The sequence below is a fragment of the Pseudoalteromonas lipolytica genome, assembly GCF_001306915.1.
Classification (GTDB): Bacteria; Pseudomonadota; Gammaproteobacteria; order Enterobacterales; family Alteromonadaceae; genus Pseudoalteromonas; species Pseudoalteromonas simplex.
The window spans coordinates 230,686-426,901 of record NZ_LJTC01000001.1; the positions used below are offsets into that span (position 1 = coordinate 230,686).

171 protein-coding genes, 13 tRNA genes and 1 other RNA gene (1 of these 185 cut by a window edge) are annotated in these 196,216 nt (G+C 41.2%); 118 read left to right on the forward strand and 67 right to left on the reverse strand.

Annotated elements, in window-relative coordinates; genetic code table 11:
- The 6 genes from AOG27_RS01065 to AOG27_RS01095 form a co-directional block, all read left to right on the forward strand.
- Window positions 1–308 carry the final stretch of a phosphoglycerate kinase gene (locus AOG27_RS01065; protein ID WP_054551165.1) on the forward strand. The gene continues 868 nt to the left of window position 1, outside the view, so the window shows 308 of its 1,176 coding nt (coding positions 869–1,176); its start codon lies beyond the left edge, outside the window; it ends in the stop codon at window positions 306–308.
- Window positions 309–504: 196 nt separating this feature from the next.
- The gene (gene fba, locus AOG27_RS01070) at window positions 505–1,569 is read left to right on the forward strand and encodes a class II fructose-bisphosphate aldolase (RefSeq protein WP_054551166.1); all 1,065 of its coding nucleotides are present in this window, start codon (window positions 505–507) and stop codon (window positions 1,567–1,569) included.
- Between the two features lie 400 nt (window positions 1,570–1,969).
- A complete protein-coding gene (locus tag AOG27_RS01080; protein ID WP_054551168.1) occupies window positions 1,970–2,920 on the forward strand; it encodes a porin in 951 nt (316 codons plus the stop codon).
- A 146-nt stretch (window positions 2,921–3,066) separates the two neighbouring features.
- Window positions 3,067–3,756: a phosphate regulon transcriptional regulator PhoB gene (gene phoB / locus AOG27_RS01085; protein ID WP_054551169.1), complete on the forward strand. Its 690-nt coding sequence runs from the start codon at window positions 3,067–3,069 to the stop codon at window positions 3,754–3,756.
- A 56-nt stretch (window positions 3,757–3,812) separates the two neighbouring features.
- Complete coding sequence (phoR, locus tag AOG27_RS01090) at window positions 3,813–5,144, forward strand: phosphate regulon sensor histidine kinase PhoR (protein ID WP_054551170.1); 1,332 nt, start codon at window positions 3,813–3,815, stop codon at window positions 5,142–5,144.
- A 91-nt stretch (window positions 5,145–5,235) separates the two neighbouring features.
- Entirely contained in the window at window positions 5,236–6,204 is a 969-nt protein-coding gene (locus AOG27_RS01095) for a PstS family phosphate ABC transporter substrate-binding protein (protein ID WP_054551171.1), read from the forward strand.
- A gap of 52 nt (window positions 6,205–6,256) precedes the next feature.
- Here AOG27_RS01095 and mdoH read toward each other — a convergent pair whose 3' ends face one another.
- The 10 genes from mdoH to AOG27_RS01145 all read right to left on the reverse strand — a co-directional run bounded on the left by mdoH (window position 6,257) and on the right by AOG27_RS01145 (window position 16,932).
- Window positions 6,257–8,239, reverse strand: a complete 1,983-nt coding sequence (mdoH, locus tag AOG27_RS01100; protein ID WP_054551172.1) for a glucans biosynthesis glucosyltransferase MdoH — start codon at window positions 8,237–8,239, stop codon at window positions 6,257–6,259.
- The gene (locus AOG27_RS01105) at window positions 8,211–9,929 is read right to left on the reverse strand and encodes a glucan biosynthesis protein (protein WP_054551173.1); all 1,719 of its coding nucleotides are present in this window, start codon (window positions 9,927–9,929) and stop codon (window positions 8,211–8,213) included. Before AOG27_RS01105 ends, mdoH begins: the two co-directional genes overlap by 29 nt.
- A 352-nt stretch (window positions 9,930–10,281) precedes the next feature.
- A complete protein-coding gene (locus AOG27_RS01110; RefSeq protein ID WP_370625252.1) occupies window positions 10,282–10,482 on the reverse strand; it encodes a hypothetical protein in 201 nt (66 codons plus the stop codon).
- Between the two features lie 96 nt (window positions 10,483–10,578).
- Entirely contained in the window at window positions 10,579–11,430 is an 852-nt protein-coding gene (gene panC, locus AOG27_RS01115; RefSeq protein WP_054551175.1) for a pantoate--beta-alanine ligase, read from the reverse strand.
- Window positions 11,431–12,225 (reverse strand): 3-methyl-2-oxobutanoate hydroxymethyltransferase, encoded by a 795-nt coding sequence (panB, locus tag AOG27_RS01120; protein ID WP_054551176.1) that lies wholly within the window; start codon window positions 12,223–12,225, stop codon window positions 11,431–11,433.
- A gap of 29 nt (window positions 12,226–12,254) precedes the next feature.
- Entirely contained in the window at window positions 12,255–12,743 is a 489-nt protein-coding gene (gene folK, locus AOG27_RS01125) for a 2-amino-4-hydroxy-6-hydroxymethyldihydropteridine diphosphokinase (RefSeq protein ID WP_054551177.1), read from the reverse strand.
- A 2-nt stretch (window positions 12,744–12,745) separates the two neighbouring features.
- Window positions 12,746–14,032, reverse strand: a complete 1,287-nt coding sequence (gene pcnB, locus AOG27_RS01130) for a polynucleotide adenylyltransferase PcnB (RefSeq protein WP_235373295.1) — start codon at window positions 14,030–14,032, stop codon at window positions 12,746–12,748.
- 292 nt (window positions 14,033–14,324) lie between these two features.
- Window positions 14,325–15,269, reverse strand: coding sequence for a tRNA glutamyl-Q(34) synthetase GluQRS (gene gluQRS, locus AOG27_RS01135; RefSeq protein WP_054551178.1), 945 nt, complete (start codon window positions 15,267–15,269; stop codon window positions 14,325–14,327).
- A gap of 17 nt (window positions 15,270–15,286) precedes the next feature.
- Entirely contained in the window at window positions 15,287–15,730 is a 444-nt protein-coding gene (gene dksA, locus AOG27_RS01140) for an RNA polymerase-binding protein DksA (protein ID WP_054551179.1), read from the reverse strand.
- A 212-nt stretch (window positions 15,731–15,942) separates the two neighbouring features.
- A complete protein-coding gene (locus AOG27_RS01145) occupies window positions 15,943–16,932 on the reverse strand; it encodes an AraC family transcriptional regulator (protein ID WP_054551180.1) in 990 nt (329 codons plus the stop codon).
- 147 nt (window positions 16,933–17,079) lie between these two features.
- On the opposite strand from AOG27_RS01145, the gene AOG27_RS01150 reads away from it, so the two are divergent.
- Window positions 17,080–19,182, forward strand: coding sequence for a penicillin acylase family protein (locus AOG27_RS01150; protein WP_235523663.1), 2,103 nt, complete (start codon window positions 17,080–17,082; stop codon window positions 19,180–19,182).
- Between the two features lie 87 nt (window positions 19,183–19,269).
- On the forward strand, window positions 19,270–19,623 hold the full coding sequence (locus AOG27_RS21670; RefSeq protein WP_235523664.1) for a penicillin acylase family protein: 354 nt from the start codon (window positions 19,270–19,272) through the stop codon (window positions 19,621–19,623).
- On the opposite strand, the gene sfsA is transcribed toward AOG27_RS21670, so the two are convergent.
- A complete protein-coding gene (sfsA, locus tag AOG27_RS01155; protein WP_054551181.1) occupies window positions 19,613–20,332 on the reverse strand; it encodes a DNA/RNA nuclease SfsA in 720 nt (239 codons plus the stop codon). The two genes, AOG27_RS21670 and sfsA, sit on opposite strands and share 11 nt — an antisense overlap.
- A 149-nt stretch (window positions 20,333–20,481) precedes the next feature.
- Between sfsA and pepB the strand changes: the two genes are divergently transcribed.
- Window positions 20,482–21,777, forward strand: coding sequence for an aminopeptidase PepB (pepB, locus tag AOG27_RS01160; protein WP_054551182.1), 1,296 nt, complete (start codon window positions 20,482–20,484; stop codon window positions 21,775–21,777).
- A 197-nt stretch (window positions 21,778–21,974) separates the two neighbouring features.
- Window positions 21,975–22,541 carry a phosphoribosyltransferase gene (locus tag AOG27_RS01165; protein ID WP_054551183.1) on the forward strand — a complete coding sequence of 189 codons (567 nt, stop codon included), beginning with the start codon at window positions 21,975–21,977 and terminating at the stop codon, window positions 22,539–22,541.
- A 37-nt stretch (window positions 22,542–22,578) separates the two neighbouring features.
- Here the strand turns inward: AOG27_RS01165 and AOG27_RS01170 are convergent, their stop codons facing one another.
- Window positions 22,579–23,235: a Crp/Fnr family transcriptional regulator gene (locus AOG27_RS01170; protein WP_054551184.1), complete on the reverse strand. Its 657-nt coding sequence runs from the start codon at window positions 23,233–23,235 to the stop codon at window positions 22,579–22,581.
- Between the two features lie 268 nt (window positions 23,236–23,503).
- Here AOG27_RS01170 and AOG27_RS01175 point away from each other — a divergent pair, with 268 nt between their 5' ends.
- The gene (locus tag AOG27_RS01175; RefSeq protein WP_054551185.1) at window positions 23,504–23,734 is read left to right on the forward strand and encodes a YgjV family protein; all 231 of its coding nucleotides are present in this window, start codon (window positions 23,504–23,506) and stop codon (window positions 23,732–23,734) included.
- 2 nt (window positions 23,735–23,736) lie between these two features.
- Here the strand turns inward: AOG27_RS01175 and AOG27_RS01180 are convergent, their stop codons facing one another.
- The 5 genes from AOG27_RS01180 to AOG27_RS01200 all read right to left on the reverse strand — a co-directional run bounded on the left by AOG27_RS01180 (window position 23,737) and on the right by AOG27_RS01200 (window position 26,504).
- Window positions 23,737–25,377, reverse strand: coding sequence for an amidohydrolase (locus tag AOG27_RS01180; protein ID WP_054551186.1), 1,641 nt, complete (start codon window positions 25,375–25,377; stop codon window positions 23,737–23,739).
- A 92-nt stretch (window positions 25,378–25,469) separates the two neighbouring features.
- Window positions 25,470–25,703 carry an EF-hand domain-containing protein gene (locus AOG27_RS01185; RefSeq protein WP_054551187.1) on the reverse strand — a complete coding sequence of 78 codons (234 nt, stop codon included), beginning with the start codon at window positions 25,701–25,703 and terminating at the stop codon, window positions 25,470–25,472.
- A gap of 4 nt (window positions 25,704–25,707) precedes the next feature.
- On the reverse strand, window positions 25,708–25,941 hold the full coding sequence (locus AOG27_RS01190; protein ID WP_054551188.1) for an EF-hand domain-containing protein: 234 nt from the start codon (window positions 25,939–25,941) through the stop codon (window positions 25,708–25,710).
- Window positions 25,942–26,039: 98 nt separating this feature from the next.
- On the reverse strand, window positions 26,040–26,267 hold the full coding sequence (locus AOG27_RS01195; RefSeq protein WP_054551189.1) for a hypothetical protein: 228 nt from the start codon (window positions 26,265–26,267) through the stop codon (window positions 26,040–26,042).
- A 9-nt stretch (window positions 26,268–26,276) separates the two neighbouring features.
- Complete coding sequence (locus tag AOG27_RS01200) at window positions 26,277–26,504, reverse strand: cag pathogenicity island protein Cag25 (RefSeq protein WP_054551190.1); 228 nt, start codon at window positions 26,502–26,504, stop codon at window positions 26,277–26,279.
- Window positions 26,505–26,816: 312 nt separating this feature from the next.
- On the opposite strand from AOG27_RS01200, the gene AOG27_RS01205 reads away from it, so the two are divergent.
- The 4 genes from AOG27_RS01205 to AOG27_RS01220 are packed head-to-tail and all read left to right on the forward strand — an operon-like array spanning window position 26,817 to window position 30,658.
- Window positions 26,817–28,274: a HAMP domain-containing sensor histidine kinase gene (locus AOG27_RS01205; RefSeq protein WP_054551191.1), complete on the forward strand. Its 1,458-nt coding sequence runs from the start codon at window positions 26,817–26,819 to the stop codon at window positions 28,272–28,274.
- Window position 28,275: 1 nt separating this feature from the next.
- Window positions 28,276–28,803, forward strand: coding sequence for a hypothetical protein (locus AOG27_RS01210; protein WP_054551192.1), 528 nt, complete (start codon window positions 28,276–28,278; stop codon window positions 28,801–28,803).
- Between the two features lie 2 nt (window positions 28,804–28,805).
- Window positions 28,806–30,149: a sigma 54-interacting transcriptional regulator gene (locus tag AOG27_RS01215; protein WP_054551193.1), complete on the forward strand. Its 1,344-nt coding sequence runs from the start codon at window positions 28,806–28,808 to the stop codon at window positions 30,147–30,149.
- 8 nt (window positions 30,150–30,157) lie between these two features.
- A complete protein-coding gene (locus AOG27_RS01220; protein ID WP_054551194.1) occupies window positions 30,158–30,658 on the forward strand; it encodes a DUF1543 domain-containing protein in 501 nt (166 codons plus the stop codon).
- Window position 30,659: 1 nt separating this feature from the next.
- Here AOG27_RS01220 and AOG27_RS01225 read toward each other — a convergent pair whose 3' ends face one another.
- From AOG27_RS01225 to pdsR, 4 genes are all read right to left on the reverse strand, one after another.
- Window positions 30,660–30,869, reverse strand: a complete 210-nt coding sequence (locus tag AOG27_RS01225; protein WP_054551195.1) for a hypothetical protein — start codon at window positions 30,867–30,869, stop codon at window positions 30,660–30,662.
- A gap of 50 nt (window positions 30,870–30,919) precedes the next feature.
- Window positions 30,920–31,090: a hypothetical protein gene (locus tag AOG27_RS21485; RefSeq protein ID WP_156426462.1), complete on the reverse strand. Its 171-nt coding sequence runs from the start codon at window positions 31,088–31,090 to the stop codon at window positions 30,920–30,922.
- 113 nt (window positions 31,091–31,203) lie between these two features.
- Entirely contained in the window at window positions 31,204–33,330 is a 2,127-nt protein-coding gene (gene pdsS, locus AOG27_RS01230) for a proteobacterial dedicated sortase system histidine kinase (protein WP_054551196.1), read from the reverse strand.
- Window positions 33,330–34,019: a proteobacterial dedicated sortase system response regulator gene (gene pdsR / locus AOG27_RS01235; RefSeq protein ID WP_054551197.1), complete on the reverse strand. Its 690-nt coding sequence runs from the start codon at window positions 34,017–34,019 to the stop codon at window positions 33,330–33,332. Before pdsR ends, pdsS begins: the two co-directional genes overlap by 1 nt.
- A gap of 219 nt (window positions 34,020–34,238) precedes the next feature.
- On the opposite strand from pdsR, the gene pdsO reads away from it, so the two are divergent.
- The 3 genes from pdsO to AOG27_RS01250 are packed head-to-tail and all read left to right on the forward strand — an operon-like array spanning window position 34,239 to window position 37,575.
- A complete protein-coding gene (gene pdsO, locus AOG27_RS01240; protein WP_054551198.1) occupies window positions 34,239–34,976 on the forward strand; it encodes a sortase-associated OmpA-like protein PdsO in 738 nt (245 codons plus the stop codon).
- A gap of 26 nt (window positions 34,977–35,002) precedes the next feature.
- Window positions 35,003–37,003, forward strand: coding sequence for a marine proteobacterial sortase target protein (locus AOG27_RS01245; protein ID WP_054551199.1), 2,001 nt, complete (start codon window positions 35,003–35,005; stop codon window positions 37,001–37,003).
- Window positions 36,991–37,575: a class GN sortase gene (locus tag AOG27_RS01250; protein ID WP_082389160.1), complete on the forward strand. Its 585-nt coding sequence runs from the start codon at window positions 36,991–36,993 to the stop codon at window positions 37,573–37,575. Before AOG27_RS01245 ends, AOG27_RS01250 begins: the two co-directional genes overlap by 13 nt.
- Here AOG27_RS01250 and AOG27_RS01255 read toward each other — a convergent pair.
- Entirely contained in the window at window positions 37,485–38,429 is a 945-nt protein-coding gene (locus tag AOG27_RS01255; protein ID WP_054551338.1) for a DMT family transporter, read from the reverse strand. The genes AOG27_RS01250 and AOG27_RS01255 overlap by 91 nt on opposite strands.
- Before the next feature lie 125 nt (window positions 38,430–38,554).
- Between AOG27_RS01255 and proB the strand changes: the two genes are divergently transcribed.
- The 7 genes from proB to AOG27_RS01290 all read left to right on the forward strand — a co-directional run bounded on the left by proB (window position 38,555) and on the right by AOG27_RS01290 (window position 51,071).
- Window positions 38,555–39,658, forward strand: coding sequence for a glutamate 5-kinase (gene proB, locus AOG27_RS01260; RefSeq protein ID WP_054551200.1), 1,104 nt, complete (start codon window positions 38,555–38,557; stop codon window positions 39,656–39,658).
- A 63-nt stretch (window positions 39,659–39,721) separates the two neighbouring features.
- On the forward strand, window positions 39,722–40,684 hold the full coding sequence (locus tag AOG27_RS01265; RefSeq protein ID WP_054551201.1) for a GGDEF domain-containing protein: 963 nt from the start codon (window positions 39,722–39,724) through the stop codon (window positions 40,682–40,684).
- A gap of 67 nt (window positions 40,685–40,751) precedes the next feature.
- Window positions 40,752–41,111, forward strand: a complete 360-nt coding sequence (locus tag AOG27_RS01270) for a glutathione S-transferase N-terminal domain-containing protein (protein ID WP_054551202.1) — start codon at window positions 40,752–40,754, stop codon at window positions 41,109–41,111.
- Window positions 41,112–41,192: 81 nt separating this feature from the next.
- Entirely contained in the window at window positions 41,193–42,677 is a 1,485-nt protein-coding gene (gene gltX / locus AOG27_RS01275; RefSeq protein WP_054551203.1) for a glutamate--tRNA ligase, read from the forward strand.
- 221 nt (window positions 42,678–42,898) lie between these two features.
- Window positions 42,899–44,425: an arylsulfatase gene (locus tag AOG27_RS01280; RefSeq protein ID WP_054551204.1), complete on the forward strand. Its 1,527-nt coding sequence runs from the start codon at window positions 42,899–42,901 to the stop codon at window positions 44,423–44,425.
- 413 nt (window positions 44,426–44,838) lie between these two features.
- Window positions 44,839–49,911 (forward strand): S8 family serine peptidase, encoded by a 5,073-nt coding sequence (locus tag AOG27_RS21835; protein ID WP_054551205.1) that lies wholly within the window; start codon window positions 44,839–44,841, stop codon window positions 49,909–49,911.
- Window positions 49,912–50,228: 317 nt separating this feature from the next.
- On the forward strand, window positions 50,229–51,071 hold the full coding sequence (locus tag AOG27_RS01290) for a MipA/OmpV family protein (RefSeq protein WP_054551206.1): 843 nt from the start codon (window positions 50,229–50,231) through the stop codon (window positions 51,069–51,071).
- On the opposite strand, the gene AOG27_RS01295 is transcribed toward AOG27_RS01290, so the two are convergent.
- Genes AOG27_RS01295 through AOG27_RS01305 form a run of 3 tightly spaced genes read right to left on the reverse strand, consistent with a single transcriptional unit; the run spans window position 51,055 to window position 53,326 of the window.
- Window positions 51,055–52,245 (reverse strand): ATP-binding protein, encoded by a 1,191-nt coding sequence (locus AOG27_RS01295; protein WP_054551207.1) that lies wholly within the window; start codon window positions 52,243–52,245, stop codon window positions 51,055–51,057. The two genes, AOG27_RS01290 and AOG27_RS01295, sit on opposite strands and share 17 nt — an antisense overlap.
- Window positions 52,242–52,934, reverse strand: coding sequence for a response regulator transcription factor (locus AOG27_RS01300; protein ID WP_082389161.1), 693 nt, complete (start codon window positions 52,932–52,934; stop codon window positions 52,242–52,244). The genes AOG27_RS01295 and AOG27_RS01300 overlap by 4 nt, the downstream gene beginning before the upstream one ends.
- The gene (locus tag AOG27_RS01305) at window positions 52,931–53,326 is read right to left on the reverse strand and encodes a DUF3019 domain-containing protein (RefSeq protein WP_054551209.1); all 396 of its coding nucleotides are present in this window, start codon (window positions 53,324–53,326) and stop codon (window positions 52,931–52,933) included. The genes AOG27_RS01300 and AOG27_RS01305 overlap by 4 nt, the downstream gene beginning before the upstream one ends.
- 522 nt (window positions 53,327–53,848) lie before the next feature.
- Here AOG27_RS01305 and AOG27_RS01310 point away from each other — a divergent pair.
- From AOG27_RS01310 to AOG27_RS01320, 3 genes are all read left to right on the forward strand, one after another.
- Window positions 53,849–54,550 (forward strand): DUF3581 domain-containing protein, encoded by a 702-nt coding sequence (locus AOG27_RS01310; protein ID WP_054551210.1) that lies wholly within the window; start codon window positions 53,849–53,851, stop codon window positions 54,548–54,550.
- Between the two features lie 95 nt (window positions 54,551–54,645).
- Entirely contained in the window at window positions 54,646–55,887 is a 1,242-nt protein-coding gene (locus tag AOG27_RS01315; RefSeq protein ID WP_054551211.1) for a DEAD/DEAH box helicase, read from the forward strand.
- Window positions 55,888–55,928: 41 nt separating this feature from the next.
- Window positions 55,929–56,897: a sensor domain-containing diguanylate cyclase gene (locus AOG27_RS01320; RefSeq protein WP_054551212.1), complete on the forward strand. Its 969-nt coding sequence runs from the start codon at window positions 55,929–55,931 to the stop codon at window positions 56,895–56,897.
- Here AOG27_RS01320 and AOG27_RS01325 read toward each other — a convergent pair.
- Window positions 56,894–57,850, reverse strand: coding sequence for a methylenetetrahydrofolate reductase (locus AOG27_RS01325; protein ID WP_054551213.1), 957 nt, complete (start codon window positions 57,848–57,850; stop codon window positions 56,894–56,896). The two genes, AOG27_RS01320 and AOG27_RS01325, sit on opposite strands and share 4 nt — an antisense overlap.
- 247 nt (window positions 57,851–58,097) lie before the next feature.
- Here AOG27_RS01325 and AOG27_RS01330 point away from each other — a divergent pair, with 247 nt between their 5' ends.
- Window positions 58,098–60,983: a M16 family metallopeptidase gene (locus AOG27_RS01330; RefSeq protein ID WP_054551214.1), complete on the forward strand. Its 2,886-nt coding sequence runs from the start codon at window positions 58,098–58,100 to the stop codon at window positions 60,981–60,983.
- Window positions 60,984–61,018: 35 nt separating this feature from the next.
- On the opposite strand, the gene AOG27_RS01335 is transcribed toward AOG27_RS01330, so the two are convergent.
- Complete coding sequence (locus tag AOG27_RS01335) at window positions 61,019–61,960, reverse strand: sensor domain-containing diguanylate cyclase (protein ID WP_054551215.1); 942 nt, start codon at window positions 61,958–61,960, stop codon at window positions 61,019–61,021.
- Between the two features lie 130 nt (window positions 61,961–62,090).
- A complete protein-coding gene (locus AOG27_RS01340) occupies window positions 62,091–62,669 on the reverse strand; it encodes a TetR/AcrR family transcriptional regulator (RefSeq protein WP_054551216.1) in 579 nt (192 codons plus the stop codon).
- Between the two features lie 149 nt (window positions 62,670–62,818).
- Here AOG27_RS01340 and AOG27_RS01345 point away from each other — a divergent pair, with 149 nt between their 5' ends.
- The 3 genes from AOG27_RS01345 to AOG27_RS01355 are packed head-to-tail and all read left to right on the forward strand — an operon-like array spanning window position 62,819 to window position 64,795.
- On the forward strand, window positions 62,819–63,718 hold the full coding sequence (locus tag AOG27_RS01345) for a haloalkane dehalogenase (protein ID WP_054551217.1): 900 nt from the start codon (window positions 62,819–62,821) through the stop codon (window positions 63,716–63,718).
- Window positions 63,719–63,726: 8 nt separating this feature from the next.
- Window positions 63,727–64,326 (forward strand): NAD(P)H-dependent oxidoreductase, encoded by a 600-nt coding sequence (locus tag AOG27_RS01350; protein WP_054551218.1) that lies wholly within the window; start codon window positions 63,727–63,729, stop codon window positions 64,324–64,326.
- Between the two features lie 28 nt (window positions 64,327–64,354).
- Complete coding sequence (locus AOG27_RS01355) at window positions 64,355–64,795, forward strand: PaaI family thioesterase (protein WP_054551219.1); 441 nt, start codon at window positions 64,355–64,357, stop codon at window positions 64,793–64,795.
- A gap of 159 nt (window positions 64,796–64,954) precedes the next feature.
- Here AOG27_RS01355 and AOG27_RS01360 read toward each other — a convergent pair whose 3' ends face one another.
- Together AOG27_RS01360 and AOG27_RS01365 are read right to left on the reverse strand one after the other, a co-directional pair.
- On the reverse strand, window positions 64,955–65,272 hold the full coding sequence (locus tag AOG27_RS01360; protein WP_054551220.1) for a helix-turn-helix transcriptional regulator: 318 nt from the start codon (window positions 65,270–65,272) through the stop codon (window positions 64,955–64,957).
- A gap of 3 nt (window positions 65,273–65,275) precedes the next feature.
- A complete protein-coding gene (locus AOG27_RS01365) occupies window positions 65,276–65,677 on the reverse strand; it encodes a hypothetical protein (RefSeq protein WP_200909082.1) in 402 nt (133 codons plus the stop codon).
- 341 nt (window positions 65,678–66,018) lie between these two features.
- Between AOG27_RS01365 and cysE the strand changes: the two genes are divergently transcribed.
- Both cysE and AOG27_RS01375 read left to right on the forward strand, forming a co-directional pair.
- Window positions 66,019–66,843: a serine O-acetyltransferase gene (cysE, locus tag AOG27_RS01370; RefSeq protein WP_054551222.1), complete on the forward strand. Its 825-nt coding sequence runs from the start codon at window positions 66,019–66,021 to the stop codon at window positions 66,841–66,843.
- Window positions 66,844–66,929: 86 nt separating this feature from the next.
- Complete coding sequence (locus AOG27_RS01375; protein WP_054551223.1) at window positions 66,930–67,517, forward strand: hypothetical protein; 588 nt, start codon at window positions 66,930–66,932, stop codon at window positions 67,515–67,517.
- A gap of 2 nt (window positions 67,518–67,519) precedes the next feature.
- Here the strand turns inward: AOG27_RS01375 and xseA are convergent, their stop codons facing one another.
- A complete protein-coding gene (gene xseA, locus AOG27_RS01380) occupies window positions 67,520–68,854 on the reverse strand; it encodes an exodeoxyribonuclease VII large subunit (RefSeq protein WP_054551224.1) in 1,335 nt (444 codons plus the stop codon).
- Window positions 68,855–68,988: 134 nt separating this feature from the next.
- Between xseA and guaB the strand changes: the two genes are divergently transcribed.
- Window positions 68,989–70,458, forward strand: a complete 1,470-nt coding sequence (gene guaB, locus AOG27_RS01385; protein WP_054551225.1) for an IMP dehydrogenase — start codon at window positions 68,989–68,991, stop codon at window positions 70,456–70,458.
- A gap of 100 nt (window positions 70,459–70,558) precedes the next feature.
- Window positions 70,559–72,136 (forward strand): glutamine-hydrolyzing GMP synthase, encoded by a 1,578-nt coding sequence (gene guaA, locus AOG27_RS01390; protein WP_054551226.1) that lies wholly within the window; start codon window positions 70,559–70,561, stop codon window positions 72,134–72,136.
- An 86-nt stretch (window positions 72,137–72,222) separates the two neighbouring features.
- On the opposite strand, the gene AOG27_RS01395 is transcribed toward guaA, so the two are convergent.
- Window positions 72,223–73,353, reverse strand: coding sequence for an FAD-dependent oxidoreductase (locus AOG27_RS01395; RefSeq protein ID WP_054551227.1), 1,131 nt, complete (start codon window positions 73,351–73,353; stop codon window positions 72,223–72,225).
- A gap of 101 nt (window positions 73,354–73,454) precedes the next feature.
- On the opposite strand from AOG27_RS01395, the gene AOG27_RS01400 reads away from it, so the two are divergent.
- From AOG27_RS01400 to rimI, 4 genes are all read left to right on the forward strand, one after another.
- Window positions 73,455–74,357 carry a LysR family transcriptional regulator gene (locus AOG27_RS01400; RefSeq protein ID WP_054551228.1) on the forward strand — a complete coding sequence of 301 codons (903 nt, stop codon included), beginning with the start codon at window positions 73,455–73,457 and terminating at the stop codon, window positions 74,355–74,357.
- Window positions 74,358–74,543: 186 nt separating this feature from the next.
- A tRNA-Trp gene (locus AOG27_RS01405) sits at window positions 74,544–74,620 on the forward strand.
- 68 nt (window positions 74,621–74,688) lie between these two features.
- Window positions 74,689–74,991, forward strand: coding sequence for a hypothetical protein (locus AOG27_RS01410; RefSeq protein ID WP_054551229.1), 303 nt, complete (start codon window positions 74,689–74,691; stop codon window positions 74,989–74,991).
- The gene (gene rimI / locus AOG27_RS01415) at window positions 74,978–75,424 is read left to right on the forward strand and encodes a ribosomal protein S18-alanine N-acetyltransferase (RefSeq protein ID WP_054551230.1); all 447 of its coding nucleotides are present in this window, start codon (window positions 74,978–74,980) and stop codon (window positions 75,422–75,424) included. Before AOG27_RS01410 ends, rimI begins: the two co-directional genes overlap by 14 nt.
- Here rimI and AOG27_RS01420 read toward each other — a convergent pair.
- Entirely contained in the window at window positions 75,421–78,075 is a 2,655-nt protein-coding gene (locus AOG27_RS01420) for a hybrid sensor histidine kinase/response regulator (protein WP_054551231.1), read from the reverse strand. The genes rimI and AOG27_RS01420 overlap by 4 nt on opposite strands.
- Window positions 78,076–78,326: 251 nt before the next feature.
- Here AOG27_RS01420 and prfC point away from each other — a divergent pair, with 251 nt between their 5' ends.
- From prfC to AOG27_RS01440, 4 genes are all read left to right on the forward strand, one after another.
- The gene (prfC, locus tag AOG27_RS01425) at window positions 78,327–79,910 is read left to right on the forward strand and encodes a peptide chain release factor 3 (protein WP_054551232.1); all 1,584 of its coding nucleotides are present in this window, start codon (window positions 78,327–78,329) and stop codon (window positions 79,908–79,910) included.
- Between the two features lie 61 nt (window positions 79,911–79,971).
- Window positions 79,972–81,714: an arginine--tRNA ligase gene (argS, locus tag AOG27_RS01430; protein WP_054551233.1), complete on the forward strand. Its 1,743-nt coding sequence runs from the start codon at window positions 79,972–79,974 to the stop codon at window positions 81,712–81,714.
- Window positions 81,715–82,137: 423 nt separating this feature from the next.
- A complete protein-coding gene (gene pdxH, locus AOG27_RS01435) occupies window positions 82,138–82,776 on the forward strand; it encodes a pyridoxamine 5'-phosphate oxidase (RefSeq protein ID WP_054551234.1) in 639 nt (212 codons plus the stop codon).
- Complete coding sequence (locus AOG27_RS01440; protein WP_054551235.1) at window positions 82,777–83,550, forward strand: TatD family hydrolase; 774 nt, start codon at window positions 82,777–82,779, stop codon at window positions 83,548–83,550.
- Here AOG27_RS01440 and AOG27_RS01445 read toward each other — a convergent pair.
- A complete protein-coding gene (locus tag AOG27_RS01445) occupies window positions 83,517–84,137 on the reverse strand; it encodes an AhpA/YtjB family protein (protein WP_054551236.1) in 621 nt (206 codons plus the stop codon). The genes AOG27_RS01440 and AOG27_RS01445 overlap by 34 nt on opposite strands.
- A gap of 125 nt (window positions 84,138–84,262) precedes the next feature.
- On the opposite strand from AOG27_RS01445, the gene serB reads away from it, so the two are divergent.
- Complete coding sequence (gene serB, locus AOG27_RS01450) at window positions 84,263–85,282, forward strand: phosphoserine phosphatase SerB (protein WP_054551237.1); 1,020 nt, start codon at window positions 84,263–84,265, stop codon at window positions 85,280–85,282.
- Here serB and AOG27_RS01455 read toward each other — a convergent pair.
- Complete coding sequence (locus AOG27_RS01455) at window positions 85,265–87,745, reverse strand: PilZ domain-containing protein (RefSeq protein ID WP_054551238.1); 2,481 nt, start codon at window positions 87,743–87,745, stop codon at window positions 85,265–85,267. The two genes, serB and AOG27_RS01455, sit on opposite strands and share 18 nt — an antisense overlap.
- 326 nt (window positions 87,746–88,071) lie before the next feature.
- Between AOG27_RS01455 and radA the strand changes: the two genes are divergently transcribed.
- The gene (gene radA, locus AOG27_RS01460; RefSeq protein WP_054551239.1) at window positions 88,072–89,457 is read left to right on the forward strand and encodes a DNA repair protein RadA; all 1,386 of its coding nucleotides are present in this window, start codon (window positions 88,072–88,074) and stop codon (window positions 89,455–89,457) included.
- Between the two features lie 41 nt (window positions 89,458–89,498).
- Window positions 89,499–90,431 (forward strand): hypothetical protein, encoded by a 933-nt coding sequence (locus AOG27_RS01465; RefSeq protein WP_054551240.1) that lies wholly within the window; start codon window positions 89,499–89,501, stop codon window positions 90,429–90,431.
- A 21-nt stretch (window positions 90,432–90,452) separates the two neighbouring features.
- On the opposite strand, the gene AOG27_RS01470 is transcribed toward AOG27_RS01465, so the two are convergent.
- Window positions 90,453–90,791 (reverse strand): BON domain-containing protein, encoded by a 339-nt coding sequence (locus AOG27_RS01470; protein WP_054551241.1) that lies wholly within the window; start codon window positions 90,789–90,791, stop codon window positions 90,453–90,455.
- Between the two features lie 221 nt (window positions 90,792–91,012).
- On the reverse strand, window positions 91,013–92,245 hold the full coding sequence (srmB, locus tag AOG27_RS01475; protein ID WP_054551242.1) for an ATP-dependent RNA helicase SrmB: 1,233 nt from the start codon (window positions 92,243–92,245) through the stop codon (window positions 91,013–91,015).
- A 76-nt stretch (window positions 92,246–92,321) separates the two neighbouring features.
- Between srmB and AOG27_RS01480 the strand changes: the two genes are divergently transcribed.
- Window positions 92,322–93,020, forward strand: coding sequence for a tRNA1(Val) (adenine(37)-N6)-methyltransferase (locus tag AOG27_RS01480; protein ID WP_054551243.1), 699 nt, complete (start codon window positions 92,322–92,324; stop codon window positions 93,018–93,020).
- A 3-nt stretch (window positions 93,021–93,023) separates the two neighbouring features.
- On the opposite strand, the gene AOG27_RS01485 is transcribed toward AOG27_RS01480, so the two are convergent.
- Together AOG27_RS01485 and AOG27_RS01490 are read right to left on the reverse strand one after the other, a co-directional pair.
- Window positions 93,024–93,707, reverse strand: a complete 684-nt coding sequence (locus AOG27_RS01485; protein ID WP_054551244.1) for a hypothetical protein — start codon at window positions 93,705–93,707, stop codon at window positions 93,024–93,026.
- A gap of 58 nt (window positions 93,708–93,765) precedes the next feature.
- Entirely contained in the window at window positions 93,766–94,200 is a 435-nt protein-coding gene (locus AOG27_RS01490; protein WP_054551245.1) for a hypothetical protein, read from the reverse strand.
- A gap of 104 nt (window positions 94,201–94,304) precedes the next feature.
- On the opposite strand from AOG27_RS01490, the gene AOG27_RS01495 reads away from it, so the two are divergent.
- Window positions 94,305–94,733, forward strand: coding sequence for a DUF2147 domain-containing protein (locus AOG27_RS01495; protein WP_054551246.1), 429 nt, complete (start codon window positions 94,305–94,307; stop codon window positions 94,731–94,733).
- Window positions 94,734–94,775: 42 nt separating this feature from the next.
- Here AOG27_RS01495 and fldB read toward each other — a convergent pair whose 3' ends face one another.
- A complete protein-coding gene (gene fldB / locus AOG27_RS01500; RefSeq protein WP_054551247.1) occupies window positions 94,776–95,297 on the reverse strand; it encodes a flavodoxin FldB in 522 nt (173 codons plus the stop codon).
- A 128-nt stretch (window positions 95,298–95,425) separates the two neighbouring features.
- On the opposite strand from fldB, the gene xerD reads away from it, so the two are divergent.
- The 11 genes from xerD to AOG27_RS01555 all read left to right on the forward strand — a co-directional run bounded on the left by xerD (window position 95,426) and on the right by AOG27_RS01555 (window position 102,919).
- Window positions 95,426–96,313: a site-specific tyrosine recombinase XerD gene (gene xerD / locus AOG27_RS01505; RefSeq protein ID WP_229677541.1), complete on the forward strand. Its 888-nt coding sequence runs from the start codon at window positions 95,426–95,428 to the stop codon at window positions 96,311–96,313.
- 59 nt (window positions 96,314–96,372) lie between these two features.
- Window positions 96,373–97,107, forward strand: a complete 735-nt coding sequence (gene dsbC, locus AOG27_RS01510) for a bifunctional protein-disulfide isomerase/oxidoreductase DsbC (protein ID WP_054551249.1) — start codon at window positions 96,373–96,375, stop codon at window positions 97,105–97,107.
- 77 nt (window positions 97,108–97,184) lie between these two features.
- A complete protein-coding gene (gene recJ / locus AOG27_RS01515; RefSeq protein ID WP_054551250.1) occupies window positions 97,185–98,906 on the forward strand; it encodes a single-stranded-DNA-specific exonuclease RecJ in 1,722 nt (573 codons plus the stop codon).
- Between the two features lie 143 nt (window positions 98,907–99,049).
- Window positions 99,050–100,148, forward strand: a protein-coding gene (gene prfB, locus AOG27_RS01520) for a peptide chain release factor 2 (protein WP_130166555.1) whose coding sequence is annotated in 2 segments (ribosomal slippage) — window positions 99,050–99,124 and window positions 99,126–100,148 — 1,098 coding nt in all. Because the reading frame shifts where the segments join, the coding sequence is not laid out codon by codon here.
- Window positions 100,149–100,174: 26 nt separating this feature from the next.
- Window positions 100,175–101,710: a lysine--tRNA ligase gene (gene lysS, locus AOG27_RS01525; RefSeq protein WP_054551251.1), complete on the forward strand. Its 1,536-nt coding sequence runs from the start codon at window positions 100,175–100,177 to the stop codon at window positions 101,708–101,710.
- A 251-nt stretch (window positions 101,711–101,961) separates the two neighbouring features.
- Window positions 101,962–102,159 (forward strand): hypothetical protein, encoded by a 198-nt coding sequence (locus tag AOG27_RS01530; protein ID WP_054551252.1) that lies wholly within the window; start codon window positions 101,962–101,964, stop codon window positions 102,157–102,159.
- Between the two features lie 112 nt (window positions 102,160–102,271).
- A tRNA-Ser gene (locus tag AOG27_RS01535) sits at window positions 102,272–102,364 on the forward strand.
- A gap of 37 nt (window positions 102,365–102,401) precedes the next feature.
- A tRNA-Arg gene (locus AOG27_RS01540) sits at window positions 102,402–102,478 on the forward strand.
- 55 nt (window positions 102,479–102,533) lie between these two features.
- Window positions 102,534–102,610: transfer RNA gene (locus tag AOG27_RS01545), tRNA-Arg, on the forward strand.
- A 60-nt stretch (window positions 102,611–102,670) separates the two neighbouring features.
- Window positions 102,671–102,747: transfer RNA gene (locus AOG27_RS01550), tRNA-Arg, on the forward strand.
- A 95-nt stretch (window positions 102,748–102,842) separates the two neighbouring features.
- Window positions 102,843–102,919: transfer RNA gene (locus tag AOG27_RS01555), tRNA-Arg, on the forward strand.
- Window positions 102,920–103,335: 416 nt separating this feature from the next.
- On the opposite strand, the gene AOG27_RS01560 is transcribed toward AOG27_RS01555, so the two are convergent.
- Window positions 103,336–105,351, reverse strand: coding sequence for a TonB-dependent receptor (locus AOG27_RS01560; protein WP_054551253.1), 2,016 nt, complete (start codon window positions 105,349–105,351; stop codon window positions 103,336–103,338).
- 160 nt (window positions 105,352–105,511) lie between these two features.
- Between AOG27_RS01560 and AOG27_RS01565 the strand changes: the two genes are divergently transcribed.
- From AOG27_RS01565 to AOG27_RS01605, 9 genes are all read left to right on the forward strand, one after another.
- Entirely contained in the window at window positions 105,512–106,810 is a 1,299-nt protein-coding gene (locus tag AOG27_RS01565) for a hypothetical protein (protein ID WP_054551254.1), read from the forward strand.
- A 21-nt stretch (window positions 106,811–106,831) separates the two neighbouring features.
- Complete coding sequence (locus tag AOG27_RS01570) at window positions 106,832–108,208, forward strand: SH3 domain-containing protein (RefSeq protein WP_054551255.1); 1,377 nt, start codon at window positions 106,832–106,834, stop codon at window positions 108,206–108,208.
- 8 nt (window positions 108,209–108,216) lie between these two features.
- Window positions 108,217–109,329 carry a dipeptide epimerase gene (locus tag AOG27_RS01575; protein ID WP_054551256.1) on the forward strand — a complete coding sequence of 371 codons (1,113 nt, stop codon included), beginning with the start codon at window positions 108,217–108,219 and terminating at the stop codon, window positions 109,327–109,329.
- Window positions 109,326–110,075: a L,D-transpeptidase family protein gene (locus tag AOG27_RS01580; protein WP_082389162.1), complete on the forward strand. Its 750-nt coding sequence runs from the start codon at window positions 109,326–109,328 to the stop codon at window positions 110,073–110,075. Before AOG27_RS01575 ends, AOG27_RS01580 begins: the two co-directional genes overlap by 4 nt.
- An 80-nt stretch (window positions 110,076–110,155) precedes the next feature.
- Window positions 110,156–111,724: a sodium:solute symporter gene (locus AOG27_RS01585; RefSeq protein WP_054551258.1), complete on the forward strand. Its 1,569-nt coding sequence runs from the start codon at window positions 110,156–110,158 to the stop codon at window positions 111,722–111,724.
- On the forward strand, window positions 111,725–112,636 hold the full coding sequence (locus tag AOG27_RS01590) for a BadF/BadG/BcrA/BcrD ATPase family protein (RefSeq protein ID WP_054551259.1): 912 nt from the start codon (window positions 111,725–111,727) through the stop codon (window positions 112,634–112,636). It begins immediately after the preceding gene.
- Entirely contained in the window at window positions 112,626–113,561 is a 936-nt protein-coding gene (gene murQ / locus AOG27_RS01595) for an N-acetylmuramic acid 6-phosphate etherase (protein ID WP_054551260.1), read from the forward strand. Before AOG27_RS01590 ends, murQ begins: the two co-directional genes overlap by 11 nt.
- A complete protein-coding gene (locus AOG27_RS01600; protein ID WP_054551261.1) occupies window positions 113,561–114,739 on the forward strand; it encodes an exo-beta-N-acetylmuramidase NamZ domain-containing protein in 1,179 nt (392 codons plus the stop codon). The genes murQ and AOG27_RS01600 overlap by 1 nt, the downstream gene beginning before the upstream one ends.
- A gap of 105 nt (window positions 114,740–114,844) precedes the next feature.
- Entirely contained in the window at window positions 114,845–115,273 is a 429-nt protein-coding gene (locus AOG27_RS01605) for an energy transducer TonB (RefSeq protein WP_054551262.1), read from the forward strand.
- A gap of 67 nt (window positions 115,274–115,340) precedes the next feature.
- On the opposite strand, the gene AOG27_RS01610 is transcribed toward AOG27_RS01605, so the two are convergent.
- Both AOG27_RS01610 and AOG27_RS01615 read right to left on the reverse strand, forming a co-directional pair.
- A complete protein-coding gene (locus tag AOG27_RS01610) occupies window positions 115,341–118,379 on the reverse strand; it encodes a carboxypeptidase regulatory-like domain-containing protein (protein ID WP_054551263.1) in 3,039 nt (1,012 codons plus the stop codon).
- 378 nt (window positions 118,380–118,757) lie between these two features.
- Window positions 118,758–119,603: a MurR/RpiR family transcriptional regulator gene (locus AOG27_RS01615; RefSeq protein WP_054551264.1), complete on the reverse strand. Its 846-nt coding sequence runs from the start codon at window positions 119,601–119,603 to the stop codon at window positions 118,758–118,760.
- Window positions 119,604–119,939: 336 nt separating this feature from the next.
- On the opposite strand from AOG27_RS01615, the gene pbp4b reads away from it, so the two are divergent.
- Both pbp4b and AOG27_RS01625 read left to right on the forward strand, forming a co-directional pair.
- On the forward strand, window positions 119,940–122,387 hold the full coding sequence (pbp4b, locus tag AOG27_RS01620) for a penicillin binding protein PBP4B (protein WP_082389163.1): 2,448 nt from the start codon (window positions 119,940–119,942) through the stop codon (window positions 122,385–122,387).
- Between the two features lie 94 nt (window positions 122,388–122,481).
- Window positions 122,482–123,858 (forward strand): Na+/H+ antiporter NhaC family protein, encoded by a 1,377-nt coding sequence (locus AOG27_RS01625; RefSeq protein WP_054551265.1) that lies wholly within the window; start codon window positions 122,482–122,484, stop codon window positions 123,856–123,858.
- A 290-nt stretch (window positions 123,859–124,148) separates the two neighbouring features.
- Here the strand turns inward: AOG27_RS01625 and AOG27_RS01630 are convergent, their stop codons facing one another.
- Window positions 124,149–125,285, reverse strand: coding sequence for a PQQ-dependent sugar dehydrogenase (locus tag AOG27_RS01630; protein WP_054551266.1), 1,137 nt, complete (start codon window positions 125,283–125,285; stop codon window positions 124,149–124,151).
- A gap of 278 nt (window positions 125,286–125,563) precedes the next feature.
- Here AOG27_RS01630 and AOG27_RS01635 point away from each other — a divergent pair, with 278 nt between their 5' ends.
- From AOG27_RS01635 to AOG27_RS01645, 3 genes are all read left to right on the forward strand, one after another.
- The gene (locus AOG27_RS01635; protein WP_054551267.1) at window positions 125,564–126,310 is read left to right on the forward strand and encodes a hypothetical protein; all 747 of its coding nucleotides are present in this window, start codon (window positions 125,564–125,566) and stop codon (window positions 126,308–126,310) included.
- A 159-nt stretch (window positions 126,311–126,469) separates the two neighbouring features.
- Entirely contained in the window at window positions 126,470–127,657 is a 1,188-nt protein-coding gene (locus AOG27_RS01640) for a hypothetical protein (protein WP_054551268.1), read from the forward strand.
- Window positions 127,657–128,151 carry a hypothetical protein gene (locus AOG27_RS01645; RefSeq protein WP_054551269.1) on the forward strand — a complete coding sequence of 165 codons (495 nt, stop codon included), beginning with the start codon at window positions 127,657–127,659 and terminating at the stop codon, window positions 128,149–128,151. Before AOG27_RS01640 ends, AOG27_RS01645 begins: the two co-directional genes overlap by 1 nt.
- Before the next feature lie 521 nt (window positions 128,152–128,672).
- Here the strand turns inward: AOG27_RS01645 and AOG27_RS01650 are convergent.
- Genes AOG27_RS01650 through AOG27_RS01660 form a run of 3 tightly spaced genes read right to left on the reverse strand, consistent with a single transcriptional unit; the run spans window position 128,673 to window position 130,467 of the window.
- Complete coding sequence (locus AOG27_RS01650) at window positions 128,673–129,272, reverse strand: hypothetical protein (protein ID WP_054551270.1); 600 nt, start codon at window positions 129,270–129,272, stop codon at window positions 128,673–128,675.
- Window positions 129,262–129,813 carry an RNA polymerase sigma factor gene (locus tag AOG27_RS01655; protein WP_054551271.1) on the reverse strand — a complete coding sequence of 184 codons (552 nt, stop codon included), beginning with the start codon at window positions 129,811–129,813 and terminating at the stop codon, window positions 129,262–129,264. Before AOG27_RS01655 ends, AOG27_RS01650 begins: the two co-directional genes overlap by 11 nt.
- Before the next feature lie 6 nt (window positions 129,814–129,819).
- Window positions 129,820–130,467 carry an energy transducer TonB gene (locus AOG27_RS01660; RefSeq protein WP_054551272.1) on the reverse strand — a complete coding sequence of 216 codons (648 nt, stop codon included), beginning with the start codon at window positions 130,465–130,467 and terminating at the stop codon, window positions 129,820–129,822.
- A 106-nt stretch (window positions 130,468–130,573) separates the two neighbouring features.
- On the opposite strand from AOG27_RS01660, the gene AOG27_RS01665 reads away from it, so the two are divergent.
- The 3 genes from AOG27_RS01665 (at window position 130,574) to AOG27_RS01675 (ending at window position 132,156) form a co-directional block, all read left to right on the forward strand.
- Window positions 130,574–131,080: a DUF3087 domain-containing protein gene (locus tag AOG27_RS01665; RefSeq protein ID WP_054551273.1), complete on the forward strand. Its 507-nt coding sequence runs from the start codon at window positions 130,574–130,576 to the stop codon at window positions 131,078–131,080.
- Between the two features lie 65 nt (window positions 131,081–131,145).
- Window positions 131,146–131,667, forward strand: a complete 522-nt coding sequence (locus AOG27_RS01670) for a hypothetical protein (RefSeq protein WP_054551274.1) — start codon at window positions 131,146–131,148, stop codon at window positions 131,665–131,667.
- Between the two features lie 39 nt (window positions 131,668–131,706).
- Complete coding sequence (locus AOG27_RS01675) at window positions 131,707–132,156, forward strand: low molecular weight protein-tyrosine-phosphatase (RefSeq protein WP_054551275.1); 450 nt, start codon at window positions 131,707–131,709, stop codon at window positions 132,154–132,156.
- Between the two features lie 25 nt (window positions 132,157–132,181).
- Here AOG27_RS01675 and AOG27_RS01680 read toward each other — a convergent pair whose 3' ends face one another.
- Window positions 132,182–133,255 carry an energy transducer TonB gene (locus AOG27_RS01680; protein WP_054551276.1) on the reverse strand — a complete coding sequence of 358 codons (1,074 nt, stop codon included), beginning with the start codon at window positions 133,253–133,255 and terminating at the stop codon, window positions 132,182–132,184.
- 456 nt (window positions 133,256–133,711) lie between these two features.
- Between AOG27_RS01680 and AOG27_RS01685 the strand changes: the two genes are divergently transcribed.
- From AOG27_RS01685 to csrA, 6 genes are all read left to right on the forward strand, one after another.
- On the forward strand, window positions 133,712–134,338 hold the full coding sequence (locus AOG27_RS01685; protein WP_054551277.1) for a GTP cyclohydrolase II: 627 nt from the start codon (window positions 133,712–133,714) through the stop codon (window positions 134,336–134,338).
- 78 nt (window positions 134,339–134,416) lie between these two features.
- Entirely contained in the window at window positions 134,417–135,211 is a 795-nt protein-coding gene (locus tag AOG27_RS01690; RefSeq protein WP_054551278.1) for a BPSS1780 family membrane protein, read from the forward strand.
- Window positions 135,211–135,663 (forward strand): regulatory protein RecX, encoded by a 453-nt coding sequence (locus tag AOG27_RS01695; protein ID WP_054551279.1) that lies wholly within the window; start codon window positions 135,211–135,213, stop codon window positions 135,661–135,663. Before AOG27_RS01690 ends, AOG27_RS01695 begins: the two co-directional genes overlap by 1 nt.
- 17 nt (window positions 135,664–135,680) lie before the next feature.
- Window positions 135,681–138,281 (forward strand): alanine--tRNA ligase, encoded by a 2,601-nt coding sequence (gene alaS, locus AOG27_RS01700; RefSeq protein ID WP_054551280.1) that lies wholly within the window; start codon window positions 135,681–135,683, stop codon window positions 138,279–138,281.
- Between the two features lie 6 nt (window positions 138,282–138,287).
- On the forward strand, window positions 138,288–139,505 hold the full coding sequence (locus AOG27_RS01705) for an aspartate kinase (RefSeq protein WP_054551281.1): 1,218 nt from the start codon (window positions 138,288–138,290) through the stop codon (window positions 139,503–139,505).
- 93 nt (window positions 139,506–139,598) lie between these two features.
- Window positions 139,599–139,790, forward strand: a complete 192-nt coding sequence (csrA, locus tag AOG27_RS01710) for a carbon storage regulator CsrA (RefSeq protein WP_036970495.1) — start codon at window positions 139,599–139,601, stop codon at window positions 139,788–139,790.
- A 26-nt stretch (window positions 139,791–139,816) separates the two neighbouring features.
- Here the strand turns inward: csrA and AOG27_RS01715 are convergent, their stop codons facing one another.
- Complete coding sequence (locus AOG27_RS01715) at window positions 139,817–140,284, reverse strand: YcxB family protein (RefSeq protein ID WP_054551282.1); 468 nt, start codon at window positions 140,282–140,284, stop codon at window positions 139,817–139,819.
- A gap of 124 nt (window positions 140,285–140,408) precedes the next feature.
- Between AOG27_RS01715 and AOG27_RS01720 the strand changes: the two genes are divergently transcribed.
- Window positions 140,409–141,332 carry a hypothetical protein gene (locus AOG27_RS01720; protein ID WP_054551283.1) on the forward strand — a complete coding sequence of 308 codons (924 nt, stop codon included), beginning with the start codon at window positions 140,409–140,411 and terminating at the stop codon, window positions 141,330–141,332.
- A 341-nt stretch (window positions 141,333–141,673) separates the two neighbouring features.
- Here the strand turns inward: AOG27_RS01720 and AOG27_RS01725 are convergent, their stop codons facing one another.
- Together AOG27_RS01725 and AOG27_RS21115 are read right to left on the reverse strand one after the other, a co-directional pair.
- Complete coding sequence (locus AOG27_RS01725; RefSeq protein ID WP_054551284.1) at window positions 141,674–141,865, reverse strand: hypothetical protein; 192 nt, start codon at window positions 141,863–141,865, stop codon at window positions 141,674–141,676.
- A gap of 52 nt (window positions 141,866–141,917) precedes the next feature.
- A complete protein-coding gene (locus AOG27_RS21115) occupies window positions 141,918–142,091 on the reverse strand; it encodes a DUF1328 domain-containing protein (RefSeq protein WP_064485886.1) in 174 nt (57 codons plus the stop codon).
- A 534-nt stretch (window positions 142,092–142,625) separates the two neighbouring features.
- Here AOG27_RS21115 and AOG27_RS01730 point away from each other — a divergent pair.
- The 3 genes from AOG27_RS01730 to AOG27_RS01740 are packed head-to-tail and all read left to right on the forward strand — an operon-like array spanning window position 142,626 to window position 145,803.
- Window positions 142,626–142,874: an OadG family protein gene (locus AOG27_RS01730; RefSeq protein ID WP_054551285.1), complete on the forward strand. Its 249-nt coding sequence runs from the start codon at window positions 142,626–142,628 to the stop codon at window positions 142,872–142,874.
- A gap of 15 nt (window positions 142,875–142,889) precedes the next feature.
- Entirely contained in the window at window positions 142,890–144,662 is a 1,773-nt protein-coding gene (gene oadA, locus AOG27_RS01735; protein ID WP_054551286.1) for a sodium-extruding oxaloacetate decarboxylase subunit alpha, read from the forward strand.
- Window positions 144,663–144,672: 10 nt separating this feature from the next.
- The gene (locus tag AOG27_RS01740; RefSeq protein ID WP_054551287.1) at window positions 144,673–145,803 is read left to right on the forward strand and encodes a sodium ion-translocating decarboxylase subunit beta; all 1,131 of its coding nucleotides are present in this window, start codon (window positions 144,673–144,675) and stop codon (window positions 145,801–145,803) included.
- 414 nt (window positions 145,804–146,217) lie between these two features.
- On the opposite strand, the gene AOG27_RS01745 is transcribed toward AOG27_RS01740, so the two are convergent.
- Window positions 146,218–147,534 (reverse strand): peptidoglycan DD-metalloendopeptidase family protein, encoded by a 1,317-nt coding sequence (locus tag AOG27_RS01745; protein WP_054551288.1) that lies wholly within the window; start codon window positions 147,532–147,534, stop codon window positions 146,218–146,220.
- Between the two features lie 398 nt (window positions 147,535–147,932).
- On the opposite strand from AOG27_RS01745, the gene tyrS reads away from it, so the two are divergent.
- Window positions 147,933–149,132, forward strand: coding sequence for a tyrosine--tRNA ligase (gene tyrS / locus AOG27_RS01750; protein ID WP_054551289.1), 1,200 nt, complete (start codon window positions 147,933–147,935; stop codon window positions 149,130–149,132).
- Between the two features lie 50 nt (window positions 149,133–149,182).
- Here the strand turns inward: tyrS and AOG27_RS01755 are convergent, their stop codons facing one another.
- The 4 genes from AOG27_RS01755 to folE2 all read right to left on the reverse strand — a co-directional run bounded on the left by AOG27_RS01755 (window position 149,183) and on the right by folE2 (window position 152,541).
- Window positions 149,183–150,133: a cobalamin biosynthesis protein CobD/CbiB gene (locus AOG27_RS01755; protein ID WP_054551290.1), complete on the reverse strand. Its 951-nt coding sequence runs from the start codon at window positions 150,131–150,133 to the stop codon at window positions 149,183–149,185.
- Window position 150,134: 1 nt separating this feature from the next.
- Window positions 150,135–150,842: a 5'-methylthioadenosine/S-adenosylhomocysteine nucleosidase gene (mtnN, locus tag AOG27_RS01760; protein ID WP_054551291.1), complete on the reverse strand. Its 708-nt coding sequence runs from the start codon at window positions 150,840–150,842 to the stop codon at window positions 150,135–150,137.
- Window positions 150,843–150,945: 103 nt separating this feature from the next.
- Window positions 150,946–151,539 carry a DUF2726 domain-containing protein gene (locus AOG27_RS01765; protein WP_054551292.1) on the reverse strand — a complete coding sequence of 198 codons (594 nt, stop codon included), beginning with the start codon at window positions 151,537–151,539 and terminating at the stop codon, window positions 150,946–150,948.
- A gap of 81 nt (window positions 151,540–151,620) precedes the next feature.
- Window positions 151,621–152,541 carry a GTP cyclohydrolase FolE2 gene (folE2, locus tag AOG27_RS01770; protein ID WP_054551293.1) on the reverse strand — a complete coding sequence of 307 codons (921 nt, stop codon included), beginning with the start codon at window positions 152,539–152,541 and terminating at the stop codon, window positions 151,621–151,623.
- A gap of 174 nt (window positions 152,542–152,715) precedes the next feature.
- On the opposite strand from folE2, the gene arcB reads away from it, so the two are divergent.
- A complete protein-coding gene (gene arcB / locus AOG27_RS01775) occupies window positions 152,716–155,043 on the forward strand; it encodes an aerobic respiration two-component sensor histidine kinase ArcB (protein WP_054551294.1) in 2,328 nt (775 codons plus the stop codon).
- Between the two features lie 6 nt (window positions 155,044–155,049).
- On the opposite strand, the gene arcA is transcribed toward arcB, so the two are convergent.
- The 5 genes from arcA to trmB all read right to left on the reverse strand — a co-directional run bounded on the left by arcA (window position 155,050) and on the right by trmB (window position 159,906).
- The gene (arcA, locus tag AOG27_RS01780) at window positions 155,050–155,766 is read right to left on the reverse strand and encodes a two-component system response regulator ArcA (RefSeq protein WP_054551295.1); all 717 of its coding nucleotides are present in this window, start codon (window positions 155,764–155,766) and stop codon (window positions 155,050–155,052) included.
- A gap of 105 nt (window positions 155,767–155,871) precedes the next feature.
- The gene (locus AOG27_RS01785; protein WP_228290684.1) at window positions 155,872–156,396 is read right to left on the reverse strand and encodes a YfiR family protein; all 525 of its coding nucleotides are present in this window, start codon (window positions 156,394–156,396) and stop codon (window positions 155,872–155,874) included.
- Window positions 156,393–158,015 carry an ATP-binding protein gene (locus AOG27_RS01790; RefSeq protein ID WP_054551297.1) on the reverse strand — a complete coding sequence of 541 codons (1,623 nt, stop codon included), beginning with the start codon at window positions 158,013–158,015 and terminating at the stop codon, window positions 156,393–156,395. The genes AOG27_RS01785 and AOG27_RS01790 overlap by 4 nt, the downstream gene beginning before the upstream one ends.
- Before the next feature lie 120 nt (window positions 158,016–158,135).
- Window positions 158,136–159,164 (reverse strand): 16S rRNA (guanine(1207)-N(2))-methyltransferase RsmC, encoded by a 1,029-nt coding sequence (gene rsmC / locus AOG27_RS01795; RefSeq protein WP_054551298.1) that lies wholly within the window; start codon window positions 159,162–159,164, stop codon window positions 158,136–158,138.
- A gap of 16 nt (window positions 159,165–159,180) precedes the next feature.
- The gene (trmB, locus tag AOG27_RS01800; protein ID WP_054551299.1) at window positions 159,181–159,906 is read right to left on the reverse strand and encodes a tRNA (guanosine(46)-N7)-methyltransferase TrmB; all 726 of its coding nucleotides are present in this window, start codon (window positions 159,904–159,906) and stop codon (window positions 159,181–159,183) included.
- 218 nt (window positions 159,907–160,124) lie between these two features.
- Between trmB and mutY the strand changes: the two genes are divergently transcribed.
- Together mutY and AOG27_RS01810 are read left to right on the forward strand one after the other, a co-directional pair.
- Entirely contained in the window at window positions 160,125–161,201 is a 1,077-nt protein-coding gene (gene mutY, locus AOG27_RS01805; protein ID WP_206004068.1) for an A/G-specific adenine glycosylase, read from the forward strand.
- 15 nt (window positions 161,202–161,216) lie between these two features.
- Complete coding sequence (locus tag AOG27_RS01810; RefSeq protein ID WP_036970432.1) at window positions 161,217–161,489, forward strand: oxidative damage protection protein; 273 nt, start codon at window positions 161,217–161,219, stop codon at window positions 161,487–161,489.
- Window positions 161,490–161,538: 49 nt separating this feature from the next.
- On the opposite strand, the gene AOG27_RS01815 is transcribed toward AOG27_RS01810, so the two are convergent.
- Window positions 161,539–164,301, reverse strand: coding sequence for an ATP-binding protein (locus tag AOG27_RS01815; protein ID WP_054551301.1), 2,763 nt, complete (start codon window positions 164,299–164,301; stop codon window positions 161,539–161,541).
- A 259-nt stretch (window positions 164,302–164,560) separates the two neighbouring features.
- Between AOG27_RS01815 and AOG27_RS01820 the strand changes: the two genes are divergently transcribed.
- The 11 genes from AOG27_RS01820 (at window position 164,561) to AOG27_RS01870 (ending at window position 169,230) form a co-directional block, all read left to right on the forward strand.
- Window positions 164,561–164,636 (forward strand) — tRNA-Phe (locus AOG27_RS01820).
- A gap of 70 nt (window positions 164,637–164,706) precedes the next feature.
- A tRNA-Thr gene (locus AOG27_RS01825) sits at window positions 164,707–164,782 on the forward strand.
- A gap of 105 nt (window positions 164,783–164,887) precedes the next feature.
- Window positions 164,888–164,963, forward strand: a tRNA-Phe gene (locus AOG27_RS01830).
- Between the two features lie 57 nt (window positions 164,964–165,020).
- Window positions 165,021–165,096, forward strand: a tRNA-Thr gene (locus AOG27_RS01835).
- Between the two features lie 8 nt (window positions 165,097–165,104).
- Window positions 165,105–165,180 (forward strand) — tRNA-Phe (locus tag AOG27_RS01840).
- Between the two features lie 49 nt (window positions 165,181–165,229).
- Window positions 165,230–165,305: transfer RNA gene (locus AOG27_RS01845), tRNA-Thr, on the forward strand.
- A gap of 115 nt (window positions 165,306–165,420) precedes the next feature.
- Window positions 165,421–165,496, forward strand: a tRNA-Phe gene (locus tag AOG27_RS01850).
- Window positions 165,497–165,779: 283 nt separating this feature from the next.
- A complete protein-coding gene (locus AOG27_RS01855) occupies window positions 165,780–166,568 on the forward strand; it encodes a hypothetical protein (protein ID WP_152967104.1) in 789 nt (262 codons plus the stop codon).
- A gap of 325 nt (window positions 166,569–166,893) precedes the next feature.
- Window positions 166,894–167,448, forward strand: a complete 555-nt coding sequence (locus tag AOG27_RS01860) for a hypothetical protein (RefSeq protein ID WP_054551303.1) — start codon at window positions 166,894–166,896, stop codon at window positions 167,446–167,448.
- Window positions 167,449–167,521: 73 nt separating this feature from the next.
- Window positions 167,522–167,728: a hypothetical protein gene (locus tag AOG27_RS01865; protein ID WP_054551304.1), complete on the forward strand. Its 207-nt coding sequence runs from the start codon at window positions 167,522–167,524 to the stop codon at window positions 167,726–167,728.
- Window positions 167,729–168,345: 617 nt separating this feature from the next.
- A complete protein-coding gene (locus AOG27_RS01870) occupies window positions 168,346–169,230 on the forward strand; it encodes a phage integrase N-terminal domain-containing protein (protein WP_054551305.1) in 885 nt (294 codons plus the stop codon).
- An 18-nt stretch (window positions 169,231–169,248) separates the two neighbouring features.
- On the opposite strand, the gene AOG27_RS01875 is transcribed toward AOG27_RS01870, so the two are convergent.
- Window positions 169,249–170,481, reverse strand: a complete 1,233-nt coding sequence (locus AOG27_RS01875) for a hypothetical protein (protein WP_054551306.1) — start codon at window positions 170,479–170,481, stop codon at window positions 169,249–169,251.
- Window positions 170,482–170,592: 111 nt separating this feature from the next.
- On the opposite strand from AOG27_RS01875, the gene AOG27_RS01880 reads away from it, so the two are divergent.
- The 7 genes from AOG27_RS01880 (at window position 170,593) to AOG27_RS01915 (ending at window position 179,854) form a co-directional block, all read left to right on the forward strand.
- Window positions 170,593–170,787 carry a hypothetical protein gene (locus tag AOG27_RS01880; RefSeq protein WP_054551307.1) on the forward strand — a complete coding sequence of 65 codons (195 nt, stop codon included), beginning with the start codon at window positions 170,593–170,595 and terminating at the stop codon, window positions 170,785–170,787.
- Window positions 170,788–171,041: 254 nt separating this feature from the next.
- Window positions 171,042–171,272, forward strand: a complete 231-nt coding sequence (locus AOG27_RS01885; RefSeq protein WP_054551308.1) for a DUF4224 domain-containing protein — start codon at window positions 171,042–171,044, stop codon at window positions 171,270–171,272.
- A gap of 4 nt (window positions 171,273–171,276) precedes the next feature.
- Window positions 171,277–172,365: a tyrosine-type recombinase/integrase gene (locus AOG27_RS01890; protein ID WP_054551309.1), complete on the forward strand. Its 1,089-nt coding sequence runs from the start codon at window positions 171,277–171,279 to the stop codon at window positions 172,363–172,365.
- 719 nt (window positions 172,366–173,084) lie between these two features.
- Window positions 173,085–174,491, forward strand: a complete 1,407-nt coding sequence (locus AOG27_RS01900; protein ID WP_054551311.1) for a TolC family protein — start codon at window positions 173,085–173,087, stop codon at window positions 174,489–174,491.
- Between the two features lie 2 nt (window positions 174,492–174,493).
- Window positions 174,494–175,792 (forward strand): efflux RND transporter periplasmic adaptor subunit, encoded by a 1,299-nt coding sequence (locus tag AOG27_RS01905; protein ID WP_054551312.1) that lies wholly within the window; start codon window positions 174,494–174,496, stop codon window positions 175,790–175,792.
- A complete protein-coding gene (locus AOG27_RS01910) occupies window positions 175,792–178,872 on the forward strand; it encodes an efflux RND transporter permease subunit (RefSeq protein WP_054551313.1) in 3,081 nt (1,026 codons plus the stop codon). Before AOG27_RS01905 ends, AOG27_RS01910 begins: the two co-directional genes overlap by 1 nt.
- A 535-nt stretch (window positions 178,873–179,407) precedes the next feature.
- A complete protein-coding gene (locus tag AOG27_RS01915; RefSeq protein ID WP_054551314.1) occupies window positions 179,408–179,854 on the forward strand; it encodes a hypothetical protein in 447 nt (148 codons plus the stop codon).
- Between the two features lie 9 nt (window positions 179,855–179,863).
- On the opposite strand, the gene ssrS is transcribed toward AOG27_RS01915, so the two are convergent.
- Window positions 179,864–180,047: non-coding RNA, 6S RNA (ssrS, locus tag AOG27_RS21120), on the reverse strand.
- Window positions 180,048–180,241: 194 nt separating this feature from the next.
- Between ssrS and AOG27_RS01920 the strand changes: the two genes are divergently transcribed.
- The 5 genes from AOG27_RS01920 (at window position 180,242) to nagP (ending at window position 186,017) form a co-directional block, all read left to right on the forward strand.
- Window positions 180,242–180,805 (forward strand): UPF0149 family protein, encoded by a 564-nt coding sequence (locus AOG27_RS01920; protein ID WP_054551315.1) that lies wholly within the window; start codon window positions 180,242–180,244, stop codon window positions 180,803–180,805.
- Window positions 180,806–180,825: 20 nt separating this feature from the next.
- Window positions 180,826–182,151: a Xaa-Pro aminopeptidase gene (pepP, locus tag AOG27_RS01925; RefSeq protein ID WP_054551316.1), complete on the forward strand. Its 1,326-nt coding sequence runs from the start codon at window positions 180,826–180,828 to the stop codon at window positions 182,149–182,151.
- Between the two features lie 8 nt (window positions 182,152–182,159).
- Window positions 182,160–183,326, forward strand: a complete 1,167-nt coding sequence (gene ubiH / locus AOG27_RS01930; protein ID WP_054551317.1) for a 2-octaprenyl-6-methoxyphenyl hydroxylase — start codon at window positions 182,160–182,162, stop codon at window positions 183,324–183,326.
- 11 nt (window positions 183,327–183,337) lie between these two features.
- Window positions 183,338–184,504, forward strand: coding sequence for an FAD-dependent monooxygenase (locus AOG27_RS01935; RefSeq protein ID WP_054551318.1), 1,167 nt, complete (start codon window positions 183,338–183,340; stop codon window positions 184,502–184,504).
- Window positions 184,505–184,712: 208 nt separating this feature from the next.
- Window positions 184,713–186,017, forward strand: a complete 1,305-nt coding sequence (gene nagP, locus AOG27_RS01940; RefSeq protein ID WP_054551319.1) for an N-acetylglucosamine MFS transporter NagP — start codon at window positions 184,713–184,715, stop codon at window positions 186,015–186,017.
- Between the two features lie 802 nt (window positions 186,018–186,819).
- On the opposite strand, the gene AOG27_RS01945 is transcribed toward nagP, so the two are convergent.
- Complete coding sequence (locus tag AOG27_RS01945) at window positions 186,820–188,970, reverse strand: TonB-dependent receptor family protein (protein WP_054551320.1); 2,151 nt, start codon at window positions 188,968–188,970, stop codon at window positions 186,820–186,822.
- Between the two features lie 559 nt (window positions 188,971–189,529).
- Complete coding sequence (locus tag AOG27_RS01950; RefSeq protein ID WP_054551321.1) at window positions 189,530–190,375, reverse strand: LysR family transcriptional regulator; 846 nt, start codon at window positions 190,373–190,375, stop codon at window positions 189,530–189,532.
- Between the two features lie 124 nt (window positions 190,376–190,499).
- Between AOG27_RS01950 and AOG27_RS01955 the strand changes: the two genes are divergently transcribed.
- The 4 genes from AOG27_RS01955 (at window position 190,500) to gcvP (ending at window position 195,859) form a co-directional block, all read left to right on the forward strand.
- A complete protein-coding gene (locus AOG27_RS01955; protein WP_054551322.1) occupies window positions 190,500–191,099 on the forward strand; it encodes a hypothetical protein in 600 nt (199 codons plus the stop codon).
- Between the two features lie 180 nt (window positions 191,100–191,279).
- On the forward strand, window positions 191,280–192,362 hold the full coding sequence (gene gcvT / locus AOG27_RS01960) for a glycine cleavage system aminomethyltransferase GcvT (RefSeq protein WP_054551323.1): 1,083 nt from the start codon (window positions 191,280–191,282) through the stop codon (window positions 192,360–192,362).
- Between the two features lie 51 nt (window positions 192,363–192,413).
- Window positions 192,414–192,803: a glycine cleavage system protein GcvH gene (gene gcvH, locus AOG27_RS01965; RefSeq protein ID WP_054551324.1), complete on the forward strand. Its 390-nt coding sequence runs from the start codon at window positions 192,414–192,416 to the stop codon at window positions 192,801–192,803.
- A 164-nt stretch (window positions 192,804–192,967) separates the two neighbouring features.
- The gene (gcvP, locus tag AOG27_RS01970) at window positions 192,968–195,859 is read left to right on the forward strand and encodes an aminomethyl-transferring glycine dehydrogenase (RefSeq protein ID WP_054551325.1); all 2,892 of its coding nucleotides are present in this window, start codon (window positions 192,968–192,970) and stop codon (window positions 195,857–195,859) included.
- On the opposite strand, the gene AOG27_RS21125 is transcribed toward gcvP, so the two are convergent.
- Window positions 195,827–196,216 (reverse strand): pentapeptide repeat-containing protein (locus AOG27_RS21125; RefSeq protein ID WP_161804335.1); only part of this gene is annotated, 390 nt, incomplete at its 5' end. The two genes, gcvP and AOG27_RS21125, sit on opposite strands and share 33 nt — an antisense overlap.

The following is a 196,216-nucleotide window of genomic DNA, read 5'->3' on the forward strand; positions in this document are numbered from 1 at the left end:
ATATTGGTCCTGATACAGCAAACCAATTAGCAAAAATCATTGCTAATGCAGGCACCGTTGTATGGAATGGTCCAGTAGGTGTATTTGAATTTGACCAATTTGGCAACGGCACACGTGCTATTGCTGATGCGATTGCTAACTCAAGTGCATTCTCGATTGCTGGTGGCGGTGATACGCTTGCAGCGATTGATAAATACGGCATTGCCGATAAAGTTTCTTACATTTCAACCGGTGGTGGTGCTTTCCTTGAATTTTTAGAAGGGAAAAAATTACCAGCAGTTGCTATGCTTGAAGAACGTGCTAAGTAATTAGTGCGTATGCCAGCGTAGTTATTAGGTAATTACGCTGGTTTAGCTGTTAATAAAATACCTCTCACCCTCGTTTTATTTACAGCTGTTACGGTAGGCGCGAGCTTTTCGTGATGCAGTGATGCATCAAAAAATAACTTATCCGTTCAAACTAGATAGTAGGAAACTACTGTCGATACAATTTGGAGAATACCAAATGGCTTTAATCAGTATGCGACAACTTCTTGATCATGCAGCTGAAAATGGTTACGGCGTACCTGCTTTTAACGTTAATAACCAAGAGCAAATGCGCGCAATTATGGAAGCGGCTGACAAAACAAACAGCCCGGTAATTGTACAAGGTTCAGCAGGCGCACGTGCCTATGCTGGTGCCCCTTTTATTCGTCATATGATTTTAGCTGCCGTTGAAGAATGGCCACATATTCCAGTCGTAATGCACCAAGACCACGGTACTTCACCAGGTGTATGTCAGCGTTCAATCCAGTTAGGCTTTTCATCAGTTATGATGGATGGTTCATTAATGTCTGATGGTAAAACTCCTTCAAGTTATGAATACAATGTTGATGTTACTCGTCAAACCGTTGAAATGGCACATGCTTGTGGTGTGTCTGTAGAAGGCGAGTTAGGTGTTTTAGGTTCACTTGAAACAGGTGAAGCAGGTGAAGAGGACGGCGTGGGTGCAGAAGGTAAATTATCTACTGATCAAATGCTAACAGATCCTGAAGAAGCCGCTGATTTCGTTCGTAAAACTCAAGTTGATGCACTTGCTATTGCTTGTGGTACATCACATGGTGCGTACAAATTCACGCGTCCACCAACAGACGATATCTTAGCGATTGATCGCATCAAAGAGATCCACGCGCGTATTCCTAACACGCACTTGGTAATGCATGGTTCGTCTTCAGTGCCACAAGAGTGGTTAGAAGTGATCAACCAATACGGTGGTGAAATCCCTGAAACCTATGGTGTGCCAGTAGAGCAAATCATCGAAGGTATTAAATACGGTGTTCGTAAAGTAAATATCGATACCGATCTTCGTTTAGCATCTACAGGTGCAATCCGTCGCCACTTAGCTTTAAACCCAGCTAACTTCGATCCACGTAAATACTTAGCTGAAGCAACGAAAGCAATGACTGAGATCTGTGTTGCTCGCTACGAAGCGTTTGGTACGGCAGGCCAAGCTGGTAAGATCAAGCCTATCTCTTTAGATGATATGCACCTTAAATACTTATCAGGTGAACTTGATCCACAAATCAAGTAATTGATAATAAGTTGAAAAAGCCGGCTTGCATGCCGGTTTTTTATTGCCTTGATCAAGACGGATCAGCGATTTACTTACTCGTGTTTTTCAGGATCAGTGTTTTACTAACCTTCGCTTTCACGGATCATTATTTTACTAGTTACGCACTGATCATCGGCTTTTCTTTGCTCAGCTTTTAAACTAAATACTGATCCCCTTAACATTAAATCAACAAGTTATCTTATTCTCTAAGTAAAATACTGATCTCGGGCTGATCAACTTAGTAAAAACCTGATCTTGATCTGATAGAGTTAGTAGATCAGTGATCCGTGATTTTTGTGTGAAATATAGCCACCTTGCCTTGACCAAAAGCCCTTTATGTTCGATTTTTAAGTTACTGCTTAAATTAAGGATCGCTACCATGAACAAACCTGCCATGATGTTGTCGAGCTTTGCAATATGCTTTATTTCTTTTCATAGTGTTGCCGAAGCTGTAGATGTGTATGGTCGGGCCCATTTAGGAATTGCTAATAGCGACACTGGCGATGGCAGCGAAACGTCTATTGAGAGCTACAGTTCACGTATGGGTATCAAAGGCAGTGGTGAAATAAGTGATGGATTAAAAGCTGTATATAAGTTTGAATTTGCAGTAAATGCGGCTGATCAAGATAGCGATGGTAAAACAGAAGAGAATATTACCGCTCGTAACCAATATGTTGGTCTTCAAGGCAGTTATGGGCAGGTAGTGCTTGGTCGACATGATACAGCGTTAAAAGTATCGCAGGGTAAAATTGATTTAATGAACGACTTTAATGGTGATGTTAAAGCCTTATTTAATGGCGAAAATCGCCTTGGCGATGTGGTTCATTATAGCTCGCCAATTGTCGGCAATATGCAATTTGTGGTCACCTATATTGCTGAAGATAATTCTAAACAAGACGAAGAAACCGGTATCTCTGCGGCCTTTATGTATGGTGATAGTAAATTTAAAAAAGCGCCTTACTTTGTCAGTGTTGCCCACGACAGTAAAGTAGCCGGTTGTGATACAACACGGTTTACGGCGCAAGGTAAATTAGGCGATTTAACCTTAGGTGGTATGTATCAACAAAGCGAAAAAGTAGCTGGTTCTGATAAAGAAGATGGCTTTTTGGTAAGTGCATCCTACAAAATAGATAAATATAAGTTATTGGCGCAATACCAAGATACTGATGGTAACTTCGGTAAGTTAAAAGATTCGGGGAGTGGTACCTCTGTTGGCGTTGAACGAAGCCTGTCAAAACAAGCACGTATGTACATGTGGTATACGCAGTTTTCACTAGATAATAATGCTGATGAAGATCACTTGGCAGTCACTTTAAGGTATGACTTTTAATCCGAAATTTACTATTAAAGCGTAAAAAATGGCTATTTTTGCATTGATTTTTTTGCGCTTTTTGAATTACTCGTTAGACTTTCATAAAAATGTCATACTTAGTCATAATAATGAAACCAGTTCGCTAACGAAAGAGATAAATTGGAATGTCACGTAAAGTACTAGTCGTCGATGACGAAGCGCCTATCAGAGAGATGCTGGTTTTTGTTCTAGAGCAAAATGGTTTTCAAGCAATTGAAGCAGAAGATTATGACTCTGCAATTGAAGCTATGGTAGAACCATACCCAGATATGGTTTTATTAGATTGGATGTTACCAGGTGGTAGCGGTATTCAAATTGCGAAAAAATTTAAGCAAAACGAATACACTCGTCAAATTCCTATCATCATGCTAACAGCTCGCGGTGAAGAAGAAGACAAAGTACGCGGTCTTGAAGTAGGTGCTGATGATTACGTAACAAAACCATTTTCTCCTAAAGAATTAATGGCGCGCATTAAAGCGGTTATTCGCCGTGTTTCACCAACCTCATTAGAAGAAGCCATTGAAGTTCATGGTTTACGCCTTGATCCAATCTCACACCGTGTAACATCAGAAGGGAGTGAATTAGATATGGGTCCTACTGAATTTAGATTACTCCATTTCTTCATGACACATCCAGAACGTGTTTACAGCCGTGAACAATTACTTGATCATGTATGGGGAACAAATGTATATGTAGAAGACCGTACAGTTGATGTACATATTCGTCGTCTACGTAAAGCGATTGCACCATTAGGGCATGACCGTTTAGTACAAACCGTTCGCGGTGCAGGCTATCGTTTTTCAAGTAAATTATAAGTGTCATAGCAATGACCTTAACAAGCTAATTTACATACTTAAGGTAAAGTGAGTGTATGTATCGAGTAGTGAATAAACAGGCGTTAGCAAAACGCCTGTTTATGTATTTCTTACCCTTGTTATTAGTTGGCGTACTTGTAGGTGCGCCTTTTTTGCTTTTATTTTTAGGCTCTTTTGCACTGCTAATTTGGCATTATCATCAATTATATCGCCTCAGCGATTGGCTTCTTAATCAACGTAGTTTCAACCCACCCGAAGGGGAGGGAGCGTGGGAGCAAGTCTTTGAAGGGATCTATCACTTACAACATCGAAACCGTAAAAAACGTAATGAACTTGCAGACTTAATACGCCGCTTTCGTGATGGCGCCGAGGCTGTGCCTGATGCGGTAGTGGTTTTACAAAAAGATCTCAGCATCATTTGGTGTAACCAATTGGCTTTAAAGGTTTTAGGGTTACAGTGGCCTACCGATCATGGGCAACGCTTAGATAATCTTATTCGCGATCCTAAGTTTGCAAAGTACATGAATAAAGCCTGTTTCGATGAACCGCTCGAGCTTGATGGTGGCCACAGCTACGATCAAACCTTAGAGTTTCGTGTTATGCCCTATGCAAGTTCACAGTTGATGATGGTGGTGCGTGATGTTACTCGCTTAAAGCAACTTGAGCAGATGCGTAAAGATTTTGTGGCCAATGTTTCTCATGAGCTGAGAACACCACTTACAGTGGTAACCGGTTACTTAGAAATGCTTGATTCAGATAGCTTACCACCTCCTGCAATGTGGCAAAAAGCGCAAACTACCATGCTTGAACAATGTAAGCGCATGGACAGTCTGGTTAATCAATTATTGTCGTTGTCGCGTATTGAAGGGGCACGTCGTCAAGATAACGATAAGCCGGTTAATGTGCCGCAGTTACTTACCTATATTCAAACCGAAGCACAGTCATTAAACCAAGACAAAGGCCATGAGCTTATCTTTAATGTTGATGCGAGCTTAGACATTAAAGGGGCCGAAGATGAATTACGAAGTGCCTTTTCTAACCTTGTGTTTAACGCCATTCATTACACCAAGCCCGGTGGCAAGATTGTGGTTGATTGGCAGCTTAAAAATAACCAAGCCGCATTTAGTGTGACCGATAATGGTGATGGTATTGCTGCTGAACATATTAACCGTTTAACGGAACGTTTTTATCGTGTTGATAAGGCTCGTAGCCGCACTACAGGTGGGTCTGGATTAGGTTTAGCGATTACAAAACATGTACTTACAAGGCATGACAGTCGTTTAGATATCAGCAGTAAATTAGGCCAAGGCTCGACCTTTGCGTTTGCATTTGGTAGCGAAAAAGTCGTGCGTTTAACAGATAATATTAAGAAAACTGCAAAGTCATAAAAATGTCATTTAAGGGTAATCTAACTGTCATCTAGTGTCATTAGAGTAGACCGCAGTTAGGAAATGGGACGAACAAATCGGAGTAACCCCTATGAAATTCAAAAATCTCGTTGCCGCAATGGGTGTGGCTGTAACAACATTTGTATCAGCACAAGCAGCTGCAGTTGATAAAGATATGCCTGAGTACACTAAAGTAAGTGGTATCTCTGGTAACTTCTCATCTGTAGGTTCTGACACGCTTGCAAACATGATGACGTTCTGGGCAGAAGAGTACAAGCGCTTCTATCCAAACGTAAACATTCAAATCCAAGCAGCGGGTTCTTCAACTGCTCCTCCAGCATTAACTGAAGGGACAGCAAACTTCGGCCCAATGAGCCGTCGTATGAAGTCAAAAGAAATTGAAGCATTCGAAAAGCGTTACGGCTACAAGCCAACTGAAGTACGCGTTGCAATCGATGCTCTTGCTGTATTCGTACACAAAGATAACCCAATCAAAGGTTTACGTATTGACCAAGTTGATGCGATTTTCTCTTCAACACGTAAATGTGGTGCTGATGCACAGGTTAATCGTTGGAGCGAAGTAGGTCTTGAGGGCGATTGGGCAGCAAAAGATATCCAGCTTTACGGTCGTAACTCAGTATCGGGTACTTACGGTTACTTCAAGAAGAAAGCACTTTGTAAAGGTGACTTCCGTAACAACGTAAACGAACAACCTGGTTCTGCATCTGTAGTTCAGTCAATCTCTTCTTCAGTGAACGCGATTGGTTACTCAGGTATCGGTTATAAAACATCAGGTGTACGTACGGTTCCACTTTCTAAGAAAGGCGACAACTTTGTTGATGCAACATTAGAAAACGTAGCAACAGGTAAATACCCACTATCTCGTTTCTTATACGTTTACGTGAACAAGCACCCTAACAAGCCGCTTTCACCAATCGATGCAGAGTTCTTAAAAATGGTTCTTTCTGTAGACGGTCAAAAAATTGTTGAGAAAGATGGCTATGTGCCACTTTCAGGTAAAATGGCAATGGCTGAACTTAAAAAGCTAGGCCTTCTGTAACAACCATACAGACATAGACGAAAAAACCGCTCAGTGAGCGGTTTTTTTTCGTTTAGCTTTTAGCAAATAATTTTGCCTTAATGCGTTGCTGAGCAAGGCGTACTTGCTTACGCTTTTTACCCGAGGGAGCCTTAAAGCTTTGAATTGGCATTACCGTTGGATATTCATTAGGTAGTGCAGGTACACTAAAGTTAGCGTGCTCATCCTTAGGTAAACCAATTTCTTGTTGATGTACACGAAGTGCCGCTAAGGTATCATCGTTTTCAACTTCACTTGGACATAAGAATAAGCCCATTTTACGCATTTTCACACCTAAGCCGATGCTGCTTGAGTAACGTACAATTGGCGCTGCTAAAATAAGGCCCACTAAAATAGGTGATAACCACCAAAAGAAGGTCGGTGTGTAATAGTAAGCAACCGAGCCCCAAATAATCGCGGTAATAGTCGAAAATAACGTATAACCAATCGCTTCCTTCCACGGTACCATTCTACCTTCACGAGGCTGTGCATCCCAGCTCACTTTTTTACCTAAAAATACGCACACGACAAAATAGCTATGGAATACCATCATTAGCGGCGCAATCACAATAGCAAAAACCGTTTCGATGAGTGAACCTGCAATTAGCTTCATCGTGCCACCAAAGGCTTTATTACGGTGTACTAAAGTCACAATAATACCCATTAATTTAGGTAGTAACAGTAATACGGCAGTAATGAATAACAACGAATCAATTAGATCCGTTTTGGCAATTTGCCAGGTTGGGAAAAGCTGATAAGCATGGTTAAAGTATACGTCGCTATTAAGAGCACGAGTCACTGCATCTAAGGTACTTAATGCCAGCATTGATAACCAGATTAACGATGAAATATACGCTGTGGCACCAAATAAAAAGTGCATTTTACTCATTAGCTTAAGGCCAGATTTAGGCAATAAACCTAAATGCTGGATATTTCCTTGCACCCATCGTCTATCTCGAATTGCGTAATCGAGAATGTTACTTGGCACTTCTTCGTAGCTACCTTCAACATCACTCAGCAGTAACACATCCCAACCACTACGGTGTAGCAGTGAGGCTTCAACAAAGTCATGACTTAAGATTTCACCGCCAAATGGGGCATTGCCTTTTAAAACTGGCAGGCCGCAGCATTTTGTAAATGCTTCAACGCGAATAATTGCATTGTGACCCCAGTAGTTTGCTTGGTTTGTTTGCCAAAAAGCAGAACCAGTTGCCAACATTGGGCTATATAAAATCGATGCAAACTGTAAAAAGCGACCAAAAAACGTGTCTTGGCGAACCGGAATAGGGATCGTCTGGATCAAACCTGATTTTGGATTGCTGATCATGCTAGAAGTCAGTTCAAGCATACATTGACCCGTCATAATGCTATCGGCATCAAGCACAATCATATGATCGTATTGGCTGCCCCAACGTTCACAAAAATCAGTTAAGTTACCTACTTTACGGTGTTTGTTGTCTTCACGGCGACGATAAAAAGTATGCGCAGCTAAATCACCTAAACGCTTAGTGAGAGCATTCCATGCTTTTAGTTCATTACGTGCGATTTCAGGGTCTTGCGTATCACTAAGTAAGTAAAAATCGTAATGTGGCATTTGTCCTGTTTTGGCCAGCGAGCGAAGGCTAACCTCAAAACCGGCAATTACACGCTCTGTATCTTCGTTGTAGATAGGCATAACAATGGCTGTTTTCGTTTGGCTCAAGGCATGCTGATTAATCTCGATTGGCTTTTGACGTTTTAAGGTCAACGGGTCAATACGAAATAATTGCAAGATAAAGCCCATACAGCCACTACAAAAGGCTGTAACAATCCACGCGAAGGTGACTGTAAATAATGCCAGTAAAGCGTACTCAAGCGGTGTCATGCCGTTAGAATTTAAAATATCGAACATGATCCACACGCCATAGGCGGTAATGCTGAGCGCTAGGCTCGAAAAAAGCCAAGCGCGGGTTTTCTTAAATGGCATTGCTGTTGCTTCTAACGCTTTACTATTGGACGTCGTTTGGATACCAGACATAGCTCCATACCTCGCTGATTTCTTTATCACGTAGTTTTAACGATAAGCGCATATCAACTGGCTTATCTCCCTCTGGCGCCACTTTAAAGGCTACGCGCCATCCTTGATTGTTTGGTAACTGCTGTACCGTTTTATCGCTTATTTGCCCAGCAGAGAGTGTAAGATCCGCTTGCATGGCAAAATTAGCTGATAGTTGATTAATGGTTTCGCCACTAAAATCAACGGTAAATTGGCGGTGGCTTTTTGGTGGTGGATTGTCTTCACCAGGTAATGCTGCACTACCAATTCGAGTTCTTAACACACTCGCTTTATCTTGAGTTGCAAGCGTGGCATTGAAAGTCGAAAGCTTGTAACTAAAGCTTAAGCTGTCACCGGCTTTCATTGGCTGCTCTGGCACCCAGTAGCTAACAATATTGTCGTTGGTTTCTGTATCTGTTGGGATCTCTACTAACTCAACGCGCCCTTTACCCCAATTACCTTCTGGCTCAATCCACATACTCGGACGGTTGTGATAATGTGCTTCGGTATCAAGGTAGTTATTAAAGTCACGGTCTCGCTGTGCAAGACCAAAGCCTTTCGGGTTCTCGTAGCTAAACGAAGTGACACTTAGCTTCTTCGGGTTATTGAGTGCGCGCCAAACCCATTGACCTTGTTCTGATTGCATTAGAAGGCCGTCAGAGTCATGTACTTCAGGGCGGTAGTCGTCGAAGAACTTTGTACTGTTTTCACCGTGGTAGAACATACTTGTTAGCGGGGCAATACCAAGCTTTTTGATGTCTTTGCGGGCGAAAATTTGCATTTGAGTTTTCACTTCAGTGTTGGTCGAAGGTGTTAATTCAAAACGATAGGCGCCCGACACAGATGGGCTATCTAATAATGCGTAGAGCACGATAGTGGTATCTTCGGGTGCTGGTTTTACTAACCAGAACTCTTTGAATACAGGGAATTCTTCACCTGAACTAAGAGCAGTATCCACCGCAAGTCCACGGGCTGACAGACCATATACTTGGTGCGGACCAACTAAACGAAAATATGAAGCACCTTGGAACACAGCCACTTCATCTTTGTACTGGTTGTTGTTCAGTGGAAAATGCAAACGAAAACCTGCATGGCCAAGTTGTGTATTGGCAATCGCAGTACTGATCTCTTGCTCTAACGGGGCAGCAGTTGCATCATAACGATAGTAATCTGTTTTAAAAGGTAAACTTTTTACTTCAGCGTTTTGTTCAAGAGTATTAATTGCAACCGGTGAACGATATAAAAAGCCTGGGTGGAACAACTGCACTTCATAAAGGCTTTGATCTTTCCAAATTGCTTGCTCAGTACGAAAACGGATTGCACGGTAGTCTTGGTAATTGATGCTTGTGAGCGCCTCAAGTTCAAGATCTTTCGGGGCTACATAAGGCTCTGAAGCGAGTTTTTTAGCACGCGCAGTGATAACATCAAATAGCTTTTCTTGGGGAATAGTGATCATCTCAGGCTTAAGCTCAACAGCAGCCTTTTCCTTTGAGGCCAGTTTTTCATTTTCGGCTGCTTGAACTTTAACGGCTGTTTGTTCTGTTTTAGTTACGTTTGATTGCTCTTGTTCTTCAATTGCGTATGTATGACCTGCGCTCATGGCTAATAATACGCCCAATAAGGTCTTCTTTTTAGCAGCACTGAAGAGCTTGGTTCGAGTTTCTGGTCTCATTCAATTTTCCTTTAGCCGTAAATCACGTTAATTCATTCATATCCCTTAGCAATTACTGAACCCAAAATAAAAACTAATAATCTCAATGACTTTGAGTTGGTGCAGTTAAATGCGAAGAGTAAAATTTTGAAATTAGTGAGAAACAATTACATGGTTGCAGTTGTTTATTCGTCACCAATATAGAGAAGTTTAATGAACGAAAGCTTGCCCTAATATGAATAGATTAAAGGGTAAACAAAAATATGAACAAAATTACCAGAGGCTTAATTATGGAAATGAAATTGTAATCGAGAAGAGAAGTGCAGGCACCGAACAGGTTTCAGTGCCCTAATAAGCGAGCTAAAAGTAAGTATTATTTAACTTCACCTAATTTTTCGGCATTAGCTTTACATTGATTATAAGCTTCAATGCACTTGTTACTACACACCTTATGAACTAAGCCATCAGCGGTGCTTTGTTGTTCACAGCTTGCCTCGCATTGGTAGTTTTGTTGAGCGCATTGTTGCATTTCTGGGTTTTCAATTTTATTTGAGCAAGCAGACAGTAATGTCATAGCAAATAATGTTGCTGCAATTGCAGGTAGTTTTTTCATGCTTATCCCTAGTTTATGTCTTTTATTTGCAATCCATCTTACCCAGATTATTGCTATTTAATCCAGCTCAACTTGTAAATTGTCAATTAAACGTACTGAGCCCAAATAAGCAGCAGCTAAAATAACAAGTTGTTTATCAGCCGTTGTTGCCGGCTTTAATGTTGAGCGCTCTGCTACCGCATAATAGTCAGGTTTAAGGCCTGCACTTTCAAGCTGTGCTTTTGCATCAGCCTCAAGTGTAGCAATGTCTGCATTGCCTTGCTTCAGTGCTGTTGCTGTATTATTTAACGTGGCAAACAGTACTTTTGCAGTGTCTTTTTGCTCATCAGATAAATAGCCATTACGAGAGCTCATTGCTAACCCAGAGATTTCACGGCAAGTAGGTACGCCAATTATCTCTACAGGGATAGATAAATCGCGTGTCATGGTTTTAATCACTTGCAGCTGCTGAAAGTCTTTCTCACCAAAACAAGCAAAGTCAGGCTGTACTAAATTAAATAACTTAGTAACAACGGTTGCGACGCCTTTGAAGTGACCAGGGCGCGAGCCGCCACAATAACCCATAGAAACACCCGGCACATCGACAAAGCTTTGCTCGCCTAAACCATTTGGGTAAATCGTTTCAACGGATGGTGTAAACACGATATCAGTACCGAGTTCAGCTAAACCTTGTTTATCTTCGTTAAGTGTACGTGGGTAGCTATCAAGATCTTCGTTAGCCCCAAACTGCATTGGGTTCACAAAGATACTCACAACCACTTTATCAGCTAAGGTTTTGGCTTTTTCAACCAGTGAAAAGTGACCTTGGTGTAAATTGCCCATAGTAGGCACTAGTGCAATGCTCAGGCCCGCTTGACGCCAAGCTTTGATTTGGCTGCGTAACGATTTGATTTCAGTGATTGATTGCATTTATTTAAACTCGTGTTCGGTACTTGGGAAAGCACCACTTTTTACATCTTCACAATACTTTTGCACTGCTGCTGGCATATTGCCGGTTTCTAATAAAAAGTTCTTTGAAAACTTAGGAATATAGCCTGCCGAAATACCAACTAGGTCGTGCATTACTAAGATTTGCCCATCAGTTTGATTACCTGCACCAATACCAATGGTAGGAATGTTCAGCTCATCAGTAATACGTTTAGCAAGCTCACTTGGAATACATTCTAAAACAAGTAACTGCGCACCTGCCGCCTCAAGTGCTTTCGCATCGCTAACCATTTTATCAGCTTGAGATTGCTCACGACCTTGAATTTTAAAACCACCAAATACATGCACTGACTGAGGTGTTAAGCCTAGGTGGCCACATACTGGAATACCTTGTTGGGTCATCGCACGAATGCTGTCGTGCAGCCATTCGCCACCTTCAAGCTTGATCATGTTTGCCCCAGCACGCATCAGCTCTGCAGCATTTTTACAGGCATCAGTTGGGTTGGCATAGGTCATAAAGGGTAAGTCAGCAATTACAAATAATTCACGGCTACCTGCTCGTACGCAGCGTGTATGATAAGCAATCTCTGTGTTGGTTACTGCTAATGTGTCATCAGCACCTTGCAATACCATACCTAAAGAGTCACCAACTAAAATCACCTCGACGCCATTATCATGAAACAATTTAGCAAAACTGGCATCGTAAGCTGTTAATGCGGTGATTTTTTGTTGTTCTTGTTTCATTTTATTCAAGGTTGAAACGGTGATTTTAGACATAATTTCCTCTAAGGCTTAGCCTTGGTTGATTACTGCTGAGGGAGTTGTTGTAAATCGTTTAAAGGCAACGTTTTTGTTATATCAGCAAGTGATTGATTATTCGGTAGTACAAGTGTTGGTGCAATTTCCAACAAGGGGTAAACAACAAACTCTCGCTCTGTTAGGCCATAATGAGGCACGGTTAAGCGAGGGGTGTCTATTACGTCATTACCGAACAATAAAATATCTATATCAAGGGTACGCGGACCCCAGCGCTGTTCTTTTCTAACACGGCCATGCTCAAGCTCAATGGCTTGCGTTAAATCAAGCAACTGCTCTGGCATAAGTGCAGTTTTAACACATGCGACCGCATTTACATAATCGGGTTGATCTTGTGGCCCCATGGGTTTGCTTGCGTAATCATGGGATACACAAACAAACTCAACATCTTCTAATGCTTTTAGGGCAGCGACAGCAGCATGAATTTGTTTACGTGGCGCGTTTAAATTGGCACCTAAACCTAAATAAACGGTATGCATACTTAGTCTACTTTTTTCTTGCGTGGGCGACGACGGCGCTTAGGGCCACCTTGGTGTCCTAAATTTTTAACCATCTCTTTTTGGCCGTTGATGTCTTGGCTTAGATAGGTTGTCCACCAATCAGCAAGCTCTTTTTGCTGCTCTTCGCCAGCTTGCACACGCAAAAGTAAGAAATCATAGGCTGCCTTGAAGCGAGGCTGTTGAGTCAGCCTATAAGCACGTTGACCACCTCGTTTATCAAGACGTTGCTGAATATGCCAAATATCGCGTGCACCCAGTGTGAAGCGTTTGGGTACTGCTACATGTTGTGCGTTTTCACTCAGTACTTTGTTCATCGCTTGTGCAAATGCATCGTACTCTGAAAGTTGATCGCGTTGTTGTAATTTTTTAGCAATGCTCAGTAATGGGAACCACAAAAGGGCTGCAAAAATAAAGGCTGGAGTGACTTTTTTATCAGCATTAATACGTTTATCGGTGTTTTTAAACATTTGCAGGATAAATGTATGTTCAAAGCCTTCAGGGTTGGCATCTAAGATCTTATCAAGCGCAGGGAATAATGCTTTGAATAAACCATACTGGCGAAGCATTAAGTAGTTTTCTTCTGCTTTGCCGTTTAAGAACAACTTGAGTGATTCTTCAAACAAACGAGCTGGCGGAATATGGTCGAGTAAATTAGCAAGGCCTTTAATTGGCTTTTCGGTGCCAGGTGCAATGCTCATTCCTAGTTTGGTGGCAAAACGCACTGCGCGTAACATGCGCACAGGGTCTTCACGGTAACGTGTTTCTGGGTCGCCAATCAGCTCAATTTGTTTTGCTTTTATCGCGCTAATGCCATTGGCATAGTCATAAATACAAAAGTCGTTAATTGAGTAGTAAAGTGCATTAATCGAAAAGTCACGGCGCTCGGCATCTTCTTCGATGCTGCCATAGACATTGTCGCGCAGGAGTTGGCCGTGCTCGCTTGATTGGCTAATTTGATTTTTGCTTTCTTCGGCTTCGTGATGGCCGCGCATGGTCGCCACTTCAATAATTTCTCGACCAAACACGATATGGGCTAAACGAAAACGACGACCAATTAGACGACAGTTACGAAATAGCTTTTTGATTTGCTCAGGGGTTGCGTTTGTTACAACGTCGAAGTCTTTTGGTTGTTGGCCTAACAATATATCTCGAATACAACCACCTACAAGGTAGGCATCAAAACCACCTTCTTTAAGGCGGTACAATACTTTGATTGCATTTGGGCTAAATTGTTTGCGCGAAATACCATGTTCACTGCGCTCGATCACCAAAGGTAACTCGCTCGTTGGCAAAGCATCACTTGATGTCGTGGCATTTGGGCCAATAATCTGCCGACAAAATTGAAAAAGCTTAGAAATAATAATCTGTCTCCTACGACGCGGACTTTGCGACTCATCAAGTATAGCGTTTGTTTGATACTTCGCCGATGTGAGATTGACGTGTAATCAGTGTGTTTTAAATGGCGCTAAATTAAGGTGTTGATGATTCGCACACTTTGGGTCGCTATCATATACCAGCAGGGCTGAAAAATTAAGTTACTCGGCCTTTAAAATTGGCAATTTATTTTTCAATAGTAACAAAGTTACAAAAAGGAGAGTTAGGATCCTCGCTAACTTGTATTTCTTGCACCTTTGGTATGTGTTCAAGGCGGTAAGTTTCAACAGCCCAAGCTAACATCTGTTCGGTACTTAACGATAATAGTGAACTTTCTGGCTTTAAACCTAAAAAGCGCAAGGCATCGAACAACGCGGGCTTTGGATTTGATTTTGCTATTGCGGGGGCGTAATTTTGCTTTGATAACTTAAAACCAGGTTTAGCTACCGCTAAAGGAAGGTGGGCGTATTCTGGGGCCGGTTTACTTAGTTGCTTAAACAAACTGAGTTGTCGTGCAGTTGGCTCGAGTAAATCAGCGCCGCGAACGACTCTTGTAATACCTTGTGCGATATCATCGGCGACTACGACCAGTTGGTAAGCAAATAAACCATCGCTGCGCTTTATTAAGTAATCTTCTTTGGCAAGTTGGCTATCAACATACACTTCACCTTGAATTAAATCATGGTAGTGACTGGTTGCAAATTGCTGGGTTAAACGTAGCGCTGAATCAGTTAAAGCGTGGTTTTTATACCGGCAGTGGCCTTGGTATATTCCACCGATTGCTTTAATTTCTTTGCGCGTGCAATGACATGCATAAACAAGGTTTTGCGAAATTAACTCGTCAACAATGGCTTGGTATTGCTCATGACGCTGGGTTTGGTATATGACAGGCTCGTCCCAGTAAAGACCGTAAGCCTCTAAGGTATGTAATATATCGTCGCTAGCACCGCTTACAACACGCGTTGTGTCGATATCTTCAATGCGTACTAACCATTTTCCTTGATTTGCTTTTGCATCAAGGAAGCTACCCACAGCCGCTATAAGTGAGCCAAAATGTAATGGCCCTGAAGGGGATGGCGCAAAGCGGCCACGATATTCACGCATTGGCGTGTTAACGGCTGTGGTAGACATGGGCTAATTAAAGGATATTAACCGCGTCCAGATTGCTTTTCTTTAATTTCCGCAAGCGTTTTACAGTCTACACATAAATCAGCTGTAGGACGCGCTTCTAGGCGGCGGATACCAATTTCGATACCACATGATTCACAGAAACCAAAGTCATCTTCTTTGATTAATTGAATCGTTTTTTCAATTTTCTTGATCAGTTTACGCTCACGGTCACGAGTACGAAGTTCTAATGAGAATTCTTCTTCTTGTGCTGCACGGTCTACTGGATCCGGAAAGTTAGCTGCTTCGTCTTGCATATGCGATTTAGTACGGTCTACTTCGTTACGTAAATCGTTACGCCAAGCTTCTAAAATTGTTTTGAAATGAGCACGTTGTGCTTCATTCATGTACTCTTCACCTGGCTGTTCTTGGTATGGTTCCAACCCGGCCTGAGCCAATAACCCTAGTCTTTTTTGGTCTGGCATAACTTTCTCCTAAATCCTTAATATTTTGCCCAGCGTTAGCCGGCGGCTATAAATAGCAGAATCATTAGACTGAGGCAAATTTATTTTTAATTAATCCTCTTGACCTTGCACTAATGATTGCTCAAATAATTATGGGCGGTTTGGTAAGCCCTTAACTACTCGTCATTTTTTTAAATTTGCTAAGTTATATGGGCAAAAAAAAATAATACAACTTAAATAGTATATAAAGCTAAAAACTTTTTTGGCGTGGTTTTGTACCAACGCTTAAAGGCGCGTTGTAGAGCGCTTTGTTCAGAAAAGCCTAACTTGTTGCTAATTTCCAGTGCAGATAGGCCTTTTAGAAGCATCTCTTTTGCAAGCAGTTTTCGTTGCTGATCAATGAGTTTAGAAAAACTAAGTTGCTGATTTGAAAGGTGACGTTGTAAAGTGCGTTTTTTAATATTGAGTTGAATTGATGCTTGCTCAAGGGTCGGTATGTGAGGCAATTGGGTATTAATGAAAGTAACTAACTGCGAGGCATAATCATGCTGTGATACAGCTGTATCGACTTGAGATAATAAAATGTTTTCAAGCTCGGGGTTAGGAGATTGCAGTCGACATTTAAGAATCGATTTACTAAAAATAAGAGAATTTGAGTTAGCTGAAAACTCAATAGGGCAATTAAAAACCTGTTTATAAACAGTTAAACTTTCTGGGGTTGGGGTGGGTCTAGTCAACTGTACTTTTTCAAGGCTAACATCGGCATGATTGTGACAACAGTGCTTAGCAAATGAAAGCCAACTGCTAAATAATTCATCTACCATGTAATGCTGTATGTTACTTTGAGCATGCCAGCTTAGACGACAAAACTCGTCTTCAGAAACGAGTTCAATGTGACCAATATTTCGTATTGTTTTGCTTAATCTCTGTGCATGCTCCAGTGCTTTTTCTAAGTTTTTGCTCACTAATGCAACATGACCTAGTAGCCCCCAATTTTGTGCTTTTAAAGAGTTGCCAAACTCCAGCCCAATATGCTCTTGTTGTAATATTTTATCGCCATAGTGCATGAGTGACTCATAGTCAGTGATAGGAAAGCGGGCGCTTACATCGTCCAAATCTTTCAGTCGTTCACCGAGCAAAGCTTCAATTTGTTTGCTACACATGCCTTGGCGTTCTAAAAAAAATACAAGTGAGCGAATTATCTGGCAACTGATATAAAACATAGGTCATTCATAGTTATTATTATTTTAATAGAAGTAACGCTGCATTAGTTGGCGCGCAAAGTCAATTTTTTGCGTGAAAGGTCAAGATTTAGCCTACTATTTAAGGCAAGCTGGGGGGTGGACATACAATCATAATAAGGATCCACAATGAAACTCAATCCCCTGCTAATCGGTATTGCTGCGGCTTTGCTCGTCGGCTGTAATTCAGATAAAGATAACAATGACACCACAGCTCCCGTTGTTACCCCTGACCCAGATCCAGTTGTAAAAGTAGATATTCCTGCATTTTCCGAAGGCAATACGTTACAAGCGAATGTGCGATGGACAACCTATGGTGTACCCCATATCACAGCAGCAAATTTAGAGAGTTTGGCGTTTGGAGCAGGGTTTGCATATGCAAAAGATCATGCTTGCTTATTAATGGACCAAATTATTAAAGTGCGAGGCGAACGCTCAAAATACTATGGCCCAGATAAGGTTGCTGGAAGTGGAGATTCACAGCACTTAATATCAGACTTTGGTTATAAAGCATTAGGAGTGAATGAGTACGCACTGCAACATTATGATGAACTCAATGAAGACAGTCGCGCCCACTACGAGGGGTTTGTACAGGGGTTTAATAAATACGTAACAGACACCGGTGTTGAAAACCTTGCTCCAGAGTGTGCATCGCAACCTTGGGTTACCCAACTAACAGCACAAGATATGCTTGCCTATTCAATGGCTACCGTGCAGTTAGCCAGTTCAGCTAATTTTTTAGAGTTAGCTTTTTTTGCCAACCCTGGGGATAGCAATGAATATTTACCTGTACCAATGAGCGGTGCTCCTTCAGCTGTTTCTAGTATCACTAACAACATTGCTCAGCAAGCTGCGCAATTTAAACTTGAAAAAAAATATAAACATTTGGGTTCAAACGGTTGGGGCCTAGGTAAAGACATGATGGCCAATGGCAAAGGAGGATTACTCGCTAATCCACACTTTCCTTATGAGGGAAATTTGCGGTTTTGGCAGTCTCATTTGACCATACCTGGTGCTATGGATGTAATGGGGGGGAGTCTTCAGGGAATGCCGGGCGTTATTAATATTGGCTTTAACGAGCATGTAGCTTGGACGCATACTTTTTCGACTGCGCGTCACTTTTTAATTTATCAATTGGCTTTAAATGAAAATGATAGAATGAGTTATAGTGTTGAAGATGAGCAGTACTCAATTACTGAAAAAGTCGTTACTGTTGAAGTGGCTACTGGTGCTGGCAGTACAATTGAGTTGAGCAAGGCCTTTTATTATAGCCATCATGGATTAATGCTCGAAACACCTGTAGAAAATGGCTTAGGTTGGAGTGATACTCAAGCATTTACGATAAAAGATGCTAACGAATTTAATATGGATGTCGTTGCTCAGTGGTCGGCTTTAAACCAAGCTGTAAGCCTTGAAGATATGAAAGCAGCCTTTGCTGAGTTTGATGGTGTGTCTTTCAATAACACCATGGCAGCAGACAAAGAAGGTAATGTCTTTTATGTTGACGATAGCACGGTTTTAAAGCTTGACGATCAAGCGAACTTAGCCATTCGATTACAACCAGAGCTTGTTGCTTTGAGAGAGTCCGTCGGCTTTGACATTGTTCCTGGCAATATGAAGCTATTTGAAAGCCAAGGCAAAGTACCATTTAACGAAGCGCCGCAATTAACACGCACAGATTATGTACAAAATTCTAATGACAGCTATTGGGTTACTAATCTTAACGAGCCACTCATCGGCTTTGCGGCTCAATATGGTGATGTGCATAAACCCCTATCACTAAGAACAAGAATGGGATTGAAGCTTCTTCAGCAAGGAGGAGGCGAAGATGCTAAATTTACCTTGGATGAGTTAGAGCAGGCATTAGTTGGTAATCACTTTTACCTTGAGAGTTTAGTGTTTGAAGAGCTGGCATTACAATGTTTTGCACAAGGGGACTTACCAATTGAATTAAGTAACGGTACGCAAGTTTATATCAGCCAAGCATGTGATTTATTAGCTAATGCCGATGGTAAAATGAACTTAGATACGCAAGGTGCTGCTTTATTTCGCGAGTTTGCGCACTTATTTAACGCAAAAGAGCATCTTTATGACAATTTTGATGTGACTAACCCTGCTAATACGCCAAATACATTACGCAAAGATAAAGTTGCTTTAACTGCATTGGCACATGCTGTTTATAATTTACAAGCAAATAATGTTGCACTGGATAGTCGCTTAGATGAATTATAGTTTGTCGAAAAATCACTTGCCGGTGGCAGTGGCTCAGGTGAAAAGCTACCTTGGGCTGGTCCTATGCATGTGGAAGGTGGGTTTAACGTGTTCAGATATGATCGCAGTAACTTAACGCGTTCGACACTGATCCCTTACACGGATTATGCTGTTCTAAATGATGCTGTGACGGGTAAACCTCTTGCATCAAACTTAACGCCGCAGGGATACCCTGTTAACTATGGCTCTAGTTGGATGTTTGTAATGAACTTTACAGAAAATGGCCCTGAGGCAAAAGGTTTGTTAACCATGTCACAAAGTTCAGACTCACATTCAGAACATTTTGATGATCAAAGTCGCTATTATTCTCAGTCGGCTAAGCTTAGACCTTTACTTTTTAAAGATGAAGATATTGAGCTTAACCTGATTGATGAAGTCGACCTGTCAATGACTAAGCAATAAAAGGTACTTTTTCAGCCAGTCTGATCTGGCTGGCTGAAATTTCTGCTTTATAAGCAATCACTTCAACCCCTTTTTTTATAGCTTCAGTCAAAAGCTGGGCATATTTCGGATCGATATGTTCTGCTGCACTTACTTGATTGATACCGTCGTGTAAAACTGCAAAAAGCAGAACGGCACGATGCCCTTGCTGTACCATTTCTACTAATTCCCTGACATGTTTTTGGCCACGTTCAGTTTTTGCATCCGGAAAATACCCTTGTCCGGAGTGTGGTTCTGTTTGTGAAAGTAATGTCACAGATTTTACTTCTACATAGCAATGGGGTTTATGTTCATCTGTTAGTAAAAAGTCGATACGGCTATTTTCTTGGCCGTATTTTACTTCTGCAGCAATGGTTTGATAGCCAACAAGTTCAGCAATCGCGCCTGTATTTAAAGCTTCTAGCACAACCTGGTTTGCAATAGCGGTATTAACACAAATTAAGTGGTCGAATTGGTTCTGAGTTAATTGCAAGGATTGAGGGTACTTACGTTTAGCATTATCACTGGTTGAATAAAAAGCCTTAAACCCAGGCTCTGCACAGCCCGTCATTTTGCCTGTATTAGCACAGTGAGCTGTAAACTCTGCGCCATCGGCAGTTTTTAAGTCGGCTAAAAAGCGCTTGTAGCGCTTAATTAAGGTGGCTGATTGTAATGCAGGAGTAAACTTCATGACTTTACCTGATTGGTTTTTCTTTATTGTAAGTGATTCATTACGCGGATTAAACCACACTTCATAACGCTATTTATCGCAAGCTGTTGGGAACTGACGTTGGCTGTAGTAAACTCAATCAACATTTTTAGCGCAAAGAGTATTCTAACATGTCAGAAAAATTTCTAGTTCAACTTAGCGAGCAGGGCGCTGCCGCACATTGGGGCGAAAAAGCCGCTCTTTCTTTTACTGAACAAGGCGCAACTGTTCATTTAACTGAGCAAGATACACTTAAAAACGTACAAAAAGCAGCACGTACGTTAGCTAATCAAGGCTTAAAAAATATTGCCTTAGTAGGCGATGTTTGGTGCACAGAAACACAGTGGGCTTTTTATCAAGGTTTTGTATCACCAAAGAATTTAGACGCAATTGAGTTTGTTGAAAATGCAAAAACAGACAGCAAAGAGCTGACTTCGTTAAAGCAAGCTGCGACGTGGGCTCGTCAAATGATCAATGGCACTGCGGATGATATTTTCCCAGAGAGCCTAGCTGGTAAAGCTGCTGAGTTTATTCAGTCATTAGCGCCTGAGCACGTAAGCTACCAAATCATTAAAGGCGATGCTTTATTAGAGCAACAATGGATTGGTATTCACGCGGTAGGCCGTGGTAGTGAGCGTCCACCGGTATTATTAGCATTAGATTACAACCCAACGGGCGACGAAAATGCACCTGTTGCTGCCGCTTTAGTTGGTAAAGGTATTACGTTTGATTCAGGTGGTTACTCAATCAAAGCAAGTGAAGGCATGTTAGGCATGAAGTGCGACATGGGCGGTGCTGCTACAGTAACTGCAGGCTTAGCACTTGCTATTAGCCGTGGTATCAACAAACGTATTAAATTGTTTTTATGTTGTGCTGAAAACTTAATTTCAGGTCATGCCTACAAACTTGGTGATATCTTAACGTATAAAAATGGCACTACAGTTGAAATCGTTAATACCGATGCTGAAGGCCGTTTAGTCCTAGCTGATGGCTTAATGGCTGCAGGTGAGTCTGGCGCGCCATTAATCATTGATGCGGCAACACTAACAGGCGCTGCGCTTGTTGCTGTTGGTCAAGAGTACAATGCATTGTTCGGTCTTGATAAAGAGCTTGTACGTGACGTACAAGACTTTGCAGAGCAAGAAATGGAAGCTGCATGGCCATTACCACTTGAAAAATGGCATCAACAAAATTGCCCGTCGCCATATGCAGATACCGCAAATAGCCGTCCTCAAAAAGGTGGTGGTTACGGTGGTGCTTCTAATGCGGCTGGTTTCTTATCACGCTTTGTACCAAATGAAGGCAAAGGTTGGGTGCACATTGACCTTGCTGCTGCATTTAACATGGGTAGCACAAGCGAGTGGGCTGCAGGCGCAACAACACAAGGTATGCGTACCGTTGCAAGAACTTTACTAGAAAAAGCATAAGCAATTTACTTTTTCAAAGCCCCTTAACTTTATCTAAGTTAAGGGGCTTTTTTGATCTAAAGGGGAATTTTACAAACTGATACAAGCTTTTTTGAGTAAATTAGTATAAAATCCCGCCCCACATTTTCTCATCCTGTGGTTAGTTTTTATTAAATTAGCTACACTAGAATGATCATTTCACACTGGGGTCTCTATTTATGTCAGATAAGTGCTATATCACTGCGCAGCAGCTTCTTGAAGATTCATTTCGTGTTGCGGCACAAGTTTATGAAGATGGTTTCCGTCCTGATTTCATCATTGGTATTTGGCGTGGTGGTGCTCCAATTGGTATCGCAGTTCAAGAATATTACGATTATAAAGGCATCGAAACTGACCATATCGCAGTGCGTACTTCTTCGTATTACGGTATTAACCAGCAATCTAAAGAAATTAAAGTTCACGGTTTGCATTACATCATTGAAAATGCCAATGCAGACAATTCATTACTAATCGTTGATGACGTGTTCGATTCTGGCCGCAGTATTTTTGCATTAAAAGAAAAGCTTTCGGAGTTAATGCGTTTAAACCTACCACGTGATATTCGCGTTGCTTGCCCATACTACAAGCCGAAGAACTCAAAAGTAGACATGGTGCCAGATTACTTCATTCATGAGTCTGAAGAGTGGCTTGTGTTCCCTCATGAGCTTTCAGGCCTAACGCCAGACGAAATTATCGAAGGTAAGTCAGATTTAGCTAATATTCATGATTTACTTGTAGAAAAGTAAGTTTGAATACCCTTGCAGTTATGAGTGTGTCCTACACTTATAACTGCGCAAAACTATCGACGTAATCACTAAGCTTGTCGATATCTACTACTTGTAAACCTTGATTACTTCTTTGCACTAAGCCTTTTTCAACTAACTCTGTAACGACGCGTCTATATGCTCTTTCGGTGGTAGCAAAGCGCTCAGCTTCAGCATTTACGGTAGGGTAGGCACGCAGTAACGTTGGGTTGCTGTTTTCAGCTCTTAATAAGCAATCTTTAGCTATGTTGTAGCTAAGTGGTAATAGCAGCTTATCTAAGTTTATTTTTTGGTTTTCTTGGAATTTAGCGGCAATTGTTTGCGCTGTGTACAAGCTTAACTCTGGCTTTTCTAACAGTAGTGCGCGCCAATGCTTGAGCTCTATTAGGTTATAGCTTACATCGCTAAAGCACGTAACTGTATAAATACACGGATAGTTATTCAGAGCTTCAATTTCACCTATCAGTGTGTTGTTACAATCAAGCTGGCCTAAAAGAAGGCGTCGGCCATTACCCACGTCATAGCTGAACGACACTGTGCCGCTTCTCACTAATACGAGTTTTGACAAGGGTTGATCTTGGTGGATCAGCACCTCTTTTTTAGCTTGTTGAAAACTGCTGCCAGCAAATGTCAGTAATTGGTCAACAAGATAGCTTGAAAAATGATATTGAAACATTAACGCCGCTCTTCGGACAATTGTCCTATTTATTACATCTTAATGACGTTAGCATTAAGATTCTAAGAATTTACGCTAACTTGCTAGTAAGGTGTTTCACGTTACTGATACCTTCATTTCCCGTGTAATGATTTTAAAGCCAAGGTTATTCTTAAGCTTTACAAGGTTTTTAGTAAGTTAGCTTTTTTATTTTATTGTCAAAATAGCACAGAGTGCGTCAAAAAAAATGACAAGCTCCAATGCTAACCTAAAGCCTAGGAGAGAACAATTGAGTTGGGAATATTTAGGCTATTTAGCGTCAGCACTGTTGGTTGCTTCTTTGACAATGAGCGATGTAGTAAAACTACGTTGGCTTAACTTAGCAGGGTGTATTGCATTTACCTTCTACGGATTAGCAATAGGAGCCGTGCCCGTTGCCTTCACTAATGGCTTACTGGCGTTTGTGAATATTTACCACATCGTTAAATTAAAGCGTCAGCAAAAAGCTGACGCCGAGTAATATTATTCCTCTTTTTTATATTTCAGCTCGCCCGCAATCCAAGTTTGCGTCACATTTATATCGTGGATCTCTGAGATTGGCGCTTTGTAATAGTCTTTATCAATCAAAATAAAGTCAGCCCATTTACCTTGCTCTAAACTGCCTACCTTAAACTCTTGATGTGCAGCATAAGCACCACCTAAAGTAAATGCACGCAAAGCTTCATCACGCGATAGCAGCTCTTGTGGTCGCCAGCCGCCTTCTGGTAATTGATTATGATCCATTCGGGTGATGGCCGAATATAAACCATCAAATGGGTTAGCAAGCTCCACTGGAAAGTCAGAACCCGCTGCAATCACTGAGCCTTGTGCTGAAAAGGTCTTCCAAGCATACGCCCCTTCAAGTTGTTTTTCAGTCAGGCGCTGCTCAGCCATATGCATATCAGAGGTTGCATGAACAGGCTGCATTGATGGAATAATTTTTAATGTTTTAAAACGAGGAATATCTTCAGGAGTCACGATTTGTGCATGTTCAATTCGGTTACGAAGTAAAATACCACCGGTTTTTTTAAATACATTTTCATAGGCATCGAGTACTACGTGATTGGCTTTATCACCAATTGCATGAGTGTTTGCACTAAAGCCATGGGAAAAGCTTAGGTTAAATAGCTGCTCAAGCTTTTCTTGAGTTTCAAGCATTAAGCCATGATGATTTTTACGATCAGCGTACTCTTCAATGAGGGCTGCGCCTCGGCTTCCCAAAGCACCATCCGCATACACTTTGACACTGCGAATCGACAGCATGTCATTCATGTCTTTATATTTACCCGCTTTGAGCATGGTTTCTAATTGAGGATCGGCAGCACTTAGCATGGCTACGATTCTGACAGGAAGAGTACTTTGCTCAGAGCGCTGCTTGTATACTTGCCACGTGTCGTAATCGATACCGGCATCATGGGTTGATGTGATGCCTAAACTTAGTAGATGTTTACCTGCATTATCTAATGCTGTATTTATGCTGGCATGGCTTACTTTTGGTATATGCTGAGTAATAAGCGTTTCGGCTTTATCAATGAATACCCCTGAAGGTAAGCCAGAATCTAGCTTTAAAATTTCACCGCCAGCAGGAGAGGGAGTTTGTTTGGCAATACCTGCAAGTTCCATGGCTTTTGAGTTAACCCACACAGCATGACCATCAACGCGAGAAAGCACCACAGGTTTGTCTTTTACGTATTTGTCTAAATCAGCTGCAGTTGGAAACTCACCGCCAGGCCATTGCTCTTGGTTCCAACCGCGACCAATGATCCAACTTTGTTTATCTTTGGCAAACTCAGCCAGCATTTTGCCAACCTCATCTGCCGAGCGCGTATTCCTTACATCAAGTTGTGAAAGATTATTACCTAAACCAATAACATGGCCATGAGCATCGACTAAGCCTGGTAACAATGTGGCTTGCTTGCCATCAATTGCGGTGGCATCAGGGAAGCTATTTTTAATTGAGTCATTGCCTGTTTTTACGATTTTACCGTCTTTAAAAACCAGTGCAGAAAAGTGTTGGGTTTCGCCTTTATAGGTAGGCGTATAGCCATTTACATTATAAATAACAGTGGTGTTGGCAAAACAGCTAAGTGAAGCTGTTGCGAGTAAGCTGATGATGAGTTTCATAATCTTCTAATAGTTTTTATTGATTTATGAAAACAGTATCAGAGTTGCAGTAAACTGCAACTCAGCAGAGATTAATAGTTAACTATAACTCTTTATTTGCTCGCATAAATCTTAAACTCACTGAGGGATAATTTATTATCTTTATCACTGTCGTAATTTTTAAATCGCGACCACAGAGCTGGGTCTCTCGCAGACTCTGAGCGAGTCAGGTAACCATCGTCATTACGATCAAGTTGTTTAAATTTTTCACCAATACTATCTGCAGCAAAACTCATTGTGCTAAATGCACAACTTAAAACTAGGCTGGCAAAGGTTAATTTTGACATTACTTTAACTCTTGTTTGTTAAATAGTGTTTAAACTCAAGGAGCGAGATTTGTTGATCTTTATCTGTATCCCACTGCGCTATGCGTTTTTGCAAGTGCGGTTGCGATGACAGTTCCTGCTCAGATAAAAAGCCATTTTTATCTTTATCTAGGTGATCAAAGCGTTGTTTTACGTCCAATGCTAAGCTATTGAAGCTTATAGTAATTAAGGTGCATGGAGCAAGCCAGAAAATTCTCATAATTGTCTCCTAAATAAAAGTGCTTGCCATAATTTAACTCCCAAAATTTAAATCCGTTTACACATTCCCTCTGGGATTATGGCAAGCACTTTAAGCCGTTAAGGTTTGAATTTTTCAAACTCTTGTTCAGACAAAACCTGATCGCCGTTTTCATCCAGATCGGCAAATTGCTTAAGTAAGTTATCGTGTTTGGTTGCTTCAGTTAATGAAATCTCGCCATCGGCGTTTGTATCAAATTTAGCAAATCGAACATCCATTTGTGATGCTAAAACGGTGGCGCTGATAACTAAAAACATCAGCGAAAATGCAGCTAAAAGTTGTTTCATTACAATCTCCTATTGAATAAACGACTGAAACTCAGAAAATGAAATTTGGCCATTTTGATTACTATCAATTTGCGTAAAGTTGCCGTGCAACAAGGCATCTTCAGATGCTTCTGCTTCACTCAAAAAACCATTGCTGTCTTTATCTAGCTCATTAAATGTTGTCTGCAAATCAAGTGCGTAACTATGAACTGAGAACAGACTTATAAGCAGGGTGGCTACCGGGGCCGTTACTTTCATTTTGTGTCCTAAATAACTAATTTGCTTAGTACTAATCAAAATCAGTGCCAATATTAAAAGTTATTAATTATCAGTTGGTTATGGTTTTTGTGTGGTTTTGAATGCGAAATAGTTACAGGGTGTTGTGTCTTTTTTGCAACGATTTTCAGGTGTTAAAAGTTTATCTATTTTATTTCAATGAGTTAGTTTGTTGCCAAATAGCAACTTTGTATCGGTTTTTGGGGGAAAATCAGTGCTTTTTAAGGTCGGATTCAGCGAGTGTCTAAGTTTGTTCGCTAATAATCAGCATCTGCAATTATGTTGAGAGTGAATATGCAAAATACAGTAGCGGTAAAAATAAAACAGTTACTCAATTGGCGACCTAGTCTTATTGGCCAGTTCGTCTGTAGCATTTTGCTGTCTTTACTACCGTTATCTTTGGTGGTGATTTTATTTTTAAATGCGCTCAATAAGCAGCTTGCAGTGACTCAAGAAATCGTCGGTGACAATTACGAAATTACCAAAGCATTTAACAACCTCAAACAAGACTTAAATAGCCTTGAACGAGCAACTCGACAAAACTGGGTGCTTAAAAGTGAATCCCTCGATAGCTTAATTGCCAACAAATGGCAATCGTCACTGCAAAGTGTCGATGAGCTCATTTTCTTAAGCCCAACCGCTGATTATGTCTCGCAGTGGCGGCAATTGGCTGAGGTATTACAATTTGCGCATCAACATTTATTAGTAGAACAAAAGCAAGATGGTGAGCTGTTTGCACCCGCTAGTAAGCTTATCAGTGAGCAAACAAATTGGCTCAAAGAGCAAAATGAATTACGCATAACAAAAAATCAGCAACAATTAAAAGCACTTCAAGCTTCATTTATTAATTGGTTAGTTGCGTTAATTCCACTCACGTTATTGGTCGGGGGCGGGTTTCTTTGGCGGATCAGCGGGCGGCTCAGAGAACTCACACATGTGATTGATAAACTTGGACAAGGTCACTGGCAGCAAAAAATTCAAGTTCGCGGCTCGTCAGAGTTAGTTGAATTAGGTAATAAATTAGAGTGGGTTCAAGCGCAGTTACATATGCTTGAGCAGCAAAAAGATACGTTTTTACGCCATGTGACACATGAATTAAAAACGCCCCTAGCTTCGATGGTTGAAGGCACAGACTTACTCGCAGATGAAATTGTTGGTCCTATCAATAGCGAGCAACAAGCCGTTCTTGAGCTAATAACGCAAAGTATGGTGCGACTCAGAGCCATGATTGAAAGCTTATTGAGTTACAACGCCATTCGCACCAGTAAGCAAAGCCTAAGCGAGCTTAACTTTAATTTGATGATGAACAAAATTGAGCGTCATTTTGAGCACCGATTATCAGCGCGTGACTTATCCATTGTGTGGGTGAATGAATTACCAAATAAAGCTTTGTTTATCTCAATTGAGCTACTTGAAATGGTGCTTATTCAGCTTACCTCAAATGCGTTAAAGTTTTCGCCAGAACATGAGTCAGTGACAATAAAAGCAAGCTTAAAGCAGGGACAGTTAATTTTGAGTGTCAGCGACTTAGGAATAGGCATAGAAGATACTGAAAAAGCCGCCGTGTTTGGGGCTTTTTACCAAGGCAAGAATGCAAAACAACATACTGAAATGGGCAGTGGACTCGGTTTAACCATAGTTAAAGAAACTGTTGAACAATTAAACGGTAAGCTCTCTATTACTGATAATGAGCCGCAAGGATGTGTATTTACAGCCATTTTACCAATTCAATTAACCCAAGGAGTTAACTGATATGGGCTTAGCGAATAAAGCCAGTTTTATGCTTGTTATAGGCACACTTTTTATAACAGGGTGCACGATCACGCAAAAGCATGTTGAGGCAGAGCAAATAGAGCCGACAGCAGATGTGAAATCTCAAGGGCAACCTAATCCAAAGCCTCGGCCGAAAAGTGAGCCGTTATACCCGCCTGCAAGTACAGTCATTGCTTGGCATGCTGCCAAGTGCGGTGGCTTTAAAGCAAGCTCTGATAAAGCAAATTATGTTGGCGAAAATGAGCTAAAGCGTCTGTTTGAGTCGATTTGTTTACTCGGTGCTTCAGAGCCAGAAAAAGCTCTTAGTCAGCTTGAAAAAAGTGACCATGCTTTTTATTGGCCAGATGATATTAAGCAGTATCTATGGTTACAAAAGCAATATTTACAACAGAATTTAGCGGCAAAACAAGCTAAGCAAGCACTGAGTGATGAAATGGAAAAAACCTTATCGTCGCTTGCGACTATCGAACAACAACTTCTGCTACGTGAAGAGACCAAGGAGCAGTAACCATGAATGAAGTAACAAAACCACGGGTTTTATTAGTAGATGACGATGCGAGTTTATTAAAGTTACTAGCGATTAGAATTGAGTCTAAAGGCTATTTGGTAAACACAGTTGAAAGTGGCATTGAGGCATTACAAACACTAAAAAACCAAACCTATGATGCGGTGATCACTGACTTAAGAATGGATGAAATGGACGGCATGGCTCTACATCGCCAGTTACAAAGTCGTTACCCTTCAATGCCGGTGATTATGATGACAGCACATGGTTCGATACCTGATGCAGTGGAAGCGACGAAGCAAGGTATTTTTGCATTTATTACCAAACCAGTTGATAAAGATGAGCTGTTCGACAGCCTTGCTAAAGCTATTGAGATCCATGGTGTACACGGTGATGAAACACCGACACAAACAAATATTGTCACCCGTAGCGGCGCGATGTTGCATTTACTTGAGCAAGTTAAATTGCTTGGTCCAACGCAAGTGAATGTGTTGATCTCCGGTGCTAGCGGCACAGGTAAAGAGTTGCTTGCACAAGCAATACATCAACATAGCCATGTTAGTGACGGGCCATTTGTGGCAATTAACTGCGGCGCTGTGCCGGGGGAGCTTTTAGAGTCTGAATTGTTTGGGCATAAAAAAGGCGCGTTTACAGGCGCAGTCAAAGACCATCAAGGTTTGTTTCAACAAGCTCAAGGTGGGACCCTTTTTCTAGACGAAATTGGTGATATGCCGCTAAATTTACAGGTAAAACTACTGAGGGTTTTACAAGAGAAAACCATTCGCCCTGTGGGCTTTCAAGAAGAGATCCCAATTGATGTGCGGGTGGTGTCGGCGACTCATAAGAACCTCCCAGAGGCAATCAATAATCAGCAGTTCCGTGAAGATTTATATTACCGATTAAATGTGGTGAACTTAAAACTGCCTCCGCTTTGTGAACGCCGAGAAGATATTAGTTTGCTAGCACAGCATTTTGCAGGTCTAATTGCTAAACGTATGGGGCAAGAGCAAAAGCAGTTTGCCAATGATGCGATGCATGCTTTGGTGCGCTATGATTGGCCGGGTAATATCCGTCAATTACAAAATGTGATAGAGCAGGTAGTAGCCCTTACACCTGGTAAAGTGATAGCTGCTCAGTTAGTTGAAAGTGCATTAAATAGTAATGTTAGTATTGCTGAGCCACTTTCGTTAAATGATGCAAAAAAAGAATTTGAGCGAGATTATTTAATTAATACGCTGAAAATGTCAGCGGGTAATGTTGCCGAAGCCGCAAAGCTTGCGAAACGTAATCGCTCAGATTTTTATAAATTAATCAAAAAGCACAACATTAATGTTGAAAGCTTAATATAAGGAAAAACATGGCGCTTTTTTTAGTCTATCTGGGCGGTCGTATTCAAGGTTGCCACATTGAAATGCACGACGTTCGATTTGTCGTAGGCGATAGCATTGAGCAAACCTACTCAAAACTAAAAGCACAATGGGTGGGTGATAAAAGCAACGTACACATGGATAGCTACATGCAAATTCAGCACATTGATGGTTATCAGGTCGAAGTGGTTGATAGTGCGCATCACCAAGCCGAAAAACTGTATTTTGTGAACTTAGGTGCCTATAGAGCTGATAGCCTTGCAGAGCAGCATGATTTTGCATTGTACGTTGCGCGTAGCAGTGAAGAAGCAAAGCAACGCGCTAAAGAGTCTTTATTGGCGGGAATGACTCATCTTCATAAAGATGATTTACACGATGTAGACGATTGTTTTGCGATTGACTTGTTAGATAGCAACTTATCAATCAAATTAACGCCAAGCGGGCAAGCACAAGCAATGAAGCCCGATTGGTTTGGCTATCACGTGTTGTGATCTATTCTTGGTTATCGTTTTTACTGGCAACTTTAAAGGCGATAATCACCAATCCAAACAAGGCAAATGGCAGTGCAGCGAGTAAATACTCAACGGTATGGCTGTCTTGATAGTTGGGCTGGAGTAGGAAGTGACCTGCAACACAAAGTAAAATAGCCACGAATAAAACGGGCAGTAAAATCAGTTCTTTTTTAGGTGAGTGTTTTTTCATTACAAGGCGTTATATTCCAAAGGTGCGCCATTGTAATGAGCTACCCTTAGCTAGGTCAAATAAGTTGCTTTGTAGTTTGCTTTATATTGCGCTGTATCAACTTTTTTAGTGTCAGCTTTTACAGGCTGCTTTTTTGGAGCCGCTGGTTTATCGGTTGCTTCATTATAGCTAAACAGCCCCATAATGAATTCAATCTCTTCACGTTGTAATCCAGATCGCATGATGCCCTCCAAAGAATAATTTGCCTTTTGTATTACAAATATTACGTCCTGTAATCTGAATTATCGGTGAATACCTAGTCATTAAACTGTAATCATATGTAACGCAAATATGCTTATTTAATAGGCAGCTCCACAGTAAACACAACACCTGTGCCATCAGCTAAATTTTCTGCCAATACTTTACCGTGATGGTAATCGCAAATAAGCCTTACAATATAAAGACCTAAACCCAAGTGTGGCTGCTGCTGATGTTGCTGACTTCTCACCGAGACCATTGAGTCGAAAATGTGTTCAACTAAACCGTCAGGGAGCAAAGGCCCTTGGTTGCTGATTTTTAATAATGCATGCTGCTCTTGCTTGGTTAAGCTGACTGAAATTGTGCTTTGCGGGGTTTTAAACTCAAGTGCGTTGTTGATGAGCTTATCGAGTAATTGGGCAATAAATTCTGGTGCGCCACTAACATTTAACGGCTCTTTACAAAGCGACAATGTAAATAGGCTTTCACCATAGGTTATTTGATAGCCCTGCATGCAGCCGGTGATCACCTTGGTCAGGTCAAACTCTTCTGCCTCGGCACTTTGAATACTTTGTTCAAGGCGCGTTGCTTCACTCATGGTGGTAATAATTTTACCTAACCGCTCAACCCCTTCACTGGCACGGTCGAGGTATTTTTGACTCAGTTCAGATTGCGGCTGCATTTGTAAATTTTCAAGCGATGAGCGCACAACAGCCACGGGCGTACGCAGTTCATGGGAGAGTCGTGATGACATATTTTCTAAGTAATCAGTATAACCACTTAAACGGCTAACAATGTTGGCAAAGCTGCGAGAAAGATCGCCAATTTCGTCATTCGAATCGGCATAAGTAATTTTGCCGGTGATCCGCCCTTGAGCATCAATGGCTTGTTCGGCGTTGTCACGCAAGCGGCGAATACGGCTGGAAATTCTTGAAGCAAAAAAGAACAGTGTCACAGTACCAACAAGCATCACCGCTAAAATGACATTAAATAGCTTTTCTAACGATTTATTACGCAGAGTACGCACGCCGTTGGTGGTTTCTTCTGCGATTACTGCACCTATTACTTTGTCTTGGATCCAAATAGGGTAGGCCGCCGATAAAATAACGGCTTTGTTATCTGGGGTTAAGCGCCATGATGATGCGGGTTTACCATTTAAAGCGCTGGCTATGTGAGTACCTTGCATCGCTGCGACATCATGTAAGGTATCAATAAACTCATTTTCTGGGCGAGTTAAAATTTTATAGTAAAGTGGGTGTAAGTAATCTTGCTCAAAGCGTTGCCACCAGGTTGTTGCGGGCGCATCTTTTAGGCCGTCTGCCCAAACGCCATCGGCATGATGAATTGAGCCAGATTGTGCAAGTACACGATGATGGTTATCGACGACCCAAATTCGGCTGCCACTGTGGCCCATGCCTTTCAAGATACGGTTAATTTCTGGCGAAGGCACTAAAACAGAGCCGATATCATTGGGGTTTTGTAGATTTGAGGTCGACATAAGCTGAGGCTCAACCTTGTCTTCATCCCAATCTTCAATAGCAAAACCAAGCTTATTACCTAGCATCGAAAGTGGAAAACGCAGCTCTATGTTGTAACCCGCGTTGGTGCTTTTAAAATAGCCTTGGATTTTAGTGACCGGCTCTTGTGTAGCAGCATCAAAGGCATTAACCCAACCATCTTGGCGGGCAGCCACCACATAACTTTTAAACTCACCTTCAGGTGTTTTTAACATGATCTGTAAGTGATCATTACGGGTAAAGCTAAGCACATTTTTAGCACGATACACCAGTGAGCTGTCAGTGACTTTAAAAGCCGCATAGAGGTAGTTTTCGTATTTGCCCACCATATGATCAAAACTTAGATCACTATCATGATGCTCATGGCTTAACCCCTGTAAATAGCGCTCGTCGTAATGCCAAAATAGGTTTTGATAAGGCTGCCACTCTGACAATTTACCATCAAGTTGAATCGGGTTATTTAGGTTATAGGCATATAAATCTCGGCCTTTTACAACTTGATCTAAAAAGTTGGTTTGCGAGTCAAACAAAGCAGGGCGCTCATGTAATGCGGTTGCGAGTGCGCGGGTGGTGCCCACTAAGGTTTTTTCTTGCCCTTGTCTTAAGAATTTTTCCATTTCCCACACATATTCATAGCCAAGCCAAGGCAATAAAAATAAAAAGCAGGATAAGAAAATAAACTTTGTTCTAAGCCCCAAACGCAGCATTAAGCTTGCTCCCAGCGATAACCCATACCGTAAACGGTATCAATGCAGTCAAATGCACCATCTAAAGCAATAAACTTTTTACGAATGCGTTTTACGTGTGAGGTAATAGTGCTGTCATCAACATAAATTTTCGCATCACTCATTAATTCGTTGCGGCTTTTTACATGGCCTGGACGCTGTGCAAGTGAATGTACCATCCAAAATTCTGTCACAGTTAAATCAACCAGTTGCTCTTGCCAAAAAACCTGCATGCGCTGGGTATCTAACTTTAACGGGCCACGATGCAAAAGAGCAGTTTGATCGGCGGGTTGATCGAAAGCATCAAGGCGTCTAAACAAGGCACCAATGCGAGCAGCAAGATGCGCCATACTGATGTCTTTGGTTAAGTAATCGTCAGCACCCATGCGCAGGCCACATACGGTATCAATTTCGCTATCGCGGGCGGTTAAAAATATAATCGGTAAGGTTTTAGAAAGACTGCGTAATGTTTGGCAAAGTAAAAAACCACCATCCACTTCATGGCCAAGGCCAATATCAACAATGGCTAAATCTGGTAAAGATTGACTAAATGCTAATTCAGCACTGGCTCTGTCAGCAAAACCTACAACCTGATAGCCCTGAGCGCTGAGCATTTCAGTGTAGTTTTCGCGGATTGCTGTTTCATCTTCAACGATTGCTATTTTCTTCATTGTTAATACTTACTTAAATTCTTTCTATAGCGAACTATACCTAATTTTTTGCCTTGCGTACTGGCAAAAACGCGATTGCCATTTTTCTGCCACAATTGCTCAGCAGTTTGCCTTTTTTGATCCCCTTTATTGCCATTTCGACTTGTTTTAATAGCTCCATACCAAGTTCGCAACACCAACCAATGTTGCCAAGCAATTAAGTAGAAAAAGGATTAAACCATGAAAAAATTAATTATTGCCGCTGTTATCACATCTGCTGTATCTGTAGCCCCTTTTGCAGACGCTGCGAGTCAAGCTAAACAAGAAACACCAAAAGAAACTGCCATTGGCTTAGGTGCTGGTGCCGTTGTTGGCGGCCTAGTCGGCGGCCCAGTGGGGGCATTTATTGGCGCGTTTGCAGGTGGCTTAATTGGCGAAAAAGAAGCGGCAGACAACACCATTGATGAACAAGCACACGCATTAGTTGTAATGAAAGAGCAAACCGCTGATTACCAACAAGTAATTGCCGATAACGCAGCCTTAAGTGAGCAGCTTGAATTATTAGCTGACGAAAAAGAGCAGTTACTACAAGCTCAATTAAACACCTTATTGGCGATGACGGTACAGTTTAAAACTGGCTCTAGCGAAATTGCCCCACACTTTGCTAACCAGCTCAATAAAGTCGCACAGTTACTTATTGCTCAGCCAAATCTGGCTATCGACTTAAATGGCTTTGCAGATCAGCGTGGTGATGAGTTGGCTAATTTAATGCTCTCAAAACAGCGTGTAAATGCAGTGCAAAGCTACTTAATTAAACAAGGTGTGCCTCATACGCGCTTAACCGCTACCGCCTTTGGTGAGCAGCAAAGTGTTGCCGATTCAAATAACTACGAAGACAACGTGTTTGACCGCCGCGTAACCTTAACGACACGCCCTGTTTCACAAAGCAGCTTACGCACAGCACAAAGTAACCACTAATTCATCGGTCGATGGAGTGACATATTATGTTGAGTAACCGTACCAAAAGGCTCCTTTTTGGGAGCCTTTTTATCCTCTTATTAGGTTATGCTGTTAACCCTGCATTTGCAGCCAATGCCAGTGCCGAACTGCGATTTTATGATGAATCAAATAGCCAAGTGTCGTCGGGCTTATTAGTGAAAAACGATGTCACTATGACGCTCACTGGGCTTATTAATCATGTTGTTGTTAAACAGCGTTATCAAAACCCGCACCCGTTTGCCGTTAATGCCCGTTATGTGTTTCCGTTACCTGATGAAAGCGCAGTTCATGCCATGCAAATGCAAATTGGTGAGCGCATTATCACCGGTAACATTGCCCTTAAACAGCAGGCAGAACAGCAATTTGAGCAAGCCCAAAAACAGGGTAAACGCGCCGCTTTAGTACGTCAGCAACGCGCGAACATTTTCTCTACTGATGTAGCAAACCTTGGAGCAGGGGAAGAGATTGAAATTACCTTGCAATACCAAGAGATAATCGGTTTTCGAGATGGTGTGTTTTCACTGCGTTTTCCAACCACTATTACGCCGCGCTACGAACCTTTAACGGCAGAACTGCAGCAAAAAGTGAATCTAGAAACAAAAGACACAGAACAACAGAGCGACGCAACAGCTGATACAGCGCAATTGGCATCAGCGTGGCTAAAGCCTGTTTTTCATCGTGCACAAAGCCAAGAGTCTGATGCGAGCCTAAACCTTGCTATTTCGATGGATATTGGCCTTGAGCTGAGTGATATCAGCGCTAATTTAGCGGGCATGCAAATCGATAACCCAAGCTTTGGTCGGTACCAGTTATCACTTAATCGTGATGTTCCGATGGATAGAGACTTTGAGCTGACATTTAAGCCCCTTGATAAAGCCCACTCTCAGGCTGCATTTTTTACCGAAACAGTAGCAGGGCAAGAATATGGTTTACTGATGTTAGTACCGCCAAGCGATCACTTTACCTCGCAAGCTCGTCTGCCTCGTGAAATGGTGTTTGTTGTAGATACCTCTGGCTCAATGCATGGCCAATCAATGGAGCAGGCTAAACAAGCCTTGTTTTATGCCCTTTCATTATTGGATGAAAATGACAGTTTTAACATCATAGGCTTTGATAATGAAGTGTCGGTATTAAGTGACACGCCAATGATTGCCAATGACTTTAACATTCGCCGTGCAGAACGCTTTATTTATGGCTTACAAGCCGATGGCGGCACCGAAATAGCAAAAGCACTGACTCAGGTACTTGATGGTAAACACCATGATGGCTTTGTTCGCCAAGTGGTGTTTTTAACCGATGGCAGTGTGGGTAACGAAACGCAGCTATTTAAACAAATTCAAACAGATTTAGGTGACAGCCGACTCTTTACCGTCGGTATTGGTAGCGCACCTAATAGCTTTTTTATGACCAGAGCTGCGGATATTGGCCGTGGTACATTCACTTTTATAAGTAGCACCAGCCAAGTACAGCCCAAAATGCAGCTGCTATTTGATAAGCTAGCCCATCCCGCGGTTACAGAGCTTGCACTTGAAGGCGACAAAGCAGCACTAGAGTATTGGCCATCGCCATTACCTGACTTGTATTTTTCAGAGCCGGTTTTGGTTGCTGTGAAGCTTGATGGCAGTCAGCACTTAACATTAAAGGGGCAGACAAACACAGGGCCAATGACGATTAATTTAGCAACGGCCAATGCCGCAAACGGCGAAGGTATCGCTAGACTCTGGGCAAGACAAAAAATTAAGTCACTACTGCTTTATAATGAAAAGGATGCGGTACGCGCAGAAGTTGAGACATTAGCACTTCAGCATCATTTACTTAGCCCTTTTACAGCCTTTATTGCAGTTGATAACTATGCGGATAATGAGATTGCAGAGCGTTCAATGCAAGTGAGAAACAAACTTCCTAACGGCATGACGCTACCGCAAACCGACGGACAAAGCCGCGTGTTTATGCTAATCGGGTTACTATTACTCGCTTTTTCGTGGTTATGGCAATGGCGACGCTAAAAAAAGCGCTGCCAGTTTGCAGCGCCTTACTTGGCATCGCATTGTTTGTGAATGGTGGCTATATGCAGGCGAAAGCTTGGCTGGCTCAGGCTCTGATTGAATCTGCTTGGCAGCAAGCTTTGCAAAGTCCTAATCAGCAAGTGAGGCCTTGGTTTTACGCCGATGGTTATGTCACTGCACACATAGAATGGCCAAGCCAGCAGCAAGAATTGACTGTACTTGCTGGTGCATCGGGGCGAAACCTCGCGTTTGCCCCCGGGCATTTTTTGCCAAGCGGTGAACTTGGCAGCACAAATGGGGTGCTGATTGCGGGTCATAACGACACCCACTTTGCATTTCTAAAACATGTCAAAGTGGGTGAGCAATTCAGTATGCAATTGCAAAATGGCCAAATTGAACACTATCAAGTTCGCAGCATTGATGTTATTCATCAAAGCGAGCAAGGGTTTTTAGCACAATCAGGCCTTTATTTATTAACCTGTTACCCTTTTGACTCGTTAGCTTCAGGGACTGATTTTAGATTATTGGTGTCGGCTGATAAATTATCGTCTACGTCAACTTTCAGTTCTTGATGACGTTGGCTAACAATAACACCGGCAAATACCACCGCAATACTCACCCATTGCCAAAGTGTCAGAACTTCGCCAAGTAAAATGGCAGACAAAATCAACGCAAAAATTGGAATGAGGTTTGAGTAAGCGGCAGCGGTTAATACCGACACCTTACTGATGGCGTAATTGTACATGCCATAGCCGCCTAAAGTGACACATGAGCCTAAATATAAAATGCTCAGTAGGGCACTTAAATCGTGCTGGTTTTCGCTGGGTAGTTCGATGAAAAATAAAAAAGGCGCGAAGAACAAGCTACCACTAAACCCTTGAATTGCTATTAAGGTCAGCGGTGAGTAACGAGCGACTAAGTGTTTTACGCTCACGGTATAAAACGCGGCGCATACCATCGCCATCAACTCTAAAAAGTTACCAAGCAGTGGGTTAGGGGCTTGCTCTGTGCTTGGTGATAATAGCGTTAATAAAATACTGCCACCAATACATAAGGTAAAACCAACGACGATGGCTTTACTGATGTACTCTTTTAATATTAAGAACGCCAAAATAGCGACGATAATTGGTAAGCAAGAGACTATTACCCCAGCTTGCGATGCTGAAGTGTATTCAAGGGCATGCCCCTCAAATAAATAATAAAAGCAAGGCTCAGCCAGTGACATACCAATTAAGTACTTCCAGTCACCTGGTTTGAATTCAAAGCGAATTATATAGCGCCATAAACATAAGCTAATCAATAACGTGGTTAGCATTCTTAAAAAAATCACTAACACAGGATCATAAACATTGATTGCATGCTTTAATGCAATGTAGGAGCTACCCCATAAAAAGGTCGCGATAATTAAGCATAAACTGGCTGGCATAGGCGTCGCTATTGAGTAAAAAAACGAGAGCGCGATCCTAGCATGAATTTTTTTAACTTGTTCAAAAACTGTTAGCTGGTATATATATACCCAAACTACCTCAAGATGCAGAATATAAGAATCAAATGCAAAGGCCACACGTCGTTGTTGTAAAGCTGGGCACAAGCGTGCTGACAGGCGGTACCGACAAATTAGATAAAGCACACATGGTTGAACTTGTTCGCCAATGTTGTGAATTAAAAAAACAGGGTTATCAGGTTGTTTTAGTATCAAGCGGCGCGGTTGCTGCAGGTCGCGAGCAACTCATTACCCCCTGTGGTCGTTCTTTGATTGAAAAACAAATGCTTGCCGCAATTGGCCAAGGGCAGCTTATTCATATTTGGCAGAGTCTGTTTGCTTTGTATGGTGTGAATGTAGGGCAAATGCTACTGACCCGCGCCGATGTAGAAGACCGTGAACGTTACTTAAATGCTCGCGATACTTTAAATGCACTACTCGCTCACAATGTGGTGCCAATTATCAACGAGAACGACGCTGTAGCCACCGCCGAAATTAAAGTCGGTGATAACGATAACTTATCTGCTTTAGTCGCAATATTAGCGAATGCTGAAAAGCTGTTATTGTTAACTGACCAAGAAGGCTTATTTACAGGCGATCCTCGCTCTGATGCCAATGCAACACTTATCAATGAAGTTGAGCATATTAATGATGAGCTTAGAGAGCTCGCTGGTGGCAGTGGCACCACCCTAGGTACCGGTGGTATGGCAACCAAACTGCAAGCAGCCGATATTGCACGTCGCGCCGGTGTTGAGGTAATTATTGCCAAAGGCGCAGGCAAAAATGTGATTTTAAATTGCATGGCCGACAAGCTCCCTGGTACACGCTTTTTAAAACTCACCGCACCAAAAGATGGCCGCAAAAAATGGTTACTTGCAGGGCCTAAAAGCACGGGGCAATTAGTGATTGATGATGGCGCAAGCCTTGCGCTTAGAGAACGTGGCGCAAGCTTACTGGCAAAAGGCGTAAAGACTGTGAAAGGGCAGTTTGAGCGTGGTGATGTGATTGAAGTGGTGACCTGCCAAGGGCAATGTATTGCTAAAGGCCTTGTTAACTTTAACCATCAAGAAATTGATCAAATAAAAGGCTGTCATTCATCGCAAATAACTGAGTTGCTTGTATTTGCACCAAGCAGTGAAGTCATTCATCGAGATGATATGATTTTGTTATAGTTTTTTAGTAATTCTAGCAAACTTAACTAAACTAAAGTTATGTTTTATTTTGGGGGCTTCTAAATGGCTTCTAATGCTTGCGGGCATGACTGGGTAGTCACTATAACGCAACAGGAAGAAGAGCCTGAGTTAGACAGTGCACTGATAAATGCTGTTGCTGAATTAGGTGAGTTTACACGTTTTGCAATCTATATTAATAAAACCTTTAATATTGGTCTTCCCGCACGGCTGTTAAATAAGAACACAGCCATTGAGGAGCTTAGCGAGCAAGAAGTCCTAGACTTATTGGCAAAAGTCAGTCGCAATAAAATTCGGATTAGCCGTGATTGTGGGGTGATATCGACATATGTGCCAATTTATTACACTGGCAATGTTGTCGGTATACTTGTTGTTGAATCTGATAAAGAGTTAACCGAGCGCTGCAGTATGCTAGCTATTTATATGCTGAATATCTATGCGAATCAGCTCTCTTTATTACATAAATCACAGCAGGATCCACTTACGGAACTTCTTAACAGGCAAACATTTGATAAAAAAGTGATTGAGATAGCTGCCAATACAGCGGTCGAGCATGACTCTAAGCAGTGTCATTGGTTCCTTGCTATGGTCGATATTGATCATTTTAAACGTGTTAATGATAACTATGGTCATGTAATTGGTGATGAGGTTATTTTACTTGTGGCACAGCTTTTAAAAAATAACTTTCGTATTGAAGATTACGTTTTTCGCTACGGCGGCGAAGAGTTTTCTGTGTTATTTCAAGCAAGTGACGAGCTAGATGCACGAAATGCACTTAATCGTTTTCGCTCCTGTGTTGCCCAATACCCATTTCCTCAAGTAGGCAACTTAACAGTGAGTAGTGGTTTTATGCCAATCTACGAGTTTGAAATGGTTGCCAGCCTTGTGCAAAAAGCCGATCAGGCCTTATACCATTCTAAAAACAGCGGTCGTAATTGTGTCACTGCCTATTCCGAACTAGATATTCAACAAAGCCAACCTCAAGATGATTCAATTGAGCTGTTTTAAGGTGTTGCAGCGCGCTTAGCTGTGTTAAAATTGCTCACTATTTTTTTGAACCCTATGAGAAGGTAAGATGAAGTTTGTTCGTTGGTTGTTAGGCCGCATCATTTTGTTTTTTGATTTTGTATTCACGCCACGTAGTAAAAAGCGCCCGGCAGCAGAGCAAGCCGCGCTTGATTCAGTGACATCACAATTTAAACTATATCAATTTAAAGCCTGTCCATTTTGCGTGAAAGTACGTCGTGCCATAAAACGTCAAGGCCTTTCAGTTGAAACCCGTGACGCCAAAGATAACGAGCAATTTCGCCAAGAGCTATTAGAGCAGGGCGGAAAAGTAAAAGTTCCTTGTTTACGCATTGAAGAAAACGGCCAAGTGACTTGGTTGTATGAATCAAACGATATCATTGCTTATTTAGATAAAGTCGCGGCATAAAGCGGCTTTTCACTTCGATTATAGCCCGTGCTGTGCTAGCATTTGGGCAAATTTTTTAATTGTCTTTTGAGAGATATAACCATGACAATTCGCACCCGTGTTGCTCCGTCACCGACTGGCGACCCGCACCTAGGTACTGCATATATCGCATTATTTAACTACTGTTTTGCTAAGCAGCAAGGCGGTGAGTTTGTGTTACGTATTGAAGATACAGACCAAGTTCGTAGTACGCCAGAATCAGAGCAAGCTATTATGGATAGCTTACAATGGTTAGGCTTAAACTGGGATCACGGTCCAGATGTAGGCGGTGAGTTTGGCCCATACCGTCAATCTGAGCGTAGCGATTTATATAAGAAATTCGCGCATCAGTTAGTTGAACAGGGTAAAGCTTTTTACTGTTTTGCTACGAGCGAAGAACTAGACCAAATGCGTGAAGAGCAAATGGCCGAAGGTCTACGCCCTAAATACGATGGTCGTGGTTTAAATCTTTCTGAAGATGAAATTAAAGCAAACCTTGAAGCGGGTAAGCCTTACGTAATCCGTATGAAGATCCCAAGCGAAGGCACGTTTAAGTTTAACGACTACCTACGTGGCGAAATTGAGATCCCATGGGAAAATGTAGACATGCAAGTGCTACTTAAAGCAGATGGTTTCCCAACTTACTTCCTTGCCAACGTTGTTGATGATCATCACATGCAAATTAGCCACATTTTCCGTGGTGAAGAGTGGATCAATTCAGCGCCTAAGCTATTAAAATTATATGAAGACTTCGGTTGGGAAGCGCCAGTATTAGGTCACTTACCGTTACTGCGTAACCCAGATAAGTCAAAATTATCGAAGCGTAAAAACCCAACTTCAATCAACTACTATAAAGAAATGGGTTACCTTCCAGAGGCACTATTAAACTATTTAGGCCGTATGGGTTGGTCAATGCCAGACGAGCGTGAAAAGTTCACCTTAGCAGAGATGATTGAACACTTTGATATGAAACGAGTGTCGCTTGGCGGCCCAATTTTCGATATCGATAAGCTTAGTTGGTTAAACGGTATGTGGATCCGTGAAAACTTATCTGATGCAGAGCTAATGCAGCGTTTTGTTGATTGGAAATTTAATACCGAGCTATTCGCTAAAGTATTGCCAGAAGCTAAAACACGTATTAATACGCTTTCTGACATGGTTGACCTTGCGGGCCACTTTGTAGGTGGTATTCCAAGTTATGATCCTGCGCTATTAACAGCAGGTAAAGCTGATGAAGATGTAATCCGTCAAGCATTACAGTTCTTCATCTGGCAATTAGAAGGTTTACGTAGTTGGGAAAAACCAGCGATTTTTGCTATCGCAAAAGAAGTGGCGACTTTCCATGAGTTGAAGATTAAAGACTTCCTAGAGCCAATCTTTGTGGCTATCACAGGTAAGACATCTTCAACATCAGTACTTGATGCGATGGAAATTTTAGGCTCTGACTTATCGCGTGCTCGTTTACGTGTTGCTTTAGCACATCTTGGTGTGTCTAAAAAGCAAGCGAAAAAAATTGAGCGTGCATACCGCGATTATCCGCAAGCTTAATCATCCTTTAGTTTTACAAACCGAGCTTTATGCTCGGTTTTTTTATATTTAAATCAAAGTTACCCCAGATTTAACTTGTAAATAGTGACTGCTCTAATAGTATTAAACATGCACAATTTATCACTTGTATGAATATCTTAAGAAAGCAGTATAAGGTGACTGCAAGCGAGGGATTTTTGAAGCTAAGGCAAATGCTTTAGTCAGTTTTCAAGGAGAAAGTGATGTTTAAATACATACTGGCCTGCGTGGCCATTTTAGGCTTAAGTTTACCAAGTGTCGCTGCTGATAAACCCAATGTACTTGTTATTTGGGGTGATGATGTTGGTATGTGGAACATTAGTGCCTATCATCGAGGCATGATGGGAGGCAGTACCCCAAACATTGATAGCATTGCTAATGATGGCATGATATTTATGGACCATTATGCACAGGCCTCGTGCACTGCTGGCCGCGCTGCATTTATTACTGGTCAGTATCCTATGCGTACAGGTCTCAGTACAGTAGGTCTTCCTGGCGCATCACAAGGTTTGCAAGAGAAAGATCCAACCTTAGCAACCATGCTCAAATCAAAAGGTTACGTTACAGGCCAATTCGGTAAAAATCACTTAGGTGATCGTGATGAACACTTACCTACAAATCATGGCTTTGATGAATTTTTTGGTATCTTATATCACCTCAATGCGGGTGAGTATCCAGAGCAGCAAGATTATCCTCAAGACGCTAAAACACAAGAAAAGTTAGGCTTAAAAATGCGTGGAGTCATTCATTCAAAAGCGCTTGGAAATGGCAAACAAGAGATTAAAGATCTTGGCCCATTTGGAAAAGAGCGTCAGCGTAATTTAGACCAAGAAGTACTTGTAGAGTCAAAACGCTTTATTCGTGATGCAGTAAAACAGAATAAACCTTTCTTCGTGTGGCATAACACAACTCGAATGCATTACCAAACTAACCTTAATAAAGCTTATGACGGTAAAACTGGCTTTGGTTTATATGCTGATGGTATGGCCGAAATGGATGATGATGTAGGTGAATTACTTAACTTACTTGATGAACTTAAAGTCGCTGATAACACAATAGTGATGTTTTCTACCGACAACGGTGCCGCATCAAACTCATGGCCAGATGGTGGTAATCAGCCATTTCATGGTGAAAAAGGCGTTGGTGGCTGGGAAGGTGGCTTCAGAGTACCTATGGTTGTTAAATGGCCGGACCATATTCCTAAAGGTGTGAGCACAGGTGAGTTCATGACAATGGAAGATTGGATGCCAACGATTATGTCGTGGATTGGTGATAAAGATTTAAAAGCTAATTTATTAAAAGGTACCAAAATCAATGGTCAAAAGTATAAGGTTCATTTAGATGGTTTCGATCAAAGTGATATCTTACTAAACAATGGTAAAACAAAGCGTAAAGAGTTTTATTACTTCACCGAAACGACCTTTCATGGAATGCGTTACGGTGACTGGAAATTAATCTTTACGGAACAAAATCATTGGTTTAGGTCTACACAGCAAGCCCTTACTACACCTTATATTATTAACTTAAAAATGGATCCATTTGAGCGTTTCATTGATGCTAGGGGGTATGATGAGTGGGCAGAAAACCGTAGTTGGATTTTAGGCCCAGCAGGTAATCAAATTGCAGAGTTTGTAAAAACCTTTAAGGCATTTCCGCCTAGTCAAGAGAGTATGTCAGTACAAGTGGGTAGTGTTGCTGAAATGATTTCTCAGCAAGCGTTAAACCGCTAAAAACGATAGGCTTTACCAGAACACAATGTTGCAAAATGACAGTTTTGCTCATCGCTGGTAAAGCCTTTACTGCTTCGAATTTGAAAACCATGAGCCAGCTCAAGTTATAGTTGCATAAGAGTTATACGATTTACCACTGCATAATCATAATTAATTGATTAATAAATCAATTTTATCTTCATTTCTTACCTAAATTAAATATGCTACTTCTATTTTGTATTCAGAGATATTGTATATAGAAACGCTATATTAGCCCACCTTTGGTAACTTTAATGTTAACAGTGTGTACAAAACGCTACACGAATGTACGTCATTTTTGATTCTCCCTGTGGTTATATTGTTACTACAAGCGTTGAAATGGAAATTCAAAAAGCTTGAATAACTATTCAAATTAACTATCCAGGGGATACTTTATGAAAGTCAAAACACTTTCGATCGCTGTTGCTGCAGCTCTCTATAGTGCTAGTGCTGCACATGCAGTCGGTGTTGAGAACAATCAAGTTAAGCACCAATTAAAAGCACCAAATATTACATTTGAAGAAGTGAAAGCATTTTCCAAAGAGTTCGAGCAAGGTAACTCTTCAAGCATGCTACAAAACGATGGTTTAAATGTTCAATTAAATAGTCAAGCAAGCAAATTTAAAGAAGAAGGTCTGGGTGGCGAACATATTTATATTATTCGTTTACGTGATAACTCTGTTGCTCTTGAAGCTAGAGACTTAACTTCGTCTTTATCAAAATCTATGCAAGCTCAAGGTATTACCAAAGTTTTTGAAAAAGGTCAGGCTGCAATTTCAGCCGTTACAGAATATCAAAACAAGCTTTATTCGAAACAACGTGCTGTTATGCAAAACGTAACGGCAGTTACAGGGCGTACAGAGATGCGCCGTCAATTCACTAAAGCGCTAAATGGTTTCTCTGTAAAAATGACAGAGCAAGAGGCATTACAGGTCGCTTCGCTTGGCTCTGTTGTATCAGTAATGCGTTCTAAAAATTATGATTTACTTTCAGATGAAGGCCCTAAGCACATCGGTGCTGATCAAATTTGGGATGGAACAAGTGTTCCAAGTGGGATCAAGGGCAAAGGTGAAGGCCAAATCATAGGTATTATTGATACAGGTATTAATTCAGATCACCCGTCATTTGCAGCTGTGGGTGCTGATGGTTATGAGCATGAAAACCCATTTGGTGCGGGCGTTTATGTTGGTGACTGTGTTGAAGAGCCAGAAGAGATTCAATGTAATAACAAACTAATTGGTGTACGTTCTTACGATGTGATCACAGATGCGTTTGATGCCATGATCCCAGGCTGGCCGGCGATTGGTGAAGATTATCAAGGTCATGGTTCGCATGTTGCGTCAACTGCGGCAGGTAACGTAGTCAAAGACGTTCCATATATGCTACCTAGTTTTGGTGAAAATACTGATGGCAATATCTTGAAAGAGGGTTTATTCCCTGAAATCTCAGGTGTTGCACCGCATGCAAATATTATTTCTTATCAAGTATGTTACCCATCAAGTGAAGAATACGCAGGTTGTCCTGGTGAAGCGTTAGTTGCTGGTATTGAAGATGCAATTTCTGATGGGGTTGATGTAATCAACTTCTCAATTGGTGGAGCCGATTCAAACGTTTGGGCCGATCCAGTACAACTTGCATTCTTAGCAGCGCGTGAAGCGGGCATCAACGTTGCCGCGGCAGCAGGTAACAGCGGTCAGGGGTGTGGCGCAGCTGAATGTTTTGGCTATTTAGATAACTCGTCACCGTGGCTTGCGCAAGTTGCAGCAACAACACATGGTCGTACTGTTGTCGTTGAAACTGCTGTTGAATATGCGGGCTTTGCTGATGAAACGATGGGTTCTGAAGTACCAAGTTGGTCAGATATGGGGTTAGTTGGCGGTGCCATTAATAGCGAAGAAATTACCGGCGTTGTTGTCTGGGCTAAAGACTATGAAGACGTCAATGGCTTTAAAGACTCTGATGGATACTGTACTGCCGATTATCCTGAAAATACGTTTAATTTCTACAAAGATGGGACAGAAATAGCTGGTGCGGCTGATGGCAGCACGAATGTTATTGTAATCTGTCAACGTCACTCAGCTACAGATACAGCTGCCAATGCCCGTACCGCAAAAGTAGATCATGTAAAAGCCGGTGGCGCTGATGGTTTCATTATGTTCAACCGTGACAGTGATCAAGCTACAGTACCTGAGGCTTACTCATTACCAGGCGTTCATTTTACCTATGATCAATGGAATGGTGTGTGGCCCGATGACGGTTTAGAAGATTGGGTTGATAGCACATCAGAGAAAGGTCATATGATCACTATTAAGCCAACAGTGATTGAGCGCCGTGTTGATGCTGAAGATGCTGATTGGTTAGCAACCTTCTCATCGCGTGGTCCATCTTATTCGAATGTTGAAGTACTAGCTCCAACACTTGCAGCTCCTGGTGTTGATATTTATGCGGCATACTCTGATGAGCATCCTTTTGTGGCACCACATGGTCAAGATTATGCAGCGATTAGCGGCACGTCTATGGCATCACCTCATGTTGCCGGTGCAATGGCATTACTGCGTCAGATTCATCCTGAGTGGAGTGCAGCCGAGATTCAATCTGCACTATCAATGACTGCCGAAAACGTAGTTAAGTACCATCGTTTAAACAGTGAAAATGATGTTGTTGCTGATGCTAAAATTTACCGTGCTGGTGCAGGTCGAATCAATGTTGCATTAGCAGCTGAAGCTGGTTTTGTTATGGACGAAACAGCCGACAACTTCTTAGCGGCTGATCCATATAATGGCGGTACACCTCACAAACTTAACTTACCAAATTTGGTTAACTTTTCTTGTGCACCAGAGTGTCAATGGGTTCGAACTATCAAAGCAACAGAAGATGGAACCTGGACTGTAAGCCATGAAGATGTTGAAAACTGGGCATTTGATGTTAATTCACAAACCGCTCAAAATGGTGTGAATATTGATATCTTCCCGAAAACTTTCTCACTGAAAAAAGGTGAAACGCAAACAATCATTGTTAAAGCATCAATCATGGATACCCAAGATTGGTTTAGTAACTCAGAAGTTGAGCTTCATACCAACCTTGTGTTCCAAGCTGAAGAAGCTGGTATCCCAGATGCACATTGGCCAGTAGCGTTTAAATATGACCGCGGTAATTTACCATCTTCATTAGAAACAACTGCTCATTCAAATGTAGGCACTTATGTTGCTAAAGGTATTGTATTACCGAGTGTTGAAGCACCTGTTGCACGCGCATATGAGCCGGTTAAAGCTGATATCACTACAGTAACTTTGCCAAAAGATGATGAGCGTACTTTCCCGTGGGCCATGAATCGAACAGAAGAAGTTGATGCTAGTGATATTCTAGATGAAGCAACATTTACTAAGTTTGTTACTGTGCCTGCGAACGCAAAACGTTTTATTGCTGAAAGCGTAGGTGTTGAATCCGAGTTAGAAGGTACTTTAAAAGTCGGTAATGCTATCGTCTATGTAGGTAAAGATTATAACGGTGATGGTATTGTTCAGCCGCAAGACGAGATCTTATGTGTATCTAACCATATCATTTACAATAACTTCTGTAATATTAACAACCCAGAAGAAGGTGAATACTGGGTTGTAATTTACAACTCAAATGAATCATCGGTTGGTGCGTTAGAAGAAACCTTTAAACTTGCCACAGCCGTTGTGTCTGACCAAGAGGCGTCAGGAATGACAGCCAGTCTTCCTAGCAGTGATGGTCAAAACACTGTTGAAATGACTGTTAATTGGGATATGGAATTTGATTCAGACAGCGTTTACTACTCTTTGCTTGATGTGGGCACATCAGCCGTAAATCATGGCAACCTAGGCTCTATTCCATTTAAGCTTAACCGTGGCAATGATGTTGCTCATCTTGATGCGCCATATACAGGTGCAAAAGTGGGCGATATGGTGCCTTACACATTTGAAGTATTAGCGAATAACTCAGGTATAGATCGTGAGTTCTCACTAGAACTTAATATTCCTGCTGGTCTTGATATCAAAGCAGAAAATGTAATGGTTTCAACAGCATCTGAAATCAACGTTGAAATTGCTGATGGTAAAGTGATTGTAACGGGCACACAAGCGGATACCCGAGATGTAGAGCCAGATTACATCGTCACTGATAACATCACTGATGAAATGTGTCGTACACCTGATTTTGGTAACTCAAACCCAGGCGGTTATGTCGACTTATCTGAGTTTGGCATTATGCCTATGCTTTCAGGCTTCGATGAAAGTAATCTATATAATTCACGAAGTGGTTATTCGTTACCAATAGCAAGCTTTTACAATGGTGCATTTGACACATTCAGTCTGTATAACAATGCTGATAATACAAATATCCAAAACTCGATAATTCAAATTCGTGGTATGGGGACAGTGAATACAGGCGGTAGTCGTTACTTCTTCCCAGTGCATAATCCATTTCCTTATGAAACATTCCCTTATGAGAATATGGGTCCATTATGGCGTGGTTGGGAGTTTGCAGAGAGCGGCTTATTACGTTCAGTAATGTCAGTGGGTTTATCGTCTAACGAAGGGATCTCACTTGCAAGTACAACAACAGGTTGGGGTATTATTGAGTGGGATAACGCGTCAGATTACGACAACCCTGTTTATGATCGTGAAACGGGTCAATACACTTACACTAAACGTGATAACTCATTTGACTTCCAAGTGTTATTTAATGCCAATACGCGCTTTGGTAAAGGCGAGCATGAAATTTACTATGCATACGATAATTTAGATTTTGGTACTACTCGTCCTGCTGGAAGTATCGGTTTACAAGGTTTCCGCGGTGCACAATATCAATACGGTCCTCTTGAAAGCTATCGCGGTATTCAGATTGCTTATAACAACTTAGATGAAGTAATCAGCGATGGATACGTAGTATGTATGGACTATGTTGGTCCAGAGTCATCACAATTTGAAGTCACCGCATGGGCCGAAGTTATGCCAACCGCTACAGGTCAAACACTTGAAGTTGCAGCTAAAGCAGCAATCTCGGGTCTGAATGACATGACTTCAACTGCAACACTGGCGATCCCTGGTAACATCACAGTGATTGCACTTGATGATATGGTGACAGAAGAGTACACATCTATTTCATTTGAGGTTCAGCATATCGATGAGATGAATTCAAGAAATGAAATATCTGTAATTGCAGATAACGCAAGCTATGAAGTAGATGGTGATACGGTAACCATCACCCCTGAACAATATTTCTATGGCGATATTGATGTAACGGTTGTGGTTTCTGATATAGAAAACCCAACTGATAAAGCTGAAACATCATTTGTCTTAACTGTTAACTCAGATGGTGTTGATAAACCAACTGCTGTGACACCAGAGTCAAAAGAAAAAGGAGGCTCAAGCGGCTCTTTAGCATGGATAACAGTGTTATTAGCTGGTTTTGCCGGTCTTCGTCGCCGTATGAAACGAGACTAAACACTCCCTAAGTGTGTTATGTAGCAAAGGGCCTTCGGGCCCTTTTTTTGTCATTGAGTAAATTAAATAATGGAATTTAATAACTAAAACTGAAAACCTATGTAGCAAAATGTACAAGTTGTTTAATATTTTTTTCAGTATGTTAGTTTGACGATAGTAGATAAAATAAGTCATTTTACTGCGTTGTGTGGCAAAAAAATTATACAAAAATGTATGCAAACGCTATGATCGCCCCAGCACAGAAAGGGCTAAAAGAGTTTTAGTTTATTAAGTTAGTATAGTAGTCGTTTATTACGGCATTAAGGTGAGTTACGTTAATGAAAAGGTTGTTTGGTTCAATGTGTTGCTTAGCTGCATCAACTGCATTTGCGCAGGATGATGTTAAGCAGCCGCAATTGATTAAAAAGTCTACTTTTCATGCAAGCGTTACGCTAGGCTACGGTGGTATTGAGAACCCAGTACTTGATGCCGATGATGTTATTTCGCCAATTCTGCCAAGCTTGGCTTATTATGGTGATAGCTGGTATTTCGATGATTTTTCTATTGGTTACAGCTTATTTGAATCTGAGAAATTTTATATTGATTTACTGGGGCGCTTTAATGATGATGGCTTTTTCTTTGAGTTAGATGGGGTAGATAAACTCTACACGACAGGTGTAGTTCGTTCTAGTTCAGGTCGACCTACAATTCCAAGTGCTTCACCAATTAACTTAACACCGATAGAGCGCAACCTTTCTTATATGGCTGGCTTTTCATCAGCTTTAAATATTTATGACGACATTTGGTTGAGTGCGGCATACGTGCACGATATAACCAATGTTCATAATGGCTATGAAATCTTATTCAATGGCTACCAAGCATTTACATTGTTTTCCGGTATTGCTGGCATTGAGGCTGGTATAAACTACAAAAATGAAGAGTTAATTGACTATTACTACACGGTTAGCCCCACTGAGAGCAAAACTCGCTTATTAAGTTATCATTTAGAAAGTGCCACCAATTACTATTTAAAAGTAAGCTACGAGTATCCGATCAGTGATAATTTTAGTGTTGATTTCAAACTAAAGCACACTTGGCTTGATAGCAATTTAGCTAACTCACATATGATTAATAAAAATGGCTATTTCTCAGGTTTTACTGGCATTACATACCATTTTTAGGCCAACTGATTGAGATTTGAGCGCCGCCCGTTTCGAGGTTATTGGCTAAACCAATTTTACCGCCATGCCAGCTAGCAATACGATGCACGATATAAAGTCCTAATCCATAACCACTCGCCAATTTATCTCCTTCACCTTGTTTGAATGGTTCAATTAACGCATCAGCATTTATAGGCAACCCTGGTCCATCATCTGTGACGCTTATCAAGTAATTACCTGCTTTCTCTTCAGTGCTTATATAAATAGTGTGTTTTGCGTATTTTGTGGCGTTGATCAGTAAGTTTTGTACCGCGATTGCCATAAAGCTTGTTTCGCAAAAAGCAGCGTCAACCTCAAGAGTTGGAATAAATTTGAGTTCTTTGTATAAATCAAATTTAGCTATTTCCGTGTTGATCAGTTTAGATAAGTTAACTTTCTCCTGGTTAAACACACTTTGTTGATGCTCTAAACGAGCAAACGATAAATATTGTTCTAAGCGCAATTCAATCTCATCGATATCACGCTCTATTTGGCTACTTTCTAACGAATCTAGTTCTGCGATTGATAACGCAAATCGCATACGCGAGAGTGGGGTACGAATTTCATGAGAAATAATGCGGGATAAATCGCTATGAAGCTGCACAAATTTGTTGATACGCTCTGACATATCAGTAAAGGTGTTTGCAAGCGGTGCAATGGATGAATTTGGCTTTATATCGAGCTCTATTCGTTGCGGTTTTTTGCTGAAGCGGTAGGCTGCACGTTGCAATAAGCTCAAATCACGAAACACTGGGCGTATAAACAATAAAATCATCACACCAAGCAAAAAATAAAAGGCGAAAAAAGCAAACCAGTCAGTTTTTGCGTGTGAAATCAGGTTAATGGGGCCAACTTTTTGAATGCTACCATTACTGCCCTTGAGATATATAAATTGCTGATTATGCTCAGTGACACTGATAATACCGTCTTGATTAAACGTGTTGAGCAAAGAATCAGGCAATGCAATTTCACTTATGCTTAGGCTACTGATCCGCGAGTCTTTTTGCTCTGCTATTTGTGTAAGTTCAGCAACACTAATTTGTATACTCGGCACATGCTTAGAAAAAAACTCATTATAAAGCTGACCAAACGCAAGAACTAAAGCAATTAAGCTTACTGTGATAATCAGGTAAAGCTTAAAAAATTGCTGCTTCATAGTTTTGAAATATCCAAACTGTAGCCTTTGCCTCGCACCGATTTAATATCCAAAGAATTTTTATGGCTGCTTATCGTATCTTTGAGTTTTTTACGTAATCGGCTCACTTTTAAATCTATAGCGCGGTCTAGTCCGTCATACTCACGGCCAATGACATGTTTAAACAGCACTTCGCGAGAGACCGGCTGCGGCATATTCTTCGCTAGATAGGCGATAATATCAAATTCACTCTCGTTTAGGTTCAGAGCAGTATTATGAAAGTAGATATCACGCTTTTTACTGTCTATGCGTAAACAGTCGCTGTGATCTGAAAAGTTATCTTGGTTTACAGTGTGGGCGATGATTGTTTTAATTTTCGCTAATAATAGCTCAGGTTTAATGGGCTTTATTAAGTAGTCGTAAGCACCTAAGTTTAGGCCTTTAATTTGTGATTGCACTGAGTCTAAAGCTGTTAAAAAAATAACAGGACAGGTGTATTTTTCTTTTAGTTGTGAAATTAATTCAAAACCATTGCCATCAGGTAACATCACATCACAGATAATCAATGAGGGAATAAAGGTAATTTCACTACTACGGTAATCTTCAGCTGTATTAAATACATCAATGGTATAGCCGTGTTTTAATAAAAATGTTTGAATTAAATTGGCTAGTTTCACATCATCTTCAATTAAAAAAATATGCTGCATCATAAACTCCAGCCAAAGCGCCGCTTTATACGGTAATCTTTGGCTTCATAGCTAACTATTGAGAGACGCTGCTGTTTAACAACGTTGCTGCTCAAAGGGTTAATTAACTTAACGGTAAGAGGGTATTCTGTTTTGATTAAAAACTGTTTGGCTATTAATCCTGTTTGCGTGTAGCACTGAGTGTAATGAGGGCGTTGGGTTACTTCTAAACAAAGTTCTTCATAAGGAGCAACTCGAAAATGAACTTGCACATTAAACTCGCAGGCTTTTTGTTTTGCTTCTGTCACACAGACTGTTGGTGAAACTTTAAAAAAGACCTGTTCAGCTTTATCTTCAGCTTGAGAGTAGCAGCAAAAACAAAAAAGCAGAGCCGCCCAGCTTAATCGGTTTATCATTTAACCAAGTCCCTGAGCGATTGGTCGTCTAAATTTCAAAGCAATATTTACCATTAAAAACAGATGAAACCATTCAAAATCATAGTGAGTATTCATTTATTTACCGCTTATTATCATTATTATTTATGCAGTCTATATGAGTTATTTCATGATAAAAAAGCGCGCTTATCATACCTCATTTATTTCATTAGCTACAAATTGCCTTACATTAAAGCTTGTGTTTCAGAGTTTTTTGTAGTGCCTCGTTCAGATCTTTATTAGCTTGTTGTTTTAAAAGATAAAGTGAATTTATATTTGTTTTTATGTAATAATTTTTCACTATATAAATGCGCTATTAGTTTTTACTATTCACGCTTATTTGTTAATTGTTTCGTACAAATTGATACAATTTGGTGCGCGCTCTGAAAGTAATTAGTCTTTCACAAAGTTAATATAGAAAATGATACTCAACAGATTCGACCTCTGTGTGCTTTTTTTCTGATAGTATAGATAGGTTATAAGTAGTTTAAGCAGTGAACAAATATGTTAAGTCCTTATTATCAGCAGCATGCTGATTACGTTTCTATCTCACGCGAGCAAGGCTGTCGCTTTGCTAAGTTAGTGGCGGATGATTTCAATCCGTTACACGATAAAGATGCTAAAAAGTTTTGTGTGCCGGGCGATTTACTTTTTTCGCTGGTTTTAAACCGCTATGGTATTAGTGAAAAAATGGAGTTCACTTTTGCTGGTATGGTTGATGAAAATTCAAAGCTGACTTTTCCTGAAGGTGCTGATGAGTTTGCTATCACCGATGGCGAAAAAGTGATGCTAAAAGTAAAGCGTGAAGGGGCTGTTAGCCAATGTCCTGAGTTAACAAATAGCTTAATAAAAAACTATGTTGAGTTTTCTGGTACTACCTTCCCACATGTCATCATTCCATTAATGGGCAAGCAAGATGTGATGATCAACCCAGCCCGCCCAATGGTGATTTACGAATCAATGTTGATTAACCTTGACCGCCTTGATATTAGTGCACCTGAATTAGAGTTTGCTGAGCCTGATTTTGAGTTTACTGGTAAACGCGGAAAAATTACGCTTCGCTTCAACCTGTTAGAAAATGGCGAAAAAGTAGGGTCGGGTGAAAAGCACATGCTTGTATCTGGCATTCGTGATTATTGCCAAACAACGGTTGATGACCTAATTAGTTTTTATAATCATCGTAAAGAGTCACTTAAACCGGCGTAATCTTTACAATTACGACAAAGGGCGCTTATTGCGCCTTTTTTGTTGCTGATGTTCAGCGTACAATAGCGTTTTTATAGCTAAATATACTTCAGACTATGTCAGTAGCGACTTTTTCAGAGTTAAATCTTGCACCTGCATTGCTAACAGCCTTGCAAGAAGAGAATTATCACACACCCACAGCAATTCAAGCGCAAACCATCCCACTTATTTTAGCGGGTGCAGATGTAATGGGCAGCGCACAAACTGGTACGGGTAAAACTGCTGCCTTTGTTTTACCACTACTGCACAATTTGCTATCTGCTGAAGTACTCCCTGATGCCGTTAAAGTCCTAATATTAACGCCGACCCGAGAGCTCGCTCAGCAAGTATTTGCAAGTGTAGAGCGTTATGCTGCGCATACTGAAATAAAAGCAGCACTGGCTTATGGTGGTGCTAGTATTGGTCCACAAATTAAAGCCATAAAAGGGGCGCAGGTTGTAGTGGCAACACCTGGGCGTTTACTTGACCATGTGATCAAAGGCAGTATTAAACTTTCCAGCATTAACGCCTTGGTATTCGATGAAGCTGATCGCATGCTTGATATGGGCTTTATTGACGAAATTAAACGCATCTTGCGCCATGTGCCAAAAGAACGCCAAACCTTACTTTTTTCAGCCACATTTGACGACAGCATCTTTAAACTTAGTAAGCAGTTATTAAATGATCCTAAATTAGTTGAAGTGAATAAACGCAACTCAGCAGCGGTTGAAGTTGAGCAGCTAGTTTATGCGGTTGATGAAGACCGTAAACGCGAGCTGGTATCACACATGATTGGCATGAAAAATTGGCAGCAAGTACTTATATTCACTCGTACTAAACAAACCGCTGATGTGCTTGCTAAAGAAATGTGTAAAGATGGCTTAAAAACCGAATCAATTCATGGTGATAAAAGCCAAGGGGCGCGAGATAAAGCATTACAAAACTTTAAATCTGGTGTAACTCGGGTATTAGTCGCGACGGATGTGGCCGCTCGCGGCCTTGATATTGCCTCTTTAAAATATGTCATTAACTATGAGCTACCTTATGTGGCTGAAGATTATGTGCATCGAATAGGTCGTACAGGTCGTGCAGGCGAAAAAGGGTTAGCGTTGTCGCTAGTTAGCATTGATGAACAATGGTTATTAGATGAAATAGACATTTTACTGGGCACCAGACTTACTCCTCAGTGGTTACCGGGGTATGAGCCAGATTTAACGAAAGAGCCTAAAAATATAAGAAAAAACACTAATAAAGCTCGTCGCTCGCGAGATAAAAAGCGTATTTTGGGTCAAAAAAGTATGAGACACCGTAAAAAGTGACGTATATTTGTACTATCCACTGACTAAAATAAGTGTGTAGTATGTTAGAAGTTAATAAATGGTCATTTTGTCAGCCTGACAACCAGTTTTCTTTGCAAAAATGGCAAAAAACAGTCGATTTAATGACCGAGTTATTCTCAGCGCCTGCAGGCTTTATTGTTCATAAGACAGATGAAGCATACCGCATAATTGTTTCTAGCGAACAACGAGAAAACCCTTACCATGCTGGAATCGAGTTAGCCATTGACGACAATATCTTTTGCAAAAAGGTATTAAAAGATATGGCTCCTTTATACATTCCACAAGTTAGTCTAGATAATCAATGGGATGATTGTCCACTTACTGTCGATGGCGTTGAATCCTATTTAGGTGTGCCTATAACTTGGCCGAGCGGGGAACCGTTTGGTACTTTTTGTGTAATGGATTTTAAGAAAACTGATTATCAGCATAGTCTTTTAGAACTCATCGAACAGCTTAGGGATATGGTGGAAGATGATTTAGCTCTACTTGATAATTTCACCCAAATGCGTGAAATTGCGATGCTAGACCCCCTCACAAATATTTATAATCGCCGCGCACTCAATTTACTTTGTCAACATAAATTAAATCTTGCCACCCGGTTGGGCTTTAATATCTGTTGTTTGTTTATCGATATAGATAACTTTAAACCACTCAATGATAAGCATGGTCACGAAGTAGGAGATAAAGCACTGATATGTCTGGCTGATACATTGAAGCAATATCTACGAGAGGCTGATATTATTGGCCGCTTAGGAGGAGATGAATTTATTGCGGTTCTGCAAGTGAAAAGTAACGACTGTATCGAAGCGATTAGCTACAAACTTAATGAAGCGTTTAAAGAAAACCTTAAACATATGGCAATACCTGAACTTAATTTGAGTATAGGCTCAGGTATTGTAGCTCAACCTAAAGAAACATTTGCTGAGCTATTAAAGCGGGCTGATGAAGATATGTATGAGAAAAAGCAAGCCTCTAAACTTGCCCGCTAAGCTATTTGCTTTTCAGCTAGGTTTAATTCCATGGTTGCTTTAAGTAAACGGTAAAGGTTAATTGACGCATCAATTTCTTCTTTACGGTTAGTTAAGCTCTCAATATTTAAACCTAGCGGTACATCTAAATGCGCACAGCTTTGTAAAATTAAATCGAGATTCTCACGGCAGATACGCACTGATTCACTCAATGTATTTGCAGAATCTAACATGCGGTACTTAGTTGCTTCTGGTACTGAAATACCTAGCCACTCCATAAACTCTAAGGTTTTTTCACCACCACAAGGGGTAAACGTTAGAATAATGCGTTTTGGTGTTGTGCCTTGTGCTTTACAGCTACGCGCATAGCTGGTGATCAAATCAATCGTTGCTTGGGCATTGTAAACGGCTTGTGAGATGAAAAACTTACAACCTTGTGCTGTTTTTTCAACTAAACGCTCATGTTCATTGCGTTTGCTAGCATGACGCTCGGCAATAGTAACGCCACCTAAAAACACATCACTGCTTTGCTTTGCAAGCGTTTTATATGCATCAGGAAGGCTTAGTTTGATATCGCCATGAGATGATGGACTACCCACTAACACTAAGTTTTTTAATTCGAAGTCGTTACGTGTTTCGTTTAGCCATTCGGTAAATTCAGCTTCACCTCGTTGCGCTACGCTTTTGTATGTGATCACATCTAGTTGTGACAAGCTGCGCAGTAATTGACTGTATTCACGTGGATCCACTGTTTCTTTAAATGGGAAAGGACGCGGCTTCGCAATGCGGCTACTTTCATCTTGAATGTCGTAAATAATCACGCCATCGTATTCAATTTCGTGTAAACGACCAAGTAGCTTTTGGGCAATGGTTTCAAGCTGTGCTTTATCAGTCCCTGACTTTGGAGGTGTGGTACCGATCAGGTAGACGCCTTGGTTGGTGTCTTCAATTTTCTCTTGTAATGATAAAGCCATAATCCTCATTCCAGCTCGTGCTAATGTTTATGATAAGTAATATATCAGCCATTTAGACGTCTAGATAGATTTTTTTCTTGAAAGTTTTTCAATGACTATGAATTTTACTCAAGTTTAAAGCTGAGCGTTTCGCAAAATTGACACACCTGTTTACATAAATTATTGCGCTGACCCTCATATTTTCTGGCGCTTTGATGCATAATCAAGCAGCAATGATTATGAGAAAAATAACTAACAAGGGAACATTATGAAATTTAGATTATTAGCAACCAGTGTTGCTGTAACACTGGCGCTGAGTGGCTGCGCAAGTAACTCACAGTCAACTATGGTTAAAGAAGTCGAAATTGAGCAGCGAGTCAGCCAAGGTGATAACCGTGTATTTAGCCAAGATTACCTATTAGAAGAGCTTGAAAACGGCCTTCGCGTGATGGTCGTTAAAACGGATTACCCAGATGTTGTGTCACTGCAAATTCCGGTATCGGTTGGTTCACGTAATGAAGTTGAAGCAGGTAAAACCGGTTTTGCACATTTCTTTGAGCATATGATGTTTAAAGGTTCTGAAAAATTCCCGCAAGATGTGTATTCAGATATTCTAAAAAACTCAGGTGTTGATAATCGCGCATACACAACCAACGATTACACGAACTATCACTTAAACTTCTCAAAAGAGCACTTAGATAAAGTACTTGAAATCGAAGCTGATATTTTCCAAAACCTGACATACAGCGAAGAGCAGTTCCGCACCGAAGCGCTGACTGTAAAAGGTGAGTATTTAAAGAATAATGCTAGCCCAATTCGTAAGTTACTTTCTGCAGTTCGTAACGAAGCATTCGAAAAGCATACGTATAAGCACACTACAATGGGCTTTTTCGAAGACATTGAAGCTATGCCTGATCAAATGGCGTACGGTAAAGAGTTTTTCGCTAAATTTTATAAACCAGAATATGTATCTTTAGTCATTGTTGGTGATGTTGATCCACAAGAAACCATGGCGATGGTGAAAAAGCATTGGGGTAACTGGAAAAAAGGCGATTACCAAGCAGACATTCCTGTTGAGCCAAAGCAAAAAACAGCAAAATATGTACATGAGAAAAATGATGGTTTACCAGGCCACTGGTTGCTTGTGTCATACAAAGGCACGGCATGGGATCCAACTCAAAAAGACCGTGCCGCTCTTGATTTGATCTCACAGCTGTATTTCTCTAATAATTCGGCACTTTATCAAGAACTTGTTGTTGATAAACAAATTGCCAGCCAAATGTTTACCTATAACCCAGATACTAAAGATCCAGGTTTATTACATGTTTTTGTAAAAGTAGAGAACGAAGCGGACCTTGCTAAAGCCCGTGATGCGATTAACCGTACTTATGCACAAGCACGTACTGAGCTTGTTGATGCACAAAAGTTAGCTGATTTAAAATCAAACCTAAAATATAGCTTTATTAATGGTCTTGATTCATCGCAGTCAATCGCTTCAACACTTGCAAGCTACATGCACTTTGAACGTGACCCTGAAGTGATTAACCAACTTTATGCCACGGCTGATAGCATCACGCCAGAAGATATCAAAGCGGTAGCAAACAAGTACTTTGTTGATTCAAGCCGTACCACGGTGACAATGTCGGCGCTTGATAAAGTAGCGGGTTTTGAGCAAGAGGTTGACCTAAATGCGGCAGTTGCCAGTATTGAGCAAGCCCCAACAGAGCGTCACTTTAAAGTACTTGATAAAACAAATAGCTCACCATTGGTTGATGTGAACTGGTTATTCAATACCGGTGCAGCGGCTGATCCCCAAGGCAAAAAAGGCTTAGCGGCATTAACAGCTGCAATGCTAGCGCAAGGTGGCTCAGAAACGATGAGCTACAAAGATATTCAAAAAGCGCTATATCCACTAGCGGGAAGCTTTGGCTATCAAATCGATAAAGAGATGATTTCTTTACGTGGTCGTGTACATAAAGATAATGCTGCGCAGTGGTATGCACTTGTTAGCGACCAGATGTTAAACCCAGGCTTTAGAGAAGATGATTTTAAACGCCTGAAAAAAGAGCTTATTGATAGCATTAAAGCAGGCCTTAAAGCATCTAATGACGAAGAGCTAGGTAAAGAAGTGCTTTATCATCAGCTTTATAAAGGCCATCCGTATGAAAGCTATAACTATGGTGATTTATCAGATCTTGAAGCACTGACACTTGACGATGTAAAAGCGTTTTATGCTAACCAGTTTACTCAATCTAAATTAACAGTGGGTCTAATTGGTGCGATTCCGAGTGATGTTAAATCGACTATGCTAAAAGATTTAACATCGCTTCCGCAAGGTAAAGAAAGCCGCTTAACGATCCCTGATGCGCCAGAACTTAAAGGTCATCATGCAACGATTGTTGAAAAATCAGCGCAATCTACCGCTGTGTCATTTGGTTTCCCAATCGATACAATTCGTAGTAGCGATGACTGGACAGCGCTTTGGTTAGTGCGTTCTTACTTTGGCGAACACCGCAGCTCAAACAGCTTCTTGTATCAGCGTATTCGTCAAACCCGTGGTATGAACTATGGTGACTATGCATACATTGAGTACTTCCCACGCGGTATGTTCCAAACTAAACCTGATGCTAACTTAGGTCGTTCAGAGCAAATTTTCCAAGTGTGGTTACGTCCGCTTCGTTCTAATAACGATGCGCACTTTGCAACGCGTACGGCATTATTTGAGCTTGATAAGCTGATTAAAAATGGCATCAGCAAAGAAGATTTTGAAGCGACTCGTAACTTCTTAATTAACTTTGTGCCACAAATGGTTGCAAGCCAAGATCGCCAATTAGGCTATGCGCTTGATAGTGAGTTCTATAACACTGAGAGCTTTGTTGACTATGTGCGCGGCAAGCTTGAAAAGCTAACCCTTGATGATGTTAACCGTGTTATTCGCGATAACCTGCAAACAGAGAATATCCACTATGTGTTTATTACTGGTGATGGCAAAGACATGCAAAAACGCTTAGCTTCAGAGCAAACATCACCAATGGTGTATAACGCTGAAAAACCAGCAGAACTTGTTGCTGAAGATAAAGTCATTGCAGACTATAAGCTCGCAATACCAGCAAAAAATATTAAAGTACTTGATGTCAAAAAAGTATTTCAGTAATAACTGGATAAACAAGCTCTAATCAATGCCCCTAATTAGGGGCATTTTTCTAGGTTTAATGGCTCGATGTTATCAGCAACCACAAGTTGATTTCGGCCAGCTTCTTTTGCTTGATAAAGCGCGCTATCAGCCATTTCAATGAGTAATATGGCATCACTATCGCTACTAGGGTAAATAGTAGCTAAACCAATACTAACAGTTAATGGATGACCTGTAAGTTCAGCTAATTGTAATTTACTGATCATATCTATTAAGCGTGTTACTAGACTTTGTGCTTGCTTACTTTGTGTATTGCCAAGCACCAGTACAAACTCTTCACCACCGTATCTGGCGCACAAGTCGCCGGGCCTGCGAGTAAATTCAGGCAGTAGTTTTGCAACTTCTTTTAGACAGCTATCACCAACTAAGTGACCAAATTTATCATTTAGCGTTTTAAAATTATCAAGGTCAATCATAGCTAACGAAACAGGTAAATTTAATCTCGAGCAACGACTCCATTCTTGTAAAATAAAACTATCAAAAAATCGTCTATTAGCTATTTGTGTTAGGCCATCAATTCTAGCAAGTTGTTGGACTTGTTGTTCAGCAAGCTTTCTTTCGGTGATATTTAAGTGACTTATAACGATAAAACGCTGATTATCATAAAAAAGAGAAGCTGCTCGCATTAAAAACCAGCGCTTTTCCATGTCGCTATGGCATGGATATTCAAGATAGAACTCTTCGCACTGATGGTTAATTACTTGTTTTATTCCATTAAACGCTTTTGCTCCAAACTCATCGTTTTGGCAAGCCGCTGACCTACAAATTGCGAGGTAATTTTGTTGTTGCCATTGCTCATTGCACGCACAGTTATTTTGTTCGCCAAATGTTTGCCAGCTGCGATTTACAAATTTGATATCGCCTTCGGCGTTGATGACAACAATATGCTCAGGGAGAGTATCGAGTATTAACCTTAAAAATTCCTTTGACTCAAGCACACCAATTCCTGCTTTACACTTTTCTAAAGAGTAGCAATAAATTATTAGATTGCATGGTTAAAAGTAAAAAAGAGTGTGATTGAATAAATTTTACAGATGATAACTTACGAAGATTTATATGTAGTTTAATTTATTCATGCTCATCAGTAAGTAAGTTAAGTATAACTTCAGTCATTATTTTTGAAATTGAATCAATACGTTCGGGCATAGCTTGTGCAGTGATTGAGTAACCTTCTACAAATGGGATAAATATAGATACAGCTCTAGAAACGTTTGAGTCTGAGTGAGAAATAGGTCGCAATTTATCAGCTAAGATCAATGCCATTTCTTCGTAGTAAAATTTTATATGTTGATTGATAACTTCATTTCGTGTCGATATAGCCCAATACTCCCTAAATATCCTGCACATTTGGGTTAATTTCAAACCATGACTTAGAAAGCTCTCTAGCAGCGAATGGAGCTCATTGCTTGGGTTCTCTAGGTTGCTTATTGGATCCATTTTTCTCATATCGTCAAGACATGATTTGAAATAGCGATCTGCCATCGCCTTTAAAAGCTCATCTTTATTTTTGAAATAATATTGAACATTGCTCAAAGTCATACCAGCTTCGTTGGCAACTTTTCTCATTGTCACGCCATAATCACCTTCGTGTCTAAGAATATGCAAAGCCGTATCTATTATTAAATCTGTTTTGGCATTTTTCTTCATTAAAATCTCAAAGTATTTCTGCTTAGTAATCAAACCTTATCATTTTACGAGTACTCAACAGTTAAATTCAATGTTGACATTATAGGTCATCCGACCTAAATTTTAAATAGGTCGCTTGACCTAATGTTTTTTATTGTTGAGGAATAGGCATGATAAATAGTAAACGCACACCACAAAGTAGCTTTGATAATATTAAAGATTATCCTTTTGAAGCTAATTACTTTAGTGATTTGAAGGGATATGAAGGCTTGAGGGCTCACTACCTTGATGAAGGTAATCCTGACTCTGAAGAAGTTTTTTTATGTCTGCATGGTGAGCCTGCTTGGAGTTACCTTTACAGAAAAATGATCCCTGAATTTGTTAATGTCGGAGGCAGGGTGATAGCCCCAGATCTTTTTGGCTTTGGTAAGTCAGATAAACCAATTGATGAGAAAGTTTATACGTTTGAGTTTCATCGTAACTACTTAATCGAACTTATTAAGAGGTTAGATTTAAATAATATTACTTTGGTTTGCCAAGATTGGGGAGGGCTTTTGGGTCTTACATTGCCTCAAGATATGCCAGAGCGTTTTAAAAGATTAATCATCATGAATACAGGGTTGCTGGTTGAGCCTGTGAGCAGTCCTGAATTCTTAAAATGGCATGACGATATCGTTCTGCCAAATGAATTAAATCTCGCTAGTTTTTTCAATAAGTATGCGCCAACAATTGACAGCGATGAAGCGAGTGCATATGCATCTCCATATCCAGATGCAAGTTATCAAGCTGGCGTCAAAAAGTTCCCTAAAATTGTTGCTGCGCCAGATCCTCAGTGCGTAAAAATTTCAACTCGAGCATTTCAATTTTGGAAAAGTGAGTGGCAAGGCGAATCATTCATGGCAATAGGTATGAAAGACAAAATGTTAGGACCTACAGTTATGAATTTTATGCAAAGCGTAATCAAAAATTGCCCTGAACCTCTAGAAATAAATAATGCAGGGCATTTTGTGCAGGAATTTGGAGACACCGTTGCTGTTGCAGCACTTAAACATTTTAAATTAATAAAGTAAGGATCTTTATGAAAATCTTACACTTAGTATTTCACCCCGATCTCAACGCATCACGAGTCAATAATACTTGGAAGAAGCAATTAGAGCAGTCAGGTAAAGTAGCAACAAGTAGAGATATGTATTTGGAATATCCTGACTTTAAAATCGATATCGAAAAAGAACAAGCGTTGTTGTTGTCTCATGACAGAATCGTGATTCAATTTCCTATCTATTGGTGGTCAATGACTCCTCTTCTTAAGAAGTGGCTTGATGATGTTTTACAATATCAATTTGCATACGGAAGCAAAGGAGACAAGCTTAAAGGCAAAGACTTACAAATAATTTGCTCTGCTGGAGGACAAGCAAAAAATTACAATGGCTTTCATATGTTCGCTACTGTACCTGAGGTTTTAAAACCATTTCAGCTTACAGCCAACTTAGCCAAAATGAATTATTCTCAGCCATTGTACATGTTTAATGCAGATGCTTGTGGTGAAGACGAGGTTGTTAAGTATGGGCAAAAATGGGTAGAGGTCATTGATGACCCTCGGCGCGCCGATGGGCTTGAATACGCAAACGCAAAAATACATGAAGAACTAATAGATGTATATGCGCAACTAGGCCTTTAAAATCTTAAAGAAGTAGGGGAGTGGTTAGTTGAAAACGCTAGATTTTTTATCTGAACATATCGGTATTTCTTTCCAGCAAAGTGATAGCTATGGCGATTGGCTAGGTTTTGAAATTGATTCAGTCAAAAAGGAAGAAAATAAAGTTATTACATCATTATTAATTAGACGTGATCATGTCTCACCAACAGGGGCTGTTCATGGTGGTGTTGTCTCTGGGTTTCTCGATTCAAGCTTAGGCTGTGCGATGGTAACGATTATGGATAAAGGCCAAATGTGCAGTACTGTTGAGCTTAACGTAAAGTTTTTTAAACCACTTTCTCCAGGAGATAAAATTATTGCCGAGTCAGAAGTGATCCATAAGGGAAGAACCTTATGTACGGTTATTGCGAATGTTTATAAATCTGATGCGCCTGATATACCTGTTGCGTTAGCTACTGCAACCTTTAATCGCTATCAATTAAAGCAGTAACATAAATACAGCCCAGCCGTGATGTAGCTGGGCTCTATATTGACCTATTATCAACTAAAGTAGTAAGCTAACTTTAACAGCTAGCGCAAAGAGTATGGTTGTTATTACAAAGCCGATAAGTGTAGTGTGGCCGCGTTGTTCTTTGGTCATCTTTCACTCCTAAAAAATAACTAATACTGTTGCCATACCAAGGGCAAAACTGACAAACGAAGAAGCTGCTACGATTGCTGCGAGATTTTGCTTACTCACTGCATGTGTTGTGCTTTGTTCTGGTGCTTCGTCATCGAGCTTAATAAGCTCACCTTGGCGCACTTCAAATACTGCGCATAGGCTCATGGTGGTTTCTTTTGATGCCGCACCTTCTTTTTCAACTCGTTGAATGGTACGTAGGCTTACATCACAGGCATCGGCCAATTGCTGCTGCGTCCAATCGAATTTAAGTCTAAGTGCTTTTATTGTATTAGGGTTCAGCTGCATTACTTACTTCCCAAGAAATGGTTCAATAAAAGTAACAACTGCATAACCCGATATTGCGCCACCAATAAAACAGCCTAAGGTAACCAAAGCTACTTGTTTTGGATTATCAGTAAGTGAGGTTTGTGTGCTCTGTTTAACTAATTTGTCAGCTTTATAAAACGAACATTCAAGCTTGCCTGTGAGTATATTTTGCATCTCGAATTTGACTGCATAAGTATTACCTTGGTAGCTAAAGTCATGATGACTTTTAAAACCGAAGCTGCGTTTTTCACTAACCAATTCGTCGTTTACATATATTTTTTCTTTACCACTCATAATGTGACCAAAGCATGCGATTTGGTTGTCACCATCTTGAAAGTAAAATTTATAACCTAGTTTATGTGAGTTTAGTACGTCGTTTTTCATCATCGTTTCCTTGTTAAGTTGATGATGTAAATTTAATGATTATTTTTGTTTTTTACGCCGTCAGCGATATGTCAGTGCCTATTTTGGCATATGACAGATAAGATGTCATATCTGTTTTGTTATTGAAAAATAAGCATTTTAGCTGGGTTTTTCTTGCGGCGTATGAGTTTGCTACTGTCATATGTGGTTGGCTAAAAAGCACAGCAAAAAGAGTAAAAATAGGTGTTGTTACTCTGGTTATTAGATATAACCAGAACAAATAAACAACGGGTTAGTACATCTTGCTACAAATCCGTTAAACTTAAGGCTTAGCAGTTAGGTACAACCAGAAAGGCAATATTATGCGTCATGAAATTTGGCAAAAGCTTCGAGAAGAAGCAAACGAAGTCGTTTCCCGTGAACCGCTTTTAGCAAGTCACGTTTATTCGTGTGTGTTAAATCATGAATGCCTAGGTTCGGCGCTCAGCTTTATTGTCGCTAATAAGCTTGCTGATGCAGTAGTATCGGCGTTTACTATCCGCGAATTATTTGACCAAGCCTTTGTTAAATGTGATCTAATGCTGACGCATGTGGCTCATGACATAAAAGCAGTTAAAGATCGTGACCCTGCGGCCGATAGTTACTTAACTGTAATTCTGAATCTTAAAGGCTTCCATGCAATACAAGCACACCGACTCGCAAATTGTTTATGGCAACAAAACCGCAAAGAGCTTGCTCGCTTCATTCAGAGCAGAACCTCAGAAGTATTTGGCGTTGACATCCATCCTGCTTGTAAAGTTGGTCATGGTATTATGTTTGACCATGCAACTGGGATTGTAATTGGTGAAACAGCAGTTATTGAAGATAACGTCTCTATTTTACAGTCTGTAACCTTAGGTGGTACAGGTAATGAGCAAGGTGACCGCCATCCGAAAATTCGCGCAGGTGTATTGATTGGTGCGGGTGCTAAAGTACTGGGTAACATCGAAGTAGGAGAGGGGGCACGTATTGGTGCAAACTCTGTCGTGTTAAGTGCGGTTCCAGCGCACACAACTGTGGTTGGTGTGCCAGCTAAAGTGGTTGGCAAACCGAGCTGTCCCTGTCCTGCCGAAAGCATGAACCAAAACTTTTTAGATGATGGCGCGACTACCGCTAGTAATGCCTCCCACACCAGTGCTATGTTGTAGTTTTACACTATAAAAGAGCAATGGAATTGTCTAAATTATCCTTCGGATTAACTGTAACAGCGTCATTTATTTGTGGCGCTGTCGCTATGTCACTTTTTCAATCAGACCCACAACAGCCACACACTTATCAGCAACAATTTGTTGAAGAACACATAGCTCAAGCACCAGAGCAGCAAGCCACTGCTATAGCGCCTGTTATTAATAAACAAGTCGCTGAAGTTAATTCAGATAGTTCGGCAGCTGTTAGCAAAACTGAGCTTGAGCAGCAAGTTGCAGAGTTAAAGTTACAAGTCGAAAACCAACAAGCGGTGATTGCCAGTTACCGTTCAAGTGCGATACCTCCACAGCAAATCGACTCACACCTAGATGAACTTTATACCTTGTTAGAAGAGCAATCTCGGGATGAGGCTTGGGCCTACCAAGTTGAAACAGCCATGAGCGATTTTTTAATCATGGCAGATTTATCAGTGCAACCACAGCTGAGTGTCTCAACATGCAAAAGCTCTGTGTGTCAGTTTAAGCTATTGCAACCTGAGGGGAGTGATGATTTGCCAAGCCATTATTGGCGTAACATGACCGATAAGATGATGGAACAAAGCTGGTGGAAGCAATTTAAATTTACCTCCACCACCTCAAGTGACGATAGTCTAACCATTATTGCAAGCACGGAGTAATTTTATACAACTTTTGATTGCAGTTGACCATCAGCAAGCTCGGTAGTTATAAGCTCACCAGAGCTTACATCGTTAACTGATTTTACAACGCCACCGTGCTGATTTTTAGTAATGCTGTAACCACGCGCTAACACACTAAGCGGACTCACAGAATCTAAACGGTTCGCTTGTAAAGAAAGCTGGTTTCGAGAACTTGAAAGTTGCTGTTGCATCGCCTGTGTAAGCCTTGCATGTAATTGCGCCAGTTGATGCTCGCTTTTCGCTAACTGCTTTTCGGGTGAGCGTTGCATTAAGCGTGGTGTTAAGTTAGCAAGTACTCGCTCATATCGCTGGATTTTACTACTCATCGCGCCATGTAAGGCCAAACTAAGCTCATCTAACTTTTGCGCTTGTTGATTGAGTTGATTACGCGGATGGCATAGCTGCAAGCGATGCTCAAATTGAGTGGCAGTACTGCGTTTTACAGCTAAAGCGTGTTTAAAGGCATGATTTAAGTGCCTAACTAACTGCGTAACTTTGTTATATAGCTCTTCGGTATTTGGACTAACTAGCTCTGCGGCTGCAGAAGGGGTTGCGGCGCGAATATCGGCAACATAATCACTAATTGTGGTATCGACCTCGTGACCAACGGCGCTAACAATAGGTAAGCGACTTTCAAAAATAGCGCGAGCTAATTGCTCATGGTTAAAACACCACAAATCTTCGAGTGAGCCACCACCGCGACCTAATATAAGCACATCTACTTCGTTGCGTTGATTGGCGATGTTTATTTTTTCTATTAATTGACTGTGTGCATCTGCACCTTGCACCATCGCTGGGTAAATCACGACTTCAAGCTGCGGAGCACGGCGTTTAAGTACCGTTAGAATATCGCGTATAGCCGCACCTGTGGCTGAGGTGATCACCCCAACGCGATTAATATTGGTTGGTAATGGTTTTTTGTGGGCTGAGCTAAATAGGCCTTCGGCAGCTAAACGCATTTTAAGCGCATCGAATTCTTGTTTTAATAAGCCTTCGCCAGCAGGAGCCATATGCTCAACAATCAGCTGATAATCACCACGAGGTTCATATAAAGATACGCGGGCACGCACGGTTACTTGTGCACCATTGCTCGGGAGAAAAGTTTGGCCGCGATTATTGCCGCGCCACATTGCTGCTTTTACCTGTGCTCGGTCGTCTTTTAACGTAAAGTACCAGTGTCCAGATGCAGGGGCTATAAAGTTAGAAATTTCACCATTTAAGATAAGCGATGAAAAGCCTTGTTCAAGAACATGGCGAATTTCCTTATTTAGGCGCGAGACCGTGTAAACAGGCTGTGTTGATTGCGTAAAAGCCATTAAAAACCCCAGTAAAAAATTCTCTGCGTACTTTAACACAAATAAATGAATAATTTTATTTACTCATGCTCATAACGCTGATAAAATTTGGCCGCAATTCCTTATACTCAGATCCACATGTGAGAAGTTGCACTATGCTAAGAATCGCTAAAGAAGCTCTTACCTTTGACGACGTACTTTTAGTACCAGGTCATTCTACTGTTTTGCCACACACGGCAAATATTTCAACTCGCTTAACGCGTGGTATCAATCTTAACTTGCCGCTAGTTTCAGCATCTATGGATACTGTAACAGAAGCACGCTTAGCGATTGCTCTAGCGCAAGAGGGCGGTTTAGGTTTCATCCACAAAAACATGACAATCGAAGAGCAAGCTAAAAACGTTCGTAAAGTTAAAACTTACGAAGCGGGCATTGTTTCTTTCCCTGTTACTGTGACTGCGGATCTTACAATTGCTGATGCTATCGCGCTTTCAGAAGACAAAGGTTTTTCAGGTTTCCCTGTAACCGACGCTGACAATAACCTTGTTGGTATTGTGACAAGCCGTGATATGCGTTTTGAAACGAAACTTGAGCAACCTGTTTCTACAGTAATGACGAAAAAAGAATCGTTAGTGACTGTTAAAGAAGGTGCAGACCGTGATGAAATCTTAGGTCTAATGCACGAGCACCGTATCGAAAAAATTCTCGTAGTTGATGATGCATTTAAACTAAAAGGCATGATCACTGTAAAAGACTATCAAAAAGCACAAGATAAGCCGCATGCATGTAAAGACGAGCAAGGTCGTTTACGTGTAGGTGCAGCTGTTGGTGTTGGCGCAGGTACTGATGAGCGTATCGCAGCCCTAGTTGAAGCAGGTGTTGACGTATTACTTATCGATACATCACATGGCCACTCACAAGGTGTTATCGACCGTGTTGCACAAACACGTCAAGCATACCCAGATCTACAAATCGTAGCAGGTAACGTTGCAACAGCTGAAGGCGCGATTGCCCTTGCTGATGCGGGTGTTGATGCTGTTAAAGTTGGTATCGGCCCTGGTTCTATCTGTACTACTCGTATCGTAACAGGTTGTGGTGTTCCACAAATTACTGCTATTTCTGACGCAGTTGAGGGCTTAAAAGGCCGTGATATTCCTGTTATTGCTGACGGTGGTATTCGTTTCTCTGGTGACATCGTAAAAGCACTTGTTGCCGGTGCATCATGTGTAATGGTGGGTTCAATGTTAGCCGGTACTGAAGAAGCACCGGGTGAAGTTGAGCTATACCAAGGTCGTTACTACAAATCATACCGTGGTATGGGTAGCCTTGGTGCGATGGACCAAAAAGAAGGTTCATCAGACCGTTACTTCCAAAAATCGAACGAAGCAGACAAACTTGTTCCTGAAGGTATCGAAGGCCGTGTTGCTTATAAAGGTCCTATCGCGACAATCATTCACCAACAGGTGGGTGGTCTACGCAGTGCAATGGGCTTAACAGGCTGTGCAACAATTGAAGAGTTAAATACTAAACCTCAATTTGTTCGCGTAACTTCAGCGGGTATGGGTGAGTCACACGTTCACGACGTGCAAATCACTAAAGAAGCGCCAAACTACCGCTTAGGTTAATTACCTTAAGGTATTGAAATTACATGGGCTAGCATTTGCTAGCCCTAATTTATTGATCATCTCCCTTTGGGAGAGCAGTTCCTGACTAACGAGATACTCCATGAGCAAAGACATTCACGATTCACGAATTCTCATTTTAGATTTTGGTTCGCAATACACACAGTTAATCGCACGTCGTATACGTGAGATTGGTGTTTACTGTGAGCTATGGGCATGGGATGTAACTGAAGAGCAAATCCGCGAATTTAATCCACAAGGTATTATTTTGTCGGGTGGCCCTGAGTCTACAACACTTGAAAACAGCCCACGTGCTCCTGAGTATGTATTTAACGCAGGCGTTCCAGTACTTGGTATTTGTTACGGCATGCAAACAATGGCAACGCAACTAGGTGGTAGCGTTCACAGCTCTGATAAGAAAGAGTTTGGTTATGCGCAAGTTGAAAAAGTAGGTAACTGTGCGTTATTCGATGCTATCGAAGACCACATTACTGACGGCGGTGCAGGCGTACTTGACGTTTGGATGAGCCATGGCGATAAAGTGATGGAAGTGCCAGAGACTTTCAAAACAACGGCTAAAACTTCAACATGTCCACATGCTGCAATGTCATGGGAAGAAAAACGTTTTTACGGCGTACAGTTCCACCCAGAAGTAACTCATACTCACCAAGGTTTACGTTTACTTGAGCGCTTCGCGATTGATATCTGTGGCTGTGAAAAGCTATGGACACCAGCAAAAATCATCGACGATGCGATTGAGCGTATCAAGGAAACTGTAGGTGATGACGAAGTTATCTTAGGCTTATCAGGTGGTGTTGATTCATCTGTTGTTGCCATGCTTATTCACCGTGCAATCGGCGACAAGCTAACGTGTGTATTCGTTGATAACGGTCTTCTTCGTTTAAACGAAGGTCAGCAAGTTATGGATATGTTCGGCAACAAGTTTGGCCTAAACATTGTTAAAGTAGATGCTGAAGATCAATTCTTAGCAGACTTAGCAGGTAAGTCAGACCCAGAAGATAAGCGTAAAGCGATTGGTCATACCTTCATTAAAGTATTCGATGAGCAAGCTAAAAAGCTGAAAAGCGCTAAATGGTTAGGTCAAGGTACTATCTACCCAGACGTAATCGAATCTGCTGCATCAGCAACAGGTAAAGCACACGTAATCAAGTCTCACCACAACGTAGGTGGTTTACCAGACGATATGGAAATGGGTCTTGTTGAGCCTTTACGTGAGCTATTCAAAGATGAAGTACGCAAAATTGGTCTTGAGCTTGGCCTACCATACGACATGCTTTACCGTCACCCATTCCCGGGTCCTGGTTTAGGTGTTCGTGTACTTGGTGAAATCAAGAAAGAGTACTGTGACTTACTACGTCGCGCAGATGCTATCTTCATTGAAGAGCTACACAAAGCTGAGCTTTACCACAAAGTAAGTCAAGCCTTCACGGTATTCTTACCAGTTAAATCGGTAGGTGTAATGGGTGATGCGCGCAAATACGACTGGGTTGTATCACTACGTTGTGTAGAAACAATCGACTTTATGACGGCACGTTGGTCACACTTACCTTATGAGTTCTTAGGTGTGGTTTCTAACCGTATCATCAACGAAATCGATGGTATCTCACGTGTTGTTTACGATATTTCAGGTAAGCCACCGGCAACAATCGAGTGGGAATAATCCACTGTAAGCTAGTCACTTGTACTGAATATTTATAAAGACACAAAAGCCCGCTTTTTTGAAGCGGGCTTTTGTTATTTAGACGGTTAGCATTTGGTGTGAGTTAAGTCTAGTCCTTGCATATAGAGTTGACTGAGTTGATCTGCGGATATACTTGGTGCATCTGTGGTTGAATGAGATGATTGTTGAAAGATATGCTGAGCTATTAGTCTACCAATGTTTTGGGCGCTGGAGGTTTTATGAATACGAGTTTCATATAGCTTTTTCAAAATAACATTGAGGCTACATCCTGTCTTAAATAATTGAGCTAGGTGCCAAACATCTTCAAGCGCTTGGCTAGCACCTTGCCCCGATGTGGGTAAGGAAGCATGTGCAGCATCTCCAATAATAATGAGATTCTCCTTGTGCCAATAGGAGAGTGGGTCAATATCATGTACAAATATGCGTTTTAAACTGCGTGGGTTATAGTTATTAAGTACCTGCTGAACTGTTTTAGGCCAATCCTGAAAACGCTCATGCATCTCTTCAAACCACTGCTTTATTGGTCTTGTATTATCAAGGTCACTAGGCCATGCCGCAGCCCAGTAACAACATTGATTTGCAACGGGTACTATACCAAAACGCTCATTATTATCTCTAAAATCATGAATTGTCTGCTCAAAAGGATTCAGATCAATTTCACAGGTGCCTATTATATTTATGAAGCCGTGGTATTTAGTTGGTATAGGTACTTTATACATATACTCTCGTGCTTTCGAATTCATTCGTCCATCGCAGCCCACCACAAGATCAAACTTATCTTTTAATTGCGCAATGTCTTGAGTATTGATGGTTTGATTGAAGTGAATAGTGGCATCCAGTTTCTCTAGTCGCTCAGCGAGTATCTTTATTAAGTCACGACGTAATATGCTAATAGTTGGAAAGCCACACAGAGAGTTTAGTGTTTGAATGTTAAACTCACCCCGTTGAGTGCCTTGTTTATCGTACTGCCGCATAGCAACTGGCAGACCACCATATTGGGTGAAATCATCTAATAGACCCAACTGTTTAAGCACAAAGGTCGCATTAGGCCATAACGTAACACCGGCACCGATTGTAGAAAAGCTATTGTTTCTTTCGAATAATGTGACCTTGATGCCTTGTTTTCTTGCAAATATCGCTAAAGCAAGGCCTGCAACTCCCGCACCTATAATGGCTATATGTTTAACTGAACTCATTTAAATATCCTAGTTGCTAAGAAAAAAATGATTGTTACTGATCTACTAAATAGGATAAATATGGTAATTTTGGTTTGTAAATCCCATTTGATGAGATAGTTTTGATAAGCAATATTGAATTACAGTGGCTTCTAAGCTTCCAAAAAGTATATGAACAATTAAGTATTAAGCGGGCCGCTGAGCTCAGCCAAATTCCAAAATCAAATGTGAGTCGTCATGTTGCACTTTTAGAACAAGCGTTGAATGTAAGATTATTGGAACGTACGACACGAAAAATGGTTGCAACAGAAGCGGGGGAACTTCTTTACCAGAACTTAACTCCGTTGCTTGTTGCGATGGGGGATGTTTTACAAGAAAGCTATCAAAGTAATGATTTAGTTTCCGGCCACTTAAAAGTCATTACGCCTGATTTGCCGTTTTTGGCGGACGCTATAGCTGAGTTTTGTCATAAATACCCTAACATTCAGTTAAGTTGTGATACTCAGCTTAATCCCGAAGAGGGGCTATTAGAAGGATTTGATATAGTAATACGTTTTGGGCGAGGCCCAGTGGAGGATTCTGGATGGGTTGCAAAAGAGCTCGTTCGTTGGCCAAGTTGTGTCGTAGCTTCTCCTAGTTTACTAGATAAACATCCTAAACCAAATTCAATGACTGAACTCGTTAAGCTTCCCTGTATTACAAGCCTATCAGTTCTACAAGGCATGCCATGGAAATTCAAACGAGCTGGCACGGTTAACGTTTCATCTCGTTATAAAGTAAATAGTGGACATATGGCAAAGTCAGCTGCCCTTAAAGGGTTAGGTTTTGCGATACTCCCTTATGACGCGTGCAGACAAGAGTTAGAGGAAGGACTGTTAATAAAAATAGATTCCCTAGCTGATGAGCCTGAAGATTTAGTTTTGTACGCTTTTTATTCTGGGCGTCGATATCCGTTCAAAAAAGTAAAAGCATTTCTTGAGTACCTGCAACTTGTGATTCAGCAACACTATCTTTCAGATGAGTGAAGCTATTTAAATTATTATAACTGTGTTTGGCTCTTTTAATTATCCGCAGATAACTTGGGTATGTTTAAAATGAGCTTTGATAGCTTGCTAATTCGTCGTTTTGTTTATTTAAGAAGCAGTTAAACTAAAAACTGTGTTTTTTTACTTTACCTTTGAAAAAAGCTCTATATAATTCGTCGTCATTGCAGGGGCGTAGTTCCAATTGGTAGAACAGCGGTCTCCAAAACCGACGGTTGGGAGTTCGAATCTCTCCGCCCCTGCCATTTCTTCCTTCTTTACTTTAATCGCAAATCTTCCTATATTACTTGCTCTTAATCATGATTGAGTTGTTATGAATCCAAGTTACGCTGCGATATTCTCTGTACAATCTTTAGAGTTAAATCAACACTATCGAACTGCGCCTGATACTTCTGGCGAACAGATACCAAACACTCAACAAGAAACACTGACGCTACCGTTACAGTTTCACCAAGACCTCGAAAAAGCATTTGCGCCGTTAGTTATTACCCAAATCGTTAAAGCAACGAGTATTAGCTGGCAAGAGGGCTGCTTAGGCTTACCAAGCGATAAGCTGAATGGCGAACAGAAAAAACAACTTTGGTCTTTAATCGGTGAACAACTTGATAAGCTTTAAACCTGTAGATGCAACCTATATTAGCCAGTTAATGGCTATCGAAAACGCCTGCCATAGTCACCCTTGGACAGAGAAAACCATGCTGTCGTGTTTAGCTGGGCGTTATTTTAACCTGGCCGCTTTTCAAGGTGATGAGATGCTAGGTTTTTATATCGGTGAACAAGCGGGCCCAGATTACACTTTAATGGATATTTGTGTTGCGCCGAAGTACCAAGGGCAGGGCATTGCTAAGCAGTTGTTAAATGCCTTTATTGAGCACGGCGAGCAGCACCAAGCCGAAAACCTATTTTTAGAAGTGCGTGAGTCTAATGCACCCGCTATTGGCCTGTATGAAAGTGCTGGCTTTTCACATATGTCGGTGCGCAAGAACTACTATCCAACCGCAACAGGCAATGAAGACGCTATTTTGATGGGGATGAGCTTTAGTCTTTAAGATGCTTCTTCAAGGGCATTGATAAGTGCATCGTAGCATTGCTCTACCTGATCAGTTTGATTACTGCGTAGCGCATTTTCAAGCTGACCCGCAGTCTTGTGAATAGCTTCAAAACTAAAACACCCCGCACTGCCTTTTAAGCTGTGTGCTAATGAACGTAGCGCTTCCCATTCTTTAGCACGATACAACTGCACGACTTGGCTTAAATAATCAGGTAGTTTTGAGCGATAGTTGTCGTTAATTTGTTGGAACTTCTCACTTTTCAGTAAGTTTTCCCACTTGTTTTGACTGTCTTTTTCGATATGCAAGTAGCTTACAAGTACTTGCTCTAGGGCATCTTTGTCGATTGGTTTGGCGAGTGCTTCATCACAGCCCGCTTCAATATAGGTATCAACATCAGTCTTCATTACATTGGCCGTAAGCGCAATAATAGGGCCATCATAGGCTGCGTGACGTAGCATTTGCGTTGCTTCTAAGCCGCCCATGACTGGCATCTGCATATCCATGATGATCAGCTGATAATCATTAACTAATGCCATTTCTACTGCTTCTGCACCGTTTTTCGCGATGTCAGGCTCAAGTCCCCAGGTTTGTAACAATAGTTTGATCAGCAACTGGTTATCTGGGTTATCTTCGGCCACTAGTATATTGGCATCAAAGCTATTCGCTGCGAATGAAAGCTGAACGTCTTTACTTGGTGAGAGTTGCTCGTAGCTATGAATAAACGCCTCTGCTTGTAACTGCTCAGCGTTTAAATGAGCAGCAACTTGTATGGTAAAACAACTGCCGTTTCCAGGTTCACTAATAAGCTGTACATCACCGCCTAGCAACTGGGCTAAGTTCTTTGAAATACACAAACCAAGACCTGTACCGCCAAAGCGGCGAGTTGTCGTCGCATCGGCTTGTTCAAACGGTTTGAATACCCTTTCAACCTCACGCTCTGACATACCAATACCTGTGTCTTGAATCGCAAACTCTAAATGTTGTTTATTGCTGTTGTAGCTAATATCAATCGAGATGCTGCCTTTCTCAGTGAACTTAACTGCGTTGCTGGCAATATTGATCAAGATTTGTTTTAAACGTGTGGTATCGCTATTAATGGTTTTGGGTACTGGTAGTTGGTAGTTAATATTAAATGTAAGTTGTTTTTCATTAGCCAGTGGGCGAATAATTGAATCAATATCATGTATAAGCTGCACTACATTACATGGTCCGCGTTCAACGGCGAGTTTTTCAGCTTCTATTTTTGATAAATCAAGAATGTTGTTAATAAGCTCAAGCAAGTGCTTAGAGTTACGTAAAATAGTGCTTAAATGCTGTTCATCATTTACCGCATCTTTGTTGTGCAGAAGTTGCTCTGTAAAGCCCATAATTGCGGTAAGTGGAGTACGAATTTCATGACTCATATTCGCTAAAAAGCGACTTTTCAGTTGGTTTGCTTGTTCAGCTTGCGCAATGGCTACTTCTAGCTTGCTGTTCATTGCTTCGAGTGCTTTCGTTCTGCTCTCTACTTTTTCTTCTAGGTGATGTTTATATTCTTCAAGCTCGTCTTGGTAATGACGAATTTGGTTCACCATGTGATTAAAATCGTTGAAAAGCACGCCTACTTCATCGTTTGTGTGGGCTGGCAAGTACACAGATAAATCACCATCACCAACCCGATGACTTGCCGCACCTAATAGTTCAACTGGGGTTAGCAGTAAGTTGCGTACCACAATATAGATAAGAATAGGCAGCGAAATCACAGAAATAATAACTATAAGTGCTGTGATTAAACTAATGGCTTTACCTGACTGGTAAAGTAAATCTTTAGGGGTGGTTGAGATCAAATAATCGCCATCAGTCATTTCAACTGCGTAAATTATGCGTTCTTCTTTATCAATACTTGAAAGTTCGATATTGGCAAGTTTGCCGTAGTTAGCGAGTTGTTTAATTTGCTCAAGCTCATATTCACTTAAATAATTGCCGCGTAAGTCATAGTCGGAGCTAAATAAAATCTGCCCCTTAGTCGTTAAAAATAAATTTAGCGTGTTATTAAATGGTGCTTCTAGAATACTAGCATTCAATATTGATGGTTCTACATGCACAACAATAAACCCCAGTTGCTGCGGCTGTTTTAAGTAGTAATCAATATTATAAATGGGGTGCACAAAGTAGAGGCTAGTAGAGCCATCTTCTTTGGGGATCATGAATTGTTGCTGGCGTAAATTCGATTGTAGCACTTGCTCAAAAAACGGGTAACTTTTAGGTGCTGGAGTTAATTGACTTGAATAAAATGCATCGCTTTTACCGTCTGGGGCAACATAATTAATGCTAACAATATCTGGGTAAGCTTCTGAATAGCTTGCAAATACATTCATCAACTCGCCAAGACGTTCAATGTATTGGTTTTTTGAGTCAGGTTCGCGGGCTAAAAAGTCTGCTAATACAGGAGAGGTTGAGAGTAGCTTAGTAATCGAGTGAAATGAGTCAATGTAATTAAAGATTTTTTGTTGCTGTTGCTCAACAAAGCGACTGACAATAAGTTCAGCTTGTTTTTTTGTTGAATTGGTCACATTTGTTAATGTAAAGCCACCTAAAAACAACAAAGGTAAGATCACTAATGGTGTGATATACCACAATAATCGAATACTGAGCTTACTGGTTTTCATGACCTAAATTGACATCCCTCCGTGCAATTTATCAATAGTATGCGTTACAACTTGATTACACAAGCCTAGCAAAAAAGTGAACAACGAAAATACCCAACTAAAAGGGAGTAATTACTCGCAATCGCTGCTTTTTTGGCTAAGACAAACAAGGTATAATGCTCGGCAATTCTATTTTATTTTTACAGTGCGCACCGAGCTTTATAATTTATAAGGCAGTTAAGTGCGCTTTGTTATGACTAAAAGCAGCTTACATGTCTAATTTAACTACCGAAATTAATAAACGACGCACCTTTGCGATCATCTCGCACCCGGATGCGGGTAAAACCACGATTACAGAAAAAGTTCTGTTATTCGGACAAGCGATTCAAAAAGCGGGTACCGTAAAGGGTCGTGGCTCAAACCAGCACGCAAAATCAGACTGGATGGAAATGGAAAAAGAACGTGGTATCTCGGTAACTACGTCTGTTATGCAATTTCCTTACAATGAGCGTCTAGTTAACTTACTTGATACTCCGGGACACGAAGACTTCTCTGAAGATACTTATCGTACACTGACTGCGGTTGACTCATGCCTAATGGTCATCGACGCAGCGAAAGGTGTTGAGGATCGTACTCGTAAATTAATGGAAGTAACACGCTTACGTACCACACCTATCGTAACTTTCATGAATAAGTGTGACCGTGATATTCGTGATCCAATGGAGTTATTAGACGAAGTTGAAACTGAGCTAAACATTGCCTGTGCGCCGGTAACTTGGCCGATTGGTTGTGGTAAAGAGTTTAAAGGTGTGTATCACATCCACCGTGAAGAAACGATTTTGTATAGCACAGGTCAAGGCCACACAATTCAAGAAGTTCGCGTTATCAAAGGTTTAGATAATCCTGAGCTTGATACTGCGATTGGTAGCGAACTTGCTGAGCAGCTTCGTGAAGAGCTAGAGTTAGTAATTGGTGCATCACACGAGTTTGATTTAGATCTGTTCTTAGCGGGCGAACTATCACCAGTCTACTTTGGTACAGCACTTGGTAACTTTGGTGTTGACCATGTTCTTGATGGCTTAACTGAGTGGGCTCCTGCGCCATTACCACGCGAAACAGAAGACCGCCAAGTTGCTGCAACAGAAGATAACTTCTCTGGCTTCGTATTTAAAATCCAAGCGAACATGGACCCTAAACACCGTGACCGTATCGCCTTTATGCGTATTGTATCTGGCAAATATAGCCAAGGTATGAAGATGAACCATGTGCGTATTGGTAAGCAAGTGAGTATTTCTGATGCGGTAACCTTTATGGCTGGTGATCGTGAGCGAGCGCAAGATGCTTACGCAGGTGACATCATTGGTTTACATAACCACGGTACAATTCAAATTGGTGATACCTTCACGCAAGGTGAAAAAATGAAGTTTGGTGGTATTCCTAACTTCGCACCAGAATTATTCCGTCGTATTCGCTTAAAAGATCCATTAAAACAAAAGCAATTATTAAAAGGCTTAGTTCAGCTATCTGAAGAAGGTGCTGTGCAAGTATTTAGACCGCTTATTAATAACGACCTTATCGTTGGTGCGGTCGGTGTACTACAGTTTGACGTAGTTGTTGCGCGCTTAAAAGCAGAATACAACGTTGATGCGATTTACGAAGGTGTGAGTGTTAACACTGCACGTTGGGTAAGCTCAGACGATACCAAAAAGCTTGAAGAGTTTAAGCGTAAGTGCGAAAGCAACTTAGCGCTTGATGGTGGCGATAACCTTACTTATATCGCGCCAAGCCGTGTAAACCTAAACTTGTCGATGGAACGCTATCCAGACATCAAGTTTAACCACACGCGCGAAAACTAATACGCTAAGTCTGCTTCAAATTTAAGTGCCCGTACAGCGGGCCATAAAGGTAAAAATTACAATGAATATTCGTACTCTTTTAATCGACAAAGCAATTGCTGCTATGGTTGCAGCAGGGTTACCTGAAGACACTAATCCAGCGGTAACACAAAGCACACGTCCACAGTTTGGTGATTATCAAATCAATGGCGCAATGGGCGCGGCTAAAAAATTAAAATCAAACCCGCGTGAACTTGCACAAAAAATTATTGATAACCTAGACCTTGCAGATATCGCAGAAAAAACAGAAATCGCGGGCCCTGGTTTTATCAACATTCACTTAAAGCCTGAGTTTTTATCAGCTAGCTTAAAAGCAGCAAACGAAGACGAAAAGCTAGCAGTTGCGCCACATGCAACAGCACAAAAAGTAGTTGTTGATTACTCATCACCTAACCTTGCTAAAGAAATGCACGTAGGTCATTTACGTTCAACCATCATTGGTGATGCGGTTGTTCGTGCCCTTGAGTTCCGTGGTGATGAAGTTGTTCGTCAAAACCACATGGGTGACTGGGGGACTCAGTTTGGTATGTTAATCGCGCACTTAGAAGATCAAATCAACCAAGGTGTAGACTTAGAGTCTGTAGCGCTGGCCGATCTTGAAACCTTCTACCGTGATGCGAAAAAACGCTTTGATGATGAAGAAGGGTTTGCCGACAAAGCCCGTAATTACGTTGTTAAATTACAAAGCGGCGACGCACACTGCGAAAAGCTGTGGAAGTTATTCATCGCCACTTCTGTAAAGCATTCTGAAGAAGTTTATAAGCGTCTAAACGTAACACTTACGCAAGATGATATCATGGCAGAAAGTGCTTACAACAGTGAACTTGCAAACATCATCGCACTATTGAAAGACAAAAATATTGCTGTTGAGTCTGATGGCGCACAAGTGGTGTTCTTAGACGAGCTTGCTAACAAAGACGGCGAGCCTTCAGTGTTTATCGTACAGAAATCAGGTGGTGGTTTCTTATATGCGACAACTGACTTAGCTGCTTGTGATTACCGTTCAAATAAATTGGGTGCTGATCGCATCTTAATCTTTGTAGATGCACGTCAAAGCTTACACTTCAATCAAGTTGAGCTAACCGCACGTAAAGCAGGTTTATTACGTGATGAAACAAGTTATGAGTTCTGCCCATTCGGCACCATGATGGGTGAAGACGGTAAGCCATTCAAAACACGTACTGGCGGTACCGTTAAGCTTGCTGATTTACTTGAAGAGTCAATCACTCGTGCCGCAGCTAAACTAGCTGAGCGTGAGTCAGACTTAAGCGACGAAGAGCGTAGCGAAATTGCCCGTAAAGTAGGTATTGGCGCAGTAAAATATGCGGATCTTTCTAAGCACCGTACTAGCGACTATATCTTCAACTGGGACACAATGCTGAGCTTTGAAGGTGCTACAGCGCCTTACTTACAATATGCATATACACGTGTTCGCAGTATCTTCCGTAAATCAGGTATTGATGCGGCGTCATTAACAGCAGACGTTGCAATCAACGAGCCGCAAGAAAAAGCGCTGGCACTTAAACTTCTTCAGCTAGAAGAAGTACTCGATCTAATGATCAGCGAAGCGACACCGCACGTATTATGTGGATACCTATACGAACTAGCAAGCCTATACATGACGTTCTACGAAGCATGCCCAGTTCTAAAAGAAGGCGTAGAGCCAAGTGTTCGTGACAGCCGTTTAGTACTGTGTAATTTGGTTGCGAAGACACTGCACTCAGGGTTGGATCTTTTAGGTATCGAAGTCATGGAGCAAATGTAATCTGCTTCGTGTAGTTCGCTTTGACTGCGTTGTCGTGCTTTTTTAACCGAAGTCACATACAAAACACGTATGCTCCTTGGTATAAAAAAGCACTTCGCCTTGTCAGCACTCCTACAATTGCAGAACGTTTAAGAGCTCGTAGGGATAAGTCGGTTTTCCGCCTTGTCTTAGGCTAAACTACCTAGGTGAACTCTGCTTCGTAGGTTGGGTAGAGCGCAGCGAAACCCAACATAAATCGCAGGCCCTAGACTCTAGGCGCTAGGGGAGTAGCTTGTAGAACCTAGCTTCGTAGGTTGGGTAGAGCGTAGCGAAACCCAACAAAATTGACAGCTCAACAACCTTGATTAATCTTTAGCTGATAGCTGATAGCTGATAGCTGATAGCTGATAGCTGATAGCTGATAGTAGCGATAGAGGGAATTTTATGAAACTTGAAGATATTCGCCGTGAATATTTACAGGATGGTTTATCTGAAGACATGCTTGATGCATCTCCAATCAAGCAGTTTGAGAAATGGCTTGAGCAAGCTGTTGCAACTAATTTGCCTGATCCGACGGCGATGGTCGTTGCAACAGTTGATGAGCATGGTCAGCCTTCGCAGCGGATTGTGCTGTTAAAGCATCTTGATGAAAATGGCTTCGTGTTTTTTACTAATACCGGCTCGCGCAAAGCGCAGGAGCTAAAAGGTAATAACAAAATTTCTCTGCATTTCCCATGGCACCACATGGAGCGACAAGTCATAGTCTACGGCGAGGCTAAACCCTTACCAACAACTGCTGTGGCTAAGTACTTTTTATCGCGTCCTAAAGAAAGCCAGTTAGCTGCATGGGCTTCTCGGCAAAGTCGTCCAGTGTCATCACGTAAGGTATTAATGGAAACATTTGCGAAAATGAAGCAAAAGTTTTCTGAGGGTGAAATTCCATTGCCTGATTTTTGGGGAGGCTATTGTGTTGAGCCTACTAAAATTGAATTTTGGCAAGGCGGAGCACACCGCTTACATGACCGCTTTATGTATCAACGCCAAGCCGATGGTAGTTGGCAGTTTGGTCGCTTAAATCCGTAAATGCGTTTTATCGATTCCCACTGTCACCTTGATTTTAGCGAATTTGATGAGACTCGCACAGAGCTCATCACAGCATGTAAGCAAGTAGGGATCGAGCATTTCATTGTGCCGGGTGTGAGCTTGGCACAATCGACAAAACTATTATCGTTTACTAAATCAGAGCCAAGTATTTCAGTGGCTTTAGGTTTACATCCTTATTTTTTATCTGATCACCAAACTCATCATCTCGCTGAACTAGAGCAATTAGCGAAAACCCATTCAGGGCAGTTTATTGCCATCGGTGAGTGCGGCCTTGATCGGAGCATCGATAACCTCGATAAACAAACGCAGTTTTTTGAAGGACAGATAGAGCTTGCCAACCAACTCGCTTTACCACTTATTGTGCATCATAGGCAAAGTCATGATTTAATTGCTCGCTCATTTAAGCGCTGCAAACCAAAGTTTGGCGGGGTAATTCATGCCTTTTCTGGCTCAGAACAACAAGCTCAGAGTTATATAAAACAAGGATTTAAACTTGGTGTTGGTGGTGTGATAAGTTACCCTCGTGCTGCTAAAACTCGTAAAGTTATCAGCTTAATTGAGCTGCAGCATTTAGTGCTTGAAACCGACTCGCCATCAATGCCGCTGGCAGGTTTTCAAGGGCAGGTTAATACGCCGCTAAAGGTGCGCGATGTATTTACTCATTTATGTGAGCTTAAAGGCGCGACAGGCGATGCAAAGCTGCAACTGGCTGCAGAACTCTACGATTCTTGCTCTGAACTTTTCTTGATATAACGATTTATTTGCCAAAGCTTCAAGCCTCGACCCAATTGCCAAGTGAATATACAGGTGATCACCAACATTAATAACACTTGTCGCCCTAAGTCATGGAAATTACTGTGGCTGGTTGCAATAGAAGCCTGTGTTAAATAGGTTATCGATACAAAACCAATAGGCCTTTCATTATCACTTATCACAGGCTCTACAAATGGGGTTTTAAGCTTACTTATACCTGGGGTTGAATCGGGTAATAAACCAAAGGTGTGGTGGCTTTGCCAATTATCACTGGCAGCAATTTGGATTCCTTGCTGATCGTAAATCGTTGCCGCTAACACATACTCATCTTCAGCAATGTGATTACACAACGCATTTAATTCAGGTTTATTTTTTTCTTGTAGCGGCGTTTTGGCATTCAGTGCCATAAACTTGGTTAAGCTTATCGCTGTGCTATCAGCGCTATCATAAAGTAATTGGTGGCTTTGAAAGCTACTATTCATGGCAACCCAACTTAACAGCACAAAACAGGCTGTAGCCAAGCTTAAGCGCACAACACGTTGGCGATAAGTGGCTGAAAAGGGAATTTTAAGTTGGTTATTTTTCATAGTCACCGTATACGTTACTGACAGCATTTAATTTTGATGGTACAACATGATAACTTTAACAGCCCCTTGAGTGCGAGTGCCAAAAGCACTTCCAAGGACAGACATAAGTCTAATGTGGAGCCACTATGTCACAGCTTAGCTTAGCTGCTACACCTTCAGCAAATTTAGCTGAACAAATCAGCCTAAATTGCTGGTATAAAATTGAAAATAAACACCTTATTACAACAGACTTTACGCCAAAAGCAAATCAAGGCGTGTTCAGTATTGCTTTTGGTAATGAGCTTAATGCTGAGCAATTACTTGCGATTAGTGATTTTTTAGCGGCGCAAGGGTTTAGTAATTTATCGCTTTGTTGTTACCAGCCAGTCGCAGACATGCCAGTAGCGTGGGGCTTTCATAGCGAAACAACAACAGTACTTAGTCCACTAGTATTAGTTGAGTTTGCTAAGCAATTGGGTATTCAATTGGTGCAATTAACGGATCCGCCAACGGTAAATGAACCAGGCTTATTGCTGATGGATATGGACTCAACAGCTATTACTATTGAATGTATCGACGAAATTGCGCGCCTAGCCGATGTTTATGACGAAGTTGCAGCGGTAACCGCGCAAGCTATGGCTGGTCAACTAGATTTTGCACAAAGCTTAAAGCAGCGTGTTGCTAAGCTTGAAGGTATCGATGGTGACTTAATTGATGCCTTGAAAGCGCGTTTACCGCTGATGCCGGGGGTGAGTGAATTATGCCAATACCTAAAAGCGCATAATTGGCATTTAGCAATCGCATCAGGTGGCTTTGTGCCTTTTGCAGAGCAAGTGCAGTCACTGCTTGATTTAGATGAAGTGCATGCGAATACCCTTGAGTTCAAAGATAATCGTTTAACAGGCAAGGTCATAGGCACGATAGTTGATGCTGAGGAAAAAGCCCGTGTACTTAAACGAATCGAACAAAGGCTTACCTTAAATAACCGCCAAACTGTTGCCATGGGTGATGGAGCAAACGACTTAAAAATGATGGCTGCTGCAGGGCTTGGTGTTGCTGTGCACGGTAAACAGAAAGTAGTTGAGCAAGCACAAACAGCAATTAATGAAGGCTCATTACTACAAGTTGCCTACTTGCTTGGCCTACCATTAGATTACTCGCTTTAACCATGTTGCTTTGCGTTTACTCATTTCATTGATCAACCTTTGCTCAATATCAAAATGGGTAAGCGCTTCGTCGGTAATATCAATTATATCGCCTACGCCAGCTACTGCCCATAGCGCTTCTTCAAGATCTTTTGCTTTATGTAATGCGTACTGACTAATATATTTCAATTCATTCGCCAAATAATCAATATCAGGCCGCCCTGTGCGAGAAATGTACAGCCTGAAAATATATACTAAATCGCTTTTTAGTGCTTTTTTTACAAACAAGGTTTGTGGTTTATAGTCATCTTCACTAATACAACGACTAGTAATGGCATCGCTTATAACGGTTTTACGTGGGTCAAAGCGAACAAATAAAGTGAATGGTAACGGTGGGTCTTGGCGACTACGGTCTTTGATCAGCGGTGTGATCACTTCTGTAATTTGATCTGTCGATAAGAAACCATCGATACTAGTTGTTTCATTTAACAATCCAAAATTTTGTAATAAAACATGCAGTGGGCTTGGGTATAAGCCTTGGCCAATAGCGCCGGTTTTAAAATGAGCTGCTTCTTTATGTAAATAAAACGGAAACTGGCATACGCTTTTAGTCACCATATTTCTTAGTGCAGTAGATAGCCCTGGAATTTTAGGGGATTCTTCACAAACACGTAGCTTGTCTTTGTTGTTATCAATTAATACCGTGAAAAACTTAATTGCCATATGCGGTAAGTCAGTAATTCGATGCACTTTTAAATTCACGGTCGTCAGTGACTTACTCACCGCCATGACTTCATAAGCAAGGTTTGTTAAATCATGCTTTTTGGTGATTTTTTGCAATTCAGGCAAGTTTAATTTAATGATATCGCCTTTTTTGAACTCAACAGGCTGGTCGAACTCAATTTGTAAGCCCATCACAGATAAGTCACGGGTATGGCCTGTAATAGTTTGCTCATGGTGTTCTACACTTACAGCTGTTTTGTATAAATAGCGTTTATGAGCACGAAGGTTCACATACTCAAGCGCCACAGGCTCTAAATGAGGGGGCGTTTTATGCTTACTGTGACCAAACTGTTTAAGTTGGTTTACCGCATCTTTATTGTAATCAAGCTGTTGGTACGTTTGTTGTTCAAACTTAGTACCGATTGAGGTCAAAATAAGTAGATATTTAACATCTTTGATCAATCCTTGCACACGAGGTGTCGGTGGCTTATTTAGTTTTTCGATGTTTTTACCAGCACTGCTTGGTAGCGACAGTGGAATATACGAATCTTCCGGATGGCTTGGCATCAACTGAAGCTTAAAGCATTGCCAGCTATCTTTCTGGCTACCAAATCCTAAAAATAAATTTTTTAAGTTTGGTTGGCTATCAAGCTCAGATCGAGTTGCAGAATAATAATAAATTTTCCCGGCAACGGTATGAGTAAAAGTATATAAATACTCTTCTTTAACAGCTTCTGGAGAGCTTAGTAAGTCTCCCAATCGTTGTTGATTGATGATGCTGTACAGGCAAGACAACTTACGCTCATCACAAAAATAGCGTTGAATAAAAATATTATTTTCTGTGGTTAGCGCAAGGCTAGGATATAGCTTATCACCCTGTAGGCTTAAAAAGGTATAAAGTGAGGTAACACGAGGGATATAGTATTGCTCGTAGCCTTTTGAAACAACAGCATCTAAGGTGTTGTCGAGATTAACCTTATAGCGACGTTTATTGCCATGGATAAAGCTTTCTAGAAACTCATCAAATTTTTCGTTATTTTCAATAAAGGTACGCTTTAGGCGTATATGGTTATATTCACGAGAAACTTTCTCTACCGCTACGATTTCATATTGAATACCGTTTTTTAAACCAAGCTCAAAATCTTGCTCTAAGCCAACTAAGCGAAGACCTATTAACTGACCTTTTTTAACTTGATAACGTGGAGCTAGTTTTATTTTAGCACCGCTCAGAGAAATATCAGACGTTGATGCTGCAACTTTGTTGTCTTTATCGAGTTCAACGGTGATTTTAATTGAGTAATTCATCCGTTCTTCGCGGCGACTCTCGTATGATGCAAACTTAATAACCTTTGCTGGCTGCTCTGTAGCGGCACTATCGTCAGCTAAAGCTTGCTCAGCGGCTTTTTTCTGCATTACCCGGTGATTGTTTTCGGTGTTCATTACCGCTTCGTAAACAGCAAGAGTATAACCACCGTGGCGTTTTATAGCATCTTCGAACACTTCAATGGCGGTATCGTCCATAAAGTGTTGTTTGCCATCATATTCGTAGGGTTTGACTTGACCAGTTACTTGACCACGTAAATCAATAAAGCGAGCTACTGGCTGAGATAAGCGTGACATTTCCATTTTAATCAAAAACTGCTCTGGCTTCGTTAAGCTAGCTGTCTTTGATTTAAATAGTTTGTCAAACTTAGGAGTGCCTAAATGCGCCTTTAGCTCTTCAACTAGGCTCTCATATTTAAGCAAAATGTCTTCAGCCATTTATAAAACCATCACCGTCTATCTAAAAAAGTAGGTATACTTGCAGGCAGTACATTATTAAAACTTGAGTAATCGCTACTTTTTTATTGTATTAGTTATTGTTATAAGTACCTGCCAAATAAATGGCAAGATTTGTAAAGTTTTATTTATAAGCAAAAAATGTGCCTTAAAGTACTTTTTATTGCGCTTATAGCTGTGTAAAAAAGCCGAACAGATTTAAGTTCAAAGGCTTCAGCTCATAAAACTACTATACATGAAATATTTAGCTAGTCAGTTTTTTAAGTTACTAATTAGTCAAAATAGAATAATTCAATAGGTAAGGCCGAATGGCAAAATCAGCAAAAATCGAATTTGTTTGCACTGAGTGCGGCATGAACTATCAGCGCTGGCAAGGGCAGTGTAAGTGCGGTGCATGGAATACACTTGCAGAATTTAAACCATCGGCAGGGCAATCAAAGCAAGCGGCAAGTCGTGCTGCAGTGGCAGGCTATGCCGGTATCGCAAGCGGTGGCTCAAAGAAAATCAACGAAGTTGCAACCACCGAGGCAGAAAAACGCCTTACCGAAATCGGTGAGTTAGACAGAGTATTAAGCGGTGGTGTAACGACAGGTTCCGTCAACATTATCTCAGGCGACCCTGGTGCCGGTAAAACGACTTTGTTGTCTGATTTAGTTGCACGTATGTCAAAGCTGATGCCGTCTTTATACTGTACAGCGGAAGAGTCTTTATCTCAGTTTAAAAACCGAGTGAATCGCTTGCGCTTAGATTATAACGAAGATGAGCTTTATTTGCTTTCTGAAACCAGTGTTGAAGCAATCATTGAAGAACTCGATAAAAACAAAATTAAATTTGCAGTTATCGATTCAATTCAGGCAGTGGTGACAGAAACGGCAAATGGTAGTCCAGGTTCACCGTCACAGGTAAAAAGTGCAGCTCAAGCATTAACGCAATACTGTAAGCAAAACGATGTAACTATGTTCATCATTGCCCATGTAAACAAAAATAACGAAATTGCTGGGCCGCAAACACTGGTACATATAGTTGATGCCTTACTGCATATTGATACTAACGATGGGCAAGTCAGAACATTGCGTGCCAATAAAAACCGTTTTGGTGATATCGACACAGTGGGTATTTTCAGAATGTGTGAACGCGGAATGCTGAGCGTTGATAACCCGAGCGAAATCTTTTTATCAGGTTCAAGCACAGAATCCCCAGGCTCAGCTATTACCTGTATACGTAAAGGTAACCGTAACTTACTACTCGAAATTCAATGTTTAACTACAGAAACCGAAGCTGAGTTCCCGCAGCGGGTATGTGTTGGTTTGAACATGAACCGTATTAAGATGCTCACGGGAATTTTACGTAAACACACAAAGACAAAAATCTTTCACGACACCTTTTTTAATATTGTCGGTGGCTTAAAAATCGATGAGTCAGAGACTTGTATCGATTTAGCATTGGTTGCAGCATTATTAAGCAGCTTGAACGAATTTGTTGTACCACGCACTACCTGTATTATGGGCGAACTTAGTTTAAATGGTGATGTAAGACCAATCGACAGCGGCGTACCTCGAGTGAAGGAGGCTGCGCAACACGGCTTTACAGAGATTTTTATTCCGCATCGCAATTACCATAAATCAATGGAAGGGCTTGGCGCTAAGATCACGCCAGTGAAAACCGTGCATGAACTATTGTCGTTAATCAACTAATGATACACTGCTAAAAATTTACACCAATTAAAGGAAATAAAATGAAAAAGTTAATTATAGCAGCGGTTGTTGCTGCGGCTGTTGGCGGTGCGTTTTACGCAAACTACGCAGCTACACAGGAAGTAAAAAAGGTCGTTGATCAGCAAATAAGTGCATTATCAGCGCAAAGTGGTGTAGATATTACTTACAATGATATTTCAGCAAATGTATTTGCTAGCAGCATGCAGCTTTCAGGGATTAAGGTACAAAGCTATACTGGTGATGAGATGATTGCCACAATCGACAATATTGAAGTGACAGGATATGAAGTCGATGCAGTGCCGCCTCACACTGGATTTGTAATGAAGAGCTTTCGTTTTAGTGATGACTTTTTAGCGCAACTTCCTGAAAATGCGAACAATAAGTTAGCATCTGCAAGCTATGACGTAAATTCATCGCTAGATTATGATAAAGACACTGGTAGCAGTGATTTTGCTTTAAACGTTATTGCAAACCAAGTTGCTGATGTGCGTTTTAACTTAGGCCTTGCCAACTCAACGCCATTAATGGAAGCATCAATGGCAATAAGTAAAATGCAAAATGAAGCGCAAGGTGCAGAGCTGACTTTAGAGCAACAACTGCAACAGCAATCAAAAATGATGGCTGCAATGACTCAACTTGAGCCACGTAGCATTAATATGTCGATCGCCGACGAAGGTGAGCTTAAAGCAGTTGTTGACAGTTTTTTAGAAGCACAAGGTATGAGCCACGAGCAGTTCCAACACACAGTTGCCATGCAGTTACAACAGGCGCCAGTAAGTGAAGAGCTAGCAGCTGCTATCACAAACTTCGTAAGTGGATTGTCTGAATTGACTGTGTCAGCAAGCTTACCTGAAGGAAAAACCATGATGGAGATAAACCAACAGATTATGGCGTTAATGGGGCAGCCAGAAGAATTAGCTAGCTACATTAATTTACAAGCAAGCGGTAAATAAACCTCTGTTAAATTATTAACCTTAAAGTGTCGGGTTGTTTAATGCGTTCACTTTAAGGTTATTTCTGATCTGGGTTACACCATGACTGTGCTCCAAAAATTTCTGCGCTAAAGCACGTTGAAATCCTGTTTCTGCAATTCCTTTTAATTCAACAGTATTGCCATCGATAATCACCTGAAGATGCTTAATCTTAAAATTCGGATTATTTGTTAACTTTTTCAGGGCCATTTGTTGTAGGCGAGGTTGTGCCGATGTGCTGGTTGTTAGCACGCTAGTATTGGCACTCACATTCGTTGCGCAAGCAAGTAAAAAAATACAGCTTAATAAAGTAATTACTATGGTTAATTTGAAGCGGCTCATACAATTCCCTCGTTGTTCTAGTCTGCTGTGAACTATTGCTGAACCAGTTACAATTATTATTCCATTTTTTAAGTTTTTGAATTTAATTGATTTTCTATTTTTGCCGGTCTGTATGGGTAAGAAAGTGTGAACTAATTACACACTAAATAAGTAAAAAGGGTAGGGTACAAAAATGCCGAGGCAAGCTCGGCATTTTTACTTTTATGATGTTAAAGTTAAAACTACTTTTTCTTCTTCGTTTTAGCTTTGGCTTTTTTCTTTGCCTTCATTTTTACTGGATCTTTTTTCTTCTTAGATGGGATCTTCGCTTCTTTGTGCTGTGGCTCAAGCCCTTTAATTACGCGGCGTTTAAGCTTTTGCTCAATGTAGCGCTCAACTTTACCAACAATTGCCACATCATGAGCTTCAATAAATGATATCGCAATGCCTTTTTTACCAGCACGGCCAGTACGTCCTATACGGTGTACATATACGTCTGCGGTGCGTGGCATATCAAAGTTGATAACATGGCTGATATCAGCAACATCAATACCACGAGCAGCAACATCTGTTGCAACTAGGATATTGTTGCGGCCAGAGTGAAAGTTTTCCATCGCTTTCATGCGCTTATCTTGTGGCATTTCACCGCGTAACCAAGCAACACGAAGACCTTCGTTATTTAGCTCGCCAACCAGTGTCTCAAGGCGTTCACGAGTTTTAACAAACACAATTGCTTTATGAATGTCGTCACCATTTAACGTTTCAACCAACATTTTTAGCTTGTGGTCGTAGTCATCCGCAAGGTGAACCCATTGATGGATCTTGCCTTTTTCTTTACGTGAAGATTCGGCTTCAAGCAGTGCCGGATCGTTTAAGATTCGCTCTGCAAATAACTCAACGCTGTCACCTTCAAGGGTGGCTGAGAATAAGAAACATTGACGGCGGTTACGTGCTTCATCACAAATGCGTAGCATTTCTTTACGAAAACCCATGTCTAGCATGCGGTCAGCTTCATCAAGAATAAGCATTTCAACGTTTTCAGCATGGAAGTTCTCTGTTTCGAGGTACTCCATTAAACGCCCTGGTGTGGCAATGAGAATATCGTTATTGCTTTCGAAAATTTCTCTGTGTGTCCCGTAGTTTATACCACCTGTCACAACCCCAATTTTAAGATGAGTGTGTGCTGCGAGTAATTCACATTGCTCATGAATTTGGTAAGCAAGCTCACGGGTTGGTGTCATGATCAATACGCGTGCAAAGCCAGGATCGCGACGCGGGAAATCAAGCAAGTATTGAATTGCAGGGATCAAAAACGCGGCTGTTTTACCCGTACCAGTAGGGGCAGATGCCAAAATATCACGACCTTGAAGTGCTTCAGGGATCGCTTGTTGTTGAATACTGGTTGGCGTATCAAAACCCATTTTATTAATGGCATTTAACAGCTTGTTATCGATATCAAATTCAGAAAATTGCATAGAGTGACATAAATAGAGGACAATTGAGCCTAATTATACGCGTTAACGCGGCTGTGGTGAATGAAAAGGTGAAAAAATGTCAGGCTTTGTGTTTAAACAATTTACGGTAACGCAAACGCGCGCAGCGATGAAAGTATCGACCGATGGTATTTTGTTAGGGGCGTGGGCTGATGTGAGTGGTGCTAAGCACATTTTAGACATTGGTACAGGCACAGGGTTGTTGGCGTTAATGGCAAAACAAAGAGCGCCTGATGCAAAAGTAAGTGCCATTGAAATTGATTCTGGTGCCTGCAGTGATGCCCGAGATAACTTTGCGGCTGGTCCATGGCCTGATATAAACCTTTTCGAAGGAGCTGTGCAGTCATTTAGTGCAGCAGAGCCTTTTGATACAATCATCACCAACCCGCCGTATTTTAATGCGAGCCTAAAAGGTGAAAACCATGCTCGAAACACTGCCCGCCATACTGACGGCCTTAGCTTCAACGAATTAATAGCGACATGTACTAGGCTCAGTCATGGCAAAACGCGCTTGAATGTGATCTTGCCTTGCGTAGAGGCACAACAATTCATTGCTGTTGCCGAGCAAGCTGGCTGGTACTTAAACCGCCATTGCTTGGTTCGCACCACCGACAAAAAGCAAGCGAGCAGAAGCCTGATGCTATTCAGCCAAAACAACGGTGAATGCGAAACAACGTCGTTAACCATACATGCAGCTGATGGCAGCTACAGCCAAGATTATAAGGAGCTATGTAAAGCTTTTTACCTAAAGATGTAATGGTTATTCAGCAATGCTCGCTTCAAGGCCATCTTCACTTAAGAGCAAGGTATATGACTGCCCATATGATGCGTCGCAGATTGAGACGGGTTCATAGACTCGCTTATCCTCATCGTTAATTCTTGATATTTTCAAGTCATCAGCGCAGTCATCAATGTGGTACCAGTAACTTAATTGATTCTGATATAAATTAACGAGTTGTTTTTCGACTTTTAAGCGAAGGTTTTCAGTTGCGAGAATACGAATCGCAAAAAAGTCATCTTTATTATCATTGGCTTTTTTGACGAGTGTTAAACGGAGCTTTTCAGCATTTTGCCAAGCAATAAAATGATAAGGTTGATCTTGAGCTACCTGATACATCTGTGTGGCTGAGTTACTTGTGTCGCTGTGATCGACTACATAAAAGGAAATACGACTGCGTTCATTGTGAGCATGTGTTACATCAACGGGAGGTGATTGCGATGCAAGCGTGTCAACATAGTATTTAGAGTCTTTAAACTCTTGAGCATCACCAAATAAATCAGTGTTCGCCATGTAATAATCCACTTCTAAATCAGTGGTATTTACGAGCGTGTAATTGTTCTCATACATTTCGTCGCCAAAGTTATGAGTTTCTTCAACTTCTAATTCATCACACCCTGCGAGCAAAATGCTTGCGGCAGCTATTATTGGTAGCGCACTTTTCATTGTTATTCCTTTTACAAATGAAGGAGCTGTTTAGGCTAAACAAAAAGTCATTGTACCTTTATTGTTTGCTAAATTGTACCAGTGGTTGTAATTGCATGACTTCATCAAGCTGAATTTGCTGCACATATTCAAGCTTTAATAGGGTATCTAATACAGCTTTACTGTGCGACTTTTCTATTTCGGCGCTGCAAAAATCAATAATGCTAAAGCGACGCTTGATCAGCAGACCTTCGATGTCAGGTAAAGGATGTGTAGTTTCAATTAGTACGCGGGTTGTTGGACAAGGGTCAGCATAGCCTGAGCGTAATAATTTTTTTAAATTAAATAAGTTATCATCAAGCCGACCCAGCTCAATGGCGGCTTTGGCGCTGTCAGGAATAAATAATGGCTCAGCAAAGCGATTTATTTTTATTTCGCCCGTGGCGTTAATTGTAGCTACCTGGTTACTGTCGTAACTGACAATATCACCGGTAATTAATGTGAATTGACTCATTGTGTTCCCTCGCAATGTTGTGTCGATTTCAGAGCTAAGCTAAATGGTGTGTTTGCTTAAGCCCTGATATAGTGCCAAAGTCTTAAGTTTTATACGAGTTTTTTATGTTCCGTTTATCAATTGTTTTATCTACCTTATTATTTTCTCAGTTGAGCTATGCCGCATTGACGCCAGTGGGTCTTTGGAAAACCATTGACGAAGAAACGAATGAAGCGAAATCTTTAGTACGTATTAGTGAGCAAGATGGTGTATTGGTTGGCAGTGTTGAAAAAATCCTTAACCCAGCCAAGCAAGACGCAATCTGCGAAGAGTGCAAAGGCGATAAGAAAAATCAACCTATTCTAGGGTTACAAATTATAGAAGGTGCTAAAGATGCCGGTGATGGTAGCTGGCAAGAGGGTGAAATTCTTGACCCGAACAATGGTAAAACCTATACCCTTAAACTGACGCCACAAGAACAAGGTAAGGTGCTTGAAGTACGCGGCTATATTGCATTTTTCTATCGAAATCAATATTGGCAACGCGTTGAATAACCATTAAAAAAGCCAAGCAATGCTTGGCTTTTTATTCATGGCTTACAAGCTTTCACTGTACTCAGTCATGACTTGTTCAACCCAGCTTGCGATACGTTCATCACTAAGCTCATATTGACTGTCTTCATCAAGGGCTAGGCCAACAAATTGTTTGCCATCTTCAGTGAGTGCTTTTGAAGCCTCAAATTCATAACTTGCATCGTTAGGCCATTTGCCTAGCAAGGTAATGCTTTGATCACAAATTTCATCGTGTAACATGCCAAGTGCATCTTGGAACCACTGACCATAACCTTGTTGATCGCCCATACCAAACAGAGCCACGGTTTTGCCGTTTAGGTTAACATCTTTAATGTCGTCCCAGATTGATTCCCAATCTTCTTGCAACTCACCAAAATCCCAAGTTGAAATGCCGAAGATCACGAAATCAAATTGCTCTGCATTTTTTAATGGCTCATCTTTGATATTGTGAAGGCTCACGATGTCGTGACCAATAATATCGCGAATTTTCTCTGCCGCTATTTCTGTGTAGCAGGTTGTAGAACCATAAAATAAACCAATCTGCATCGTATTTATCACTGTGTATTTGCCTGATATGATAGGCGTAAGTTTACCGTAAGGTATAATCAATTGATACCTTGATAAGGATGAGAGTACGCGTGGCTGATAATAATTCACAAGCCCAAAAAGGTGTAATAACAGCAAATAACGCCGAACATTTAGAGTTATTTTTAGATACGCTGTATCTTGAGCAGGGAGTCAGCGAAAATACACTCGCCGCTTATCGCAGTGACCTTGAAAAGTTTTGCCAATTTTTAAAAGATAAAGACCTACTGGCTGTCCGCTCAGATGATATTGAAGCGTATTTAGCATACCGTGTTGATTTAGGACTGAAGTCGCGCAGCACTGCACGTAGCATCAGTGCGCTGAAGCGTTTTTATCAGTATTTTGTACGCGAAAAAGCCATTGCCGATTCGCCGATGGTCAATATTGCTCAACCAAAAGCTGGGCAGTCATTACCAAAAACACTGTCAGAAGCCGAAGTCGAAGCTTTGCTTGCAGCCCCAGACATAGAAGATGCAATGGGGCTTCGCGATAAAGCCATGCTTGAGCTGTTATATGCTACTGGGCTTCGTGTTACAGAGCTAGTAGGACTCAGAATGGAGCAAATTAATTTGCGCCAAGCGGTGGTCTTTGTAAAAGGTAAGGGTAATAAAGAGCGTTTAGTTCCCTTAGGCGAAGAAGCAATGTACTGGCTTGAGCAGTTTTTAAAAGTGGGTCGTTCGCAAATGATTAAACATGCCACTGACTTTGTGTTCCCATCAAAGCGCGGGATTGGCATGACACGACAAACTTTTTGGCATCGCATCAAACACTATGCTATTTTGGCATCAGTTGAATCGCCGTTATCACCGCATACGCTCAGACACGCGTTTGCAACGCATTTGCTTAATCATGGGGCGGACCTTAGAGTCGTGCAAATGATGTTAGGTCACAGTGACTTATCAACAACACAAATTTATACCCATGTAGCGAATGAAAGATTGAAGTCGGTACACGAGCAACATCATCCACGTGCTTAGTGCAAGATTTTTAAAGATGTACCGGTCTATATAAAAAATGATCAGGATATAGGATATTTATGAAAAAGTTAGTTTTAGCCACAGCACTACTAGGCACAAGCTTAAATGTGTTTGCCAATGGCGTATCAACAACAGACGCTGCTGATGCCCCTATCATTGCTAAGTTTGCTGAATTAGGCGTAACCGTTAAGCAAATCAACCCAAGCCCAGTGGCAGGTCTTAAAGAACTAATTACTGACAAAGGTGTGTTGTACGCAAGCCCTGACGGTCAATTTCTAATGCAAGGAACACTGATTGACCTTAATAATCGAGTTAATTTAACAGAGCATGCTCTAAGTGACGTTCGTAAAGAAGGTGTTGCTGAGTACGAAGACTCAATGATCGTTTACAAAGCGAAAGACGAAAAGCATTCGATCACAGTCTTTACCGATATCACCTGTGGTTATTGTCGTAAATTACACCGTGAACTTGATGACTTCTTAGATGCGGGTATCACGGTTAAATACCTTGCTTTCCCACGTGGTGGTTTACGTGGTAAAGGTTACCAAGATTTAATGAATGTATGGTGTGCTAAAGACCCTGCTGAAGCATTAACAGAAGCAAAAGCGGGTGCAGAAGTCGCTGTCGTGCCTGGTTGTAACGCACCAATTGCAGAGCACTACCAACTAGGTCAAAGCTTTGGAATGTCGGGCACACCGGCAATTATTTTAGAAGATGGTACCATGATCCCTGGTTATCAATCAGCTGCGCAAATTAGCCAAGCGCTTGATGCTTTACCAAAAACATCTTCATAACTGATTTTTTTAACGAAAAGGCCTATTTGTCGTAGGCCTTTTTTATTTGTCTTAAGCAAAGAAGTACCATTTCCGACATGGAAAAAATAATTCAAGCTCGTCCTCATGTTGATGATTCGCATTTACCACACCATTTACATCCTGTAATTAAGCAAATATATGCGACTCGGCAGGTGCAAAGTGCCACTGAACTCGATAATAGCGCTGCAACATTACATGACTTTAAGCTGTTTAAAGATATCGACAAAGCTGTTGTGCTATTACAACAAGCCCTCGCGGATCAAAGTCGCGTGTTAATCGTCGGTGACTTTGATGCCGACGGTGCAACCAGCACAGCAACCTTAATGCAAGGTCTTGCTATGTTCGGCTTAAAGAACCTTGATTACTTGGTACCAGACAGATTCAGCCTAGGTTATGGCCTGAGCCCCGCACTTGCTGAGCAAATAGTAACCATGCAACCCGAGCTTGTGATCACCGTTGATAACGGTATTTCATGTATCGATGGCATTGCCATTGTAAAGCAAGCAGGTATTAAGGTGCTGGTAACTGATCATCATTTACAAGGTGAAGCCCTACCAAATGCAGATGCTATCGTGAATCCGAATCGCCATGACTGTCAGTTTCCATCGAAATCGATAGCAGGCGTTGGGGTGGCTTTTTATCTGCTCATTGCTTTACGTAGCCACTTACGTGAACAAGGGTACTTTCAGCAAAATCCAATGCCAAATTTGGCTGAGTTACTTGATATTGTAGCCCTTGGTACCGTTGCCGATGTGGTCGCGCTTGATGCCAATAACCGAACCTTAGTTCATCAAGGTTTAGCACGTATTCGCAGTGGTAAAACACGCCCTGGTATTAGTGCTCTCATTGAAGTGGCAAATCGCAATGCGGCCCGTTTAAGTGCCAGTGACTTTGGCTTTTCATTGGCACCACGCTTAAATGCAGCTGGGCGTTTAGATGATATGAGTTTAGGTATAGCCTGTTTGTTATCAAGCGATATAAACCAAGCTCGCCGTATTGCCAGTGAGCTCGACAGCCTCAATCATGAGCGCCGTGAAATAGAGCAGGGTATGCAAACTGAAGCACAAGCGGTGCTTGATCGTTTAGCATTTAAAACCGAGTCAGTGCCTGATGCCATTTGTTTATACCAAGCTGATTGGCACCAAGGTGTGATTGGTATTTTGGCTGGCCGCTTAAAAGAAAAGTATCACCGCCCGACGATTATTTTTGCAGCTGGCGATAACGGCGAAATAAAAGGCTCTTGCCGCTCTATTGAAGGGCTACATATGCGTGATTTACTCGAGCGAGTAAATACACTCTACCCGCATTTGATCAGTAAATTTGGTGGCCATGCCATGGCAGCGGGGCTGAGTATCAATGAGCAGTGTTTTACTGAATTTAAAACCGTGTTTGAGCAAATGGTGACAGACACACTCACTGAAGAGCATAAGCAAAGTATTTTACTTACCGATGGTGAATTACCTAATGAGTGCTTTTCGATGGAGTTTGCAAACCAGCTAAAAAATGCCGGCCCCTGGGGGCAGCAATTTCCGGAGCCAGTGTTTGAACATGTGTTTGAAGTAATACAGCAGCGCATTGTCGGTGAAAAACACTTAAAACTGGTTTTAAAACATCAGTCTGGACGATTAGTTGATGGCATTGCATTTGGGGTTGATGTGCGTGCATGGCCAGATACCGAAGTGCGTTATGTGAAAGCTGCTTATCAACTCGATATAAATGAATTCCGTGGTAAATTCTCGTTACAGTTGATTATTCGAGAGCTACAAAAAGCGACATAAAAATATCGTTATAATCGACATAAAAGGCTAATAAAACGCTCGGTTTTTTGTTAAAATCGGGCGTTTTTAATATTTGTAGATAATTTACCGTATTTATTGTCGATATCGGTGCGCGGTAAATCAGCCATTTTGGAGTAATGTACATGTTTGAAGTGAATCCTGTGATTAATCAAATCAAGGAAATTCGCGAACGTACTGAACTGCTTCGGGGGTACCTTTGACTACCCTCTTAAGAAAGAGCGGTTAGAAGAAGTTAACGCAGAACTTGAAGATTCAGCAGTGTGGAATGAGCCAGAGCGAGCTCAAGCACTTGGCCGTGAAAAGTCGGCACTCGAAGCTATTGTTGAGACCATTGATAATCTAGTGTCTGGTACCGAAGATGTTGAAGGTTTAGTTGAGCTTGCTGTTGAAGCTGAAGATGAAGAAACCTTCGCTGAAGCTGAAGCTGAATTGGGCGATTTAAACACACAGCTTGAAAAGCTAGAGTTCCGTCGTATGTTCTCAGGCGACCATGACCAAAACGATGCTTACCTTGATTTACAATCAGGTTCTGGCGGCACTGAAGCCCAAGACTGGTGTAACATGCTACTGCGTATGTATTTACGTTGGGGTGAAGCAAAAGGTTTTAAAGTTGAACTGGTTGAAGCAACTGATGGTGATGTGGCTGGTATCAAAGGCGCAACTGTGCGCTTTGTTGGCGAATATGCATACGGTTGGTTACGTACAGAAACAGGTGTTCACCGTTTAGTGCGAAAGAGCCCGTTCGACTCAAGTGGTCGTCGTCATACCTCATTTGCATCGGCATTCGTTTACCCAGAAATCGACGATAATATCGAAATTGATATTAATCCGGCAGACTTACGTATTGACGTTTACCGCGCATCAGGCGCAGGTGGTCAGCACGTAAATACAACAGAGTCAGCGGTTCGTATTACTCACATACCAACCAACACTGTTGTACAGTGCCAAAATGAGCGTTCACAGCACAAGAATAAAGACCAAGCAATGAAGCAGTTAAAAGCGAAATTGTTTGAACTTGAAATTCAAAAACAAAATGCTGAGAAACAAAGCCAAGAAGATGCTAAATCTGATATTGGCTGGGGTAGTCAAATTCGTTCATACGTACTTGATGACTCGCGCATTAAAGACTTACGTACTGGCGTTGAAAACCGTAATACACAAGCGGTTCTTGACGGCGACTTAGATAAATTTATTGAAGCCAGCCTTAAATCTGGCCTATAACCACCAAGCTAAAAAAGAGCTAAAAAATGACTGATCAAATCCAAGACGAAAATAAGTTAATCGCTGAGCGTCGTGGCAAATTAGACGCAATCCGCGAAAATTGCCCAGCCAACGGTCATCCAAACCAATTCCGTCGTGAACATTACACGGCTGATTTGCAAGCTGAGTTTGGTGATAAATCGAAAGAAGAATTAGTTGCTGAGCAACATGTTGTATCAGTTGCAGGTCGTATTCTTGCAAAACGTGGTCCTTTCCTTGCGTTACAAGACATGAAAGGCCAAATTCAAGCGTACGCATCAAAAGACGTACAAAAAGAATTGAAAGCAAAATACGGTCAACTTGATATCGGTGACATCATCGGTGTTAAAGGCGCACTAAATAAATCAGGTAAAGGTGACCTTTACGTAGAAATGACAGAGTACGAGTTACTGACAAAGTCATTACGTCCGTTACCAGAAAAATTCCATGGTTTATCTGACCAAGAAACTAAATACCGTCAACGTTATGTTGATTTAATTACGAATGATGCGACACGTGAAACTTTCCGTATTCGCTCAAAAGTTGTTGAAGGTATCCGTCGTTTCTTAGCTGATCGTGACTTCATGGAAGTTGAAACACCGATGCTACAAGTGATCCCAGGTGGTGCGTCTGCACGTCCATTCGTAACACACCACAATGCACTTGATATCGACATGTACTTACGTATTGCCCCTGAACTTTACTTAAAACGTTTAGTTGTAGGTGGCTTTGAGCGTGTATTCGAAATCAATCGTAACTTCCGTAACGAAGGTTTATCAACGCGTCATAACCCAGAATTCACGATGATCGAATTCTACCAAGCATATGCGGATTACATTGACCTGATGAACATTACTGAAGACATGTTACGTACTGTTGCGACAGACGTACTTGGTTCACCAATTGTGGTAAACACAACGAAAGATGAAAATGGTGAAGTTGTTGATTCAGTAGAGTACGACTTTGGACAACCTTTTGCTCGTTTAACAATGAGCGAGGCTATCCTTAAGTACAACCCAGACTTTGATGCTGCGGTATTTAATGACCCTGAAAACCATTTTGAAGAACTTAAAGCGTACGCAAAGCAAGTACACGTTAAGATCCCAGAAAACTGCGTATGGGGCCCAGGTAAGTTCTTGTGTGAAATCTTCGAAGAGACTGCTGAGCATAAGTTAATTCAACCAACTTTCATTACCGCTTACCCGTGGGAAGTGTCTCCACTTGCGCGCCGTAACGATGAAAACCCATTTGTGACTGACCGTTTTGAATTCTTCGTAGGTGGCCGTGAATTAGCAAATGGTTTCTCTGAGCTTAACGATGCACAAGATCAAGCTGAGCGTTTTGCTCGTCAAGTTGAAGAGAAAGACGCAGGTGATGATGAAGCAATGCACTACGATGAAGATTACATTCGTGCGTTAGAGTACGGCTTACCACCAACAGCGGGTGAGGGTATTGGTATCGATCGTCTAGTGATGTTATTTACTGACTCACCAACAATTAAAGACGTGATCCTATTCCCACACATGCGTCCTCAAGCTGACTAATCAGCTAAATGTTCTGAAAACGCCGCTTTTTAGCGGCGTTTTTGTTATCAGAATTTTCTGATTTTTATTGCTCTCAATTTTTATATTTAATTGTAATTAGCTGATCTAAAAGAAAATGCTGAATTATTTTTCAAACGAAGTTACTAAGTTGTAAAGTTTTTCTACTAATTCTAAGTCCGATAGTATTATTTTTAGACAAGATATGACATCATTACGCCATTCTCTTCAACGTTTAAACGGACTTAATAATAATGACAAAAAAGCCTTCGCAGTCTTCAGTAGAGACAACGCCAAGCGAGCATCAACGTGAAGCTTTTTATCGTGCCTGCATCGCCGAATTCCAACAATTGGGTTATCAAGACCAATACCTAGCCGAATTAACAGATGAACTAATCCCACTGACGGGTCTTGAGCCGTTGAGTGATAAAGAAAAAACGACTAAAGGGTAAACAAAAACGAGTTGTTTTTGTGCGTTGTGGATAATCTATAACCATCTGTACGATTTTCCTTGAAAAGTGTTTGACATATTTCCTGAAGTCTTTATTATACGCCCCACAAGACGGAGAGGTGGCCGAGTGGCCGAAGGCGCTCCCCTGCTAAGGGAGTATAGGGTTTGTAGCTCTATCGAGGGTTCGAATCCCTCCTTCTCCACCATTTTTTTAAAATGGCATGTCTTGAAAGTAATATGTGTGGACGCGTAGCTCAGCTGGATAGAGTACCTGGCTACGAACCAGGCGGTCGGAGGTTCGAATCCTCCCGCGTCCGCCACTTTTTACTTTGGCTCTGCTAAGAGAATAAATTAGCAATATTCAAATGTGCGTGTGGACGCGTAGCTCAGCTGGATAGAGTACCTGGCTACGAACCAGGCGGTCGGAGGTTCGAATCCTCCCGCGTCCGCCATATTTGAAACTCACATCGAGTATAAAGATAAATCATTGCAAGATTATAAAATGCAACTGCGGACGCGTAGCTCAGCTGGATAGAGTACCTGGCTACGAACCAGGCGGTCGGAGGTTCGAATCCTCCCGCGTCCGCCACTTTCTCTTAGAAAGTGACATAAGCCGACAAGCTGTCGGTTTTTTTGTCTTTAAGACATGGTCAATGCGCGACTTAAACATGCGAAACATACTGCGGACGCGTAGCTCAGCTGGATAGAGTACCTGGCTACGAACCAGGCGGTCGGAGGTTCGAATCCTCCCGCGTCCGCCACTTTCTTCTTGAAAGTGACATAAACCGACGAAAGTCGGTTTTTTTGTGCCTGCAATTCGCGTAGGTGTGGTTGTAGGAGCGACTTCAGTCGTGAATAAATATACCGTTTTATTGCACCTTATTATTCTTTAGGCGACTTTGAACCACGCAGCCGGAGGTTCACTGTTTCAAAATACGTCCCGCGTCCGCCACTTTCTCTCAATTAGAGTTAAAGTGACATAAACCGACGAAAGTCGGTTTTTTTGTGCCTGCAATTCGCGTAGGTGTGGTTGTAGGAGCGACTTCAGTTGTGAACATCACGCTTTCACAAACCCCCAACTCAAAATATAAAAAATGCCCCCGTAGGCGTGAAACTTGTTTCGCGCGCATCAAGATGCTGTCGCCATAAATGGCGACCTACAGGGTAGGGGCATTTTTTAAAATAAAAAACTCATGCTTAATCGAACTGTGCGTGGCTCAATGGGGTGAAAGTGATTATCTTCTACCCCTTCTGTTGGTTCGCCCGCTAGTCTTGATGAGTAGTAGTAATCAATGTCATGGTCATTACTATCAAACAAGTTAAGCAATTCAAGTTCTGCTTTCCAATGAGTTTGCTGATAACTCACTAAACCATTTACCACAGTTAAAGGCTCTGAACGTTTGCTGCCATCATCACTCAACATACGTTTACCTATATGGCGTAAACGTAATGAGCTTTGCCACTGTTGTGCAAACTGCCAGCTAATCCCGGCACTTGCAACCACTGGTACAGCTCCCTCAATACGGTTGTTGTTATTGCTAATGTCTAAACGAGAATGCGTAAATGACGCTTCTGCATCTAAGCTTAATGTGTCACTAAGCCAGTAGTAGGCACTTAGTTCTATACCATAGCGCTGTGATGCATCACTGGCCTCAGTGTTACCTGCATCACCAACAAACAACAATTCTGAGTCGAGTTCTAGCCACCAAAGGGCTGCAGAAAAGTTAAATTGCTGCTCATCGAAGTAGCGCAATCCTAACTCTGCACCATTACTCTTAACGAGTAAGTCTACGGTGTTTGTTGCCTCAAGTGTTACTGGGTCTTGAGCAATGGTTGCGCCACGAGCATCATTTGAATGAAAAGACTGCCCCCAGTTTGCATAACCAGCAAGGTTATCAGTAAATAAGTAAGTTAGACTTGCCTTAAAGCCGAGTAAATCATCATCTGCATCACCAGAATTTAAACTGTTGTCACTATCAACGTGAGCATCTAAATAATCATATCTAACACCAAGGGTTGCCTCTAACTGTTGACTTAAATGAAGTTGTGTTTGCCAGTATGCTGTATAGCTTGTTTCCTCGACACTGTCTTGTCGTACTGTTGAAAGGTACTTTCGGGCTTGTGTATTGTATAGGCCAACTTTATTCACATTATCATGCCGAAGCTCTGTTCCAACGGTATGATTAACGGGAATATCACCTACATTAGCTGTAAATTGATAGCTTAGTGTTCCACCTGAGATAGTGCGGTTATCTCGTTGGTTAAACTGATCGCCATTAATTGGATCATTAAGGAAATATGAGAAGTTAGAGTATAAATTTAGCTCGTAGTCGATGAGGTATGCACTTACTGATAAGTTTTGTCCTTGCCAATTTGTCGATAAGCTATACCGACTTGACTCTCCGCCAAGTGTTTTATCGAGTGAGCCAAGCTCTGAAATGATACCTTGCTCAATAGCCCTTTGCGGGATCTGATCTGCTGAATTCCAACTGTTGTCATAAGCCATTGCCGTAATTGATAAGTTACCTTGTTCTGAATCACGACTATAACGTAGCAATGCGTTTTTTTTATTAACGTCTTCATTAATATCCTGCCAAGGCCCATCATAAACTTGCCACTCTGTCGCGCCTACCAGTTTGCCACTACCGATTGAGGTACTCCCTAATGCAACACCTCTATAGAAGTTATCTTCCCCTACAGTGATACTGAGCTGATCATGTTTAGGGTTGTCAGATAAATGAAAATAAGCACTGCCAGCCGTTGAAAAGTCGCCTTGGCGCACATCATAACTGCCTTTTTGATAACTAACAGTGGCAATTGTTTCTGGAATTATAAAGTTTAAGTCAGTATAGCCTTGCCCATGACCATGACTGCGCATATTGATAGGCATACCATCAATGTTCGTGGCAAAGTCTGTTCCATGATCAAGATTAAAGCCACGAATAAAATATTGATTCGCTTTTCCAGAGCCGCTGTGTTGGGTGACAGCCATGCCGGGAATTAACTCAAGCAATTCAGTAGATCGAAGCATGGGTCTATTTTCTATTTCACCCTGACCAATAATACCGCTAGAGGCGCTTATAGACTCACCAATTAATCCAGTACGGTGACCATAAACCGTTATTCTTTCTATATTAGCAAACGCGTTAAAAGAGCAGCAGAAGGTTACAACACTGATACATAGCTTATTCATTTGAAAGATCCTTATTTGAAAGGTGCTAATCAACAAACGAGTAATTGCTAATATTGGATGCAAAAAACGTTTAAAAAATTGAGTTAATTTGCTTCATGGTCAATTTGTGTTAGATTTAATAAAATATTCCAAAAATAATAACAATTGGGAATTTTATTTTATGTATGTGAAAGGTGCATATCAAAACAGGCTGGCTATAAGTTGCACCCTGATACTCTTGGCAGGTTGTCAAACAAGCACTGAAAAAGCCCCGATAACCGACCAACAATACTTCGAGAAGGTGATGTTAGCGCCTGCTATTTTGCCAAACGATTTAACCAATACTGGCTGTTTATCGCTTGAGAGTGAAACTAAGCTGCAAGGCTATAAATCAGCGGCTGAGGTTAATTACCAGCAAGCGGGTTGGCAAAACAGAGTGGCAGCCGACTGGCAGTATTTTTTAGCCCCAGAGCAACCGGGCAAGCTACTCCTAATCGATTATCAAGTTCAAGCAGGGCAATTAGCTTACCGGTATTTAAGTGACGGGAGCCACAATGATCTGTATGAACCTTGGAGCTCATCGAAGGTTCAAGCGTTTAGCGGTGCGCTGTCAAAAGTAAGGCAAACCCACCCAGAGCTTGGCGCAGCTTCTTTTGCTGGTGATACGGCACTCGCTGATTTGATCAGCAGTATTAATAGTTACGAAGCATTTGGTAAAGCCGATGGTAACTCAAATGCGATAGCCAGTTATTTTGTCAATGTCGCAGGGCGCGAATATTTACGTGGGCTTTTTAATGATGGCTGGCTAAAACTACAGGATCAGCGTTTGTTATTTAACGGCGCATATGGCTCAGAGCAGTTTATGCCATCAGACGAATACTGGCGTAACCCTGCTAATAATGAACTTGATGCAAAGATAAGCCGGTACAAAGCAAGCAGTGATGATCCTGGCTATTTGGGGTATCGTTGTGAGGGTTGTGGTTTAACGGGCAACAAAGCAATGACCACACTTGCTCAAGCGGAATGGTTAAAACGTCTGGTTAGTCATCAGCGTGAACCAAGTACGCAAATGCCTCATTTACAAGCAAGTGATGTTGATGTGCTACTTAACGGCACAGGTCATACAGGTGAACATGCTCCTGTAGGCGGCATGATGGTGGGTATCAGTCATATCGTTACAAATGCATTGGCAAATGTTATTGCACCAAATGATAGTCGCTCAGCAAAGGAAGTGCTCGATGGCGCGACGAATGGGCAGTGGCGTGTTTGGCAAAAAATTGGTTGGGGGCCAAGTGAAACGCGCTCCACCACAGAAACCGTAATGTTGGCACATGTGTGTTTAGGCAATTACCAAGGTGGCCGAGAGTTTACGTTTAGTGTACAGCAGTCAACTTCGGGGGCCGACGAAGCCAATTTGCCAACAGTCGGTAAGCAAATGCAGCAAAAGTTGCAGCATGCTTTTACAAAATTATTAGATTAACGCGTTCAATAAGGTACAGCTATGCGTCGTTCAATTATCGCTTTATCAATTACTTTAGGTGTTGCTTTTAGTGCACCTATGCATGCTGAGGGTTGGCAATCAGATGTTATCGGGATCACGCAGTCACAGCTTTCGCCCAGCTACTGGCTAGCACAAGGTGCATCGGCAAAAGTGATCATGACAGAGGCGCAAATTGCAGCCTTCAACGAGAAATTAATTAAAGATAATAAATACATTGTTGATCCTCTTTCATTTCAAAAATCGCTCACTAAAGACGAGCTAACAAGCGCCATTCATTCAGCAAGTTCAATTCCAAAAAGCCCGCGCTTTTTTACTGATGGCCGACAACTCACCGCGAAAGATTTTGCTAAATATCAGGAAAACTTAAACCTTAACAAAGTCGGAGATAACAATGAGGTACGCTTTGCTGTGGTCGTTAAGCGCACCGCATTACGCACTTTTCCAACCTGGGATCGGGTATTAAATAGCGGCCTTGATCAAGACTTAGATCGTTTTCAAGAAAGCGGTATGTTTCCGGGCGAAGCGGTTGCTGTATTGCATCAAAGCGCAGATAAAAAATGGTTGTTAGTTCGTGCTTACAACTACCTTGCATGGACGCCAGCCGAAGATCTTGCCTTTGCTGATGCGGATAAAATAAAAGCTTATCGCGAACAAGCTAACTTTTTGGTGGTAACCGGGGCAAAGGTCAATACTGCTTATGTGCCAAGCGATGAAACCCTCTCAGAAGTGCAGCTCGATATGGGAGTACGCTTACCATTGGTTGATAGTGAGCAAGTACCGTATTTGCTCAACGGCCAAAACAGCTATGCTAGCCATGTTGTACAGTTACCAACCCGCGATGAGCAAGGCAAACTTGTAATTAAACCGGCGATGATCAGTAAAACTGCCGATGTAAACTTAGGCTACCTAGACTACAACGAACAGAATCTGATTAAACAAGGCTTTAAGTTTTTAGGCGAGCGTTATGGTTGGGGCCATGATTACAATGGTCGCGACTGCACTGGGTTTGTTGGTGAAATTTATAAGAGCTTTGGCCTACTAATGCCGCGTAATTCAGGCCAGCAAGGCAGTAGTGAATACGGGCAAAATAGTCGTTTTGATAAAAATACTGCGGCAGATGATAAGTTGCCGACGGTTAAGAACATGGCGATTGGCGATCTAATTTATATTCCGGGTCATGTAATGATGTACTTAGGAGAGCATCACGGTGAGCCTTATGTTATTCATGACGTTAAAGGCTTAGGTTATAACAAAGGTGATGGTAGCTTTTATAGTAGTGCCTTGAATGGGGTGTCGGTCACGCCATTATTGCCACTTAGATTATCGCAAGAAACCAGCTACTTAGATCGTGTTTATAACATTAAGCGTATTCGTTAGAGGCCAGTATGAAAATTAAAGCTGTTCGCTTTGCAAAGCTCAAAGTGCCATTAGTTACCCCATTTAAAACCGCACTGAGAGAAGTGAGTTTTATCGAGGATTTAGTGGTTTTAATCGACACTGAATGTGGTCAAATTGGCTATGGCTCTGCGGCCTCAACTCCGGTTATTACAGGCGATACCCATCAAGGAATGATAGCGGTCATTCAGCAGTTTATTGCTCCTAAATTAGTGGGGCAAGAAATCGAAAACATTAATCAGCTTACCCACATTATTCAATCAACGGTGGTTGGTAACAGTAGTGCAAAAGCGGCTTTAGAGTTGGCGGTTTACGACTTGTGGGGCAAGCTCTATCAAGCGCCTTTATATAAGCTACTTGGTGGTGGTAAATCAGCGCTAAAAACCGATATCACCATTAGTGTCGATAACATAGATAAAATGCTCAGTGACTGTCAGCGAGCGATTGAGCAAGGCTTTGATGTATTAAAAATAAAAATCGGCAATAACCTTAATCAAGATATTGAACGTGTAAAAGCAATTCATGCCGGCTTTGCCGCTAAAACGCAGCTGCGTTTAGATGTAAATCAAGGCTGGAATGCCAAACAAACTGTGTTTGCACTGCAGCAACTTGAGCAAGCAGGCGTGGTATTAGAGTTGGTTGAGCAGCCAGTAAAAAGCAGTGATATTCAAGGTCTCAAATATATTACTGAGCGAGTGAATACCCCGATTATGGCCGATGAAAGCGCCTTTTCACCGAAGCAAGTGATCCAACTTTTAGAGCTTGGCGCAGTTGATATTATCAATATTAAATTAATGAAAACGGGCGGTTTAAGCCGAGCAATTGAGATTGCTAATATCACAGCCCAATACCAAGCAGAGTGTATGATAGGTTGTATGCTAGAGGGCAGTATTGCCGTAGCTGGTGCTGCACATTTAGCCTCTGCCAAAGCACAGCAAATCAGTAAAATCGATTTAGATGGCCCAGCCCTTGGTCAATATGACCCTGTGCAAGGGGGCGTTGAATTTAGCGGCCCACAAATACGCTTATCGGATGCCCCAGGTCTTGGTATTGAATCAATAACGGGGCTTGAACTAATTACAAACGGAGTATGGCCAGCATGAAAAAACTAGTCAGTCTTATTGCAGTTATGAGTTTATCGGCTTGTGCCAGTAAAGAGTTACCTAAACCTGTTATTGATAACAGTCATCAACAGCTCGTGGTGGTGGTAGCCAATGACAGTGATGCCATTGATGCTACCTTGTATCGCTTTGAAAAAACCGCTGGTAGTTGGCAACAACAAGGCCAGCAACACGCGGTGGTACTGGGTCGTACTGGCCTTGCGTGGGGAGTGGGGCTGCATCCTGCACAGCCGGGTCAGCAAAAACAAGAAGGTGATGGTAAAGCGCCGGCAGGTATTTTTGAGCTTGGTACTGCTTTTGGCTATTTAGATTCATTACAAACGAACCTTAGTTATCAAGCAATGACAGCAAATGATTATTGTATCGATGTGAAAGGCTCACCGTTTTACAACCAATTGGTTGATAAAGCACAAGTAGGTGAAGATGCCGTAAAAGACTCTTCAGAATGGATGCGTCGTGATATTTACAGCCAAGATAACCTTTATAAAAAAGGCATTGTTGTTAAGCATAACCCAAGCAATATCAATGGCGCGGGCAGTTGTATCTTTATGCATTTATGGCGGGCGCCAAGTAAGCCTACAGCAGGTTGCACAGCAATGACAGAAAGCAATATGGATGCGTTACTTGCGTGGTTAGATGAGCGTAAAAAGCCGCTATTAGTCAGCTTAACCAAAGCGCAATATCAACAAAAGCAAAGTCAGTGGCAATTACCTAACTTAGCTAAATAAAAATAATGAAATAAAAGTATTTTAATTTTGTCATAATGGTGGAATAATATATTCCATCAAGGTTTGGGTTAGGATAATAAATGAGTGCAAATTACGCTTTTCTCGATTGGCTAGTATTCGCAAGTTACGGTGCAATTTTATTGCTAAGTGGCTGGTGGTTTAATCGCAAACGCGCTAACTCAAGCCAAGATTTTTTTCTAGGCGGAAATAGCATGCCAACGTGGATGGTGGCTATTTCTGTTTTAGCGACTTCGCAATCAGCGGCAACGTTTATTGGCGGGCCTGATCAAGGCTATCAAGGTGATTTTTCTTATATTGCGACTAATATCGGTGCCTTTATTGCGGCCTTCATAGTATCGGCATTTTTAATTCCGAAGTTCTACCAGCAAAAAGTGTTCACTGTATATGAACTGCTTGAAAAACGTATCGGGCCAAAGGCCAAGCGCCGTAGCGGCATGATGTATTTATTTGGTCGTGTGTTTGCCAGTGGCGCCCGCTTATACATGGCAGCGATTGCTGTGGCGATGATTCTGTATGGCAATATCGATGCCGATAGTGTGGTCATCGCGACTTTAGTATTGGCGCTTGCGGGTCTGCTTTATACCTTTTTGGGTGGCATTCGCAGCGTTATTTATTCTGATGTACTGCAAAGTATCGTTTATGTCAGTGCGGCTATTGCGGTTATTTGGTGCTTGTTGAGTGTTATTCCGGCTGATTTCTCAACCATTATTGCAACTTTGAATGAGCCAAGTCCTGGTGCAGATTCAAAACTTGCGCTGTTTAAATTTGATTTAGATTTTGGCCCGTCAGGTGTGTTTAACATGGCCTCTGTGTTAACGGGGTTTGTGCTATTAAACATCGCTGCATTTGGTTTAGACCAAGATATGACGCAGCGCTTATTAACCTGTAAAAGTCCAAAAGAAGGCAGTAAAGCGTTATTACTATCGGTGGTGATGGTGATCCCAGTTATGGCTATTTTTATCTTTATTGGTTTGCTGCTGTATATTGTTTATCAGCAACCTGCACTAATGAATAGCGAAGCTGGGCAAACGGTCGTACAAGAATTTAATGGCGAAAAAATTACTATCTTTATGTACTACGTATTAAACGAAGTACCAGCCGGGGTTAAAGGTTTAGTCAGCGTGGGTATTATTGCTGCCGCTATTTCTACTTTGAACTCTGGGCTTAGTTCGATGTCTTCAGTCATCGTACAAGATATCTATCGCCCTTACTTGGAAAAACACAATAAACAAGTAAATGACCATCACTTTGTAAAAGCGGGTCGTGTAGGCATGGCTTTAGTAAGCCTTGCTTTAGCGCTTATGGCTATTCTTTGCTATTTCTGGCAGCAATACAGTGATATGCCATTATTAAAATTTGCGCTAAGTGTCATGGTGTTCTCGTACAGCGGTTTGTTAGGTGTGTATTTTACTACCTTGTTCACCAAACGAGGTAGTGAAGGTTCAGTGTTAGCGGCGCTAATAGCGGGCTTTATGGTGACCTTATTAATGCAGCCCTACATGATTGACTGGCTACTACCTGAGTCAATGCGCTTTTACTTAGGATTTACTTGGCAGCTATGCATAGGTACATTGCTCGCAACTATTGTATGTTGCCTAGGTAAAGCGGCACACGAGAAGAGCGCATAAATGGCCTTACGCTATATTTTAGCCATCGATGGCGGCGGCACCAAAGTGTTAGCTGAGCTAAAAGAGCAGGCAAGTGGTGCGACTTTCCGTGCCCAAGCGGGTTCGGCATCAATTTCGATTGATCTTGATTTAGCGTTAGAAAACATTGTTAAAGTGACCCGTGATGTTTGCCAGCAAAGTGGCGCAAAGCCAAGTGAAATTGTCACCGTTATGGGGGTTGCTGGTGGCTCATCGCAGAGTCTTGCTGAACAATTAACAGTGATGCTCAAGCTAGTGTACGAAATAGAATTTGCCAGTTTGCAAATTACCAGCGATGCAATTACGTCATTATATGGTGCTAATCTTGGTGACCCATGTGTGGTTATTGCCCTTGGCACCGGTGCTGTCGGGGCACGATTAAACGCCCAAAAGCAAACAAAGTTGGTGAGCGGCTGGGGCTTTTCCGTTGATGATTTTGGCGGTGGTGCCCGCATCGGCCTGATGGCAGTGCAGCAATTATTAAACGATATAGATATTTATGATTTACCAAAAAGTCGATTAACGGTTCGTTTGAGTGAGCAGCTAGGATGCACTCGTCAAACAATTAGTAGTTGGCTTAAACAAGCAAAACCTGCGGATTATGCAGCATTTAGCCCATTAGTGTTTAGCTTACAAAACGACTGTGAGGCGGCAAAAACGGTATTAACAGAGCATACCCAATCGGTGGTTAGGTTAATAAATAAAAGCCGAGGTAACTCGCCGTTACCGGTGATTTTAATTGGTGGTTTAGCGAAAGTCAGCCAACCATTATTGCCACGAGCCTTACAAAACGAATTATCTCCTTGTAAAGGAGATTCATTAACTGGTGCCGCCATTTTAGCGGCAAAGCATTACCATGACATTATTGAAAAAGGACAACCCAATGAGCCCTGAGCACGTCTTTAAGCAACAACGTGAGTTACTCGAAGAGTTAAACGGTATTGTCTCCGAAGGGCAAAACCCAGACACTTTGGATATCGATCTGCTCAGCTCCACTGAGATCCTCACTAAGATCAATAATGAAGATCACAAAGTAGCGGGTGCCGTGAAACAAGTGATCCCACAAATTAGTGAAGCTGTCGATCATGTGGTTGACGCATTTCAACAAGGTGGCAGGTTAATCTACATTGGCGCTGGCACCAGTGGTCGCTTAGGTATTTTGGATGCAGTTGAATGTGCGCCTACCTATAGCGTTAGCGATCAGCAAGTCCTCGGTATTATTGCAGGTGGTGACACCGCGGTTAAAAAAGCCGTAGAAGGCGCTGAGGATAGTACAACACTTGCTGTTGAAGATTTAAAAAATGTGAGTTTAAACAGTAAAGATGTCGTGGTTGGCATAGCTGCCAGTGGCCGTACCCCCTATGTTTGCTCGGCAATTGAATACGCTAAATCGTTAGGTTGTGTCACTGTGGGTGTTACTTGTAACCCAGACTCAGCTGTGATGCGTTTACCACAAATTGGTATTTGCCCTGTAGTTGGTGCAGAAGCTGTGACTGGTTCTACACGTATGAAATCGGGCACTGCACAGAAACTGGTGTTGAATATGCTAAGTACAGCCAGCATGATCCGCACAGGCAAGGTGTATAAAAACCTGATGGTTGATGTAAATGCCAGTAACGAAAAGCTACATGCTCGTGCTATTCGTATTGTGATGCAAGCAACAGAGTGTTCGCAGCAGCAAGCCGTTGATGCATTAAAGCAAGCAGGGCAAAGCGCAAAACTGGCTATTTTAATTGTGTTGACCGGAAAACCAGCTCCTGAAGCAAAACAGTTATTGTCAAAAGCAGGTGGCTTTTTACGTAAGGCGGTTGAAGAATAATGCGTTTATTAGTTATTTTAGTTCTTAGTTGTTTTGCGCTTTTAGGTTGCCAAGAAACACCTGCACAAGCGCCTAAAAATGCACAGCCTTTACAGGTTGGCGCAGCCAATTTTCAAGCTTATGTTCCTGCATTAAAAGGTAAACGTGTTGGCTTGGTGGTTAATCAAACATCTGTGGTGAATGGTCAACATTTGGTTGATGCCTTACTTGATAAAGGCGTTGTCGTTAGCAAAATTTTTGCCCCAGAGCATGGCTTTCGCGGCGACCATGACGCCGGTGCTCACGTTAAAAGCACAGTAGATGCTAAAACCGGCATTGATGTTGTGTCGATATATGGCAGTAATAAAAAACCAAGCCCTGAGATGCTTGCGGATTTAGATGTTATTATTTTTGATATTCAAGATGTCGGTGTGCGTTTTTACACTTACATCAGCTCAATGCACTACGTAATGGAAGCTGCCGCTGAAAATGGTAAACAGGTAGTGGTACTTGATAGACCAAACCCAAATATAGCCTATGTGGATGGACCTATCCTTGATCCGCAATTTCGCTCATTTGTAGGCATGCACGAAATTCCTGTTTTACACGGTATGACAGTGGCTGAACTTGCTCAAATGATCAAAGGTGAAGGCTGGATAAATGACGCTGATAAGCTTGAGCTAAGTGTCGTGCCCGTTGCAAATTATGACCGTACTATGGCTTATGAGCTACCAATAAAGCCAAGCCCTAACTTACCGAATGCTCAATCAATTGCGCTATATCCATCTTTGTGTTTCTTTGAAGCAACGCCTGTAACTATTGGCCGTGGTACTGATTTTCCGTTTCAAGTTGTTGGTTACTCGCCAGTTAAACTCGGCGAATTTAGTTTTACGCCTAGGGCGATTAAAGGCGCTTCAATGCACCCTAAATTCAAAGGGGTTGAAGTATTTGGTCAAGACTTACGAGATGCTGATATTCAAGGTTTAGATTTAAGTTTGTTTATTTCGGCTTATCAACAGTTGAGCGCGAATGATCAAACGTTTTTTGAACGAGCTGGTTTTATGGATAAACTTGCAGGAACTGATAAATTGCGTTTAGCGATTGAAGCTGGCCAAACTGAGCAACAAATCAAGCAAAGCTGGCAAGCGGATTTGAACGCTTTTAAACGCAAGCGAAGGCCATATTTGCTGTATCAATAATAATTAGATAATTAGAGCGATAACAACGAGGCGCTTGCCTCGTTTTTTTATATTTCTAAAAATTAATTGTGGTATATTCAGGGACTTGATTTATAAGGATATACCATGAAAGTTCATTTAATTGCTGCATTTTCTTTACTCGCTGGCTGCTCACAACTCCCAAACAGTGCAACAAGTAACTCAACCGATGTGCTCGACCTTCGTGATGATAAAAACGCAGCAGAGCAGCTGTGGACACTTAAACATGCAACAAAGCCCAACTATCCTCAAGCTGCTTTAATATCTAAGCAGACAGGCTGTGCGCGCTTTATTATTACTATTGATAAACAAGGTAATACCACCGATATCCGTTTTGTAGAGAGCTTCCCAGAAGAACTATTTATCGATGTGTCGCGAGAGTCACTTAAACATTGGCTGTGGCAGGCAAGTAAAAGTAACAGCGAGTCGCGAGCGATAACCCGAACGGTGCAGCTAGACTACTTCATGATAGAAGCGGCTAATATAGATGCTGCAAAAGCATTTTGTACAATTTAAGCTTTGTCTTTTATTTTTTTGAGGCATAAAAAGGGCCGCAATAGCGGCCCCAACAGGATTGATTAACTTAGAACTTGAAGTTAACTGAAAGCTGCAAACTACGCGGGTTATAGTAACTGCGTGATTCACCAAAGTTTTCATACTGAGCGTACGGGTTTTTGTTGAACCCTGTTTGGCGGTTAAAGACATTAAATAAATCTGCGCGGAATTGTAATTCCATATCACCTGAGAACTTAAAGTCTTGGGTGTAGTTTAAGTCAAGTTGCCAGTGGCTTGCTGTTCTTCGAGAACCCGCAGGTTCTGCATAGCGACTCACATGACTTGAAGCGTATCCGTATTGTGTACCATCCCATGCTTCCCAAGCTTGACCAGATTGGAATACAAAGTAAGCACCAATGTTTGCTTCCCACGGCACAGTGTAGTAACCATACACTTTGACTTTATGCGGTTTATCTCCAGATAGTGTTCCGTAGCGGTTATCCCATGAGTAACGACCACGACCATCACCATAGTATGATGAGCCAATAAAGTTATTAGCATCATTACTTGTTGTGGTATTGTCTTGGTCGAAGTTACCGTAGTAATGACTCCAAACATAAGAAGCATTGATGTAGCTGTTTTCACCTAGGTACTCAGCTTCGATACTGGCTTCCCAATATTTAGTCTCGCCACCATCTACTTCAGCAATAACATAAGATGAACCGCCAATTTCATCGCGGATTTCGGCTAGGTTATCTACATAAAGGCCTTTGTCTGCTATGTGTTGTGGTACACCTTCTGCATCAACACCAGAGTAGTCAGTTAAGCGAGCGTCATTTGGCATATCTTCCCAAAAATGCATACCTTTACGGTGACGTACGTGAGCACGTAATACTAAATCAGAACCCACGTATTTAGTGGTACCAAGCGTGAACTCATTGATACGACGAGGTTTCATACCCTCTTGGAATGCTTTACCTGACGAGCCGCGTCGAGGTGATGCAGAAAGAATATTACCCGAGTCATCAAGTAATAATTCAATTTCTGAGCGTGTGTTACGGTCCCAAGATGCTGCACGAGCTAATGAACTTGCTTCAGGGTTATAAATAGCAAAATTCGCAAATACTGAGTCTTGTTCTGCATAATTCCAAGTTGCACCTAAACGCGGTTGAAGCATATCACTCCAATCTGTTTTATACATTTCGTACTTATGGCCCGGAGCTAACTCGTAACCCGATACTGTTCCCGATTTCTCTTTTAAGCCTTGCCCGTACCAAGTATCTTGGCTCACAAGTAGGCCAATATTATAAGTCCAATCACCATGTTCAATAGTATCGTTTATTTCGAAATTGAGGCTACGCATTTCAGAATTGATACCAGAGACTGTGCTCCCATCAGTTGCTAGACTCATTTGCTGTACATGTGCTCTATATATAGCGTCGGCAGGGTCAAAACCTTCAGTGTCTGCATCAGGATCGACTAAACCTCCTAGGTAAGAGATGCGCCCCCAACCATTTGATAAACGAGTAATCTGCTCTTCACCTTCTTCCCATTTTGCGCCTAAGTGTAGTGTGTGGTAAGTGTCACCCCAGTTAAACTCATGCTCTAAATTAATTTCAAAAGAGTCTCTGTAAAAGTTTTGGTTATCATATTGGGCGTAAGCACCAACACCACCTTCACCTTTCATCACACCATCTTCTAAGTAACCATAAGCATTGATTAATGCTGTAGCTCCCGCATTATAAGAAGCTATTTGCTCTTCTGTGAAAGCACCTTCAGAATCATATTCTCTTAGGTTTGGAACAGAAAAATAACCCATTTGAGTAAGGTTATTGATATCTACTTGGCTAGATAATGATGGAATAACGCTTAACTCAGTATCTGGTTTTGAACCTGTTTCTAATTCAAACTTACTGTATTGGAATGATAGAGTAGTTGCAGAGCCTAAAATCCAAGAGCCATCTAAAGTAAAGATATCTTGGTCAGCTTTACTACCGACAGATACACTGTCAGTTTCGTAAGCGCCAATTGAATCACCTTTAACTTCTTTGTCAGATGTACGCTGTGAAATATTAATTAAAATATCGTCAGTAGGCGCCCAAGTTAATTTACCAAAGTATTCATCGCGAATACTTTCATAGTCCTTCACATCACCGTAAGCGGTAGCTTTGTTCGCTTTAGTTTCTTCTGGGCGATAATAAGAGGTATAGAAATATAATGTATCCTCAATAAGTGGGCCGCCTAAGCTTGCTGTTAACCAGCTTTTATCAAGCTCATAGCTTTCTTCACCAACAGGTGTTGCAACAAAGCTTTTTGGTTGTACTTTGTATTCTACATTGCCGTGAAACTCGTCAGTACCTGATTTTGATACGGTGTTAATTGAGAAGCCACCTGAGCGGTTAAAACCAACCGCTTTTGCACCACCGCGGTCCATAGTAACGTAAGCAACGTCGTGAGTTGATGGCTCTGATGCTAAGTTACCAAACATTGGCATTGAAACATTTACACCGTCAAATCCATAAGAGTTATCAACCCCAGAGCCACCCGCTGACGGACCTAAAATTGTATTTGCCGAAAGCTCAACACCTGGTACAAGTTTTAATAGGTCACGATAATCTTGACCAACAGGCACGCTGTTGATTGCTTCTTCACCTAATGAGTTAGTTAGTGCAGACTTACCTTGGCGGAATAATTTACTGCCGGTAACCGTGATGACTTCAACGTTTTCGTTAGCACCACCCATAGTGACGTTTAGGCTCGAAGTTTGTTCAAGTAAAACATCCACAGTCATGGTTTGAGTTACACCGTTTTTATCGGTGAAAGTCAGTTCATAAGTACCCGGTTTTAATTGTGGTAAGTCGTAGCTGCCGTCTTCTCGTGTAACGACAGTACGTGGTTTTGGCATCACATTACTTTTTGCTGTAACGGTGATCCCCGCCAGTGACTGCTGTGCTTCTGGTGATGATACCTTACCTTTGATCCCCCCGGTTAGATTTGCAAAGGCTGGCGCGCTGGCGAGTGCCGCGGCCATAACAACACCGGTTAAGGCTGTTTTCTTTGCGCGAAGTGCATTGCTAGTCGCTTTTGCTATATAGCTCATTGCGAGTGTGGATGCATGTTGTTTCATTGTTTCCCGTCCTTATATTTATATGCTTTGCTGGACTACTTACCCAATTGAGACTTATGAACTTTAAAATTATGTTGCCCATATATTAAACAGGTGTTATTGAATGTGGTCAAGAATATTTTTTTATTTTAAGGTGTGTTTTTAGGAATAAAATATATAACCGATTTTAGGTAAAGCTTAGCAATAACTAGCCTTAGCGAGTGGCTAATTTAGTGTTAGCAAAACTTTGTAAGAAATTATGACTTTTTGGTCAGTACCTTAGCTAAACGAGTAAATGATTTAGAGGGTAAAAATGAATTGTTAATTACAAATATAAAATAGACACAAAAAAAGCAGCCTAAGCTGCTTTTTAGTATTTAAGTAACTTTAATGAAGAAATTAGTTATTCTTAAATTCGCCAACAACTTCATTAGAATGTTCTAGTAACTTACGGCCTTGACGGCTTGATTGCGTTAGGGCTATAAACAAAATATCAATGACAAAATCTTGTGCCGTTCGCGCTAAAATTGACGATAAACGTACAGACTCACCCTCAGCAACCGAGTAAAGTTTTACATCAGCTGAGTCGGCAACAAGGCTACTGCCAAATTTTGTCACTGAGATCACCGAGCTTGAATTTTTCTTGGCTTGCTTAACAACTTCGGCAATTTCGCGAGTCATACCTGATTCACTAATCGCGATGACCAAATCACCTTTCGAAAAGGTCGCAACATACGCAAGTTGTGCATGCCCATCTGGCTCTGCAATTGCAGGCATACCGAGTTTTTGCAATTTATAAGAAAAATCTTTTGCAACCAGCGCTGAGCCACCTAAACCACAAATCAGAATACGTTTTGCTGATTTTAATAGCTCTACCGCTTTTTCGACGGCAGGCGCTTCGTTGAGGTTTTTTGTTTCGGTTAACACCGCCAATTTACTGCTTAATAGTTTTTCGGCGATTTGCTCTAGCGAGTCATTCAGGGTGATCTTGCCATGTAGCTTAGGTTCGCTCGTTTCATCGTTAAGGGCATCAATTACCGCAAGCTTAAAAGCAGGGAAGCCTTTATAACCTAACTTTTGCGAAAACTTCACCACACTTGATTGGCTTACACCAACCACTTTTGCTAGTTCAACCGATGATAAATTACGAATCGCATTCGCTGAATTTAACGTAAAGTCAGCAAGCTTAGCTTCGCTGCTCGATAGAGATTGGCGTAAGGCTTTAATTTTTACAAAAGTAGACATAGGGCTCACTTTGTTTGCTTAACTTAGTCAAAACGCAAAGCATGGTTCTATTATAAACACAGGGCTTGGGCGCATTGTTTGCTTAACACGACGACTTATTTTTGTTTTAGCAGACCTAAGTTTGGAATATTTTTCTTAATTTAGATGGAATAATATAGTTTTATTCCATAATAGATACAACACTAATTATTGAGAAAGCCCTATTTTTAGTAACTTAGCGATAATGTATGCTTTTTATTCTTTAAATGTGAAATAAAATATTTTACATGTTAAGTGGGTGTTGCTACTGTATTGCTGAGAATCGTCAATGCTTAAATCATCAGGTATGAATCTGTTATGAGTTTTACCCCTTTGAAAACATTACTTAAACAGCTGTGTTATCTCAGTAGTGCGGCATTATTAGTAAGCTGTGCCAGTAATCCATATACCTACACACAATCAGCTAATTACAGCCATCGTGTTAAGTTCTTAGTGATGCATTACACCGCTATTGATTACGAAAAATCAATGCGTGCGCTCGTGGATGAAGGGGGATTGAGTTCACATTATTTATTACCCGAATCAGGCGATCCTAGTTACCCAAAAGATGATTTAGAAATTATTCAGCTAGTTGATGAAAAAGATAGAGCATGGCACGCCGGACGCAGCTTTTGGCAAGGCCGAGAAGATTTAAATGATCATTCAATTGGTATTGAAATAGTGAATGTACCAAGCTGTCATACTCCGGAGCAAACTAAGCTTGCGATGGAAAATGACGCCAGTAAGTTATGTATTTTTCCTGACTACGACGCTAAGCAAATAGAGCTACTAATCAAGCTAAGCAAAGATATTCTTGCTCGTAACCCAGATATCGGCCCAACTCAAGTTATTGGCCATTCTGATATTGCTCCAAGCCGTAAGAACGACCCAGGTCCGCGTTTTCCTTGGTATCAACTGTATAAAGCAGGTATCGGTGCGTGGTATGACAGCAACACCGTTGATAAGTATTGGCAGCTATTTAGCGCATCAAAACCTTCTGTTGAATTAATGCAAAAAGCATTGCGCAGTTACGGCTATGAGGTGATTGCAACGGGTCAGCTTGATTCGCAAACGCTCGATGCCCTAAGTGCTTTTCAAATGCACTTTTTGCCTTGGCATGTAAGCGGTAATAGTGATGCAAGAAGTGCCGCTGTGCTATTTGCATTACTAGATAAGTACTTTCCTAAAAAGCTTGAGCGGTTATTTAAAGAATATCAGCAGCAACAGCAAGCGGTTGAGCCTGCGCCAAAAACACTGGCCAATGCACAAGTTGTAGCGCGTATTCCGGCGCTTGATCCGAGTAGCCGCGCGCTAGTGAATGACAGAGGCACTTTTATAGCCTATAAAGGTCGCGGTGAAATCATCATTGAAAATCAAGATGCAACCAGTGCTGATATTTTCATTAATGGTGAAAAAATTAATATTGCCTCACCATTAACAGCCGAAAAAATATATCAATACAGTTTAGCTAAACGCACCCGCGATGGCATTAACACTTATAAGGTAGAGAATGTGTTGCCTGAAGGGGCAAGCTTAACCTTACGTTTTCCTTACCCAACGCTTGATACAAACAACAGTCAAAAGCGTTTTAGTGCCGTTGATGAGTTAATTAATCATGAGATTAAAGAGGGCTTTCCGGGCGCAGTACTTGCCGTTATTAAAGATGGCAAGTTGATCAAACTAAGCCATTATGGCGCGGCTAAAAAGTACCATGCTGATGGCAGTGAGCTTGCAAGCCCACAAGCCATGCAAAACGATACCTTGTTTGATATAGCTTCAAATTCAAAAATGTTTGCCACTAACTTTGCGCTGATGAAGCTTGCCAGCGAAGGAAAACTCGACGTAGAAAAACCGCTGTTCTATTACCTACCAGAATTTAGAGGCAGCGGTCGTGAACAGCGTTTAGTAAAAGATTTACTCACCCACAGTGCGGGTTACCCAGCAGTGGTTGATTTTCATCGTAAGGACAATAAATTTGGTGAGCGCTTTTTTTCTCAAAACAGCCTGCGTACTAAAAACCTGTTATTAACAGGCGTGCCTTTTGTGGCTGGTCGTAACGTAAAACACCTATATTCTGATATCGATTATATGTTACTTGGTGTGCTGGTAGAGCGTATTAGTGGCATGGCGCTCGATACCTATGTTGAGAGTCAAATTTATCAGCCGCTTGGTTTAACGCATACGGTTTATAACCCATTGCAAAAAGGCTTTTTAGCTTCGCAAATTGCCGCCACTGAGATTAACGGCAACACCCGAGGTGGTCGCATTGAGTTTGAAAATATTCGAACCGATGTACTGCAAGGTGAAGTACATGATGAAAAAGCGTTTTATGCTTTAGGTGGTGTAGCGGGGCATGCAGGGCTTTTTAGTACCGCCGGTGATTTATCCGTGCTTATGCAGGTACTACTCAATGGTGGCGGCTACGACAACAAGCAAATTTTTACGCCACAAGTACTTGAGCAATTCACAAACTCCCAAGCAAGCGATGAGACCTATGGGTTAGGGTGGAGACGCGCTGGGCATCAAGCGCGCAAATGGCATTTTGGCCCTTATGCTAGCCCGCGGGCTTATGGTCATACGGGCTGGACAGGCACTGTAACCGTTATTGACCCCGAATACGACCTTGCTATTGTACTACTAACCAACGCGCGTCATACCCCTATTGAAGGCTCGCAAAAAAATTACCAGTTTGTCGGCAAGCGTTTTGAAACAGGTAAGTATGGCTCTATTATCTCACTGATTTATGAGAGTATATTAAATCACTAGTCGAATTAAGTTGAGTTTGGTGGCAAAGCCATTAAGCTTAGCAAGTTTTCGCATAATAAAAATAAAATGTTGTTCTTAATTTAAAAGGGTTTTTATGTCTTGGTATTCAATTTTACCACCCTTGATTGCTATCTTAATTGTGTTTTGGCGCAAAGAAGTGATCATGGCGTTATTAGTCGCTGTTGCGTCGTCTGAGTTTTTACTTGCTCTGAATGGTGAAGGTAATACCTTGTTTTTCACCTTTATCAATACCATAGAGCGAGTCATTGAAGTTGCCAGCTCCCCTGGTAATAGCCGTATCCTTATTTTTAGTGTTCTAATTGGTGCTTTACTTGCCTACATTCGTGAATCTGGCGGTGTGGCTGCGACGGTTAATTTACTGATGAACAAAGGGGTTGCAAAAAGTAAGCGCCAAGTGGGTTACTTAACCATGTTCTCAGGTATTGCGGTGTTCATTGAATCGAACTTAAGTGTATTAACCTCGGGGATTTTATCGCGTGGTTTGTTTGATAAATTTAAAATGAGCCGAGCGCGCCTTGCTTACATTATCGATAGTACTAGTGCACCTGTGTGTATCTTAATCTTGCTAAATGGCTGGGGCGCTTATGTGTTGGGCTTGCTTGGCAACTACGAAATGGAAGAGTCAGCTGTATCGGTATTATGGGGCAGTATTGGTTATAACTTCTATGCCATTATCGCGCTACTTATCGTGTTTTATACGATTACTTTCGACAAGGTACATGGCCCATTAAAGCAAGCAGAAGAAAATTTTGAACAACAAGAAACCGAACTAACAGAAGAAGTCAAAGGCTCAAAAGCGCGTTACATGCTTGTGCCACTTATCACTTTAATTGGTAGCATGGTTGGTTTTATGTTCTGGACTGGCGATGGCGATATTGCCAGCGGCAGCGGCTCTAAATCAGTGCTGTATGCAACTATTTTAGCTTGTGTTGTGGCTTACTTTTTAATGATTAGCTCGCGTGAATTTACGCATCATAAGCTGGTTGATATTGGCTTTAAAGGAATGGGTGAGTTACTGCCATTAGTGTCTATTGTATTACTTTCACTCACTTTAGGTGCAAGCTTAAAAGACCTAGGTACGGGTGTGTTTGTAGCTGGGCTAGTCGGTGATTTCTTACCTATTTACTTGGTTGTGCCAGTGCTGTTTTTAACCGGTGCAGTAATTTCATTTACCACAGGTACTTCGTGGGGCACATTCGCAATACTTATTCCAATTGGTGTACCGCTCATTCAAGCATTAGGTTTACCACCTTCATTGGTCATTGCTGCTATTCTAGGTGGTGGTGTGTTTGGCGATCACTGCTCGCCAATCTCAGATACCAGCGCAGTATCGGCCATTGCATCAGGGTGTGATTTATTAACTCACGTAAAAACCCAAATGCCATATGCCTTATTCGGCGGTGCGCTAACTTTTATTGCTTACCTAGTGACGAGCATAATTGTTTTATAAGTAATAGCTTTAAGCCTTAAGTTATAAGTAAAAAACCACAGAGGAGTCTGTGGTTTTTTATTGCTTGTAACGTAAGTCGTATGTTCAAGTTTGATAGCCGTCAGCCGTCAGCCGTCAGCCGTCAGTTTGAAAGCTGATGGCTCGTTGAACCATCGCGCGAAATAAAATTCACGCCTACGGTATTCCTTTACTCTTTCCCCTTGTAACTCGCTAACTCGTTTTAAATCTGATAGCTGACGGCTGAAAGCTGATAGCTCTGAGGTGTTGGGTTTCGCTTCGCTCTATCCAACCTACGATTTAGGTACAACCTTATAAACACCGACACCATCAACACCAAGATATAAATCACCATTAGGATGGGTGGCAAGGCTGCGCACGCGACCTACACCTTCAAATACCTTACTGTGGCCTGTTACTTTGTCACCATTAAGTTTCACTAACACAAGGTGACCAAACTTCATCGAACCTACGGCAATTTGACCTTGCCACTGAGGGTATTTATCGCTGGTGATAAATTCCATTCCAGAAGGGGCAATGGAAGGCACCCAATACCAATCAGGTTGTTCCATTCCCTCGCGACTGGTTTCGTCAGTAATTTTTGTACCAATGTAGTTGATCCCATAAGTGATCTCAGGCCAACCATAGTTAGCACCTGCTTTAACTATGTTGATTTCATCGCCGCCACGGGGGCCATGTTCATGACTCCATATAACCCCAGTTTCTGGGTGCATCGCCATACCTTGAGGGTTACGGTGTCCATATGAATAAATACTTTTGTGAGTTGTTTTATGGTTATAAAACGGGTTTGATTTAGGGATAGAGCCATCGCTATTGATACGGTGAATTTTGCCAGCATCATAGTCAAGGCTTTGTGGGTGAACGTCTCTTTTGCCACGGTCGCCAATAGAGAAGTACAAGTAACCTTGTTTGTCGAACTCAATACGCGAACCATAGTGTTTTGTTGTTTCAATATTAGGCTCGCCATCAAACAATAATTGCTGATCGATAAGAGCCATATCTTTAAAGCGGGCGCGCATAATCGAGGTGTTATAACCCTCACCATCGCCTTCATAGCCCGAGTACGAAAAGTAAATCCAGCCATTGTCGGCAAAGTTCGGATCAAGCTCTATGTCTAATAAGCCCCCTTGACCTTCATCATGTACTTTAGGTGTGCCTTTAACTATTTGCTCAACGAGTTTGCCATCACGAATTAATCTAAGCTCGCCACGTCTGTCGGTAACGAGTAAGTCACGCTCGTTAAGCCAAGCCATACCCCACGGAATTTGAATTCCTTCACTTACTAATTCTAGTTTGTAGTCATTAGCGCTAGCATCCAGAGGGATCTTTTGCTCCGGCTGAGCACACGCTTGCAAGCTCGACAAGCTAATTGAGGTAATGATTAAACTGTTAAACAAAGACCTTTTCATGGTAACTCCATAATATTTAAACACGATGTTACTAGCCTAGCTGGTTCAGCATTAAATTGTTATTAACATTAGAGCAATGTGCGATTATTGGTAGGAAAAGCGAGGTAAAGAGTGGAGTATTAGCCGTCAGTTTGAAAGCTGATGGCTCGTTGAACCATCGCGCGAAATAAATTTCACGCCTACGGTACTCCTTTACTCTTTCCCTTTGTAACTCGCTAACTTGTTTTAAATCTGCTAGCTTAGCAAGTTCTTATTCTTAAAAGGATTTAACCAGTCGTATGAAGACAGAAAAGTTTTTTAAATGGGTGTGGAATGTTAACGGCCTAATTTTACTTATGGGCTTAATCATTGGAGCAGCAGCAATAGGGTATAACTTTGTTGCTTACTTACTAAAGTCCGATAACCATGTTCAGCAACAAACACTAAACTTAGCTGAAGATGAAAAGCAGCAAGAAAAGTGGAAACTGGGTTACCCCCGTAAGGTCGAGGGGAGTGATTTTTACTTTATCCCGTTGGAATCAGAAAAACTGGATATCGAGGTGAAAGCTGATGTAACAGTTTACAATAATTTTAGCGGTGGTTATAAATACAGACCTACGCGCTCAAAGAACATTTTGTTTCTTAATGACAAAACCAATCACGCCAAGTGGCTATTTAAAACAACGGATCAGTTGATCATAGAGTTTGGTGCTTTAAGCCATTACGAAGAGTTTGATACTCGAGTTTACAATGAGCAAAAAGCCAATGCTCCTAAGGCCGTTTCTTACGAAGTTATCAAAAACGATACCAACAACGACAAACTGCTCGATGGCAAAGATAAGCGCACCTTCGCGCTAAGCAAGATTGATGGCTCAAACTACAGCGAAGTTATTTCAGGTTACAACCGCATTGTAGAGTCTAACCTCAACGCTGAGGGCAATTTATTCGTTGTATTTATCAATAACGATGAAGTTTACTCTATGCTGATAGACCTAGATACATTTGAAGTGATTAGTAAAAGCATGCTGCCGAAGGTAGGGGAGTGAAATTGATTTCTTAATATTTACAGCTTCTGGCTAATCATTTGAAGTAAGGTGTTTGTTTTATAATTAAGAAGGCGAAGTTTCTATTTTATATCTTGGTAATTTTTTGTATCATTTTATTTTAAAAGCATTCTTATATTGCATTTAGTCGGGAGAAATTGCATGGATGATAGTGGCTTAATTAGTTTCTTCAGAGTCGAGGATTGCGGCCTTTATAGAATTAGAAGAAACGCAGAAAGTGAGTTCAAAAGTGATGACTTTACTTCCGTTTCAAAGGAACTTTATGATTGGCTAAAAGATAGGAATGTTTTAAATACGATTCCATGGGATCCTTCTGAACACCCAAGAAGAGATAAAGTTTATTGCAAAGATGTCACTTTTGATGAAGCAACAGGTGATTACTTATTTGTTTTATGGTTTGCGAATTCAGATGCCGCTGGTGAGGTCGGAGGAATTGATCTAAATGCGAAAGTTGGTGAAACAACCAATGATTCTGAAAAAATAGAAGCCAAGAACTCTTCAGGTAAGGAGTTAACTATCGGAAAAGCAATGTATTATTGGTTTATCCCCTCCTTAAACCTTGTAGCTTCTATCAACTTTAAACATTCAAAAGCTGATAATGATTCTTTTACAAATTTTGTTAAAAGATGGTTCGATAATAAACATAAGCATCCGAATAAGAATGTAAGTAGATCAACACATGAGGATCCAAGAACGGGTCTTGAAATTTCACGAGTTTCTGTTTCATATTTATCTGATGATCGTAAATACTCAATGAGTTTTAAGTTTAAAGCTACTGAGAAAGAAACAAATATTTTTAGTATAGACAAGCGCCAACTTGCAAAAAAAATATCCCATGTAGTAATTAGAGACACTGTTTCTACCACAGCTATTTCTGAAAGAAGTTCAGGAGTAAAACTGTGGGATAAATTAAGTAAAAAGAAAGTCAATTCTCGAAGAACTCAACAAATAGAGGTTGTTGAGCAGGTAACTCTTAGCGAAGACGAAATTGATAGTATTATTAAATTATATGAAGATGAAATTAAGCCAAATGACACATGGAACAATATTGGTTTCAGAGAAGTTGATTCAGGAAATACGAAATGGTTCTCATCTTATACCCACCGACCAAAAATTTTGATTAATGAAAATTTGAAGCACAATAAACTTTTTTTCAATGCTGAAACTATGTGGAAAGAGATTACCGACAAAAGAGATGATCTTTTATTAAATATGAAGTCACATTTAGAGTCAGAAGTGCAAACAAAAGAAAAAGGTAATGAGTCAAATTTAGAGGCCATGGTTAAGAGCAATGATGCTGGATTAGGCCATGCTGTCGGAGAGTCTTAATGAAATATACTATAGCTGTACTGGCTGTTTTATCATTCATTTTGGTGTACTTTTTTTCTGCAAATTTAGTTTCAACAGAAATTAAAGATATCTTAAGCGGGCTTTTAAGCATTTCTGCTGCTGTATTGACTATTAGCGGATTGTGGTTGGCTATACTATATCCTGAAGCTGTAAGAGATTTGGCAAAAGAAAAAATTGCATCATCTGAAGAGACTTACAATGTCAAGGTTGTAGAAAAGCTAGTGATTTGTATAGTTTCTTCTGCATTTATTATGGCTTTTGTTGTTTTGAGAGGCTTAATTTATAGTTTTTATAGCCCAGGTTATAATCTTTCAATTGATCAATACTTAAACTTTTTTGGGCTGTGGGTTTTAGTTTTTGCTATATTTATGCAGCTTTTAACTTTTTTCGTTGTAATAACTTTATGTTTGGATTTTGCATCGAAACTACATGATTTATTGGAAGATAAAAAAGGAAAAGACGATTTATTGTAATGGCTTTAGGTTGCTTTGAATTTATTAATATAGAATTGTCTCAAAAAATAGAAACTTTTTTAGAGATTGTTTTTTGAGTGTTTGAAATGATATTAAAATATTTGAGTGGATTCTAAATTATCATTAATTAGTTTTAATTCCACTCTTATTTTAATATTTTATTGATTGTCTCAAGTCTGGCTGTTTATAGCGGCACATTTTTAATCTCTAAACAGTGACGCTCTAAAGCCCGACCTACAAGGGTATGGATTGAGGCCATCGCGCGAAATAAACTTCACGCCTACGCGGGGTAAACCCGCTGCTACCTAAAAGCTTGCGACTTTACTCTTGTAACTCGTTACCTTGTATTAAATCTGAGAGCTGACGGCTGAAAGCTGATGGCTTGTTGAACCATCGTGCGAAATAAATTTCACGCCTATGGTCATCCTTTACTCTTTCCCCTTGTAGCTCGCTAACTTTTTTAAATCTGACTGCTCTGAGTGTGTTGGGTTTCGCTACGCTCTACCCAACCTACGAGCTCGCTAACTCGTACACTTTTTCGCCTCATGGGTTAACTGTTTGAGTGCGATGATTTGGCCTTGTTTGTTCTGGTCTAGGGCGAGTAGGTCACCTTGGTGAATATGAGTATCTAGGGTGCCGTGTTTTTGTAGTTCTTCAAGGAGTGATTGTTTAATTTGTACTATGACATTTTGCTCGCAGTCGGCGATATACCAGTCGTTATCAACAGTGACTAGACGGCCGGTGAAGCTGGTGCGGGCTTGGTGATTGGCTAATGCTTGTTGGTAGTTCGCATCTAGGCTTTGTTTTTGTTGTTTAAGATTACTCACATAGCTGCCTTTGGCGTCGAGTTCGTGTACCTCAAGCCATTGATAATCTGATAAATCCACGGCGTAAACATCGGTTAATTCACGGTTGTTGTATTGCAGCATGACAAAGCCAAGAATCGCTAAAGCAGCAAAAACTCCGGTCATTTGCAGGCCTAAAAAGCGCTGTGGTCTTGGCGTTGCCGACTGTGGCTTTTGCATATGTGAAAGCTCGTCGCTGCTTAAGCTGTGCTCTGCCTTACGTTTTTGAAAATGTGCTTTTAAATCAGTATCGAGTTGCTCGTCGTTACGCTTCATGATGGCCTCCTAGTTGTTGTTTCAGGTTTTGACGGGCATATCGCAGCCGAGTTTTAATGGTCTCTGGGTTACTTTGTGTGATAGCTACAATATCATCGAGACTAAAGCCTTCTTGCTGTAAGGTCAGCGCTTCACGTTGTACAAAGCTAAGCGCCATAAGTGCTTTATCAAAGGCTTCGTAGTTGTAGTGATAACTCTCATTCTGAGATTCGGTAAATAGCTGGTTATCTTCTAATTCAACGAACTTTTGCTGCTTACGAAATTCATCAATTAATAAATTACGAGCTAATCGAAAAAGCCACGCTTTTGGGTTGTTCTGATCATTGTAAAAGTCGCGTTTATCAATAACTTTTAACCAAGTTTGCTGGCATATATCAAGGGCAAGATCTTTATCACTTTGTGTAACTAGATAGTGATAAAGATCATTCCCGTATTGAGCAACGAGTTGGTTAAGGTAACGGTTGTCGCCCGTTTTGGCATACTGCGCCAAACAATCTGTGTTTGGCTTGTCAAATAACCATGTCTTGATGCTCATTAGCATAGGCAGTTATCCATCTATTTTAAAATCAAGTTGAACGCTTTGGTTTGTTTGCAATTGTGCCACACCTTCAACAACTTTAGGGCGATATTTCCAACGTTTAATGGCGCGAATTGCTTCACGGTCAAATACCCGTTTAGGCTCAGCATCAATAATAACAGGATCAATCACTTCACCAGTCGGTGAAATACTAAAGCTAATTTGCACCCAACCTTCAATGCCGTCGCGAGCTGCTACCGGAGGGTACTTAGGGTTAATACGCACAATTGGCGTTGCATCTCCTGTTGGTTGATTAATAGTTTTGCTCAGTGTGTCGCCAATGTTATCGAATGTCATTGTTGGTGTTAAATCAGCTACCACAACTGTTTCGGTCGTATCAATGGTTGGCCGCGGTGGCACTTTTGGTGGCATTTTTGCAACTGGCGGTGGCGGCAGTGTTTGCTTTACTTGTACTTTTGAGTCTTCCGGTACTTCATAAATTTCAACCGTGATGTCTGGGCCTGTTTTTACATCGGCTCTTTGCTCAGCAGAAATTAAGTACTGCATAAATGCAAATGCTGCAAAGGTCATGACACCACCACCAATAATTGCTGCGGTTGTCTTTAAAGCAGCATTGCTGTTATTCAAGCTTGCTGAGTTTAGTGGTAAAGTATGCATAGCCGTTCCTCTTTGGATAATTGCTTTCATAGCTAAAACGGCTGGCAAATAAAAAAGGGGTGAAATTTTTTTCACTTTTTATTTTTCACAAGTTTTTTAGGTTGTTATGAAACTTATTCAAATAGATAAAGCCCGTTACCGTAAACATTTAAACCAAGTAATTATTGCTTGTGTAATTGCTTTAGCCGTTGGCAGTTTAGCCATTTCACAAACATTAATTGCGTTATTTCCTGATCCAAGCGGTAGCCATTTTCATTGGAACCTATTAGGTGTTGTTGTGTGTAGTTTGCTGGTGGGCTTTGTGCTTAATAAGTACCGCAATCATGATTACATGACTGAAATTGTCTATGTGTGGGAGCTTAAAAAAGCGCTGAATAAAATCACCCGTAAAATGCCAAAGTTAAAAGCAGCAGGGCGTGAGGGCAATGCCGATGCTTTATTAGCAATTCAATACAGTTATGCGGGGTCACGTTTGTTATGGCAGCTTGATGACAACACTATTACCATGGATGAGTTGGCAATTAAGCAGGCTGAGCTTGATAGTGTTGCGCAGCAGTACAATTTAACTTTAGATGTTGATAAGTATGACGAAAAGATACTAAATCAATACTAAAAAGTTGTCTTTGTACCTATTTTGCTTTATTTTTTGTTGCGTCAAAATTTTAAAGATTGTGAACAATGAAAAAAATAACACATACAGTTGTCTCGTTGCTGCTACTAGGCCCCACTTTTGCTAGCGCTAATGATATTAGTTTTTCGATTGGTGGTGGCTATCCGTACTTTGTAATACCTGAAGTATCTGTTGCAAGTGCTGACTTAAGCCAGCGTTGGTATGGCAATTATAAGATAGGCCTTGATGATGGATTTGCTGTGGGTTTTGAGCAAGCTATAAGTGATAATAATAAACATGCAATCGGCTTGCTGGTTGGCGCATTAGGAAACAGAGAAGTAGATACTCAGTGCGATGAATCTCAAAATAGCGATGAACTTACAGCAGCATTTGCCAACGCAATTGGTTGTGCTCTCGCTGAAGCGTTTGATGAAGAAACCACTAATGGTATTGGGCTTAGTTACAGCTATAATTTCAGTGGCTTAAACCAAGACGGTTGGCGATTGAGGTTTGAATTAGGGTACGGTGAAGCCTCAAGCGATGATAATAAACGTGTTGATGGTGGTATCAACTTGAGTTATGAGTTTTAAGCAATTTTTTGAAGCAAATAATAAAGGTGGTTCATTTTAATGAAGAAGATTTTGATTGTTTGCTTAGGCAATATTTGCCGCTCACCCACAGCTGAAGCGGTGCTTCGTAGTCGAGCAAAGTCATTAGGTATTAATGTCAAAGTTGATTCTGCTGGCACCATTGGTTATCACCAAGGTAATCCACCAGATCCTCGCTCAAAAGCAGCAGCCGAAAAGCGCGGCTATAGTTTTAAAGGAATTTATTCGCGACCTGTGACTCAAGCTGATTTTTATGAGTTTGATTTAATCCTCGCAGCCGACAAGCAAAATCTTGCTGATTTAAAAGCCCAGTGTCCAGAGCACTTACAATATAAGCTGTCGCTATTTTTAAGTCATGGTGACGCAGGGGAAAGCGAGATCCCTGATCCCTACTATGGTGGCGATCTAGGCTTCGAAAAAGTACTCGATTTAATTGAGAACGCAGCAGATAAACTACTTAACAAGATATGATAGGGTCGCACTGCGACCCTGTTATTTAGTTGTTGATTTTAAAATCTAATTGCACCCGAGAAGTCGCAGCAATAGCTTGACCATTTTCAAACTTAGGGGCATAACGCCACTGTTTTACTGCTTTAACAGCTTCTCTTTCAAATGCAGAGCCACCCTCAGAGCCAACCACAGTTATGTTGTCTACAAAGCCTGATGGGGTTACTTCAAACTCCATTACGACACTGCCATCTTCCATACGTTGAACTTTTGATTTTGGATATTTAGGGTGTACGCGGTATAACGGCTCTTGTTCTTGGCTTTCTTTCCACGGCACCATTTTCGCAATCGCTAAGCAATGTTTAGTTGCTTCGTCGCTTTTACCTGTTTTTTCGTATAGATGAACTAGCTTTGAATGGGCGTTTAATTCGGTTTGATGATCAAAGTCTAGCTCTTGATCAAATACGCTTACCACGTGATTTAAACGCTCAATGGCGGTGCTGTATTTACGTTGATTTTCTGCAAATGCGGCAACTAAAAAGTCAGCGCTAATACGATCGACAGCGTTATTGGGTAAATTCTCTTGATAGTAATCATCGGCTTCTTCAAGATATTTCTTTGCTGTGTAATAGCGCTCACCAGTGCCTTTATATGCAAGGATACGAGCGGCGGTCATTTTTGCATCTGCAACAAGCTTGGCGGAGTTTTGTTTTTCAGCAATGGCAATGACATCATCTAAATACGTATCTGCACGCTTAGCTGAAGGTGTTGATTCTGCCATGCCGATTAATGAGTCATACACTTGTGCACTGAGTTTACCGTGATTTTGTTCTAGTATTTCGTAGGCTGTACGATATAACTCAAAGCGTTGCTCTTGCTCGCTTTTATCTAGGCTGTTTGCATAGTTAATAGCAAGGTTCGCAGTGTTGTCGGCGCTTTCGCCATAAACTTTTTTGCCTAGTTCAAACGCTTTTTTTGCAAGCTCACTACTGTCTTGCTGATTTTTTACAGCGGCGACATAAGCGCGGTAGGTGTCGTTAAACTCTTGTGTGGTCGTTTCATTAGCCATGCTTTGCTGGCTAAATAAAAGTGCCATGCATAAGGCAAGCGAGCTCTTTTTCATAATATTCCTTATTATTTTGCCCTGAGATAGAGAAGGGAATTAATACTAGTTGATGATAATCATTATCATCATTAGGTGCAAGGTAGCAAGTTACACTCGTTGTGTCACTGTTGAATATTAAGATACATAGTATGTTTTTATTAACAATTTGAACAAGGTCCGACTGTTTATCGAGATTAAACTAATCTATTTTTTCGAATATTTTGAATGTGATTTTTTAAAACGCATTACAATTCAATTAGGTAGCTGTATGACGGCGAGTTTTCAAGTGTTTGATGAGCGCCACTAAAGCGAGGCGCAAAGCTCGTATCTTGGGGTGGTTTGAGTGTATAATACTTGAATTGCTGGTAACTGCCTCAATATTAGTTATCACTCGTCGTATGTTGCATCCTTACAACCTCAAGCTGTTGTAATCACATTTGCAGTATCGCATTTATTTTTTAATTTGGATTTGTCGTGGCGCAAGTAAGAGCAAGAGTCCAGCTGAATGTTGGCAAAAACAGTGATATCCCTGCAGAAATCGTATCTTTTAGTGGCTTAAATGATGGCCAAGAACATGTCGCTTTAGTGTTTAATCAAGCAGACACAGAGCAAGATGTTCCTTTAATTCGAATGCATTCAGAGTGTTTAACGGGCGATGTATTTCACTCTTCACGTTGTGACTGTGGTGAGCAATTAAATGAGTGTATCGAGATGATGCACCAGCAGGGTGGTATTTTACTGTATTTACGCCAAGAAGGCCGTGGTATTGGCTTATACAATAAGATTGATGCTTACGTATTACAGTCGCAAGGTATGAATACGTACGAAGCAAATAACCATTTGGGTTTTGCTGATGATTTACGTGATTTTTCAGACGCGGTATTAATGCTCGAAGCACTCAATCAAAAGCATGTTAAGTTAATGACTAACAACCCAAATAAGCTCAAAGCACTGCGTGATGCGGGTATTGAAGTTGATTCAGTGGTTGGCACTCATGCGCACATTAAAGCGGGTGTGGTAGGTAACCGAGCTTACCTTGAAACGAAAATCAAACATGGCTCGCACATGCTTGATATTAAAAAAATTAAAAAGCCTGAGTAAATTTCACAACAGGTGACTATAAACAAGCGGCGCACCCAGTTATACTCGGTGCGTTTTGTCGTTATTGAATGAGAAACTATGTCGATCGAAGTACGTATTTTTAAAGCTGATGCGGGCGTTAAATGGTTTAAAGCTGGGTGGGAAATCTTTAAGCTGCAACCTTTGACTTTTATTTTAATGCATCTGCTAATCGTGATAATTAGCTTTATGGCATTGCTGCTACCTTTACTGCAAGTTGTTGGTGCATTTGTGACGCCATTTTTGATGGCAGGTTTTTATCAAGCAGTGCTAACAAAGCAGCAAGGCGGGACTATCAGCCAAGCAGATATTTTTAAGCCATTTAGTAATAAAGGAAACCGTATAGGTTTAGTGCGCGTTGCCGTGTATCAGATGGCGGCAGGTATTTTATTAGCCTTACTGTCTAATTTCATTTTTGCAGATGCCTACGCAGTTATTTCGAGTCAAACTTTCGACCCACAAAACCAAACACATATTGCCGATTTATTAGCAACCATTTCAATGGGGCAAGTTGCGGTATTTCTATTGGCGATCTGTGTGTATTTAACTGCTTTTGCCTATGCAGTGCCTTTGGTTTATTTTCAAAAGCAAAGCAATATGTTTCAGGTTTTAAAAACCTCATTCATGGTGTTTTACCATAATATGGCGCCACTTGGTGTTTATGGCCTAATTTGCGCTGTTTTAATGGTGATCTGTATTCCTTTATCGTTTATTCCACTATTGGTTTTAATGCCAATTTGTTACATTAGCTTCTTCGTGTCTTTTCAGGCCATTTTTATGCCAGTTGTGCCAAAAGGTGATGACCAAACAAAAGCACCTGAAGCACAGTCACAATCAGGACGCTTTGACGCGTAATGGATGATAAAGAACAAAAGTTAAAGAATTACGTACTTTGGTTATTGTCCCGACAAGATTATTCGCGTCGGGATTTAACGCGAAAGTTACAGCAAAAAGAGGCGACACCTGAGTTTACAGAGCGCTTGTTAGATTGGTGTGAATCACACAACTTTATTAACGAACAGCGCTATTGCGAAGGGTTTGTACGCCGCCATTTAGCTAAGTATCATGGTGTAAAACGCATTCAGAGCGAAGCAATGGCAAAAGGGATAGACCGAGCACTATTAGATAAGACGCTCGAGGAGTTCGAAGTCGATTGGTTCGAACTCGCAAAGGACGCATATTTAAAGAAGTTTTCAAATTCAGGTAAAGAACTCGACCAGAAAGAAAGAGCGAAACGTGTACGCTACTTGATGTATCGAGGCTTTAATTACGAACAAATTGATTTTGCAATGCAAGCACAGCAATAAACGGGTGAGATTTTCACATGCAGCATATGACTACCGCACAGATCAGGCAACAGTTCTTAGACTTTTTTGCCTCTAAACAACACCAAATTGTTCCTTCAAGCTCGCTGATCCCGGGTAACGATGCCACGTTATTATTCAATAACGCCGGTATGGTGCAATTTAAAGATGTATTTTTAGGTGCGGAAAGCCGCCCTTATTCACGTGCAACCAGCTCTCAACGTTGTGTACGCGCAGGTGGTAAACATAACGACCTTGAAAACGTAGGCTACACTGCACGCCACCATACATTCTTTGAAATGCTAGGTAACTTCAGCTTTGGCGATTACTTCAAGCAAGACGCAATCAAGTTTGCGTGGGAGTTTTTAACTGATGTTGTAAAACTACCGCAAGAAAAGCTCCTTGTTACTATTTATCATGATGATGAAGAAGCCTTCAACATTTGGCATAAAGAAGTGGGTCTAAGTGAAGATCGTATTATTCGCATTGCAACTAGCGATAACTTCTGGTCAATGGGTGATACAGGTCCTTGTGGTCCATGTTCTGAAATCTTTTACGATCACGGTGAAGAAATTTGGGGTGGTCCTCCAGGTTCACCTGAAGAAGACGGTGACCGTTTCATCGAGATCTGGAACCTAGTATTTATGCAGTATAACCGCCATGCCGACGGTACAATGGAGCCGCTTCCTAAGCAGTCTGTTGATACAGGTATGGGTCTTGAGCGTATCTCTGCAATTTTACAAGGTGTGCACTCAAACTACGAAATCGATTTATTCCAAGCGCTTATTGCAGCTGCGGCTAAAGTAACAAACGCGCAAGATTTAGATGATAAATCGTTACGCGTTGTGGCTGACCACATTCGTTCGTGTGCGTTTTTAGTGTCTGACGGCGTTATGCCATCAAACGAAGGCCGTGGTTATGTATTACGTCGTATCATTCGTCGTGCTGTTCGTCACGGTAACAAGCTAGGTGCGAAAGGTGCATTCTTCTACAAGCTAGTTGCTGCGCTAATTGAGCAAATGGGTCAAGCGTACCCAGAGCTTGCAAAGCAACAAGAAATTATTGAAAAAGTACTGCGTATTGAAGAAGAGCAGTTTGGTAAAACACTTGAGCGTGGTCTGGCTATTTTAGAAGAAAGCCTAACTGATATCGAAGGCGATGTGATCCCAGGTGACTTAGTATTCAAACTTTACGATACTTACGGTTTCCCAGCTGACTTAACGGCAGACGTGGCGCGTGAGCGTTTCATGACGATTGATGAGCACGGCTTCCAAGAGTGTATGGCTGTTCAGCGTAAGCAAGCACAGCAAGCGGGTAAGTTTGGTGCTGATTACAACCAACAACTTAAGTCTGAAAAACACACAGACTTTAAAGGTTACGATGCAGAACATTACACAGGTACTGTGGTTGAACTTTTCTCTGAAGGTCAATCGGTTTCTGTACTTGAAGATGGTCAAGAAGGTATCGCAATCTTAGACCGTACACCGTTCTACGCTGAATCAGGTGGTCAGGTTGGTGACACAGGTGTGTTAAAAGTAGCTGGTGGTGAGTTTGTAGTGACTAACACCACGAAACTTGGTAATGCATTTGCACACCATGGTCGTGTACAAGGTCGTATTGGTACAAACGATAAAGCAGAGGCAACAATTGATGCGGCACGTCGCGATAGCATCAAGAAAAACCACACTGCAACGCATATTTTGCATGAAACATTACGCCAAATTTTAGGTGAGCACGTAAGTCAAAAAGGCTCACTAGTTGACCCTGAACGTTTACGTTTTGACTTCTCTCACTTTGAAGCGGTAACAAAAGACGAATTACGTCAAATCGAGCGCGCAGTAAACGATGAAATCCGTCGTAACTTTGCGCTTGAAACTGAGCTAATGGCTATCGAAGATGCAAAAGCAAAAGGTGCGATGGCATTATTCGGTGAAAAATACGATGACGAAGTGCGCGTAGTTACCATTGGTGATTACTCAATCGAGCTATGTGGTGGTACTCACGTTAAGCGTGCAGGTGATATCGGTTTATTTAAAATCGTATCAGAAAGCGGTATCGCTGCCGGTATCCGCCGTATTGAAGCGGTAACGGGTGCTGAAGCGGTTGCTTATGTAAGTGAGCAAGAACAACAGTTAAACGATGTTGCAGCACTAGTAAAAGGTGATAGCAGCACAGTACTTGAAAAAGTAACTGCGTTACTAGAGAAATCAAAAGGCCTTGAGAAGCAAATTGCACAGCTTAACGACAAGCTAGCAAGTGCGGCAGGTGCATCGTTACTTGACTCTGTTGTTGAAGTGAACGGTATTAAACTGCTGGTTGCTGATGTTGCAGGTACTGAGTCTAAAGCACTACGTGGCATGGTTGATGACCTGAAAACGAAGATTGGCTCAGGTGTTATTGCCCTTGGTGTTGCTAATGGCGACAAAGTAAGCCTAATTGCCGGTGTAACTAAAGACTTAACAGGTAAAGTGAAAGCTGGTGAACTTGTAAATCACATGGCTGCACAAGTAGGCGGTAAGGGCGGTGGTCGTCCTGATATGGCGCAAGCAGGTGGTACTCAGCCAGAGAACCTAGCTGCAGCCTTAGAAAGTGTAACGGCATGGTTAACTGAGCGTTCTTAATCAGTAGTGGCACTTATCGTCCAAAAATTCGGTGGCACCTCAGTTGGCTCAATAGAGCGAATTGAGGCCGTCGCCGACCTTGTTGTAAAAACCAAACAACAAGGCCATCAAGTTGTGGTGGTGCTCTCGGCGATGTCGGGAGAAACTAACCGTCTAATTGAACTCGCTAAACAAATCGATTCTAGACCCAGTGCTCGTGAGCTTGATGTATTGCTAACCACCGGTGAGCAAGTGTCGGTCTCTTTACTCGCTATGGCTATTATTAAACGTGGTCACTCAGCGGTAAGCTTACTTGCTGATCAGGTCAACATTCGCACCGATAACATGTTTGGTAAAGCGCGGATTGAAGAGATTGCGGCGACTCGTCTAAAGCATGAACTTGAACATAACCGTATTGCTATAATAGCTGGCTTTCAGGGCCGCGATATTGAAGGCAATATCACCACGCTTGGTCGCGGTGGTACTGATACCTCTGCGGTTGAGATTGCAGGTGCTATCAATGCCGATGAATGTCAAATTTACACCGATGTTGATGGGGTATACACCACCGACCCACGTATTGAGCCTAATGCGCGACGTATGAGCCATGTCACCTTCGAAGAAATGCTCGAAATGGCTAGTCTTGGGGCTAAGGTACTGCATATTCGTAGTGTCGAAGCGGCAGGAAAATACAATATACCGCTCAGAGTGTTATCGAGTTTTAACCCGGATCAAGGGACCTTGATCAGTTTTGAGGAGCCGGATGTGCAAGCAAACATTGTGTCGGGTATCGCCTTTAATCGTGACGAAAGCTTGATTTACGTCAATGGCGTACACCAAGGAACGGAAAACCTTGCAAAAATTTTGAAACTTTTTGCAGAATTTGGCATCGAAATAGATATGATTAATCAAGTTAATCATAACTTTGAAAAAATAGACTATGCTTTTACTGTGCACACGAATGATTTTGAGCAAGCCCTTGAAATTTTGACCAGTAACCAAGATGGTATCAGCGCAGAATCTATTAAAGGGATCAGCAATGTTGCCAAGGTGTCTGCAGTAGGTGTAGGGATGAAATCTCACTCTGGTGTGGCAAGTTTATTTTTTAATGCCCTTGCCGATGAAAACATCAAAGTGATGCTTGTATCGACATCAGAAATAAAGATATCAGTTTTAATTGACGAAAAGTATTTAGAACTGGCTGTACGTGCGCTACACAAAGTTTTTTTAACCGAAAATGAATAAGATCTAGAGTTTTTACTTACTTTTAAGTCTAGATTTCATTAGAATGTTTTTGACGCGGAATCTTTTAATTTTTTGGAACATGGGAGCAAGAGAATGCTAATACTAACTCGTAGAGTAGGTGAAACCCTAATGATCGGTGACGAAGTAACAGTTACTGTTCTTGGTGTTAAAGGAAATCAAGTTCGTATTGGTGTAAACGCACCGAAAGATGTATCAGTACATCGTGAAGAAATCTACATGCGAATTCAAGCAGAGAAATCTAACCCAAATCCGGGCAACGTTTAATCAGCGACAGATATTTTAAGAGCCACTCACTGAGTGGCTCTTTTATTTAGTTCGGCTGTCATTTCATCATTTAGCGCTTGTTTAGAAATATATTGCATACCGCGCTGTGCCTTTAAAATATAACCTCGCTCAGTTTCAATAATCTCACTAATCTGTTGCCAGCTTAATTGGTAGCTTTTATGCGGGTTTTCGGCTTTCACCCCATCATCATCAAATACGATAGTCACTTCGCTGCCTGATGCACGGCTCATCATTTGTCTTGCGACCCACCATGGGCGCTTGTAATAAAACGATAAGCACTCAACGACGGCAAGCATAATCATAAAGCTACCAAGGTAATGGTTCTCTAATTGATAAAACGCCAATAAGCCTAAGGTTATTAACAATATCAACAGCGGGTATTTAGGCTTGGCTTGAGATGAATAAGGCAAAGACTCATCAAAGCATTCGTAATAATACGGTTTATCTAATGTGTAAGTTGTACTTAATGTCATTCGTGGGCTCACTTAATTTGCTGACAGCAGTTTAACATTGATAGAAAAAATCTGCCGTAGTTGGTTTTCATTTAGTTGTCATTGTGAGAGCTTAAGGTATGTGTATTTTAAAGGCGTAAGTTGTATGTTTGTTAGTTCAATGTCATTAGCACTTGCAATGACCACAAATACTTTTTTAGTTATGGGCGATATGCCATACACCCCGATTGATGAAATTAATCTCGCCAAAGACGGAAAAATTACCAAGGCAATCGCAGCAACACCTCATGGCTTTTTAATACATCTTGGTGATATGAAATCCGGGGCGCTTGCTTGCACGAACAAGCTTTTGCAAACAAATAAAGCGTTATTGACGTCGTTGACCAAACAGCCTTTTATTTATACCCCCGGTGATAATGAATGGACCGATTGCGACCGAGAAAAGCTATCGGTGCGTTTTGATGAACTTGAGCGGCTAAGCTTTGTTAAAGGCCTAATGTTCGACGAGGCTTATACACAAAAAGCGAAGCAATTACAGGGTTATGCCACACAAGCTGAAATGCTAGAGAATGCCCGTTGGCAGTTTGATGGTATTGAGTTTCGTACTTTGCATATACCGGGCACTTTTAATGGTCGCTCACAAATTTTAAAAAGTGACAAAAACGCAGCACTTGATGCCGCTGACAAACGTGATAAGTACAACTTAATTTGGTTAAAACAAGCACTTGTTCAACAAGATGCTAAGGCCTATGTGTTTGGCTTTCAGGCTGATATTTACCACCCAAGCAGTAAACCCGCCTGTAGTGAATCGCAGCGCTCTAAATGTGATGCATTTAAACTATACCGAGATGCCATCAGCGACTTTGCAAAGCACACTAAGAAGCCTGTGCTTGTAATGCATGGTGATACCGGCCCATATTGTCAGCAGCCGTTAGCGAGTAACTTAACGCGTTTAAATGTCCCCGGAGATTTTGCTGTAAGCGATGTCGCAAAAGTAAGTTTTATCGACGGCCAATGGCATATAGCAAGTATAACGACAAACGAGCCCCTCACTAAGGTTTGTAAATGAAAGCTGAAAGTTAGCGAGTTTTTAGAGAAAGGAGCTATCAGCTTTCAGCCGTCAGCTATCAGATTAAAACCCAACAAGTTAGCGAATTTCTAGAGGAAAGAGTAAAGTTAGCGAGTTTGAGGCTCACGTAGGCGTGAAATTTATTTCGCGCGGTGGTTTATAAAGTCATCAGACTTTAAACCCAAGTTAAGACTTGTAGGAGGCGTTTTAACGCCGAAAAAACTCACGCTATAGCCAAAAGTTCACGGTTAAAACCATTCCTACGATTATCTCAGATCTCATGCATCATTTAAAAAACAAAAAAGCGGCACTTGGCCGCTTTTCTTAAGTAAGGTGTGCTATTAGCAGTTAGTTTCTTCTGCGTTAACACCTTCTTTTACTTCTTCACATGCATCTTCAACTGCATTTTGTGTATCAGTAATTGCTTCGTCAATACGCTCACCTGCGTCTTCAGCAGAGTTGTCTTCACAACCCATGATGAAAAGACCTGAAAATAGGGCGATAGTTGCGGCTTTTAAAGTTGAATTTTTCATAATGAAATTCCTTGTAAATTTAAAAATAAAGTAAGTGGTTATCTGCTTTTAACTACTTAGGGACGTTGCCTCTAAGTGCTCCTGATACCAGCGAAATAACAAGTAATACTAAAAATATAAAAAAGATAATCTTAGCGATGCCTGCAGCGGCTCCTGCGATACCGCCAAAACCTAACACTGCTGCGATTAACGCGATAACTAGAAAAGTAATTGTCCAGCGTAACATAGTGGTCTCCTTGGCTATTTAAATTTTCTTAAGTTCGATGTAACTGAAGCGAGTTCTGTGCCAGAACTTTTATTTTATATATTTCAATGGGTTGTGTGTTTTTGTTGTTCTTTAGAGGGTTCATCATTTGGTAACTTTTACGAGTAAGCATGTAACTTATTCATAGTGATATTTTTTCATATTGAGATGCATGAGAAAAAGAGATAATGCACCAATAAATGGTAAGACCAATTTAACTTTATTTGGGTTGGCTACCTCTAACACCTTGTTGTGTGTGGTTTTTAGCCATTTTGTTGCTATTAATTAATAGTTCAGCATATAACGACTGGCTATATTGATTATTTATATCATCTATAGCAGGGCTTTAAATGCATAAATAGTGGGGTGTTAATTATATGTACGTCATGTTATTTTAAATTTAATTGGTTTTACCAATTTACAATGGTGCTATACAAATGAATTTTGTTTGTTATTATTGGTGCATAATTATTTAACAAAAATAACTTTTTATTTTAAGTAAGCGAGGGGAGTCGTATGGATATAGGTGGATTACTCACCACTGCGGCCAGTTTGATGGTGACAGGCATGGTAGGCGTGTTTGTTTTTCTGACTATTTTGATTTCAGCAGTCACTTTAATGTCAAAGGTAGTGGGTCGATTTGATGATCCTGCAATTGCAGAACCTACGCGTACAGCAAAAATTCAACCTCAACAGGGTGTGCCACAGGCACATATTGCAGCAATCAGCGCTGCAATTGCTCAATTTCGAAATAAACAAAAATAACGGGGCAGCTTAAACATGGCTAAATTAAAACTAACCGAACTAGTATTGCGCGACGCACACCAGTCTCTTTTGGCAACGCGTATGCGCTTAGACGACATGCTACCCATGGCAGAAAAACTCGATAATGCGGGTTATTGGTCAATTGAATCATGGGGTGGTGCGACGTTTGACTCGTGTATCCGTTATTTAGGTGAAGATCCTTGGCAACGTATTCGCGAGCTAAAAGCGGCAATGCCAAACACTAAGCAACAAATGCTACTACGCGGACAGAATCTTCTAGGTTACCGTCATTATGCTGATGATGTAGTCGAAAAGTTTGTTGAGCGTGCCCACAAAAACGGTGTTGATGTTTTCCGTATTTTCGATGCGATGAACGATGTGCGTAACCTTGAAACTGCCATTAAAGCTGCTGTTAAAGTAGGTGCTCATGCCCAAGGTACTATTTCGTACACAGTAAGCCCTGTACATACGCTTGATATGTGGCTTGAGCTTGCAAAACAACTAGAAGATCTTGGTTGTCATTCAATTTGTATCAAAGATATGGCAGGTTTATTAAAGCCTTATGATTGTGAACAGTTGATCAAAGGTTTAAAAGAAACTGTGTCTATTCCTATTGCGATGCAATGCCACGCGACCACAGGTTTAAGCACTGCAACTTACCAAAAAGCGATCGATGCAGGTATCGATATGCTTGATACGGCTATTTCGTCAATGAGTATGACCTATGGTCATAGCGCCACAGAAACCATCGTTTCAATTGTAGAAGGCACTGAGCGAGACACAGGCCTTGATTTAAACCAATTAGAAGAAATTGCTGCTTACTTCCGTGACGTACGCAAGAAATATGCTGCATTTGAAGGTAGCCTTAAAGGCGTTGATGGACGTATCTTATTAGCGCAAGTGCCGGGCGGCATGTTAACTAATATGGAAAATCAGCTTAAAGAGCAAGGTGCTGCTGACAAACTTGATCAAGTATTACTCGAGATCCCGCGTGTTCGCGAAGACTTAGGTTACATTCCACTCGTTACACCAACCTCGCAAATTGTTGGTACTCAAGCAGTACTTAATGTTTTGACTGGCGAGCGATATAAAACCATCACTAAAGAAACTGCGGGTGTCCTTAAAGGCGAGTATGGTGCAACACCAGCGCCAATGAATAAAGAGCTGCAAGAACGTGTACTAGATGGCGCTGAAGCAATCACTTGCCGTCCTGCTGATAAGCTTGAGCCTGAACTTGAGAAGCTTGAAGCAGAGTTATTAAGTGAAGCTAAAGAGCAAGGTTTAGAGCTTGCTGATGACGTGATTGATGATGTGCTTACTTACGCATTATTCCCTCAAATTGGCCTTAAGTTTATTAAAAACCGTAACAACCCTGATGCGTTTGAAGCAATTCCAACGGGTGAAGTTGCTAAGTCAGAAAGCAAACCAGCCGCTTCAAGTCCTGCAAAAGCAGAGCAATACAGCGTTAAAGTTGACGGTAAAGTTTACGATGTCGTTGTAGCGCAAGGTGGTGAACTAAAAGAAGTAACTCTAAAAGACAGTGAGTTAATTCCTCAATCTGCCTCAGCGTCTGTTAGCGAAACCTTAAACGCGCCGTTAGCAGGCAATATTTTCAAAGTGAAAGTAAAAGCTGGCCAAACAGTAAATGAAGGTGATGTGGTTATCATAATGGAAGCAATGAAAATGGAAACAGAAGTTCGCGCCGCACACTCAGGTACAATAGCTGAAGTATTAGTAGCAGAGGGCGACTCTGTTGCCACTGGCGATGCGCTAATCGCGCTAGCATAGGAGGCAGAGGATGGATGGTGTTTTAAACCTCTGGCATGCGACAGGTATTGCTAACTTTACCTTTCCTGCATTAATAATGATTGCGGTAGGTTGCGGGTTATTATATCTCGCAATCGCCCGTAAATTTGAGCCATTATTGTTATTACCTATCGGCTTTGGGGCTATTTTAACTAATATTCCTGTAGCCGGGTTATCTGAACCGGGTGGTTTGCTTTATTACGTGTACGATATCGGGATTGATTCTGGGGTGTTCCCACTTTTGATCTTTATGGGCGTGGGGGCGCTTACAGACTTTAGTGCCTTAATCGCTAATCCGCGTATGTTGCTGTTAGGCGCGGCTGCGCAGTTTGGTATTTTTGCTACTTTATTTGGTGCAATTCTACTTAACTTTATTCCTGGTTTTGAGTTTACACTTCAAGATGCATCGGCCATTGCCATTATTGGTGGAGCAGATGGTCCAACAGCTATTTTCTTAGCATCTAAGCTAGCACCTGATTTACTGGGGGCGATTGCTGTAGCGGCTTATTCTTATATGGCGCTAGTGCCAATTATTCAGCCGCCAATTATGCGTGCATTAACAACGCAAGAAGAGCGCGAAATTCAAATGCCGCAACTTCGTACAGTATCGAAAAAAGAGAAAATTGTTTTTCCGTTAATGGTGCTTAGTTTAACTATCTTGTTTTTACCTGCGGCAACACCGCTGGTAGGTATGTTCTGCCTAGGTAACTTGATGCGTGAATCGGGCGTGGTTGATCGTTTAAGCAATAGTGCACAAAACGAAATCATCAACATTACCACCATTTTCTTAGGCTTAGCGGTAGGCTCAAAGCTTGCGGCAGATAAGTTCTTAACCGTAGAAACAATCGGTATTTTGGTGTTAGGTGCATTGGCCTTTGCAATTGGTACAGCGTCAGGCGTGTTTATGGCAAAAGGTCTGAATAAGATCTCTAAATCGCCAATCAACCCATTAGTAGGCGCAGCAGGTGTGTCAGCGGTACCAATGGCAGCACGGGTGGTTAATAAGGTAGGCCTTGAGAGCAACCCGCATAACTTCTTGTTAATGCATGCCATGGGACCAAACGTAGCAGGGGTATTAGGAAGTGCCGTTGCAGCAGGTATTCTGTTAGCGATTGTTGGCTAAGTCGATTTACTTCCAACCGACTGGCGCAGTAATTTTACTGCGCTTTTTTTTGCCTATAGACTAGGGTCACCCTAAAGAAATTGTAGTTAAATGATAGTTGTGTAAGGAAGCCGCCATGAATGTTTTTATTATCTTATTATGCCTTTTTGTTGCCTTGGTTATTCTAATACCGCTACTTGAAAAGTATCAGTCTAGAATGGGGCTTGATGGCGCGACAAAGTATGCAAAGTACATTTGGCCACTGGTGATGATTTCGCTGATTATTCAACTTATCTATGTTCTTTTAAGGTAATAGTTGTATTAAACCGCAGTGCTATCAGTACTCATTTTAGTAAAGTCTATAATAGTTTTAGCCGGGTTTATTTGGCACAAAAAAGCCGCTTCAATTGAAGCGGCTTTTTTATGTTTACTTAACTACTTATTTAACGCCAATTGTAACTCACGGTTACGTTGTAATTGCGCTAAGAAGTTATCAGCAATCGGTTTAAACTTAGCTAACTCATCGCGCGGTAAAGGCTCTGATTTAGGTAGTTTGACCGTTTTCGGATTACGGTGTACACCGTTTACTAAGAATTCATAGTGTAAGTGTGGGCCCGTTACACGACCTGTCGCACCAACCGTACCAATCTTTTGGCCTTGCTTCACTTTCTGACCAGTTCTAACCATCTTTTTGTCTAAGTGTAAGTACTTAGTTACATACTGTGTGCCATGGCTAATAAATACATAGTTACCATTGTATTTACTGTAGCCTGCTCTAATCACTTTACCATTACCCGATGATACAACTGGCGTACCGGTACGCGCTGCGTAATCGATACCGTTATGTGGTTTTACCGTTTTGGTCACTGGGTGTAAGCGACGCGGGTTAAAGCTCGAACTAATATACTTAAAGTTAACTGGCGCACGTAAGAAAGCTTTTTTCATGCTGCGGCCTTCAGGCGTATAGAAGTTACCATCGGTATGGCGAATAGCAGTGTAACGCTCGCCTTGGTTAATAAACTCTGCGGCAATAATTTTACCGTCGCCAATGTATTCACCATCAACATAGTGAGCTTCGTAAATAAGACCAAATTGGTCACCTTTACGAATGTCATTAGCAAAGTCGACATCCCAACCAAAGATGTCAGCAAAATTCATAATTTGACGCTCGCTTAAGCCAGCGGCAATGCCTGATGTCCAAAAGCTATTAGAGATCTCGCCGCCTGCAGATTTACTTAGCGTTTCGATTTCTTTGCTATCGATAGAAGTGTCGTAGTTACCTTCGTCATTTAATGTAACGTATAAGGTATCTGTTTTTGAGATCACATAACGAAGCTGCGCTAAAGAGCCATCTTCAGCGGTTGCAAAGCTTAAGATTTCGCCTGGGTGAATTTTTGTTAACTTACGAGTTTCAGCGTTGGTATTAACTAGTTTGTGTAATGTTTGCGCTGAGAAACCCGCACGTTTAAAGATAAGTGCTAAATTATCGCCATTACGTACTTCATGGTCGATAAGCTCGTATTCTGGAAGTTTTGCTGCTGCTTGCTCCGAATTAAGCTCAGTTAGTTTTTCGTTATCATCAACTTTAACTTGTAATTCGTAGCGTTTGCCAATTTCAAGTGCGTTTGCACTGTTGTCCTTTGATGCGGTGGCTTTTTCAGAAGGCAATAACGCCAAGCCGACAATAGCAGAAACCAAACCGAGAATAAGCAGTTTGTGTTTTTTGGGAAGTTTGTGCACTACGTGAACCATATCGTGCCTTTTCTGCTGTCAAGAAATTTAAATACTAATATCGCAGGATATACCTAAAATAGAGCAAATACCAGTGTTTTGTAGATTTAAACTGGCGCTATTTTACGCTAGAATTGGCCTGCGCGTTAAACTTTTTTGTTTAAAATTGCAGCAGATGTCTATGGTTAAACTAAATCTACATTAGTTAACTAAAGTCCCTTCATTAAATTGCAATAACGCGGTATAAAGAACAATCATGCGCGCTGCCTTCAGGGCTGTTTCTTAAACTATTTAAGTTAGGCTTTTTTCTAGTGTCGCTTTTTGGTGCTAACTAGCTAAATTTTAAAGTTTTTAGCTCTATATTTATAACCCTGACAGGCCACCACGCCCCGGTAGCTGAATTTTTGGAGTAATACACAGTGGATTTACAAACCGCTCTAGCTGAGATAAAACGCGGTGCAGAAGAGATATTAATTGAAGACGAATTAGTCGAAAAGCTAAAGTCTGGTAAGAAACTTAAGATCAAAGCGGGTTTCGATCCAACTGCGCCTGATCTGCATTTAGGTCACACAGTTCTTATCAACAAAATGAAAACCTTCCAAGACCTAGGTCATGAAGTGATTTTCTTGATCGGTGACTTCACCGGTATGATTGGTGATCCGACGGGTAAAAACGTAACGCGTAAACCGTTAACGCGTGAAGATGTATTAGCTAATGCTGAAACCTATAAAGAGCAAGTATTTAAGATTCTTGATCCTGCTAAAACTACAGTTGCATTCAACTCTACTTGGATGGAGAACTTAGGTGCAGCAGGTATGATTAAACTGGCTGCGCGTCAAACAGTAGCACGTATGCTAGAACGTGATGACTTTAAAAAGCGTTATGCCAGCGGTCAATCAATTGCTATCCACGAATTTTTATATCCACTGGTACAAGGTTGGGACTCAGTTGCATTAGAAGCTGATGTTGAACTTGGTGGTACAGACCAACGTTTTAACCTATTAATGGGTCGTGAATTACAAAAAGACGAAGGCCAAAAACCACAAACAGTATTGATGATGCCACTGCTTGAAGGTACTGATGGCGTTCAAAAAATGTCTAAGTCATTAGGCAACTACATTGGTATTACTGATGAGCCTAACGACATGTTTGGTAAAGTGATGTCTATTAGTGATGAGCTAATGTGGCGTTATTATGACTTATTAAGTGCATTATCTATCGAAGAGATTGCAGCGCTTAAACAACGTGTTGCAGATGGTGCAAACCCGCGCGACATTAAGATTGAGCTTGCCAAAGAAATGATTGCACGTTTCCACAGCGAAGAAGCAGCCGAAGGTGCTCATCAAGATTTCATCAAACGTTTCCAAAAGAATGCATTACCAGATGAGATCCCTGAAGTAACAGTAACAATTGCTGAAGACACTGTGTTTATCACTAATCTATTAAAAGAAGCGAGCCTTGTTGCAAGTACGTCAGAAGCAATGCGTATGATTAAACAAGGCGCTGTAAAGATTAATGGTGAAGAAAAAGTAACGGATACTAAGCTTGAAGTTGCTAAAGGCACTACACAGATTTACCAAGTAGGTAAACGTAAGTTTGCTAAAATCACCTTAGCTTAAATAAGCTAACAGAATAAAAACCAGCTGCGGCTGGTTTTTTTGTGCTTTTTTTAGTTAATAAACAGCGTAGCCACTTCAATGGCGATGATAAGTAGTAACCAAAATGCTTTCGCTTGATTTAAACGATTCACTAAAGCGGGAATATCATCGGCATCTGGCAAGCGATCGGTACCAACACGCATTTTATTAAAGCGCTCACCTTGGTAAAGGGCAGGGCCGCCTAACTGTACTTGCAAAGCAGCCGATGTAACACTTAACAGCCAACCCGTATTGGTTTGATAAAAATGTCTGCCATAGTGCTTAATGTAATGAATGCTCTGTCTACTGGCATTGGTTGCTGCAATGGTTAATGCAACTAATCGAGTGGGTAACCACTCCAATACAAATAGTAACTTAGCAATGGGAGCCAAAAACGGGTTGTTGGGTTTTTGGTTTTTTCGCCATGCTTGATGAATTAATGTCAGTAAGCGATAAACTAAAGCAAGGATAGCGCCGCCAAGTAGGTAAAAGAAGATAACGGCAAAATAATGCCGCGCACTTTGTAGCACCAGTGACTCCATCGTCGCTTTACAAATTCCAGAGGCCGATAAACGTGATACATCACGGGCAACAAGGCTAGCTAGTAGCTCTCTAGCAGTCGCTTTTTGGTTGAGCTTGAGTAATCTGGCAATACGTAATGATTTCTTCTCTTGAGCGCGGCTACTGAGTAACAAATATAAAATTAAGCCACTTAATAACTCAGGGTAAAAAGCAAACTCTAAAAACAGCACAACTAATGTCACTATCACTAAAATAGTGAGTGTAAAAGCCAAAGTTGAGGCTAAATATTGATAGCTTTTAGGATTCGTTGGGTTGTATAAACGATCACTGAGGGCAGAGAAAATAACGGTTAAAAAGGTATTAGGATGATACCAACTAACCAAAGGAAAGAAGCGCTCAGCTAAGAGCGCTACAAAAAATACAATAATGTCCAAATGGTTTTGAACAATATTTGCAATCACCTTATAAACTCACCGATGTTAGCTTCTCTAAAAGAGCAACAACCATTTTAGATGAGTTGATAGATGCAGTTTCGATATACTCTTCAAATGATTGCGGCGATTCTTTGCCAGCAATGTCAGACATTGAACGAATAACAACAAATGGTGTTTCTAGCACGTGACAAGCCTGTGCAATTGCTGCACCTTCCATTTCTACTGCAAGCATAGTTGGAAATTCTGCGCGTGTTTTTTCAATTCGTACCGGGTCACACATGAATGAATCACCAGTACAAATTAGGCCAATCATGGTTTTAACATCGCTGATTTGGCTTACGCTTTGCTCTGCCGCTTCAATCAGTTTAGGGTGCGCAGCAAAGCCCGCTGGCATTTGTGGTACTTGGCCGATTTCGTAACCGAATGCAGTAACGTCTACATCGTGGTGACGAACTTCTGAAGAAATAACGACATCACCTACATTTAGCGATGGCTCAAAACCACCTGCAGAACCTGTGTTGATCACACAATCTGGGCTGAAGTTGTCTATTAGTAGTGTCGTTGCTACTGCAGAAGCTACTTTACCAATACCAGATTGAACTAAAGTAACAGTGTTACCCGCTAATTCACCGGTGTAAAAGGTAAAACCAGCTTTAGTCATGATGCTTGGGTTTACCATTGCTTCGCGTAAGATTTTTACTTCTGGCTCCATCGCGCCAATAATACCAACGTGCATAATATTTGATTCCTTAGATTGAATAGGATGATTATACCTAAAAATGTCTAAAACAAACAAAAAAGCAGACCTTAAAGTCTGCTTTTGCCAATATTATGACGGACTATATTTCTGCAAGCGCCGTTGAGTGTGCTTTTGCTTGTGATGGTGATAGTACTGCTGGTTTAGTTACTCGATTGCGTGCAGGTCTTGCAGGTGCTGCTGCAGGTTTACCAAGTTTAAACATGATAGCGTCACGCACTTCTCTTGGTTGATAGCCTGATTTTACTTTCATACGAATATGCGGAATGCCTGCCGCTTCTAACGCGCCACTGACAAACCAGTCACGTTGTGCTTTATGGCCGTCGCGGTTGGTGTTATTTACTAAATCAACAGCGGCAACAATGCTAAGTTTGTCCTTGTCGATAAGCACGTAATCTAACTGTTTGTTTTTGGCTTTAGCCATTGCAGCACGTTTAGCTTTGACAGATAAGCCTTGCTTACAGTCGATTAAATCAATCAGTTTAACACGGCTGACGATTTTGTACTGGTCACCTACAGCACGTTCTAGCAGGTGTAAAAAAGCACTCTCAACTTGCGTAAAAACAGTTTGCTTACGAGTGAAAGGGTAAGGGTTTCCGCCTTCATCGGTAAACTTTGACGCAACAACAGAGGCTACGACGACTAATACTAAAATTGATAATAAAGCGAATTCCATACGGTAACTCCACAACAACAAATTGACACTGAAAACTAATAGCAATTAGCGTGCCTAACTGTATGGAGCTACCCGAAATTTTTAAGCCGTGTATCCGCCAGCAACCCCTTTAACTGCGATTGCTACCGCGTCATGGGCATGAAGTGATTCGTAGTGGTTTATTTGTAGCCAGTAATCTGCGTAGTTATGCTGTTCAAGTAAGCCTTTAATTTTACGTGCAGCATCTTCGCAGAACATGAGGTTTTGACCATTTAAGCGGGCAAACTCTTGCTCATCTTCACGTTTAACCGCCGCTTGTACTGGCGTTTTTAGCTCAGCTTCTAAAGCATCAATTAAGCCAACCACATCAAAGCTGTCAATTTGGCTGTCGAGTTTTACTTTCACGTTGGCGATTGAACGCTGTGAGTGTGGTGTAGCTACAATCCCGTCAGTTGTGCCTAGCCATTCTAAAACAGTTTGCTTATCAACATTTTGCTCTGCAAACTTTTCGCTAAAGGCATTTTGAATTAATTGACGAGCAAGAGCCGCTGAACATGGGCATGTTGACGAGTAAGTGACATCAACCATTAACTCAAAGCTTACAATGCCTTGGTTGATCTTAGCGATCAGATGAATCGGGTAGTTTTTCCAACCTACTTTGCCACTTAATAAAGATTTTCGGCGCAGTGGTAGCTCAAACTTAAATTCGATTTGTGCTTGGTCACTTAAATCATCATGGCTGCTAATAAAGGCATCAAGTGCTTGCTTGAGAGTTTGTGGATTAACTTGCTGCTCGGTTGATAAGGTATCAAGGGCTAAAAATAAACGCGACATATGAATGCCTTTGGCGTCTTCTTTATGCAAGTTTACAAAAGCGCGTGCCTTGGCAATTACGTTTACAGGGGCAATATTGCGAGTTTCAAAAATGAAAGGAAGTTCAATTTCGCCCATGCCAACCCAGTCTAATTTACCTGTTTGTAAGGCGGGAGCCGTATCAGCAATATCTGGCATTGTGGTTTGCATGGTAATACTCATTCTTTGCAATTATTAAAGCGCGGTATTTTACATGAAAAAATATAAAAAAGCGGCGTTGATGAAAAAATTCTATGTTTATCGCACAATATGAATATTTCTAAAGGAATAGTGATAAAATTAACTATGCTGTTTTTTTTCGATTATGTGCCTAAGCTTTAATATATGATTGATTCTTCTTTGAGTCCCTGGGCTCGCACACTCTCAAGCTTTATTTCTAAGTACGGTGAGTTTAAAACTGCCGCTGCCTGTTATGCCTTATTACTGGTCATGTCGCTGATTTTATCGTGCATGTTTTATTATGTAGCAGTCGGTACGGTAACTTTAGTTGATGTTTTAGCTGTGTTGTTTTTTACCGCAGTAGTATCGCCGATATTAATAACAGTGCTGCTCAATTCTATTCGCCAGTTAGAAGCATCTTATAGTTATCTAGATAGCGCAACCAAACAAGAGAAACTGCTCAATCAAACGCTAAAAGACAATATCAGTCGCTTAAACGAAGAGATTGATGAACGTAAAATGGCGTTTCATGCTAAGCACAGAGCAATAGAAGAACTTAGACGCGAAATTGCTGAGCGTAAGAAAACTCAACAAGAACTAGCTCAACAAGGCATGTTATTACGCTCTATTGTCGACTCATCTCCCGATTTGTTTTATTACCGCGACAACAATGGTGTGTTTGCTGGCTGTAATAAAATGTTCGAACAAGTGATTGGTAAAAGCAGCGATGAGTTAATCGGCAAGAGTGTCGAAGAAATCTATCCAAGTGATTATTTACCGGAGGTACTTCGCACCGATAAAAAAGTATCTCAAACTCACCAAGCTCTTACACTTGACGTTGAATACCCTGTTAATGGTGAAAAGCGTTGGTTTGAGATGCGTAAGTTACCCTTTATTAATGAAAAAGGTGAGTACATTGGTTTACTTGCCTTTGGCCGTGATATCACCAGTCGTAAAGAGGCGGCTCAGGCCCTTGAAGCGGCTTACAAAGATAAAGGTAAATTCATTGCGACTCTAAGTCATGAACTAAGAACACCGCTTAACGGTATAGTGGGTTTAACCCGCATGTTGCTAGATACAGAACTTGATAAACAACAACGTAGTTGGTGTAACACGGTATTCTCAAGCGCCGAAACCCTTGGCAATATATTTAACGATATTATCGACTTGGATAAAATTGATCGTGAGCAGCTTGATATTGTTGCTGACTCAGTCAATGTGGCCGACTTTATAAATGATGTGGTGAACTTTGCAGGCTTAATTGCTGAGCAAAAGGGGCTTGAGTTCAATATTAAACGCAAAGGTACGTTAGACGTTTATGCGTCACTTGATCCGACTCGTTTACGTCAAGTTGTTTGGAATCTCATCAATAATGCGGTTAAGTTCACCCAACAGGGTCATGTTGAGCTTGAATGTCGCCGTGAGAATCGCGCTGATGGGCCTTGGTTAGTGATGCGTGTAAGCGACACCGGTCAAGGCATTCCTCAAGAGCAGCTGCACCGTATTTTTGACATGTACTATAAGGCACCTGATATCAAAGGCACCAATGCAATTGGTTCAGGGATTGGTCTTGCAGTAACTAAAGCACTTGTTACTGCGATGAAAGGTGAAATCAATGTCAGCAGTACTGAAGGTGAAGGCAGTGTTTTTGTTGTCGAAATTCCCCTTAAGCTTTGTATTGCGCCAGCTGAGCAAAGTTATGCGGTACGCAGCTTAAATATTCTTTTAGTTGAAGATGTGCCGCTAAATGCTGAGATTGCTACCAACTTACTTGAGCAGCGTGGCCACGAAGTTATTTGGGCTGAAACTGGTGAAGATGCGCTGTCGTTTGTCTACACAGAAGATGACTTAGACCTCGTTTTACTTGATATGCAATTACCAGACATCAATGGTGATGAAGTTGCTCGTCAAATTCGTGATGATGAGCACTTTGATAAGCTGCCAATCGTTGCCTTGACTGCCAACGTGCGTAGTGCCGAAGAAGAACTTGCGGGTATTAATATTCAAGGTGCACTCGCTAAGCCTATCAACACCACAAAACTCGATAAAATGCTCGGCGAGCTATTTGATATAAAACAGCAACAAAATTGTCAGTCTGAGCCAATTAAAGCCGTGACGGAAAAAGACTTATCGGGTATACGTGTTGAGCTTCTCGATATAGAAACCATCGAAGACTTTGTAGGCTCAATGGGGCTGGTTATTTTTAATCGTAGCTGTGAGTTATTTAATAAGTTAAACCCTCAGTATCAAACTGAGCTAGCAGATGCGTTAGCTGAAGATGATAGAGAAGAATACAAATCGGTGGCGCATAAATTGAAAGGTGCAGCTGGCTCTGTAGGCTTAAACGATGTGCAGTTACATGCTAAGAAGATGGAACACGGCGCGCTTGAAGAAAGTAGTGAAGAGTTACAACAGTGGCTTAATGAACTTGCAGTTAAAATAAATGAAGGGCGTGACGCCCTCCAATTATTCTTACAGCAGTTAGAAGATTAATTCTAATTAGCTGTCGATTTTACCAATGAAACGATAGCCTTCACCATGGATGGTGCTGATCAGCTCAGAGGTGCTGTTATCGCTTTCAAAGTGTTTTCTGATACGACGAATGGTTACGTCTACAGTACGGTCATTTGCGCGAAGCTCACGGCCAGTCATGTGCTTAATTAATTGCTCACGGCTGAAAATACGGCCCGGTGAATCGAGCATTAAACGAAGTGCGCGGTATTCACCTTTAGGTAAACGCTTAGCGTCGCCACTTGGAGATGTTAAACAACGGCTGTTTTCATCAAGTTCCCAACCGTTAAATGTAATAACACCATTTGTTTCGATATTCGCTTCTTCGCCACCTAATGCTGTGCGCGAAATAAGGTTACGAGCACGAATAGTTAATTCGCGAGGGTTGAATGGTTTTGTGATGTAATCATCAGCACCAATTTCAAGACCTAAAATGCGATCAACGTCGTTGTCACGACCTGTTAAGAAAATTAAACCAACATTACGTTTTTGACGTAATTCACGCGCTAAAATAAGCCCGTTTTTACCTGGTAGGTTGATATCCATAACTACAAGGTTCACATCATCATTATTTGTAAGCTTGTCATGCATATCATCGCCATCAATGGCTTCAATAACTTTGTAACCTTCGGCTTCAAATAAACTAACGAGGTTTAGTCGAGTTACGTCTTCATCCTCTACGATCAGAATGACTGGCGTTTGCATTGTATATTAACCTTTTCGGAAATTTTATTTACAAAAATTCGGTATTATCAAGCAAAACCGAATACTAGAGATTATAGGATTAGATCCAATTGTTAACAAGTAAAATCAATTTGGATAAAACTTAGCCATAGCTAACAATCGAGATTGCACTTTAAAGTTATGCTGCAATACGTGCTGCTTATTGATATACAGTCGGATTTTATTTCCTTCTTGAACCAGAGAGGCTATTCCGCCTTTCTCTAAAAAGCGAATACTTTCACCTATCGTTAAAGTATTTAATGAAATTGTATCGGTCCAAAGTGGAAGTATATCATTTTCTAATGTTTCATCAATGTATGTGATATCACAAATCTGAGAAAGTTCAGAAATTTGCTGAGTTTTTTTCACTAAAATAACGTTGATAGGTTTTTTGTTAATTTGCAGTTCACTTTTGTCCTTTAGGAACGACCCAGGCCCTGTTTCTACATTATAAAAACAGAAAGAAATAGGTGGAGGATCCATGCTTTCAGTAAACTTAGTGAACTTAGCAATTTGATATAAAAACGCCGATTTTACTTGTTCTGGTGATTTTGCAAAACTCGGGGTGGCGTAAATAACAAAAGCAAAAAGGCAACATATGATTTTCATCATGCATTACCTTCAGATAAGGGCAGAGTAATAATAAAATGAGCACCCTCGGTATTTAACTCATCGTGAATTATTGTACCGCCTAAGGCTTGGGTTACCAGGTTATAAACTAAATGCATACCTAGTCCACTTCCACCTTCGCCTCGTTTGGTTGTCACAAATGGGTCGAAAATACGTTTTCGAATCGTCTTTTCAACACCAACGCCATTATCGAAATAGTGAATAATAAAGCTGCTTTCATTGCGCTCAACGTTAAAGGTGATCTCGTTATCAAGCTCGTCGCTAAAACCATGGATCACAGAGTTACTCAATAACTGCTGTAACACCTGCTGTAATGGTCCCGATTTAGTCTCAATACTAAAGTCATTATTGCAGTTAATCGTGATTTTAGGGTTGCGATATTGTATTTCTGAGCGCATCGACATAATCACATCATTTAATAAATTATATAAGTTTACGTTAGTGGTTATTTCGACATCTTGATTAACTGCCACTTTCTTAAAGCTTGAGACTAGCTCTGCGGCTCGGTTTAAGTTGCGATAGATAAGATCTAGATTTTCAATGCCATCAGTTATAAAGCGTTTTAAATGTGCTGAGGTGAGTGTTTTTTGCTCAAACTGCGCGTTGATTTCTGCCAGCTTGTCACGCAGCAAAGTTGAACCCGTAATACCTAAGCCGATAGGTGTATTTACCTCATGGGCTACACCTGCAACCATTTGCCCTAAAGAGGCCATTTTTTCATTTTCTACTATTTGATTTTGGTATTGATGCATACGCTCAAGTGTATTGAGTAGTTCTTGGTTAGCCTCACGCAAGGCAATAGTACGTTGATTTACTTTCTCTTCAAGACTTTGGTTAAGCTGTTTTATTTCTTGTTTGTCTTTTTCGTGGCGCTCGATTTGCTTTTGGGTTCGGGCAAGCATGATATTTAAGCTGCTAGAAAGCTGATTAATTTCATCGACATTAGTTTTTTGTGCGCGAGTATCATAGTTATGGTTTTTTGACACATCTTGAAGCAAGTTACTCAGTTCATCAATTGGGTTCGCAATACGTTTTTGAATACGCAGAGCAACAAAATACACCAACACTAAAACAAATAGGGTTAGTAAAATATCAATAAAGATTTTACGGTTAATATACTGATTGAGCCTATCTAAGCCACCACGAACATAGGCATAGCCAATCACTTCTCCTTCATATTTGATTGGTTTTATTAATTCTATTACATCATCTTTAAACTTTGGCTCAGACAGCTCGCTGATACTGTTTACTTTGATAGGAACTGGCGGAGTTCTATTGGCATTAAAGCTGCTGAAAAAAACAGGCTCATTCGATAATTCGTCAATTGCGTATATGTGAATGTTTTTAATGAGCGGCACTGTCTCGAAAGATTTTAGGCGCTCTGTTTCAGTTTCGTTATCATCAAATAACACTGTGACCTGGGCGTTATATGCAATAATTTCAGATAGAATAGTTATTTTATCGACAATTAAGGCTTTTTGTTCTTTTACATCTAGGTAGGTCGAAATAGAGATAGACAAAGACAAGCACAACGCAGTAACAAGCATAACCGCATTAGTTAATGCCTTACGAATACTCGTTTGTGCCGATAAAATTGACATGCGCTATAGAAAGCCTAAATTTTTATTTTATTAGTAAGAGTTTAGTCTAGCAAAGACATTTGAAAGTAACTAAATATTTTAAAAAATATTTTTGCTACGAATAAGCTATTTACTCAACTTTTATTTAGCTGAGTAAACTGCAAATTTTGTATTTTTGAAATCGGTACTGTATTGGCCAAATTGCGCTTCTAAAATAGGTGGGTATTTTAAGAAGCTGTTTGCAACTATGGTCAGTTTACCTTGCTTACTCAAGTGTTGCTTTGCAGAGCTAAGAAATGCCTCGGCAATGGTGTAATCAGTGGCAATACCGGTGTGGAAAGGAGGGTTACTGATGATTAAGTCGAATTTACCATTAATATCAGATAAGCCATCACTTAATACCGCTTGGCCTTTAAGGTTATTTAATGCAAGTGTTTGCTCTGTGGCGTAAGTAGCAAGAGCACTTACATCGCTACATACAAACTCAAGCTCAGGCTGCTTTTTTCCTAAATAAGTAGCAATAATGCCTGCGCCACATGCAAAGTCGAGCACTTTACCCTTGCTAATACTTGGCGCATTATTTAGAAGTACCGCGGTACCTACATCAAGCGCACCGTGGTTAAATACGCCCGGCACACTAATCGCCGTAAATTCAATATCGCCGGCTTTCACTTGAAATTGCTTATGATAACGACCGATAGCAAAGTTATCGTTTAGCGTAAGCTCAGAGAATAAATACAAAATACAGTGCTTGGCACTATCGATTTTGTTACTAAAACCACAGTGATCTTTTAGTTGTTTCTCTGCTGATTTAACACCGCTTTTATTTTCACCTACCACAAATAGTTGCGCGTCTTGATTACAAACAGCACGAATGTTATCGAGGCACATTTGTGCTTCGGGCTTAGCTTTTGGGTAATAATAGATAACTAAATCGTAGTTATTATCTGGAATAGTGTGGCTAACCACAGCATGTACACCGGCAATTTTGCTAGCATACATGGCATTTGCGTGGTTATAACTGAACGCAGTAATTTTTGCGTCAGGGTTTAGCGTTTTAAGTTCGCGTAAGAAGCCATCTTGCTCAAAGTTAACCACTAAAATCGATTGTCCAACAAGTTCGTCTTCATTTCGAAGCAATAATAAACTTGGGTTGGTTAACTTACTCATGCTGCTTTACCTTTTGTTACTTAGTACGCTCAAACATTAGATCCCATACGCCGTGACCTAAACGGTGACCGCGCTGCTCAAATTTTGTCAGTGGACGTGAATCTGGGCGAGGAACGTAATCGTTAGTTTCTGATTGGTTTTTGTAACCTTCAGCAACTTGCATTACTTCAAGCATATGCTCAGCATAATTTTCCCAGTCAGTCGCCATATGGAAAACACCGCCAATTTTTAATTTGCTACGTAACTTTTGCGCAAACTCTGGTTGTACGATACGACGCTTATGGTGACGTTTTTTATGCCATGGATCAGGGAAGAATAATTGCAGCTTAGATAAGCTTTCATCGGCAATACAATCAGCTAGAACTTCAACTGCATCGTGTTCGAATACGCGTAAGTTTGTTACACCTGCTTCGTCGGCATCCATTAAACAGGCACCTACACCTGGGCGGTGAACTTCAATACCGATGAAGTTAAGCTCTGGTGCGTTTTTAGCCATTTCGACTAGCGATTTACCCATACCAAAACCGATTTCTAGTACCACATCGTTATCGTTACCAAACACTTCTTTTAGGTTTAGCATGCCATTTTTATGCTCAAGGCCCATCGTTGGCCAACACTTCTCGATGGCTGCCGCTTGGCCTTTTGTGAGGCGACCTTCGCGCTTTACGAAACTACGAATCGTGCGGATATATTTACCCTCTTGCTTTGCTTGCTCGAGGTTTGGGTTACTTGAGTCACTCATATATTTTGGCCTGATAAAAATACTGACGATAGAAAAAGGGTGCGTATTATCCCTGACCTGCGCCTTGAGTACAATAGTCTGGGCTTGTTTATCTTATGAGATTAATATTGCAGCCATATGCTAGCTATTTAGGCAAAGTAGGGGCTGTTCGACTTGCTTGGCCTAACCAACTGCAATAGACTTGGCCGCAATGAGCTTCAGCAAGTAAAGATGTTATTTTGAATTTAAGCAATAAGGAGTCAACTTGGTTTGCAAACCAAGTGGTTGACTGGTACCACCTTCACGGCCGTAAAACTCTCCCTTGGCAGTTAAATAAAACCCCTTATAAGGTATGGATCTCTGAGGTCATGCTACAGCAGACTCAAGTGGTGACTGTTATTCCATACTTTGAAAAGTTTATGCAAAGCTTTCCTGACATTATTGCGCTTGCTAATGCCGATGAAGATCAGGTGTTACACCATTGGACTGGCCTTGGCTACTACGCCCGAGCGCGTAACTTACATAAAACTGCAAAAATAGTCCGTGATAACTACCAAGGTGAGTTTCCAACTACGCTTGAAGAAGTAATGGACTTGCCGGGTATTGGTCGTTCAACGGCAGGGGCTATCTTGTCTTTATCGCTTGGTCAACATCATCCAATTTTAGATGGCAATGTTAAACGAGTGCTAGCACGCTTTTTTATGGTTGAAGGCTGGTACGGAGTGAAAAAGGTCGAAAATCAACTTTGGTCATTATCATCGCAATTAACGCCTAAAGAGTCGGTTACTGAGTTTAATCAGGCAATGATGGATTTAGGTGCAAGCCTTTGTTCACGTAGTAAGTTTGACTGTGAGCCTTGTCCTTTGAATAGTAAATGCCTTGCTTTTAAAGAAGGTAAAGTAAAAGAGTTCCCGCATTCAAAGCCTAAAAAAGCTGTACCGAAAAAGTCATGCCATCAGCTCATTCTAGCCTGCGACAATAAAGTGCTTATGGAAAAGCGCCCAAGCTCAGGGATATGGGGTGGATTGTTTGGCTTTTTTGAGTTTAGCGAATTAACTGAGTTAGAAACATTTTTAGCCCAGCATGGTTTATCAAACAATACGCAAGCACTTGAAGCCTTTACCCATGTATTTTCGCATTTTGAGCTAACCATCAATCCACATGTTTTAACCTTGCCGAGCATTCCAGATCTCATTAATGAACGACAACTGGTTTGGTATCCGCTTGATGAGTCTGTTGAGGTTGGTCTTGCTGCACCAACGAAAAAGCTGGTTAAACAATTAAGCGCAATAGATTACAATAGCATCACGCAATAAGAGTAGAGAGCAATTATGGCACGTACAGTATTTTGTCAAAAGTTACAAAAAGAAGCTGAAGGCTTAGGCTTCCAACTATACCCAGGTGAGCTTGGTGAAAAGATTTTCAACAACATCAGTAAAGAAGCGTGGGGCCAATGGCAACACAAGCAAACAATGCTGATCAACGAAAAACACCTGAACATGATGGACCCAGAGCACCGTGCTTTTTTAGAAGAGCAAATGGTGGGTTTCTTATTTGAAGGTAAAGACGTAGAAATAGAAGGCTACCGTCCACCAGAAAAATAAGCGCATAATCAAAAGTAAAAAGGGCCGTAATGGCCCTTTTTGATCTGTATTATTCAGCTTCTTGTTCGGCTTTGTTAATTTGTTCTTTTAAGAACTGAGCCACCTTAGAGTATTCAATTTCGAAACTATCTCTAAGTGCAATTAATTCGTCGCTTGTAGGCTCGCCTTCTTTGCAGGTTTGTTCAAATCCAGCGGCAAGCTCAGCAACCTTCATTGCTCCTATGGTTTTCGAAATTGACTTTAGCTGATGGCAAGAAGTGATAATTTTATCTAAATCATATTCTATAACCCCAGCGTTTACCTCTTTACTGAGTTGATTACTCTGTTCTAAATACATCTTAAAGAAACGTAGCTTCTTCGCTTCATCATTGACATATTTACCTAGCACATCCATATCAATTGGTGTTGTAAGTTTTTTACTTTCCAATTTTGCAGCTTCTGGGTTTGCTTTATAAGCACATTTATGAAGTGTTCCTTCAAGCACATTTAGCTCAACAGGTTTTGTAATGTAATCGTTCATGCCTATGCTTAAACAACGCTCTTTTTCACCTTTAAGCGCATTAGCTGTTATAGCAATTACATAAGGCTGGGCGTTGATATCTTCAAGTTGCGATGCTTCATGGCGTATTTTTTCTACCATATCGTAACCAGACATTTTTGGCATGTGTAAATCAGTTAAAATAATAGAGTGCTTACCTTCACGCCATGCTTCTAAACCTTTCTCACCATTTTCAGCCATTTCAACACCATAGCCTAGTAGATGTAGCTGATCGGTCAGCACTTGCTGATTTAGCACGTTATCTTCAACAAGAAGTACTAACTTGTTTTCTTCACGAGCCTTATCAACACTTAGGTAGTCGTTAAATGATTTGGTAGAAGAAATTTGTTTAGGCTTATGTAACCCAGCTGCCACGAGAAGTGACATCATAAAGTTTGACTTACATAATGGTACTGCATTTAGATAAAAAATATTCTTATGATTTACGGCAGCTTCATCTAATCTACTTAATACGATAACTTGCTGATTATTATCTTCTAAAGTGTAAAGTAAGCGACGTAAGATATAGTTAATATCTTCCATGGTTTCGATCCCATCAAGGATCCAAATCAGCTCTTTTCGGTCCTGCTCAACTTCAATTTGCTCATTGTTTTGGGCGATAACTGGTGTTGCCCCCATAAATGATAAATAACGTGCCAGTAATTTTTTTCGACCGTCATGATTAGAGACCACAACAACTCTTTGATCTTTCATGACTTGTTTGTGAGCATAATCAACTTTACCTTGCGTACTAAAAGGTAATTCAACGACAAACTCACTGCCAATACCTAAGTCACTGGTTACAGAAATTGTACCCAACATTAGTTCGGTTAAGCTTTTACAAATCGATAAACCTAACCCTGTGCCACCGTATTCGCGGGTTATTGACCCTTCAGCTTGAATAAATGGATTAAATATTTCGCGAAGCTGCGCTTGCGTCATCCCTTTACCGTTATCTAATACACTAAAGCGTAATGTGTAGTGATCAGTGGTGTTTTGTGCAACCTCCACCGAAATTTTTACATGACCTTTTTGCTTGTCGTCTGTGCTAGTGAACTTAATTGCATTACTACATAGATTGTAAAGTACTTGGCGAACTCGTACCGTGTCGCCAATTAGGTTTGTTGGGATATCGGGCGCAATAGCGAGCTCTAGTTCAAGGTCACGCTTTTTGGCAACCGATGATAAAACACGGGCAACTTCTTCAATCGTGTCAGATACTGAAAAAGGAATGTTATCGATATTTAATTTACCCGCTTCGATTTTCGAGAAATCGAGAATGTCATCTAATATCCCTAATAACGAAAATGCAGAATCACGAATAATTGTACTTAGTCTATGTTGCGCCCCATCAAGCTCTGTTTGGCGAAGTAAATCAATTGTGCCAATAACACCGTTCATTGGGGTGCGAATCTCATGGCTCATGGTAGCCAAGAAAGTGGTTTTAGTTTCGTTTGCTTGTTCAGCTTTTAGAGTTGCTTGCTCAAGAGCGAGAGTACGATTTTGTACCTCTGTCTCTAGGCTGTTTTGTAATTTTTGCAAATCAGCTTGTGCTGCTTTGTTCTCGGTAATTGCTGATTCAACTTTTTTAAGTAATTGATTTACATGCTTTGCGACAGAGTCTAGGCCAAAGTCAAGGGTTTCAGTTACTTGCCCTTGGTAGTCCGCATTGTCAGTAATAGCTTTTAGCTCTTTATTTAACGATGAACTACTTTTACTAAAACGCTTATTGATAAAAATACTCAGCGCAACAGATAATATAATTAAAGCTAGAAGCGTTAAGCCAGCAAGACCGATTGAAAGCACAGAAGATTGTGTAATAGGCTGCTCAATAGGGTGTTGTTTCACAATTAACTCGCCAACAGGCTGGTCATTAAATTCAAGAACAGTATGTATTAGTGTTTTTTCAGCTAGTTGTTGATTGACTTTAGTGGGTTGAATAAGCTCTTTGTTGTTTGCATAAACTAAAGAAACATCACCGTTAAACTCGTATCTATATAAATAGTAATCAAAGCCAGTATTAAGAAGTAAGCTTAAATCCAGTACTTCTTTTACTTTATCTTGCCCAGGCATTGTTAAAGCACTAACAAGGGGGGCACGCAATTGATTTGAAACTTGAATGGCCGTTAAATTTGGCTGCAACTCTTTTACTGGTGCTTCATCATTAGTTGGATAAAACGAAAAAGCAACGACCGCTAACAGGGTGATGACGAGATTCGTAATTATAAAAAGCGGTAGTAAGCCTTTTACAGGTGAATTCGATTTACTTGGCATGGTTCTTATCCAACAATTTTACAGCTAGGTACATTTCCTTGATATTTAGACAATCCTACCATCTGTGAAGAAAAATTCATCACGTTTTTAACAGAGGTAACTCTTTTATGATGAGAGTCAATTTAAAAGCATAAAAGTTGTTGGTTAAATAAGCTAAAAACTATTGAAAACAGCAATCTTGATTGAAAACTGTGCAAACAGTTAGAATCCTCAAAAAAAAGTTGACTTGAGAAGGCAAAACCCGTTTAATACGCCGCACGCCCAGATAGCTCAGTCGGTAGAGCAGAGGATTGAAAATCCTCGTGTCGGTGGTTCGATTCCGCCTCTGGGCACCATTATTTAGTATATTGGTGTTTAACTTATGATTTAAACATCAATATCGTGCTAAGCACACAGATTTAGTGTGCCGACTTAGCTCAGTTGGTAGAGCAACTGACTTGTAATCAGTAGGTCATCCGTTCAACTCGGATAGTCGGCACCATTTATTTTTAAACGAAAGTTTAAAATGCCCAGATAGCTCACTCGGTAGAGCCATCGGGAATTGCATTGAAAATCCTTGTTGATTTTCTGCATAAAGCTAAATTTTGCCCAGATAGCTCAGTCGGTAGAGCAGAGGATTGAAAATCCTCGTGTCGGTGGTTCGATTCCGCCTCTGGGCACCATTATTTGATAATCTCTTTTAAAGTGATTATAGTGCACAACGCACACGATTTTAGTGTGCCGACTTAGCTCAGTTGGTAGAGCAACTGACTTGTAATCAGTAGGTCATCCGTTCAACTCGGATAGTCGGCACCATTTATTTTGCCCAGATAGCTCAGTCGGTAGAGCAGAGGATTGAAAATCCTCGTGTCGGTGGTTCGATTCCGCCTCTGGGCACCATTATTTATAATCACAACGTGATTAAGTGCATAGCACACAAATTCAGTGTGCCGACTTAGCTCAGTTGGTAGAGCAACTGACTTGTAATCAGTAGGTCATCCGTTCAACTCGGATAGTCGGCACCATTTATTTAAACATCAAGCATCTAGCTTTTTGTTATGCCCAGATAGCTCAGTCGATAGAGCCATCGGGAGTTGCATTGAAAATCCTTGTTGATATTCTGCATAAAACTAAGTTTTTGCCCAGATAGCTCAGTCGGTAGAGCAGAGGATTGAAAATCCTCGTGTCGGTGGTTCGATTCCGCCTCTGGGCACCATTTTTCCTAGCCTCCCGCTGAAATCTAAAATATCGTTTCCTACTAAAACATACTTTCCCTACAAAAATACCTGTATTCGTCGTAACTGACGGAGGCGATTTTGCGAACGCCAGAAAGCAAAAAACCGCGATAAAGAAACTCAGATTAAGTTTGGCGACTTAAGTTTCTAACGCGGCTTTCATAAACAACTCAAAATGTTTATATGGCTATATTAGCTGTAGGGTAATCCTGTGTCTAGTGGTAAGCCAAAAAATTGCTGACTAACGTTCCAGTCGAATTTCAATTGACTAGAAAATTAAAAAATAATTTTTCATCAAGCCTAAATACGGTAAGTGAGCATTGCGGCAAAAAGAAACAAGTGTTCTTTGCTTTAGAAGTCCTTGCAGCTACAAAATCAGATACTCAAACATTAATTTTGGGGCATATTGCATATCACCATGCTAAGCATGGTAAATTTAACTCATCAGCGTCAGCAATCGCTAAACATTTAAGTTATTCTATAAATGCAGTCAAAAATGGTCTTAAAAAGCTTCTAGAGCCACTAAAAGACGAAAAAGAGCCTTTGCTAATTGAGTCTGCTAATCCTTCGAGCTATAGCCGCACATTGCATTTAAATGTAAAACACCCTTTAGGCTATCGTTTATTGCAAAGCTACACGCAGATGCTTAATAAACAACAGTCGAGCAACACACTACGCTTATACTCAGTTCAGCTTCATTTATTTGATTCTAAAAGTCGCTATGACTCTCGACATCAACATAAAATGCTCATGCTCCAAGCTTTGATAACCAGTAAAATTAAAGCTGGTAAAATTGTCACAAGAAATAAACGCGATACATACCAGCAAAGCATTTCACAGCTTGCAAGTAAGTTAGGTTGGGCATATATGACTGTTAAATCGCTAATTGAAACTATGCTAGAAGTTGGCCTGCTTTCTGCGGTGAAAGAAAAGCTTAAGCATGTATGTAAATTTGTGTTTAGGTTTAAGCTGCCGGTTAAAGTTAAATCTAAGAATACACATAGTATTCAACTCCCGATTTCAGCCCCAATAGAGCGTTATAGAAACAAGTAAATAAACTATTAACTTAATTATATGATTACCGTTTAGGTAAGGCTTACCAGTGCCTGCTAAAGCCTAGTTATAGACCCCTTCTATCACAATTTTAAAAAAAGTAATGTTTATCTGCCTATAGCGGCATACAAACAGTAAATTTATTTTTTGATAACTCGTTAAAACCCTTATTTTCCTATAAAATCGGCCATCTAATTAAATTAATGATAGCTCTTTAGGCAATAATTTTATTTAGTGTTTAACCAATTGAAGTTAGTGCTAACTGAGGGGTAATCAGTGATGGCTTTAAATAATAAATTAATAAAAAAATAAATAGGATTTGAATTTGGGCAGTTACATAGGAAAGTATCGACGTCTTAGAGAACAAGTTGCTAGCACAGTAGTTGAAATTTTTATTGATGCGTACCCTGAACTAAATGGACACCTAAAAATCACAGATATAAATGACAGGGCTTTGCAATATTTAAATCACACATGGAAACCTCATCCTGATCTCTGTCGCAGAGTCGGTACCCCTGATGAGTGGTTAAATGTTGTGAGAAGTTATCGAACAAGTTACTCCTCTAGAATTGAAGCTGCAATTTGGTATGATGATGAACTCTGCGCGCTTCTGCTTGGCAAACCTTCAAAGAAAAAGTTGATACTCAAGATTAATTTTTTAGAAGGTAATTATGAAGGGGAATTAAAGGGGTTGCGTCTTCGGATTGCAGCGCTATATGCCGAGTCCTTTGCGTTCTCATTAGGCATAGAGTGGGTTGGTGTGCAATCTCCATATCCTGGCGCTGTAGAATTATATAAAGAAGAGGGTTATACAGAAAAGGATCCCTACGATCATTCAAATGATGCGTTGTGTAAAAGGTTGGATTTCGATGAGCAGTAAAGTAATTTTGAAAAAAAAAGAAATTTATTGTAGTATTATTTATAGCCAAAATGCAGATGCATAAGGAGTTAACATGAAATTCCAATTAGTAAGGCAAAAAAGAGCTCCAAAACGGGTACAAAAGGTTGAAACTGATATAAGTTTAGACTTTGATCTGAATTTAGCCTTTAAGCGTTTAGACGCACTTACCAAATCTTCAAAAGTTAAAAGTCGTATATCTAGACCCATAAACACTAGGGCAGAAATGATTGAAAATGGTGGGATGACCATTAAATCATAATCTAAAAAATTTAGAAAAACGCTAGCATTTGCTAGCGTTTTTTTTGCCCACCGCGTCACTCCTGCGAAGCAATAGGGGAGTGACGCGGTGGGCAAACCCAGCCGTACCAACAGGCATGTTACTTTTGTTGAAGTTATGGGCGGGTTATGCCATTATCTAATTACTTACTTAACGAGGCCATCGGTCATCGTATCTTTAAAACAAAGCTTTCAGCTTTGTCATTTCGAAAAGCTACCAACGTGATGTAGCTATAAGCCAAAAAGTTAACTTTTCTTAATCAATAGCTAGTGCTTTATTGCATTAGCTTGATTTAATTTTGTGTATACGAAATTCATGAAAAAATACTTATATGGCGCTTAAAAAGGAGACTTGTTATCACTTAACTAACCAGTGCTAAGCACACTTGATTTGCGTTTTATTTTGTACACCCAATAGGGAAACATTTAAGGCGAGGCTATTTAGGCCATTTTGAACTTTGTGCCTCTATTCGTATTTATACGAAAATTGTACGCTCCAACGTGCAATTGGCATTTAAAACTTACCTTTTGGATAAATAGGTTCAATTAGTTAGTTAAGTGCATAACAGGTTATTTTAAATCATCACTTATTGGTGGCTTATGAGTAACTTAAAGTACCAACTACAAGGCTTAATGCTAAGAAATCAAGATGGTAGCTACAGCACACAGGCTGGGCGAAAAAAGGCGTTAGTGCAACTTGCTGCACAGCTTAAAGAAGGTGGGTTTCGATTAAAATCGGTTCATTCATTAAAGCCAAAACACGTAAATTATCTGATAGAGCGCTGGCAAGCTGAAAAGCTTTCGCCAGGAACAATTAAAAACCGCGTTGGGCACATTAGATGGTGGGCTGAAAAAGTCGGAAAATCATCGATGCTGCCAAAATCAAATAACAGTGCAAACCAAGCAATATCACTTAACTTAGAAAAGCGCAGTTACATTCCAACTGATTCAAAAGCCAAAGAGCTAGACTTAGCCAAGCTCGAAAAAATTACAGATCACTACGTGCAGTTATCACTAAAGCTTCAGTTAGAGTTTGGGCTTCGTAGAGAAGAAGCTATTAAGTTTAAGCCTAATTTTGCCATACGTGGTGAACAACTCGTTTTAAAATCATCTTGGACTAAAGGTGGTCGTACTAGGACTTTACCAATAAGAACCGACTCTCAGCGTGCCTTATTAAATGAAATACAGCAAACTGTAGGTGGCGGTGCATTGATCAGGCCTGATAAAAACTACAAGCAGCAATTAAAAAGCTACGAATGGCAAACAAGCCGTGTTGGTCTAGATAAAAATCATGGATTACGTCACAAGTATGCCCAAAAACGCTACTTGGAACTAACAGCTAGAAAAGCCCCAATTAGCGGTGGTCTAAAAAGCAAAGAATTAACAGTAGAACAGAAAGTTATTGATAAAGAAGCTAGATTGCAAATATCAAGCGAGCTAGGGCATAGCCGCGAACAGATCACGGTAATTTACTTGGGTAGGTAAGAGTATAGGATATCTAGCTCACCTAGGCTTGAACATTTTTATTTCGCTTTTTGGAATAATTGTGATTTTTTTAATTTGAGGATCCCAGAGGAAGACATAGGTAGAATTGGCTAGTACAAACTTGCTATTTCTATTTCCTTTAAATTTACTATCATAAATTAATTCATACTCACTATTTAAATTATCACTCTCTATTTTTTTGATTTTTTTATCAATGGAGTAGTTCATGTGTAGTGCAAATGTTATTAAAGAATATATTACTATAAATATAGTTATTTTGTTTTCTATATACTTCCAAATTGGCAATGAAGGTATTGTGTTTATAGAGATGAAGAATATTAAAATGCTGAATGCTACAGAGTGAACTTCCCCTGTGAAATATGAATGTAAAACGAGCTTAGATGTTAAAAGAATAACTATTATAGCTGGTAAAATATCTTTTTTTGTGGTGCTTTTTGTCTCAAACTCTTCATCATAAAAATGTTGCTCAACACCTCGGTTAAGCCCATATAAGAAGGATATTATAGCGATAAAAGTCGCTATCAAGGAAGCTGAAATCACATCCACACTACTAGCTAAATAGTCAGAAATATTGAAGAAGTTGCTGACGGAAATATTGAAATGATTAAATAAGTAGTAGTTATAAACAAAGCCACTCAAAATAAATAGAGAAGAGAATAATGAAAATAAAAATGTGATGTTCGCGGATGTAATCTTTATAGGAGGGAAGCTTTTTAGTTTTTCACCTTCAAGTTTTTTCTTAGTTAAAACTTTTATATCGTTTTTTAATAACTTAAGCTCTTTCTTTATTGATGATACCTTGGTTTTAAATGTTTCATTATTAAGGCTTGAAGCATCATTTTTCCACTCTTTTGCCTTCTCTATAGCCTCTATAGCTTCTAGCCTTTCAATATCTTTTTTACTAGAGAATGAATAAAAGTAGGCTTCAATTAAAAAATAATCAGAAATAGTACTTTGAATCCAAGTGTCGTTTTTAAGTACATCATAAAGCTCATTCACTTCGTTATCGAAATCTGGAGCGGGATCCTCAAAAGTGAGTTTACATAATTTGAAATTTGCGACTAATGCAATTTTTCTATTATCAGCTAATTTTTTATCAGGGAAAAGTGATAATGCACTTATATAAGCTTTTAATAGAATCGCTTTCTGATAGGAAAGCATACATTTTCGAATATGCTTTAAGGCAAGTGTGTAAAAAAACATCATCAATTTAAATAAAAGATTTTTCATTGACTAGCGAACTTCCTTGGTGTGTAACTTTTTAAAAGTAGTATTGATGAGTTCAAATTTTGCGTTGAACCTGACTATACTAAAAGTTTAACTTTTGAACAAAGGCTACTTATGAAATATTACTATTTTTCAAAATTGGAAGCTTATATTTGCTATATATCAATTCTTGAAATAACTAATGACAGCGAAATGGAAGCATTTATGGACTCTAGCCTTGAATTTGGCATTGGACTCAGTAAAGAAAGTGCTCTTGAAGATCTAAACTTCAACCTTGCTGGAATTGGTACTATAAAACTTCATAGTTAACTCCCGCCTAATAATGTTTGCTATTTAAAAAATGGCAAACTATATTAAAAAAGCTGAAAAATGATGGAAATTGTTAGAAATCAGCAAATATTTAGTGAGGCCTTAGGTCATCATGCTTTAAGTCGCCACGCATTAGCTGCGTGAGCAAATCAAGAGTTAATCATTACCAAACAGATAATTTCCGTTTGGAATTATAGTTTTTTTGATTTTTCGGTTGCTAAAAGTGACTGGAAACTTAATAGTGTGAGAAACCTATGAGCTTATTCCTTTCCAAAGAAGAAATTGTTGAACTTACTGGTAGAAAACAACGCCAGAAGCAAGTTGAGCAACTTACCGCAATGCGTATTACCTTTACCTTAGATGCTTTTGGCTGGCCAAAAGTGTTACGTAAATCTATTGAAGCTGAACTAGGCGCAAGCCCAAACCAGCGAAATTCTAATAATAGTTCTATCTTTAAATACACTGAGTTGAATTTAGAGGATTAGAACTATGGGTAGAAAGCGTTCACCTGAAAATCAAAATCTGCCCAGAGGAATGATCTATAACAAAAAAGCTGACACTTATTATTTAAGAGCGGCTGGGCAAAAAGATATTCGACTAGGTAAAACCATACATGAAGCCTTTAGAAATTATTATGCTTACGCAGAAATAAACTATGAATGCCGCACAATGTTTGACTTGATAAATAGGTATATGAAAGAAGTTTCACCGACTAAAGCTAAAGATACACACAAAAGCAACATTGCAGCAGCTAAGAACCTTATTAAACGCTTTGGCTCAATGAACCCTACTATGGTTAGGGCACGTCATGCCTATCAGTACTTAGATTTGAGAGCTAGAGAGGGCGCACCTGTTAGAGGAAATCGTGAATTTGCCTTACTCAGCACTGTAATGACCCACGCTGTAAGGTGGGGAATAATTGATTGTACTCCTTTTAATGGAATAATCAGAAATCCTGAGAGGCCTAGAGATAGACTCGTTTTAGATGAAGAAATAGATGTCTTTTTTAAATATTGTCCACGCTGGCTTCAGCTATACATCGAGCTTAAGCTTGCAACAGGTTTAAGGCAAACGGATATGATCAGCCTAAGCAGCAAAGATTGGTGTGAAAAAGAAGGGTTGAAAGTGCAAACGTCAAAAACCAAAGTAAGGATTCAATACAATTATTGTGATTATTTAGCTAACTTGGTTTCTGAATTAAAAGAAATAAATGGTTACCGCAACGTAGCAAAGAGGCGTATGCCAATACTTCATTGGTACTTCTTTGCATCCCATGCTAATTCTAAGCGAGATAAACCGTTAACTGCATCAGGAATCAGAACTGCATGGAATAAAGCGATGACAAAGGCGTTAGCAAGTGGTGAATTAAAACCAGAGCAACGATTTCAAGAACGAGATCTTAGGGCTAAAGCTGCAAGTGATTGTGAAAGTATTGCTCAAGCGTCTGAATTGCTAGGTCACTCTAATCTTGGAACAACTAAAAGGGTGTACAGAAGAGGGTATGCTAAAGTTGAAGCTTTAAAGCCTGATGCAGAGAAAGGTATTGATATTAAACAAAGGATTGAAAAAGAGCGTTAAAAAAGGCATCATCAATAGGTTGAATTTGTTTAGTTAGTTTAAAATCTATAAGTACATAAAAACATTATATTTTTAACTAAACAACAAAGAATTTATTAACTAGACGAAAATTATAGGAAAATTTTTGTAATTAAGTTTAGTAAAAACAATATTTTAGGTGTTATATTGCGTGGGTTGAAAATCCTCGTGTCGGTGGTTCGATTCCGCCTCTGGGCACCATTAATTTAAAGCCTCGCAATCGCGAGGCTTTTTTGTTTTACCCCCTCCAAATCACGATTTTACTTCCCGTAGGCGTGAAATTTAAAGAGCTTTCAGCCGTCAGCTATCAGATTTTAAATACATAAGTTAGCGAGTTAGCAAGGGGAAAGAGTAAAGTTAGATTGTGCCCGCACATTACTATGGCTAAACCCGGTGCCGTAGGCGTGAAATTTATTTCACGCGAATAAGAATAATAAGTACTTGTATAAAAGAAAAACTACATGGAAGATTTTCGATAGCTGATAGCTGATAGCTGATAGCTGATAGCTGATAGCTGATAGCTGATAGCTGATAGCTGATAGCTGATAGCTGATAGCTGATAGTTTGTAGCTTACCTCCATTTTCCTACCATTCATCGTCGTCAAATGTCAGGCAGTGTAATGTTATGTAAAGTCAGTTGAGCAAAACTTAGCGTGGTGCTTGAATTACACTCATAAATAGATGTTTTTCAGGTTTTTAGAATGAATTGGCAATATAAGCCGAGTTTATTGGCTTTAAGTGTAATTTTGCTAAGTGCATGTGCGAGCCAGCCGACTCACAATGAACGAGTTGCTGAGCTTGAGACAGTACCAAGTGCATGGCAGCAACTCCCTTCTAGCGACAAAGCGCTTGCTGTTGAAGATAACTGGTTGCAGCAATTACACGACCCTCAAGTTTTTACTTTAGTTGAGCAAGCATTAGCCCATAACCAAGCGATTTTACAAGCGGGCTATGATGTCGCGATTAAAGAGCAGCAGCTTATTGCCGCTGGGGCTGATTTATGGCCAAGCCTTGATTTATCAACACGTGCGAGCCGTAGTAAAGATAACCGCCCTGTTAGTTATAACAACGCCAGCTCAGCATCATTAGAATTAAGCTACGAAGTTGATTTATGGGGTAAATTATCAGCCTCAGAACGACAAGCAAATCTTGAATACCTAGCTGAAAAAGCCACATTTGCACAAAGCAAACAACAATTAGTCGCTGATGTGGTAGCGGGTTGGTTTGATGTTATTACGAATCACAAATTACTTGAACTATACAAGCAGCGTGAGCAAAACGCTGAGAAAAATTTAGATATTATTGAGTCGGGTTATCGCCAAGGTTTAAATGAAGCGCTTGATGTTTACCTTGCTCGTAATGAGCTAAACACTGAGCGCTCGAATATAGCGGCGCAGCAAGCAACGTTAACTAAATCGATTCGCGATTTAGAGCGTTTAACAGGCCAATACCCAACTGGCGCGTTAAGCGTTAGCGCAGATTTACCACTACTCGATAGTGCCATTCCGCTTGGTTTACCTTCAGAGCTTATTACTCGCAAACCTGAGTTAATGGCAAGCTGGTATCAATTACTTAGCACCGACGCTGGGCTTGCTTATGCGCATAAACAGCGTTTTCCGAGCTTGAATCTTTCTGCATCAATCAGTGATGGCACAGATAGAGTGAGCGACTTATTTTCGCCTTCAAGCTTAGCGTGGTCGCTGATTGGTAGTATTTCGATGCCGCTTTTTGAAGGTGGCCGCTTAAAAGCCAATGAAGAACAAGCAAGGTTAAACGTTAAGCGCCAAGAGCAGGCTTATCTTGCCACACTTTATGATGCCTTTAACGATGTTGAAACAGCCATCAGCCAAGAGCAAGCGCTTAAAGTACGCTACGAAAAAACCTTAGAAGCGCAAGAAAATGCCATTACCGCAGAGGCATTAGCGTTTGAACAATATCAAAGTGGTTTAGTTACCTACACCACGGTACTCGATGCACAAGACCGTTCGTTCAATGCGCAAAGTTCGGTAATCGAACTTAAAAACCAATTAATTATCAACAGAATCAACTTACATATTGCCCTTGGTGGTGATTTTAGTGAAGCAAACAGCGAAGTAGCAGAGCAATAATCATGAATAGCAAGACACGTAAAATTTTAATTCCATTGGTAGTGATCGTTGTGACGGTACTGCTTGTCATGTTTATTAAAGGCAACCCGCCTCAAGCAAACCGCTTTTCTTCACCGCCAAAAGCAAAAGTGAATGTGGCTGTTAAAACCCTAACACCAGAAACCTATCAGGTGATGATTGATAGTTTTGGCACCGTAAAGCCACGTACGCAAAGTATGCTAGTCGCGCAGGCTTCAGGGCAAATTATCGAAATTAGTGAGCAATTTCGTGAAGGTGGCTTTTTCGAAAAAGGCGATGTGTTGTTGCAATTAGATGATAGGGATCACCGCGCCGAAGTAAAATCAGCACAAGCAGCTTTATTAACCGCTGAGCAAAGCCTACTTGAAGAGCAAGCTCGTGGTCGTCAAGCAATTACCGATTGGGAGCGCTTAGGAAAGGGTGAACAAGCAAGTAGTCTGGTACTGCGTAAGCCACAACTTGCAGCTGCCGAAGCAAGTGTATTGTCTGCCCAAGCGACGCTTGAAAAAGCGAAACTTGATTTAGAGCGTACAAAAATCACTGCTCCATACGCGGGGCGAGTTTTAAGCCGCAGCGTAGACTTAGGTCAGGTGGTGAGTAATAACATGGAACTTGCCAGTATTTATGCCATTGACCGTGTTGAAATTCGCTTACCAATCAAAAATAAAGATCTGCCGTTCATTAACTTACCAGAACAATTTCGTGATGGTGCTAAAAATAGTGCCGGTTCACTCGTTAAATTTAGCTCAGATCTTGTTGGTAAACAGCAATGGCAAGGTCAAGTTATTCGCACCGAAGGTGCCATTGATGAAAGCGCGCAGCAGCTTTATGTGGTTGCACAAATTAATGACCCTTACAAAGCCACTTCAGCTAATCAATACCCAATTAAAATTGGTCAGTACATCAAAGCGCAAATTACCGGCAAGGCGATTGAAAATGCCATTGTGATCCCAAACAGTGCTATTTATCAAGGCACCTATGTTTATGTTGAAGAGCAAGGTGTGTTGCGTCGCAAAAACATCTCACTGGCTTGGCAAAACGCGACTCAAGCTATGGTTGCCGAAGGCTTATCAGCAGGAGATCACTTAGTGATTACGCCGCTTGGTCAAGTTAGCTCAGGTACCCAAGTGACGGTAATGGGAAGCGAAGCGTATCAAGCTACACGTGGTAAAGCACAGCGTCCAAGCCGTGAAGAGCTTGAAAAGCAAGCAAAAGAGCAAGGTATTACCGTTGAAAAATTAATTGAACAACGCCGCGCTGCTCGTAAGCAAGGAGCGCAATAATGATAGCTTGGTTTACAAAGAATCATGTTGCAGCAAACTTATTGCTGATCAGCATTTTATTAGCGGGGCTATTTAGCGTATCGACGCAAATACCACTTGAAGTGTTCCCGTCATTTGAAGCAGACCGCATTAGTGTTAGCGTGACCCTACGTGGCTCAACACCTGAAGATGTTGAAAAAGGTGTCGCTATCCGTATTGAAGAAGCGGTGCAAGATCTCGAAGGCGTAAAGCGCATAACTAGCCGCTCATCAGAAGGCTCTGCCTCGGTATCAATTGAAGTCGATACTGGCTATGACCCACGGGAGCTATTAGCCGATATTAAAAGCCGGGTTGATGCCATTAATACTTTTCCGGTTGATGCCGAAAAACCGGTTGTAGCACTCGCGCAGCGCACTCGTGAAGTAATAGCGGTTACTGTGTCGAGTGAATACGGCGAAAAAGAAACTTTAGAATATGCCGAACATGTACGTGATGACTTATTACGCTTGCCAGAAATCACTCAGGTAGAGCTAAGTGGGGTGCGAGATTACGAAATTGCCATTGAAGTAAGCCAAGATACATTACGCCAATATGATTTACGCTTATCGGACATTTCTTCAGCAATTAGTAATTCAAGTACCGATGTTTCTGCAGGTAACTTAAAAACCGAAGGGGGAGATGTACTCATTCGTTCAAAAGGCCAAGCCTATCGTAAAGATGAGTTTGCCCAAGTTGTGGTGAAGTACCAAGCTGATGGTACCATTATTCGCCTAGGTGATATTGCCCGTATTACCGATGACTTCGAAGAAACCCCAGTCCGTACTCGCTTCAATGGTAAGCAAGCGGCATTTATTGATGTGTATCGTATTGGTCCGCAAAGTGCGATTGAAGTTGCAGATGCGGTAAAAAATTACATTACCGAGCATCAAAGTCAGCTGCCTGAAGGGTTTGAGTTAAGCTTTTGGGATGACGACTCTGAAATCGTGAAAAGCCGTATTGCGACGCTAACAACCAATGCTATTCAGGGTGGCATTTTAGTTCTTGCATTACTAACCTTGTTCTTGCGTCCTGCCATTGCGTTTTGGGTGTTTATTGGTATCCCTGTGTCATTCATGGGCGCGTTTTTAGCGATGCCAATTTTTGGTATTACGCTTAATGTAATGAGTTTATTTGGTTTTATTTTGGTACTTGGTATTGTTGTTGATGATGCCATTGTGACCGGTGAAAATGTCTACACCCACCTAAAAACAGCCGAAAGTGGTGAGCAAGCTGCTATTCGTGGTACGCAAGAAGTTGCGACACCCGTTACCTTTGGTGTACTTACAACGGTTGCAGCATTTTTACCATTAGCCTTTATCGAAGGTAACCGTGGTGCCTTATTTGCGCAAATTCCTGTTGTCGTTATTCCGGTATTACTGTTCTCTTTAATTGAGTCTAAATTTGTTCTGCCGGCTCACTTAAAGTACTTAAAACTGCGCAGCGAAAAAAGTAATCCGTCAAAACTGCAGCAGTTTCAGCAGCGTTTTGCCGATGGCTTTGAACACGCCATTATGAAGTACTATCAGCCGCTACTAAATGTTGCGCTAAAGAATAAATTAGCAACGGTCAGCTTGTTCGTAGGTATTTTCTTTATCATTTTGACCCTGATCACCAGCGGTTGGACGAAGTTTATATTCTTCCCGCGTATTCCAAGTGAAACCGTTCGCGCAGAGCTAACATTCCCTGCTGGAACACCGTTTGAAGTGACCAACAAATACATCATCGATATGTCAGATAAGGCCAAAGAGCTACAAGACAAGTATCGTGATGAAGATGGCCAAAGCGTGATTTTAAATATTTTGGCAACCACAGGTGGCCGTGGTGGTTCATCAAATACAGGTAGTGTGCGCTTTGAAATCACACCAGCCGAAAAACGTGAATCAGATATTGGCTCTCGAGAGCTTGCCAGTGAATGGCGTGACCTTATTGGTATTATACCGGGCGCAGAGAGTGTAACTTTCCGTGCTGAATTTGGTCGAAGTTCAGACCCCATTGATGTGCAGCTAAGTGGCAGCTCAATCGATACCCTTGAAGCTGTAGCAGAAAAGGTAAAAGAGCGTTTAGCAACTTACCCAACTGTGTACGAAATTGCTGATAGCATGTCAGATGGTAAAGACGAGCTGCAAATTGAGCTAACAGAGCAAGGTTTAGCACTTGGTTTAAACCGTGTTGATGTATCGCAACAAGTGCGTAATTCGTTCTTTGGTGCGCAAGTTCAACGTATTCAACGTGGCCGCGATGATGTGCGTGTAATGGTGCGTTTACCAATTGAAGAGCGCCGCTCAGTTGCTGATTTAACTGATATTTTAATTAAAACCCCAACGGGTGGCACAGTGCCATTGTCGCATGTGGCGACCTTAGTACCGGGGCAAAGTCCATCGTCTATTTATCGTATTGATCGCTATCGTACGTTGAATGTGACAGCCGATGTTGAAAAATCAAATACCAATATGACGGTACTGCAAGCAGACTTAAAAACCTACTTAGATGAGCTAATGGTGCAATACCCAGGTGTTGATTACTCGCTCGAAGGTGAAGCTAAAGAGCAGCGTGAATCATTTGGTTCACTCGCTTGGGGCCTGGTGTTTGTATTCTTTATTATTTATGCGTTATTAGCGATACCATTTAAATCATATATGCAGCCATTAATTGTGATGAGTGTTATTCCGTTTGGTATGATAGGTGCGGTAATGGGCCACTGGGTAATGGGCATGGAGTTAACCATTATGAGCCTACTTGGCATGCTAGCCTTGATAGGCGTTGTAGTGAATGACTCATTGGTACTGGTTGACTTTATTAATAAGAAGCGTGAAGAGGGCGGTGATTTACTGGAAACCGTTAAGCTTGCAGGGGCGGCACGCTTTCGCCCAGTAATGCTAACCAGTTTAACCACTTTTATTGGTTTAATGCCGTTGTTATTTGAAAAAGCAACGCAAGCACAATTCCTTATTCCAATGGCGGTAAGCCTTGGCTTTGGGATTATCTTCGCAACGCTAATCACCTTACTATTAGTGCCAGTTAATTACCTATTAATGGAGCGCTTTCAGGGATTTTTTAAGTAGGGGGCGATAGGTTGAAAACATGTGTGTTGGGTAGAGTGAAGTGAAACCCAACGCACAAGAGCAATCAGCTTTCAGATAAAAAGCTTTAAGTCGATCGTGCGGGTCTTTGAATTTAGATGTAGGCGTGAAATTTATTTCGCGCGGTATTTCTTAAATAACGGGTAAGTCGTAGGTCGGGCTTAAGCCCGTCAATGTTTGCGATTATGTGTCGCCATAAATGACGACCTACAGTGCTTGACTCATTAGCTCGTAGGTTGGTTAGAGCAGAGCGAAACCCAACGTTTGAAGCCGTCAGCTATCAGAGAAAAACATACAAGTTAGCGAGTTAGCAAGGGGAAAGAGTAAAGTTAGATTGTGCCCGCACATTGCTATGGCTAAACCCGGTACTGTAGGCGTGAAATTTATTTCGCGCGGTATTTCTTAAATAACGGGTAAGTCGTAGGTCGGGCTTTAGCCCGTCAATTAAACGATTATGTGTCGCTATAAATGACGACATCTATATTATAGATATTAAATTGAGGCTAAGGCTGAAGTTGTGACTTTAGAGTTTAATAAAAAGTTGAATCTAAAAAATATTCAAAACCACTTAATCTTATTACTTCTTGGTTTGGTAGGGTTTTCGATTGCCATTTTAATGCCTTCAAAAGAGGCATTAGAAGTAAAACGGATTATAGTAATTGTTAGTTTTCCTTTGACGAGTTTATTTTTTGTTGTTTATTTGTTCAGGTTTTTAAGTTGGCCTAATACAATAGTCGTTCAAGAGTCATCACTTAAAATAGATAACAACATAATATCATTAGAAAATGTAAGTGATCTATATGTATCTAAATGCGGAGATTTTTTTAGCCTTTACATTGTAGATAAAAAAAGTAAAAAGGATTTTAAAGAAACTTATGTTACTGAGGCAGGTATAGAAGCTTTACGCCAATGTGAAAAGTTTGAGGAAGTCGCGGATAATGTTTTCTTGTTGAAAATAACTTAATAAGAGTTGGTGTTCCCCAAGTATGCGGTGCCCGGTGTCAGTCCTGAAACCTTGAGGTTTCAGGGCGGGGATCTGCGGTCTACCGTAGGCTTCTCGGTACATGCCGAGCTTGCACAATAGTAAACGAACAGAAACCCTAACATAAAATTTATCGGCTCAGGGACTTAACCAAGCTCCTGCACCCTAGGGAACACCTTCAGTATATAAGACAAGTTTCAATCCTTAAACCATAGAATAAAAAAAAGCGGATCGTTCGCGTAGTTTTTCCCCACCTTTAACTGCTTATTTACTTTTCAGATTGCTTTTTGACCTCAATCATACAATTAATTGGAGTTGCGATTTATCGAGTGGTAGCATGGCGTTACTTAGCCGAACAAAGAAAAAGTTATGAGCACGTTACCTGATTACCAACAAGCCCAATTGTTATTAGAAAAGAATGAAATTTTTGTCGCACCAGCAGAAGCCCATGGTGTGATCAGCGGTTTATTAGCCTGTGGCATCAATATCGAAGCCGACGAATACTTAGGTTTATTAAGCGATGTATTTAACGATGGCTTAGCCTTCAATAAAGATTTAAAAGCATTTTTTGCTGATGTGTATTCTCAGGTTGTTGCCAGCTTTAGCGATGAAGAATTTCAATTTGACCTATTCTTACCAAGCGACGACGAAACACTGATCGATTTAGCCAATGGCTTAGTATCTTGGGTATCGGGTTTTATGCTTGGTTTTGGTTTAAAACAAAAAGATTACGGCAAGTTATCAGCTGATGTGAAAGAAGTGATCAGCGATTTTAGTGAAATTACCCGCCTAGACACCATGTTTGAAGAGACCGAAGAAGACAGCCAAGCACTGCACGAAGTGATTGAGTATGTACGTGTTTCTGCGCTGTTATGTTTTGCTGAATTAGGCAAAGAGCCAGCCGATAAAAACCCTAAGAAGACCCTTCACTAATCAAATTACAGAGGTTTAGCATGTCGTCTATTGCAATCGATAAAGCTGAATTTAAAGCCCGCCGCGAGCGCTTGCTTGCGATGATGGATAAAAATAGCGTGGCTATAATTCCTGCGGCAGGAGAAGTAACACGTAGCCGTGATACTGAATATGCATTTCGCCAAGACAGTGACTTTTTCTACCTAACTGGGTTTAACGAACCGGATGCGGTTTTAGTGCTTTGCCCGTCAAGCGATACACCAAGTACGCTGATTTGTCGTAACAAAGATAAACTAGCTGAAATTTGGCATGGCCGAAGAATTGGCTTCGAAAAAGCTAAATCTGAGTACTTATTCGACGCAACTTGCCCACTTAGTGAACTAGATGAACAATTATTAGATTTGGTGAACGGCCAGCAGATTTTATTTTATGCACAAGGCACTTACGCAAATTTCGATGCAAAGGTTTGGGATTTATTAAACACCCTTCGCGGCGCACCTAAAAAAGGCTATAAAGCCCCACATACCATTAAAGATATTCGTGGTTTAGTGCATGAAATGCGTTTGTTTAAATCTGACGCAGAATTAAACATTATGCGTACAGCGTGCGAAATTAGTGCACAAGGCCATATTCGCGCGATGCAGTTTGCCAAACCTGGCGCAACTGAATATCAATTAGAAGCAGAGCTTCACCACCATTATGCAATGAATGGTGCCCGTCATCCTGCTTATGGCACGATTGTCGGCAGTGGTGACAACGCCAACATTTTGCACTACACACAAAATGACGCTGAGCTAAAAGATGGCGATTTAGTATTAATTGATTCTGGCTGTGAACTTGAAGGTTATGCGGCAGATATCACACGAACTTTCCCAATCAATGGCAAGTTTAGCGAACCACAAGCGGCGCTTTACAACATTGTATTAGCAGCTCAAGAAGCAGCATTCAGCCAAGTAAAGCCGGGCGGTAGTTTATCGAAAGCGAATGAATTAGCCTCAACGGTATTAACGCAAGGGCTTATTGATTTAGGCATTTTAACCGGTGAGCTTGATGAGCTAATGGCAAACCAAGCGTGCAAAGCATTTTACATGCATGGCCTTGGCCATTGGTTAGGGTTAGACGTACACGATGTTGGCGAATATAAGCTTGATGAAAAAGAGCGCGTATTTGAGCCGGGCATGGTGCTCACTATCGAGCCGGGTTTATATATTAGCGAAGATGCAAAAGCACCAGAGCAATATAAAGGCATCGGTATTCGTATTGAAGATAACTTACTTGTCACTCAAGATGGCCATGAAAACCTGACCATTTCGGTTCCAAAAACCATTAGTGACATTGAAGCAGTGATGCAAGCAAGCAAAGGCTAGGAGCAAGCGTGGCAAAGCAGTTTGATGTTGTCATTATCGGCGGTGGAATGGCGGGTGCAAGTTGTGCCCTAGGTCTAAAACAGAGCAATAAGCAGTTATCAATCGCTGTAATTGAGGCAAATGAAGTAAGCGCAGACTATCACCCTAGCTTTGATGATAGAAGCATTGCGCTTGCTCAACAGTCTGTTCAGTACTTAAAATCAATCAATGCGTTTGATTGCCAAGCGCCATTTGCGGCAGCGATTAAAAAAGTCACTGTATCTGATCGTGGTCATTTTGGTAAAACGCATATTGATTGCCAAGAATACGGTCATGATGCCCTTGGTTATGTGGTCGAAGTGAACCCATTTGGGCGCAGCCTTCATCAGCAACTTAAGCGTACTGATGTTAGTTTGTTTTGCCCTGATACGGTTGCCAAGCTTGAATACCAAAGCGACTGTGCCAACATCACGCTGAGCTCGGGCGAGCAGTTAAGCGCAAAGCTTGTGGTGATTGCCGATGGCGCTCATTCGCAAAGCCGTAAACTAGCTAATATTGAGTTTAATACCCGCGCATATCAGCAAGCGGCGATTATTGCCAACATCGAAGTGGCTGGTGGTCATCATCATCATGCCTTTGAGCGCTTTACTGAGCACGGTCCAATGGCGTTGTTGCCAATGAGTAATAACCGATACTCACTGGTGTGGTGCATGGAGCCTGAGCAAATTGAGCACACTATGGCGCTTGAAGACGATGCCTTTTTAGCTGCGTTACAAAAAGCATTTGGTTACTGCGGCGGCTCATTTAGCAAAGTGGGTATGCGTGCAAGTTATCCGCTTGTGTACGGTAAAGCCGAATCACTGAGCAGCCATCGTACAGTATTAATTGGTAATGCAGGGCATGCTATTCATCCAATTGCCGGGCAGGGCTTTAATTTAGGCCTGCGTGATGTGCAATTATTGTGTGATATGGCAAATAGAAGCGATCTTGGTGATTACGCCTTTACCCGTTATTACAGCCAAACTCGCAGTAAAGATATTACTACCGTGATGACACTCACAGACAGCCTAGTGCGTTTGTTCTCAAACTCATCACGATTGCTCGCGCTTGGTCGCAGCATTGGCCTTTTCTCAATGGATTTATTCTCCTCGTTAAAAAACCCGCTGGCAAAACAGCTTATGGGTCAGGTAAAGTAAGGTAAACGGATATGAAACAAGCACAAGTTTGTATTGTCGGTGGTGGCTGTGTTGGCCTTACGCTAGCACTTGGTTTAGCAAAAGCAGATATCAGCGTTGTGGTGATTGATGCGAGTAAAAATCAAACCTTACCGGGTGATGATTATGCACTTCGCGTGAGCGCATTGAGCTTGGCTAGTCAGGGGTTATTTGAGTCATTAAATGTATGGCCAGAGATCATTAAACAGCGTGCTACACCGTATACCTCGATGGATGTACGTGATCAAGACAGCTTTGGCAAAATTCATTTTGATCATAACGATCTCGACTTACCGCAGCTCGGTCATATCGTCGAAAACGACATTATTCGATACGCTTTAATTAGCGAACTTGAAAAGCAAAGTAATGCCACTTTATTGTTCGAAACCCGCTATCAGCAAATTCATCAAACCGACTCTGATGTGTTTATTACTCTAGAAAGCGGCGAGCCTGTGATTGCTAAATTATTAGTGGCGGCAGATGGTGCTAACTCGGCTATTCGCAAGCAGTTCAACATGCCAATTACTTTTAAAGATTATGACCATCACGCCATTGTTGCCACGGTTAAAACTGCCGATGAGCATAACAACACGGCACGCCAAGTGTTTTTACCAACCGGGCCGCTGGCGTTTTTACCCTTGCCAGATAAACACACGCACTCAATTGTATGGTCAACAAGCCCAGAGCATTGCGACACACTTTTAGCACTTGATGATAGTCACTTTAATAAAGCGGTTATGGCAGCCCTCGATGGCCAATGTGGTTTATGTGAAGTTCAAAGTGAGCGCATGGCGTTTCCACTTAAGATGCGTTATGCCCAGCAGTGGGTGTCGGGCAAAGTGGTTTTAATGGGCGATGCAGCGCATACTATTCATCCATTAGCCGGTTTAGGCATGAACCTTGGCCTAAAAGACGCCGCTTATTTAATTGAGCTATTAAGTAATGAGCAAGGCGAGTTTGCAAGTGCACGCACGCTGCGTGATTATGAACGTACTCGTAAGCTTGATGCACAAAAACACATAGCTATGATGCAAGGCTTAAAAGAGCTATTTGCAGGCGCTAACCCATTGAAAAAACTTGTACGTGGTGTGGGTTTAAGCCTAGTTGATAACCTTGGCCCAATTAAACATTTGTTCGCAAAAGAAGCAATTGGTAAATAACACCTAACTAGTTGTTACTATTTAGTTTAAGCCGCAGCTAAGCAATTAGCTGCGGCTTTTTTGCACTTATATGAACGCAAAATGATAGCGCTGTCATTTTTGTTAGTGTATGATTAAATTTTTGTGATTGGTATGGAAATTAAACAGCTCTGTTGGGTTGTATACTAGTTTCCAACCAAATAAAAATAATTAAACTAAGAGAACAATTATGGAAGCAACGGTTGAGTGTGACAACAACACAAAACAAAGCATCTGGCTGCCAATGATATTGGCCGGCTCAATGTTTTTTATCTTAGGGTGTATAACGTGGCTTAATGGTGCAATTACACCATTTTTGCAGCAAATGCTTGAGCTTTCGCCGTTACAAGCTTCGTTTATCATCTCTTCTTTTTATATTGCGGTAACAGTTGCCGGTATCCCATCGGCGATGCTGATCAAGCGCGTTGGTTATAAGAATGGTATGGCGATTGGCTGTGCGATTATGGCTTTATCGGCGCTGATGTATATTCCCGCTGCGAAACTGCAAATGATCGAAATTTTCTTGTTCGCACAATTAATGATAGGTGTTGGACAAACCGTGCTACAAACCGCTGTTAACCCATACGTGGTGAAAATGGGCTCTGAGAAATCAGCCGCTGTGCGCGTGTGTATCATGGGCTTATTAAACAAATTTGCGGGTGTTATTGTGCCTGTTATTTTTGCGGCTGTAGTTGTAAGCGGTGTTGTTGATGGCGCAGGTAAATTATCGCAAGAACAAAAAGACATTATGGCAAATAGCCTTATCATGCCTTATGTGTTGATTGCTGCTTTAATCATGTTATTTGCTGCCTTTGCTAAATTTGCACCATTGCCTGACTTAGTGTTTGATGAAGACGAAACATCAAACGGCAAAGGGGAAATTAAAGAAACCCTAGCACACCCTCACTTAGTTTTAGGTGTGGTGGGTATTGCTTTATATGTTGCTGTTGAAGTTATTGCCGCAGACACCATTGGCTCGTACGCTTTACAAATTGGCGTTGCTGACTACTCAGTTATGACCTCTTACACCATGGCGTGTATGTTGATTGGTTACGCGATTGGTATTTTGACTATTCCACGCTTTATGAGCCAACAAACGGCATTATTAATGTCGGGTATTGCCGGTATTATCACCGTGTTGTTAGTGGTACTTGGTAGCAATGACTCGTTCATTATTTCAAACCTATTATTAGTGCCATTTGGTGGCCCACAATTACCAGACCCATTGTTATGCATTGCATTATTAGGCTTTGCTAATGCCATGGTTTGGCCTGCAATCTGGCCACTGGCTTTAGCTGGCTTAGGTCGCTTAACAGGCACTGCATCTGGCTTACTGATCATGGGTATTGCTGGTGGTGCACTCGGCCCATTACTAATCGGCTTAGGAAACGTGGCAGGCTTAGGCGCACAAGGCGCTTACATTGTGATGATCCCAAGTTATGTATTCATTTTATTCTACGCCTTAAAAGGCCATAAGATGAGAAGCTGGAAATAACCCAGCAAACTAAATTTTCAAGTTAGGCAAAGCCGCGGTACGCCCATCACCGCGGCTTTTTTGTGGGTAAACTAAAGCTATCAGCTTTCAGCCGTCAGCTATCAGATTGAAAACAAAGTAGCTGAAATGCTCACCTGTAGGCGTGAAACTTATTTCGCGCGATGCTTATCTAAACCACAGAAGCAAGATGTAGGTCGGGCTTTAGCCCGTCAATGTTAGCGATTATGTGTCGCCATAAATGACGACCTACAGTGCTTGATTCATTAGCTCGTAGGTTGGTTAGAGCGGAGCGAAACCCAGCGCTTGGAGCCATCAGCTTTCAGTTTGAAAAGTTAGCGAGATAGGAGTTGTAGGAGGCGTTTTAACGCCGAATTCGTAGCAGCGCGTTTACCCCGCGTAATTTACTGTTTTTTGTGGTTCAATAATTTTTTGCACAAAGAGAAAACAATGAGAAAAGAATGAGAAAGACCATAAGATTTTGTTGTTTTTCCTCTAAAGCGCAGCACCTCTTATCCTCTTTGTGATTATTATTTTAAATTATGTTTTCTCTATGTAGCGCGAAGCGCCTCGGTGTACTCTGCGGTTCAATTTTCGGCACAAAGGAAGACAAGGAGAAGTGAATGAGCAACCCAATAAAACTATTAGTTACTTTCCTCTAAAGCGCAGCGCCTCTTATCCTCTTTGTGAATATCCATTGAATTGCGTGATATAAAATCGCGACTACTAACTTGCTAACTCACACCCACAAAAAAGCCGTGGGACTTTCATCACACGGCTTTTGATATTTCGCTAAGTCGTTTTATTAGAACGAGTAGCTGTAACCTAGTTGTAGGGTACGTGGTTTACCTGGTTGAATACCGCCGTTTGCACGGTTTGCAACGTAGGTTTTGTCAAACAGGTTGTCTACTGTTAGGTATACTTTTTGTTTGTCGTCGATTAGGTATTTAGCTGCTAAATCCCATACAACGCGGCTGTCGATTGCATTGCGACCTGAGTCTGTTAAGTCTGCGTGTGCATCAGACACATAACGCATTTGCGTATCGAATACGAAGCTTGAGAACTCAGCACCCATCGAAAGCGCTAATTGGTTTTCAGGCACGTATGGCATTGCATCGCCTTTTTCTACGCTACCCCAAAGATCTGATTCAAACGCATTGTCGAACTCAGAATCAGTGTAAGTGTAAGTTAAGCGAACAGGGAATGAAGCTGCTTTAGTAGCGAATACTTTACCAGCGCTTAGCTCAAAACCAGACACAGATACTTCACCGTAGTTGTATTGGTCGCCAATATTGTCATCGCTACAACCAACAGCCGCAGTACAGTTACCGTGCATGTTTGTGTAGTCAGAGTTAAAGTAAATTACTTCACCTTGAATGCCAGCGTAATCGTAACGACCACCTAGCTCAATGTTAACACTCTCTTCTTCTTCTTGATCCGCATTACCTGGTGCCGCTGGAGCGTAACCTTTTTGAATACCAGCAAGAAGCGTTAGGTTGTCGCTTACTGTGTAAGTGGCACCTAGTGATGGTACTAAGATCTCAGTGTCGTTGCTGATATCTTTTGTTAAGCCATTTTCACGGTTTGGATCAGACTTAGCCCATTCAACACGTTTGATTGTGATGTCTTCGTAGCGAAGACCTGCACTAATGACTAATGCATCAAGTGACCACTCATCTTGAATGAATAGGGTAGTTGCTTCAGCGCTATCTAAACGGTTGCTGTTTGAACCTGGAACGCCTTTTTCTGTAAGCGTCATTGATAGGTCTTGGTTAAGCGTGTACTTGTCTTCCCATTGGAAACGATCCATTTCATCTTCGTGGTAACGTGCACCAACTGTGATGTAGTGGTTGCCCGCAGGGATATGGAATTCAGTTTGTAAGCCTTTCGCTTGGTAATCACGGTTATTCGCTTTTACGCCGATACCTTCAATACCTTCGCTCGTTGGGTTTGCTTCAAACTCGCTGTATTGCTCAAGGTAGCTGCTGCTTACTTTGCTTGCTTTATACCAGTTACGGTGGAAGTCGTTTAGGTAAGCTGTAGCAAGTAGCTCGTAACCTTTACCAAAACGATATGCATAGTTGATTTGGTATGCATTGTGTTGTGTGTTCATTTCATCGTTTTGCGATGCTGCATAACGACGGTAAGGGTTTTCTTGGTAATCAGCGTCAGTAAGACCCATGTAAGTTTCGTCAGAGCGTTCGTCTGAGTACTTTAACTTCATTTCTAGGCTGTGTGCTTCGTTATCACCAAAGTCAAAACCAAACTTTAATAAGAAATCATTCTTTTCGAAGCCAGTGTTGTCGCTACCAACTGGTAAATCTTTAAAGCCATCAGCACCGTAAGTGAATACTTCTACAAGGCCCGCAGCATTGTTTTTCTTTTTACCGAAGTAAGCATGACCTTTGTAGAAACCGTCGCTACCAAGTTCAGCATTAAGTAAACCTTTAGACCCTTCAGTTGGTAAGCTACGAGAAACTAAGTTTAAAACACCGCCTGTTGTACGTGGGCCATACTTAACAGACGCTGCACCTTTAAGTACTTCGATAGACTCCATACGACCCATAGTAGGGAAGTAGTAAGCAGAAGGCGCTGAGTAAGGTGCTGGTGCTACAAGTACACCATCTTCCATTACAGAGATTTTGTCGTTACGACCTGTACCCGTACCACGCATACCGATGTTAGGACGAAGGCCATAGCCGTCTTCTTCTTGTACATATACACCCGGTACAGCACTTAAAACACGTGAGATATCAGTATATTCAAACTTTTCTAGTTCTTGCTCATCAATAAAAGTAGCAGAGCCAGGAATATCGTTAATTGCAGATGCAGAGCCAATTACAGTGATTTGCTCGAAGTTTTTCTCTTCTTTAGTTACATCTTTTGCAAAAGCATTAGCGCTTAAAGATAAAGCGACCGCAGTCGAAAGCGTAGAAACAATAAACTTAGGTGTCATTGTGAGTCCTGTATATGTTTAGATATTTTTAACAGGCGCAATTAAAACATGTAAAAAAATGCGAATCAATCCTATTTGTAATAAAATAGGTCTGAACTGTAAGTTCATGAATTCAAGGGGTTATAAGGAATACAGTAGTATTGTATTACGATATTGGGTTTGGTTTGGTGTTAAGTAAAACTTAATGAGTGCAGCTGTCAGCTCGTAGGTTGGTTAGAGCGGAGCGAAACCCAACTTTGGAGCAATCAGCTTTCAGCCATCAGATTGAAAGTTAGCGAGTTAGAAAGAGTAAAGGGGAAAGTTTGCGAGATACGAGGAACGAGATGCGAGTTGTAGGAGGCGTTTTAACGCCGAATTCGTAGCAGCGGGTATACCCCGCGTAATTTACTGTTTTTCTCTGTGGTTCAATTTTTTTTGCACAAAGAGAAGATAATGAGCAACCCAATAAAACCACCAAAAAGGGTATTTTTCCTCTAAAGCGGAGCGCCTCTTTTCCTCTTTGTGATTATTCATCAAATTACGCGATATAAAATCGCGGCTACAATCTTACAACTCACACCTACGTCAAACGTAGGGCGATGAATTCGGCGAGTTTGTCTACGGCGGTGCCGGGGTCGTCGGTGCGTTTAATTAAGCTAATACCGATTTGACCAAGCTCGGGGAGGTCTTTGGTTTGTATTTGGTAGTTAAGCTCATTCGGTACGGTGCTTTTTGCGAGTACCGTAATGCCTAAGCCTTCTTTTAACGCCGCAGTTAGGCCAGTTAAGTCGGCATTACTGTAGGCAATGCGGTATTTAATACCCGCACTTTGTAGCGCCTCGATTGCGCGGCGGCGATAAATACATCCCTCGGGGGCGGTTACAAGCGTTACCACATCGTTCTGTGCAAGGTTTAAATCGCCTACCCATACTAGTTGGTCTTGCATAAAAATAGGGAACTTGGCTGATTCGAGCTCTTCGTTTAATGCCAATACTAAATCGAATTGATCTTGGCGCGAGACCGACAATAAATGCTTACTCAAACGAGAACGCACTTCGAGCGATACGTCAGGGTAGAGGGCCACGAAGTCACCAATGATCGACGGTAAAATACGTGCAGCAAATTCACTGGGGATCCCCAAACGCACTTTACCTGTCACGTTTTCGCTGGTGAACTGCTGTAAAATGGCATCGTTTTGTTGCAGCATTTGCTTAGCTAATGGCATGAGCAGTTCGCCATATTGATTAAGTACTTGGCGCTGGCCTTGCTTTTTAAACAGCTTATGGCCCAGCATGTCTTCAAGGCGCTTTATTTGTAAGCTCACAGCCGGTTGCGATAGCCCTAATAATTCACCCGCTTTGGCAAACCCGCCAACTTCAACAACAGTGACTAAAGTACGTAAACTATCGGTAGAAATGTTTTTCATTAAAAAATTCTATTTATAGGGCTATGTATATAAGCATTATTTATCAATTGATAAATAATTACAATTTGTTGTTGCCAGAACGGCGCAATATACTTCAAGCATTAATGATTGATAGGTGTCACATATGACTTTTACGCCAATAATGTTTGCTCGCCACAGCCAAGCTGAGACCCCAGCAGACAACGTGCTACAAGCTAATAGCGATACTGCCATTATGGATTTTAGTGGCACTGAAGCAATCCCATTTTTAACGGCTATTTTAGGTCTTGATATTAATAAGCTAACCGCCTGCGGTTTAGGCTTACGTAGTTCATTAGACGATGACCTAACAAGCAGCTACGCTTATGCCCTGTATTACTTTAACGAAACTGCATTTCGTTTTGTATTAGGTAAAGATGCCAGCGTGCAATTACAGTCGCTTATTAATGAGCAACAACTACGTTACGACATTGATTACGTAATGCGTGACGATTTAAGTGCACTAACCCTAAGTGGTGAGCAAGCGTTTGATGCCTTGGTCGACAGCTTTAAGCTAACGCCGGGACTGCGTTTATCAGACATGCGCAGCTGCTATGGTGCACAAAGCGGTGAGGTATTTATTACCGCCATAGATAACCAAGCAACACAGCAATTTCAGCTGGTGGCGCGCCAAGCAGAGCTTGATAAATGGCAAACGCACTTACAGCAGCTCGGATTTGATTTAGCCTTAGCCAACGTTGCTTAAAACATAAAATTTTTAAAACAGCTACGCACTTGGGTGTTTAGCTGTTTTTTAGTTACAAAATCGCAATTTGGGTGTGACAACTGTGCAACTAATGTATAATCGCCGCCCATGTTATTCCCCCTCATTAAATTGAGGCCACGCCCCACAACTTGTGGGTTAATTTAAAAGTGAAGGAATATTATGACTTCTAAAACAGTTTTACATGCTAAGCACCTTGAAGCTGGCGCAAAAATGGTTGATTTCCACGGCTGGGAAATGCCAATCAACTACGGCTCACAAATCGAAGAGCATAATGCGGTTCGCACAGATGCAGGTATGTTTGACGTATCTCACATGACAATTGTTGATGTTCAAGGCGAGCAAGCACAAGCGTTCTTACGTAAGCTAGTTGCAAACGACGTTGCTAAGTTAACTGTACCGGGTAAAGCACTTTACACAGGTATGCTTAACGAAGAAGGCGGCGTAATCGACGACCTAATCATCTACTTCTTCTCAGAAACGAACTACCGTTTAGTAGTTAACTCAGCAACACGTGAAAAAGATTTAGCGCATTTAGCTAAAGTTTCGGCTGATTTCGCCGTAACGGTTACTGAGCGTCCTGAGTTTGCAATGATTGCCGTTCAAGGCCCTAACGCACGTGCTAAAACAGCAACAGTACTTAACGCAGAGCAACAAGCTGCTGTTGAAGGTATGAAGCCTTTCTTTGGTGTGCAAGCAGGTGATTTATTTATTGCGACAACAGGCTATACTGGCGAAGATGGTTATGAAATCGTAGTACCTAACGATCAAGCTGCTGATTTATGGCAACAACTTCTAGACGCAGGCGTAGCGCCAGCGGGTCTAGGTGCGCGTGATACGTTACGTCTTGAAGCGGGTATGAACCTTTACGGCCTAGATATGGACGAAAGTGTTTCTCCACTTGCTGCAAACATGGCGTGGACAATCGCATGGGAGCCAGAAGATCGTAAGTTTATCGGTCGTGAAGTATTAGAGCAGCAACGCGCTGACAAGAGCACAGACAAACTAGTTGGTTTAGTGCTTGAAGAAAAAGGCGTATTGCGTAGCGGTTTAAAAGTCATCGTTGAAGGTGGTGAAGGGGTGATTACCTCTGGTACATTCTCACCAACCCTTGGTCACAGTGTTGCGCTAGCACGCGTTCCGCGTTCAACTGGCGAAACAGCCCAAGTAGAGATGCGTAAAAAACTGGTTAACGTTAAGGTTGTTAAACCTTGCTTTGTACGTAACGGCAAATCAGTTATCTAAACTATAAAAAATTTGGTGTTATCACCCAATATAAACCAAAGGAACAAAAAGATGAGCAATATCCCAAGCGAATTAAAATATGCTACTTCACACGAGTGGGTTCGCGACGAAGGTGACGGTACGTTTACTGTAGGTATCACTGAGCACGCACAAGAACTTCTTGGCGACATGGTATTCGTTGAATTACCAGAAGTTGGTGATGAAGTTGACGCGGGTGAAGACTGCGCAGTAGCTGAGTCTGTAAAAGCAGCATCAGACATCTACGCACCAATCGGCGGTGAAATCGTTGCAATCAACGAAGAGCTTGAAGATTCGCCTGAAACAGTAAATAACGACCCGTACACTGACGGTTGGTTATTCCGTATCAAAGCATCTGACACATCAGAGCTTGATAACCTGTTAGACGCTGAAGGCTACGCTAACACAATCGACGAAGACTAATTAATTAGTCACGCCGACTAAAAGCCCCTCATAAGTGGGGCTTTTATGATTTTATAGCTTACTTTTCCATACGCTGTAAGTTACTGAATCAACCTGTTTTTAAGTTATTGCCAGTTACCCATTGGCAGTAACCACTTTTTTTTGGATCATAGGAATCTGGACAAATGTCAAACGCCAAATCTCTTGAACAATTAGAGCAAAAGCAAGATTTTATTCGCCGTCACATTGGGCCAAGCCCAGCGCAAGTAAGCGACATGCTAAGCGCTCTTGGAGTATCGAGTGTTGAAGAGCTGATCGGTCAAACGGTACCTGCAAGCATTCGCTTAGAGCAAGGTTTATCAATTGGCGAAAGCCGCACTGAAGTTGAAACACTAAGCTACTTAAAATCAGTAGCAAGCAAAAATAAAGTGTTCAAATCATACATCGGTCAAGGCTACCACCCAACTCACGTACCACACGTAATTTTACGTAACGTACTTGAGAACCCAGGCTGGTACACTGCGTATACACCATACCAACCAGAGATTGCACAAGGTCGTTTAGAATCATTATTAAACTTCCAGACTATGACCCTAGACCTAACTGGTCTTGATTTAGCAAGCGCGTCATTACTTGACGAGTCAACGGCTGCTGCAGAAGCAATGGGTCTTGCAAAGCGTGTTGCTAAAGCTAAAAAAGCTAACATCTTCTTCATTGCTGATGACGTACATACACAAACTATCGACGTTGTTGCTACACGTGCAGACCAGTTTGGTTTTGAAGTGGTAGTTGGTCCTGCAAGCGAAGCGGCTAATCATGAGATTTTTGGTGCATTATTCCAATACCCATCAACAACCGGTGAAATCACTGACGTAACTGACCTAATCGCACAAGTACAAGACAAAAAAGCGATTGCCTGTGTTGCTGCAGACATCATGAGCTTATTAATGCTTAAAGCGCCAGGTAAATTAGGTGCAGACGTAGTACTTGGTTCAGCACAGCGTTTTGGTGTACCTATGGGTTACGGTGGTCCACACGCTGCATTCTTTGCAACACGCGACAAGTACAAGCGTTCACTACCAGGTCGTATTATTGGTGTTTCTAAAGACCGTTTAGGTAACGACGCACTACGTATGGCAATGCAAACTCGTGAACAACACATTCGTCGTGAAAAAGCCAACTCAAACATCTGTACAGCGCAAGTATTACTAGCGAACATGGCAGCGTTCTACGCGGTTTACCACGGTCCACAGGGCCTTAAAACTATCGCTGAGCGTATCCACCGTTTTGCAGATATCTTAGCGGCAGGTTTAAAAGCGAAAGGCGTAAACCTTAAGCACGACACTTGGTTCGATACACTGACGGTTGTTGCAGATAACAAAGACGAAATCGTTGCACGTGCAGTAGAGCACGGCGTTAACTTTGCATCTAACCGCGCAGGTGAATATTCAATTTCTGTATCAGAAACAACAACCCGTGCAGACGTAGCTGAGCTATTCGACATCATCTTAGGTGAAGATCACGGCCTAAGCGTTGATGCACTTGCAAACGAAATCGAAGTAAATGGCAGCAACTCAATTCCTGCAAGCCTAGTACGCGATGACGAAATTTTAACGCACCCTAACTTCAACTCGTACCACAGCGAGACTGAAATGTTGCGTTACATCAAGCGCCTAGAGAACAAAGACTTAGCGCTTAACCACTCTATGATCTCATTAGGTTCATGTACAATGAAACTTAATGCGACAGCTGAGATGATCCCAATCACTTGGCCTGAGTTTGCAAATTTACACCCATTCTGCCCACTTGATCAGGCAGCGGGTTACCAAATCATGATGACAGAGTTACATGATTGGTTAGTAAACATCACAGGTTACGATGCAGTTTCACTACAACCTAACTCAGGTGCACAAGGTGAATACGCAGGCTTAATCGCGATTCGTAAATACCACGAGTCACGCGGTGAAGGTCACCGTAACGTATGTTTGATCCCAAGTTCAGCGCACGGTACAAACCCAGCGTCTGCACAAATGGCAAGCATGAAAATCGTGGTTGTTGACTGTGATAAAAACGGTAACGTTGATATGGCAGACCTTAAAGCGAAAGCCGAAGAGGTATCTGAAAACCTATCTTGTATCATGATCACTTACCCATCTACACACGGTGTTTACGAAGAAACAATTCGTGAAATCTGTGACATCGTGCACCAGCACGGCGGTCAAGTGTACATGGACGGCGCAAATATGAACGCGCAAGTAGGTGTTACAAGCCCAGGTTCAATCGGTTCTGACGTATCGCACCTTAACCTACACAAAACATTCTGTATTCCACACGGTGGTGGTGGTCCAGGTGTTGGCCCTATCGGTGTTAAATCTCACCTAGCGCCATTTATGCCTAACCACAGCGTAATTAATGTTGCTGGCACAAACATCGGTAACGGTGCGGTTTCTGCTGCTCCTTACGGCTCAGCAGCTATTTTACCAATCTCGTGGGCATACATTGCTATGATGGGCTCTGAAGGCTTAAAACAAGCAACAGAAATGGCTATCGTGAACGCTAACTACTTATCTGAGAAGCTAAGCGAGCACTACCCAATTTTATACCGTGGCCGTAACAACCGCGTTGCGCACGAGTGTATTGTTGACCTACGCCCAATCAAAGAGCAAACAGGCGTAACAGAAATGGACGTAGCTAAACGTCTACAAGACTACGGCTTCCATTCACCAACTATGTCATTCCCAGTTGCTGGCACACTAATGATTGAGCCAACTGAGTCTGAGTCTAAAGTTGAGATCGACCGTTTCATCGAAGCAATGGTGTCAATCAAGTCAGAAATCGACCGTATCGCATCTGGCGAATGGTCAATTGAAAACAACCCGCTAGTGTTTGCACCGCACACACAAGCAGACGTACTAGGCAATGAGTGGGATCGTGCATACGACCGTTTCTACGCTGCATTCCCAGTACCAAGCGTAGCAAAAGACAAATTCTGGCCTACAGTAACCCGTATCGATGACGTATACGGCGACCGTAACCTAGTTTGTTCATGCCCAGCGGTTGAGACATACCGTGACTAAGGTTTGATTAAATTCAAATGCCAAAAAGCCGTTGCAGCAATGCAACGGCTTTTTTGTGTTTTGGAGAAAGTTAGCGAGGGGAAAGTTAGCGAGGGGAAAGTTAGCGAGGGGAAAGTTAGCGAGGGGAAAGTTAGCGAGGGGAAAGTTAGCAAGAGTAAAGTTAGCAAGAGTAAAGTTAGCAAGAGTAAAGTTAGCAAGAGTAAAGTTAGCAAGAGTAAAGTTAGCAAGAGTAAAGTTAGCAAGAGTAAAGTTAGCAAGAGTAAAGTTAGCAAGAGTAAAGTTAGCAAGAGTAAAGTTAGCAAGAGTAAAGTTAGCAAGAGTAAAGTTAGCAAGAGTAAAGTTAGCAAGAGTAAAGTT

Bases quoted from the DNA above. Each gene is read 5' to 3' on its own strand.
- fba (WP_054551166.1), top strand. From the start codon at position 505: ATGGCTTTAATCAGTATGCGACAACTTCTTGATCATGCAGCTGAAAAT.
- AOG27_RS01080 (WP_054551168.1), top strand. From the start codon at position 1,970: ATGAACAAACCTGCCATGATGTTGTCGAGCTTTGCAATATGCTTTATT.
- phoB (WP_054551169.1), top strand. From the start codon at position 3,067: ATGTCACGTAAAGTACTAGTCGTCGATGACGAAGCGCCTATCAGAGAG.
- phoR (WP_054551170.1), top strand. From the start codon at position 3,813: ATGTATCGAGTAGTGAATAAACAGGCGTTAGCAAAACGCCTGTTTATG.
- AOG27_RS01095 (WP_054551171.1), top strand. From the start codon at position 5,236: ATGAAATTCAAAAATCTCGTTGCCGCAATGGGTGTGGCTGTAACAACA.
- mdoH (WP_054551172.1), bottom strand. From the start codon at position 8,239: ATGTCTGGTATCCAAACGACGTCCAATAGTAAAGCGTTAGAAGCAACA.
- AOG27_RS01105 (WP_054551173.1), bottom strand. From the start codon at position 9,929: ATGAGACCAGAAACTCGAACCAAGCTCTTCAGTGCTGCTAAAAAGAAG.
- AOG27_RS01110 (WP_370625252.1), bottom strand. From the start codon at position 10,482: ATGACATTACTGTCTGCTTGCTCAAATAAAATTGAAAACCCAGAAATG.
- panC (WP_054551175.1), bottom strand. From the start codon at position 11,430: ATGCAATCAATCACTGAAATCAAATCGTTACGCAGCCAAATCAAAGCT.
- panB (WP_054551176.1), bottom strand. From the start codon at position 12,225: ATGTCTAAAATCACCGTTTCAACCTTGAATAAAATGAAACAAGAACAA.
- folK (WP_054551177.1), bottom strand. From the start codon at position 12,743: ATGCATACCGTTTATTTAGGTTTAGGTGCCAATTTAAACGCGCCACGT.
- gluQRS (WP_054551178.1), bottom strand. From the start codon at position 15,269: ATGTCTACCACAGCCGTTAACACGCCAATGCGTGAATATCGTGGCCGC.
- dksA (WP_054551179.1), bottom strand. From the start codon at position 15,730: ATGCCAGACCAAAAAAGACTAGGGTTATTGGCTCAGGCCGGGTTGGAA.
- AOG27_RS01145 (WP_054551180.1), bottom strand. From the start codon at position 16,932: ATGTTTTATATCAGTTGCCAGATAATTCGCTCACTTGTATTTTTTTTA.
- AOG27_RS01150 (WP_235523663.1), top strand. From the start codon at position 17,080: ATGAAACTCAATCCCCTGCTAATCGGTATTGCTGCGGCTTTGCTCGTC.
- sfsA (WP_054551181.1), bottom strand. From the start codon at position 20,332: ATGAAGTTTACTCCTGCATTACAATCAGCCACCTTAATTAAGCGCTAC.
- pepB (WP_054551182.1), top strand. From the start codon at position 20,482: ATGTCAGAAAAATTTCTAGTTCAACTTAGCGAGCAGGGCGCTGCCGCA.
- AOG27_RS01165 (WP_054551183.1), top strand. From the start codon at position 21,975: ATGTCAGATAAGTGCTATATCACTGCGCAGCAGCTTCTTGAAGATTCA.
- AOG27_RS01170 (WP_054551184.1), bottom strand. From the start codon at position 23,235: ATGTTTCAATATCATTTTTCAAGCTATCTTGTTGACCAATTACTGACA.
- AOG27_RS01180 (WP_054551186.1), bottom strand. From the start codon at position 25,377: ATGAAACTCATCATCAGCTTACTCGCAACAGCTTCACTTAGCTGTTTT.
- AOG27_RS01185 (WP_054551187.1), bottom strand. From the start codon at position 25,703: ATGTCAAAATTAACCTTTGCCAGCCTAGTTTTAAGTTGTGCATTTAGC.
- AOG27_RS01190 (WP_054551188.1), bottom strand. From the start codon at position 25,941: ATGAGAATTTTCTGGCTTGCTCCATGCACCTTAATTACTATAAGCTTC.
- AOG27_RS01195 (WP_054551189.1), bottom strand. From the start codon at position 26,267: ATGAAACAACTTTTAGCTGCATTTTCGCTGATGTTTTTAGTTATCAGC.
- AOG27_RS01200 (WP_054551190.1), bottom strand. From the start codon at position 26,504: ATGAAAGTAACGGCCCCGGTAGCCACCCTGCTTATAAGTCTGTTCTCA.
- AOG27_RS01205 (WP_054551191.1), top strand. From the start codon at position 26,817: ATGCAAAATACAGTAGCGGTAAAAATAAAACAGTTACTCAATTGGCGA.
- AOG27_RS01210 (WP_054551192.1), top strand. From the start codon at position 28,276: ATGGGCTTAGCGAATAAAGCCAGTTTTATGCTTGTTATAGGCACACTT.
- AOG27_RS01215 (WP_054551193.1), top strand. From the start codon at position 28,806: ATGAATGAAGTAACAAAACCACGGGTTTTATTAGTAGATGACGATGCG.
- AOG27_RS01220 (WP_054551194.1), top strand. From the start codon at position 30,158: ATGGCGCTTTTTTTAGTCTATCTGGGCGGTCGTATTCAAGGTTGCCAC.
- AOG27_RS01225 (WP_054551195.1), bottom strand. From the start codon at position 30,869: ATGAAAAAACACTCACCTAAAAAAGAACTGATTTTACTGCCCGTTTTA.
- AOG27_RS21485 (WP_156426462.1), bottom strand. From the start codon at position 31,090: ATGCGATCTGGATTACAACGTGAAGAGATTGAATTCATTATGGGGCTG.
- pdsS (WP_054551196.1), bottom strand. From the start codon at position 33,330: ATGCTGCGTTTGGGGCTTAGAACAAAGTTTATTTTCTTATCCTGCTTT.
- pdsR (WP_054551197.1), bottom strand. From the start codon at position 34,019: ATGAAGAAAATAGCAATCGTTGAAGATGAAACAGCAATCCGCGAAAAC.
- pdsO (WP_054551198.1), top strand. From the start codon at position 34,239: ATGAAAAAATTAATTATTGCCGCTGTTATCACATCTGCTGTATCTGTA.
- AOG27_RS01245 (WP_054551199.1), top strand. From the start codon at position 35,003: ATGTTGAGTAACCGTACCAAAAGGCTCCTTTTTGGGAGCCTTTTTATC.
- AOG27_RS01250 (WP_082389160.1), top strand. From the start codon at position 36,991: ATGGCGACGCTAAAAAAAGCGCTGCCAGTTTGCAGCGCCTTACTTGGC.
- AOG27_RS01255 (WP_054551338.1), bottom strand. From the start codon at position 38,429: ATGCCAGCCAGTTTATGCTTAATTATCGCGACCTTTTTATGGGGTAGC.
- proB (WP_054551200.1), top strand. From the start codon at position 38,555: ATGCAAAGGCCACACGTCGTTGTTGTAAAGCTGGGCACAAGCGTGCTG.
- AOG27_RS01265 (WP_054551201.1), top strand. From the start codon at position 39,722: ATGGCTTCTAATGCTTGCGGGCATGACTGGGTAGTCACTATAACGCAA.
- AOG27_RS01270 (WP_054551202.1), top strand. From the start codon at position 40,752: ATGAAGTTTGTTCGTTGGTTGTTAGGCCGCATCATTTTGTTTTTTGAT.
- gltX (WP_054551203.1), top strand. From the start codon at position 41,193: ATGACAATTCGCACCCGTGTTGCTCCGTCACCGACTGGCGACCCGCAC.
- AOG27_RS01280 (WP_054551204.1), top strand. From the start codon at position 42,899: ATGTTTAAATACATACTGGCCTGCGTGGCCATTTTAGGCTTAAGTTTA.
- AOG27_RS21835 (WP_054551205.1), top strand. From the start codon at position 44,839: ATGAAAGTCAAAACACTTTCGATCGCTGTTGCTGCAGCTCTCTATAGT.
- AOG27_RS01290 (WP_054551206.1), top strand. From the start codon at position 50,229: ATGAAAAGGTTGTTTGGTTCAATGTGTTGCTTAGCTGCATCAACTGCA.
- AOG27_RS01295 (WP_054551207.1), bottom strand. From the start codon at position 52,245: ATGAAGCAGCAATTTTTTAAGCTTTACCTGATTATCACAGTAAGCTTA.
- AOG27_RS01300 (WP_082389161.1), bottom strand. From the start codon at position 52,934: ATGATGCAGCATATTTTTTTAATTGAAGATGATGTGAAACTAGCCAAT.
- AOG27_RS01305 (WP_054551209.1), bottom strand. From the start codon at position 53,326: ATGATAAACCGATTAAGCTGGGCGGCTCTGCTTTTTTGTTTTTGCTGC.
- AOG27_RS01310 (WP_054551210.1), top strand. From the start codon at position 53,849: ATGTTAAGTCCTTATTATCAGCAGCATGCTGATTACGTTTCTATCTCA.
- AOG27_RS01315 (WP_054551211.1), top strand. From the start codon at position 54,646: ATGTCAGTAGCGACTTTTTCAGAGTTAAATCTTGCACCTGCATTGCTA.
- AOG27_RS01320 (WP_054551212.1), top strand. From the start codon at position 55,929: ATGTTAGAAGTTAATAAATGGTCATTTTGTCAGCCTGACAACCAGTTT.
- AOG27_RS01325 (WP_054551213.1), bottom strand. From the start codon at position 57,850: ATGGCTTTATCATTACAAGAGAAAATTGAAGACACCAACCAAGGCGTC.
- AOG27_RS01330 (WP_054551214.1), top strand. From the start codon at position 58,098: ATGAAATTTAGATTATTAGCAACCAGTGTTGCTGTAACACTGGCGCTG.
- AOG27_RS01340 (WP_054551216.1), bottom strand. From the start codon at position 62,669: ATGAAGAAAAATGCCAAAACAGATTTAATAATAGATACGGCTTTGCAT.
- AOG27_RS01345 (WP_054551217.1), top strand. From the start codon at position 62,819: ATGATAAATAGTAAACGCACACCACAAAGTAGCTTTGATAATATTAAA.
- AOG27_RS01350 (WP_054551218.1), top strand. From the start codon at position 63,727: ATGAAAATCTTACACTTAGTATTTCACCCCGATCTCAACGCATCACGA.
- AOG27_RS01360 (WP_054551220.1), bottom strand. From the start codon at position 65,272: ATGCAGCTGAACCCTAATACAATAAAAGCACTTAGACTTAAATTCGAT.
- AOG27_RS01365 (WP_200909082.1), bottom strand. From the start codon at position 65,677: ATGAAAAACGACGTACTAAACTCACATAAACTAGGTTATAAATTTTAC.
- cysE (WP_054551222.1), top strand. From the start codon at position 66,019: ATGCGTCATGAAATTTGGCAAAAGCTTCGAGAAGAAGCAAACGAAGTC.
- AOG27_RS01375 (WP_054551223.1), top strand. From the start codon at position 66,930: ATGTCACTTTTTCAATCAGACCCACAACAGCCACACACTTATCAGCAA.
- xseA (WP_054551224.1), bottom strand. From the start codon at position 68,854: ATGGCTTTTACGCAATCAACACAGCCTGTTTACACGGTCTCGCGCCTA.
- guaB (WP_054551225.1), top strand. From the start codon at position 68,989: ATGCTAAGAATCGCTAAAGAAGCTCTTACCTTTGACGACGTACTTTTA.
- guaA (WP_054551226.1), top strand. From the start codon at position 70,559: ATGAGCAAAGACATTCACGATTCACGAATTCTCATTTTAGATTTTGGT.
- AOG27_RS01395 (WP_054551227.1), bottom strand. From the start codon at position 73,353: ATGAGTTCAGTTAAACATATAGCCATTATAGGTGCGGGAGTTGCAGGC.
- AOG27_RS01410 (WP_054551229.1), top strand. From the start codon at position 74,689: ATGAATCCAAGTTACGCTGCGATATTCTCTGTACAATCTTTAGAGTTA.
- AOG27_RS01420 (WP_054551231.1), bottom strand. From the start codon at position 78,075: ATGAAAACCAGTAAGCTCAGTATTCGATTATTGTGGTATATCACACCA.
- prfC (WP_054551232.1), top strand. From the start codon at position 78,327: ATGTCTAATTTAACTACCGAAATTAATAAACGACGCACCTTTGCGATC.
- argS (WP_054551233.1), top strand. From the start codon at position 79,972: ATGAATATTCGTACTCTTTTAATCGACAAAGCAATTGCTGCTATGGTT.
- pdxH (WP_054551234.1), top strand. From the start codon at position 82,138: ATGAAACTTGAAGATATTCGCCGTGAATATTTACAGGATGGTTTATCT.
- AOG27_RS01440 (WP_054551235.1), top strand. From the start codon at position 82,777: ATGCGTTTTATCGATTCCCACTGTCACCTTGATTTTAGCGAATTTGAT.
- AOG27_RS01445 (WP_054551236.1), bottom strand. From the start codon at position 84,137: ATGAAAAATAACCAACTTAAAATTCCCTTTTCAGCCACTTATCGCCAA.
- serB (WP_054551237.1), top strand. From the start codon at position 84,263: ATGTCACAGCTTAGCTTAGCTGCTACACCTTCAGCAAATTTAGCTGAA.
- AOG27_RS01455 (WP_054551238.1), bottom strand. From the start codon at position 87,745: ATGGCTGAAGACATTTTGCTTAAATATGAGAGCCTAGTTGAAGAGCTA.
- radA (WP_054551239.1), top strand. From the start codon at position 88,072: ATGGCAAAATCAGCAAAAATCGAATTTGTTTGCACTGAGTGCGGCATG.
- AOG27_RS01465 (WP_054551240.1), top strand. From the start codon at position 89,499: ATGAAAAAGTTAATTATAGCAGCGGTTGTTGCTGCGGCTGTTGGCGGT.
- AOG27_RS01470 (WP_054551241.1), bottom strand. From the start codon at position 90,791: ATGAGCCGCTTCAAATTAACCATAGTAATTACTTTATTAAGCTGTATT.
- srmB (WP_054551242.1), bottom strand. From the start codon at position 92,245: ATGCAATTTTCTGAATTTGATATCGATAACAAGCTGTTAAATGCCATT.
- AOG27_RS01480 (WP_054551243.1), top strand. From the start codon at position 92,322: ATGTCAGGCTTTGTGTTTAAACAATTTACGGTAACGCAAACGCGCGCA.
- AOG27_RS01485 (WP_054551244.1), bottom strand. From the start codon at position 93,707: ATGAAAAGTGCGCTACCAATAATAGCTGCCGCAAGCATTTTGCTCGCA.
- AOG27_RS01490 (WP_054551245.1), bottom strand. From the start codon at position 94,200: ATGAGTCAATTCACATTAATTACCGGTGATATTGTCAGTTACGACAGT.
- AOG27_RS01495 (WP_054551246.1), top strand. From the start codon at position 94,305: ATGTTCCGTTTATCAATTGTTTTATCTACCTTATTATTTTCTCAGTTG.
- fldB (WP_054551247.1), bottom strand. From the start codon at position 95,297: ATGCAGATTGGTTTATTTTATGGTTCTACAACCTGCTACACAGAAATA.
- dsbC (WP_054551249.1), top strand. From the start codon at position 96,373: ATGAAAAAGTTAGTTTTAGCCACAGCACTACTAGGCACAAGCTTAAAT.
- recJ (WP_054551250.1), top strand. From the start codon at position 97,185: ATGGAAAAAATAATTCAAGCTCGTCCTCATGTTGATGATTCGCATTTA.
- lysS (WP_054551251.1), top strand. From the start codon at position 100,175: ATGACTGATCAAATCCAAGACGAAAATAAGTTAATCGCTGAGCGTCGT.
- AOG27_RS01530 (WP_054551252.1), top strand. From the start codon at position 101,962: ATGACAAAAAAGCCTTCGCAGTCTTCAGTAGAGACAACGCCAAGCGAG.
- AOG27_RS01560 (WP_054551253.1), bottom strand. From the start codon at position 105,351: ATGAATAAGCTATGTATCAGTGTTGTAACCTTCTGCTGCTCTTTTAAC.
- AOG27_RS01565 (WP_054551254.1), top strand. From the start codon at position 105,512: ATGTATGTGAAAGGTGCATATCAAAACAGGCTGGCTATAAGTTGCACC.
- AOG27_RS01570 (WP_054551255.1), top strand. From the start codon at position 106,832: ATGCGTCGTTCAATTATCGCTTTATCAATTACTTTAGGTGTTGCTTTT.
- AOG27_RS01575 (WP_054551256.1), top strand. From the start codon at position 108,217: ATGAAAATTAAAGCTGTTCGCTTTGCAAAGCTCAAAGTGCCATTAGTT.
- AOG27_RS01580 (WP_082389162.1), top strand. From the start codon at position 109,326: ATGAAAAAACTAGTCAGTCTTATTGCAGTTATGAGTTTATCGGCTTGT.
- AOG27_RS01585 (WP_054551258.1), top strand. From the start codon at position 110,156: ATGAGTGCAAATTACGCTTTTCTCGATTGGCTAGTATTCGCAAGTTAC.
- AOG27_RS01590 (WP_054551259.1), top strand. From the start codon at position 111,725: ATGGCCTTACGCTATATTTTAGCCATCGATGGCGGCGGCACCAAAGTG.
- murQ (WP_054551260.1), top strand. From the start codon at position 112,626: ATGAGCCCTGAGCACGTCTTTAAGCAACAACGTGAGTTACTCGAAGAG.
- AOG27_RS01600 (WP_054551261.1), top strand. From the start codon at position 113,561: ATGCGTTTATTAGTTATTTTAGTTCTTAGTTGTTTTGCGCTTTTAGGT.
- AOG27_RS01605 (WP_054551262.1), top strand. From the start codon at position 114,845: ATGAAAGTTCATTTAATTGCTGCATTTTCTTTACTCGCTGGCTGCTCA.
- AOG27_RS01610 (WP_054551263.1), bottom strand. From the start codon at position 118,379: ATGAAACAACATGCATCCACACTCGCAATGAGCTATATAGCAAAAGCG.
- AOG27_RS01615 (WP_054551264.1), bottom strand. From the start codon at position 119,603: ATGTCTACTTTTGTAAAAATTAAAGCCTTACGCCAATCTCTATCGAGC.
- pbp4b (WP_082389163.1), top strand. From the start codon at position 119,940: ATGAGTTTTACCCCTTTGAAAACATTACTTAAACAGCTGTGTTATCTC.
- AOG27_RS01625 (WP_054551265.1), top strand. From the start codon at position 122,482: ATGTCTTGGTATTCAATTTTACCACCCTTGATTGCTATCTTAATTGTG.
- AOG27_RS01630 (WP_054551266.1), bottom strand. From the start codon at position 125,285: ATGAAAAGGTCTTTGTTTAACAGTTTAATCATTACCTCAATTAGCTTG.
- AOG27_RS01635 (WP_054551267.1), top strand. From the start codon at position 125,564: ATGAAGACAGAAAAGTTTTTTAAATGGGTGTGGAATGTTAACGGCCTA.
- AOG27_RS01640 (WP_054551268.1), top strand. From the start codon at position 126,470: ATGGATGATAGTGGCTTAATTAGTTTCTTCAGAGTCGAGGATTGCGGC.
- AOG27_RS01645 (WP_054551269.1), top strand. From the start codon at position 127,657: ATGAAATATACTATAGCTGTACTGGCTGTTTTATCATTCATTTTGGTG.
- AOG27_RS01650 (WP_054551270.1), bottom strand. From the start codon at position 129,272: ATGAAGCGTAACGACGAGCAACTCGATACTGATTTAAAAGCACATTTT.
- AOG27_RS01655 (WP_054551271.1), bottom strand. From the start codon at position 129,813: ATGCTAATGAGCATCAAGACATGGTTATTTGACAAGCCAAACACAGAT.
- AOG27_RS01660 (WP_054551272.1), bottom strand. From the start codon at position 130,467: ATGCATACTTTACCACTAAACTCAGCAAGCTTGAATAACAGCAATGCT.
- AOG27_RS01665 (WP_054551273.1), top strand. From the start codon at position 130,574: ATGAAACTTATTCAAATAGATAAAGCCCGTTACCGTAAACATTTAAAC.
- AOG27_RS01670 (WP_054551274.1), top strand. From the start codon at position 131,146: ATGAAAAAAATAACACATACAGTTGTCTCGTTGCTGCTACTAGGCCCC.
- AOG27_RS01675 (WP_054551275.1), top strand. From the start codon at position 131,707: ATGAAGAAGATTTTGATTGTTTGCTTAGGCAATATTTGCCGCTCACCC.
- AOG27_RS01680 (WP_054551276.1), bottom strand. From the start codon at position 133,255: ATGAAAAAGAGCTCGCTTGCCTTATGCATGGCACTTTTATTTAGCCAG.
- AOG27_RS01690 (WP_054551278.1), top strand. From the start codon at position 134,417: ATGTCGATCGAAGTACGTATTTTTAAAGCTGATGCGGGCGTTAAATGG.
- AOG27_RS01695 (WP_054551279.1), top strand. From the start codon at position 135,211: ATGGATGATAAAGAACAAAAGTTAAAGAATTACGTACTTTGGTTATTG.
- alaS (WP_054551280.1), top strand. From the start codon at position 135,681: ATGCAGCATATGACTACCGCACAGATCAGGCAACAGTTCTTAGACTTT.
- csrA (WP_036970495.1), top strand. From the start codon at position 139,599: ATGCTAATACTAACTCGTAGAGTAGGTGAAACCCTAATGATCGGTGAC.
- AOG27_RS01715 (WP_054551282.1), bottom strand. From the start codon at position 140,284: ATGACATTAAGTACAACTTACACATTAGATAAACCGTATTATTACGAA.
- AOG27_RS01720 (WP_054551283.1), top strand. From the start codon at position 140,409: ATGTTTGTTAGTTCAATGTCATTAGCACTTGCAATGACCACAAATACT.
- AOG27_RS01725 (WP_054551284.1), bottom strand. From the start codon at position 141,865: ATGAAAAATTCAACTTTAAAAGCCGCAACTATCGCCCTATTTTCAGGT.
- AOG27_RS21115 (WP_064485886.1), bottom strand. From the start codon at position 142,091: ATGTTACGCTGGACAATTACTTTTCTAGTTATCGCGTTAATCGCAGCA.
- AOG27_RS01730 (WP_054551285.1), top strand. From the start codon at position 142,626: ATGGATATAGGTGGATTACTCACCACTGCGGCCAGTTTGATGGTGACA.
- oadA (WP_054551286.1), top strand. From the start codon at position 142,890: ATGGCTAAATTAAAACTAACCGAACTAGTATTGCGCGACGCACACCAG.
- AOG27_RS01740 (WP_054551287.1), top strand. From the start codon at position 144,673: ATGGATGGTGTTTTAAACCTCTGGCATGCGACAGGTATTGCTAACTTT.
- AOG27_RS01745 (WP_054551288.1), bottom strand. From the start codon at position 147,534: ATGGTTCACGTAGTGCACAAACTTCCCAAAAAACACAAACTGCTTATT.
- mtnN (WP_054551291.1), bottom strand. From the start codon at position 150,842: ATGCACGTTGGTATTATTGGCGCGATGGAGCCAGAAGTAAAAATCTTA.
- AOG27_RS01765 (WP_054551292.1), bottom strand. From the start codon at position 151,539: ATGGAATTCGCTTTATTATCAATTTTAGTATTAGTCGTCGTAGCCTCT.
- folE2 (WP_054551293.1), bottom strand. From the start codon at position 152,541: ATGCAAACCACAATGCCAGATATTGCTGATACGGCTCCCGCCTTACAA.
- arcB (WP_054551294.1), top strand. From the start codon at position 152,716: ATGATTGATTCTTCTTTGAGTCCCTGGGCTCGCACACTCTCAAGCTTT.
- arcA (WP_054551295.1), bottom strand. From the start codon at position 155,766: ATGCAAACGCCAGTCATTCTGATCGTAGAGGATGAAGACGTAACTCGA.
- AOG27_RS01785 (WP_228290684.1), bottom strand. From the start codon at position 156,396: ATGATGAAAATCATATGTTGCCTTTTTGCTTTTGTTATTTACGCCACC.
- AOG27_RS01790 (WP_054551297.1), bottom strand. From the start codon at position 158,015: ATGTCAATTTTATCGGCACAAACGAGTATTCGTAAGGCATTAACTAAT.
- rsmC (WP_054551298.1), bottom strand. From the start codon at position 159,164: ATGAGTAAGTTAACCAACCCAAGTTTATTATTGCTTCGAAATGAAGAC.
- trmB (WP_054551299.1), bottom strand. From the start codon at position 159,906: ATGAGTGACTCAAGTAACCCAAACCTCGAGCAAGCAAAGCAAGAGGGT.
- AOG27_RS01810 (WP_036970432.1), top strand. From the start codon at position 161,217: ATGGCACGTACAGTATTTTGTCAAAAGTTACAAAAAGAAGCTGAAGGC.
- AOG27_RS01815 (WP_054551301.1), bottom strand. From the start codon at position 164,301: ATGCCAAGTAAATCGAATTCACCTGTAAAAGGCTTACTACCGCTTTTT.
- AOG27_RS01865 (WP_054551304.1), top strand. From the start codon at position 167,522: ATGAAATTCCAATTAGTAAGGCAAAAAAGAGCTCCAAAACGGGTACAA.
- AOG27_RS01870 (WP_054551305.1), top strand. From the start codon at position 168,346: ATGAGTAACTTAAAGTACCAACTACAAGGCTTAATGCTAAGAAATCAA.
- AOG27_RS01875 (WP_054551306.1), bottom strand. From the start codon at position 170,481: ATGAAAAATCTTTTATTTAAATTGATGATGTTTTTTTACACACTTGCC.
- AOG27_RS01880 (WP_054551307.1), top strand. From the start codon at position 170,593: ATGAAATATTACTATTTTTCAAAATTGGAAGCTTATATTTGCTATATA.
- AOG27_RS01885 (WP_054551308.1), top strand. From the start codon at position 171,042: ATGAGCTTATTCCTTTCCAAAGAAGAAATTGTTGAACTTACTGGTAGA.
- AOG27_RS01890 (WP_054551309.1), top strand. From the start codon at position 171,277: ATGGGTAGAAAGCGTTCACCTGAAAATCAAAATCTGCCCAGAGGAATG.
- AOG27_RS01900 (WP_054551311.1), top strand. From the start codon at position 173,085: ATGAATTGGCAATATAAGCCGAGTTTATTGGCTTTAAGTGTAATTTTG.
- AOG27_RS01905 (WP_054551312.1), top strand. From the start codon at position 174,494: ATGAATAGCAAGACACGTAAAATTTTAATTCCATTGGTAGTGATCGTT.
- AOG27_RS01910 (WP_054551313.1), top strand. From the start codon at position 175,792: ATGATAGCTTGGTTTACAAAGAATCATGTTGCAGCAAACTTATTGCTG.
- AOG27_RS01920 (WP_054551315.1), top strand. From the start codon at position 180,242: ATGAGCACGTTACCTGATTACCAACAAGCCCAATTGTTATTAGAAAAG.
- pepP (WP_054551316.1), top strand. From the start codon at position 180,826: ATGTCGTCTATTGCAATCGATAAAGCTGAATTTAAAGCCCGCCGCGAG.
- AOG27_RS01935 (WP_054551318.1), top strand. From the start codon at position 183,338: ATGAAACAAGCACAAGTTTGTATTGTCGGTGGTGGCTGTGTTGGCCTT.
- nagP (WP_054551319.1), top strand. From the start codon at position 184,713: ATGGAAGCAACGGTTGAGTGTGACAACAACACAAAACAAAGCATCTGG.
- AOG27_RS01945 (WP_054551320.1), bottom strand. From the start codon at position 188,970: ATGACACCTAAGTTTATTGTTTCTACGCTTTCGACTGCGGTCGCTTTA.
- AOG27_RS01950 (WP_054551321.1), bottom strand. From the start codon at position 190,375: ATGAAAAACATTTCTACCGATAGTTTACGTACTTTAGTCACTGTTGTT.
- AOG27_RS01955 (WP_054551322.1), top strand. From the start codon at position 190,500: ATGACTTTTACGCCAATAATGTTTGCTCGCCACAGCCAAGCTGAGACC.
- gcvT (WP_054551323.1), top strand. From the start codon at position 191,280: ATGACTTCTAAAACAGTTTTACATGCTAAGCACCTTGAAGCTGGCGCA.
- gcvH (WP_054551324.1), top strand. From the start codon at position 192,414: ATGAGCAATATCCCAAGCGAATTAAAATATGCTACTTCACACGAGTGG.
- gcvP (WP_054551325.1), top strand. From the start codon at position 192,968: ATGTCAAACGCCAAATCTCTTGAACAATTAGAGCAAAAGCAAGATTTT.